Source organism: Pseudomonas sp. SWRI68, assembly GCF_014269165.1.
Taxonomy (GTDB): Bacteria; Pseudomonadota; Gammaproteobacteria; order Pseudomonadales; family Pseudomonadaceae; genus Aquipseudomonas; species Aquipseudomonas capeferrum.
Window position 1 is genome coordinate 57,672 of sequence record NZ_JABWRU010000009.1, and the last position, 192,928, is coordinate 250,599.

The following is a 192,928-nucleotide window of genomic DNA, read 5'->3' on the forward strand; positions in this document are numbered from 1 at the left end:
TGGTGGTGTGCGACGGCTTTGTCGGCAACATCCTGCTCAAGTCCAGCGAAGGCCTGGCGACGATGATCGGTGCGCGCATCGAGGCGTTGTTCAAGGGCGGAGTGCTGGCCCGTGCTGCCGGCGCCTTGGCCATGCCATTGCTCAAGCGCCTGCAGGCCGACCTGGCGCCGGCGCGGCACAATGGTGCAAGCTTTCTGGGGTTGCAGGGTATCGTCATCAAAAGCCATGGCTCGGCGGGTGTGCAGGGGTTTCAGAGCGCCATTCAGCGCGCGTTGATCGAGATCCAGGAGAACCTGCCGCAGCGGCTGCATGGTCGCCTTGAAGACCTGTTGCCTTAGGCATTTCGCCGATGAAGTGCTTAAATGTGACCGCTTGGTCCGCGTATCCATCCAAGTTTTCAGATTCCGCGCCAGGCTAACGCCCGGCGTACCCTATCCGACGACAAGATCATAAGGGCTTGTTCAATGTCTGCATCCCTCGCATTCGTCTTTCCTGGTCAGGGTTCCCAGTCGCTGGGCATGCTCGCCGAACTCGGCGCCCAGAAGCCGGTGATCGTCGAAACCTTCAAGGAAGCTTCCGAAGCTTTGGGCTACGACCTGTGGAAGCTGGTCCAGGAAGGTCCGGAAGAGCAACTCAACCAAACCGACAAGACCCAGCCGGCCATCCTTACCGCCTCTATCGCCTTGTGGCGCCTGTGGCTGGAAGAGGGCGGCGCAAAGCCTGCGTTCGTTGCGGGCCATAGCTTGGGTGAATACAGCGCGCTGGTCGCCGCTGGCAGCCTGTCGCTGAAAGACGCGGTCAAGCTGGTCAAGCGCCGTGGTGAGCTGATGCAGGAGGCTGTGCCGGCCGGTCACGGCGCCATGGCCGCAATTCTTGGCCTGGGCGACGATGAAGTGAAGGCCATTTGCGTCGAGGCGGCCGAAGATGAAGTGGTCAGTGCAGTGAACTTCAACTCTCCGGGCCAGGTAGTCATTGCCGGTAACGTTGCGGCGGTGAACCGTGCCATCGAGTTGTGCAAGGCCAAAGGCGCCAAGCGTGCCTTGCCGCTGCCGGTCAGCGTGCCATCGCACTGCGCCTTGATGAAGCCTGCCGCCGAGCGTTTTGCCGAGTCGGTCAACGCCATCGAGTGGAAGGCCCCGCAGATCCCGGTGGTGCAGAACGTCACCGCCGCCATCGCCGCCGACCTCGATGCGCTCAAGCACGACCTGCTGGCGCAGCTGTACCAGCCCGTGCGCTGGGTCGAATGCGTACAGACCCTGGCCGCCAATGGCGCTGTCAATCTTGTTGAATGCGGCCCAGGCAAAGTCCTTGCCGGCCTCAACAAGCGTTGCGCCGACGGCGTGACCACCTACAACCTCAATACCCCTGATGCCGTCGCCGCCACCCGCGCGGCGCTGGCCTGAATTGGAGAAGCTTGCATGAGCCTGCAAGGTAAAGTTGCACTGGTCACCGGCGCCAGCCGTGGCATTGGCCAGGCCATCGCCCTCGAACTGGGCCGCCAGGGCGCGACCGTGATCGGCACCGCCACATCGGCCTCCGGTGCCGAGCGCATCGGCGCTACCCTGAAAGAGCACGGCATCACCGGTACCGGCATGGAGCTGAACGTGACCAGCGCCGAGTCCGTCGAAGCGGTGCTGGGCGCCATCACCGCGCAGTTCGGTGCACCGGCCATCCTGGTCAACAACGCAGGTATCACGCGCGACAACCTCATGCTGCGCATGAAGGACGACGAGTGGTTCGACGTGATCGACACCAACCTGAACAGCCTCTACCGTCTGTCCAAGGGCGTGCTGCGCGGCATGACCAAGGCGCGTTGGGGTCGTATCATCAGCATCGGCTCGGTCGTCGGTGCCATGGGTAACGCTGGTCAGGCCAACTATGCCGCCGCCAAGGCTGGCCTGGAAGGCTTCAGCCGCGCCCTGGCGCGTGAAGTGGGCTCGCGAGGCATCACCGTCAACTCGGTGACCCCAGGCTTCATCGACACCGACATGACCCGTGAGCTGCCAGAAGCGCAGCGCGAAGCCCTGCAGACCCAGATTCCGCTGGGCCGCCTGGGCCAGGCCGAGGAAATCGCCAAGGTGGTTTCCTTCCTGGCGTCCGACGGCGCAGCCTATGTGACCGGTGCTACCGTGCCGGTCAACGGCGGGATGTACATGTAAAACTGCAACTCAATGTGACGGATTTCGTAAAAAAAGAGTCATACTGCGAGCCTAAAATCCGTTATAAAGCTGCAACCAGATTCCAGGCAGAGGGTCGGGTGACTAATTCGAAGGTGCGTTTAGCTTGAAAAGCGAACGTCTTTCTATAAAATTGGTCACCGGCCAGCTGCCTGACATATGTCCATTAGGAGTGAAAACTAGGTATGAGCACCATCGAAGAACGCGTCAAGAAAATCGTCGCCGAGCAACTGGGCGTCAAGGAAGAGGAAGTGACCAACGAGAAGTCCTTCGTCGATGACCTGGGTGCCGATTCGCTTGACACCGTTGAGCTGGTGATGGCTCTGGAAGAGGAATTCGAGACCGAAATCCCAGACGAAGAAGCCGAGAAGATCACTACCGTTCAAGCCGCTATCGACTACGTCAACAGCCACAAGGCCTAAGACGTTTTAGTCGACGCTACTTGTCGGGAAAAACCGCACTGCCTTTGCTGGCGTGCGGTTTTTTCTTTGCGAGCCCCCCTTGGCTCAAGGGTATCGTTCACCGCGCACCGAGAGCCTGTTGTCATTTCATTCCATCGCATGAATGCAATGCCAAGAGACTCTGTTATTAGAAAAGGAGAGTACTGTGTCGCGTAGACGCGTCGTGGTCACCGGTATGGGTATGCTGTCACCACTGGGTACCGATGTACCGAGTACCTGGCAGGGCATTCTGGCTGGCCGCAGTGGCATCGGTCCGATCGAACATACGGATCTAGCTGCCTACTCCACCCGTTTCGGCGGCTCGGTGAAAGGCTTCGAGGTCGAGCAGTACCTGTCGGCCAAAGAGGCCCGCAAGCTTGACCTGTTCATCCAGTACGGCCTGGCGGCCGGTTTCCAGGCGGTGCGTAATGCCGGCCTGGAAGTGACCGACGCCAACCGCGAGCGTATTGGCGTGGCCATGGGCTCGGGCATCGGCGGCTTGACCAACATCGAAGAAACCAGCCGGACCTTGCATGAGCAAGGCCCGCGGCGCATTTCGCCGTTCTTCGTGCCGGGTTCGATCATCAACATGATCTCCGGCTTCCTGTCGATCCACCTGGGGCTGCAGGGGCCGAACTACGCCATTGCCACCGCCTGCACCACGGGCACCCACTGCATCGGCATGGCCGCGCGCAACATCGCCTACGGTGAAGCCGACGTGATGATCGCCGGTGGCGCCGAGATGGCCGCTTGCGGCCTGGGCATGGGCGGCTTCGGTGCCTCGCGCGCGCTGTCGACCCGTAACGATGAGCCAAGCCGTGCCAGCCGTCCATGGGACAAAGGCCGTGACGGCTTTGTGCTGTCCGACGGTGCTGGTGCCTTGGTGCTCGAAGAGCTTGAACATGCCAAGGCCCGTGGCGCGACCATCTATGCCGAACTGGTTGGTTTCGGCATGAGCGGCGACGCCTACCACATGACCTCGCCACCCGATTCCGGTGAAGGTGCTGCCCGTTGCATGGCCAATGCCCTGCGCGACGCTGGCATCCAGCCTGAAGAGGTCAGCTACATCAACGCCCATGGCACCTCGACCCCGGCGGGCGATGTGGCCGAAGTGGCTGCGATCAAGCGTGTGTTCGGCGAGCATGCCTACAAGCTCGCGGTCAGTTCGACCAAGTCGATGACTGGCCATTTGCTGGGGGCTGCGGGCGCGGTGGAAGCGATCTTCAGCGTACTGGCAATCAACAGCCAGATGGCGCCGCCGACCATCAACCTGGATGAGCCGGACGAGGGCTGTGACCTCGACTTCGTGCCGCACCAGGCGCGCAGCATGCCGATCGACGTGGTGCTGTCCAACTCGTTTGGCTTTGGTGGCACCAACGGCTCGCTGGTGTTCCGCCGGTTCGCTGGTTGATGCACAGCTGGCTCGACGGCCAGCCGGCGGATGCAGTCAATCTGCAGAACCGCGGCCTGGCCTACGGCGATGGTCTGTTCGAGACCATCGCCGTGCGAGGCGGCCGGCCGAGCTTGCTGGCCGGCCACCTTGCACGCCTGGCGCTGGGTTGCCGGCGCCTGGCCATCGACGTCGACCTGGCGTTGGTCGAAGACGAAATCCGGCGTTACGCCAGCCAGCTAGGTGATGGCGTTGCCAAGCTCATCCTCACCCGTGGCGACAGCCAGCGAGGCTATGCCCCGGTTGCCGGTGCGGCGCCGCGGCGCATCCTTCAGGGTGGCCCGCTGCCCAGCTATCCTGTCGAACATGCCGAACTCGGTGTGCAATTGTTCCCTTGCCAGACCCGGCTTGGGGAGCAACCGCTGCTGGCCGGCCTCAAACACCTCAATCGCCTGGAGCAGGTGCTGGCCCGTGCCGAATGGCAGGGCGGCGAGCATGCCGAAGGCCTGATGCGTGATGGGCAGGGCAGGGTAGTCGAAGGGGTGTATAGCAATTTGTTTCTGGTGCGTGACGGTGTGCTGCTGACCGCAGACCTCAGCCGCTGCGGCGTCGCCGGCGTGATGCGTGCCGCGTTGCTGCAGCAGGCCCAGGCATTGGCCATCCCCGTACAGGTCCGCGACCTGGCATTCGATGAACTGGAGCAGGCGGATGAGGTATTCGTGTGCAACAGTGTCTATGGTGTCTGGCCTGTGCGGGGTTTTGCCGCGTTGAACTGGTCGCCGGGCCCACTCACCCGTAAACTGCAGGCCGTTGCCCGTACGTTACTGGATACCTGAATTCGTGAGACGCAAATTCCTGCTGCTGCTGGAAATGGGGTTGATCCTGGCCGGCCTGGCTTTGGGCTGGTCGGCCTGGAAGGTCAACTCGGTCCTGGAGCAGCCCTTGCACGTGACGCAGGAGCGCCTGCTCGACGTGCCCAATGGCACCAACCCCAACCGCATGTTTTACCGCATGCAGAACGATGGGCTGCTCGATGACGCCTTCTGGTTGCGGCTTTACTGGCGCTTCAATATGGCTGGCACGCCCTTGCATACTGGGGAGTACCGCCTGACCCCGGGGATGACGGTCGAGCAGCTGTTCGACGCGTGGCGCCGTGGCGATGTGGTGCAGTACAACCTCACCCTGGTCGAAGGCTGGACCTTCCGCCAAGTGCGCTCGGCCGTTGCCAAGCACGAAAAGATCAAGCACACGCTGGACGGCCTGACGGACGCCGAGGTGATGGACAAGCTTGGCCACACCGGCGTGTTCCCCGAGGGCCGCTTCTTCCCGGATACCTATCGCTTCGTGCGTGGCATGAGCGACATCGAGTTGTTGCAACAGGCCTACATGCGCCTGGACGAAGTGCTGGCCAAAGAATGGTCGGAGCGCACCACCGACCTGCCGTATCGCGACCCTTACCAGGCGCTGATCATGGCCTCGCTGGTGGAGAAGGAAACCGGCATCCCACAAGAGCGTGGGCAGATTGCTGGCGTGTTCGTGCGGCGCCTGCGTCTGGGCATGATGCTGCAGACCGACCCGACCGTGATCTATGGGATGGGCGAGCGCTACAACGGCAGAATTACCCGTGCCGACCTGCGCGAGCCGACGCCCTATAACACCTATACCATGACCGGCTTGCCGCCGACGCCGATCGCCATGGTCGGGCGCGAGGCTATTCACGCTGCGCTCAATCCGGCCACTGGCACCAGCCTGTACTTCGTTGCCCGCGGCGATGGCAGCCATGTGTTCTCCGACGACCTGGACGACCACAATTCGGCGGTGCGCGAGTTCCAGCTCAAGCGGCGTGCGGATTACCGCTCGAGCCCGGCGCCGCAGGCCCAGCCGGGTGCCAGCGAGGCCACCGAGCCCGATGCGCCCGCAGCGGACCAGCCGTCTGCGCAGCCTGAGCCCGACGCGGCCCCCGTTCAGCAATCGGCCCCGGCCGGCGACCCCGCAGCGGCCGATGCACCGACGCCCGAAGAACAACCTTAAGGACTGCCTGTGAGCGGCTTGTTTATTACCCTGGAAGGCCCCGAAGGCGCGGGCAAGAGCACCAACCGCGAATACCTGGCGGCGCGCCTGCGCGAACATGGCCTGGATGTGCTGCTGACCCGCGAGCCGGGCGGTACACCGCTGGCCGAAAAGGTGCGCGAGTTGCTGCTGGCGCCAAGCGATGAAAGCATGGCGGCGGATACCGAGCTGCTGCTGGTATTCGCTGCGCGCGCCCAGCACCTGGCGCAGGTGATCCGGCCTGCCCTGGCCCGGGGGGCGGTGGTGCTGTGTGACCGGTTTACCGATGCTACCTACGCTTATCAGGGCGGTGGGCGGGGATTGTCCGTCGAGCGCATCGCCACACTGGAGCAGTTCGTCCAAGGCGACCTGCGCCCAGACCTGACCCTGGTCTTCGACCTGCCGGTCGAAGTCGGCCTTGCCCGTGCTGCCGCACGTGGCCGCCTGGACCGTTTCGAGCAGGAAGGCCAGGCATTCTTCGAGGCGGTGCGCCAAGCCTACCTGCAGCGTGCCCATCGCGCGCCGCAGCGCTACAGCCTGCTGGATGCCGCGCAGCCCCTGGAGGCCGTGCAGCGCGCCATCGACGCACTGCTGCCGGGTATCCTGGAGCGTTGCCGTGGCTGAGGCCTACCCCTGGCAGCAAGCCATCTGGCAGCAGTTGGCCGGTCGCAGCCAGCACGCACACGCCTACTTGCTGCATGGGCCGCAGGGTATCGGCAAGCGAGCCCTGGCCGAGCGCCTGATGGCGCGTTTGTTGTGTCAGCACCCTCAGGGGCTGGATGCCTGCGGCACCTGCAAGTCCTGCCTGTTGCTCAAGGCCGGTAGCCACCCGGACAACTACGTACTGGAGCCGGAGGAGGCCGACAAGCCGATCAAGGTCGATCAGGTGCGCGAGTTAGTGGCCTTCGTGGTGCAGACTGCGCAGTTGGGCGGGCGCAAGGTCGTGTTGATCGAGCCGGTCGAGGCGATGAACGTCAATGCGTCCAATGCGTTGCTCAAAAGCCTTGAAGAACCTTCGGGCGATACCGTCCTGCTGTTGGTTACCCATCAGCCCAGCCGCCTGCTGCCGACCATCAAGAGCCGCTGCCAGCAGGTCGTCTGCCCGCAGCCCAGCCTGGCCCAGAGCCAAGCCTGGCTTGCCAATGCGCTGGCCGACAGCGATGAAGCCGAGCGCGAAGAGCTGCTGACCCTGGCCGCAGGTTCGCCGTTGAGGGCGGTCAGCTTGCAGGCACAGGGCATACGTGAACAGCGCGCGCTGGTCACCGATGGGGTGAAGAAACTGCTCAAGCAGCAACAGTCCCCTAGCCAGCTGGCCGATGCCTGGAGTGGTGTGCCGCTGCTGCTGCTGTTCGACTGGTTCTGCGACTGGTCGCACCTGATCCTGCGCTATCAGTTGACCCAGGACGAAGAAGGGTTAGGCTTGGCCGATATGCGCAAGGTCGTGCAGTACTTGGCGCAAAAGAGCCGCCAGGCGAAGGTGCTGCAGGTTCAGGCGTGGGTCCTGGAGCAGCGCCAGAAGGTGCTGGGCAAAGCCAACCTCAATCGCGCCCTGCTGCTCGAAGCGCTGCTGGCTCACTGGCAGCAGTTGCCGGGCGCCCGCTGACTTTCCCTTTTATTCATGTGTGCCGTTATCCCATGCTCGTAGATTCCCATTGCCACCTTGACCGTCTTGACCTGAGTGCCCACCAGGGCTCGCTCGATGCTGCCCTGCAGGCTGCGCGCGAACGCGGGGTCGGGCATTTTCTGTGCATTGGCGTCAGTGCCGATAACGCCGGGGCGGTCAAGGCCCTGAGTGAGCAGTACGCCGATGTCGACTGCTCGGTGGGGGTGCATCCACTGGACCTGGCGCCGGGCGAGACCCCAGCGCTGGAGTGGCTGTTGCGTGAGTTGGCACACCCGCATGTTGTGGCGATCGGCGAAACCGGCCTGGACTACCACTACGAGCCGGAAGCGGCCGAGTTGCAGCAGGCATCGTTTCGCCTGCACCTGGAGGCATCGCGCCAGACCGGCAAACCGGTGATCGTGCATACCCGTGCAGCGCGGGCCGATACCCTCGCGCTGCTGCGCGAGGCGAACCTGCCTCAGGCCGGTGTGCTGCACTGCTTCACCGAAGACTGGGACATGGCCAAGGCGGCGCTGGACCTGGGCTATTACATTTCGTTGTCGGGCATCGTCACCTTCCGCAATGCTGACGCCTTGCGTGAGGTGGCACGCCAAGTGCCGGTCGACCGCCTGCTGGTGGAAACGGATTCGCCTTACCTGGCGCCGATTCCGTATCGGGGCAAGCCGAACCTGCCGCAGTATGTGCGCGAAGTGGCCGAGTATGTCGCCTCGTTGCGTGGGGCCAGTTATGAGCAGTTGGCGGAGCAGACCACGGCGAACTTCAAGCGCTTGTTCCCCTTGGCACGTGTGGTCTGAGGGCACCCCTTCAAACAGGCAAAAAAAACCCGGGTTCTGGGGGAGGGAATCCGGGTTAAGACCATTAGGAGTAAAACAAAGGTACGCGGTCCCTGAGCACCTTTATCGGCGCGCCACTTGGGGGGGATGCGCCGCGCCAACAGTTCAAGTATTGGTCAGGTTTGGCACAGTGCCAGTCCCTATTGGTCGTTTTTTAAACAGATTTGGAATACGTCCGGTATCCATCCCCGCTCTCAATGCATGGCCAGCCGGCGAACCTGCTGCACAGCTTCGTCAATTAGCTGCTCGCTGGTATAGAAATGCGGTGAAAATCGCACGCCACCGCCCCGTAGGGCACAAATTGTGCGCTCAGCCATCAATGCCTTTTGAGTCTGCACGCTATCCTGGCCTTTGATACTGAATGTGACGATGCCCGCCCGCCTGTCGGGATCAGCGGGTGTCTGCAGCAAAACGCCAGGCACCGCAGCCAAGCCTTGATATAACTGCGCCACGCGCTGCTGCAAGCGCTGCGCTACCGTGCTGATCCCGACCTCCTCCAGCAACGAAAGGCTCGCCTCCAGGGCGCAGGCACCGAGCATGTTCGGGCTACCACATTCAAAACGCCGCGCGCTACGCGCCGGCTGCCATTGGCGCCGCTCGAAATCGCCCAGGTGCTCCAGCATGTGCCAGCCATACGCATTGAGCTCAAGCTGCGGGCGTATTTCGGCGCGGCAATAGAACAGCCCCAACCCCTCGGGGCCGAGCATCCACTTGTGGCCATCGGCCATGGCGAAATCGCATTGAAAGCGCTGCACGTCGAAGGGCAGGGCGCCGACCTGCTGGATGGCGTCGACGCAAAACAGCACATTGCGTACCCGGCAACCTTCACCAAGGCGGGCCAGGTCAAGGCGCAGGCCGCTGCCGAATTGCACGGCGCTGATCGCCAGCAAGCGGGTGCATGGCCCGCAGGCCGCCAGCAACGTGGCCTCGGGGTCGGGCCCCGCCAGGCTGGCCTGGATCACCTGCACGCCACGGTCGGCCAAGGCTTCCCATACGACGCGGTTGGAGGGGAATTCCTCGTCGCTGATCACCACTTGGTCGCCGTGCGCCCAGTCCAGGCCAAAAGCGACCAGCGACAGCCCCTCGGAAGTGTTCTTCACCAGGGCGATGTCGCCGGGCGAGGGGGCGTGGATCAGCCGCGCCAGCCGCTCGCGCAGGCGCCGCTCGGTCGCCAGCCAGGTCGGGTACTCGCTGGCACCCAGGCAAACGTTGTCGCGGGCAAAGCGTGCCACCGCCTCGGCAGCCCGGCGTGGCCAGGGGGCGATGGCCGCGTGGTTCAGGTAGCGCAGCCCCGGGGTTTGATCGAACTCATCGTGAAACATAGACATGGTTGGATGATCCGTGCAATTTCCCGCAAGTTAGGCATAATAAACCGCTTCGATCGTCAACCAGTCCTTCCTATGCAGAAAGAACCTCGTAAGGTCCGTGAGTTTCGCCGTCGCGAACAGGAAATCCTCGATACGGCGCTCAAGCTGTTTCTCGAACAGGGTGAAGACAGCGTCACCGTCGAGATGATCGCCGACGCCGTGGGTATCGGCAAAGGCACGATCTACAAGCACTTCAAGTCCAAGGCGGAGATCTACCTGCGCCTGATGCTCGACTACGAGCGCGATTTGAACGAGCTGTTGCATTCGGCCGACGTCGACCGTGACAAGGAAGCCCTGTCGCGCGCCTACTTTGAGTTCCGCATGCGCGATCCGCAGCGCTACCGGCTGTTCGACCGCCTGGAAGAAAAGGTGGTCAAGGGCAATCAAGTGCCGGAGATGGTCGAGCAGCTGCACAGCATCCGCGCCTCCAACTTCGATCGCCTGACCCAGCTGATCAAGGGCCGTATCAGCGAAGGCAAGCTCGAAGACGTACCGCCGTACTTCCACTACTGCGCGGCCTGGGCCTTGGTACATGGCGCCGTGGCGCTGTACCACTCGCCGTTCTGGAGCAACGTGCTCGAAGATCAGGAAGGTTTCTTCCAGTTCCTCATGGACATCGGCGTGCGCATGGGCAACAAGCGCAAACGCGACCCAGAACCCGCCAACTGACAGAGCAGGGCCGCTGCGGGGCCCTTGCAGTTGACCCGGCATGAACAAGGGGCTTGCAAAAACCTGATTTATGAGTCAGGTTTTGCCAGCCCCGCTTCATCCATGCCGGAGTCATCCATGATTGTCGATCGTCAAGGCAGGCGCTTTCGTAACCTGCGTGTCAGCCTGACGGCTGCCTGTAACTATGCCTGTACCTACTGCGTGCCCGATGGCAAGCGCCTGGTGGCGGCGCAGCACGAGTTGCCTGCCGAGGCGTTGGCGCGGGGCGTTGCCTACCTGATTGAAGCCGCTGGCATCGAGCGTTTGCGCATTACCGGTGGTGAGCCGTTGGTCAGCCCTAGGCTGGACGATTTTCTGGCTGCCGTGGCCAAGCTCCCCCTCGGCGATATCTCGCTGACCACCAACGGCCAGTTGCTTGCGCGCAAGTTGCCACAGCTACGCGCAGCAGGCATCCGCCGTCTGAATGTATCCCTCGATACCCTGGACCCACTGGCTTTTCGCCGCATCGCCCGCGGTGGCGACCTTGCCAGCGTGCTGGCGGGCATGCAGCAAGCCAGCGCGCAGGGTATGCAGATCAAGGTGAACATGGTGCCGATGCGCGGCCAGAACCTCGACCAGGTTCTGCCGATGCTCGATTACTGCCTGGCGCGGGGTTTTGAGCTGCGTTTCATCGAGCTCATGCGCATGGGCCATCTGGCCAATGACCGCAATGCTTTCCTGCAGCAGTTCGTTGGCCTTGACCACTTGCTCGGGCTGATCGGGGCCGAGCATGCCTACGAGCAGGTGGACGCGGCGGTGGATGCCACTGCCCTGCGCTACCAGGTCCCCGGTAAAGGCCATTTCGGTGTGATCGCCAACGAGAGCGTGCCGTTCTGCCGGAGTTGTTCGCGGCTGCGTTTGTCATCCACCGGTTGGCTGCATGGCTGCTTGTCGTCGAGCAATCGCCACTTTGTCGGCGACCTGTTGGAAAAGCCGCGTCATCAAGCGCTTCCCGCCTTGCAGCGGCTGCTGGTCAAGGCCCTGGCAGACAAACAGGATGTGGCGTTTTCCGGGGGGGTGACAGTGATGAAGGTGATCGGCGGCTGAGTCTGGCGCAAAAGCTGCATCCGCCGGCTATTCGCCGGTTTTTCGTCGCCGGCCACTGGAGGAAAGATGCGTAGCTTGGTCTTGCTGCTGGCGCTGATGGCGTTGGGCGGCTGCATGAATGTCAGCGATATGGGCGAGGGCGTCCGTTACCACATGAGCGATGCCGGTCTGCTCGACCACAGCGATACCCGCCGGACCCTATCAATCCGTCTGCAGCCCGACTCGTTTATCTTCATTGGCCAGGGCGCGTTCATGCCCCCCGGTAAAGGCCCGTTGCCGCGGCAAAATGTGGTGGCCGACGAGGCGTTCAAGGGTTTCGTCGAGTATTTCCCGCTGGTGCGCCGCGCCCAAGGCCCGCTTGGCCTGGAGGAAGCGATGGCCGAGGCGCGCTCGGTGGGCGCGGACTATGTGCTGTACACCCGTTTCGCGCGCACCGACGACCGTATCGGCAACGGTGACGAGTGGTATGACGAGCAGGCGGTCGACCGGCTGGGTTGGGATACCGGAGTGGTGCAGATGATGCTCATCGAAACCAATACCCGCTACCTGATCGACACGGCCCGCATCAAGAGTCGTGGCGGTTTGTTGACGTTCCACGACAACACGCCGGAAGATTTGCTTGCCGCGCCGATGCGCGAGTACGCTCGTAGCCTTCTGGGCATGAGCGAATGAGGCAAGTGTGATGAGCGATTCCGGCAAGGCCAATGATCTTCTGGCACAAATCCCCAAAGCAAAGGGGCTGCCGCCGGTGCATCTGTGGAACCCGGACTTTTGCGGCGACATCGACATGCGCATCGCCCGCGATGGCACCTGGTATTACCTGGGTACGCCAATCGGGCGCAAGCCGATGGTGCGGCTGTTTTCCACGATCATCCGCCGCGATGGTGATGACTACTTCCTGATCACACCGGTGGAGAAGGTCGGTATCCGTGTCGATGATGCGCCCTTTGTCGCGATTGCCCTGGAGGTGCTGGGCAGTGGTGAGCAACAGGTGCTGCGCTTTACCAGCAATGTCGATGACCAGGTCGAGGCGGGCCCGGCTAACCCGCTGCGGGTCGAGATCGATCCTGTTACCCAGGAGCCTTCACCTTATGTGCTGATGCGCAGCAACCTCGATGCGCTGATTCATCGCAATGTGTTCTATCAGCTGGTCGAGCTGGCGGTGCCGCGCATCATCGAGGGTGAGGAGTGGTTAGGGGTCTGGAGCCAGGGTGAGTTCTATCTGATCGGGCGTACCTGAGAGCAGGGGCCGTAATAGGCCTCCTGGTTTTTCGCCGCATTGGCCATTTTCCCCAGGCACCACCGGGCCTAACCTGCTGGCAGTCGCCCATCAGGAGTAGCCCATGAAACCCTCATCTTTTGCCATTGCCTCGCTCATCAGCATTGGCCTGCTCGCCGGCCATATCCCCGCCTGGGCGCATGGCGATGCCCCCGATCAGGTCCAGGTCCTGCAAGAAAAAATACCCAGCAACGCCACCGGTAAAAAGGCGGTGATGCTCACCGTCAGCTATGCCCCCGGCCAGGCGTCGCCCGCCCACCAACACCCTGGGGCAGTCATGGCCTACGTATTGGAAGGTGCGGTGGTTTCAAAGCTCAATGATGAGCAAGAAAAGACCTACAAGGCCGGCGAGTACTGGTACGAAGCGCCTGGGACCGTGCACAGTGTGTCGCGCAATGCCAGTAAAAGCAGGCCTGCCAAGCTGTTGGTGTGGAGCCTGGTGGATGAAGGCAAGCCTGTGACCGAGCCGCTGCAGCAGTAGCAGGGCCGGAAATGAAAAAACCTCCAGTGCTTGCGCAACTGGAGGTTTTCAGTGTTTGGCTCCGCGACCTGGACTCGAACCAGGGACCCAATGATTAACAGTCATTTGCTCTACCGACTGAGCTATCGCGGAATCTGCGTTCATCTTACTGATCACCAAGGGGAAGTCAAGCTTCCCCTCGGTAAACTAGAGCAGAATCAAACAGTTACAGGACTTCGACGATGGCCTTGGTGACCACGTGGATGTTGCTCTGGTTCAGTGCCGCTACCGCGATACGGCCAGTGTCCAGCGCGTAGATGCCGAACTCGTTCTTCAGGCGCGCGACCTGCTCTACAGTCAGGCCCGAGTACGAGAACATGCCAACCTGGCGGCCGACGAAGCTGAAGTCGCGCTTGGCACCGTAAGTCGCCAACAGCTCGACCATCTGCTTGCGCATGCCGTGGATGCGCTGGCGCATTTCACCCAGCTCGTCTTCCCACATCTGACGCAGCTCATCGTTGTTGAGCACGGTGGCGACGATGGTCGCGCCATGGGTCGGCGGGTTGGAGTAGGTGGTGCGGATCACGCGCTTGACCTGCGACAGCACGCGGGTGCTTTCGTCCTTGGAGCCGGTCACGATCGACAGTGCGCCCACGCGCTCGCCATACAGCGAGAACGATTTGGAGAACGAGCTGGAGACGAAGAAGTCCAGGCCCGACTCGGCGAACAGGCGTACGGCGAAGGCGTCTTCGGCGATGCCGTCACCGAAGCCCTGGTAGGCCATGTCGAGGAATGGCACGTGGCCTTTGGCCTTGACCACTTCCAGGACGTTTTTCCAGTCGTCCAGGGTGAGGTCGACGCCGGTCGGGTTATGGCAGCAGGCGTGCAGGACGATGATCGAGCCGGACGGCAGGCTGTTCAGATCTTCGAGCATGCCGGCGCGGTTGACGTCGTGGCTCGGAGCGTCGTAGTAGCGGTAGTTCTGTACCGGGAAACCTGCGGTCTCGAACAGCGCGCGGTGGTTTTCCCAGCTTGGGTCGCTGATGGCCACCACGGCGTTGGGCGACAGGCGCTTGAGGAAATCGGCGCCAATCTTCAGAGCACCGGTGCCGCCAACGGCTTGCACAGTGACGACACGGCCGGCGGCCAGCAGCGGCGACTCGGCGCCGAACAGCAGCTTTTGCACGGCCTGGTCATAGGTGGCGATGCCGTCGATCGGCAAGTAGCCGCGCGAGGCATGCTGGGCAGCACGCTGGGTCTCGGCTTCGATCACGGCGCGCAGCAGCGGAATGCGGCCTTCCTCATTGCAGTAGACGCCCACGCCAAGGTTGACCTTGTCGGTACGTGGATCGGCGTTGAATGCTTCGTTGAGGCCCAGAATAGGGTCGCGGGGTGCCAGCTCGACAGCGGAAAACAGGCTCATTGTTACCTTGGCTCTGAATGGAGAGTGATAGGACGTACACGCTCCAGCCCGAATGCACTGAAGCGGTGCACAAACGGGGAGTCAGTATAGTGATACCGACCGGTCACTGCGACACTCTGGCACAGCTTTTCCAGGCATTTGCGCAAATATTTTTTGACCATTGGTCTATTTGCCGTGTCCACAGCAATAAGCGTTCACACCCGGGGTTTGAAACCGGCCCCGAATGGGCGCATTTGGGTATAGACTACTGGCTAAATTTACAGTTGCTGCAGCACCGCGAGGTCCCTCATGTCCGAGTTCCAGCTCGTCACCCGTTTCCAGCCGGCCGGCGATCAGCCCGAAGCCATTCGCCAGATGGTCGAAGGCATCGAGGCCGGGCTGTCGCACCAGACGCTGCTCGGGGTGACCGGCTCGGGCAAGACCTTCAGCATCGCCAACGTCATCCAGCAGGTGCAGCGCCCGACCCTGGTGCTGGCGCCTAACAAGACCCTGGCCGCGCAGTTGTATGGCGAGTTCAAGGCGTTTTTCCCGAACAACGCGGTCGAGTACTTCGTTTCCTATTACGACTACTACCAGCCCGAAGCCTATGTGCCGTCGTCCGACACCTTCATCGAGAAGGACGCGTCGATCAACGACCACATCGAGCAGATGCGCCTGTCGGCGACCAAGGCATTGCTCGAGCGGCGTGACGCGATCATCGTCACCACCGTGTCGTGCATCTATGGCCTGGGTAGCCCCGAAACCTACCTGAAAATGGTCCTGCACGTGGACCGCGGCGACAAGCTCGACCAGCGCGCCTTGCTGCGCCGCCTGGCCGACCTGCAGTACACCCGCAACGAGATGGATTTCGCCCGTGCCACCTTCCGCGTGCGGGGCGATGTGATCGACGTGTTCCCGGCCGAGTCCGACCTTGAAGCCATCCGTATCGAGTTGTTCGATGACGAGGTGGAGAACATCGCCGCTTTCGACCCGCTCACCGGTGAAGTCTTTCGCAAGCTGCCGCGTTTCACCTTCTACCCCAAGAGCCATTACGTCACCCCGCGCGAAACGCTGCTGGGTGCGGTCGAGGGCATCAAGGAGGAGCTCAAGGACCGCCTCGAATACCTGCACAAGGGCAACAAACTGGTGGAAGCGCAGCGGCTGGAGCAGCGCACCCGTTTCGACCTGGAGATGATCCTCGAGCTGGGCTACTGCAACGGCATCGAAAACTACTCCCGCTATCTGTCCGGGCGCCCCTCGGGCGCACCGCCACCCACCCTCTACGATTACCTGCCAGCGGATGCGCTGTTGGTGATCGACGAATCGCACGTCAGCGTTCCCCAGGTCGGCGCCATGTACAAGGGTGACCGCTCGCGCAAGGAAACCCTGGTCGAGTACGGTTTCCGCCTGCCCTCGGCGCTGGACAACCGGCCCATGCGTTTCGATGAATGGGAGGCGGTCAGCCCGCAGACCATTTTCGTTTCGGCAACCCCCGGCCCTTATGAAGCGGAACATGCCGGGCGGGTGGTCGAGCAGGTGGTGCGACCGACCGGTCTGGTCGACCCTCAGGTAGAAATCCGCCCGGCGCTGACCCAGGTCGATGACCTGTTGTCGGAGATCCGCAAGCGTGTCGATGCCGGTGAACGGGTGCTGGCGACCACGCTGACCAAACGCATGGCCGAAGACCTCGCCGATTACCTGGCCGATCACGACGTGCGGGTGCGCTACCTGCACTCGGACATCGACACTGTCGAACGGGTAGAAATCATCCGCGACCTGCGCCTGGGTACCTTCGATGTGCTGGTGGGCATCAACCTGCTGCGTGAGGGGTTGGACATGCCGGAAGTGTCGCTGGTGGCGATCCTCGATGCCGACAAGGAAGGCTTCCTGCGTTCAGAGCGGTCACTGATCCAGACCATCGGCCGGGCTGCGCGTAACCTCAATGGCCGGGCCATCCTCTACGCCGACCAGATGACTGGCTCGATGCAGCGGGCCATCGACGAGACCGAGCGGCGTCGGGAGAAACAGATTGCCTTCAACCTGGCCAACGGTATCGTGCCCAAGGGGGTGGTGAAGGACATCACCGACATCATGGAAGGTGCCACGGTGCCTGGCTCGCGCAGCAAAAAGCGCAAAGGCATGGCCAAGGCCGCGGAGGAGAGCGCCCGCTACGAGGCAGAGCTGCGCACGCCGGGCGAAATCACCAAGCGTATCAAGCAGCTGGAAGAGAAGATGATGCAGTTCGCCCGCGACCTGGAGTTCGAGGCTGCGGCGCAGTTGCGCGACGAAATTACCCAGTTGCGCGAGCGGCTGATTACCAGCTGATGCTTCGCCACCTGCACTGGCCTCTTCGCGGGGCGGATCGCCGCACCGCGAAGAGGCCAGTGCAGCTAAGCGCCCATTCAGTGCGCTTCGCCAGCCTTCAACCCCTCCGGCAGCTTGCGCGTCAGCAGCACTGCCACCATGCTCACCGCCAAGCCGATCCCGACAAATATGGAAGGCGTCGTTGTACGCCATGATCTGCGCCTGCCGCTCCGCCAGTTGTGCCAGGCGCTCTGCCACCTGCGGATTGCTCGGCACCAGTGACTCGCGCAGGTAGTCGAAGTACACCTTGGTCCGCGCATCCAGCAAGGTGGCAAGCAGCGCGATGCCGATGGCGCCCCCCAGGTTGCGCAGGCGTTGTCGGGTGGTAGCAGGCTGAACTGGGCGCCGGAGGCTGCGAACAGGCTGTTGACCCTACCCTCGACAGTGTCGTTCGCGCGATTGCTGGAGCCCGGTGCCTGCTCCCTGCTAACATCCCGCCTTTGTTTCATCTTTCGTTCGAGACCTTCCATGACCACCGTACGCACGCGCATCGCGCCATCGCCCACGGGCGACCCCCATGTTGGCACCGCCTACATCGCCTTGTTCAACTACTGCTTTGCCAAGCAGCACGGCGGTGAGTTCATCCTGCGCATCGAAGATACCGACCAACTGCGCTCCACCCGCGAGTCGGAACAGCAGATCTTCGACGCCCTGCGCTGGCTCGGCATCGAATGGAACGAAGGCCCGGATGTTGGTGGCCCGCACGGCCCTTACCGGCAGAGCGAACGTGGCGAGATCTATGCCCAGTACGCCAAGCAACTGGTCGATGCCGGCCACGCGTTCTACTGCTTCTGCACCGCCGAAGAGCTGGAGCAGATGCGCGCCGAGCAGATGGCCCGTGGCGAGACCCCGCGCTACGACGGCCGTGCCTTGTTGCTGAGCGCCGAGGAAGTACAGCGCCGCCTGGACGCCGGCGAGCCCCACGTGATCCGCATGAAGGTGCCGAGCGAAGGCATCTGCGTGGTGCCGGACATGCTGCGCGGTGACGTCGAAATCCCGTGGGACCGCATGGACATGCAGGTGCTCATGAAGAACGACGGCCTGCCGACCTACTTCCTGGCCAACGTGGTCGACGACCACCTGATGGGCATCACCCACGTTCTGCGTGGCGAAGAGTGGCTGCCGTCGGCTCCGAAGCTGATCAAGCTGTACGAGTACTTTGGCTGGGAGCAGCCGAAGCTGTGCTACATGCCGCTGCTGCGTAACCCGGACAAGTCCAAGCTGTCCAAGCGCAAGAACCCGACCTCGGTGACCTTCTACGAGCGCATGGGCTTCATGCCCGAGGCGATGCTCAACTACCTCGGCCGCATGGGCTGGTCGATGCCGGATGAGCGCGAGAAGTTCTCCCTGGACGAGATGGTCGAGCACTTCGACCTGTCGCGCATCTCGCTCGGTGGGCCGATCTTCGACATCGAGAAACTGTCCTGGCTCAATGGCCAGTGGCTGCGTGAGCTGCCGGTCGAAGAATTCGCCACACGCCTGCAGAAATGGGCGTTCAACAGCGACTACATGATGAAGATCGCCCCGCACGTGCAGGGCCGGGTCGAAACCTTCAGCCAGGTTGCACCGCTGGGTGGTTTCTTCTTCGAAGGCGCGCTGAAGCTTGATGCCAAGCTGTTCGAGAGCAAAAAGCTGTCGGGCGACCAGGTGCGTCAGGTCATCCAGTTGATCCTGTGGAAGCTCGAAAGCCTGCGCCAGTGGGAGAAGGACCGCATTACCGGCTGCATCCAGGCGGTGGTCGAGGCGTTGGAACTGAAGCTGCGTGACGCCATGCCGCTGATGTTTGCCGCCATTACTGGCCAGGCCAGCTCGGTGTCGGTGCTCGATGCCATGGAAATTCTCGGCCCGGACCTGACGCGCTACCGCTTGCGCCAGGCCCTGGACCTGCTCGGTGGCGTGTCGAAGAAAGAAAACAAAGAGTGGGAAAAGCTGCTGGCGACTATCGCCTGACGTGGCGTTAGCGCGAACCTGTGGGCGCAGGCTTGCCCGTTACCACAGGTTCAAATGCTCAGAAAACCATGGGAGAACAAAGGGCAGGGCGGTAAGTGATTGTTATCTGTGAAAAAACTTTTGGATAATTTCAAAAATTCGTTTGACAGCCGTGCAATCCGATCTTAATATGCGCCCCGTCCACAGCGATGAGCGAAACGAAACGCCAGCCACCCAGTCAGCGATTCTGCTCAAAGCGACATTGTGGGGCTATAGCTCAGCTGGGAGAGCGCCTGCATGGCATGCAGGAGGTCAGCGGTTCGATCCCGCTTAGCTCCACCAAATTCCGCTTAGCAGCCAAGGCTGATAAGCAAGACCGGGTCCAGCAACCGGGTCTTGAAGGTAAGAAGGTTCGTCCCCTTCGTCTAGTGGCCTAGGACACCGCCCTTTCACGGCGGTAACAGGGGTTCGAGTCCCCTAGGGGACGCCAGTTTTGCACAAGCGATGTTTCATTGTGTCGCTGGGCCGAGAGGCTAGAAATCCGGGGCTATAGCTCAGCTGGGAGAGCGCCTGCATGGCATGCAGGAGGTCAGCGGTTCGATCCCGCTTAGCTCCACCAATTTTGCCGCGGTACGTGAAAACGGACCGGCACGAAGGTTACGTCCCCTTCGTCTAGTGGCCTAGGACACCGCCCTTTCACGGCGGTAACAGGGGTTCGAGTCCCCTAGGGGACGCCACTTTTACCCGCGTTTTGCGGGGCTTAAAGAGGCTCATTCGTATATTGGATGAGCCTTTTGTTTTCGGGGCTATAGCTCAGCTGGGAGAGCGCCTGCATGGCATGCAGGAGGTCAGCGGTTCGATCCCGCTTAGCTCCACCAATTTTGCCGCGGTTTGTGAAAATGAACCGGCACGAAGGTTACGTCCCCTTCGTCTAGTGGCCTAGGACACCGCCCTTTCACGGCGGTAACAGGGGTTCGAGTCCCCTAGGGGACGCCATGTTTACCCGCGTTTTGCGGGACTTTAAAGGCTCATTCGCTTATTGAATGGGCCTTTTGTTTTTTCCCCTCCAACTATTCCCGGTACCGACAGGTGGCTGAGAATTCCGCTTGCCAAAAAATATTACGCCTATCATATTACTAGCATAATATTTGAGGTGGCCATGAACGACAAAAAGAGCAAGACCCGCGAACGGATTCTCGAGGCAGCGCGCAGTGCCTTGATTCAACATGGCCCGGCAGAGCCGAGCGTCAGCCAAGTCATGGGCGCCGCCGGGCTTACCGTCGGGGGGTTCTATGCCCATTTCGACAGCAAGGACGAGCTGATGCTCGAAGCGTTCCGCCAGTTGCTGGGCGAGCGGCGGGCCTTGCTGGCCCAGGTCGACCCTAGCCTGGATGGCGAAGCACGCCGCGCCTTGGTGTCGGCCTTCTACCTCTCGCGCAAGCACCGCGACGCTGAAGTTCATGCCTGCCCGCTGCCCAACGCCCTGGGCGAGATGCAGCGGTTGCCAGAGGTGTTCCGCGAGGTGCTGGCCGAGCACATCGAGCTGATGACCGCGAAAATGGTCGATCGCCCCGAAGACAGCGACAAAGCCCTGGCCGACCTTGCACTGATGGTCGGTGGCCTGGCCCTGGCGCGTGCCCTGGGCACTGGCGAGCTGTCCGACCGTGTATTGCGTGCCGCCAAGTCGGCGGTGATCTGAATAACCACAAGGCGGGAGCAAGGCGATGACTACCCTGAGCTGGATTCGTGGCATCAATGGCACCCTGGGCCACCTGGCGCCGGAGCATGTGGCCGGCAAGATGCGCCGCGCCTTCATGACCCCGCGCACGCTGCCGCCAAGAGCGTGGGAACTGCCACTGCTGGCCAAGGCCGAGCGCATCACCCTGCGCTTCGGGCTTTCGGCGTTGCGCTGGGGCAAGGGCCCGACGGTATTGCTGATGCACGGCTGGGAAGGGCGCCCCACGCAGTTTGCCGCGTTGATCGAAACCCTGGTCCAGGCTGGGCACACGGTAGTTTCGTTGGAGGGGCCGGCGCATGGGCGTTCGCCTGGCCATCAGGCTCACGTGGTGCTGTTTGCCCGCGCGCTGCTGGAAGCGGCGGCCGAGCTGCCGCCGCTGCGTGCAGTGATCGGGCATTCCATGGGCGGTGCCAGTGTGCTGCTGGCGCTGCAGATGGGCTTGCGCGCCGAGGCGGCGGTGAGCATCGCGGCACCGGCGCGATTGCTCGGCGTGTTGCGCGGCTTCGCCCATCACCTGGGGCTGCCAGCGCGGGCGCGGGCAGCGTTCATTCGCCAGGTCGAGCGGGATGTCGGGATGCAGATCGCACGCCTGGATGTCAGTGGTTATCAACTGGAGCTGCCAGGCTTGGTGGTGCATGCCGCTGACGATGGCCTGGTGGCCGCCGAAGAGGCCCAGATCATCCACAAGGCCTGGTTCGACAGCCGCCTGATGCTGTTGGAGGAGGGCGGGCACCAACGGGTGCTGGCCGACCCGCGTTTGGGCGAGGCAGTGCTCGAGCTGTTGAGCCGTGCCAGTGCGCCGGCGCGGCAAAGCGCCTGAGCATCCGTTACACTCGCCAGGACCGTGGAGCGCAAAGCGCCGCAATCTCCCCCAAAGAAACCTCTCAGGAGCGCGCATGAGCTGGGACCTGGCAACACCCTTCATCATCGACCTGCGCGTCGGCAGCGAAGACATCGACGGCCTCGGCCACGCCAACAACGCCGCCTACGTCACTTGGCTCGAACGCTGTGCCTGGCGCCATTCCCAGCGCCTGGGTCTGGACCTGGCCGAGTACCGGCGCCTGGACCGCGCCATGGCCGTGGTACGCCACGAAATTGACTACCTGGCCGCCGGCTACGAAGACGACGAGCTGCAACTGGCAACCTGGATCATCGAATGGGATCAGCGCTTGCGCATGACCCGCCGCTTCCAGCTCAAGCGCCCACGCGATGGTGTGACCCTGCTGCGGGCGCAGACCACCTTCGCCTGTATCGAGTTGTCCAGCGGCAAGCCCAAACGCATGCCGGTCGAATTTATCGAGGGTTACGGCCAAGCGCTGATCGGTGCCTGAAGGCGTACGGTTTTTTGCTAGACTGCCGCCTTTTCCCGCCGAGACCCACACATGCAAATTGCCCTGGCCCCCATGGAGGGGCTGGTCGACAACATCCTGCGCGACGTCCTGACCCGAGTGGGTGGCATCGATTGGTGCGTCACCGAGTTCATCCGCGTGTGCGACCGCCTGTTGCCGCCTTCATCGTTCGACAAGCTGGCGCCTGAGTTGCGCCAGGGCGCAAGGACTGCGGCCGGCGTACCGATGCGTGTGCAACTGCTGGGCTCTGACCCGGTGTGCCTGGCCGAGAACGCTGCGCTGGCCTGTGAGCTGGGGGCACCGGTAATCGACCTGAATTTCGGCTGCCCGGCCAAGACCGTGAACAAGTCGCGTGGCGGCGCGGTGCTGCTCAAGGAGCCTGAGTTGCTGCATGCCATCGTCCGCGAGGTACGCCGAGCGGTACCGGCGGACATCCCGGTCACTGCAAAGATGCGCCTGGGCTTCGACAGCCCCGACGGTGCACTGGAGTGCGCCACGGCCCTGGCCGAGGGCGGTTCGGCGCACCTGGTGGTGCATGCGCGGACCAAGGTCGAGGGCTACAAGCCGCCGGCTCATTGGGAATGGGTGGCGCGGGTGCAGGATGTGGTCAAGGTGCCGGTGTTCGCCAACGGCGAGATCTGGACCGTGGACGACTGGCGGCGCTGCCGCGAGGTCAGTGGTGCCGAGCACATCATGTTGGGGCGCGGGCTGGTGTCGCGGCCCGACCTGGGCCTGCAGATCGCCGCTGCCCGCGACGGCCGGGCGTACCAGCCCATGAGCTGGGATGACCTGCTGCCGCTGCTGCGCGAATTCTGGCGTCAGGCCCAGGCCAAGCTGTCCCCGCGCTATGCGCCGGGGCGGATGAAGCAGTGGTTGGCGATGCTGACCCGCAGCTACCCAGAGGCGGTGGTGCTGTTTGCCGAGCTGCGTCGGGAAGATGATTGCGCGCGCATCAGCCGCTTGCTGGGGGTTGAGGCGCCGGCCTTCGAGGCATGCGTGGCCTGATCTGCCGCTGTGCAGTAAAAGCGGGAAAACAGAAAATTTTTTCGTAGCCCCTCTTGAAAGCCGTTTCACCGGCCATATCTTTTGAGTACGCGATGCCGAAGTCGGGTCGCGTAGTGACTTACTTGCTGAATCTCAGGAGTTTATGACCATGACTACCGCTTTCTCTCTCGCTCCACTGTTCCGTCATTCCGTTGGTTTCGACCGTTTCAACGACCTGTTCGAATCCGCGGCACGTAACGAGGCCGGTAGCAGCTACCCGCCCTACAACGTGGAAAAACATGGCGAAGACCACTACCGCATCGTGGTTGCCGCTGCCGGTTTCCAGGAGCAGGACCTCGACCTGCAGGTCGAAAAAGGTGTCCTGACAGTCTCCGGTGGCAAGCGCGACAGCAGCGCCGCTGAAGTGACCTACCTGCACCAGGGCATCGCCCAGCGTGCCTTCAAGCTGTCGTTCCGCCTGGCCGACCACATTGAGGTCAAGGCCGCTGGCCTGGCCAATGGCTTGCTCAGCATCGACCTGCTGCGCATCGTGCCTGAAGAAGCCAAAGCCAAGCGCATCCCGATCAATGGCGATAAGCCAGCGCTGAACTAACAGTCAGCCGGTCGGTAACGAGAAGGGCACCTCAGGGTGCCCTTTTCGCATTCCGGCATCAGAAATCTGCCGGTGCCTCCAGCAACATCTGGCGGAACTCCGACAATGGCAGTGGCCGGCTGTGCAGATACCCTTGGTACAAGTGGCAGCCCAACTGCTCGAGAAACGCCAGTTGCTCGGTCAACTCCACGCCTTCGGCGATCACCGCCAGGTCCAGGCTGTGGGCCATGGCGACGATAGCGCGGACGATTTCGGCGTCATTGGGGTCGATCGGCGCGTCGCGCACGAAGGTCTGGTCGATCTTCAGGGCGTCCACTGGCAAACGCTTGAGGTAGGTCAGTGACGAGTAGCCCGTGCCGAAGTCGTCCATGGCAAAGCTCACCCCGTGCCGCTTCAGTTCGCGCATCTTGCTGATGGTGTCTTCGAGGTTCTGGATGACGATGCCTTCGGTGATCTCGAGCTTGAGCATCTGCCGTGGCAGGCGGTAGTCGTCCAGGCTGCGCAGGACCCGCCCGACGAAATCGTTCTGGCGGAACTGCCGCGGGCTGATGTTCACGCACAGGCTGAAGTCATTAGCGTCGATCAACCCATCCATGAGCATGTGCGCGCACGCGTCGCAGGCTTCGTCGAGGATCCAACTGCCCACTTCCAGAATCAGCCCGCTTTCTTCCAGCACCTGGATGAACTGCGCCGGCGGCTGCTGGCCGAGTTGCGGGTGGTGCCAGCGCAGCAATACCTCGGCACCAACGATACGGTTGTCGCGGGCATCCACCTGGGGCTGGAAGTGCAGGGCCAGCTCACCCCGGGCCAGCGCCAGGCGAAGGTCGTTTTCCATGCGCAAGCGCTCGCTGGCGGCCTTTTGCATGGTGGTGTGGAACAGCTGGGTGGTGTTGCGCCCGGAGTCCTTGGCCCGGTACAGGGCAATATCGGCGCGTTTGAGCAGGTCTGCCGGGGTGGTGCCGTGATCGGGGATTAGCGCCACGCCGATGCTGGGGGTCACCTGCAGGCGTTGGCCATCCAGCGACATCGGTTCGGCCAGCAGCTCACGCAGGGTATCGGCCAGATCGCGCACCTTGCTTTCGACCTGTTCGCGGCTGCCTTCCAGGCCGCTAAGTAGCACCACGAACTCGTCGCCGCCCAGCCGCGCCACGGTGTCTTCCAGACGCACACTGGCCTCCAGGCGCGCGGTGATGATCTTCAGCACGGTGTCGCCCACCGGGTGGCCGAGCGAATCGTTGATGTGCTTGAAGTGATCGAGGTCGAGAAACAGCAGCGCACCTCGCAGGTTGTGGCGTTTGAGCAGGGCGATCTGCTGGCTCAGGCGGTCCATCAGCAGGGCGCGGTTGGGCAGGTTGGTCAGCGGGTCGTGGTACGCCAGGTGGCGGATCTGCGCTTGGGCATTCTTCAGCTGGCTGACGTCGCGGGCGGTCAGCAGCAGGCAGTCGGTCTCGTTCAGGGTGATCGGTTCCACCGACACTTCGACGGTGAGGATATCGCCGCGCTTGTTGCGCCCGAGCATCTCCCGATGGTGCACCCGGCCCCGCTCCTTGAGCTCGGCGAGCAGGGCGCTGCGCTGCTTGTCGTCGGCCCAGATGCCCAGCTCGTAAACGCTGCGCCCGACCACTTCCGCCGCGCTGTAGCCGGTCAGCCGGCAGAACCCGTCGTTGATTTCCAGGTAGCGGCCGCTGTAGCGCTCGGTGATGGTGATGGCGTCAGGGCTGGAGTGGAAGGCCTTGGCGAATTTCTCTTCACTGGACTTGAGCGCCGCTTCGGCGCGTTGCTGCTGGGTAATGTCGCGCAGGGTGGTGACGCTGCAGGGCTGGTCATCGACACTGATCAGGCAGCTGGATATCACGCAGGTCAAGGGTGAGCCGTTGCGGTGGTTGACCACCACGGCCACGTTGCTCAGGGCCTGTTCGCGGATCACTCGCTCGATGCGTTGCGCGCGTTCGATGGACTCTGCCCACAGGCCGATTTGCTCGGCGGTGTGGCCGATCACCTGGTCGGCGTTCCAGCCGAAGGTCTGGGTGAAGGCCGGGTTGATCTCGATGAACTGGCCGGTGTCCTGGCGGGTCACGCAGATCGGGTCTGGGCTGACCTGGAACAGGCTGGCGAACTTTTCTTCCGAGGCGCTCAGGCGCTGTTCGCGCTCTACCTGGTCGGTGATGTCCAGCAGCGTGCCAGCCATGCGCAGGGGGTTGCCCTGGTCGTCCCGGTACAGCCGCGCACGGCTTTCGATATAACGCGAAGTGCCGTTGTCCAACTGTACCCGGTAGGTGATCTGGTAATTGCCTGCAGGCCCTTCGCGCAGGCTGCGGTAGGCCTGGCGCATGACGTTGCGCTCTTGCTCCGGCACACCTTCGAAAAAGGCATCGAAGGACTCATGGAAGGGGATGGGGTCAAGGCCGTGCAGTTGCGCCGCGCGGGCCGAGCCATACAGCATGCCGCTGGGGATGTGCCAGTCCCAGGTGCCCAACTGCGCCGAATCCAGGGCCAGATCGAGTCGCTCCTGGCTGTCCTTGAGGGCCTGCTCGGCGCGCTTGCGCTCGGTGGTGTCGACGAAGGTGCTGAGCAGAAAGGTCACGCCCTCCAGTTCGATGCCCTGGGTGCAGAGGATGCCGTCATGCACCTTGTCGTTGCTGGCCCGGAACTGCACCTCCAGGTTCAGCGGGCCGCTGCTGGCGCGGGTGGCGTCGAGCATCTGCTGGCGTTGCTCGGGGTGCACCCACAGGCCCAGCTCCAGGCTGGTCTTGCCGATTACCTGGCTGCCCGGCCAGCCGAACATGTCCTCGAAATGCTGGTTGACCTCGAAGATCATGCCGTCGTGGCGACGGGTCAGCAGGATGGCATTGGGGCTCAGGTGAAACAGCGTGGCGAAGCGCTTTTCCGAGTTGATCAGCGCCGTTTCCCGCTCGCGCTGGCGAGTGATCTCGCGGATCACCCCGATCATCTGCGGCCGGCCATGGCGGTCGTGGGTCAGGCTGCCGTTTATCTCCAGCCAGTGCAGGCTGCCATCCGGCCAGCGGATGCGGTGGCGCATGGCCTGCTCCACGGGCTCGCCGTTGACCACTGCCTGGAACAACTGGCGGGTGCGCGCGCGGTCTTCCTCGGGCAGCAGGTCGAGGTAATCGATGTCGTTGGGCAGCGGGCGTTGCGGGTCGAAGCCGAACAACGCCTGGGTGCCGCGTGACCAACTGACCCGACCGGTTTCGATGTCCCACAGCCAGGCCCCCAGGTGGGCACCGTTAAGCGCGGCCAGCAGCTGTGGGGCGTTTTGCCAGGCCTGCTCGGATTCCTGAGGGTCAGCCGCAGAGATACGCGGCAGGCGCGGAAAGCGGTTTGCTGATTTGGGCATTGGTACCAGACCTTTGGCGTTTGAGGCGTCCTTGAGTTGGAAATGCCGAACTGACGACCGGTCAGGCGGACCCTGCGTGACTGTCGAGCAGGGCCATGAAGGCCCTCGCCGCATTCGATAGCGTTCGCTCCGTGTGCAGTATGTAGCCTAGCTGGCGCGACAGCTGTATGCCGGGTAAAGCGATGGGTGCAACCTGATCGTCGAGCATGGTGCGGGGCAGCACGCTCCAGGCCAGGCCAATGGAAACCATCATCTTGATGGTTTCCAGGTAGTTGGTGCTCATGGCGATGTTCGGCGTCAGCCCCTGGCTTTCGAACAGGCGCTGGACGATGTGGTGGGTAAAGGTGTTGCCGCCCGGGAACACCGCCGGGTGGCGGGCGACATCGGCCAGGCTGACCGCGTGGTTGCTGGCCAGTGGGTGCTCCGGTGCCGCCACGAAGTCCAGGGCGTCGTTCCAGACCGGGATCGCCTTGATCAGGTGGTGGGGCTCGGGTGCCAGGGTGATGACGGCAATTTCAGCGCGGCCATGGAGTATCTCGTCGTAGGCCGCTTCTGAATCCAGGAACTGAATATCCAGTGCCACCGAGGGGTGCTGCCGGGTAAAGGCCCTTAGAAGCGGAGGCAAGCGGTGCAAGCCGATATGGTGGCTGGTGGCCAGGGTCAGTCTACCGCTCACCTGTCCCGTCAAATTGGTCAGTGCGCGTCGAGTATCATCGAGCACATTGAGTATTTGATAGGCCCGTGGCAGCAACGCCCGGCCGGCTTCGGTCAGGGTCACTTCACGCCCCAGCCGGTCGAACAGGCGCACGTCCAATTGCTGCTCAAGGCCGGCGATGCGTTTGCTGATGGCAGGCTGGGTCAGGTGCAGGCGTTCGCCGGCCCCGGAGAAGCTGCCGGTTTCGGCAATGGCGATAAAAGCACTGAGGTTGGCCAGGTCCATCTCTCTGATTCCTGATGGTTATGCAAAGCATGAAAATTATGAATTTGAGTTATTCAATCTATCGCCATAGCATCGTCCGTACAAGCCAAGGGGTCTTTGGCATAGAAAGACGCTGATGAGGAACAGTCTGATGGCTGGCAAAACGCTCTACGACAAACTCTGGGAAGCCCATGAGGTCAAGCGCCGTGATGACGGCTCGTCCTTGATCTACATCGACCGACACATCATCCACGAAGTGACGTCGCCCCAGGCCTTCGAAGGCCTGCGCCTGGCGAACCGCAAGCCATGGCGCATCGACACCAACATCGCCACGCCCGACCACAACGTGCCGACCACGCCAGAGCGCAAGGGCGGTATCGAGGCCATCGTCGACCAGGTGTCGCGCCTGCAGGTGCAGACCCTCGACGAAAACTGTGACGAGTACGGTATCGTCGAATTCAAGATGAACGACGAGCGCCAGGGCATCGTCCACGTCATCAGCCCGGAGCAGGGCGCTACCTTGCCGGGCATGACTGTGGTCTGCGGCGACTCGCACACCTCCACCCACGGTGCATTTGGCGCCTTGGCCCACGGCATCGGCACCTCGGAGGTCGAGCACGTGCTCGCTACCCAGTGCCTGGTCGCCAAGAAGATGAAGAACATGCTGGTGCGCGTCGAAGGCCAATTGCCTGCCGGTGTCACCGCCAAGGACATCGTCCTCGCCATTATCGGCAAGATCGGCACCGCGGGTGGCAACGGCCACGCCATGGAATTTGCCGGCAGCGCTATCCGTGGTTTGTCCATGGAAGGCCGCATGACCATCTGCAACATGTCGATCGAGGCTGGTGCCCGTGTCGGCTTGGTGGCGACCGATGCCACCACCGTTGCCTATGTTGAAGGTCGCCCCTACGCGCCGAAGGGCGAGCAGTGGGAGCAAGCGGTAGCGTCTTGGCAAGACCTGGTTTCCGATGACGACGCGGTGTTCGACACCGTGGTCGAGCTGGACGCCGCGCAGATCAAGCCGCAGGTCAGCTGGGGCACTTCGCCCGAGATGGTGCTGGCGGTTGACCAGCGCGTGCCGGACCCGGCCGCCGAGGCCGACCTGGTCAAACGTGGCTCGATCGAGCGTGCCTTGAAGTACATGGGCCTGACCGCCAACCAGGCGATCACCGATATCCAGCTCGACCGCGTATTCATCGGCTCCTGCACCAACTCGCGGATCGAAGACCTGCGCGCCGCAGCCGAAATTGCCAAGGGCCGCAAGGTCGCTGCCACCGTCAAGCAGGCCATTGTCGTTCCGGGCTCGGGCTTGGTTAAAGCGCAGGCCGAGCGTGAAGGCCTCGACAAGATCTTCCTCGAAGCCGGTTTCGAGTGGCGTGAACCGGGTTGCTCGATGTGCCTGGCGATGAACCCGGACCGCCTGGAAAGTGGCGAGCACTGCGCCTCGACGTCCAACCGCAACTTCGAAGGCCGTCAGGGTGCCGGTGGCCGTACCCACCTGGTCAGCCCGGCCATGGCTGCCGCCGCCGCGGTGACGGGCCACTTCATCGATGTACGCGAGTTGATCCAAGGGAGCGCAGCATGAAAGCCTTTACCCAGCACACCGGCCTTGTCGCGCCATTGGACCGTGCCAACGTCGACACCGACCAGATCATTCCCAAGCAGTTTCTCAAGTCGATCAAGCGCACTGGCTTCGGCCCCAACCTGTTCGACGAGTGGCGTTACCTGGATGTGGGCCAGCCCTACCAGGACAACAGCAAGCGCCCGCTGAACCAGGAGTTCGTGCTCAACCACGCACGCTACCAGGGTGCCAGCGTGTTGTTGGCGCGGGAGAACTTCGGTTGCGGCTCCAGCCGCGAGCACGCGCCCTGGGCGTTGGATGAATACGGCTTTCGCAGTGTCATCGCACCGAGCTTTGCCGACATCTTCTTCAACAACAGCTTCAAGAACGGTCTGTTGCCGATCATCTTGAGCGATGAGGAAGTCGACGAGCTGTTCAAGCAGGTGGAAGCCAACCCTGGCTATCAGTTGACCGTCGACCTGCAAGCCCAGGCCGTGACCCGTCCTGATGGCAAGGTGCTGCATTTCGAGATCGATGCCTTCCGCAAGCACTGCCTGCTCAACGGCCTCGACGACATCGGCTTGACCTTGCAGGACAGCGATTCGATCAAAGCCTTCGAAGGCAAGCACCGCGCCAGCCAGCCCTGGCTGTTCCGGGATGCCTGATTGACCGGCTCCCACATTGGCAACGCTGCCGATGTGGGAGCGGGTTCGCCGGCGAAGCCTGCATAGGCAACACAACACCAAAAGGATTGCCCCATGACCAGCACCACCCACACCGATGTGGTCCAACGCCAGTTCGGCGAACAGGCCAGCGCCTACCTCAGCAGCGCGGTACATGCCCAGGGCACTGAATTCGCCCTGCTGCAAGCCGAGCTGGCAGGCCATGCCGAGGCGCGTGTACTGGACTTGGGCTGTGGTGCCGGTCATGTCAGCTTCCACGTCGCGCCTCTGGTGGCGGAAGTGGTCGCCTACGACCTGTCGCAGTCGATGCTCGACGTGGTCGCCAGTGCCGCTGCCGAGCGTGGCCTGGGCAATATCACCACCGAATGCGGTGCCGCCGAGCGCCTGCCGTTCGCCGACGCCTCGTTCGACTTCGTCTTCAGCCGCTACTCGGCGCACCACTGGAGCGACCTGGGCCTGGCCCTGCGCGAAGTGCGCCGCGTGCTGAAGCCGGGTGGGGTGGCGGCGTTCATCGATGTGCTGTCACCCGGCAGCCCGTTGCTCGACACCTACCTGCAAACGGTCGAAGTGCTGCGCGACACCAGCCACGTGCGCGATTATTCTGCCGCCGAGTGGCAGCGCCAGGTCAGCGAAGCCGGCCTGCACGCCCGTAGCCACACGCGTCAGCGCCTGCGCCTGGAGTGGAGCTCGTGGGTAGAGCGCATGCGCACGCCCGAGCCGCTGCGTGTGGCCATACGCCAATTGCAGCAAGCCATGGGTGAAGAAGTGCGGCAGTATTATCAGATTGAAGCCGACGGCTCGTTCAGCACCGATGTCATCGTGTTGTGGGCCGAGCGCTGAGTTTATTTCGCTGCGGCCGAGCTGGCCGCAGCGCTTGAATGGATAGAGGAAAGCATGAGCAAGCAGATTCTGATTCTCCCAGGTGATGGCATCGGCCCGGAAATCATGGCCGAGGCGGTCAAGGTGCTGGAGCTGGCCAACGACAAGTTCCAGCTGGGCCTGAGCCTGGCGCACGACGTGATCGGTGGCGCGGCCATCGACAAGCATGGCGTGCCGCTGGCTGACGAGACCCTGGAGCGTGCGCGCCAGGCCGATGCCGTGCTGCTGGGCGCCGTGGGCGGCCCGAAATGGGACAAGATTGAGCGTGACATCCGCCCTGAGCGTGGCTTGCTGAAAATTCGCTCGCAACTGGGCCTGTTCGCCAACCTGCGCCCGGCCATCCTCTACCCGCAACTGGCCGATGCTTCCTCGCTCAAGCCAGAAATCGTCTCGGGCCTGGATATCCTCATCGTCCGCGAGCTGACCGGTGGCATCTATTTCGGCGCGCCACGTGGTCAGCGTGAACTCGAAGGTGGCGAGCGCCAGGCCTACGACACACTGCCCTACAGCGAAAGCGAAGTGCGCCGCATTGCCCGCGTCGGTTTCGACATGGCCCGTGTGCGCGGCAAGAAGCTGTGTTCGGTGGACAAGGCCAACGTCCTGGCTTCGAGCCAGCTGTGGCGCGAAGTGGTCGAAGACGTGGCCAAGGACTACCCGGATGTCGAACTGAGCCACATGTACGTCGACAACGCTGCCATGCAGTTGGTCCGCGCGCCCAAGCAGTTCGACGTGGTAGTGACCGACAACATGTTCGGTGACATTCTGTCGGATGAAGCTTCCATGCTGACGGGTTCCATCGGCATGCTGCCTTCGGCGTCGCTGGATGCCGACAACAAAGGCATGTACGAGCCGTGCCACGGCTCGGCGCCAGACATCGCCGGCCAGGGCATCGCCAATCCGCTGGCGACCATCCTGTCGGTGTCGATGATGCTGCGTTACAGCTTCAACCAGCAGGCTGCAGCAGAGGCCATCGAGCAGGCCGTCAGCCTGGTGTTGGACCAAGGTTTGCGCACCGGTGACATCTGGTCGGCCGGCTGCGACAAAGTAGGCACGCAGGAAATGGGCGACGCAGTAGTCGCAGCGCTGCGGAATCTGTAATCTCTCTGGCCCGCCACCGTTTTTGGTCGGTGGCGGCCCACTTTTAGCAAAGGTGTAGTTGCGATGAAACGTGTAGGTCTGATCGGTTGGCGCGGTATGGTCGGTTCCGTGCTCATGCAGCGGATGCTGGAGGAGCAGGATTTCGACCTTATCGAGCCGGTGTTCTTCACCACCTCCAATGTCGGTGGCCAAGGCCCGAACGTGGGCAAGGATACAGCTCCGCTCAAGGACGCGTATTCGATTGAAGAACTCAAGACCCTCGACGTGATCCTGACTTGCCAGGGCGGCGACTACACCAACGAGGTCTTCCCCAAGCTGCGTGAAGCTGGCTGGCAGGGTTACTGGATCGATGCCGCCTCGTCCCTGCGCATGCAGGATGACGCGGTCATCATCCTCGACCCGGTCAACCGCAAGGTCATCGACCAGCAGCTCGATGCCGGCACCAAGAACTACATTGGCGGCAACTGCACGGTCAGCCTGATGCTGATGGGCCTGGGCGGCCTGTTCGAGGCCGGCCTGGTCGAGTGGATGAGCGCCATGACCTACCAGGCAGCTTCCGGTGCCGGCGCGCAGAACATGCGTGAGCTGATCAAGCAGATGGGCGCCACCCACGCGGCCGTGGCCGATGACCTGGCCAACCCGGCCAGCGCCATTCTGGACATCGACCGCAAGGTTGCCGAGACCATGCGCGGTGAAGCGTTCCCCACCGAGAACTTCGGTGTGCCGCTGGCCGGCAGCCTGATTCCGTGGATCGACAAGGAGCTGCCGAACGGGCAGAGCCGTGAAGAGTGGAAGGCCCAGGCCGAAACCAACAAGATCCTCGGTCGTTTCAAGAACCCGATCCCGGTCGACGGTATCTGCGTGCGCATCGGCGCCATGCGATGCCACAGCCAGGCGCTGACCATCAAGCTGAACAAGGACGTGCCGCTGGCCGACATCGAAGGCATGATCAGCCAGCACAACCCATGGGTGAAGCTGGTGCCGAACCAGCGAGAGATCAGCATGCAAGAGCTGACCCCGACCAAGGTCACCGGTACCTTGAACATTCCGGTGGGTCGCCTGCGCAAGCTGAACATGGGCTCGCAGTACCTGGGTGCGTTCACCGTGGGTGACCAGCTGCTGTGGGGCGCCGCCGAACCGCTGCGCCGCATGCTGCGGATTCTGCTGGAGCGTTGATCGCTCTGGTTTGACCGAAAACCCGCGCTGGCGACAGCGCGGGTTTTTTTATGGTGGGTTACGCCTGGTAGCAAACGAATGGCTGTGTTGGCCTCGTCGGGGCAATGCGAGTAAAGTGCCGCTCCCCGTTTCGCCTGAGGCAGCCCGTAGCATGAACCCTTCTCTCGATATCGCCGTCGTCGGCGCCACCGGCAGCGTCGGTGAAACCCTGGTACAGATTCTCGAAGAACTGGCGTTCCCGGTCGCCACCTTGCACCTGCTGGCCAGCATGGAGTCCGCAGGCAGCAGCGTGATGTTCGCCGGCAAAAAGCTCAAAGTCCGCGAAGTGGACAGCTTCGATTTCGCCCAGGTCAAGCTGGCCTTCTTCGCCGCAGGCGCGGCGGTCAGCCGCAGCTTCGCCAGCAAGGCCCTGCAGGCAGGCTGCACGGTCATCGACCTGTCCGCCGGCCTGGACGATGCCCTTGCCGTGGTGCCTGAAGCCAATGCCGAACGCCTTGCCGGCTTGACGCTGCCTGCACGCATTGCCAGCCCTAGCAGCGCAGCCGTTGCCCTGGCCGTTGCGCTGGCACCGCTCAAAGGCTTGCTGGACATCGAACGGGTTCAGGTGATGGCCGCGCTGGCGGTGTCCGCGCAGGGGCGCGAAGCGGTCAGCGAACTGGCCCGGCAGACCGCCGAGCTGCTCAACGCCCGCCCCCTGGAGCCGCGCTTCTTCGACCGCCAGATGGCGTTCAACCTGCTGGCCCAGGTCGGCGCCGCCGACGAACAGGGCCACACCGCGCTGGAGCGGCGCCTGGTCAGCGAATTGCGCGTGCTGCTCGGGCAGCCTGAACTGAAGATTTCGGTGAACTGCGTTCAAGTCCCGGTGTTTTTCGGCGATAGCTTCAGTGTGGCTGTGCAGAGCCGTCGCCCGGTCGACCTGGCTGCGGTCAACCAGGCCCTGGAGTCTGCCGACAGCGTCGAGTTGGTGGAACGCGACGATTATCCGACCCCGGTTGGTGACGCAGTGGGCCAAGACGTGGTCTATGTTGGTCGTGTACGCCATGGTGTCGATGAAGACCAGCAGCTCAACCTCTGGCTGACCACCGACAACCTGCGCAAGGGCGCGGCGCTCAATGCTGTGCAGGTGGCACAATTGTTGATTAAAGACAGGCTGTAAAAGATACTGCGAGCACTTTTGTCCTGCTCTGCATGCAGGTTTCGGGACGATTCATACAAGGGAAGAGGTCATGCTTCGAATTCGCAAACTGGTTCTGGCCATGGCGGCTGCCTCGGCGCTGTCGTCGGGTATGGCCAATGCCCTGGGCCTGGGGGAGCTGACTCTCAAGTCGGCACAGAATCAGCCGCTGGACGCCGAGATCGAATTGCTCGATGTGCGCGACCTCACTGCCGCCGAGGTGGCGCCAAGCCTGGCGCCGCCGGAAGAGTTCAGCAAGGCGGGGGTGGCCTTTCCGACTTACCTCGAAGACCTGACGTTCACACCGGTGATCAACCCCAACGGCAGGAGCGTGCTGCGCGTCACTTCCAGCCAGCCGCTGCCGGGCTCGGTGGTCAAGTTCCTGGTCCAGGTGATGTGGCCGCAAGGGCGACTGCTGCGCGACTACAGCGTCCTGCTCGACCAGGCCAAGGCGCAGGGCAAGCAACCGGCGGCGGCCAATGTGGCGCCGGCGGTGACGGGTGCGAGCAACTACACCACCCAGCGCCGCGACACCTTGTGGCAGATTGCCGCGCGCAACAGCCAGGGCGGTTCGATACAGCAGACCATGATTGCGATCCAGGCGCTGAACCCGGACGCCTTCATTGGCAACAACATCAACCAGTTGAAGGTTGGCCAGGTACTGCGCCTGCCCGATCAGCAACAGGTGCAGAACATCCCTCAGGGCGAAGCGGTTCGCGACGTGGCCGAGCAGTATGCGGCCTGGCGTGAGGGCCGGCGCCTGGGGCCGCGTGCCCGCCAGCTCGACGCCACCCGCCGTGGTGCTGCCGACGCGGCGCCGGAGCGCATTGCCCAAGGTGACAACCTGCGCCTGGTCAGCCCCGGCAACCAGGCTGGCGCAGGGCAGGCCAAGGCGCTCAATGACAAGCTGGCCGTGGCCCAGGAAAGCCTCGACACCAGCCGCCGTGACAACGACGAGCTCAAGAGCCGCATGGCAGACTTGCAGAGCCAGCTGGACAAGCTGCAGCGTCTGATCGAGTTGAAGAACAACCAACTGGCCCGCCTTGAAGCCCAGGGCGCAGCCGGCACGGCCCCGGTCGCCGCCGCGCTGCCAGGCGAGCCAGCACCCACGAAACCGGCGGCAAATGCCCAGCCAGTGGTCAAGCCTGCGCCGGCCGCTGTCGACACCGCGCCGAAAAACGTGCCTGCCGCCAATGCTGCGCCGGCTGCCCAGCCGCGCGGCGCCTTCGACGATGTGCTCGGCAACCCCTTGATGCTGTGGCTGATTGCAGGGTCTGCGTTCCTCGTGCTGCTGCTTCTGCTGGTGCTCTTGATGCGCAAGCGCAAGGCTCAGGAAGAGGCAGAGAAACACCTGCGCATGGCGCGGGCCTTGGCTGAGGAAGAGCAGGGTGCGGGGCTGGACATGGCCTCCGACAGCTTTGAAGGCCTGGATGTTACGGCACCGAGCGTCACGCTGTCGCCAGCCGTGGTCGCGGCCTCCGCCGCAGCTGCCGCCGCCGCGGAAAAACCTGCGGCCCCGGTCACCGAGCCTGTGCTTGAGCCCGACGCCACTGCCGCGCTGCTGGCCGAGGTCGAGCAGAGCGTTGAAAGCGGCCGTCTGAATCATGCCGCCGAGCTGCTCGAAACCGCCCTCGCCGCAGAGCCCGGCCGTGATGAGCTGCGCCTGAAGCTGATGGAAGTGTATGCCCGCCAGGGTGATCACAGTGCGTTCGTCGAGCAGGAGCGTGTGCTGCCGGCCACCGAACAGAACGTGGCTCAGGTTCAGGAAATCAAAGGCCGCTTCCCAGCCATGCTGGGTGTGGCCGCCGCCGGTCTGGGCGCGGCAGCGCTGGCTGCTGAAATGGATGAGCAGTACGTGCAGGGCCTGCTGCAGGACCCGCCTGAGGCACCGGTGGTTGAAGACGTTGTTTCCGAGGGCATGGCAGAGCAAGCGCTTGAGCCTGAGCCAGAAGACGAACCAGCGGTACTGGAGCAGCCCGATTCGGTCGCTGAGGCAGCGCTGGATGACATCGTCGAGCCTGAAACCGAGGCCTTTAGCGAAATGCCTTCGCTTGAGGAATCGGACCTGGACAGCGCCTTCGATCTGAGCCTTGACGAAGACCTGCCCGAGGAAGATCCACTGGCAGCGCCGCTGTTGGACGAGCCGGTACTGGACGAGACTGTACTGGATGAATCGGTGCCGGATGAGCCCGTACTGGACGAGGTGCAGGTAGAGCAACAGCCGGCCGTCGTGGATGCCGAGCTGCAAGCCGAAGCCGAAGCCGATGCTGATTTCGAAGCGATGCTGGCGCAGGCCGAGCCGCAGCCGGTTGCGGACCTGGACGACTTCGACCTTGATGTCAGCGAGCCGGTTGCCCCGGCTGTCGCCGATGAAACCCCGGTGGATGTCGCCGCCGAACTGGCCGCCTTCGACAGCGTGCCGGAGTTCGAGCCGATCTCCGAGCTCGACCTGCCGTCCGATTTCGACCTGTCGCTGTCGCTGGACGACGATTCGCCGGCCGCGAAAAGCTTTGCTTCGGAGCTGGACGACGTCAACGCAGAGCTGGACAAGCTGTCGCAGAACCTCGAGTCGCCTTCGCTGGAGCCGCACTTCACCACTGAGGATGCAGTGGCGCAGCCGGAGCCCGAGCCGCTGGATGACCTGGACTTCGACTTCTTCTCTGGCAGTGACGAAGTGGCCACCAAGCTCGACCTGGCGCGTGCCTACATCGACATGGGCGACCACCAGGGGGCGCGTGACATCCTTGATGAAGTGGTCAAGGATGGCGACGGGACCCAGCGTCAGGAAGCCGAGGAGCTGTTGTCCCGGTTGGTCTGATTCTACTGCTGAAGCGTTGTCGCCGGCGTGTCGGCGACAGGGCCATGACAGGCGTTACCCCCAACGGCAGCCCAACAGGGCTGCCGTTGTCGTTATAATCCCGCCATTGCGTATTCACCACAGGTTTCATGCTCTTGGACATCATCGACACCGCCGCCGAATCCGCGGCCGAAGGCTACTCCCGTATCGCCCTGGGCGTGGAATACAAGGGCTCGCGCTATCGCGGCTGGCAGCGCCAGGCCAGTGGTGTGCCCAGCGTCCAGCAAGCCCTCGAGCAGGCCTTGTCGAAAGTGGCGAACGAGCCTATCTCGGTGATCTGTGCCGGGCGCACCGACGCCGGGGTACACGGCTGCGGGCAGATCGTGCATTTCGATACGCGCGCCATCCGCGACGAACGCGCCTGGACCCTGGGTACCAATTTCAACCTGCCCCACGACATCAGTGTGGTCTGGTCGCGCCCGATGCCGTCAGACTTCCACGCCCGGTTCAAGGCCACGGCGCGGCGTTACCGCTACGTCATCTACAACGACCCGATCCGCCCGGCACACCTGGCCGAGGAGGTGACCTGGAACCACCGCCCGCTGGATGTCGAACGCATGGCCGAAGCCGCCGCGTTCCTGCTGGGCACCCACGACTTCAGCGCCTTCCGCGCCAGCCAGTGCCAGGCCAAGTCGCCGATCAAGCACATCCATCACCTGCGCGTTACCCGCCATGGCCAGATGATCGTGCTGGACGTGCGTGCCACGGCGTTCCTGCACCACATGGTGCGTAACATCGCCGGTGTCTTGATGACCATTGGCGCGGGCGAGCGGCCAGCCACCTGGGCACGTGAGGTGCTGGAGGGGCGCAATCGCCGTGAAGGCGGGGTGACGGCGCATCCGTACGGCCTGTACCTGGTGCAAGTGGAATACCCCGAAGCCTTCCAATTGCCCAAGCGTTACATCGGCCCACACTTTTTGACCGGCTATGAGGCATTGGCTGACTGACGGACGAAAAGTCATTTGCTAACATCCGGCCTTTCACCGCAATAGCAGGGTTCGCAGTCCATGAGCAACGTTCGCAGCAAGATCTGCGGTATTACCCGCATCGAAGACGCGCTGGCTGCCGCCGAGGCGGGGGCTGATGCCATCGGCTTCGTGTTCTACGCCAAGAGCCCGCGCGCCGTGGACGTGCGCCAGGCGCGTGCGATCATTGCCGAGCTGCCGCCATTCGTGACCACGGTCGGGCTGTTCGTCAACGCCTCGCGCTGCGAGCTGAACGAGATCCTCGAAGTGGTTCCGCTGGACCTGCTACAGTTCCACGGCGACGAAACCCCGCAAGACTGCGAGGGTTACAACCGCCCCTGGATCAAGGCCCTGCGGGTGCGCCCAGGCGATGACCTGGAGGCGGCCTGTCGGCTTTACGCTGGCGCCCGGGGTGTGCTGCTGGACACCTACGTGCCCGGCATACCTGGGGGCACTGGCGAGGCCTTCGACTGGTCGCTGGTGCCGGCCCGCCTGAGCAAGCCGATCATCCTTGCCGGTGGGCTGTCTGCACAGAATGTCGGCCAGGCCATTGCCCAGGTGCGGCCTTATGCGGTGGATGTCAGCGGCGGGGTGGAACAGGCCAAGGGCATCAAGGATGCGGCGAAGATCGAAGCCTTCATGCGCGCGGTGAAACAGGCGTGACAGTGGATGTGACGGTTGGCGGCGCACCATCGTCCATAGCTATCGCAGCCCCAACGGGGCGGCCGTCGGTGCGACGGTCGAACAATACATTAACGGTGGAGCGGCGCGCAGGAAGCCCCGGCGGCCGGTCCATCATCGTTTCATAAAAGATATTGAGCTCAAGGGCAGGGCAGGCCGGTCACGCTGGCCCCCGCCCGCCGATACTGGAGAAAGAAAGCATGAGCAACTGGTTAGTCGACAAACTGATCCCTTCGATCATGCGTTCCGAGGTGAAAAAGAGCTCGGTGCCTGAAGGCCTGTGGCACAAGTGCCCGGCTTGCGAGGCCGTGCTGTATCGTCCGGAGCTGGAAAAGACCCTGGATGTCTGCCCCAAGTGCAACCACCACATGCGCATCGGCGCACGTGCGCGTATCGACATCTTCCTCGACGCCGAAGGCCGTGCCGAACTGGGCGCCGAGCTGGAGCCGGTCGACCGCCTGAAGTTCCGCGATGGCAAGAAGTACAAGGACCGCCTCACCGGTGCGCAGAAGCAGACCGGCGAGAAAGACGCCCTGATCTCCATGAGCGGCACCCTGATGGGCATGCCAATCGTGGTCAGTGCGTTCGAATTCTCCTTCATGGGCGGCTCCATGGGTGCCATCGTCGGTGAGCGTTTCGTGCGCGCCGCCAATTACGCCCTGGAAAACCGCTGCCCGATGGTCTGTTTCTCGGCCTCTGGCGGTGCGCGCATGCAAGAAGCGCTGATCTCGCTGATGCAGATGGCCAAGACCTCGGCCGTGCTGGCGCGCCTGCGTGAAGAAGGCATCCCGTTCATTTCGGTGTTGACCGACCCGGTCTACGGCGGCGTTTCCGCCAGCCTGGCGATGCTCGGCGACGTCATTGTCGGCGAGCCAAAGGCACTGATCGGTTTTGCCGGCCCCCGCGTGATCGAGCAGACCGTGCGCGAGAAGCTGCCAGAAGGCTTCCAGCGCAGCGAGTTCCTGTTGGAGCATGGCGCCATCGACCTGATCATCTCCCGTGGCGAGCTGCGCCCGCGTCTGGCCCGCCTGCTGGCGCAGATGACCGGCCAGCAAACTCCGGAGCAGGCACGTGAGGCGGCTGCGGTCGCGTGATGAAACAAAGATCCCTGGGCGAATGGCTCGCCTACCTCGAACAGTTGCATCCATCGGCCATCGACATGGGCCTGGAACGTTCGCAGAACGTGCTTGCCCGCCTTGCGCTGGGCAAGCTGGCGCCGCGCGTGGTAACCGTCACCGGTACCAATGGCAAAGGCTCCACCTGTGCCTTCGTCGCTGCGATGCTGCGTGCCCAGGGGCTCAAGGTTGGCGTGTACAGCTCGCCGCACCTGTTGCGTTACAACGAGCGGGTGCTCATCGATGGCCAGGAGGCCAGTGATGAGCGCCTGTGCGATGCCTTCGCCGCCGTCGAGGCGGCGCGGGGCGAAATTTCCCTGACCTATTTCGAGATGGGCACCCTGGCGGCGTTCTGGTTGTTCTACCAGTCGAAGCTGGATGCCGTGGTGCTCGAAGTGGGCCTCGGTGGCCGTCTGGACACCGTGAACGTGGTCGATGCCGACCTGGCGCTGGTAACCAGTATCGGCGTCGACCATGTCGACTACCTGGGTGATACCCGTGAGTGCGTCGCCTTCGAGAAGGCCGGTATCTTCCGCGCCGGCAAGCCGGCGCTGTGTGGCGACCTCGACCCGCCGCAGCCCTTGCTGGACAAGGCACAGGAGCTGGCAGCGCCGTTGTACTTGCGTGGCCGTGATTTCGACCTGGCAAGCAGCGACGCTGCCTGGCACTGGCGCGGGACCACGGCCGAAGGTGGCCGGGTAGAGCTGCGCGATCTGCCATTGCTCGACCTGCCCATGGAAAACGCCACCTTGGCCCTGCAGGCCTATTTGTTGATGGGCCTGCCATGGGATGCCGGGCAAATCCGCCAGGCATTGCTCGATACCCGCATCACCGGGCGCCTCGATCGCCGCCAACTGAACTGGCAGGGCACGCCGGTGGAGTTGCTGCTGGATGTGGGGCATAACCCGCATGCCGCCGCCTACCTGGCGCGGCGCCTGGCCGCTCGACCGCCCAAGGGGCGCCGCCTGGCGGTGTTCGGCCTGCTCGCTGACAAGGACCTGCAGGGCGTTGTCGAACCCTTGCAGGGGCTGGTCGACGACTGGGCGGTGGCACCACTGGATACACCTCGCAGCCGTCCGGCCGCAGAACTGGCGAATGCCTTGACGAACCTCGGCGCCTCGGTGAAGTCTTATGCCAGCGTCGACGCCGCCCTCGAAGGGCAATGCGCGCAGGCGACGGCGGATGACCAGATCCTGCTGTTCGGTTCGTTTTTCTGTGTCGCCCAGGCCCTGGAGTGGTTGGCGCGGCAGGCCCCGGAGGGTTGAGTAGATGGCAGTGCTGGATAAAGGGATGAAACAGCGCATGGTCGGTGCGTTGGTGCTGGTGGCGCTGGCGGTGATCTTCCTGCCGATGCTGTTCACCCGCGAGGACGAGATGCGCCAGGTACGGGTTGAAGCCCCGCAGGCACCGGCCATGCCGAGCCTGCCCGAGGTGAAGGTGGAGCCGGTCGCCGTGCCGGAACCTCAGGTCATTCCTGAGGAGCCACAGCAGCCCCCGGTAGTGATCGACGAGGCTACTGCGCCAGCGAGCACGCCAAGCCAGCCGATCACGCCGTCGCCACAGACCCAGGCCCAGGCCCAGGCCGCCAAGCCGTCAGTGCTCGCACAGAAGGTGGAAACCAAGCCCGCCGCTGCGCCGGCGCCTGCCGTCGCAGCAGCCAAGCCCGCAACGCCGTCCAAAATCGACGTCAATGGGTTGCCGGTGAGTTGGTCCATCCAGCTGGCCAGCCTGTCCAACCGCGCGGGGGCAGAAAGCCTTCAGCAGACCTTGCGCAGCCAGGGCTACAACGCCTACATCCGCTCTGCAGGCGGTATGAACCGGGTGTATGTCGGGCCGCTGATCGAACGCGCCGAGGCCGAGCGTGTGCGTGATGCAATCAACCGCAAGCACAGCCTCAAAGGCTTCGTGATGCGTTTCCAGCCTGAACGCGGTTGATGGTGCCAGCGCGGTCCGCTCCCACAGGTATCGCGCAGTTGCTGATCGGCCCGACATTCCGCTTACTCCCAGCCCGCTGCTCTGATAAAATGCGCCGCCTCAAACGTCTGTAGGCGGCACCGTGGCATTTACCTGGGTTGATTGGGCGATCATTGCGATCATCGCCGTCTCCACACTGATCAGTCTCAAGCGCGGCTTCGTCAAGGAAGCCTTGTCCTTGCTCATCTGGATCATTGCCGGTGCGGTTGCCTGGATGTTCGGTGGCTCGCTCTCGGTGTATCTTGAAAGCTATATCCAGACACCGTCGATGCGTACCATCGCCGGTTGCGCCATTCTATTTGTCGCCACCCTGCTGGTGGGGGCCATGATCAACTTCCTCATCGGCGAGCTGATCCGCGTGACCGGGCTGTCCGGCACCGATCGTTTCCTCGGCATGGCCTTCGGCGCCGCGCGGGGGGCTTTGCTGGTGGTGGTGGCCATCGGGCTGCTCAGCCTGGGGCCGGTTCAACAAGACACCTGGTGGCAGGAATCACGCCTGATACCACAATTTCTCTTGGTCGCTGACTGGTCGAAAAACCTGATTCTCGGTTTCACCAGCCAGTGGATGTCCAGTGGGGTGATCAGCACACCGGCTGATCTCCCGTTCAAGGAACAGTTGCTCGGGCCTGCAAAGCCCTGAGCGCTATTCACTCAAGTTTCGTCAAAGTAGGGGTTGCGTCGCATGTGTGGCATCGTCGGTATCGTCGGTAAGTCGAACGTCAATCAGGCGCTGTATGACGCGCTTACGGTCCTCCAGCACCGCGGCCAGGACGCTGCCGGTATCGTGACCAGCCATGACGGCCGGTTATTCCTGCGCAAGGATAATGGCCTGGTGCGCGACGTCTTCCAGCAGCGCCACATGCAGCGCCTGGTGGGCCACATGGGCATCGGCCACGTGCGCTACCCGACCGCGGGCAGCTCGACCTCGGCCGAGGCCCAGCCGTTCTACGTCAACTCGCCGTACGGTATTACCCTGGCGCACAACGGCAACCTGACCAACGTCGAGCAGTTGGCCAAGGAGATCTACGAGTCCGACCTGCGCCACGTCAACACCAACTCCGATTCGGAAGTGCTGCTGAACGTGTTCGCCCACGAGCTGGCCGTGCGCGGCAAGCTGCAGCCAACCGAAGAAGACGTGTTCGCTGCAGTTTCCCACGTGCACAGCCGTTGCGTCGGTGGCTACGCGGTGGTGGCGATGGTCACCGGCTACGGTATCGTCGGTTTCCGTGACCCGAACGGTATTCGCCCAGTGGTGTTCGGCCAGCGCCACACCGACGAAGGCGTGGAGTACATGATCGCTTCCGAAAGCGTCGCCCTGGACGTGCTCGGCTTTACCCTGATTCGCGACCTGGCGCCGGGCGAAGCGGTGTACATCACCGAAGAAGGCCAGCTGTACACCAAACAGTGCGCGAAGAGCCCGAAACTGCAGCCGTGCATCTTCGAACACGTCTACCTGGCCCGCCCGGACTCGATCATGGACGGCGTCTCGGTGTACAAGGCGCGCCTGCGCATGGGTGAGAAGCTGGCCGAGAAGATCCAGCGCGAACGCCCAGAGCACGACATCGACGTGGTCATCCCGATCCCGGACACCAGCCGCACTGCGGCCCTGGAGCTGGCCAACCACCTGGGCGTCAAATTCCGCGAAGGCTTCGTCAAGAACCGCTACATCGGCCGTACCTTCATCATGCCCGGCCAAGCCGCACGCAAGAAGTCGGTGCGCCAGAAGCTCAATGCCATCGAGCTGGAATTCCGCGGCAAGAACGTGATGCTGGTGGACGACTCGATCGTGCGCGGCACCACCTGCAAGCAGATCATCCAGATGGCCCGCGAAGCGGGCGCCAAAAACGTCTACTTCTGCTCTGCAGCCCCTGCGGTGCGCTACCCCAACGTCTACGGCATCGACATGCCGAGTGCTCACGAACTGATCGCCCACAACCGCACCACCGACCAGGTGGCCGAGTTGATCGGCGCCGACTGGCTGATCTATCAGGACCTGCCTGACCTGATCGAATCGGTCGGTGGCGGCAAGATCAAGATCGAGCACTTCGATTGCGCGGTGTTCAACGGTGAGTACGTCACCGGCGACATCGACGCGGCCTACCTCGAGCGTATCGAGCAGGCCCGTAACGACCTGGCCAAGGTGAAGACCCAGGCGGTCAGCGCGATCATCGACCTCTACAACAACTGATTAGGGAGCGACGGCATGACGGATCAATGGGATGCCGGGCGCCTGGACAGTGACCTCGAGGGTGTCGGTTTCGACACCCTGGCGGTGCGCGCCGGGCAACACCGTACACCGGAGGGCGAGCACAGCGAAGCGATGTTCCTGACCTCCAGCTATGTGTTTCGTACGGCCGCCGATGCGGCGGCACGCTTTGCTGGCGAAACGCCGGGTAACGTCTATTCGCGTTACACCAACCCGTCCGTGCGCGCCTTCGAGGAGCGCCTGGCGGCCATGGAAGGCGCCGAACAGGCCGTGGGCACCTCCACCGGCATGGCGGCAATCCTGGCGGTGGTGATGTCGCTGTGCAGCGCGGGCGACCATGTACTGGTATCGCAGAGCGTGTTCGGCTCGACCATCAGCCTGTTCGAGAAGTACTTCAAACGCTTTGGTGTGCAGGTGGACTACGTGCCGCTGGTCGACCTTGGCGGTTGGGAAAAGGCCATCAAGGCCAATACCAAGCTGCTGATCGTCGAGTCGCCGTCCAACCCGTTGGCCGAGTTGGTCGATATCGCCGCCCTCAGTGAAATCGCCCACGCCGGTGGTGCCATGCTGGTGGTGGACAACTGCTTCAGCACCCCGGCGCTGCAGCAGCCGCTCAAGCTTGGCGCTGACATCGTATTCCACTCGGCGACCAAGTTCATCGACGGCCAGGGCCGTTGCATGGGCGGCGTGGTGGCGGGGCGTAGCGAGCAGATGAAAGAAGTGGTGGGCTTCCTGCGTACCGCAGGCCCGACCCTCAGCCCGTTCAACGCCTGGATCTTCACCAAAGGCCTGGAAACCCTTCGTTTGCGCATGCGTGCGCACTGCGAGAGCGCCCAGGTACTGGCCGAATGGCTGGAGCAGCAGGACGGCATCGAGAAAGTGCATTACGCTGGCCTGCCAAGCCACCCGCAGCACGAGCTGGCCAAGCGCCAGATGAGCGGCTTTGGCGCCGTGGTGAGCTTTGAGGTGAAGGGTGGCAAAGAGGGCGCCTGGCGCTTTATCGACGCCACGCGGATGATCTCGATCACCACCAACCTGGGCGACAGCAAGACCACCATCGCCCACCCGGCCACCACCTCCCACGGCCGTCTGTCGCCGCAGGAGCGTGAAGCGGCGGGTATCCGCGACAGCCTGATCCGCGTTGCCGTGGGCCTGGAAGATGTCGCTGACCTGCAGGCTGACCTTGCACGCGGGTTGGCGGCACTGTGATTGAAATCAGAGGCGGTGCACCGGGCCATAACGGTCGGGTAGCCCTGGTGACCGGTGCCGCTCGCGGTATCGGCTTGGGGATTGCCGCCTGGTTGATCTGTGAAGGCTGGCAGGTGGTGCTAAGCGACCTGGACCGCCCGCGTGGGGCCAAGGTAGCCAAGGCGTTGGGTGACAACGCCTGGTTCATCACCATGGACGTTGCCGACGAGGCGCAGGTCAGTGCCGGGGTGTCCGAGGTACTGGGGCAGTTCGGGCGGCTGGACGCGCTGGTGTGCAATGCAGCGATCGCCAACCCGCATAACCAGACGCTGGAAAGCCTGAGCCTGGCGCAATGGAACCGGGTGCTGGCGGTCAACCTCAATGGCCCGATGCTGCTGGCCAAGCATTGTGCGCCGTACCTGCGTGCGCACAATGGGGCGATCGTCAACCTGACCTCGACCCGTGCGCGGCAATCCGAGCCTGACACCGAGGCCTACGCGGCGAGCAAGGGCGGCCTGGTGGCTTTGACCCATGCCTTGGCCATGAGCCTGGGCCCGGAGATTCGCGTGAATGCGGTGAGCCCGGGCTGGATCGATGCGCGTGACCCTTCCCAGCGCCGTGCCGAGCCGTTGACCGAAGCCGACCATGCCCAGCACCCGACGGGCAGGGTAGGGACGGTGGAAGACGTTGCGGCGATGGTGGCCTGGCTGCTGTCGCGGCAAGCGGCGTTCGTCACCGGCCAGGAGTTTGTGGTCGATGGCGGCATGAGCCGCAAGATGATCTACACCTGAGCTGTAACACTATGAGTTGTAAAGGAAAGGGGCCGAGAAGGCCCCTTTTTTGTTTTTTCGGTGGCGCCTATGCCAGTGGTGTAGCGATGGCAGCAGGCTTACCCTTGAACACGCCAACAGGAACAACCCAAATGGCACAGGGTGTGGAAACCGCTTTTTTGCCTTTTTTGAAAAAAAATTCAATGGGGGTATTGACTTAGCATCGGTACCTGCGTAAATTTCGCGGCCTCAGCGAAGCAAACGCAACAAGCAACATCGCGGGGGTGATTAGCTCAGCCGGGAGAGCATCTGCCTTACAAGCAGAGGGTCGGCGGTTCGATCCCGTCATCACCCACCACTTCCTGAGCGTTCCTGACGCAAGACGCTTCGAAAGAAGCCGACCGCCAGAGAGGAACAAGGCCTGATAAGCCACTATGCGCAGCGGTAGTTCAGTCGGTTAGAATACCGGCCTGTCACGCCGGGGGTCGCGGGTTCGAGTCCCGTCCGCTGCGCCACTTTTTAGTAACAGATGGGTGCCTTGCACCGGTCTGAGACCGAAAGGCAAATATGCCTGAGGTCGATCCCAGTTTCAATCGGGCGCAAGCCTGAATGATACGCAGCGGTAGTTCAGTCGGTTAGAATACCGGCCTGTCACGCCGGGGGTCGCGGGTTCGAGTCCCGTCCGCTGCGCCATCTTCGCTTCGAGGCCCCTTGAACGCCTCGAAGCAACAAAAAGAGCGATCAACGTGTCGCTTTTTTTGTGCCTGATAAAACTGTGCCTCTGGCCAGTAAGCAGGCAAAACAGGTTTCACCGGGCGCAAGCCCAAGCGATACGCAGCGGTAGTTCAGTCGGTTAGAATACCGGCCTGTCACGCCGGGGGTCGCGGGTTCGAGTCCCGTCCGCTGCGCCATCTTCGCCTCGAGGCCCTGAACACCTCGAAGCAACGAAAAAAGCGACCTTAGGGTCGCTTTTTTCGTTTTCACGGCCTGCTTGGCCACCTTTACACGAAGCTGACAGACTCTTCACGGATGAACGGTTTCAGTGTCTGTGCGCGCTGATGCACAATAGGCACCTTCTCGACTTACCCGGAATTCGCAATGACCAGATCATCCGTCTTTGGTGCGCTCGGGCTGGCCCTGGTGCTGGCGGGCGTGACCGGTTGTTCCTCGAAAAAAACGGCCATCTACGAGCACGAGAACTTCGACGACTCGGGGACGTTCTCGCGCAGCTTTCCGGTGACCGATGCCGGCTCCTGCGAGGCCGCTCGCCGTGCCTTGCTCAGCCAGGGCTATATCATCACCAGCAGCGGTGCCAACCAGGTTACCGGCAACAAGAGCTTCCAGCAGAACAGCGAAAACCACCTGCAGATCAGTTTCAACGTCACCTGCGCGCCAGACGTGAGCGACGAACAGCGTTCGACCATGTTCGCCAACGCCCTGCAGGATCGCTACAGCCTGAAGAAGTCCAATACCTCCGCCAGCCTGGGTGTGGGCGTGCTGGGTTCGGTGTCGATGCCGATCGGTTCGAGTGACGACTCGATGGTCAAGGTGGCCAGCGAGACGGTGACTGCGGCGCAGTTCTACGACCGGTATTTCGCACTGGTGGAGAGTTATCTGCCCAAGCCCAAGAAGGTCAGCAAGGCCAAGGTCGAGCCTGACGCGCCTGCGCCGAAGGTAGAAAAGCCCGCCGTTGACCTGGGGCTGCCAGAGCAGGCGGCTGCCGCCCCAGCAGCGGTTCCCGCGGCCGCCCCAGCGCCTGCCGCCGTTGCCCCGGCCGCCGAGGTGCCAGCGGCGCCTGTGGTCAATGACAGCCAGGGCTCGCAACCTGTAGCACCGCCGGCAGAACCGGCACCGATCCAGGCGCAACCTGCTGAAGCCCCGCCGGCCACCCTCTGAGCCTCTTTGCGCCTGCGGCTACGCGCGGGCACAGCACACATTCCCTGTTACAGACGGGCGGCGATAGCGCGCTCGATACCTGCTACGTTTACTTCTCATGAGCTTGTCATCATTCCTTCACCCAACCTGCTTAGGTTGAAGGCGACACCTACGAAGACAGATGAGAAAAGAGGACGCAGGGCAATGGACGAATATCAGGAAGAGCTGCTCGAGTTCCAGGCATACGAACTGGATACCCCGGAACCTGCCGAGGACGCCACTGAGCTTTAGCCGGCCTGCCGCTGACTGCGGCGAAACTCCCCCGGCGTGAGGCCGGTCCAGCGCTTGAATGCGCGCTGGAAAGCCTCTGCCGAAGCAAACCCCAGCAGATAAGCGATTTCGCCGAAAGCCAGCGCCGTGTCACGGATGTAGGTTTCGGCCAGGTCGCGCCGTGTCTCGTTCAGCACGTCGCGAAAGCGCGTGCCCTCCTCAGCCAGCTTGCGCCGCAATGTCCAGGTGGGCAGTTGCAGGCTCTGGGCCACTTCGTCCAGGTCCGGTTCGCGGCCGCCATTGAGTAACGGGCCGAGCAGGTGCGTGATGCGTTCACCCAGGCTGCGTACCCGTGTGCGCTGGAGCAACTCGGCTTCGCAGAGTTGCAGCAGGTGCTGCCAGGTGCTCGGGCAATGCTGCGGGTTGGCTATCTGTAGCGTGGCGCGGCTCAGGCGCAGTTGATTGCCAGCGGCTGCGAACTGCACCGGGGTACAGCACAGCGGCTGATACTGAGTGGCATAGTCAGGCGCTGCAAATTCAATATCCAGCCGTTCGGCCTGCAGCACGGTGCCTGTCAGGTCGCCCAGTTGTGCCAGCCAGCCGGCGAGCAACGAATCGACCACGAAACGGTTGTACGTGTTGTACGGGCTGATGGAGTAGAAGCGCAGCCAGGCGCCCTGGGCATCTTCCTGAAAGCTTGAGTGGCCTCGGTAGTTGGCAGCGTACAACGGCTCGAAGCGCAGCAAGGTGCGCGCCGCTTCGCCCAGGGTGGGCGCCTGGGCCGCCGTGATGCCCGCCAGGCCGGCATGGGCCAGGCGGCTGAGGCGCCCCATGTGCAGGCCCAGGGCTGGGTCTGCGCAGAGCGCGATGGCGGCATGCCCAAGGTGCATGTAGCGGGGGATCGACAAGCGTGCGCCCGCTTCGGCCAGGCGCGCAGCATCGAGGCCATAGCGCTGCAGCAGGGGCGCTGGGTCGTGGCCCAGCGCGCGCACAGCCTCGGCCAATGGCTGGACGAAGCCTACCGACAAGTCACCCAGGCGCACGCGGGGGCGGGCCACGGGGTCACAACCACAGGTTCAGCAGGCGGGCGCCCTGGCTAGGGTTGCCCGCCAGCAGTTCGCCCGATTGATGGGCAAAGCCCTGGCCGTCGCCGGCCTGCTCCCAGAACTGCCCGCGCATGAACACGCTCATACTGCTGACACCATCGCCAGCCGCCTGGGTCAGGCGCTGCCAGGCGGTTTGCTCGCTTACCTCGCCACGCTGCAAGGCAAGCTCGGCCGCCGCTTGCTGGTGGCGGTTGCCGCGCCAGGGCGCCTGCCAGCTACCTTTGCCGCTGAGGAACACCGGGTTGGCGATCAGTTGGACCGACTGTTGCTCCAGTTGCTGGTGGTTTTCCGGGTACCAGCTGTCACTGCCGATCAGTACACCGAGGCGACCGGCGGGGGTTTGCAGGACCTGCAGCGGGTGCTGGCGGCCATCATGGATGTAGCGGCGCATTTCGCTGTCTGGGTACTGCTGGCGCTGGGGCTGGCCCAGCAGCGAGCCGTCGCCGGCAAACACCACGCTGCTGTTGTACAGCGGGCCACTCCCGGCGTGCAGCACGCCCTGTTTGACATAAGGGGCAGGGAGCACGATAGAGCCAGCCACCAGGGTTACCCCAAACTCCTTGGCCAGGCCACCGAACAGCTGCTGATAGTCGGCGGCCATCTGCTCGGCCTTCATGCGCAGGTGCGCGTCGGTGCGCCAGTCGTCGGCGTTGGCGCGCAGCATCGCCAGGCCATAGCGCAGCGGGTTGCTCAGCTCCAGCCATTGCAAGGCCTCGCGGCTCTGCGTGACCTGGTACAGCTCGTTCTTTTCGCCGCGCGCCCACAGCCAGGTGCCGATGTGCTCCGGCAACACCACCACCGTGCGTGGGCCAACCAGCCCCTGCATTCGGGCCTGCTGCAGATAGGCCGAGAGCTTGCGGTGCAGGCGCTGCAGGTTCTGGTAGTCACTTGGGTAAAGCAGCGGCTCGACGCCCAGCAGGTTGCCGTGTTCGCCCGGCACGCCATGGTTGAGCGCGAGCTCGATGCGCAGGTCGGACAGGTAATGGCCCTCCGGGCGCTGCTGGGTCCAGAAGCCGTAGCCGCACACGGCGGCGATCATCACCAGCGCCAAGGCGCTTGCCAGGAGTTTTCGCATGAAGCGGTACTGCGCCTTGGAAGTCAGAGTTGTCTAGGGTAGCCGTGCTGTGAGGCAGGATCAATAAGTTGTCAGTTTCGATCATTGAGCCTGTTCAAACGCCTGTTTAATGTCATCGGCAGATAAACGACGGGCCCGCCGGCAGGCGAGGTACCCGCATTCCGTGATCACGCCACATGGGGACCTTCCATGGCTGCCGACCTTTATCCGCACCTGCTCGCACCGCTCGACCTCGGCTTCACCACCTTGCGCAATCGCACCCTGATGGGCTCGATGCACACCGGCCTTGAAGAGCGGCCCGGTGGTTTCGAGCGCATGGCGGCCTATTTTGCCGAGCGCGCCCGGGGTGGTGTCGGCCTGATGGTCACCGGCGGCATCGCGCCCAATGATGAAGGTGGGGTCTATTCTGGCGCCGCCAAGCTCAGCACCGAAGAAGAAGCCGACAAGCACCGCATCGTGACTGACGCGGTACACGCCGCGGGCGGCAAGATCTGCCTGCAGATCCTGCATGCCGGGCGCTACGCCTACAGCCCGCGCCAGGTCGCGCCGAGTGCCATCCAGGCACCGATCAACCCGTTCAAACCCAAGGAGCTGGACGAAGCGGGCATCGAGAAGCAGATCGCCGACTTCGTCAATTGCGCCGTACTGGCCCAGCGTGCGGGCTACGATGGCGTCGAGGTAATGGGTTCGGAAGGCTATTTCATCAACCAGTTCCTCGCTGCCCACACCAACCACCGCACCGACCGCTGGGGTGGTAGCTACGCCAACCGCATGCGCTTGGCCGTGGAAATTGTCAGCCGCGTACGTGAGGCCGTGGGCCCGAACTTCATCATCATCTTCCGCCTGTCGATGCTCGATCTGGTCGAGGGTGGCAGCTCCTGGGATGAAATCGAGCTTTTGGCCAAAGCCATCGAGCAGGCCGGTGCGACCCTGATCAACACCGGCATCGGTTGGCACGAGGCGCGCATCCCGACCATCGCCACCAAGGTGCCGCGTGCGGCGTTCAGCAAGGTCACCGCCAAGCTGCGGGGGGCGGTGAACATTCCGCTGATCACCACCAACCGTATCAACACCCCGGAAGTGGCCGAGGCGGTGCTCGCCGAAGGCGACGCCGATATGGTCTCCATGGCGAGGCCGTTCCTGGCCGACCCGGACTTCGTCAACAAGGCCGCCGCCGGGCACGCTGATCAAATCAACACCTGCATCGGCTGCAACCAGGCCTGCCTGGACCACACCTTTGGCGGCAAGCTGACCAGTTGTCTGGTCAACCCGCGCGCCTGCCACGAGACTGAGCTCAACTACCTGCCTGTGCGCGCGGTGAAGCGTATTGCCGTGGTCGGTGCAGGCCCAGCCGGCCTGGCGGCCGCCACTGTGGCCGCTGAGCGTGGCCACCAGGTGACGCTGTTCGATGCCGCTGGCGAGATCGGTGGGCAGTTCAACGTGGCCAAGCGGGTGCCGGGCAAGGAAGAGTTCTTCGAGACCCTGCGCTACTTTGCCAACAAGCTCAGCAGCACAGGCGTGGACGTGCGCCTGAACACCCGCGTCGATGTACAGGCGCTGGTGGACGGCGGCTTCGACGAGGTCATCCTGGCCACGGGTATCGCGCCACGCACCCCAGCGATCCCGGGGGTGGAGCACGCCAAGGTGCTCAGCTACCTGGATGTGCTGCTCGAACGCAAGCCGGTCGGCGCGGCCGTCGCGGTGATTGGGGCCGGCGGTATCGGTTTCGATGTGTCCGAATACTTGGTGCATCAGGGTGTGGCCAGCAGCCAGGACCGTGACGCGTTCTGGCAAGAGTGGGGCATCGACACCCAGCTTGAGGCCCGCGGTGGCGTGGCCGGAATCAAGGCCGCGCCGCACGCGCCGGCACGCCAGGTGTTCCTGCTGCAGCGCAAGGCGTCCAAGGTAGGTGACGGTCTGGGCAAGACCACCGGCTGGATCCACCGCGCAGGGCTGAAGAACAAACAGGTGCAGATGCTCAATGGCGTTGAATACCTGAATATCGACGACGCCGGTTTGCACATTCGTGTCGGCGGCGGTGAGCCGCAACTGCTGGCGGTGGACAACGTGGTGATCTGCGCCGGGCAAGAGCCGCTGCGTGAGTTGTACGACGGGCTGGTGACCGCAGGGCAGTCGGTGCATTTGATCGGCGGCGCGGACGTGGCAGCGGAGCTGGATGCCAAGCGGGCGATCAACCAAGGCTCGCGCCTGGCTGCCGAGCTTTGATAGGGCCGGGGGCTGCTTTGCGGCCCCCCGCTGTTTCACTGATAGACTGATGAATCAGCCTCAGGCCCCGATCCATGTCCATCGATTTCTTGAACCTCCCCCAGGCCCCTCTGCACCCCCTGACCCTGCCTTGGCTACAAAACGCCAATGTCGAAGCTGCCATCTTGCGCCTGGACCTGATCGACCCCCTGATCAGCGGCAACAAGTGGTTCAAGCTGCGCCACCACCTTGCACAAGCCCATGAAGCAGGCGCCCCCGGCCTGATCAGCCTGGGCGGTAGCCACTCCAACCACTTGCACGCCCTGGCTGCCGCCGGCAAACGGTTTGGCTTCGCCACCGCCGGCTTGCTGCGTGGCCATGCCCAGGACACCCCGACGGTGCGTGATCTGCAGACGCTGGGCATGCACGTGCACTGGCTGGGCTATGGTGGCTACCGTGCCCGCCATGAAGCGGGGTTCTGGCAACCCTGGCAGGCACGTTACCCCGGCTGGCACTGCATCCCCGAAGGCGGTGGCGGCATGGCGGGCGCGCAAGGCTGCGGTTTGATCGTCGAGCAAGCGCGTGCACAGCTCGCCGGCATCGGTTGGGACGATTACAGCGCCTGGTGGCTGGCCGTGGGTACCGGTACCACGCTGGCTGGCCTGGTGCTGGCAGAGGCCGGCGCGCATGACGTGCACGGCGCGCTGGCGGTGCCAGGCGATCATGGCGTGGCGGAGAATGTGAGCCAACTGGTCGGCGACAGTGGTTATAGGCTGCACGATGCCTGCCGGGGCGGCTTTGCCCGGGTCGACGACGAACTGTTGGGGTTCATCGACGCCTGCGAGCGCAGCACCGGCGTGCCGCTCGAAGCGCTCTACACCGGCAAGGCCTTGCTGGCGCTGCGTGAGCAGGTCGAGGCCGGCGTATTCCCGCCCGGCACCCGCCTGCTCGTGCTGCACACCGGTGGCCTGCAAGGCCGACGCGGTTACTTGTAGGGCAGCATGCGCAGCAGCGTGTTGTCGCGTTGCACGTAGTGGTGATACAGCCCGGCCAGCGCATGCAGGCCGATCAGCCAGTAACCCCAACTGCCGACGCGCTCATGCCAGCCTTTGATGAACTTGGCTTGGTCCGGGTCTGCGCCGATCAGGTGGGGCAGCTCGAGGCCATAGAAGGGTACCGGCTTGTCGGCGGCGCTGAGAATCAGCCAGCCGGCCAGGGGCAGGCCGATCATCAACAGGTACAGTGCCAGGTGCATCAGGTGGGCAAGGCCGGTCTGCCATGCAGGGGGCTTGGGCAGAATGGGCGGGGTGGGGCGGCTCAGGCGTACCGCCAGGCGCAGCCAGACCAGCACGAACACCGTCAGGCCCAGCATGAAGTGCAGGTCCTTCATCAGGTTGCGCTCAGCGCTGTCCTTGGGGAACAGGCCGCGAAACTCGATGCAGGCATAGACGGCGGCCAGCAGCACCAGCATCAGCCAGTGCAGGGCGATGGACAGGCGCGCGTAATGAGGCGTCGGGGTGAGTGAAACCATGCTTGATCCTCGTCATCAGGTTTAAGGTGGCGCTCTTGCTGGCGCTCACGGGTAACTGTAACTGCTGATTTGAGGGGGTGCTTTGCGCTGGGTCGGTGAAAGGTGTTTGGCCGGTGGGGAATGGCTTGAGGTTTTCAGCGCCTACGAGATCGAGCGCCGCGCGGGCGGCGCTCGATCTTCTGGGGGGGGGCGCCACAAACCTCAAGCCCTGCGCACAAACCCACCTACTCGCTCAGCGCCGGCCAGCCATCGGCCACCAAAAATACCCGCTCTACTTCATGCCAGGCCCCATCGGCCTGCATGTGCAACCTGACCAGCATCTGCGCCGGCGCCTGCTCATCCAACCCCGCCAGCCAAGCCTCGAACTGCTGCACTGTCCAGCACGCCTCAGCCGTGACCCGCGCTGGCGCCAGCCAGGCATTGCGCGGCAGGGGCTGCCAACGTTCAGCTGTGGCCCTTGGCCAATCCCGCCGGCGTAACCAACGCCCGCGCAGATGCAGCGGGTTGGCCCCCTCAGGCGGTTCTGCATGCCCAGGCCATGGGTAGAACAGATAACCCGCAAGCCACAGATGCGCCTGCACCTGCTGCACGCCAAGCCCGGCCAGCGCCACACGGCTGTGCGCACCACTAGACATGGGCAACTGATGCCCGGCCAGGTGCGCCAGCTTGCTGCCCAATCGGTCGTAACACCCCGGCCCGAGCCACTGTGCGGGGTCGCGACCACCGCTGTGGTCCGGCCCCAGGTAAAGCTTGATCGCCAGCTCCAGGTGGTGGGTGCCTTCAGCGTCGCGCAGCAAGATATCCAGCTCGCCCAGCGTGCGCCCACCTTCGCGGATCGCCAGGTTGGCCGCCAGCAGCTCGATACCCGGCGCCTGGCCCAGGGCGAACTGCCACAGGCTTTCGTAGTAAAGCCCCAGGCGCCGGCTGGTCAGCCTCGCCAGCCCGTCACGCAGCGGCTGGTCATCGGCATCCAAGGCCAACAACCAGGCTTTCAGGCGCTGCGGCTCATCGGCCCAGCCACTGCCTGCCAGCGGGTGGCGCTGGGGGCAGGGCGGGGCGCTGAGCAGCGGTGGGGACAGCAGTGTCCAGGCCAGGTCGCGCACGGCAGGGCGGCGCAACTGGCGGGGCAAGTCGTGGAGTTCGGCGAAGGGCATCATCCAGCGAGCATAGCCGGTTTGCCGCTGCCCGGTCGTTTCGCCCATAATCGGCGCATAGTCACCCGCCGCAGAGCCTCGCAGGAGCCCCATGGAGCAATTTCGCAATATCGGTATCATCGGACGCCTTGGCAGCTCACAGGTGCTCGACACCATTCGCCGACTGAAAAAATTCCTCATCGAGCGCCACCTGCATGTGATCCTCGAGGACACCATCGCCGAAGTGCTGCCCGGCCACGGCCTGCAGACGTCCACGCGCAAGCTGCTGGGCGAGGTCTGCGACCTGGTCATCGTCGTTGGTGGTGATGGCAGCCTGCTCGGCGCCGCCCGCGCCTTGGCCCGGCACAACATTCCGGTGCTGGGCATCAACCGCGGCAACCTGGGCTTTCTTACCGATATCCGCCCCGACGAGCTGGAAGAAAAGGTCGCCGAAGTGCTCGACGGCCACTACCTGGTAGAAAACCGCTTCCTGTTGCAGGCCGAAGTGCGCCGGCACCACGAGGCCATCGGCCAGGGCGATGCGCTCAACGATGTGGTCCTGCACCCCGGCAAATCGACGCGGATGATCGAGTTCGAGATCTACATCGATGGCCAGTTCGTCTGCAGCCAGAAGGCCGACGGCCTGATCGTCGCCACCCCGACCGGCTCGACCGCCTATGCGTTGTCGGCGGGCGGCCCGATCATGCACCCCAAGCTCGACGCCATCGTCATCGTGCCGATGTACCCGCATACCCTGTCGGGCCGGCCTATCGTGGTGGACGGCAACAGCGAACTGAAGATCGTCGTGGCCAAGGACCTGCAGATCTATCCGCAGGTCTCCTGTGACGGCCAGAACCACTTCACCTGCGCCCCCGGCGACACCATCACGGTGAGCAAGAAGCCGCAGAAACTGCGCCTGATCCATCCGCTGGACCACAATTACTACGAAGTCTGCCGTACCAAACTCGGCTGGGGCAGCCGCCTTGGCAGCAGGGACGACTGATGCTCGATCCGGCGCGAAGTTTCGACATCATCGGTGACGTGCATGGTTGTGCGCTGACCCTTGAACGCCTGCTCGACGCCCTGGGTTACAAGCGTGTGGCGGGCGTCTGGCGCCACCCACGGCGCCAGGCACTGTTCCTCGGCGACATCGTTGACCGTGGGCCGCGTATCCGTGAGGCCTTGCACATCGTGCACGACATGGTCGAGGCCGGTCAGGCGTTCTGCATCATGGGCAACCATGAGTACAACGCCCTGGGCTGGGTTACCCCGGCCCTGCCCGGCAGCGGCAAGGCCCATGTGCGCGAGCACACGCCACGTCACGCCCGGCTGATCGACGAGACCCTGACCCAGTTCGCCCACCACCCCGGCGACTGGCATGACTTCGTCAACTGGTTCTATGAATTGCCGCTGTTCGTCGACGCCGGGCGCTTCCGCCTGGTGCACGCCTGCTGGGACCCCCGGTTGATCGAGCCGCTACGCCAGCAATACCCGAATGGGCGCATCGACCAACACTTCATCCAGGCCTCGGCCGTGCCCGGCAGTTTCGCCGCCACGGTGTGCAATCGCCTGCTGCGGGGCACCGACATGCGCCTGCCGGACGGGCTGACCCTGACCGGTGGCGATGGCCTGACCCGCGCCTTCTTCCGCACCAAATTCTGGGAAGAAGACCCGCAAACCTATGGCGATATCGTGTTCCAGCCCGATGCCCTGCCCGAGGCAGTCGCCAGCACGCCGCTCAGCCATACCCAGAAGAACGCCCTGCTGCGCTACGCCGAGGACCAACCCTTGCTGTTCGTCGGCCATTACTGGCGCAGCGGCCGCCCGGCGCCGATACGCGACAACCTGGCCTGCCTGGACTACAGCGCCGTGCTCTATGGCAAGCTGGCAGCCTATCGGCTGGATGATGAAACCCGTATCGACCCGCACAAGTTCGTCTGGGTCGACGTCGATCGCCCACAGGCCAATCAATGAACATAATCGAAGTGATGCGCCTGCCGCTGTCGGTCGACCTCAGCGGCTTCGTCCATCTGCTGCAGCGATTGCAGGTGCCGCACCGGGTCAGCGAAGAAGGCGATGCCCAGGTGCTCTGGGCGCCCGATACCCTGGCCGAAGACGTGCTGCAACTCTACCAGCGCTTCCCGGACGGCAACGCCGACCTTGAGCTTGCCCAGGCGCCAATGGCAGCGGCCTCAACCGCGACTGCCGCCACCCAGCCCTCCCTGAAGGACCAGGCAAAAGCCTGCAAGGTCACCACCGTGATCCTGCTGCTGTGCTTCATCGTCGCGGGCCTCACCAGCCTTGGCGAAAACTTCTCGACCATCGGCTGGTTCACCTTCCTCGATTTCCGCGTACAAGGCGACTACCTGTACTTCACCCCACTGGCCCAAGGCCTCGCCGAGGGCCAATGGTGGCGCCTGGTGTCACCGATGCTGCTGCACTTCGGCGTGCTGCACCTGGCCATGAACAGCCTGTGGTACTGGGAGCTGGGCAAGCGCATCGAACTGCGCCAGGGCCCGTGGCTGTTGCTGGGCCTGACCCTGTTGTTCAGCCTGGTGTCCAACCTGGCCCAGCACTACACCAGCGGCCCGAGCCTGTTCGGCGGCCTGTCTGGCGTGCTCTACGGCTTGCTTGGGCATATCTGGCTGTACCAGTGGCTGGCGCCCAACCCGCACTTCAACCTGCCCAAGGGCGTGCTGGTGATGATGCTTATCTGGCTGGTGGTGTGCCTGACCGGGGTGGTCGGCCAGCTCGGCTTTGGCCAGATCGCCAATGCCGCCCACGTTGGCGGGTTGCTCATCGGATGCCTGACAGGGCTCTTGGGTGGCGGGATGGCCCGGCGTAAACTGTCGGCTTGAATTAGGAGACGCTATGTCCACTTTCGCGCAAATGATCGAAAACATTACCCCCGAAATCTACGAGAGCCTGAAAACGGCCGTGGAGATCGGTAAATGGTCCGATGGCCGCAAGCTCACTGTCGAACAGAAAGAGCTGTCGTTGCAGGCCGTGATCGCCTGGGAGATGCAAAACCTCCCCGAAGATCAGCGCACCGGTTACATGGGCCCGCAGGAATGCGCGTCGAAGTCGGCGCCGATCGCTAACATTCTGTTCAAGTCGGACTCGGTACATTGATCGAACTCGCTCGTGGCTCTTTGAGCAAGATGGCAGTGCGCCTGGAAGCACCGGTCGTGCAATACAGCTTTCGCCTGGGTGAGGAGCAGGTACCGGTCAACCCGTTGATCGGCCAGCGCCTGCGCCTGGAGTACCTCGGCGCCATTCATTGCAGCCATTGCGGCAAGCGCACCAAGACCAGCTTCAGCCAGGGTTACTGCTACCCGTGCATGACCAAGCTGGCCCAGTGCGACATTTGCATCATGGCCCCGGAACGCTGCCACTACGACGCCGGCACCTGCCGCGAGCCGTCCTGGGGCGAGCAGTTCTGCATGACCGACCACGTGGTCTACCTGGCCAACTCGTCGGGGGTCAAGGTCGGCATCACCCGCGCCACCCAACTGCCCACCCGCTGGCTCGACCAGGGTGCCAGCCAGGCCCTGCCGATCATGCGCGTGGCCACCCGCCAGCAATCAGGTCTGGTCGAAGACGTGCTGCGCAGCCAGGTACCCGACCGCACCAACTGGCGTGCACTGCTCAAGGGCGACGCCGAAGTGCTGGACCTGGTCGCCATCCGCGAACAGATCTTCGATGCCTGCGCCGACGGCCTGCGCGAGCTGCAGGCACGCTTTGGCCTGCAGGCGCTGCAGCTGCTGCCGGATGCCGAAGTGGTGCAGATGCGTTACCCGGTCGAGGCCTACCCGACGAAGATCGTCAGCTTCAACCTGGACAAGAACCCGGTGGTGGAAGGCACGCTGCTGGGCATCAAGGGCCAGTACCTGATTTTCGACACCGGCGTGATCAACATTCGCAAGTACACGGCCTACCAGTTGGCCGTGCTCCAGTAAAAAGGACCTGCACATGCGTACCGAACAACCGCAAGTGATCTACCTCAAGGACTACCAGGCGCCCGAGTACCTGATCGACGAGACGCACCTGACCTTCGAGCTGTTCGAGGACCACACCCTGGTCCATGCGCAACTGGTCATGCGCCGCAACCCGGCACGCGGTGCCGGCCTGCCGCCACTGGTGCTCGACGGCCAGCAGCTCGAACTGCTGCGCGCCTCGCTGGACGATCAGGAGCTGCAGCCAAGCGACTACCAGCTTGAAGCCGACAGCCTGACGGTCCACCCCAAGGCCGAGCGCTTCACCCTCGACACCAGCGTGAAGATCCACCCCGAGAGCAACACCGCGCTGGAAGGCCTGTACAAGTCCGGCAAGATGTTCTGCACCCAGTGCGAGGCCGAGGGCTTTCGCAAGATCACCTATTACCTCGACCGCCCGGATGTGATGAGCACCTTCACCACCACGGTGATCGCCGAGCAGCATCGCTACCCGGTGCTGCTGTCCAACGGCAACCCGATCGGCAGCGGGCCGGCTGAAGAGGGCCGGCACTGGGCGACCTGGGAAGACCCGTTCATGAAACCGGCCTACCTGTTCGCCCTGGTGGCCGGCGACCTGTGGTGCGTCGAGGACAGCTTCACGCGCCAGTCGGGCCGCGACGTGACCCTGCGTATCTACGTCGAACCCGAGAACATCGACAAGTGCGACCACGCCATGGTCAGCCTGAAGAAGTCCATGCGCTGGGACGAGGAAGTCTACGGCCGTGAGTATGACCTGGACATCTTCATGATCGTCGCGGTCAATGACTTCAACATGGGCGCCATGGAAAACAAGGGCCTGAACATCTTCAACTCGAGCTGCGTGCTGGCCCGCGCCGAAACCGCCACCGACGCCGCCCACCAGCGGGTCGAAGGCGTGGTCGCCCACGAGTACTTCCACAACTGGTCGGGCAACCGCGTAACTTGCCGCGACTGGTTCCAACTGTCGCTCAAGGAAGGCTTCACGGTGTTCCGCGACGCCGAGTTCAGCGCCGACATGAACTCGCGCACGGTCAAGCGCATCGAGGACGTCGCCTACCTGCGTACCCACCAGTTCGCGGAAGATGCCGGCCCCATGGCCCACCCGGTACGCCCGGACAGCTTCATCGAAATCTCCAACTTCTACACCCTGACCGTGTACGAGAAGGGTGCCGAAGTGGTGCGCATGGTCCGCACCCTGCTGGGCGCCGAGGGCTTCCGCAAGGGCAGCGACCTGTACTTCGAACGCCACGATGGCCAGGCGGTGACCACCGACGACTTCATCAAGGCCATGGAAGATGCCAACGGCGTCGACCTGACGCAGTTCAAGCGCTGGTACAGCCAGGCCGGCACGCCGCGCCTTGAGGTGAGCGAAGCCTATGACGCGGGTGCCCAGACCTACAGCCTGACGTTCCGCCAGAGCTGCCCGCAGACGCCGGACAAGGCCGACAAATTGCCGTTCGTGATCCCGGTCGAACTGGGCCTGCTGGATGCCGAAGGCAACGACCTGTCACTGCGCCTGGCCGGCGAAGCCGCCGCTGCCGGCAGCAGCCGCGTGCTGTCGGTGACCGAGGCCGAGCAGACCTTCACCTTCGAAGGCATCACGGCCAAGCCGCTGCCCTCGCTGCTGCGTGGTTTCAGCGCGCCGGTGAAGCTGAGCTTCCCGTATGACCGCGACCAGCTGATGTTCCTCATGCAGCATGACAGCGACGGCTTCAACCGCTGGGAAGCGGGCCAGCAACTGTCGGTGCAGGTGCTGCAGGAGCTGATTGGCCAGCATCAGCGCGGCGAAGCGCTGAAGCTCGACCAGCGTCTGATCACTGCGCTGGGCACCGTGCTGGGCAACACGTCGCTGGACGCTGCCATGGTCGCCGAGATGCTGTCGCTGCCGGGCGAGGCCTACCTCACCGAGATCAGCCAGGTGGCCGACGTCGATGCCATCCACGCCGCCCGCGAGTTCGCTCGCCAGCAGATCGCCGAGCAGTTGTTCGATGGCCTGTGGGCGCGCTATCAGGCGCACCGCGAGGCCTCGCGCAGCACGGCCTACGTCGCTTCGGCCGAGCACTTCGCCCGCCGCAGCCTGCAGAACATCGCCCTGTCGTACCTGATGCTGAGCGGCAAGCCGCAGGTGCTGGAAGCGACCCTGGAGCAGTTCGACCAGTGCGACAACATGACCGAACGCCTGACGGCCCTGGCGGTACTGGTCAACTCGCCGTTCGAGGCTGAGCGGGCCAAGGCGCTGGCAACCTTTGCCGAGCACTTCAAGGACAACCCGCTGGTCATGGACCAGTGGTTCAGCGTGCAGGCCGCCAGCTCACTGCCGGGCGGGCTGGCGCGGGTCAAGGCGCTGATGCAGCACCCGGCGTTCACCCTGAAAAACCCGAACAAGGTGCGCGCGGTGGTTGGTGCCTTTGCCGGGCAGAACCTGGTCAACTTCCATGCGGCGGATGGTTCGGGCTATCGCTTCCTGGCAGACCTGGTGATCGAGCTGAATGCGCTGAACCCGCAGATTGCTTCGCGTCAACTGGCACCGCTGACCCGCTGGCGCAAGTATGACGCTGCGCGTCAGGCGTTGATGAAGGGCGAACTGGAGCGGATCCTCGCTTCTGGGGCGCTGTCCAGTGATGTGTATGAAGTGGTGAGCAAGAGCCTGGCTTGATTGCCAGTGGGGCCGCAAAGCGGCCCCAGCCTTTCATGTGCTTAACAAAACATAACGTCCCGCTCGTTGTATCCGCGCAACGTTCCCCGCTACGATCCCCTCAAGCTATTGCAGGCCTCTACCACAGGCTTTTCGCAGTACCTGCAAGGCATTGACCCACTAAGAAGAACACAACAGGGGACAGTCATGAGGGAGCAGCTGATGGCGCAGCCCAGGCGTGGTGCCTGGCCGCTGGCCGCCGGTGCGATGCTGGCGCTGGCATTGGGAATGTGGACGGGCAGCGTCGAAGCCGCTGCCGCCGACGAATACTCGACCGAATCGGCCAAGGCCAGCCAGAGCCTGCTGATCGACGCCGTCCACGCCGGCAAGCGCCTGGTAGTGGTGGGCGATCGCGGTCATATCCTGTTCTCCGACGACCAGGGCAAGACCTGGACCCAGGCGCGGGTGCCCACCCGGCAACTGCTCACCGCCGTGTTTTTTCTCGACGACAAGCGTGGCTGGGCAGTCGGCCATGATGCGCAGATCCTCGCCAGCACCGACGGCGGCGCGACCTGGAGCAAGCAGTTCGAAGACCTTACCCGTGAAGCCCCGTTGCTCGATGTCACCTTCCTCGACGCCCAGCACGGTTTTGCCGTAGGTGCCTATGGCGCCTTGCTGGAAACCCGCGACGGCGGCCAGCACTGGCAGGACGTCGCCGAGCGGCTGGACAACCCCGACCAGTTTCACCTCAACGGCATCGCCGTGATCAAGGAAGCCGGCCTGTTCATTGTCGGCGAGCAGGGCAGCATGTTCCGCTCCAGCGACAACGGCCAGGCCTGGGCCAAGGTCGACGGCCCTTACGATGGCTCGTTGTTCGGCGTGATCGGCACCGCCCAGCCGCAGACCCTGCTGGCCTACGGCCTGCGCGGCAACCTGTTCCGTTCAACGGACTTCGGTGACAGCTGGCAGCCGATCGCGCTCAAGGCCGCGCGCGGCGCACTCGAATTCGGCCTGGCAAGCGCTACGCTTGTCGAGGATGGCAGCGTGGTGCTGGTCGGTAACGGCGGCAGTGTGTTGCGCAGCCATGACGACGGGCAAACTTTCAGCGTCTACAACCGCGCCGACCGCATCGCCCTGGCCGGCGTCACTGGCCTGTCCACGGGCGGCTTGCTGCTGGTGGGGCAGGGTGGTGTGCACCTGGCCACCGCCGAAGGTGCCGACCAGGCTGCCGAGGAGCCGCGCCCATGACCAGCAGGGAGAGCATCACCATGCACCCGCATCATCAGGACAAGGCCACGCTGCTCGAACGCCTGATCTTCAACAATCGCCCCGTGGTCATCGCCCTGTGCGTGCTGGTCAGCATTTTCCTGTTCTGGCAGGCCACGCAGATTCGCCCCTCGACCAGCTTCGAAAAAATGATCCCGCTCGAACACCCGTTCATCGAGCAGATGATGGAGCACCGCAACGACCTGGCCAACCTCGGCAATACCGTGCGTATTTCCGTGGAGGCGGTCAACGGCGACATCTTCGACAAGGACTACATGGAGACCCTGCGCCAGATCCATGACGAGGTGTTCTACATCCCCGGTGTCGATCGCGCCGGGCTGAAGTCGCTGTGGAGCCCCAGCGTGCGCTGGACCGAAGTGACCGAAGAAGGCTTCTCCGGTGGCGAGGTGATCCCCAATACCTACAATGGCTCGGCCGAAAGCCTCGACGCGTTGCGCGACAACGTGCTCAAGTCCGGCCAGGTCGGGCGCCTGGTGGGTAACAACTTCAAGTCCACTATCGTTGACGTGCCGCTGCTGGAGAGCTACCCCGACCCGCAGGACCAGGGCAAGCAGGTCAAGCTCGACTACCAGCAGTTCTCGCATCAGCTGGAAGAAAAGATCCGCGACAAGTTCCAGGCACAGAACCCCAACGTGAAGATCCATATCGTCGGCTTCGCCAAGAAGGTCGGCGACCTGATCGACGGCCTGGTGATGGTGGTGATGTTCTTCGGCGTGGCCCTGGCCATCACCTGTGTGCTGCTGTACTGGTTTACCTGGTGCATCCGCAGCACCATCGCCGTGCTCATCACCACCCTGGTGGCGGTGGTCTGGCAACTGGGGTTGATGCATGCGGTGGGCTTCGGCCTGGATCCGTATTCGATGCTGGTGCCCTTCCTGATCTTCGCCATCGGCATTTCCCATGGGGTGCAGAAGATCAACGGCATCGCCCTGCAGTCCAGCGACGCCGACAACGCCCTGACTGCGGCCCGGCGCACCTTCCGCCAGCTGTTCCTGCCCGGGATGATCGCCATCTTCGCCGATGCCGTGGGCTTCATCACCTTGCTGATCATCGACATCGGGGTCATCCGCGAGCTGGCCATCGGCGCTTCGATCGGTGTCGCGGTCATCGTCTTTACCAACCTGATCCTGCTGCCGGTGGCGATCTCCTATGTCGGCATCAGCAACAAGGCCGTCGAGCGCAGCAAGAAGGATGCGACCCGTGAACACCCGTTCTGGCGCCTGCTGGCCAACTTCGCCAGTGCCAAGGTGGCGCCGGTGTCGATTGGCCTGGCCTTGGTGATGTTCGCCGGTGGCCTGTGGTACAGCCAGAACCTGAAGATCGGCGACCTCGACCAGGGCGCTCCGGAACTGCGCCCGGACTCACGCTACAACCAGGACAACAACTTCATCATCAGCAACTATTCGACCAGCTCGGACGTGCTGGTGATCATGGTCAAGACGCCGTCGGAAAGCTGCTCGATCCACTCGACAATGGCGCCGATCGACGAGCTGATGTGGACCATGGAGAACACCCCGGGCGTGCAGTCGGCGATCTCGCTGGTGACCGTGTCCAAGCAGGTGATCAAGGGCATGAACGAGGGCAGCCTGAAATGGGAAACCCTGTCGCGCAACCCGGACGTTCTCAACAACTCCATCGCCCGCGCCGACGGCCTGTACAACGCCGACTGCTCGCTGGCGCCGGTGCTGGTGTTCCTCAACGACCACAAGGCCGAGACCCTGGAACGGGTTACCGCCGCCGCCAAGGCCTTTGCCGACAGCTACAACAAGGAAGGCCTGCAGTTTTTGCTGGCAGCCGGCAACGCCGGGATCGAGGCGGCCACCAACGAGGTCATCAAGTCGGCCGAGCTGACCATTCTGGTGCTGGTGTACATCTGCGTGGCGGTGATGTGCCTGATCACCTTCCGCTCGTTCGCCGCGACCTTGTGCATCGTCCTGCCGCTGGTGCTGACATCGGTGCTGGGTAATGCACTGATGGCCTACATGGGCATTGGCGTGAAGGTCGCCACCTTGCCGGTAGTGGCCTTGGGCGTGGGCATTGGCGTGGACTACGGCATCTACATCTACAGCCGCCTGGAAAGCTTCTTGCGCGCAGGCCTGCCGCTGCAGGAGGCCTACTACGAAACCCTGCGTTCGACTGGCAAGGCCGTGTTGTTCACGGGGTTGTGCCTGGCCATTGGCGTGTGCACCTGGATCTTCTCGGCGATCAAGTTCCAGGCCGACATGGGCCTGATGCTGACCTTCATGCTGCTGTGGAACATGTTCGGTGCGCTGTGGCTGCTGCCGGCGCTGGCGCGGTTCCTGATCAAGCCCGAGAAGATGGTGGGCAAGGAGGGTGGGTCGATTTTCGCCCACTGATTGCTGTATCTGGGGGCCGCATTGCGGCCCCAGGGTTATAATGCCGGCACTTCTCTAACTGGTATCCCCATGTCCCCCCTTGCCACCGCCCTCGCAGCCTGCGACATGCTGCTGATCGACGGCCTGCACGCCTTCGACTTCACCGCCAACGAAACCGGCCTCACCGTCGAATGCATGGACGGCCGCCAGCTGCGCCGCTGGGCCTTCACCGCCGAACAGGTCGCCGCCGCCATCGCCACGGGTGACGAGTGGCAGCTCAGCGATGCCCAGGGCGAGCATCGTCTAGTCTGTATGAGTGCCTTTCGTGCCCCGGATGAAGACGACGATGAAGCGAATCTGGACGAGCCTGCTGACCGCTAGCCTGATGACCCTGACCCTCAATGCCCAGGCTGCCACACTGCTGGTGGGCAGCTACACCGATGGCGCCAGCCAAGGTATCTACCGCTACCGGTTCGACAGCACGACAGGCCATATCGACCCCACCCCGCAACAGGTGGTCAAGAGCGTGAGCCCCTCCTGGCTGGTGCTCTCGGCCGACCAGCGGCAACTGTTCGCCGTCAACGAAACCGTTCAGGGCCACGTCAGCAGTTTCAGCGTGAGCAGCAAAGGCGAGATCAAACCCCTCAACCAGGTGGCCAGCCGGGGCGACGAGCCAACCCACGCCAGCCTCAGCCGCGACCAGCGCTACCTGTTCGTTGCCAATTACGCGGTCAAGCCAGACCCCGGTGGCAGCCTGGTGGTGATCCCGGTGGCCAAGGACGGCAAGCTCAAGGCGGTGGTGCAGCAGGCCCGGCACAAGCCAAGTGGCGCCAACCCCGAACGCCAGGCCGGCGCCCATGTGCATTCGCTGGTGCTGTCGCCGGATGGGCAGCACCTGTATGCCAGCGACCTGGGCGCCGACAAGGTGTTCATCTATCGCTACGATGGCGCCAGCGCGGACCACCCACTGACCCCGGCGATTCCTGCTTCAGTGGCCTTGCCGCCGGGCAGCGGCCCGCGCCACCTGCTGTTCGACGGCAAGGGGCGACACGCTTACCTGACCCTGGAAATGAGCGCCGAGGTGGTGATGTTCGATGTTCAGGAAGGCAACCTTGTCGAACGCCAGCGCCTGCCCCTGACCGAGCGCCAGGATGCCGCGGCGAAAGCAAGTGGTGGCTTGCACCTGTCGGCGGACGGGCGCTTCCTGTATGTCAGCAATCGGGGCACGGCCAACGAGATCGTGGCGTTCAGCGTAGGTAAGGATGATGGCCAACTGGCGTTCTTGCAGCGCCGTTCGGTCGAAGGTGATCACCCTCGGGAATTTGCCCTGGACCCCAGCGACAACTTCCTGCTCGTGGCCAACCAGAAGAGTAACCAGATTGTGGTCATGCGCCGCGATCCGCGTAGCGGCAAACTGGGGGACACGGTGCAGACGCTGCCACAGGATGCGCCGTCGGACCTGAAATTCATCGAGTGACTATCGATCAGCGTGATAATGGTTACTGTCGCAATGAATTTCTAGCGGCGACCTTGGCGGCGTAAGTTTGACCCAAGGCCCAAACGGGCCAACGTCAAACCACCGCCGTCGAGGTAAGCCCAGATGAACTTCAATCTCTTCCCGGTCATCGCCGCATCCGCCATCTCCGCTTCGGTCGTGCTGCCGGCACAGGCCCATGCCGACACCAGCAGCAAGGTGTCCAGTACCCACAGCTATACCGAGCAGTACCTGCGCCAGAGCGCGCATTTCCATGCAGCCTTGAGTGGCAAGCACGGCCACTGAGCACTACCCGGCTTTTGTGTAGGAGCGGCCTTGCGTCGCGAACAGGGCTGCGCAGCGGCCCCAGCAATCTGTGTAGCGACACAGAACTTGGGGCCGCTACGCGCCCCTTTCGCGACGCAAGGCCGCTCCTACACAAGGGCCGTGTCAGGTCACTTGGCCATGACAGCCTTGAACAGGTCCGACGCCAGCCACCCCTCCAGCCAGCTCCGCACCCGCGGATAAGCCGCCTCGGCGAACCACTGCGGCTCGACCCCGGCAAACTGGCGCATCAGGGGCAGCAACGCGGCGTCGGCCAGGCTCGGATGATCGGCCAGCAGGTAAGCCCGGCCTTCAAGCAGTACTTCAAGCGCTGCCAGCCAGGTTTCGGCCTGCTGGCGGTAGTGCTCGCGGGAATGCTCAGGGTATCGCTCGGCGTACTTGTACAGGTTCACCTGCGCCTTGAACGTGGAGTCGTTACGGGCGATCAGCGCCTCGGCCTGTTGCGCCGCCGCCGGGTCCGCCCGTAGCCGCCAGTCCTGCGGGTCGTTGCGTTCCAGCGCCCAGCGCATGATGTCCAGGCTCTCCTCCAGCACGCCGGTACCGGTGTCCAGCACCGGCACCGTACCCTTGGGCGACAACGCCAGCAGCGCGGCCGGTTTGTTCTTCATCGCCACTTCCTCGACCCGTACTTCGCACCCGGCATAGCGCAGGGCCAGGCGCGCGCGCATGGCCCAGGGGCAGCGGCGGAACGAGTAGAGGATCACCCGCACACCTCGACGTCACTCAGGCCGTTGCCCTGGCGGCGCACCTGGATCTGCACCGGGATGCGTTCATGCATCTCCTGCACGTGGGAGATCACCGCGACCTTGCGGCCCTGAGCCTGCAAGCCGTCGAGGGCATCCATGGCCAGTTGCAGTGATTCTGGGTCGAGGCTGCCGAAGCCTTCGTCGATGAACAACGATTCGATGCGCAGGGTGCTCGAGGCCATCGATGCCAGGCCCAGTGCCAGGGCCAGCGATACCAGGAAGGTTTCACCGCCCGACAGCGAATGCACCGAGCGCAGCTCGTCGCCCATCTCGGTGTCCAGCACCAGCAGGCCCAGGGCACTGCCGCCGCGCTTGAGGCGGTAGCGACGCGCCAGTTGGCGCAACTGGCTGTTGGCATGGTGCAGCAGCAGGTCGAGGTTGTAACCCTGGGCGATCTTGCGGAACACATCGCCAGAGGCCGAACCGATCAACGCATTCAGGCGCGCCCAGCGCTGCCATTGCTGATGGGCCTGTTCGATGTCCTCTGCCAGCGCCTGATACGCCAGTTGGCGACGCTGGTCTTCGGCCTGGGCGGCGCGCAGCTCGGCGCACTGCTGTTCATGGTTGGCCAGCAACGTGCGCAGAGCTGCGAGGGACTGCTCAAGGTCTTCGGCCGTGGCCTCGACGCTGGCTTGCGCGGTATGTTGCTGCAGGCGCTGTTCACGCTCCTGCAACAGCACGCGGCCTTGTTCGATGGCCTTTTGTGCAACTTGCAGGTGCTGGCGCAGTTCGCCCACTTGTGCGTCGTCCATGGCCAGCAGGCGGTCGAGGCCGCTATCGTCGAGCTCGGGGTGTGCGGCGCGCCACTGAGCGATTTCACCCTGCAACTGCTGGTGTTCGTGGTCCAAAGCCTGCTGGCGGGCGCTATTGGCCTTGAGTTCGCCGGCCAGCTGCAGGGCATGAGTGCGGGCCTGTTGCAACTGTTCGGCAGTCTCGGCTTCGCCTGTGCGGGCGTGCTCTACCTGTTGCTCCAGATGGCGTTGCCAGTCCTCGGCACGCGGGTGTTCACCCAGCAGCTCGGCCAGGGCGGCGCGGGCCTTGTCCATCTGTTCGGCCAGCCCGCTGACCTGCAGTTGCAGTTCTTGCTGGCGCTGCACGCGGGTTTGCTGCTGGTCGTGCAGGCGCTCCAGCTGTTGCAGGCGCTGCTGATGTTCTTGCAGTTCGTCCTTTTGCTGGTCCAGCTGTTGCTGGCGCTGGGCGATCTGCTGGTCGAGGCTGAGGAAGGCCTGCGCCGGCTCATCGCGCAGGGCCTGCAGCACAGGGGGCGGCAGCAGGTTGGCAAAATCGGCCAAGGCCTGCTCAAGGCGTTCCTGGTCTGCGGCCAGGGCTTGGTGCTGCTGGTCCAGGCGGCGTTGTGCCTGCTGTTGGGCTTCGCTCGCGGCTTGCAACTGCTGATTGAGGCGGGTGGCATCCCTTTGCAGGGTCAGCAGCGTGGCTTGGCGCTGTTCGTCACGGCCGATTTCCTGGTCGAGGCGGCGCAGTTGGCTGTCCAGCCAGGCACTGCGGGCCGTGTCTTCATGGGCACTGAGTGCGGGCCACAGGGCATGGGCCGCCAGTTGCTCGGCCAGGGGCTGCAACTGCTCACTCAGTTGCGCCTGTTGATGCTGATACTCCTTGATCTGGCCATTGACCACACCCACCTGGGTGCGCAACTCGATCAGGCGGCTATTGAAGCGCTCGACCTGTGCCAGGGCCGTGGCTTCTTCGGCCTGGTCATGCCGGCCCAGGCTTTGCAGCAGCGCTTCGGGCTGATGGAAGGGATGCTCGGCGCTGCCACAGACCGGGCAGGGTTCGCCCTCGTGCAATTGCGCACGCAGTTCTTCGACGCTGGTGCTGCGCGCCAGGCGCTGACGTTCCAGCAGTTGCCGGGTGAGCGCCAGCGCCTGCTCGGCAGCTTCAAGCTCGGCCTTGGCGGCGGTGCCTTCGCCAATCAGTTGCTGGCGTTGCTGCAGGGCCAGTTGCTGGCGTTCGCGCAGTGACTGGATACCCTGTTGCAGCTCCTGCTCGCGGGCATGCAGGCGCGACAGTTGCTCCACGGCACGTTGCTGTTTGCGGTTTTCCTGCAGCATGCCGCCCAGCAGGTCGAGCTGTTCGGCCAAGGCCTGGGGCTCTGCTGCGGCTTCGCGGAACAGCACTTCGAGTGCGTCGCGCTGGGTTTGCAACTGCGCATTGGCCTGGCTGGCCTGGGCCTGCAGGCCCGGCAGCTCTTCGCCGCCCTGGTTCAGGCGGTTGCCGATCTGCAGCAACTGTTGCAGCTGTGGGCGATAAGCCTGCCAGGCGCTGGTGAGGGCAGCCAGGGGGGCACTCTCGGCCAGGGCAGTATCGATCTGCGCCAGTTGCTGCTGGCTGCGCTGCTGGTGCTCGGCCAACTGCTGCAGTTGTTGCTCGAGCTCGGCGGCGGCCAGGTCGGCCTGCTGGCCGGCCTGGCGGGCCTTGGTCAGTTCTTGCTCCAGGCGGGTGAGGGTGTCTTGCTCGGCGAAGGCCTGGCGCAGGCGCGGGGCGTTGTCGCCCTGGCTGGCCTGGGCCTGGCTCAGCGCCTGACGGGCTGATTCGAGGGCCCGTTCAAGTTCGCCGATGCGGCCTTGCAGGTCGCTCTGCTGGCGGTGTTGTTCGCTGAGCTCGCTGGCCAACGGCGCGAGCTGCGCCGCCAGGGCCTGCTGACGGTGGAACTGGTGGCGCTGGGGCGCCAGGCGCTCCAGGCGCTCCAGGTCCAGGCGCTGATCGGTGAGGTGCTGCCAAGCCTGCTCGGCGGCCTGCAATGCTGAGCTGGCTTCGCCCTGCTGTACCTGCAGCTGGCGCTGTTCATCGAGCCAGGTACGTTGTTGCTCGAGCTGGCGCTCTTGCGCCTGGTCGGCCTTGAACTGCTGCTGTGCCTGCTCCAGGCGCTGGTCGAGTTCGGCGCGGGCATCGCTCGGCATGGGCAGCAGGTGGCTGGCGCGGTCCTTCAGGGCACTGTGCGCCTCGCCGGCCTCGCGGGCCTTGCTGAAGGCACGCTGGCCAAGGCGGGTATAGATCGCCGTGTTGGTGAGCTTTTCCAGCAGTTCGCTGCGTTCCTTGTCGTCGGCCTTGAGGAAGGCGCCGAACTCGCTCTGGGCCAGCATCACCGCGCGGGTGAACTGCTCGAAGTTCAGGCCCAGGCGCGCTTCGACCAGTTGCTTGTATTCCTGCTTGCCACTGGCCAGTACCTGCTCGCTGTCCAGGTCATAAAAGCTCTGGCGGCTGTGCTGCAGTTTACCGTTGGCCTTGTCGCGGGCGCGGTTGGCTTCCCAGCGGGCACGGTAGCGACGGCCGTCGATGCCGACGAAGTCGACTTCGGCGAAACCGCTGCCGGTGCCTCGGCGCACCAGGTTGCGTGGGTCGGAGGTCGGGATCTCGCCGTCGGCGTCCGGCACCTTGGCTTCGCGGCCAATGTCGTTGAGCCGGGGGACAGTGCCGAACAGGGCCAGGCACAGGGCATCGAGCAGCGTGCTCTTGCCGGCGCCAGTCGGGCCGGTGATGGCGAACAGGCCGGCGCTGGCCAGCGGCTCGGCGGTGAAATCGATGTCGATCGGGCCGGCCAGGGATGCCAGGTTCTTCAGGCGGATGGCGAGAATCTTCATGGCTGTTCCTCTTCCAGCTGTGCGTCCTGCAACAGCAGGGCGAAGTCGGCCAAGGCCTGTTCATCGGCGGGGTTGCCGTAGGCTTGCTCCCAGGCGCGGCTGAACAGGTCTTGCGGGGTCATCTGGGACAGTTCGACGAAGGCCAGGTCGTCGTCCTCGGCGCTGGCGCGCCCGGCATATTCGGCGCCAATGCGGATCAGCCGCACGGCTTTGCCTTGCAGGGCGCCTTCGATTTGCTGGCGCAGGTCGGGCTGCGGTTCGTCCAGCACGACGCGCACTTCGAGCCAGGGCTGGCGGTTAGGGTCTTCGAGCAGGTCGATCACCGGCAGTTCGGCCAGCTGTGCCAGCAGCTCGCCGAGCGGTGCCGGGCCGATGCGTTGCAGGGCCACGGCGCGAGGCACCGGGCGCGCTTCGACGCTGACCAGCTCGGCGCCGTCCAGCTCTACCTCCAGCACCTGGTGCGGGTAGTTGATCTCGGCGAACGACAGTGGGATCGGCGAGCCGCTGTAGCGAATGCGGTCTTCGCGGTTGACCTTCTGCGGCTTGTGCAGGTGGCCCAGGGCGACATAGCTGATGGCCTTGTCGAACAGCTTGGCCGGCAAGGCCTCGGCGTTGCCGATGATCAGGCTGCGCTCGGAGTCTTCCGACACGGCGCCGCCGGCCATGTGGGCATGGCTGATGGCGACCAGCGCCTGGTCCTTCTTGCGTTTTTGCAGGGCGGCGGCAATCAGTTGCTGGTGCACCTGGGTGATGCCTTGCAGGTAATCGTCACCCAGCTGCGGGCCGGTCACTTCCGCGGGGCGCAGGAAGGGCAGCGCCAGGCACCAGGCGCTGATTTTGCCGCGGGCGTTGGTCAGTGGGATCAGCAGGCGCTCGGCATCCAGCTGGCCTTCGTCGAGCCAGTGCACACGGCCCAGGGCGTGGGTGCGCAGGCGGCGCATCAATGCTGCGGGCAGTTCGATGCGCGAGCCGGAGTCGTGGTTGCCGGCGATCATCACGATGTCCAGCTTGGGCTGTTGCTCGTGGGCCTGGACGATGAAGTCGTAGAGGCGCTCCTGGGCTTTGACCGGTGGGTTGACCGTGTCGAAGATGTCGCCGGCGATCAGCAGCGCATCCGGCTGGCGCAGGTGCAGTTGGCCGAGCAGCCAGTGGAGGAAGCAAGCGTGTTCGAAATCGCGTTCCTGGCCGTGCAGGCTTTGGCCCAGGTGCCAGTCGGAGGTATGAAACAGACGCATGGATGACCTGTTGGTGTCGAGTCGAGCAAGCGGGGGGCTTGGCTTGGATGATGGGCGTTGCGCAGAGGGGTATGGTAACTCAATGGTGGGGGAGAGGGGCATGCCTGAGGGGGATTGCCTGTGGGGGAATGGATGTGGGGGTACAGGTGCATGTCATGAGTCTTTCAGCGCCTATCAGATCGAGCGCCGCCCGCGCGGCGCTCGATCTCATAGGCCCTGAGTACGTTGTGGCAAGCACCTGCCAGCCCCGGCGCTCGATCTCATAGGCGCTGAAAATGCCAAGCCCTGCACCCGCTGCAGCCCACATGTCACTTCGGATACAACGGCGGCAACCCCCCCGTATCCCCGGAAGGCAGCAGCACCTGCTCGGCCGGCGGAATGGTACCGATCGCCCGCCACAAATCCTCACCCTGCCAATACTGGCCACTCTCGCTATACAAAGCCCCATTCAGCCCATCCAGCGCATCGGACAACGGCACGAAACGCGCCGCCATCTCCGCCAGCGTCTGCGGTTGCTGGCGTGCCCAGGCGTCGAGCGCCTGGCGCGTGGCCTGCGGGTCGTTGGCCTGGCAGGCGCGCTTGAGGTCGTCCAGCAGGGTGCGTGGGCTGGGGCCTTGTTGCGCGGCGCGCAGCACCGCCGGTTGCGAGCGCGCCCGCCACCACAGGGTGAAGCCCAGCAGCGTAGTCAGGGCCAACACCAGCGTGGCAAGCTGCCAAGGCCACAGCAAGCCGCTGCCAGAACGGCTGTCGCCGACCGGGGTGTCGGCGCTCAGCGCCGGGTTGTCCTGAACGTCCAGGGTTCGCGCCGGCAGGCTGGTGTGCTCGAGGTGATCTTCACGGGTGTTCCACCACGATACTTCCAGCGCTGGCAGGGCCAACTCGCCACTGTGGGTAGGCACCAGAGCCTCACGCTCCTCGCGGTTGGCGGTCATGCCGCGGTCGTTGATTTCGTTGCGCAGCAGCGGCTGGTCGGGGTAGCGGCGCAGGCCGGTGATCTCGGTGGCCGGCAGCGGCGGCAGCTGAGTGCTGGACAAACCGTCAGCGCGCAGGGTGATGTTGCGGGTGAGGGAATCGCCAATCTGCGTCTGCTGGCTGCCTGGGTCGGGGTTCCAGTGCTCTTCAAGGGTCAGGCTGCGTGCGGGCAGCCACGGCGCACCGGCCGGCCAGGCCGCCGGAATCGGGCGCACGGCGAGGCGCAGCGGCAGCGAGCTGACCTGCACCTGGCGGCCGGCACGCGGCGCTGCGGCGGGCGATTGTTCGTCGTCGACGCTGGCGGCGGCGGTGGCGGTAAAGGTCAGGGGGGGGATTTCCAGGCCGCCGCTCTGCTGCGGATAGACGGCATAGCGGGTTTCAATCACCCCGTGGCGCACGCCGTTGATTTCCTTTTCGTAAGTGCGCGACTCGCCCAAAGGCTCGACCTTGGCGTTGTCCAACTGCAGCGGGCTGAGGCTGCTGTCGTCATACAGCGCCACCGAATGGTAGATGCGCAGGGTCAGCACCGCCTGGGCCTGGACATACACATCGGTGCTGTCCAGGGTCGCTTCGATGAACACTTGGGAGGCGCTGTCCTGGCGGCTGGCATCGGCCTGCAGCACTTGCAGGTCGATGGCCTGGCTGCGTGACTGGCCCAGTTGCAGTTCCGGGATGCGCAGGCTGCCGCTGCGCCGTGGCAGCAGGGTGATGATCCAGCGGGTGCTGGCGCGGGTTTCGCCGTCGAGGGTGTGCAGGCTGTTCAACTGACGAGTGCCACGCACCTCGAAGTCGCCCTCCAGGGCACGCAGGTCGGGCTTGCCAAACTGGGTCACGTCCTGGCTTTCGAGGGTCAGTTCCAGGCTTTCGCCGGCGCCCAGGCGGGTACGGTCGACGCTGGCTTGCAGCATCGGTTCGGCCTGGGCCAGCAAGGCCCATAAGAAACCGAGGAGAAAGACGCCGAAGCGACTCATTGTGGGTTGTCCTGATGCAATTGCTGTTCATACCAGAATTTGCGCCGCAGCAGTTCCGCCGGGTTATCGGGGATCTCCCGCAGCCACTGTTCAAGGGCTTGACGCTGTTCGGCGTCGAGGCTGGTGGACACTGGGCGCTGGGGTGGCTGGATGATGTCGTCGGCGGCGCCGCCCTGGTTGCCCGGTGTGGCCTGGCTGTTGTTGCTGCCTTCGCCGGGTTGTTCGGCGTTGGCGTGTTCGTCACTGCCGGGCGTGCCCTGTGCGGGGTTGCTGGCCGAGCTGCTGTTGCCTTCGGTTTCGCTGCCGGGTGTGCCTTGGGCTTCGCTGCTGGCGGCTTGTTGTTCGGCCTTGGCCTCACGCTGTTGCAGCATTTGCTGGACCAGCGCCTGGTTGTCCAGTGCCGGTTGCAGGTCGGGTTGGCGCTCCAGGGCCTGGTCATAGGCGTCCAGCGCGGCTTCCAGCTCACCACTGCGGGCCAGGGCATTGCCTCGATTGTAGTGCGCTGCCGCCGTATTGCCTTCGGAGAAGGCCTGGGCGGCACCGGCGTAATCGCCGGCCTGATACAGCGCCATGCCGCGCCATTGCGCGTCCTGGAAATGGCGCGCGGCGCTGGCCGGGCGGTTCTGTTCGAGCAGGCGCTGGCCTTGCTGGTCGGGGCGCAGCCACAGGTCATTGAACTCGAACGCCTGGCTGGGCTGCGGCAGGGCCAGCAATAGCGGCAGGCAGAACAGCCAGCCGCGACGGCCGGCGCAGGCTGCCAGCAGCAGCAGTGGAATCAGCAACCAGTAGCCCTGGTCTGCCCAGCTATCCAGTTGCAAGGTCTGGCCGTCGTTCCGCAAGGCGCGCGGGTTGTCGAACAGGCCCAGGCCGCGCAGGTCGAGGTCGTCGACCCGGGCATTGCGGTAGCGCCCGCCGGTGCTGCTGACAAATGCCTTGAGGCTGGCGCTGTCCAGGCGTGGCAGCAGGATGCCGCCCTGGTCATCCTTGAGGAATTCGCCGTTGGCCTGCCGCACCGGGGCGCCGTCGCGGCTGCCGATGCCCAGCATCAGCAGGCTTGGGCCCTGGCGGCCGAGGGCCTGGACGATGCCTTGGCGTTCCGCTGCGCTGAGCGAGGAGCCAATCAACAGCAGGCGGCCTTGCCCCAGGCCGCTCTGGGCCAGCAAGGCCAGGCCTTTTTGCACCGCCAGGTCTGCGCGCTGGCCGGGTTTGGGCATGATCGACGGGTCGATCGCCTCCAGCAGGTTGCGGGTGGTACCCAGGTCGTCGGACAGCGGCACCAGGGTGTGGGCGGACCCTGCGTAGACGATCAGTGCGGTCTGGCTGTCGTGGCGGTGTTCGAGCAGGTCGAGGACCTTGCGCCGGGCCTGCTCCAGACGGTTGGGTGGGCTGTCCTCGGCGAGCATCTGTGGGGTGAGTTCAAGCAGGATCACCAGCGGGTCGGCCGGGCGTTGGCGGTTTTCTTCCACGCGTTGCCAGCTCGGCCCGAGCAGCGCCATGACCACCAGTGCCCAGGCCAGGCCCAGCACGACCCAGGGCAGTTTGCTGGTGCTGCCGCTGCCGCCCCCAAGCAGCACGGCATGGAAGGCCGGCGGCAAGATCATCTGCCAGCGCCCGGCGCGTTTGCGCCGGTGCCAAAGCTTGAACAGCAGCCAGCCGAGCAGCGGCACGACCAGCAGCCAGAGGGGGCGCAACCATTGTGGCCAGAGCTCGATCATCGCCGCCTCCTCAGCCGCAGGCGTTTGAGGCGCTGGCGCCATTCCGGATGCGGCTGCAGAAAGCGCGGTTTGCGCAGCAGGCGCTGCAGACGGTTGTCGGGCCATTGCACGGCCACTACCAGCAGCACGCTGAGCAACAGCGCCAGGGCCAGGGGCCAGGCATACAGGGCCTTGGCGGTGCGCGCCTGGGTCGGTTGCTGGGCCACCGGCTCCAATTCGTCGAGGGCGTCGCCGATGGCGTCCAGTTCGGCGCCGTCGTGGGCGCGGAAGTAGGCGCCGTGGGTCATGTCGGCGATTTCCTTGAGCGAGGCTTCGTCCAGGTCAAGGCTCGGGTTGAGGCCCAGCAGGCCAGGAGTGCCGCTGGCCTCGGGGTTGGCACCGATGCCGATGGTATAGATGCGCACGCCTTCCTGGGCGGCCAGGCGGGCGGCGGTCAGCGGGTGGATCTGCCCGCCGTTGTTGGCGCCGTCGGTGATCAGCACCAGCACCCGGCTCTGTGCCGGGCGCTGGCGCAGGCGCTTGACCGCCAGGCCGATGGCGTCACCGATGGCGGTGTTCTTGCCGGCGATGCCGATCTGCGCTTCGTCGAGGAAGGTACGCACGGTACGCCGGTCGAAGGTCAGCGGGGCCTGCAGGTAAGCCTGGCTGCCAAACAGGATCAGGCCGACCCGGTCGCCTTCGCGGTCCTGAAGAAAGTCGCCCAGCAGCGCCTTGACCAGGTCGAGGCGGCTGATCTCGTCGTCCTTCCACTGCATGTCGGGGAAGTCCATCGAGCCCGACACATCCACCGCCACCAGCAGGTCGCGACCGCTGGCCGCCACCGGTACTGGGTCGCCGAGCCATTGCGGGCGGGCTGCGGCCAACAGCAGCAACAGCCAGATGATGACGAAGGGCGCCTGTTGGCGCCAGGTCGGCAGGTTGAGCCGCGCCCGGCGCCCGGCAAGGCCTTCCAGCTCGTTCAGGAAGCCCACCTTGAGCACCGGCTCGCCACTGTCGGCGGCGGGCAGCATCATGCGTGCCAGCCACGGCAGCGGCAGCAGGGCGAACATCCACGGCCAGGCCAGTTCAAACATGCTTGCGGATCCAGGTTTCGACAGCCTGGCTGAGGCCGACGATGGCTTTGTCGTCGAGTTTGCACTCAGGCTTGTAGGCGCCTTCGACCAGCACCATCCAGCGGGTCAGGCCGGCGGCCGGGCAGCGGTTGTCGAGAAATGCCAGCCACTGGCGACCGTTGAGCGTGTGGCTGTTGGCACCGGGGTAGTGGCTGCGGCACAGGCGCTTGAGCAAGCCGTTGATCTGCTGCAGCCAGGCGCCGGCCGGGGCTCCGTCATAGGGGCGCGGCAGGCGAGCAAGTTCGGCCAGGGCGGCCACGCGCACTGGGTCGAGCGGTTGCTCGGCACGCACGATGCGGCGTTTGCCGGGGCGCCAACGGCGCATACGCCACAGGCCCCAGGCAAGCAGCGGCAGCAAGGCCAGCAACACCCACCAACCCGGTGCCGGTGGCCACAGGCCGATTGCCTCTGGGGTGATCAGCGGGTGCAACTGGTCCAGCGGGTTCATTTACTGCTCCCCGCGCGCTGGGCGTTGAGGTACTCGCGCAACTGCTCGATCATCTCGCTTTGGGTGCTCAGCGGCATCAGCACCACGCGCAGCTTCTGTGCCATCAGTTCCCAGCGCTCGATACGCGACTCGGCTTGCTGGCGGTAAGCCTGGCGCAGGCTGGCGTCCAGGGTGTCGAGCTCCAGTTGCGCGCTGCGCTGGGCGAAGCGCAACAGGCCGGCAGCGGGCAAGGCGTGGTCGAGCGGGTCGGAGACGGGCAGCAGCAACAGGTCGCAGTGGCGCGAGAGCATGGCCAGGTGTTGCTCGACCTGGTCGGTCAGCGCGCGTTCGTCGCAGATGATGATCGCCAGGCTGCCAGGGCGCAGCACTTCGCGCGCCCGGCGCAAGGCCAGGCCAAGGCTGTCGGCCTGGGGCGTGGCTTCGGTGTGCAGCGACTGGTTGACCTTGGCCAGGCGGTTGAGCAACTGCAGCAGGCTCTGCTTGCTGCGCCGCGGCTTGATTTCGTGGTGTTCGTTGTCGCCGAACACCAGCCCGCCAATGCGGTCGTTGTGCCCCAGCGCTGCCCAGCCGAACAGTGCTGCGGCCTGGGCTGCCAGTACCGACTTGAACATCAGCCCCGAGCCGAAGAACAGCCGCTGGCTCTGCTCGACCAGAATGAAGATCGGCCGCTCGCGCTCTTCATGGAACAGCTTAGTGTGTGGCTCCTGCGTGCGCGCGGTGACGCGCCAGTCGATGTTGCGCACATCGTCGCCGGCCTGGTAGACGCGCACCTGGTCGAAGTCCACGCCGCGTCCGCGCAGCTTGGAGTGGTGCAGGCCCACCAGCGGGCTGCGCTGGCCGGGCCGGGAAAACAGCTGGATTTCGCGCACGCGGTGGCGCATGTCGATCAGCTCGGCAAGGCCGATACGGATGCCGGGCTCGGCCAGCTGCGCGGTGGGCATGGGCTCAGGCAACGGCGACGACGTCGAGGATACGCTGGACCACCCGGTCCTGGTCGATCCCCGCAGCCTCGGCCTCGAACGACAGGATGATGCGGTGGCGCAGCACGTCGAACAGCACCGCCTGGATATCCTCGGGGCTGACGAAGTCGCGCCCGGCCAGCCAGGCATGGGCACGTGAGCAGCGGTCCAGCGAAATCGAGCCGCGGGGGCTGGCGCCGTAGGCGATCCAGTCGGCCAGTTCGGTGTCGAATTTGGCCGGGGTGCGTGTGGCCATCACCAGTTGCACCAGGTATTCCTCGACGGCGTCGGCCATGTACAGGCCGAGGATTTCCTTGCGCGCGGCGAAGATCGCCTGCTGGCTGACCCGGCGCTCGGGCTTGGTCTCGCCGCCCAGTGCTTCGCCGCGGGCCTGCAGAAGGATGCGCCGCTCCACCGCAGCGTCCGGGAAGCCGATTTTCACGTGCATCAGGAAGCGGTCGAGCTGAGCCTCGGGCAGCGGGTAGGTGCCCTCTTGCTCGATGGGGTTCTGGGTGGCCATGACCAGAAACAGCGGTGACAGGTCGTAGGTACTGCGGCCCACGCTGACCTGACGCTCGGCCATGGCTTCGAGCAGCGCCGACTGGACCTTGGCCGGGGCGCGGTTGATTTCGTCGGCCAGCACCAGGTTGTGGAAGATCGGCCCCTGCTGGAACACGAAACTGCCGGTTTCCGGGCGGTAGATTTCGGTGCCGGTAATGTCGGCAGGGAGCAGGTCGGGGGTGAACTGGATGCGGTGGAACTGCGCTTCGATACCCTCGGCGAGCTCCTTGATGGCCTTGGTCTTGGCCAGGCCCGGGGCGCCCTCGACCAGCATGTGGCCGTCGGCCAGGAGCACGATCAGCAGCCGCTCGACCAGCTTCTCCTGGCCTAGGATCTGGGAGGAAAGAAAGGTGCGCAGCGCGATCAGCGCTTCACGGTGTTCCATCGGCGACGGTTCCTGGTATTGGGCCGCAGGCGCGCTGGGGGGCAGCTGCCTCGGCAAGGGGTGATACTTTAATCTATCCGGGGGGGTGGCGACTAATGGCGGCTGGCAAATTTATCCAGGCCGTCTGAGCATCATGCGTGAGTTGGCGCTGCGCGCGGGCGTGCCGTTTGCCGAGTTGGGCAACGATGAGGCCTATGCAGTGCCGGATGAGTTGGGCGAAATCAGCCGCAAGCTGCATGATTTTGCCTTGGGGCGTAGTGACCACGCGCATTTGACCGAGCAGGAGCAACGGCTGTTGCGCGAGCGCTACATTCATACATCGGCGAACTGGAACCCTGTTAAAGGGCTGCGCAATAGCACGCTTGACCTGCTGTTCGTCAACCGGCCCGGTGAGGCGGGGCGGGTGGTGCACTCGGGTGGCAGTGTCCGTGGCTGAGGGTAGGAGCGGCCTTGCGTCGCGAAAGGGGTGCGAAGCAGCCCCAGGATCTCAGCTTCGCCGCATAGATTGCTGGGGCTGCTTCGCACCCCTTTCGCGACGCAAGGCCGCTCCTACAGGGGCGTGCGTTACTGGGGTGCGAGCGCGTCCAGCAGCCCTTTGAGGTAGGCACTGCCTTGCGGGTCCAGCGGCTGCAGGGGCAGTCGCGGTGCGCCCACATCCTGGCCCCGCATTTTCAGCCCAGCCTTGATGGTGGTGGGCAGGCCACGGCGGGTGATGTACGCCAGCAATTCGTATTGGCGGTAGAACAGCGCACGCGCCTCTGCCAGCTCGCCGTTCTGCACGGCGTCCCACAAGGCCAGGTTCAACGCGGGGATCAGGTTTGGCGCTGCGGTGCACCAGCCCGTGGCACCGGCAACCAGGGCTTCCAGGGTGAGCGGGTTGCAACCGTTGTAGAACGCCACCTTGCCTTCGGTCGCGGTGTACAGGCGGTGCATGCGCTGAATATCACCGGTGCTCTCCTTGACCATGGTGACATTGGCGACTTCGCCCAGAATACGCAGGATCAGCTCTACCGACAGGTCGGTGCCGCTGGTGCCCGGGTTGTTGTAGAGCATGATCGGGATGTCGATCGCCGCGCCGACCGCTCTGTAGTGGTCGACCACCTCGGCCTCGGTCAACTTCCAATAGGAGACGGGCAACACCATCACCGCCGTGGCCCCGCACGCCTGAGCCAGGCGGGCACGCTGCACGGTACGCGCGGTGGTCAGGTCCGAGACGCTGACCACGCTGGGTACGCGGCCGGCGACCTTCTCCAGGCTGAAGCGAACCACAGATTCCCACTCGCTATCGGACAGGTAGGCGCCTTCGCCGGTACTGCCCAGCGGGGCGATAGCGTGCACGCCGGCCTGGATCAGGCTGTCGATGGATCTACCCAATGCGTTCAGATCGACGGAGCCGTCTGCCGAGAAGGGGGTGATGGTGTAGCCGATGACGCCGCGAATTACAGGTGTAGACATGACCAGGTACCTTTGCCGTTGTTCAGGAAGGGGGACAACTTCGATCAGCCCAGGCAGTCGCCATGGGCACGCAAGGCACGACGCGCGTAATAGCTGAACGCGGCGCCATGGCGTTTGGGCGTGGAAATCCAGTCATGGGCTTCTTTGCCAAGTGCTTCGGGGATCGGGCGGATCTCACCGGCGCCCATGGCCAGCAGCTGCATCCTGGCGGCGCGTTCGAACAGTAGAGCAAGCACACAGGCTTCCTCGATCGAGCGGCCGGCGATCAACAGGCCATGGTGGGAAAGCAGGATCGCCCGCTTGTCGCCGATGGCCCCGGCGATGATCTCGCCTTCTTCATTGCCCACCGGCACGCCCGGCCATTCCTTGAGGAAGGCGCAATCGTCGAACAGCGGGCAAAGGTCCATGTGCGAGATGGCCAGCGGCACTTCGAGTATCGACAGGGCGGCGCTGTGCAACGGGTGGGTATGGATGATGCAGTTCACGTCGGGGCGTGCGCGATACAGCCAGCTGTGAAAGCGATTCGCTGGGTTGGCCATGCCGTGGCCGTGCAGCACGTTCAGGTCTTCGTCGACGACCAGCAGGTTGGAGGCCGAAATCTCGTCGAAGCCCAGGCCAAGCTGTTGGGTGTAGTAGGTGCCAGGCTCCGGCGCCCGTGCGGTGATCTGCCCGGCCAGGCCGGAGTCGTGGCCGCCGTCGAACAGGATTCGGCAGGTCAGGGCGAGTTTCTGCCGCGGGGTGTAAGTGTTGTCGGCCAGCGCAGTCAGCATCTGCTGCTGGGCATGTTTGACGAGCTGGTCCTTGGGGGTCTGCATGGTCGTGGTCACGGAGAGTACCTGCATGAGAAGGCGGTAATGACTACCTGGCTGGCACAGCGTGCAAGCTAGGACACACATCGATACTAATGACACTTTGTGTCATAAGCAAGCAATGTGTCATCGCTTCTCGATGATCAGATGCAGGTCGCCATGAAAGGCCCGCGCTTACCGTCCCCCAGCAGCACCGCCATTTTCCAGGATCCTGGCCCCCGATCCCTCCTTGCCCAGCACGTCCTCGGGGTTGCGCAGCGGGCAGTCTTGCAACGACAGGCAACCGCAGCCGATGCAGTTGTCCAGGCTGTCTCTCAGGGCCTCCAGCGTGCGAATGCGGGCGTTCAGGTCTTCTCGCCAGGCCGATGACATCTCGCCCCACTGGGCGGCCGTGAGTTTGCTGTTCGGCGGGTAGCGGCCCAGGGCGCGTTTGATTTCTTCGAGGGGGATGCCGGTGCGCTGGGCCACCTTGATGATGGCGATGGTGCGCAGCACCAATGCGGGGTAACGCCGCTGGTTGCCGGCGGTACGGGTGCCGGCGATCAGCCCTTTGGATTCGTAGAAGTGCAGGGCGGAGACCGCCACGCCACTGCGTTTGGCGACCTCGCCGACGGTGAGCAGCCGCGAGCTGTCGGTGGATGATTTAACTGTCACGCCGGTTGACCTCAAGTTAGCTTGAGCTCTTATAGTCCCGCCCGATCGTTCCTGCAACCACACGCGCCAGGCCAATAGCGAATGGCATGATCTTCAATCGTGACTAGGTCAGCGCCCTGATGTAGTCCATTTCCCAAAAACTTCTGCCGACTGCATCTCGTTGCACACCCTCTGTTGGGTCACTAATCTGCCTTCCGCAGAGGCATACCACCTATCAGGAAGGCATTTGTACGTATTCATTTGCGTATTATTTTGCGCAAAATTGTGTGCTATCAAGTCGGCAAGAGCAGCTGCATCCCATCCTTACTCCCTGTAGTCTTCGGAGGCAATGCAGCAACTGACGGGAGCAAACATGCGATGGGTGGACTAATGACCAGAGCTGAGCAGGCTGTGTCTGCCACGGCGATGGCTAGAACGTTTGGTGCGCGCTTGAAGGAAGTGACCAGCGGGAATGCGACCCATCTTGTCATTTTCAAGGACAACGAGCCGGCCGATGAAGTCTACGAAGCTGCCAACAGGCGTGTGTAAACCTTAAGCCCCACTTTGCCTGTATCGGGCCGCTTCGCCGCTCTTCGGGCTTGTATCAGACCTCGCAGACGAACGTCCCGGTCCCCTGCAGAATGTTCTGCAGCGTTTCCTTCACCTCGTCCATATCGCTCAGTTCGCTGGTCAGGATGATCTCCAGCGTTTCATCCCCCTTCAAGGCATCGCGATCCCCGGCCGCCACTTCGATCAGCAGGCGCTGGGCAGTCAAGGTCACCTTCAAGCCATCCAGCGTCGAGGGCTCGTCATCGAGCGTCAGGTCGACCGTGTCTTCATCCGGGTAGCGGGTGAGCAGGACCATCTGACCCTTGTCGCCGTGGCAGCAGAGGGTCGCCATGTTGTCTTCCTCGTCATCGCAAGGGTTGGCGAAGAGCAGGGCGGTCTTGATTTGCATGAACAGGCTCGGGTCAAAGGAAACGGAAGGGAATTCTGACAGTCTTGTGTACATCCATAAACGTAAAGTTACCGCCCCTTGACCGAAATTGTCGCAGCGCTGCAAGCGTTGGTGACTACTCAGTCGTTAAGCTTCGGCGAGCCCTGAGCGTGCCACGCACGTTCAACGCCTGGTTTAACCGTCCGCCTTGCCACGGGTTGGCTATCGTTGATTCGTACACGGCGCACGCGAGCGACGCTTCAATTATTACAAAGCCCAAGCGGAGTACCACAGATGGCGTTTTTCACCGCAGCCAGCAAGGCCGACTTCCAGCATCAACTGCAAGCGGCTCTGGCGCAGCACATCAGCGAACAGGCACTGCCACAAGTGGCCCTGTTCGCCGAACAGTTCTTCGGCATCATCTCAATGGACGAACTCACCCAGCGCAGGCTTTCCGACCTGGCTGGCTGTACCCTTTCTGCCTGGCGCATCATCGAGCGCTTCGACGCCGAACAACCCCAAGTGCGGGTGTACAACCCTGATTACGAACGCAATGGCTGGCAGTCGACCCACACTGTGGTCGAGGTGTTGCACCACGACCTGCCGTTTCTGGTGGACTCGGTGCGCACCGAGCTCAACCGCCGCGGCTACAGCATCCACACCCTGCAGACCACCGTACTGAGCGTGCGCCGCGGTGCCAAAGGCGAGCTGCTCGAGCTGCTGCCCAAGGGCACCCACGGCGAGGGTGTGCGCCATGAGTCGCTGATGTACCTGGAGATCGACCGTTGCGCCAACGCCGCCGAACTGACGGTGCTGACCCGCGAGATCGAACAGGTGCTGGCTGAAGTGCGTGTGGCGGTCGCCGACTTCGAACCGATGAAGGTCAAGCTGCGCGAAGTGGTGGCGCAGGTCGAGCAGACTGCGTTTGGCCCGGCGCAGCACGAGAAGGGCGAGGTGAAGGCGTTTCTCGAGTGGTTGCTGGACAACCATTTCACCTTCCTGGGCTACGAGGAGTTCACCGTCCAGGGCGGCAGCGATGGCGGCCAGATGGTCTACGACGAGCAGTCCTTCCTCGGCCTGCCGCGGCGCTTGCGCGTGGGGCTGACGTCTGAAGAGCTGCGCATCGAAGACTACGCCGTGGCCTACCTCAACGAGCCACTGTTGTTGTCCTTCGCCAAGGCCGCGCTGCCCAGCCGTGTGCACCGCCCGGCCTACCCGGACTACGTGTCGATTCGCCAACTGGACGCCGAGGGCAAGGTGGTCAAGGAATGCCGCTTCATGGGCCTGTACACCTCTTCGGTGTACGGCGAGAGCGTGCATGCCATCCCTTACATTCGGGTCAAGGTTGCCGAAGTCGAGCGCCGTTCGGGCTTCGACCCCAAGGCTCACCTGGGTAAGGAGCTGGCCCAGGTGCTTGAGGTGCTGCCGCGCGACGACCTGTTCCAGACGCCGATCGACGAGCTGTTCAGCACCGTCATGGCCATCGTGCAGATCCAGGAGCGCAACAAGATCCGCGTGTTCCTGCGCAAGGACCCGTACGGCCGCTTCTGCTACTGCCTGGCCTACGTACCGCGTGAAATCTACTCCACGGAAGTGCGGCAGAAGATCCAGCAGGTGCTGATGGAGCGCCTGAAAGCCAGTGACTGCGAGTTCTGGACCTTCTTCTCCGAGTCGGTACTGGCGCGGGTGCAACTGATTCTGCGGGTCGATCCGAAAAACCGCATCGACATCGACCCGCAACAGCTGGAAAACGAAGTGATCCAGGCGTGCCGCTCGTGGCACGACGACTACTCGACCCTGGTGGTGGAGAACTTCGGCGAAGCCCAGGGCACCAACATCCTGGCCGACTTCCCCAAAGGCTTCCCGGCGGGCTACCGCGAGCGCTTCGCTGCGCATTCGGCAGTGGTCGACCTGCAGCACGTGCTGGGGCTGTCCGAAAGCAAGCCGCTGGCCATGAGCTTCTATCAGCCATTGACCCAGGTCGGCGAGCGTACCCTGCATTGCAAGCTGTACCACGCCGACACCCCGCTGGCGCTGTCCGATGTGCTGCCGATCCTGGAGAACCTCGGCTTGCGCGTGCTGGGCGAGTTCCCGTATCGCCTGCGTCACGCCAATGGCCGTGAATACTGGATCCACGACTTCGCCTTCACCTACAGCGAAGGCCTGAGCCTGGACATCCAGCAGCTCAACGACACCTTGCAGGACGCGTTCATCCACATTGTCGGCGGCGACGCCGAGAACGACGCCTTCAACCGCCTGGTGCTGACCGCCGGCCTGCCCTGGCGCGATGTAGCACTGCTGCGTGCTTATGCCCGCTACCTCAAGCAGATCCGCCTGGGCTTCGACCTGGGTTACATCGCCAGCACCCTGAACAACCACACCGACATCGCCCGCGAGCTGACCCGGTTGTTCAAGACCCGCTTCTATTTGGCGCGCAAGCTTACCCAGGACGACCTGGACGACAAGCAGCAACGCCTGGAACAGGCGATCCTGAGCGCCCTGGACGATGTTCAGGTACTCAACGAAGACCGCATCCTGCGTCGCTACCTGGACCTGATCAAGGCCACCCTGCGGACCAACTTCTACCAGCCGGACGGCAACGGCCAGAACAAGTCGTACTTCAGCTTCAAGTTCAACCCCAAACTGATCCCCGAGCTGCCAAAGCCGGTACCCAAGTTCGAGATCTTCGTCTATTCGCCACGGGTCGAGGGTGTGCACCTGCGCTTTGGCAACGTCGCCCGCGGCGGCCTGCGCTGGTCGGACCGCGAGGAAGACTTCCGCACCGAGGTGCTCGGCCTGGTCAAGGCCCAGCAGGTGAAGAACTCGGTGATCGTGCCGGTCGGTGCCAAGGGCGGCTTCCTGCCGCGCCGCCTGCCACTGGGTGGCAGCCGTGACGAAATCGCCGCTGAAGGCATTGCCTGCTACCGCATCTTCATTTCCGGCCTGCTCGACATCACCGACAACCTCAAGGACGGTGGCGTGGTGCCGCCGGCCAATGTGGTGCGCCACGACGATGACGACCCGTACCTGGTGGTGGCCGCCGACAAAGGCACCGCGACGTTCTCCGACATCGCCAACGGCATTGCCATCGACTACGGCTTCTGGCTGGGCGATGCCTTCGCCTCGGGCGGCTCGGCCGGCTATGACCACAAGAAAATGGGCATCACCGCCCGGGGCGCGTGGGTTGGCGTACAACGCCACTTCCGTGAGCGCGGCATCAATGTGCAGGAAGACCCAATCACCGTGATCGGCGTCGGCGACATGGCCGGCGACGTGTTCGGCAATGGCTTGCTGATGTCCGACAAGCTCAAGCTGGTGGCGGCGTTCAACCACCTGCACATCTTCATCGACCCGAACCCGGAGCCGGCCAACAGCTTCGCCGAGCGCAAGCGCCTGTTCGACTTGCCGCGTTCGGCCTGGAGCGACTACGACACCAGCATCATGTCCGAAGGCGGCGGGATCTTCCCGCGCAGTGCCAAGAGCATCGCCATCAGCCCACAGATGAAAGAACGCTTCGCCATCGAAGCCGACCGCCTGACCCCGACCGAGCTGCTCAATGCACTGCTCAAGGCGCCAGTCGACCTGCTGTGGAACGGCGGCATCGGCACTTACGTCAAGGCCAGTACAGAAAGCCACGCCGATGTCGGCGACAAGGCCAACGACGCCCTGCGCGTCAACGGCAACGAGCTGCGCTGCAAGGTGGTGGGCGAGGGCGGCAACCTCGGCATGACCCAGCTCGGCCGGGTCGAGTTCGGCCTCAATGGCGGCGCGACCAACACCGACTTCATCGACAACGCTGGTGGCGTCGACTGCTCGGACCACGAGGTCAATATCAAGATCCTGCTCAACGAAGTGGTGCAGGGTGGCGACATGACCGAGAAGCAGCGTAACCAGCTGCTCGGCAGCATGACCGAAGAGGTCGGCGCGCTGGTGCTGGGCAACAACTACAAGCAGACCCAGGCGCTGTCCCTGGCAGCCCGTCGCGCCCGCGAGCGGATCGCCGAATACAAGCGCCTGATGGCGGACCTGGAAGGGCGTGGCAAGCTGGACCGTGCCATCGAATTTCTGCCGTCCGAAGAGCAACTGGCCGAGCGCCTGGCCGCAGGCCAAGGCCTGACTCGCGCCGAGCTGTCGGTGCTGATCTCGTACAGCAAGATCGACCTCAAAGAGCAACTGCTCAAGTCGCGAGTGCCGGACGACGACTACCTGACCCGTGACATGGAAACTGCGTTCCCGCCCTCGCTGGTCAGCAAGTTCGCCGATTCCATGCGTCGCCACCGCCTGAAGCGCGAGATCGTCAGCACCCAGATCGCCAACGACCTGGTCAACAACATGGGCATCACCTTCGTCCAGCGTCTGAAGGAGTCGACGGGCATGAGCCCGGCCAACGTGGCGGGTGCGTATGTGATCGTGCGCGACATCTTCCATCTGCCGCACTGGTTCCGTCAGATCGAAGCCCTGGACTACCAGGTGCCGGCCGAGGTCCAGCTGACCTTGATGGACGAACTGATGCGCCTGGGCCGCCGCGCCACCCGCTGGTTCCTGCGCAGCCGTCGCAACGAGCAGGACGCCGGGCGCGACACCGCGCACTTCGGGCCGAAGATCGCGCAACTGGGGCTCAAGCTGGACGAGTTGCTGGAAGGGCCGACCCGCGAGCGCTGGATGGTGCGTTACCAGGGCTTTGTCGAAGCCGGTGTGCCTGAACTGCTCGCGCGCATGGTGGCCGGTACCAGCCACCTGTACACGCTGTTGCCGATCATCGAGGCGGCTGATGTTACCGGCCATGACCCGGCGCAGGTGGCCAAGGCGTTCTTCGCGGTGGGCAGTTCGCTGGACCTGACCTGGTACTTGCAGGAAATCAGCAACCTGCCGGTGGAAAACAACTGGCAGGCCCTGGCCCGCGAGGCATTCCGCGACGACATCGACCTGCAGCAGCGGGCGATCACCATCTCTGTGTTGCAGATGGCCGATGCGCCGCAAGACATGGATGCCCGCGTGGCGCTGTGGGCCGAGCAGCACCGGGTGATGGTCGAGCGCTGGCGCGCGATGCTGGACGACCTGCGCAATGCCACCGGCACGGACTATGCGATGTATGCGGTGGCCAACCGCGAGCTGGTCGACCTGGCAATGAGCGGGCAGGCGGCGGTGGTGCCTTCATAAGTCGCAAGCTGTAAGCTACAAGCTGCAAGCAGACCTTCGCAGGTCTCGCTTGCAGCTTTTGTCTCCGTCACCATTGGCTGTCTTGGCGCAGTCCCGCTTTTTTCTTGTAGCTTGAAGCTTACAACGTGAAGCTTTCTTACTTGAACCGACGCTCCACGCCTTTTTCCACCAGAATCTTCGCCGAAATCTCCTCCACCGAAAAATGCGTGGAATTGATATTGGGAATGTTCTCCCGGCGGAACAGGCTCTCTACCTCGCGGACTTCGAACTCGCACTGGGCAAAGCTTGAATAGCGGCTGTTGGGCTTGCGCTCGTGGCGAATGGCGGTCAGGCGGTCGGGGTCGATGGTCAGGCCGAACAGCTTGTTGTGGTGCTTTTTCAGCACCGCTGGCAATTGCAGGCGCTCCATGTCGTCTTCGGTCAGCGGGTAGTTGGCCGCACGGATACCGAACTGCATGGCCATGTACAGGCAGGTTGGCGTCTTGCCGCAACGCGAGACCCCGACCAGAATCAGGTCGGCCTTGTCGTAGTAGTGCGTGCGCGCGCCATCATCGTTGTCCAGGGCGAAGTTGACCGCTTCGATGCGCTCCATGTAGTTGGAATTACCGCCGATCGAGTGCGATTTGCCGACGGAATACGACGAATGGGCGGTCAATTCCTGCTCAAGCGGGGATAAAAACGACGAAAAGATGTCGATCATGAAGCCGTTCGAGGTGGCCAGGATCTCACGGATGTCCTGATTGACGATGGTGTCGAAGATGATCGGTCGCACGCCATCACGCTCGGCAGCAGCGTTGATTTGCTGCACCATGGTTCGCGCTTTGTCCGGCGAATCGATGTAGGGACGGGTGAATTTGCTGAACGGAATGCTTTCGAATTGAGCGAGCAGGCTTTGCCCCAGGGTCTCGGCAGTGATGCCGGTGCCGTCGGAGATGAAGAACGCGGTTCTTTTCATTTGCACCCTGGGCCTTAAGCTGATGACGTTTCTTGGATATGATAAGTTCGGTTTGCCGAATGCGGCTGTCGGCATTCTCACTTATTTTCCAGGTACAGGCCACAAACGCCCGGCCAAGTCAAAGAAGACAGGCGGGCGCCTTTGAGCTTTTCCAACACAGTTAGTGGAGAGATCACCTTGGTAGAGTACGTAGTTTCCCTCGAAAAGCTCGGCGTCCATGATGTGGAGCATGTGGGGGGCAAGAACGCATCCCTGGGCGAGATGATCAGCAACCTTGCGGGTGCTGGTGTATCGGTGCCGGGCGGCTTTGCCACTACGGCGCAGGCGTACCGCGATTTTCTCGAACAGAGTGGTCTCAACGAGCGTATCCATGCCGCGCTCGATGCGCTGGATGTCGATGACATCAATGCCCTGACCAAAACCGGCGCGCAGATTCGCCAGTGGGTCATGGAAGCCGAATTCCCGGCGCGTCTGGATTCGGAAATCCGTACGGCCTTCGCTGAAATGGCCGCAGGCAACGACAACATGGCCGTAGCCGTGCGCTCGTCTGCCACCGCCGAAGACTTGCCGGACGCCTCGTTCGCCGGCCAGCAGGAAACCTTCCTCAACATCCGTGGCGTCGACAACGTGATCCGCGCGGCCAAGGAAGTGTTCGCCTCGCTGTTCAACGACCGCGCCATCGCCTACCGCGTGCACCAGGGCTTCGACCACAAGCTGGTGGCCCTGTCTGCCGGTGTGCAGCGCATGGTCCGTTCGGAAACCGGCACCGCCGGTGTGATGTTTACCCTCGACACCGAGTCGGGTTTCCGCGACGTGGTGTTCATCACCGGCGCCTATGGCCTGGGTGAAACCGTGGTGCAGGGTGCGGTCAACCCAGACGAATTCTACGTACACAAGAACACCTTGCAGGCTGGCCGCCCGGCGATCCTGCGCCGCAACCTGGGCAGCAAGGCGATCAAGATGGTCTACGGCGACGAAGCCAAGGCCGGTCGTTCGGTCAAGACCGTCGAGGTCGACCGTGCCGAGCGCGCCCGCTTCTGCCTGAGCGATGCCGAAGTCAACGAGCTGGCCAAACAGGCCATGATCATCGAGCAGCACTACCAGCGCCCGATGGACATCGAGTGGGCCAAGGACGGTGACGACGGCAAGCTGTACATCGTTCAGGCCCGCCCTGAAACGGTGAAAAGCCGCTCCAGCGCCAATGTCATGGAACGCTACCTGCTGAAAGAAAAGGGCACCGTACTGGTCGAAGGCCGTGCGATTGGCCAGCGCATCGGCGCCGGCAAGGTCCGCGTGATCAACGATGTGTCCGAGATGGACAAGGTGCAGCCCGGTGACGTACTGGTCTCCGACATGACCGACCCTGACTGGGAACCGGTCATGAAGCGCGCCAGCGCCATTGTCACCAACCGCGGCGGGCGTACCTGCCACGCGGCGATCATTGCCCGTGAGCTGGGTATCCCTGCAGTCGTCGGTTGCGGTAACGCCACCCAGTTGCTCAAGGACGGCCAGGGCGTGACAGTGTCCTGCGCCGAGGGCGACACCGGCTTCATCTTCGAAGGTGAGCTGGGCTTCGACATCAAGCAGAACTCGGTCGACGCCATGCCGGACCTGCCGTTCAAGATCATGATGAACGTCGGCAACCCGGACCGTGCCTTTGACTTCGCCCAGCTGCCCAACGCCGGTGTCGGCCTGGCGCGCCTGGAGTTCATCATCAACCGCATGATCGGCGTGCACCCCAAGGCGCTGCTCAACTACGCCGGCCTGCCGGCAGAGTTGAAGGACAGCGTCGACAAGCGCATCGCCGGCTACGACGACCCGGTCGGCTTCTATGTCGAGAAGCTGGTCGAAGGCATCAGCACCCTGGCGGCAGCCTTCTACCCGAAAAAGGTCATCGTGCGCCTGTCGGACTTCAAGTCCAACGAGTACGCCAACCTGATCGGCGGCAAGCTGTACGAGCCGGAAGAAGAAAACCCGATGCTGGGCTTCCGCGGCGCTTCGCGTTACATCAGCGAATCGTTCCGTGACTGCTTCGAGCTCGAGTGCCGTGCCCTGAAGCGCGTGCGCAACGAGATGGGCCTGACCAACGTCGAGATCATGGTGCCGTTCGTGCGCACCCTGGGCGAAGCCAGCCAGGTCATCGACCTGTTGGCCGAAAACGGCCTGGCCCGTGGCGACAACGGCCTGCGCGTGATCATGATGTGCGAGTTGCCGTCCAACGCGATTCTGGCCGAAGAGTTCCTCGAGTACTTCGACGGCTTCTCGATCGGCTCCAACGACCTGACCCAGCTGACCCTGGGCCTGGACCGTGATTCGGGTATCATCGCGCACCTGTTCGACGAGCGTAACCCGGCCGTGAAGAAGCTGCTGGCCAACGCCATCCAGGCGTGCAACAAGGCCGGCAAGTACATCGGCATCTGCGGCCAGGGCCCATCGGACCACCCGGACCTGGCCAAATGGCTGATGGAGCAGGGCATCGAAAGCGTGTCGCTGAACCCGGACTCGGTGCTCGAGACCTGGTTCTTCCTGGCCGAGGGCCAGGGCGCAGCCTGATACAGTGGATTGCGGGGGCGCGTCTGGCGCGCCCCCGCCTGGTTTGATCCAGGGCGAGTTCCAGTAATGGTTCCCGCCCTTTTTTGTGCACCAAGCAACCTTATGCAAAGCAGCAGCACTTTATTTCCCGTGGCCTTGCTCAGCGCTGAGCGGCGAGGCGACTTGAGCGAAGACGTGTACCGGATCAAGGCCGGCAACAGCCCTGATCCGAGCGTCGAGCTGGCCGTGACCCGCCTTGGCCTGGCCGATCAGGGTCAGGCTCAAGGCGTGCCGGTCATTCTTCTGCACGGCAGTTTTTCCAATCGGCGCTTCTGGTATTCGCCCAAAGGGGTCGGCCTGGGCGCGTTTCTGGCCCGCGCGGGTTTCGATGTGTGGATCCCGGAGATGCGCGGCCATGGCCTGTCGCCGCGCAATCGCCAGTGGCAGCACAACCGTGTCGCCGACTATGCCCGCGATGACTTGCCGTTGATTGGCGCTTTCGTGCTGGAACAAACCGGCCAAGCGCCGCACTGGCTTGGCCATTCCCTGGGCGGGACAACCTTGGCCGCTGCACTGGGTGGCGGCTACCTGCCAACCGAGCAGGTGGCCAGCGCCGCGTTCTTCGGTACCCAGGTCAGCCGCGTGTACTGGCCGTTGAAAGTGCCGCCGGTGGTGTGGGGGGCGAAGTTGCTGCTCAAGCGCTGGCGGCAGATTCCCGGGCAGCGGCTTAAGCGTGGCCCCGAGGACGAACCGATTGGCTTGGCACTTGAAAGCATGCGCTGGCATGGCCTGTTCGGGCGCTTTGGCGACAAGGACAACGACTGGTGGGCGGGCCTGGCGCAGGTGGATGTGCCGGTGCTGGCCGTGGCCGGTGCGGGCGATTACCAGGACCCGGTCTGGGCTTGCCGCAAGTTGTTCGACCAGTTGGGCGGGGAGCGCAAGCAGTTTCTGCGCTTGGGCCGCGAGGAAGGCTTCGATGCGTTCGGGCATGTCGACATGCTGGTCAGCAAGGCCGCGCAGGCACAGGTCTGGCCGTTGGTGGAACGCTGGTTGAGGAACCCGTCTATGCCGGTGCATGCGTCGACTGTTGTGGCGCAGGCTGTGCCAGCCAGCTGATTCCATGCTGCCTGCGCTGGCCCCTTCGCGGGGCAAGCCCGCTCCCACAGGTACCCCACTGTTCTTAAGGCAGTGAAATACCTGTGGGAGCGGGCTTGCCCCGCGAAGAAGCCAGTGCCGAAGGAAGGCAACTGACTGCTCGGTCCCGGATGACGTCAACAGCTTCCTCGGTGTAGCCTTGGCCCATACCCGCTTTCGTTGTGACTGACAGGAGCTTCCCATGCAGCATTACGTAACGCCCGACCTGTGTGACACCTACCCTGACCTGGTCCAGGTGCTCGAACCTATGTTCAGCAACTTCGGCGGCCGCGATTCGTTCGGTGGCCAGATCGTCACCCTCAAGTGCTTCGAAGACAACTCGCTGGTCAAGGAGCAGGTCGAGCTCGACGGCAAGGGCAAGGTTCTGGTGGTCGACGGTGGCGGTTCGCTGCGCTGTGCGCTGCTGGGCGACATGCTGGCCGAGAAAGCGGCCAAGAACGGCTGGGAAGGCCTGGTGATCTACGGCTGCGTGCGTGACGTGGACATCTTGATCCAGACCGACGTCGGCGTGCAGGCCTTGGCCAGCCACCCGAAAAAAAGCAACAAGCGTGGCGTCGGCGAGCTCGACGTGCCGGTGACTTTCGCCGGGGTGACCTTCCGCTCGGGCGAATATGTGTATGCCGACAACAATGGCGTGCTGGTTTCGCCAAGCCCGCTGAAAATGCCGGAGTGATGCGCCGCACGCGCTGATGGAGCTTTGATGTTCGAGGAAGACAACGCGCAGTGGGGGCTGGTGCATGCCCTGGTGCTCGATGGCAAAGGCGGCGCGCGCTCGATTGCCCGTACCGAGCTGGACGACCTGCAACTGCACCCCCAGGAAAGCCTCTGGTTGCACTGGGACCGCAGCCATCCACAAACCCGCACCTGGCTGCTGCGCGACAGCGGCCTGAGCGAGTTCGCCTGCGAACTGCTGCTGGAAGAAAACACCCGGCCGCGCTTGCTGCCGCTGGTGGACGAACAGTTGTTGCTGTTCTTGCGCGGGGTCAACCTCAACCCGGGCGCCGAACCTGAAGACATGGTCTCGGTGCGCATCTTCGCCGAGGCGCAGCGGGTCATCTCGCTGCGCTTGCGGCCGCTTCGGGCCAGTGACGAGATGCTCCAGTTGCTCGGCGAGGGCAGGGGGCCGAAGTCAGCTTCGGAGTTATTGCTGCTGATGGGTGAACTGCTGACCGAGAAGGTCCAGGGCCTGGTCAGCGACCTGTCCGAGCTGGTCGACCTTGAGGAAGAAAAGGTCGAATCCGACGAACGGTACACTCCCGAGCAGGGTAGCCTGCAGCAGATCCGCCGCCGTGCGGCCGGCTTGCGACGTTTTCTGGCGCCGCAGCGGGAAATCTACGCACAGCTGTCACGCAGCAAGTGGAGCTGGTTCGCTGATGCCGATGCCGACTACTGGAACGAGTTGAACAACAGCCTGATCCGCTACCTCGAGGAGCTGGAGCTGACCCGCGAGCGGGCCGCATTGGTGCTTGAAAGCGAGGACCGGCGGCGCAGCGAGCGCATGAACCGCACCCTGTACCGCTTCGGCATCATCACCTGCATCTTCCTGCCCATGAGCTTCATCACCGGCTTGCTGGGCATCAATGTCGGCGGCATTCCGGGGGCGGAAAACCCCTACGGCTTCTTGTTTGCCTGCATCATCGTGCTGGGGCTGGCGGTAGGGCAGTGGTGGCTGTTCCGTCGGCTGCGGTGGGTCTAGATGTTGAATCCCTTGCCCGCGAAGCAGGCGACAGCGGTTCATTTTGCACCACACGCCCCCAGGCGATGTGTGACCCATGCCCCGGCGCCCTCGTCTCTGACAGATACTGCGCGAGGTGCCCATGCACGATCCGTTTGAAGAATCCCTGCGCGACCTGCTCAAGGCGTCGCCGTCCGGCCAGGACCGAGACGACGCCGCCTGCCTGGGTCGTGTGCTGAAAACCGCCAACCGCCAGGTCGGTGCGGGTGATCTGTTCAGCCTGCTTGGCCGTTGGAGCCAGGCGCTGCTGATCGCCGTCAACAATGGCTCGGCGCATGTAGCGCCGGTGCGCAGAAACTCTACCCGCAACGCTGCCACCGGCAGCAAAGCAGATAAGGCCGATTGAATATGGAACTGGATCTCTGGACCCAAAGCCTGGTCACCGCCATGACTGCCCTTTGGACCAAGGTGGCGAACTTCATCCCTAACCTGTTCGGCGCCCTGGTCGTGGTGCTGCTCGGTTTCGTGGTGGCCAAGCTGCTCGATACGCTGCTGTCCAAGCTGCTGGCCAAGCTCGGCCTGGACCGCCTGATGGCAGGTACCGGGCTGACCAAGATGCTGAGCCGCGGTGGCATCCAGGTGCCGATTTCGACCCTCATCGGCAAGATCGTCTACTGGTTCGTACTGCTGATCTTCCTCGTCTCGGCCGCGGAATCGCTGGGCCTTGAGCGGGTTTCGGCGACCCTCGACATGCTCGCCCTGTACCTGCCGAAAGTATTCGGCGCGGCGCTGGTGCTGCTGGCCGGTGTGCTGCTGGCGCAGGTGGCCAATGGCCTGGTGCGCGGCGCTGCCGAAGGCATTGGCCTTGAGTACTCCGCAGGCCTTGGGCGTATCACCCAAGGCCTGGTGATCATCATCAGCATCTCGGTGGCCATCAGCCAGCTCGAGGTCAAGACCGACCTGCTCAACCACGTGATCGTCATCGGGCTGATTACCGTTGGTCTGGCCGTTGCCTTGGCCATGGGCCTCGGTAGCCGCGAAATCGCCGGGCAGATACTGGCCGGTATTTACGTGCGTGAGCTGTATCAGGTCGGCCAGCAGGTGCGGATTGGAGAGGTCGAAGGGCATATCGAGGAAATCGGCACGGTCAAGACGACGCTGTTGACCGATGATGGCGAACTGGTGTCGCTGTCGAACCGTGTGCTGCTTGAGCAGCGCGTCAATAGCCGCTAACCGCACAAAAGCTGTTAATGTATGCCGCCGCGAAATCGACCCCCGGGGTCGCGCGGCGACATTGACCTGACTGTCGGCCAGATTCGTTTTGAATAAAGTTCATTCGCCGCCCATGCGTTATGACCCCCGCGAGCTCACCGACGAAGAGTTGGTGGCGCGTTCGCATGAGGAGCTGTACCACGTTACCCGCGCCTATGAGGAGCTCATGCGGCGCTACCAGCGGACCCTGTTCAACGTCTGTGCGCGTTATTTGGGGAACGACCGGGATGCCGACGATGTCTGTCAGGAGGTGATGCTCAAAGTGCTGTACGGGCTGAAGAACTTCGAGGGCAAATCGAAGTTCAAGACCTGGCTCTACAGCATCACCTACAACGAGTGCATTACCCAGTACCGCAAGGAGCGCCGCAAACGTCGGCTGATGGATGCCTTGAGCCTGGACCCTGTTGAAGAGGCGTCCGAGGACAAGGCTCCGAAACCCGAAGAAAAGGGCGGGCTGGACAAGTGGCTGGTGCATGTGAACCCGATCGACCGGGAAATCCTGGTGCTGCGATTTGTCGCAGAGCTGGAATTTCAGGAGATCGCCGACATCATGCACATGGGCCTGAGCGCGACGAAAATGCGTTACAAGCGCGCGCTAGACAAGCTTCGGGAGAAATTTCACGGGCTCGATGAAACTTAAGCGTGTGCAAATATCTCTAACGAATCGGCGAGTTCTGCTAGACTTGCCGTCGAGTTGTCCCCCTTGTTGTTGGTGGGACTGCTTAACTATCACCAGATGGGGATTTAACGGATGAAATTGAAAAACACCTTGGGCTTGGCCATTGGTTCGCTTGTAGCCGCCACTTCGATTGGCGCTATGGCACAAGGTCAAGGCGCCGTCGAAACTGAAATCTTTTACAAAAAAGAATTCTTCGACAGCCAGCGCGACTTCAAGAACGACGGCAACCTGTTCGGCGGCTCGATCGGTTACTTCCTGACCGACGACGTTGAACTGCGTCTGGGCTACGACGAAGTTCACAACGCTCGTGGCGAAGACGGCAAGAACATCAAGGGCTCGAACACCGCCCTGGACGCCGTTTACCACTTCAACAACCCGTACGACGCCATCCGTCCGTACGTTTCCGCTGGTTTCTCGCACCAGTCGCTGGGCCAGACCGGCCGTGGCGGTCGTGACCACTCCACCTTCGCCAACGTTGGCGCTGGCGCCAAGTGGTACATCACCGACATGTTCTACGCCCGTGCCGGCGTTGAAGCTCAGTACAACATCGACCAGGGCGACACCGAGTGGGCCCCGAGCGTTGGCGTTGGTCTGAACTTCGGCGGTAGCCCGAAGCAAGCTGAAGTTGCTCCGGCCCCAGTTGCCGAAGTCTGCTCCGACAGCGACAACGATGGCGTCTGCGACAACGTCGACAAGTGCCCAGACACCCCGGCCAACGTCACCGTTGACGCCGATGGCTGCCCGGCTGTTGCCGAAGTCGTTCGCGTTGAGCTGGACGTCAAGTTCGACTTCGACAAGTCGGTCGTCAAGCCTAACAGCTACGGCGACATCAAGAACCTGGCTGACTTCATGAAGCAGTACCCATCGACCACCACCACCGTGGAAGGTCACACTGACTCCGTGGGTCCAGACGCTTACAACCAGAAGCTGTCCGAGCGTCGTGCCGACGCTGTCAAGCAAGTACTGACCAATCAGTACGGCGTAGAATCCAACCGTGTTGAATCGGTTGGCTACGGCGAGACCCGTCCGGTTGCCGACAACGCCACCGAACAAGGTCGCGCTGTTAACCGTCGCGTTGAAGCGCAAGTAGAAGCCCAGGCCAAGTAATTGGTTTGATGCTTCATGAAAAACCCGGCCTCGGCCGGGTTTTTCTTTGTCTGTGATTTAGGGGGGCACACTGAGATTCTGGGGCTGCTACGCAACCCTTTCGCAACGCAAGGCTGCGCTTACAGCGCCGGTGACGACCTCGCCGATCACCAGAATTGCCGGGCTGCTTAGCCCGAACGCCCGCGCATCCTCAACCATCCCCTGTACATCACTGCGGCATTCGCGCTGCTGCGCCAATGACGCATTCTCGATCATCGCCACCGGCATATGCGCAGCCATCCCGCCGGCCAGCAGGCCTTGGCGAATCTGCTCCAGCCGCGCAACGCCCATGTACACCACCAGCGTCGTACCGCCCTGGGCCAGCGCCGCCCAGTTCAGCTCGCTGTCATCCTGGGTGTGTGCCGTTACCAGCGTCACGCCGCGGCTCACCCCGCGCGAAGTCAGCGATATACCGCATTGCGTCGCGCCTGCCAGGCCCGCCGTGATGCCGTTGACCAGCTCCACTTCGATGCCATGCCCTTGTAGCCAGGCAGCCTCTTCGCCGCCACGGCCGAAGATGCACGGATCGCCCCCTTTGAGCCTGACCACGCAACGCCCCTGGCGCGCATGGCGCAACATCAGGCGCTGGATAAAGGCTTGAGGCGTGGACCGGCAGCCGCCGCGCTTGCCCACGGCCATCACCCGTGCCTGGGGACAATGCTCCAGCACTGCGGGGTTGACCAGGTCGTCGATCATCACCACCTGGGCTTGCTGCAATGCGCGCACGGCCTTGAGGGTAAGCAGTTCGGGATCACCAGGGCCGGCGCCGACCAACCAGACTTTCGCATTCATCGTTGTTTCCTCTTCGGCAAGGTGTACTCAGCCCTTGAGCAGGACGAGCAGCACTATCAGGTTGCACAGCAGGGACAGCAGGGCCAGGGTGCGCCAGACTTTCAGCGGTTCGCGCTCCAGCAAGGGCCGGGGGCGGTGGGCCAGCTCCTGGCGGTCGCCGCGTTCGAGTAGCAACAACCAGTGCTCGGCGGTTTCAAAGCGTTGCGCCGGGTCGGCCGCTACCGCTTGCAGCAGGTTGTGCTGCAACCATTCCGGCAGGTCGGGGCGATAGCGCGAAGCGTTGACCGGCTGGCTGAAGCGTGGCCGCTGGAACGGCTCCACTTCGCCATAGGGGTAGTGCCCCGTCAGCAGCTGGTAAAGCGTCACGCCGACGGCATAAAGGTCTTGCCGCGGGCTGGGTGGTTGGCCGTCGAAGGCTTCCGGGGCGATATAGGATGGCGTGCCAGGCAGCTCGTGCTGCGGGTCTTCAGACAAGCCGGGGCAATACGCCAGGCCGAAGTCCAGCAACCGCAGCTGTCCATCGGCGCCCAGGTGCAGGTTGTCTGGCTTGATGTCGCGGTGCAGCAAGTTGCGCCGATGCAGCACGCCGACCGCTTGCAGCAGTTGACGGGCGATCTCCAGCCACTGCGCCAAGGGCAGCGGCCCGTGCTCGGCGAGCAGTGCCGAAAGGCTCTGGCCAGGGTGTTCGCGCATCACGTAATACAGGTGCTGGCGCTGGCTGGCGACGTGGAGTTCGGGGAAGTGTCGCCCTGCGACCCGGCGCAGAAACCACTCTTCCATCAGCAACCCTTGGGCTGCCCCTGGCTCCTGTTCGCGCGCGCTGGGCAGGGTCTTGAGCAGCCAGGGCTGGCCGTGGCCGTCGCGTACCCGGTACAGCAGCGATTGACGGCTGTGCGAGAGCAGGGTGTCGACCTGCCAACCATCGAGCGCCTGGCCTTCACGCAGGGGGCCGGGTACAGGCCACTGTTGCAACTGCGCCAGGGTATCGCCCAGGTTGGCCGTACCCAGCTGTTGCACCTGCACCAGCAGGGCGCTGGCGTTGTCCTGGCTGCCATTGAGGTGAGCGCTGGCGACCAGCGTGTCAGCGGCCAACTGCAGGTCGGGTTGCTCGCGCAATACCGCCTGGATGTGCTGGTCCCCCAGGCTGGCCCAGACGCCGTCGCTCACCAACACGTAGCACTCGCCCGCCTGCAGTTCACCTTCCAGGTAATCGACCAGCAGTTGTTGGTCCAGGCCCAGCGCGCGCTTGAGCACATGCTGCATGCCCGGTTGGTCCCAGACGTGGTCTTCGCTCAGGCACCGCAGGTGCCCTTGGTGCCAGCGGTAGACCCGGCAGTCGCCAACATGCGCCAAGGTAAAACGCCGCCCGCGTAGCACCAGGGCGCTGAGCGTGGTCAGCAGCGGTTGGCCGCTACCCTGGGCACGCAGCCAACGGTTCTGCGCCAGCAGCAGGCGGTCCAGCGCCTGCGCCACGCTCCAGGTGGCGGGGGTGGCGTAGTAGTCCAGGGCCAGGGCCTGCAAGCTGGCGCGTGCTGCCAGGCCGCCATCGGCGCATTGGCTGACACCGTCGGCGAGGGCGAACAGGTAGCCTTTGCTGGCGGCCAGTTCCGGCGCCGGCGTGACCAGGCGCAGGGCATCCTGGTTTTCCGCGCGCGGCCCGGTGGCACTGGCGTGGGCAAAGCTCAGTTGCAGGCTCATCGGCGTGCCTCAGACCCGCGCCGCAGTCACGGCGGCCGAGCCCCAGGTGGTGCGCCAGCGCTGTTTGACGCCATGCAGGCCGAACCAGGCCAGCAGGCCGAGGCTGGCGAACAGCCACAGCCCCAACTGGTAGTCACCGGTGTGCTGCTTGATGGTGCCAAGCCCCGCAGCCAGCAGGAAGCCGCCAATACCACCGGCCATGCCGATCAGCCCGGTCATCACGCCGATCTCCTGGCGAAAGCGTTGCGGCACCAGCTGGAATACCGCGCCATTGCCTGCGCCCAGGCCGAGCATGGCGCTGACGAACAGCGCCAGGGCAGCGGTTGCGCTGGGCAGGTTGAAGCCGACTGCGGCGATGCAGATGGCGGCCACGCTGTACATGCCCAGCAAGGTGCGGATGCCACCGAAGCGATCGGCCAGGGCGCCGCCGAGTGGGCGCATCAGGCTGCCGGCAAAGACGCAGGCGGCCGTGTAGTAGCCGGCGGTGACCGGGCTCAGGCCATATTGGTCACTGAAGTAGCCGGGCAGGGCGCTAGCCAGGCCGATGAAGCCGCCGAAGGTGACGCTGTAGAAGAACATGAACCACCAGCTGTCGCGGTCACCGAGGGCCTTGAGGTAGTCGGCCATGGCCTTGCGCTTGGGCCGCTCAGGTGCGTTGCGCGCCAGCAGGGCAAATACCACCAGGGTCAGCGACAGCGGGATCAGGGCGAAGCCGAACACGTTGTTCCAGCCAAAGCCCGCGGCCAGGGCGGGCGCCAGCAACGCCGCGAACACCGTGCCCGAGTTGCCGGCACCGGCGATCCCCATGGCCTTGCCCTGGTGCTGAGGCGGGTACCACTGCGAGGCCAGCGGCAGCGAAACGGCGAACGAGGCCCCGGCAAAACCCAGGAAGACGCCCAGCAGCAGGGCTTGCTCGTAGCTGTGCACGCCCAGGTACCAGGCGCCGGCCAGGGCAATGATGACCACGACCTGGCCGATCAGGCCGGCGGTCTTGGGCGACAGGCGATCGACCAGCAGGCCCATGGCGAAGCGCAATATCGCACCGGCCAGAATGGGTGTGGCCACCATCAGGCCCCGTTGCTGTGCACTCAGCTGCAAGTCGGCGGCAATTTGCACCGCCAGCGGGCCGAGCAGGTACCAGACCATGAAGCTCAGGTCGAAATACAGGAACGCAGCGAACAGCGTGGGCACATGCCCGGATTTCCAGAAGCTGGTACTCATTGAACACCTCACTCGGCAAAGCAACGGAACGAAAAAGACGCCGCTACCCGGTCCACGGCTGTGGAGGGGTGAGCGACGTCTTTGTCGGGATCAAGTGGGGCAACCGCCGTTGGCTACCGGTGTGGTTTCTTCAGCAAGAGCTGGGCCAACTCGCTCCTTCGGGTTTCAGCCCAACATTTCGTGCATGGCGATGATCTGCTCGGCCACCTGGATCAGCTTTTGTTGCCGGCTCATGGCCTGGCGGCGCATCAGGGTGTAGGCCTGCTCTTCGTTGCAGTCCTTCATCTTCATCAGCAAGCCTTTGGCCTGTTCGATGCGCTTGCGCTCGGCCAACTGCTGGTCGCGCGCCACCAACTGCGCCTTGAGCGCCTGGTCGCTCTCGAAGCGGGCCATGGCCACATCCAGGATTGGCTGCAGCCGCGCGGCGTGGATGCCCTCGACGATGTAGGCGCTGACCCCCGCCTGGATAGCCTGGCGCATCACGCCCGGGTCATGCTCGTCGGTGAACAGCACGATGGGCCTTGGGCGGTCGCGGCTGACCAGTACCACTTGTTCCATCACGTCGCGATCCGGTGAGTCGGTATCGATCAACACGACGTCCGGGTGCACCGTTTCGACGCAGGCGGGCAGGTCGATGGTCAGGCCTGGGGCTTCGATGACGTCGAAGCCGGCCTCGCTCAGGGCCGCCTTGAGCCTGCCCAGCTTGTTTTGAGTGTCGTCGATCAACAAAATACGCAGCATGTTCATCCCCCTCACAGGCCAGCGCAGGCTTCGGGTGTGTCGCCCAGGGCATGCAAGCGGAAGCTGCGGGCATAGCCGTAGGGGTCGCTGCCGTCCCAACGTGTACCGTCGATCAGCAGGCTGCTGCGCATCGGCAGGCCGTGGCAAGGGATGCCGAGGGTGTCTGCGGCTTCGCGATAGAGCCCCAGTTGCTGGACCTGGCTGGCCACGCCGAGGTAGTCGGGGTCGTCGCGCAGCAGGCCCCAGCGGCGGAACTGGGTCATGAACCACATGCCGTCGGACAGGTACGGCAGGTTGGCTTGGCCCTGGTCGAACAGGCGCAGGGCGTGGGGGTCTTGCCACTGGTTGCCCAACCCGTCCTGGTAGTCGCCAAGCAGGCGTGGCTCGATGTTGCCCACCGGGGTGTCCAGGTAGGCATTGGCGCTGAGTAGCTGTGCGGTGCTGCGGCGGTTCTCAGGGCTTTGCTCGATGAAGCGGCTGGCCGCGAGGATCGCCTTGATCAAGGCGCGGGCACTGTTGGGGTACTGCTCGGCGAAGGTGCGGGCGCACGCGAGGACTTTCTCTGGGTGGTCCGGCCAGATCGACTGGCTGGTTGCCAAGGTAAAACCCTGGCCCTTGCCGACGGCATCGGCTGACCAGGGCTCGCCGACACAGAAACCGTCGATGCGGCCTGCCTGGATATGCGCGGCCATCTGTGCCGGCGGTACTACCACGCTGTCGACGTCGCGCAGCGGGTGGATGCCTTGGCTCGCCAGCCAGTAGTACAACCACATGGCGTGGGTGCCCGTGGGGAAGGTCTGGGCAAAGGTCAGGCGTGCGCCATGCTGGTGCACCAGGCGCGCCAATGCCTCAGGGCTGGTCACACCCTTGCGTTGCAGGGCAGGGGAAAGGTTGATGGCCTGGGCATTCTGGTTCAGCCCCATGAGCACGGCCATGTCACTGGCCGGCACACCACCAATGCCCAGGTGCACGGCATAGGCCAGGCCGTACAGGCAGTGCGCGGCATCCAGTTCGCCGCTGACCAGTTTGTCGCGCAGCCCCGCCCAGGAACCCTGGCGCTTGAGGTTGAGGGCCAGGCCGTGCTGCTGGGCAAAACCCTGGGTGGCGGCGACCACCACCGAGGCGCAATCGGTCAGGGCCATGAAGCCAATGTTCAGGCTGGGTTTTTCCGGCGCGTCGCTGCCGTTGACCCAGGCCAGGGGCGTTGCTCGGGGTGCTGTGTTCACAAGGTTCCTCGCCCGTACTGAAAAGGCAGTGCGATGTGCGAAGCAACGCATGTGCCAAGCGGCCGAGGATTTACTGTCATGCCAGCCGTGCGCTGGCTATAATCGCCCCCTCATTCACCCCGAGCCTTGCCCGCCCATGTATACCCTGGCCCGCCAGCTGCTGTTCAAGCTTTCCCCGGAAACCTCCCACGACCTGTCCCTGGACCTGATCGGTGCCGGTGGCCGTCTTGGCCTCAATGGCATGCTGTGCAAGCAGCCGGCGGCCTTGCCGGTGTCGGTCATGGGCTTGAACTTCGCCAACCCGGTGGGCCTTGCCGCTGGCCTGGACAAGAACGGCGCGGCCATCGATGGCTTTGCTCAGCTGGGCTTCGGCTTCGTCGAGATCGGTACCGTCACACCGCGTCCGCAGCCGGGCAATCCGAAGCCGCGGATTTTCCGCCTGCCGGAAGCCACGGCGATCATCAACCGCATGGGTTTCAACAACCTGGGCGTCGATCACCTGCTCAAGCGCGTGCGAGCTTCGCGTTACAACGGCGTGCTGGGCATCAACATCGGCAAGAACTTCGACACCCCGGTCGAGCGTGCGGTCGATGACTACCTGATCTGCCTGGACAAGGTCTATGCCGATGCCACCTACATCACCGTCAACGTCAGTTCGCCGAACACGCCGGGGCTGCGCAGCCTGCAGTTTGGCGACTCGCTGAAGCAGTTGCTCGATGCCTTGGCCGAGCGCCGCGAGCAGTTGGCGGTTACGCAGGGCAAGCGCGTGCCGTTGGCGATCAAGATCGCCCCGGACATGAGTGATGAAGAAACCGCACTGGTGGCTGCGGCGTTGATGGAATCGGGCATGGACGCGGTGATCGCCACCAACACCACGCTGAGCCGTGAAGGCGTCGAAAGCTTGCCCTATGGGGGCGAAGCCGGTGGGTTGTCGGGTGCTCCGGTACTGGAGAAGAGTACTCACACGGTGAAGGTACTGGCAGGTGAGCTGGGCGGCAAGCTGCCGATCATTGCTGCGGGTGGCATCACCGAGGGGCGTCACGCCGCCGAGAAAATCGCCGCCGGGGCCAGCCTGGTGCAGATCTACTCGGGCTTCATCTATAAAGGCCCTGCGCTGATCCGCGAGGCAGTGGATGCTATCGCCGCGATGCCAAGACAACCTTCAGGTTTGTAACCGGCCATAAAAAGGGCCCCATCAAGGGGCCCCTGGGCCTTCGCCCGCCGCCCGGATGGGGCGTGCATGGTAAATCGAATTCAGTGTCCTCGATCAGCCAACGGCGTGATTTTCGTTGAGTCTATGGATGCCAGCGGTGCCAGTCATGCCGTCCCAGTTATCACCGCGACCTTCACGCCAGCCGTTGATCCAGGCTTGGCGAACAGAAGGAAGATTGAACGGGCAAAGTTCGCGGGATTTGCCGGTGACCCCGTATTGGTAGCCACGTGAATATGCTCTTTCCAACGGATCACGCTTAAGTCTTCTCATAGGGTGTTGCCCTCACTTGTTGACTGTAATGTCCCGTCGGCCTCTCCGAGGCCGGGCAGAGTCTTTCTGCCGGTTTGCGCTCGCTGCCGGCGTGGCGAGCTGAAGGTGCCGCCTCGTTGCGAAGCGGCCTAAGACCAGTTCTAACGAATGCGAGTCACGGTGTGAATGATCGATTTGTCATAAGCACGTAACCTTTCCAAGGGTGAAGTGATAAGTAAATAAATGCGACTCAACCTTATTTGGCGTTGAGCCCGCAATGATCGGGGTTTGCCGATCATTGACGTCATTTCGCCAGCGTTGCTGGGCCATGACAGAATTATTTTGAAATGCGACGAAGGGTCACATCGGTCCCTGAATCGCTCGAATTTTTCAAACTGCCTGATGATCTAAGCTGTCTTTGCCCCTGGCGAAGTGCTGATCGGTCAGGCGGCCCGGTCGTTCTGCTGCGCAGTTGTGCAGGGGAGGGCCACTCGGATGCCTGCTGGAAGGGTGTTCGGGCAAACATCGCGGGGCGATGCGTCGCCTCGTCAGTCAAATAGCCAAAGGCTCTGGAATCCTCATGTCGGACCGTTTCGAACTCTATCTCACCTGCCCCAAAGGCCTGGAAGGCCTGCTCGCCGAAGAGGCCAAGGGCCTCGGCCTCGATGAGGTGCGCGAGCACACCTCGGCCATTCGCGGCGCCGCCGACATGGAAACCGCCTACCGCCTGTGCGTCTGGTCGCGCCTGGCCAACCGGGTGTTGCTGGTGCTCAAGCGCTTCAACATGAAGAATGCCGACGACCTCTACGATGGCGTCAACGCGGTTGACTGGGCAGACCACCTGGCCGCCGACGGTACGCTTGCGGTGGAATTCAGCGGCCATGGCTCGGGCATCGACAACACCCATTTCGGTGCGCTCAAGGTCAAGGACGCCATCGTCGACAAGCTGCGCAACCGTGAAGGCCTGCGCCCGTCGGTGGAAAAGATCGACCCCGATGTGCGTGTGCACCTGCGCCTGGACCGCGGCGAGGCGATTCTCTCGCTCGACCTGTCCGGCCACAGCCTGCACCAGCGCGGATACCGCTTGCAGCAAGGCGCCGCGCCGCTCAAGGAAAACCTGGCGGCGGCTGTGCTGATCCGCGCCGGTTGGCCGCGCATCGCTGCCGAAGGCGGCGCCCTGGCTGACCCGATGTGCGGTGTGGGTACCTTCCTGGTCGAAGCCGCAATGATTGCCGCCGATATGGCACCTAACCTCAAGCGCGAGCGTTGGGGCTTCAGCGCCTGGCTTGGCCATGTGCCGGCACTGTGGCGCAAGGTCCATGACGAGGCGCAAGCGCGCGCGCAGGCCGGCCTGGCCAAGCCACCGCTGTGGATCCGTGGCTACGAGGCCGACCCGCGGCTGATCCAGCCTGGGCGCAACAACGTCGAACGTGCCGGCCTGAGCGACTGGGTAAAGATCTACCAGGGCGAGGTCAGCACCTTCGAGCCGCGGCCAGACCAGAACCAGAAAGGCCTGGTCATCAGCAACCCGCCTTACGGCGAGCGCCTGGGCGACGAAGCCAGCCTGCTGTATCTCTATCAGAACCTGGGCGAACGTTTGCGCCAGGCCTGCATGGGCTGGGAAGCGGCGGTGTTCACCGGGGCGCCGGAGCTGGGCAAGCGCATGGGCATCCGTAGCCACAAGCAATACGCATTCTGGAACGGTGCGCTGCCGTGCAAGCTGCTGTTGTTCAAGGTGCAGCCTGACCAGTTCGTCACCGGCGAGCGTCGCGACCCTCAGGCTGAAAACGACGAGGCCCGGCGCCAGGAGCCACAGGCAAGCGAGCCTGCGCGCCTGTCGGAAGGTGCGCAGATGTTCGCCAATCGTCTGCAAAAAAACCTCAAGCAATTGGGCAAGTGGGCCCGTCGCGAGCAGGTCGACTGCTACCGCCTGTACGATGCCGACATGCCCGAGTACGCCCTGGCAGTAGACCTCTACCACGACTGGGTGCACGTGCAGGAATACGCGGCACCCCGCACGATCGACCCAGAGAAGGCCCAGGCGCGTCTGCTCGATGCCCTGGCCGCGATTCCGCAGGCACTGGGTATCTCGCCCCAGCGTGTGGTGCTCAAGCGCCGCGAGCGCCAGAGCGGCACCCGCCAGTACGAGCGCCAGGCCACCGAAGGGCGCTTCCAGGAAGTCAACGAAGGCGGCGTCAAGCTGCTGGTCAACCTCACCGACTACTTGGATACCGGCCTGTTCCTCGACCATCGCCCGATGCGCATGCGCATCCAGCGCGAGGCTGCCGGCAAGCGCTTCCTCAACCTGTTCTGCTACACCGCCACGGCAACCGTGCATGCGGCCAAGGGCGGCGCGCGCAGCACCACCAGCGTCGACTTGTCGAAAACCTACCTGGACTGGGCGCGGCGCAACCTGTCGCTCAATGGTTTCTCCGAGCGCAACCGCCTGGAGCAGGGCGATGTGATGGCCTGGCTGGAAGCCAACCGCGACACCTATGACCTGATCTTCATCGACCCGCCGACCTTCTCCAACTCCAAGCGCATGGAAGGTGTGTTCGACGTACAGCGTGACCATGTGCAACTGCTGGACCTGGCGATGGCGCGGCTGGAGCCAGGTGGCGTGCTGTACTTCTCCAACAACTTCCGCAAGTTCCAGCTTGATGAGCACCTGATGGCGCGTTACGCGGTAGAGGAGATCACCGCCCAGACGCTGGACCCGGACTTCGCCCGCAACAACCGTATCCACCGCGCGTGGCGCCTGCAATTGCGCTGAAGCGACGAGGTGCATTGCGCCGCTAATGGCCAATAGCTATAACTGACGGCAGGGCAAGATAATCCGCAGGACGCTGACGTGACGAGATGGGTTTATGTCCAAGTTTGGCGTACGTGCGAGGTTTCTTGGCCTGTGCAGCGAAGGGGTGTCCGCCTGGGCCGTGGCGCTGGTGGCCTTGGTGGCTGGCGGCCTGCTGTCGGCCACCCTGGCGCTTGCCGCGCACACCTTTTACAAGCAGCAACTGCGCCAGCGCTTCGAGTTGCTGGCCAGCGAGCGCTACAGCCGCATCGCCGAGCGTTTTGATGATCAGCAGCAGCGCCTGGACGGGCTGCGGCGGTTTTTCAGCTTCTCCAATGAAATCACCCCCCGCGAATTCGATGGTTACGCACGGCCCTTGCTGCAGCGCACTTTGGCTTACGCCTGGGCGCCGCGCGTAGAGGCGGCGCAGCGTGCCGATTTCGAACAGCGCACCTCGGCCTGGCTGGGCCAGGGTTATGTGATCCGCGATCAGGATGCGCAGGGCAACTGGCAGCCGGCGCCACTGCGTGACCACTACTTTCCGGTGCTCTACACCCAGTCAGCTGATCAGCCGGCACTCCCTTACGGGCTCGACCTTGCTGGCCAGGGGGCGCGCCATGCAACCCTGGCGCGTGCGCTGGAGCCTGGCAGCATGGCGGTGTCCGAGCCCCTGAACATCATGGATGCCGGGGCTGGGCGGCCGGCAGCGCAGGCGCGTGGCCTGCTGATGGTGGCGCCGGTGTTCTCCGACGCAGCGCCGTATGGCGCGGCGGCGGGGTATGTGATGGCGTTGCTCAACCTGCGCGAGCTCATCAGCGATGGGTTACCGGCCCTGGCCGATGACAATCTGGTCGTGCGCATCGAAGACCCTTCCGGGCGGCAAGGGCCTGAAGTGCTGTTCGACTCCCAGAACGAGGCAGCACCCCTGGCGTTGGCGAGCAGCCAGTTGCTGCACCTGGCTGACCACCCATTCCAGCTGCTTGTGCGACCGAGTCTGGCGTTTCTGAAGGCCAACCGTTCATCGGCTGCGCTGACGGTCGGGCTATTGGGCGGGCTGTTGAGCTTACTGCTCAGTGCCTTGCTCTACAGCCTGTTCAGCCAGCGCCAGCGCGCCTTGACCCTGGTCGAGCAGCGCACTGCAGAGCTTCGAGTCAGCGAGCAATCCCTGCGCGGCACTCACAACCAGTTGCGCAGCGTGCTGGATGCCGCGACCCAGGTGGCGATCATCGCTACCAACCTCAAGGGGGTGGTCAGCACCTTCAATGCCGGAGCCGAGCGCATGCTCGGCTATTCGGCCAGCGAGGCGATCGGCCAACTGCGCCTGGAGGACCTGGTGCTGCCTGAAGAGCTCAGCCAGCGCGCCCATGCCTTGAGCCAGCGCTACGGGCGGCGTATTGCCGGTGGCCAGGCGATGTTTGCCGAAACGGTGCAGGAAAGCGGTGCCGAGCCTGGCGAGTGGACCTTGCTGCGCGCCGATAACAGCCATCTGCTGGCCAACATGCTGGTCACGGCCATGCTCGATGAACAAGGCCTATGGGTCGGCTACCTGGCGATTTGCATCGATGTCACGGAACGACGCCGGGTGCATGAGGCGCTGGCGGCGCGTGACCGGCTGCTGGAAAAACTCAGTGCCGAGGTACCCGGCGGCATCTATCAGTACCGCCTGGATGCCGATGGCAGCTCGTGCTTCCCGTATGCCAGCAAAGGCCTGTACGACATCTACGAGGTCGACCTGCAGCAGCTGCACGAGGACGCCACGCTGGTGTTCGAGCGTATCCACCCCGATGACCTGGACCGCGTACGCCGGTCGGTGCGCTACTCGGCCAACCACCTCACGCCGTGGCGCGAGGAGTACCGGGTCTGCCTGCCGCGTGCGGGCTTGCGCTGGGTGCGCGGCGAAGCGACACCAGAGGTCGGCGATGCGGGGTGTACCCTTTGGCATGGCTACCTGACCGACATCTCCGACCTCAAGGGGGTGGAGGAGGAGTTGCGTGCGCTGTCGGTGACCGACGCGCTGACCGGTATTCATAACCGGCGCTATTTCCAGGAGCGGCTCAAGGTCGAGCTGGATCGCGCTCAGCGTGATGGCTTGGCGTTGGCGGTGATCATGCTCGATATCGATCACTTCAAGCGCATCAATGACCAGTTCGGCCACGCGGTGGGTGACCTGGTGCTGCGCAGCCTGTGCCAGCGCATCGCCCTGCGCTTGCGACGAACCGACGTGTTCTGCCGGCTGGGCGGGGAGGAGTTCATGGTGCTGTGCCCGGGTAGCGATGCCGAGCAGGCGCGGCTACTGGCGATGGAGCTGTGGCAGGGTGTGCGCAACGTACCGATCGAAGGGGTAGGCGAGGTGACCGCGAGCTTCGGTGTGGCGGGGTGGCGGCCAGGCGAAGGGGCCGATGCCTTGCTGTGGCGCGCGGATGCCGGGGTGTATGCCGCCAAGCAAGCGGGGCGGGACCGGGTGGAAGGCGAGTTGCCCTGAGCCCTGCATGGGCTCGGTGGCCGGCAGACACGGGGGGCCGTTCCTGCGGCCCCCCACCGGTGTTTAGGCCGAGACTTGGTCAGTTGGCCGCAGTACTGGTGCCCAGTTTCGGCTGGCGATAGAGGTCCAGCAGTACCTGGTCAAGCACCTGCGATGCGCCCCACGGTTTCGGGTCGTTGAGAATGGCCGCGACCGCCCAGGTATGCCCGTTGCTGTCGCGGCTGAAGCCCGCGATGGCCCGCACGGTATTCAGGGTGCCGGTCTTGATGTGCCCCTCACCGGTCATGGCCGTGCGTTTCAGGCGCTTGCGCATGGTGCCGTCCATGCCCACCAGCGGCATGGAGCTGATGAACTCGGCCGAGTAGGGGCTCTTCCAGGCAGCCTGCAGCAGGGCGGCCATCTCGCGGGTGCTGACGCGTTCGGCACGCGACAGGCCGGAGCCGTTCTCCATCACCAGGTGAGGTGCAGTAATGCCTTTTTTCGCCAACCACTGGCGAACGACGCGTTGCGCCGCACGGGCATCATCGCCATCGGCATCGGTACGGAACTGTGCACCCAGGCTGAGGAACAGCTGCTGGGCCATGGTGTTGTTGCTGTACTTGTTGATGTCGCGGATCACTTCCACCAGGTCGGGCGAGAAGGCCCGTGCCAGCAGGCGTGCGCTCTTGGGCACGTTCTCGATGCGATCGCGGCCCTGGATGTTGCCACCAAGCTCGTTCCAGATCGCCCGCACGGCGCCGGCGGCGTAGGTCGGGTGATCGAGCAGCGACAGGTAGGTCTGCGAGTTGCAGCCATCGCCGAGTTGGCCGCTGACCACCACGCTGACGCCATCGGCCTGGGGCACAGGGTTGTAGCGCACGTCACCCTTGCACTGCTTGGACGTCACGGCCTTGACCTGGTTATCGATGCGGATGTTGGCAATCGGCGGTTCAACGGCGATGGTCACCTTGCCACCATCGTTGCGGGCGACAAAGCGCAGTGCCTTGAGGTTGACCAGCAACGAGTCAGGCTTGACCAGGAACGGCTTGTTGACGTCGCCGCCATCATCGTTGAACTGCGGCAGGTTGGGCTGCACGAAGTGGCTGCGGTCCAGTACCAGGTCACCGCTGATGGTGCGCACGCCGTTGGCCCGCAGGTCACGCATCAGCAGCCACAGTTTTTCCATGTTCAGCTTCGGGTCGCCGCCACCTTTGAGGTACAGGTTGCCGTTGAGCACACCGTTGCTCAAGGTGCCGTCGGTGTAGAATTCGGTCTTCCACTGGAATGTAGGGCCGAGCAGTTCAAGGGCTGCGTAGGTGGTGACCAGCTTCATGGTCGAGGCCGGGTTCACCGAAACATCGGCGTTGAACACGGTCGCGGCGCCTGGGCCATCCAGCGGCAGCATCACCAAAGACAGCGCAGTGTCTTGCAGCTTGTTGGCTTTAAGCGCCTGCTGCACCTTGGGTGGCAGGCTGGTATTGACGGCGGCGGCCTGGCTGGGCAGGGCGAAGGGCAGGAGCAGGCCGGCGAGAACGAGGGGACGGAGCGTTTTGATCATATTCAGTAAATACCCTGCGGCGAGGGAGAAGGACATTGGGGCTGTAAGAGATGATGGCCCCAGGACGAAATAGAACGCGCATTATGCCCCAAGCTTAGCCACGATGGGCCACGTTCGACACAAAAGCGACGCCAACAAAAAAGGCCACCCCGAAGGGTGGCCTTTTCAGCGTGCAAGCCGCTGGGTAGCGCAGGTATCACTCGGCCGCGTTGATCGCGTTGCCCGGATACCATGCGTCGAGCAGCGGGCTGACTTCGATCTTGGTCAGTTCGCTGCGGCCCTTGAGCCAGGCTTCGACGGCAGCACGCTGCTCTTCGGTGACCGAACCGCGTTTGGCCGAGCACACCAGACCGAAATCGTCACCGCCTACGTAGTCGAGGCCGTTGGCGTCCATGGCTTCTTCCAGGAAGGCATCGAGGAATGCGTCGATCGCCTGATCATCCAGGTCTTCCTTGAAGTCCAGGTTCAGCTCGAAGCCCAATTCCTGAAACTCGTCGACACACAGCTTTTTGCGCAGGCGGCGGGAGCGGTTAGTGGCCATGAAACAATCCTCTTAGGTAATATCGCCGCGCAGTCTACCAGCTTCGGCGTGTGGCTGCCTTGCTCATTCAAGCCCGCCGGTAGCCTTGATGTCAGCGGCCAACGCCTTCTCCACCCGGCGCATGTGCCGGGCCAGTGCCTGGCGCCGTAGGCGCAGTTGCGGTGTCGGCAACGTGGTGTTCTGCAGTGCTTCGCACGCCGCCATCAGCTCGGGCGCCTCCAGCATGCGGGCGGCGCTGAGGATCTTGTGCGCCTGGTCGGCAACGGCGTCGGCGTCTTGTGCGGGCAGGCTCATCAGAATCACCAGGTCCGTTTGCAGGCTCTCGTGCAGGGCGGCCAGAAAGCGCTGGCGGTCGTTCGGGGCTTGGCCGACGATCGTGCCCAGGCCCTCCAGGTCGAACAGTTTGCGCCGCCATGGCTGTCGGCCCCGTGGGCTGATGCCGGCCAGGCGCTGGCTCAGGGTGGTCAGGCTGATGGGTTTGAGCAGGCAGTCATCCATGCCGGCATCCAGGCACTTGCGCATGACCTCGGGCTGGGCGTTGGCGGTATAGCCGAGGATGGTGCAGCGCGATCGCCCGTATTGCCGTTCTTCGGCACGTACGGTACTGGCCAACTGGTAGCCGTTCATGTGCGGCATGTTGCAGTCGAGCACCAACACATCGAAGGCGCCTGCGCGCCACAGGCCCAAGCCTTCACGGCCATCCCTGGCGCAGGTGTGGCCCAGGCCCAGGTAACCCAGTTGCTGCGCCATCAACTGCAGGTTGGCGGGATGGTCGTCGATCACCAGCACGTTCAGGCGTGGATCGGGTACGTCGACAGGTTCGATCACCGGCCTCTCGACAGCGTCGGCGCTGACAACTTGCAACGGCATTTTCAAGCGAACCTGGGTGCCGACATCTTCGAGGCTCTTGATGGTCAGCGTGCCTCCCATCATTTCGCACAGGCTCCGGCAGATCGCGAGGCCAAGGCCAGTGCCTGCGCGGGCACCCTGGCTGTGCGGGTTGGCCTGGATGAATGGGTTGAACAGGCGTTGCAAGTCATCGGCGTGAATGCCGATGCCGCTGTCACGTACTTCCAGCTCTAGAGTCGGGTAAGAGGAGGCTTCTGCTTCCTGCAGGCAAACGCAGATGCGTACCTGGCCATGCTCGGTGAACTTGATGGCGTTGCTGACCAGGTTGGACAGCACCTGCTTGAAGCGCAGCGGGTCGAGCAATGCATGGCAGCGGGCAGCCGGTGCGATCATCACCTCCAGGGCCAGGCCCTTCTGCCGCGCCTGGCCATCGAAGATACGGCCCACCGACTCGACCAGTGCGGCCAGGTCGACCGGCTCCGGAGTGAGTGACAGATGCCCGGATTCGATGCGCACGATATCGAGGATATCGCCGATCAGCCCCAGCAGGTCCTTGGCCGAATGGTGGGCCAGTTCCAGGGCTGAACGGTCCACCCGACCCTGGTCGGCACGTTTGACGGCAAGTTCGAGCATGCCGATGACGGCGTTCATCGGCGTTCGGATTTCATGGCTGATGGTGGCCAGGAACGTGCTTTTGGCGCGGTTGGCATCTTCGGCTTGCTGCTTGGCCTGGCGCAGTTCCTGAACCAGCTGGCGCCGTTCGCTGATATCGATCCAGCCGCCGATGATGCCTTGTACTTCGCCCAGCGAGTCGCGGTATGGCAGGATCCAGTGGTAGATGGTCATTTCGCGGCCTTTGACCCGCAGCGGCCGATCGATGATCAGTGGGGTCCCGGCGGCCATGACCTTCAGATAATCGGCCTGGATTTGGTGAGTATGTTCGCAGTCAGCGAACAGGCTTTGCTCCAGGCGCTTGCCCATGACCTCTTCGCTGCAGGCCTGAACGGCTTCCAGGTAGCTGTCGTTGCAACTTTGCAGGCAACCTTCGCGATCACGCACGTACATGGTGTGCGGTGTGCCGTTGAGCAGCGCACGCATGAATGCCAGCTGGTCGTTCAACGCCCGCTCGGCGCTTTGACGCTGCTTGATCTGCAGGCGCAGGCGGGCATTCCAGATCAGTGCCAGCAGCAGCAACAGCCCGGTACCCAGCAGCACCTGCCAGGCGAGCCGGCGAAAGCTTTGCCAGGTGCTGTCGTCATGCAGGCCGTAACCGCGCCAGCGGTTGTTTATCACCCCCAGCTCTTCCGGCGGAATGCTCAACAACGCTTTGTCGAGGATCGATACCAGCGTCTGTGAATGGCTGGCGGCTGCCATGGCGTAGCTGGCCGGCTCGCTGCCGACGGTGGCGCGTATGACCAGGTCGGGGTGGGTGGCCACCGCATGGTTGGCGTCTATCAAGGTGGTGATCACGGCATCTACAGCACCGCTTTTGAGCAGCGCCGTGGAATAGAAGGAGCTCTCGGTCTCGATCCAGCCAATGTGCGGATAGCGCGTGGAAAGGTCATCCATCGCGCTGTAGCGGGTAATCGCGATGCGTCGGTCCTTCAGTTGTTCCAGAGAGGTGTATTGCCCGTTGCTCGCTCGGCTGACCAATACATAGACACTTTCAAGGTAAGGGCGGCTGATTTGCAGGGTCTGCTCGGCCTCACCGTCGGTAGTGAGCGCCGCAATCACATCCACCCGGCCGTCCTTGAGGCGGGCGATCATGTCGGCAATGCCGCTGGCGCGCTGCACCTCGAAACGCAGGCCGGTGCGCAGGCGGATGAGCTCCAGCAGGTCGGCGGTGATGCCCCTGAAATATCCCGAACCATCGAAGAAGGACAAGGGCGCCGCAGTATCGTCGATGGCCACGCGCATGACCGGGTGGTGTTGCAACCAGAATTCCTCAGCCTCTGTCAGTTGCAGCTTGCGGTCGGTCAGGAGCAGGTCGCTGCCGGCACTCCAGCGCTTGAAGATACTGGCGCGCACGGCTGCAGGCTGATTGTCGAGAATGGCGTTGACCAGTTCCAGCAGCAACGCATCCGCCTTGCGCATGGCAAAGCTGAAGCCGATCGCTTCGTGCTTGCTGAAATTGGCGATGCGCAGGCCGGGCAGGTGGCCGCGATTGAGCTGGTAATGGGTGGAGATGGTGTCGCCGATGAACACGTCGGCCTGGCCAAATGCAACGGCATTCAAGGCCTGGGAAGACGAGCCGAAGGCCAGCACCTGGGCCTTGGGGTAGGCACTGCCTATCTCCTGCCTCGGCAGGTAGTGGTAGAGCATGCCCAGCCGCATGTTCTCCAGGCCCAGGTCCAAAGGGCGGCGTTCGTCCTCACGGGTGACCAGCACCGGCTGGTCAATGGCATAGGGGTGCGACAGTGCCAGACCGTCCGTTGTCGCTTCATAGCCGTTGGCACTGCCGAGCAGGTCGATATCGCCGCGTTTGAGTGCCTCTACCGCTGCCTGTCGGCTGTTGAAGCGCAGCACGCGCACAGGCAGCTGCAGGGCAAGGCTGATCAGGTTTGCATACTCGGCGGTGAGGCCTTGATAGTCGCGGCCGCCACTGGTGATGTCGAAGGGCGGATAGTCGGGCGCAGAGGTACCCAGCACCAGTTCGTGTCGGCTTTCGAGCCATTGGCGTTGCGGGGCCGTAAGAGAAGGCTGTGCTGGCATTACCGGTGAGCGTGCCAGCAGGGCATACGCGGTAACTCCGTGGTGGTTGGCGTGTATTGCGCCGCTGACCAGTGCCAGGGCGAGTAACAGCCGGGCGATATGGCGCGCCATGAAAACCCTCAGACCAGTGCGTTGCGTTTGGCCATTTCGATCAGGTCTACCAAGGTCTCGACCTGGAGTTTGTGCATCAGGCGCTTCTTGTAGGTACTCACCGTCTTGTTGCTGAGGAACATGCCTTTGGCGATTTCCTTATTGCTTCGCCCTTGGGCAAATAATTGCAGGACCATGAGTTCACGGTCATTGACCTGGCGGAAGAGTTGCAGGTCGGCATCTACCGTTTGATTGTGTTTGATTGCCTGGCTGGGGAAATAGTTGTAACCGGCAAGTACTGCCTTGATCGCGCTGAGCAGTTCGCTGAGGTCTTCCTGCTTGCACACATAGCCCGCAGCGCCCGAGTGCATGCAGCGTACGGCGAACAACGCCGGGGATTGGGCGGTCAGCACCAGAACCTTCAACGGCAGGGACATGGCCTGGAAGCGGGAAAGCACCTCTAGGCCGTCTAGCTTGGGGATGCTGATGTCGAGGATGACCAGGTCAGGGGCGGTTTCTCGAATCATCTGCATGGCGTCAACGCCATTGTCCGATTCGCCGACGATCTTGTAGTTCTGATTTTCCAGCAACATACGAACGGCCAGGCGGATAACGGGATGGTCGTCGACAATAAATACGGAGTGCATGTTCAACTTCCCTGCGGGCGAGTGAGGGTGACGGGTGGCACCTTATCCCAGTTGGAAGTCGTCGGGCATGTGAGGAAGGGCTATTCGCTGTATATGGGAAATGGCTTACAGGATAAAACAAATCGGGCTACGAATTTGGCCTGTGGAGCTTGATGTCAAACCTTGTTTGGTAACTTTTCATTGACTGTTATTCGTGGTGTTTAATCGGCACCTACACAAGTAGGAAGTTTCCTTCAAGAAAGGGTGCAGCCAGAGGCTGTGCTCGGGCTGCACCTGACGGGCTCAGGTCGGGCTGGAGCGCCCCGTCATTTCGCGGGCCATTTCACTGGCATAGCTGTCGGTCATGCCGGCGATGAAGTCGATCATGCGCAGAAAGGCACTGTGCAATGAGCCATGCGGGTCCGGTGCATTGTTGCCGATCAGGTCGAGCACACGCCGGCTCTTGAACGACGGGGTGCGGCCGCCATGCTGTTCGAGGGCAGCGCCGCAGAAGGTGTTCAAGAGGATCTCGAGTGTGGTGTAGGCGCCGATCTCGTGCAGGGTCTTGCGTTTGTCCTGGAAGATCTTGTTGCGCGCCATGTCCTTGGCTTGCAGCACGCAGTGCTTGGCCGGGCCATGCATGTGTTCGACCAGGTCGCCGGGCAGATGCCCGGCGAGCAGTGCCTGTTGCTGTTCGACGAAGGCGTGGGCGGCGGCGTTGGTCAGGTGTTCGATGGCCTTGCCGCGCAGGATCGCCAGCTTGCGCCGTCGCGAGTCGCGCGGGCCGAGTTGGCGATAGGTCTCCGGCAGGTCGTCGCCCACCAGGCCGAGTAGCAGCGCCTCGACTTCGGCATACTCCAGCAACTCCATCTCCACACCGTCTTCCAAGTCGATCAGTGCATAGCAAATGTCATCTGCGGCCTCCATCAGGTAGACCAGCGGGTGGCGCGCCCAGCGTTGATCTTCCAGTTGCGGCAAGCCGAGTTTGCGGGCGATCTGTTCGAGCAACGGCAGTTCACTCTGGTAGCTGCCGAACTTGTGTTTCTTGTAACCCAGGGCATCGGCATGGCGGGCGCTCCAGGGGTACTTGAGGTAAGTGCCGAGGGTGGCGTACGTCAGCCGGGTACCGCCGTCGAACTGGTGATACTCCAGTTGGGTGAGTACGCGAAAGCCTTGTGCATTGCCTTCGAAGTTGAGGAAGTCGGCGCGCTCGTCATCGCTCATGTCGTCCAGCCAGCCACGCCCTGCAGCCTGTTGGAACCAGTGGCGGATGGCGTCTTCGCCGGAGTGGCCGAACGGCGGGTTGCCGATGTCGTGGGCCAGGCAGGCCGATTGCACGATCATCCCGAGGTCACTCGGTTCGCACCAGTCTGGCAGGCTGTCACGCAGGGTTTCGCCCACCCGCATGCCGAGCGAGCGGCCGACGCAACTGACTTCCAGGGAATGGGTCAGGCGCGTATGGATATGGTCGTTGCTGGTAACCGGGTGTACTTGAGTCTTGCGCCCAAGCCGGCGGAAGGCGCCGGAGAAGATGATGCGGTCGTGGTCCTTGTGGAAAGGGCTGCGCCCGAGTTCTTCGGGGCTGTACAGGGCTTTGCCCAGGCGTTCGCGGGTCAGCAAGGTATGCCAGTCCAAGGCTCGATCTCCTGTCGGTCGATGGGCATAGCTTCCTGTGTCGTGAGTCACCATGCAAGCTGAAGGTTTACGCGATCACCGGCGGGTGATCGCGTCTGTTCAGGTGATGCGAAAACGTCAGTGCCGGCGGCTGCCCTGCAGGTACAGCCGGATCAGTGGCAGCAGGCTGCCGCCCAAGCGCACCAGCCGTGTCAGGTTGCCACTGCGCACGCCCTTGCCGGTGAGAAAGCCCAGGGCGACCACCGCGCCAATCCCCCACAGCGGCGCATGCTTGATGCCAAGCCCCTCGTGCAGCGAACTGCCCATGCCGCGCATGCGCTGCAGTGGCTCAAGCAGTTGCCCCGACTCGTGGCGGATTTCCTGGCGGTGCATCTCCAGACGCAGGCGCAACAGGGCCTTGCGCAGTTCGCGAGGGTTACGGGTATTGGGTAGTTCAGGCAGGCTCATGGCAACAGGCGCTCCCGGTCCTTGGCAAGTTCCTCGAGGGTCGCGCCGAACGGCGATGACTCGTCGAACACTGCAGCCTTCAAACGCAAACCGCAATACAACGCGGCCACACCGTAGAACACGCACAGGCCGATGATGCCCGCCAGGCGATAGCTGTCCCACAGCAGCACCAGCAGCAGCCCGGACAGCGCCGTCAGCAGCAGCAGGGCGAACACCAGTGCCAAACCTGCGAACAACAGCAGACTCAAGGTGCGGCCCTTCTGCTCCTGCAGCTCGATACCAAACAGCTCGATGTGGCTGTGCAGCAGCCCGAGCATCGCCGCGCCCAGGCGTTTGCCCGAAGCACCGGCGCCGATGGCGTCATTCTCCATGGGAACCCCTCAGCGCCGATTGGCCAGCAGGCCGATCAACAGCCCCACGCCCGCCGCAATACCGATGGCCTGCCAGGGGTTTTCCTGCACGTACTGCTCGGCGGTGCCAAGGGCTGCCTGGCCGCGGTCGCGCACCGATTCCTGAGTCAGTTGCAGGGTTTCACGGGCCTGAGTCAGGCGGTCATGGATCTGTTCACGCAATTCGTCAGCCTGATCGCCTGCCAGGTTGGCGGTGTCGGCGAGCAGCTTCTCGGTGTCGCGGACCAAGGCCTGAAAGTCAGCCATCAATATCTCTTGAGCAGTCTTTGCCGATTTGCTGGCCATGGGTCTCTCCCTGTTGATGAGTGTTGGTAGTTCGAGTGATAGCACATGCCGAAGGTTCAAGTGGCTGTGCGGGTAACTGGGCTGGTATGGGCCTTGCTAAGGCTTTGCCACGTAGCGGGGCGCCGCTGGCGCGCACTGCGCCGATTCGGGGCGCCCTGCGTGACGAACTACCGTAAACCTTAACCCAATCCTCGACAAACCCAAGAATAAAGCATGCAGGCCTCGCCCCATTCAGCAAACGGGGCAGGGGGCTGGCACCGATTCGGTGCAGGGATGCAGGTTCTTGAACTGTCCTGGTGCCTTTTCCGCAGGTCTGCCTATTCATGGAACACATGCACAGCGCGATGGACTCCCTGGTCCACGGTTCGAATACCCTGTTCATTCTCATGGGCGCCATTCTGGTGCTGGCCATGCATGCTGGCTTCGCCTTTCTCGAAGTGGGCACCGTACGGCACAAGAATCAAGTCAATGCCTTGTCGAAGATCCTCAGCGACTTCGCCATTTCGGCGCTGGTGTACTTCTTTATCGGCTATTGGATCGCCTACGGCGTGAGTTTCTTCCAGCCGGCGGCGCAACTGGCCGTCGACCATGGCTATGCGCTGGTCAAGTGCTTCTTCCTGCTCACGTTCGCAGCTGCCATCCCGGCGATCATCTCCGGGGGTATTGCCGAGCGTGCGCGTTTCGTTCCGCAGCTGTGTGCCACCGCGTTGATCGTGGCGTTTGTCTATCCGTTTTTCGAAGGCGTGGTGTGGAACGGCAACTTCGGTGTGCAGGCCTGGCTGCACGCACGCTTCGGCGCGCCGTTCCATGACTTTGCCGGCTCTGTCGTGGTGCATGCCATGGGCGGCTGGCTGGCGCTGGCGGCTGTGGTGTTGCTGGGGCCACGGCGTGGGCGCTACCGCGACGGCCGCCTGGTGGCTTTTGCACCTTCGAGCATTCCGTTTCTGGCGCTGGGTTCGTGGATCCTGATCATTGGCTGGTTCGGCTTCAACGTGATGAGCGCCCAGACCTTGCAGGGCGTAAGCGGCCTGGTGGCGATCAATTCGCTGATGGCCATGGTCGGTGGCACCCTGGCGGCCTTGCTGGCCGGGCGCAACGACCCGGGCTTCCTGCACAATGGGCCGCTGGCCGGGCTGGTGGCGATCTGTGCCGGTTCCGACCTGATGCACCCGATTGGCGCGCTGGCCACCGGCCTGGTGGCTGGGGTGCTGTTTGTCTGGAGTTTCACAGCGGCGCAGAACCGCTGGAAAATCGACGACGTGCTGGGCGTGTGGCCGTTGCACGGCCTGTGCGGTGTGTGGGGTGGCATTGCCTGTGGCGTGTTCGGCCAGGCCGCCTTGGGTGGCATGGGCGGTGTCAGCCTGGCCAGCCAGTTGCTGGGCAGTCTTATGGGGGTGCTGGTGGCATTGCTCGGTGGCTTTGTCGTCTATGGGGTGATCCGAGCGCTGCATGGCTTGCGCTTGAGCCACGAGCAGGAGTTTCAGGGCGCGGACCTGTCGCTGCACCGCATTGGTGCGACCAGCCAGGATTGAGCGAGGCCAGGTGCGCAGTGGGCGGGACGGACCTAGAATAGGCTTTTCCAAAGCCAAACCGAGAACTGCCCCATGCTGCCTGAATGCCAATTGTTCGGCACCCTCGGCTGCCACCTGTGCGAAGTGGCCGAGGCTGTGCTGATGCCTTTCGTCGATCATGGCCTGTTGGTGGAGCTGGTCGACATTGCCGATAACGAGGCCATGTTCGAACGCTATGGCCTGATCATTCCCGTGCTGCGTCGCTGTGACAATGGCGGCGAGCTGCATTGGCCGTTCGATGCCGAGCAAGTGGTGGCGTTTCTCGCGCAATGATCGCCCAATGGGCACGCGTTCCTCACGCCATGGTTGAGATTACAAGTCGATGATCGGGTGCCGGCCACTGCTGCCGGTGCCCTTGAACTGTCATCGAGAATCTAACCATGTTCATCACGCCTCATTTCACCCTGGATGAAATGACCGCTTCGCAAATCGCCGCAAGGGAAGGGTTTGACAACACCCCTACACCTGAGGTGCTGGCCAATCTAACTGTCCTGTGTGGCGTGCTTGAAAAGGTACGTGCGCTGCTCGGCATGCCGATCATCATCAGTAGCGGCTACCGCTGCAGTGCGCTTAACCAGCGTGTCGGTGGGGCACCTTCAAGCCAGCATGTGCTGGGGTTGGCAGCCGACTTCACGGTGATCGACGTCAGCCTGCGTGAGGTGATACGCAGAATCGGCGACAGCGACGTACCCTTCGATCAACTGATCCTGGAGTTTGACCGGTGGGTGCATTTGTCCGTGACCACTGGCACTCCGCGGGGCCAGGTACTGACCATTCGCAGAGGCACTGGTTACCTGCAGGGGTTGCAATGACGCGCTGGCGAATTGACGTGGATGAGGGGAGGTCCGTATGCTGTATATAAATACAGTGTTCGAGAGGAAGGCCATGCTCAACGTCGAGCAACTCAAGTACAGCGTCAACCACATGCCCGTCGAGCGGGTGTGCGATGCCGTTCTGGAACTGCGCCTCGAAGGCCTGGTGACTGAAGATCGAACGCCGTTCGGCAAGGTTCACTTCAATACCTGTTTTGCCGAGATCGAGGCATTGTTCCAGCGTGCCGGTTACCACCGTGGGCTGGACGTCGTAGGTTACCAGGGTTTGTTATATGCCCTGTACGACCCCAGCCGCTGGGAGGCCGTGCAAGTACTGCGCTGGTTGAAGGCGCGCAGCGAGGCGACGCTACAGGCTGGTTGAGGTGGAAGGCTTGGAGGATAATGCGCGGCCTCCAACCTTTTGAGCGCTGCCATGACCACGCCTTTCGACCCTGCCCGCCAGCAAGCCAGCACGGTGTGCCTGCCCCCCGGCAACTGGGCGACGGTGCTCGATTGCCTGTGTGACCATTTCAAGGCCATCGATCGGGCGCAGTGGCTTGACCGCTTTGCCCGGGGCCGCGTGCTCGATGCGCAGGGGCAGGCAATCTCTGCTGGGCTGGCTTATAAACGCGGCATGCGCTTGCACTACTTCCGGGAAGTGCCAAATGAGCGGCCGATCCCTGTGCAGGAAACCCTGTTGCACGTGGACGAGCATTTGGTGGTTGCCGACAAACCGCACTTTCTGCCGGTGACCCCGACCGGTGAGTATGTCGAGCAGACTTTGCTGCGCCGGCTGATTCGGCGTCTGGACAATCCGCATCTGGTGCCTTTGCACCGCATCGACCGGCATACCGCAGGGCTTGTGCTGTTCTCCGCCAACCCCCAGACGCGCAGTGTCTACCAGCGCTTGTTCCCCGAGCGGCGGATCGACAAACGCTACCAGGCCATCGCCGCAGCCATGCCCCAGCACAACTTCCCGCTGGTGCACAAAAGCCGCCTGGTGCATGGCGAGCCGTTCTTCCGCATGCAGGAGGTGGAGGGCGTTGACAACAGCGAAACCTTGGCCCAGGTGCTGGAGGCGCGTGGCGATTTATGGCGCTACGGTCTGTCGCCGGTGACCGGCAAGACCCACCAATTGCGTGTACACATGGCGGCATTGGGCGCGGCAATCTGCAACGATCCGTTCTACCCCGAACTGCTGCAGACCGATGACGATTATCAGCGGCCTCTGAAACTGTTGGCGCAGAGCCTGCGTTTCGAAGATCCGTTGACGGGTGAGGAGCGGTATTTCGAGAGCCGGTTGCAACTGGACTGGTAGGAGCGGCCCGCCAAGGCCGCCCCAATAGCACTCAAGGCTCGGTGTCTTAGCGGTTGAAACGCTCCACCAGCGAATACTGGCTACCGGCAGTGCTGGTCAGTTCCTCGCTGAGCAGCGCCGAATGCTGGGCCTGTTCAGCGGTCTGGTCGGCAAGGTCGGCAATGGTGCTGATGTTGCGGCTGATCTCGTCGGCGACGGCAGTCTGCTCTTCGGTAGCGGCTGCGATCTGGGTCGCCATGTCGGTGATATTGGCCACCGCTTCGCTGATACCGACCAACGCTTCATCGGCCTGCATGACCCGGTCGACCCCTTCCTGTGCCTGGCGGTGGCCGGTTTCCATGGTCAGTACGGCATTGCTGGCTGTCTGCTGCAGCTTGGCGATCAGGCCGTGGATCTGCCCGGTGGATTCGGCGGTGCGCTGGGCCAACTGGCGTACCTCGTCGGCCACGACCGCAAAACCACGGCCCATCTCTCCGGCGCGGGCCGCTTCGATGGCGGCGTTCAGCGCCAGCAGGTTGGTCTGGTCGGCGATGCCCTTGATCACATCGACCACACCGCCGATTTCGTCGCTGTCCTTGGCCAGTTGCGTCACCGTTGCACCGGTTTCACCCACTGCCGCCGACAGGCGCTCGATGGCCTCACGGGTTTCACCGGCAATCTGCCGGCCCTGGCTGGTCAGGCGATTGGCTTCCTGGGTGGCGTCGGCAGTGCGTTGCACATGGTTGGCCACTTCCTGGGTGGTGGCAGCCATCTGGTTGACGGCGGCCGCCACTTGCTCGGTTTCCACCCGCTGGCGCTCCAGCCCCGAAGAGCTCTTGTGGGCCAGGGCATCGGATTGCCGCGCCTGTTCGCTGAGGTGTTCTGCACTGTCCTGCAGGCGTGTCAGGCAGGTTTTCATGCGTGCATCCTGGCTGAGCATGGCCATTTCCAGGCGGGCTTGAACGCCGCGGCTATCGGTGTACATCTGCGCGATGAGGGGGTCGGACGTGGTTTGTTCCGCCAGGCGCAGCAGGCGCTTGAGGCCACGTTGCTGCCAGCTCAGGCCGAGCAAGCCAAGGGGCACCGACAGGGCCGCCGCCAGGCCGAAGCCCCAGGAGTGGCCAAGCCAGTTGCCAATCAGGAAGCCCACCTGGCTTACCAGAATGAACGGCAGCCAGTCCTGCAGAATCGGCAGCCATTGATCACGTCGCGGCACCGCCGACTTGCCCTGGTTCAGGCGCTGGTAGAGGCCTTCGGCCCGGCGGATCTGTTCGGCGGTGGGTTTGACCCGCACCGATTCGAAACCGACCACCTGGTTATTGTCGAAGATCGGCGTGACATAGGCGTTGACCCAGTAGTGGTCACCGTTCTTGCAGCGGTTCTTGACGATGCCCATCCAAGGCTGGCCCTGTTTGAGGGTTTGCCACATGTGGGCGAACACGGCCGCGGGCACATCCGGGTGACGCACCAGGTTGTGCGGCGCGCCGGTCAACTCTTCGCGGGTGAACCCACTGATTTCGATAAACGCGTCATTGCAGTAGCTGATCACGCCCTTGGCGTTGGTGGTGGAGATCAACCGCTGCTGGGCAGGGAAAGTCCGTTCTCTCTGGGTAATCGGCTGGTTGTTACGCATGGGTGGGTAATCCGCAAAGAATCCGCAAGGCTTTCGTGAGGTATCGGCAAGCCGCTGGTTTTATTGAATGGATATTTAATGGGCTTGATTTGTGGCAATAGGCCATTATTCAGATTGAGCTGGGGAACAGGCACGTTTGATCAAAATGGCGTCATTTTTGCGTTTTTAAGGCTGTTTGGTGACGTGTGAGTCTGATGATGACTCAATGGCTGGCCAAGAGCCAGTAGCCGATAGCGGAATGAGGCCGCCGAGAGAGGGGGTAGGGGGCGTTGGCTGGGGATTTGCGGTGCCTGTGAAATCCCCAGCCAAGCCTTGCATCTCAACCAGCAATCAACTGGCGCAACACATAATGCAGAATCCCCCCCGCCTTGAAGTACTCCACCTCATTCAAGGTATCGATGCGGCACAGCACCTCGATCTGCTCCTGCTGCCCGTCCTCGCGGGTGATACGCAGCGTCAGGCTCATGCCTGGCCGTAGATGAGCACCGCTCAATCCCAGCACATCGATGCGCTCCCTGCCGGTCAGCGCCAGTTGCTTGCGATCATGCCCGGCCTGGAACTGCAGGGGCAGCACGCCCATGCCCACCAGGTTCGACCGGTGGATGCGTTCAAAGCTTTCTGCCAGCACCGCCTTGACCCCCAACAGATTGGTGCCCTTGGCGGCCCAGTCACGGCTGGACCCTGTGCCGTATTCCTGGCCGGCGATCACCACCAGCGGCGTGCCCTGGGCCTGGTACTGCATGGCGGCATCGTAGATCGACAGCTTTTCGCCCGTTGGCACGAATAGGGTATTGCCCCCTTCCTCACCCCCAAGCATCTCGTTGCGAATACGGATGTTGGCGAACGTGCCGCGCATCATCACCTCGTGGTTACCCCGGCGCGATCCGTAGGAGTTGAAGTCCCGCGGTTCCACACCCTTGCTGCGCAGGTAGCGCCCGGCCGGGCTGTCGGCCTTGATGTTGCCGGCCGGGGAGATGTGGTCGGTGGTGACCGAGTCGCCGAGCAGGGCCAGCACGCGGGCACCCTCGATGTCCTCGACCTGCGGCGGCGGCCCGCCGATGTCGTCGAAGAACGGTGGATGCTGAATGTAGGTCGATGCCTCCTGCCAGACATACGTGGCCGCTTGCGGCACCTCGATGGCCTGCCACTGCGCGTCGCCTTCGAAGACTTCGGCGTACTCCTTGTGGAACATCGCGGTGTCGACCTTGGCCACGGCGGCGGCGATCTCCTGCTGGCTGGGCCAGATGTCGCGCAGGTACACCGGCTGGCCGTCCTTGCCAGTGCCCAACGGGTCGCGGGTCAGGTCCAGGCGCACGCTGCCGGCCAGGGCGTAAGCCACTACCAGCGGCGGCGAGGCCAGCCAGTTGGTCTTGACCAGCGGATGCACGCGGCCCTCGAAGTTGCGGTTGCCCGAGAGTACCGAGGCAACGGTCAGGTCGGCGCTGCCGATGGCTTGCTCGATCGCTTCATCCAGTGGGCCGGAGTTGCCGATGCAGGTGGTGCAGCCGTAACCCACCAGGTCAAAACCCAACTCATCCAGATACGGCGTCAGCCCGGCAGCCTTGAAGTAGTCGGTGACCACCTTGGAGCCAGGGGCCAGCGAGCTCTTGACCCAGGGTTTGCGCTGCAGGCCCTTCTCCAGGGCCTTTTTCGCCACCAGCCCGGCGGCCATCATCACGCTGGGGTTCGAGGTGTTGGTGCAGGAGGTGATCGCGGCGATGACCACTGCACCGTCGCGCAGGGTGTGGGTCTGGCCTGCATGGCTGTAGTCGATTTCGCCCGCCTGGTCGGCGTTGCCCACCGCCACACCGCCGCCGCCTTCGCTTTCCAGGCGGCCGACTTCCTTGGCCAGTGGCTTGGGCTGCAGTTCGATGAAGTGGTCGAACGCCTGGCTGACCTGGCCCAGGGCGACCCGGTCCTGGGGGCGTTTGGGCCCGGCCAGGCTGGCCTCGACGTCGGTCATGTCGAGGGCCAGGGCATCGCTGAACACCGGGTCCTGGCCAGGCAGGCGCCACAGGCCTTGGGCCTTGCAGTACTGTTCGACCAGTTGCACTGTCTGCTCGGGGCGCCCGGTCAGGCGCAGGTAGTCAAGGGTCACCTGGTCGACCGGGAAGAAGCCGCACGTGGCGCCATACTCGGGGGCCATGTTGGCGATGGTGGCACGGTCGGCGAGGGGCAGCTCGGCCAGCCCATCGCCGTAGAACTCGACGAACTTGCCCACCACCCCTTTCTTGCGCAGCATCTGCGTCACGGTCAACACCAGGTCGGTGGCGGTAATGCCCTCGCGCAACTTGCCGGTCAATTTGAAGCCGATCACTTCCGGGATCAGCATCGACACTGGCTGGCCGAGCATCGCAGCTTCGGCCTCGATGCCGCCAACACCCCAGCCCAGTACTCCGAGGCCGTTGATCATGGTGGTGTGCGAATCGGTACCGACCAGGGTGTCGGGGAAGGCATAGGTGCGGCCGTCTTCTTCACGGGTCCAGACGGTGCGGCCAAGGTATTCCAGGTTGACCTGGTGGCAGATGCCGGTGCCCGGCGGTACTACCCGGAAGTTGTCGAAGGCGCTCTGGCCCCAACGCAGGAAGGCATAGCGCTCGCCATTGCGCTGCATTTCGATGTCGACGTTCTCGCTGAACGACTGGGGCGTGCCATAGCGGTCGACCATCACCGAGTGGTCGATTACCAGGTCGACCGGCGACAGCGGGTTGATCCGCTGCGGGTCGCCACCGGCCTTGGCCATGGCGGCGCGCATGGCTGCCAGGTCGACCACGGCGGGTACGCCGGTGAAGTCCTGCATCAGCACCCGGGCCGGGCGGTACTGGATTTCCCGGTCGGAGCGGCGCGCCTCCAGCCATTGGGCAATAGCGCGCAGGTCGTCACCGGTGACGGTCTTGCCGTCCTCCCAGCGCAGCAGGTTTTCCAGCAGCACCTTGAGCGACATGGGCAGGCGTTGCAGGTCGCCCAACTGGCGGGCGGCCTCGGTAAGGCTGTAATAGTGGTACGTCTGGTCGGCGACCTTGAGGGTCTTGAGGGTGTTCAGGCTATCGAGCGAGGGCATTGCCAACTCCTTCTGCGCCGGTGCCCGGCAAATCTGGGTGTTTGCCGGTGTCACCGCTCTGTTTCGATCCGCACGGTACGGACCTGGCTGAATGGTCAGGTTAGACCGGTTTGGCCTGCCTGACCCTTTTCTGGACCGGCGGGACGTGTCGCAGGTTCCGAACTTCCTTTATCATCGCCGCCCTGCCGGCGCCTGTGGTGCGCCCGCCGTAGTGGAGTGAGAGATGAGTACCCTGTTCATGCATTGCCGGCCCGGTTTCGAGGGCGAGGTCTGCGCCGAGATCAGCGAACATGCCGCCCGCCTGGGGGTTGCCGGCTATGCCAAAGGCAAAGCGCAGAGCGCCAGTGCCGAGTTTGTCTGCACCGAGGACAATGGCGCCGAGCGCCTGATGGGGGAACTGCGCTTCGCTGAGCTGATCTTCCCGCGGCAGTGGGCCCGTGGCAGTTTCGTCGAGTTGCCGGAGAGCGATCGCATCAGCGTATTGCTCGAGCACCTGGCCAGCCTGCCTGTGTTCGGCAGCCTGTGGCTGGAAGTGCTCGACAGCAACGAAGGCAAGGAGCTGTCGACGTTCTGCCGCAAATTCGAGGTGCCATTGCGCAAGGCCCTGGAAAAGGCCGGTCGCCTGGTTGAAGACGCCAGCCGTCCACGCCTTCTGCTGAGCTTCATCACTGGCCGGCGGGTATTTGTCGGCCAGGCTGCGGCCAACAACAGCGCGCTCTGGCCAATGGGCATCCCGCGCCTGAAGTTTCCCCGTGAAGCGCCCAGCCGCTCGACCCTCAAGCTGGAAGAAGCCTGGCATCAGTTCATCCCCCGCGAGCAGTGGGACCAGCGCCTGGGTGATGACATGACCGGTGTCGACCTGGGCGCCTCGCCTGGCGGCTGGACCTATCAGCTGGTGCGCCGCGGGATGTTGGTCACCGCCATCGACAACGGCCCGATGGCCGAGAGCTTGATGGACACCGGGCTGGTCCAGCACCTGATGGCGGATGGTTTCACCTGGCAGCCGAAGCAGCCGGTGGACTGGATGGTCTGCGACATCGTCGAGAAGCCGGCGCGGACCACCGCATTGATTGAAACCTGGCTGGGGGAAGGGCTGTGCCGCGAGGCGGTGGTCAACCTCAAGCTGCCGATGAAGCAACGCTACACCGAGGTGCGGCGCCTGCTCGACCGCATGCAGGCCACGTTCAAGGCGCGCAAGATCAGGGTTTCGATCGCCTGCAAGCAGCTGTATCACGACCGTGAGGAAGTGACCTGCCATCTGCGCAGGCTGGACCTGAAGCCGCGTTGAGTGCGTGGGCGGCGCGCAGCCCTTGGTGCGCGCCGCACGATGCGCGACAATGATGAACATTTTGGAGCCGCCCATGACTGATTTAACCCCCGACGCCGTCCTCGATGCCACCGGCCTGAACTGCCCCGAGCCTGTGATGATGTTGCACCAGCACGTGCGTGGCCTGGCTGCCGGTGGCTTGCTCAAGGTCATTGCCACCGACCCGTCGACCCGCCGCGACATCCCCAAGTTCTGCAACTTCCTCGGCCATGAACTGCTGCAGCAGCAAGAGGACGCGGGCACCTTCCTGTACTGGATCCGCAAGAAAGCCGACTGAACCGCTCTGGAACACGCCGCGCGTAGCGCCTACACTGCGTTCCCCTGACAGGAGAGCGCCATGCTGATAGTTGCCGACGAGAACATTCCGCTGCTCGATGCCTTCTTCGAAGGTTTCGGCGAGATCCGCCGCTATCCGGGCCGAAGCCTCGATGCCGCCAGCGTCAAGGACGCCGACGTGCTGCTGGTGCGCTCGGTGACCAAGGTCGACCGCCAACTGCTTGAAGGCAGCCGTGTGCGTTTTGTCGGCACGTGCACCATCGGCACCGACCACCTCGACCTGGACTACTTTGCCGAGGCTGGCATCCACTGGAGCAGCGCGCCGGGCTGCAATGCCCGCGGCGTGGTGGACTATGTGCTGGGCAGCCTGCTGACCCTGGCCGAGCTGGACGGTGTCGCGCTACCCAAGCGCACGTACGGCGTGGTGGGCGCGGGGGAGGTCGGTGGCCGCCTGGTGCGTGTGCTGCATGGCCTGGGCTGGAAAGTGCTGGTGTGCGACCCGCTGCGTCAGGCCGCCGAAGGGGGCGATTACGTCAGCCTCGATACGGTACTGGAACAGTGCGATGTGATCAGCCTGCACACCCCCTTGCAGCGGGGCGGCGAGTACCCCACCTGGCACCTGCTGGGCCAGGCGCAACTGGCACGGTTGCGCCCAGGGGCGTGGCTGATCAATGCCAGCCGTGGCCCGGTGGTGGACAACGATGCCTTGCGTGAGCTGCTGTTGGACCGTGAAGACGTGCATGCCGTGCTCGATGTGTGGGAAGGCGAACCGCAGGTCGACCTGCAACTGGCCGACCTGTGCACGCTGGCTTCGCCGCACATCGCCGGCTACAGCCTCGATGGCCGGCAGCGGGGCACTGCGCAGATCTACCAGGCGTTGTGCCGTCACCTGGGCGAAGCGGAGCTGGTGCGCCTGGCCGATTTGCTGCCCAAGCCGCCGCTGGCGCAAGTTGAACTCGATGCCACTACAGACCCGGCCTGGGCCTTGGCCACCTTGTGCCGCGCCGTGTACGACCCGCGCCGTGACGATGCAGACTTCCGCCGTAGCTTGAGCGACGACCCGGCCGAGCAGCGGGTGGCATTCGATCAGTTGCGCAAGCAGTATCCACCTCGGCGTGAAATCGAAGGGCTGGCGGTGCGGATTCGTGGCGAGTCGCCGCAATTGGCGCAGTTGGTCAGTGCGCTGGGTGGGGTGTTGGTCTGAGTGATGTGCCTGCGTCGGCCTTTTCGCCGGCCGAGGCAATAAAAACCCGGCGCAGGCGCCGGGTTGCAATGAATTAGCCGATCAGCCTTTACGGGCTTTAGTACCCCGGCTTTGTTCCAGTTCCTGGCAGGCTTTCTGGATCATCTGCTCGGTGATCGGAACCTCGCGCCCTTGGGCGTCGATGATCGAGCCGCACACCTGGGGTTGCGGGTTGTTCTGGGGTTTCGGGGTATCGCTGCTGTGCTGCAAGCTCATGTCCTGTCTCCTCATCAGGTTCAAGCTCAGGGTAGTCCTGCGCCGTGACTGGCCTGTGACAGATCCTCGACTGTCACGGCCCTGACAGTCCACCAGAAATGGCGGTAAAGCTCCAGAGCCCTTTTAGATCGAAAGGCTATAGTCACCCCCAAGCGTTCCGCGCGCTCCGATGAGTGGTAGTCTGCTGCTTCCTTGCCGCTTTGGTTGCCGCCATGCCCGAATCCGTCTCCCCTGGCCAACGTCGCGCCCTGCGCCTGGGTTGGCAGTTCGTTCGCCCGTATCGCCGGCAAATGCTCCTGGCATTGCTGGCACTGGTGGTCACGGCGGCAATCACCCTGTCCATGGGGCAGGGCATCCGCCTGCTGGTTGACCAGGGTTTCATGACCCGCTCCGCGCACCAGCTCAACCAGACCATTGGCCTGTTCCTGCTGTTGGTGCTGGCACTGGCGGTGGGTACCTTCAGCCGCTTCTACCTGGTGTCGTGGATCGGCGAGCGCTGCGTGGCTGATATCCGCCGTGCGGTGTTCGATCACCTGGTCGGGCTGCACCCTGGTTTTTTCGAAGACAACCGCAGCTCCGAGATCCAGTCGCGGCTGACGGCTGACACAACCTTGCTGCAATCGGTGATCGGCTCTTCGCTGTCGATGTTCCTGCGCAATGCCTTGATGGTGGTAGGGGGCGTGGTGCTGCTGTTCATCACCAACCCCAAGCTCACCAGCATCGTGGTGGTGGCCTTGCCGCTGGTGCTGGCGCCGATCCTGCTGTTCGGCCGGCGCGTGCGCAGCCTGTCGCGGCAGAGCCTGGACCGGGTGGCGGATGTCGGCAGCTACGTCGCCGAAACCCTGGGGCAGATCAAGACCGTGCAGGCCTATAACCATGAGCCGCTCGATCGCGAACTGTTCGCCAGCACCGTCGAGGCGGCCTTCAGCGTGGCCCGCCAGCGTATTGCCCAGCGTGCGTGGCTGATCACCCTGGTCATCGTGCTGGTGCTCGGCGCGGTGGGGGTCATGCTCTGGGTCGGGGGCATGGACGTGATTGCCGGGCGTATCTCGGCAGGCGAGCTGGCTGCCTTCGTGTTCTATAGCCTGATCGTCGGCAGTGCGTTCGGCACGCTCAGCGAGGTGATCGGTGAGCTGCAGCGCGCCGCCGGTGCGGCCGAGCGCATTGCCGAGCTGTTGGCGGCACGCAGTGCAATCCTGCCGCCGCGCGTAGCCGCCTCACTGCCTCAGCGGCGTGCTGTCGGGCGTATTGCGTTGCAAGACGTGCATTTCGCCTACCCGTCGAGGCCTACGGTTGCAGCCATCGACGGCTTGAGCCTGGCGATCGAGCCGGGGCAGACCGTGGCCCTGGTCGGGCCTTCGGGCGCCGGCAAATCGACCCTGTTCGACCTGCTGCTGCGCTTCTACGACCCTCAGCAGGGGCGCATCCTGCTCGATGGCCAGGCCATCACTGAACTCGACCCGGCCGAGCTGCGCCAGCAGTTCGCGTTGGTGGCGCAGAACCCGTCGCTGTTTCGCGGCACGGTCGAGGCCAACATTCGCTATGGCCGCCCAGGTGCGACGCTGGCCGAGGTCGAGGCAGCGGCGCGCGGTGCGCATGCCGACGAATTCATCCAGCAACTGCCGCTGGGCTACCAGACGCCGCTGGGGGAGGGTGGCATCGGCTTGTCGGGCGGGCAACGGCAGCGCTTGGCGATTGCCCGGGCGCTGCTGGTCGATGCGCCGATCCTGTTGCTGGATGAGGCTACCAGCGCCCTTGATGCGCAAAGCGAACACCTGATTCAGCAGGCGCTGCCCAGTGTGATGGCCGGTCGCACCACCTTGGTGATCGCCCATCGTCTGGCCACGGTGCAGCACGCCGATCGCATCGCGGTGATCGACAAGGGGCGCCTGGTGGCAATAGGCACGCACCGCCAGTTGATCGAAGAAAGCCCGCTGTATGCCCGATTAGCCTCGTTGCAGTTCACCACGGGCTAGCCTGTCGTGGTTCTGTAACAATTCTGTAGGAATTGCCTGACACTATTTGTCTCAATTGTTGTGCAAGTGCTCAAGCTGGCTGCTATCGAACGATGGCAGCCTTTTTTTTGCGGTGAGCCTACGGGGACATGGAATGTCTTACCCGGCGCCGCAAGCGTGCGCCGTTCCTTTCCTTTGGTCTTGAGATCGCGATGTTGCGTAAATCCCTCAGAGTGCAAATTCTCGCCCTGCTCGGCGGCAGCCTGGTAGCGATGCTGCTGATCGCGCTGGTGTGTTTCCAGTTTCTGTCTTCCAGCGTGCGCGGCTACGCCGAGCTGGTGGATGGGCCCTTGCGGGCTTCGCAATTGATCGATGAGGCCAACCTGCAGTTCAAGATCCAGGTGCAGGAATGGAAGAACGTGCTGCTGCGCGGACGCCAGCCCGCCGAGCTGGACAAGTACTGGCAGCAGTTCCAGGCCCGCGAGCAGCAGGTGCAGCAGATGCTTGGGCAACTGATCGACAGCAGCGATGCCAGGCTCAAGGCGCCGCTGCAACAGCTGCGTGCCAGCCATCTGCAACTGGGCCAGGCTTATGCGCAGGGCCGCCAGGCGTTTGTCGCCGCAGGTGGTGACCCGGTTGCAGGCGACCTAGCGGTCAAGGGCGTGGACCGTGCTGCCAGCGAACAGATGAGCGAGCTGGTCGAACAACTGCGCGCCGATGCGCGCGAGCGTGCATCGAGCATCAACGCCAGCGCCGAGCGTACGGTGTGGCTGGGCTTGCTGGTGATGCTGGGCTCGGCGGTGCTGGTCGGCCTGTTCAGCCTGTGGCTGGTCAATCGCAGCCTGATCGAGCCGATTCGCCAGTTGATCGAGTATGTCGCGCAGTTGAGCCAGGGGCGCTTCGTGGCGCGTGTGGACAGCCGCCGTGAAGATGAACTGGGGCGCTTGGCACGTGCGGCCAATACCCTGCGTGATTTTCTTGCCGAGACAGTCGGCCGGCTCAAGGACAATGCCCAGGAGCTGGAAGGCGCCAGTGGCCAGCTGCGCAGCATCGCGGCTGACATGGCCCAGGGCACGCATGACCAGTTCCAGCGCACCGATCAGGTGGCGACGGCCATGCATGAGATGTCCGCCACCGCTCAGGAGGTGGCTCGCCACGCCGCCGATGCCGCCCGCGCGGCCGATGATGCCGATCACAGCGCCCAGGCTGGCGAGCAGGTGATGCAGCAGACCATCGACATCATTGGCGTGGTCAACTGCGAAATCGCCGGTACCGCCGCGGTGATCCGTGACCTGGAGCATGACAGCACGCGGATTGGCAAGGTGCTCGAAGTCATCCGCGGCATCGCCGAGCAGACCAACCTGCTGGCGCTCAATGCAGCGATCGAGGCGGCCCGTGCGGGCGAGGCCGGGCGCGGCTTTGCGGTGGTCGCCGACGAGGTGCGCAGTTTGGCCCAGCGCACCGCTGCATCGATCGCCGAAATTCACCAGATCATCGAAGCGGTGCAGTCGGGTGCGGTAGAGGCGGTCAAGGCCATCGAAAGTGGCCAGCAGCGCAGCGAGGAAGGAGCCGAGCAGGTGCAGCAGGCGGGGCAGATGCTGCAGCGCATCACCTCGGCGGTGGAGGCGATCCGAGACATGAACCGGCAGATCGCCACGGCGGCCGAAGAGCAGACCAGCGTGGCCGAGGACATCTCGCGCAACCTGATCGAAATTACCCGCATCGCCACCACCAACCAGGCAGCGGTGCAGCAGACTGAGCAGGCCGGGCAGCGTTTGCATGGGTTGTCCGGGCAGTTGGGGGAGGTGACTTCGCGGCTGACGGCCTGACCCTCCGGCGCGGGGAAATCCGCCACTGTTGCGCTGAACCTGGTGCAACTGTGGCGGATTGTCGCCATGCGACCGGGTGTCCCACCCCTTAGCCATTGGTCTAATGCCAGTTGGCACACTCTCTGCTTTAGGGCGCCAATCCTTCACTTCAATCGGATTGCGCTACTAATGAAAAAAATCCTGCTGACGCTCCTTTGCCTGAGCGTCATCGGCTGCTCCAAACCCGCAGAGCCGGACAAGACCGTCGACGTCCTGCTGATCGGCGGCGGCATCATGAGTGCCAGCTTGGGCACCTACCTTACCGAGCTGGAGCCGAACTGGAAGGTCGACGTCTACGAGCGCATGGACCAGGTGGGCGAAGAAAGCTCCAACGCCTGGAACAACGCCGGTACCGGCCACTCCGCGTTTTGCGAACTGAACTACACCAGTGTCGGCACGGATGGCAGCATCGACATCAGCAAGGCCGTGGGCGTCAACGAGCAATTCGAAGTCTCCAAGCAGTTCTGGGCCTACCAGGTCGAGCAAGGCGTGCTGAGCAACCCGAAAACGTTCATCAACAACGTGCCGCACATGAGCTTTGTGTGGGGTGACGACAACATTGCCTTCCTCCACAAGCGCGTCGCTGCCCTGCAGCACAGCTCGCTGTTCCGTGGCATGCAGATCAGCGAAGACCACGAGCAGATCCGCCAATGGGCGCCGTTGGTGATGGAAGGCCGTGACCCTCAACAGAAGGTCGCAGCCACGCGCATGGCGATCGGCACCGACGTGAACTTTGGCGAAATCACCCGTCAGCTGTTCGCCTCGATGACCCGCAACCCTAACGTCAGCGTGAACCTCAGCCATGAAGTGCGTGACATCGTGCGCAACGATGACGGCACCTGGCGGGTGGTGGTGGCCGACCTGGCCAATGGCGGCAACGAAGTGGCGGTCAACGCCAAGTTCGTCTTCATCGGTGCCGGTGGTGGCGCGCTCAAGCTGTTGCAGAAGTCGGGCATCCCCGAAGCCGAAGGCTATGCCGGGTTCCCGGTGGGTGGCCAGTTTCTGATGACCGACAACCCGGACGTGGTTGCACGCCACCAGGCCAAGCTGTACGGCAAGGCGTCGGTCGGTGCACCGCCTATGTCGGTCCCGCACCTGGACACACGTATGATCGACGGCAAGCAGGTGCTGCTGTTCGGCCCGTTCGCGACCTTCTCCACCAAGTACCTCAAGCACGGCTCGCTGCTGGACATGTTCGCGTCGCTGAACAGCCACAACATCCTGCCGATGGTGAACGCCGGCATCGACAACATCGACCTCAGCACCTACCTGATGGGGCAATTGATGCTGAGCTTCGACGACCGCATGAATGCCCTGCGCGAATACTTCCCCAATGCCAAGAACCAGGACTGGAAGCTGCTGCAGGCCGGCCAGCGTGTGCAGGTGATCAAGAAGGACCCGGTGCTCGGTGGCGTGCTGCAGTTCGGTACTGAAGTGGTCGCTGCCCAGGACGGCACTATCGCCGCGCTGCTGGGGGCCTCGCCAGGCGCTTCGACTGCCGCGCCGATCATGCTGACGGTGCTGGAGAAGACTTTCAAGGACCGCCTCAAGAGCCCTGAGTGGCAGGCCAGGCTCAAGCAGATCGTACCCAGCTACGGGCAGAAGCTGAACAACAACCTTGAGCTGACCAACCACACCCGGGCATGGAGCAGCGAGCGTTTGCAACTGCTGTACGTGCCCGTGCAGGCCGAGCAGTAAGCCGCGCCTGCCGCCCCCTGTGCATGCAGGGGGCATTTTTGGCGCACAACAAAAAGCCCGCGCAAGGCGGGCTTCTTGAATAGGATGTGGTCGGAGAGACAGGATTCGAACCTGCGGCCTTCTCGTCCCGAACGAGACGCGCTACCTGGCTGCGCTACACTCCGATGAACGAAATCCTACTGCATCCCTTTTTTGCACGCAAGCCCTTGTTGTTAAAAGGGCGTTTGCCAAAAAGGGAAGCCAGATCACAGCTCTTTGACGGTACGGATCTGGTCTTTGTTCAGGCGCGTACGCTTGCCATCAAGTTGCTCGAATTCGTAGAAGCCCGAGTCCTCGTCGAACGAAGGGGTGTCCACTGCCTGGATCTCGCGACCATCGTTCAGGGTAATGACGGTTGGCGATGCGCAGCCAGCGAGGGCGCCCAGGCCCAGGGCAAGCAGAAAGGCGGGAAGGGTCCGTTGAATCATCGTGTTTCTCCAGTGCGATGGTGCTAGATGACAGTTATGACGCAGGGCGTCCGCGCAAGTTCCTTTACAGTGCAGCATAGCGGCAAAACCTGAGTATTGACCAAGGGCAAGGGCAGAGGGGCGCGCCGCTGTGTCGGGGGTGTGCTGTGTTATAAATGCGCCATCCCATCTTCTTGTGACGGACACCCATGAAAGCCAAGGCAGATACCCCCTTCGTGCCGCTGAACATCGCCGTGCTGACGGTCAGCGACACGCGTACCTTCGACACCGACACCTCCGGCCAACTGTTCGTCGACCGCCTGACTGCGGCTGGTCATCAACTGGCGGCGCGGGTGTTGCTCAAGGATGACCTGTACAAGATTCGCGCCCAGGTCGCGACCTGGATCGCCGAGGAAGGCGTGCAGGTGGTATTGGTTACTGGCGGCACCGGTTTCACCGGCCGCGACAGCACGCCCGAGGCCGTGGCCTGCCTGCTGGACAAGCAGGTGGACGGTTTCGGTGAGCTGTTCCGGCAGATCTCCGTGGCCGATATCGGCACCTCTACCGTACAGTCGCGCGCGCTGGCAGGCCTGGCCAATGGCACGCTGGTGTGCTGCCTGCCGGGCTCGACCAATGCAGTGCGCACCGGCTGGGACGGCATCCTCGCCGAGCAGCTCGATGCCCGCCATCGCCCGTGCAATTTCGTGCCACACCTGAAGCAGGCAGCGGCCTGTGAAAGCCGTGGCTGAGGTCAATCAGGCCCGGCCGCTGATGCCGGTGGAAGACGCTTTGGCGCGGTTGCTTGCGCTGGCAGAGGCCGCACCGATCCGGGAAACCGAAAACGTGCCGTTGGCCGAAGCCGAGGGGCGCGTGCTGGCCAGCGACCTGGTGGCGTCTCTCGACTTGCCGCCTTGGCCGAACAGCGCCATGGATGGCTACGCCCTGCGCCTGGCGGACTGGCAGGGCGAGCCCTTGCCGGTCAGCCAGCGGATCTTTGCCGGCCATGCCCCGCAGCCCCTGCAGCCAGGTACGTGTGCGCGCATCTTCACCGGCGCACCGGTGCCGGCCGGCGCTGACTGTGTCGAGATGCAGGAAAACGCCGACGTGACTGACGACGGTCGGGTACGCTTCCTCGAACCATTGAAAACCGACCAGAACATCCGCCCACAAGGCCAGGAAACGCGTCAGGGCGAGCAGGTGATGAGCGCCGGTACACGCCTGGGGCCGATCGAGCTGGGCTTGGCTGCAACCCTCGGCCAGGCCCGCCTGGACGTGGTGCGCAAGGTGCGCGTGGCCGTGCTGTCTACCGGTGACGAGCTGATCGAGCCTGGCCTGCCCTTGGGGCCAGGGCAGATCTACAACAGCAACCGTCGCCTGTTGGTCAGCTGGTTGCAGCGTTTGGGGTGCGAGGTGCGGGATGCGGGGATTCTGCCCGATGACCTGGCGCGTACCCGTGAATGCCTGGGGGCACTGGGCGATGTTGACCTGATCCTGTCCACCGGCGGTGTCTCTGTTGGCGAGGCCGATTACCTGGGGGCCGCTTTGCGTGAGGCCGGCGAACTGGCCTTGTGGAAGCTGGCTATCAAGCCGGGCAAGCCACTGACCTTCGGCCATTTTCGCGGTGTGCCGGTGATCGGCCTGCCGGGTAACCCGGCTTCCACGCTGGTCACCTTTGGCCTGCTGACGCGGCCGTACCTGTTGCGGCGCCAGGGTGTGGCCGATGTCACGCCGCTGCGCTTCGACATGCCGGCAGGCTTCGACTGGCCCAAGCCAGGCATGCGGCGCGAGTACCTGCGTGCCCGCATCGAGCATGGCCAGGTGCGCATCTACAAGAACCAGAGCTCTGGGGTGCTGCGCAGTGCGGCCTGGGCCGAAGGCTTGGTGGAGGTGCGCGAAGGCAGCACGCCCAAGCTGGGTGACAGCGTGCCGTTTATCCCGTTCAGCGAGCTACTTGGCTGAACGACCGAGCCAGCCTCCCAGCAGTTGCATAGCGTCGGTGGGCTGTGCCTGGTGCAGGCGCATGTGCACGTTTTCCAGTTGCTGCGCCGCGACACTCCAGTCGTGACGCTGGCGAGCGAATTGCCGGCCGGCTTCGCTCAACTGCGCCATGCGCCACGGCTGGTTGAGCAACTGGGTGATCAGCAGCGCCAGTTGGTCGCCATCGTCGCTGCCCAGGTAATGCTCAGCGTTGTTCACGGCCAGCCCTGAAACACCCTTGCTGGTGGTGATCACCGGCAGCCCGGCAGCCATCGCTTCGAGCACCTTGGCCTTGGAGCCCCCGGCATAAAGCAGGGGGGCGAAGAACAGCGCCGAGCGGCGCTGCAGCTCGCGCAGGTCGGGGCGATAACCGACCCATTCGATGCGTGGGTCGTTCCAGTGCAGCCTCCAGCTGGCGGGCAGCGCATGGCCGGCAATGGCCAGGCGCACTGCTGGGTTGCTCATCCACACCTGCGGCATGATCTCTTCCAGCGCCCATTCGATGGCCTCCAGGTTGGAGCCATATTCGAAGTTGCCGACAAACAGCAGGCGCTGGCTGTGCAGCGAGGGTTGCACCTGCTGATAGAAGTCGCAGTCCACGCCACTGACCACCACGTTCACCGGGCGGCCGCTGATCTGGGCGATCAGCTCGGCGTCATGGCTGCTGACGGCCACCACTTCAGTGGGTTGGCGCAGTACCCGTTGCTCCCAGCGCCGGTAGCGCCAGCGATCAAATGCGTTGAGCGGGCGCAGCCATAGCGGCAGGCGGTCATGGCGAGCGCCGCCCATGACCGATTCCAAGGTGTGTTCGCTGAGCATGTAGGGCAGGCCGCGGGCCTGCAGGGCCTTCTCGAACGGTTGGAAGCTGTAGCTGTGCTCGATCTGGATGACGTCCCAGGGCTCGTCCAGCAATTGCTCGAAGCGGTGCCTGAGGCAGGGCGCCAGGCCATTGATGATCGCCCGCATGGGGTAGTCGATGATCGGTGATGCCAGCAGGTTGAGCGGGCTGTGCAGGGCACGCCTGGGCAGTACGATCAAGCGTTCGAGCAGGGGCTCGAGGGCTTCGCGGGCAGCGTCGCTCAAGGGAATCTTGGACTGCACCAGCAGGGTGATCCGGTGGCCACGCTGGGCGAGTGCGCGCATCAGGTGGTATTGCCGGGTCTTGCTGCCGCTGGTGGTCGGCCAAGGCAGGTAGGGCAGTGTCCAGAGAATGCGCATGTCCCGGAATCCTCGCTACAGATCGCGGATGAAAAGACGCGCCCATCGGCAGTCAGCTGATCACTGCTGCCGGGGCGCGTCCATGGCTTTCGGAAATAGGGGCCCAAGGTTGACCGAGTCAATATGCTGACTCGCCGGGTGATTTTCAGCGCTTGGGTCAAATACTTGTCAACTGTGCATTTTCTGAGCATAGCCGGGCATTGGCGGGTGTGTGGAAAATGGCTGAAATCCATTGTTTATTGTGTTCGGTATGCAACGATCAGTGTGCGTCAGTGGTCGAGATCAGGGTTGGTCATTTTTCTCGGAGAAGCGCGATGCAAGGGCGCAAGGCAATGTTGATCCTGCACGGCAAGCAGGCGATGAACGAAGCGCTGCGCAGTGCCGTTCTGGCGATGCGCGAGACCGGCTGGGTGCTGGATGTGCGGGTAACCTGGGAGGCCGGGGATGCCCAGCGCCTGGTGGCCGAGGCACTGGCAGCCGGCTACAGCCATATCGTCGCCGGGGGCGGTGACGGCACCTTGCGCGATGTGGCAGAGGCCATGGGCCTGGCGGAGACCGACGCCAGCCTGGCGCTGATGCCGCTGGGCACCGCCAATGATTTTGCCAAGGCTGCGGGGGTGCCCTTGGAGCCGGCAGAGGCGCTGGCGCTGCTGAACAACCCGGCGCAACCAATCGACCTGGGGCAGGTCGGTGATCAGTTGTTTCTCAATATGGCCACCGGTGGCTTCGGCAGCCAGATCACGGCCAACACCTCCGAGGACCTGAAAAAGGTCCTGGGCGCTGCTGCCTATCTGTTCACGGGGTTGTCGCGTTTCAGCGAGTTGCAGGCAGCGTCGGTAGAGCTGCAGGGCCCGGATTTTCACTGGCAAGGTGACCTGCTGGCACTGGGTATCGGCAATGGCCGGCAGGCCGGCGGTGGCCAGGTACTGTGCCCGGATGCGCTGGCTGACGATGGCCTGCTCGACATCGCCATCCTGCCGGCGCCGCAGGAGGTGGTGGAGGCATTGCGCGACCTGGTGGCCGGCGATGGGTTGTTTGTGCGAGCCAGGTTGCCGTGGGTTGAAATCAAGAGCTCGCAGGGCCTGGACATCAACCTCGATGGCGAGCCGTTGCAGGCCGACAGCCTGCGCTTCGAAGCAAGGCCAGCGGCGCTGCGCCTGCACTTGCCGGCCGGGTCGCCGTTGCTCAGTCGTCCAGGCTGATGATTTTTTCGCGCACCGCGTACAGCACCAGGCCTGCCACATCGTGAATCTGCAGGCGTTTCATGATCTGCGAGCGGTGGGTTTCCACGGTTTTTATCGAAAGCCCCAGGCCGCTGGCGATCTCCCGGGTCGATTTGCCCCGCACGATCAGGCGCAGGATTTCCAGTTGGCGGGCAGTCAGGGTGTGGCGCTCACCGCTCGGTTGCTTGCGATGCTGGGTATGCAGCAATGCCTGGTTGATGACCGTGTGCGCGATTGCCGGGCTGAGGTAGCGCTCGCCGTTGCGCAGGGCGCACAGGGCCTGCTCCAGTTCGGTGGCGCTGGTGTCCTTGAGCAGGTAGCCATGAGCGCCGCTTTCCAGGGCGCGCATGATCAGGTCCGGGTCGGTGTGCATCGACAGGATCAGCACCTTGCAGGTGCTGCCGCTGGCGCTGAGTTGGGTCAGGGCATCCAGGCCGCTGGTCGAGCGCATGGAGATGTCCAGCAAAACGATATCGGGTGCCAGCGTGCGCACCTGCTCAAGTAACAGATTGCCGTCGTCGGCCTCGCCGACCACGCAGTAGCCAGGGATGTCGGAGACCAGCGCGCGCACCCCGGCGCGTATCAGTGAGTGGTCGTCCACCAGCAGCAATTTACAGGTCATGGGCGGTCAAGGTCCTGGCGCGTTCCCGGGTGCGCGGCGGCCACGGGAACAGGGCTTCGATCTGCGTGCCAAGGCCCGGCTGGCTGGTGATCTGCAGGCGGCCTTGCAAGGCTGTCACGCGTTCCTGCATGCCAGCCAGGCCACGCTGGCCCGACGCGGCCGGGTGCCTGGCGGGGAGAAAACCGCGACCATCGTCCTCGATCTTCAAGGCAAGCCCGGCGGGGCTGCGTTGCAGGCGGATCGACAGGTTGCGCGCCTGGGCATGGCGCAACATGTTGGTCACGGCCTCCTGGGTGATGCGAAACACTGCCATCGCGACGGCTTCGTCAATGCCCCTGAGGCGCTGGTTGCATGCCAGGCTCCAGTGCACGTCGGTATTTTCCAGCGTGCGCAGCAGGTGCGCGCGAAGGCTGGCTTCGAGCCCAAGGCTGGCCAGTTGCCGCGGGTTGAGCAGGGCGGAGACATCGCGCACGTTGCCAAGGGCGTCGTCGAGCGTGGTGCCCAGGGTATCGCAGTGGCTGTGCAGTTCATCGGGCACCCGCCGTTGCAGCCATTGCAATTGAAGCTTGGCGGCGGTGAGCAGTTGGCCGATGTCGTCATGCAGTTCGCGGCTCAGTTGCTGGCGCTCGCCCTCTTGAACCTTGAGCATGCGCTTGGCCAGTTCTGCCGGGTGCAGGCGGATCGACCCTGCCCCTAGGCTTACCTGCAGGCCCACGCCGAGCATCGCCGCAGCGTGCAGCAGCAACAGGCTGGCTGGCATCGGTTTGCCGGCCATGTACAGCAGCAGGTTGGCGACCACCGAGGCCACGCACAATACTATCGTCGTCCAGCGCAGCAGCGCAGTACGGGAGCAGCAGCGCAGAGGAGTCTTCAAGCGTGGGAGCATAAATAGAGAAGCCACTGAAGTGTTGCTGATGGAGGCCTTGCACACGTCTTGCCAGAGGCTTTGGCGCATTACTTTCGAAGTTTTGCCGGGTCACGTCCTCAATCAGCCTTGTTACAGACTGCAGGCATTCGCTGGCGAGCATGGTAACACTTCGCGTGGCGTTGGTCGCTGCTGGGCAACGCTTTGAAACCTCATGGTTTACGGGGTATTCCGGGACGTCCGTCCGATTAGCGCAAGTAGCAAAATGCCATCCGTTATTCGGCTGGCAATCACTTTCAGAGCAACTAGCGGGTTAATGCCAGCGGTATTGCGGCCGACACTTGGGGGAACTTCCAAGTTAGACCATCGTGGGCTTGAACAAGGCCCTTAGTTGCTCTTCGGGTGAGTTAATGCGCAGCGCGAGGGCGCGTGTCGGGGGTAGCGTCTGCGTGTGGGTGAAGGCAGTGGCTGCCCTGTTCTTCGCACGAGGCACACGTTTGCGGTAGCGGCTGTTCCAAAACACTGGCCAATTCAGTAAGCAGCGTGACCTGTTCACCGCTATCAAGGTTCAGCTGCCCGGTGCTGGGGTCTGTCAGCTCCAGTTGCCAGGCCAGCAGAGTCAGGCAGGCATCCGTCGCCGGCAAGGCCCCACGCAGCAGGCGTTGCTGCTGGCAGGCGGGTGCCAGCAGTTGCTGCAGTACGGTGGTGTAGTGGGCAACCTCAACCAATTGCAGGCGGCTGGCACGGCGGGCCAGGGTGTCGAGGGCGGTGTTCAGGCACTTGCAGGCATCTGCATCGTTGTCGATCAGCTCCAGGTGCTGCAGGCACTCCTGGGACTGAGTCAGCAAGACATGCGCATCCCGCAGAAACTCCTGCAGGGCAGCTTCAAACGATAAGGCACTGTCCATCAGGACGCTCCAGCGCTTGGAGCTGCAGCAAGGGGCGGACACGGCGATACGATAGCGAGCAAAAGCCTGACTCCATTCATGCAATGAGAATGGTGTCACATTAATGGCTAATGGATATCGCGAACATCAGGTTGCACCCGATTGCCACTAAGGGTTTCCCTGATGTGCGGCTAGGGTGCAACAAGGTGCAAAGCGGCAGACAGCCACCGTGAAGTGCCCGCAGTAAAGCATGATGGTAAAGTGATATCAATTGCCTCGGCGGCATTTTCCAGCAAGGGTCAAGGTGTGCGTGAATCCGCCGATACAGGGTGAAGAACTCAACTTTTCGACTCAAGCCTGGGGGCTTCCAATGGCTGGCATTCTCGACACGGTAGACCAACGCACGCAATTGGTGGGTGAGAACCGCCTGGAAATTCTGATGTTTCGCCTGGCAGGTCGGCAGCTGTTCGCGATCAACGTGTTCAAGGTGCAGGAGGTGCTGCAACTGCCCAAGCTGACGCTGATGCCGCAGCGCCATGCCTTCGTCTGCGGGGTGGTCAACCTGCGTGGGCAGACCTTGCCGGTGATCGACCTGTCCCAGGCGATTGGCATGCGCCCACTGCAGCCTGGGCCGGACAGCACCATCATCGTGACGGAGTACAACCGCTCGGTGCAGGCCTTCCTGGTGGGTGGCGTGGACCGCATCGTCAACATGAACTGGGAAGCGATCATGCCGCCGCCTACCAGTGCCGGGCGCCAGCATTACCTCACCGCCATCACCAAAGTCGACGAGCAACTGGTCGAAGTGATCGATGTGGAGAAGGTGCTGGCTGAGATCGTGCCCTACAACGCCAAGGTCTCCGGCGAGCGCCTCGCCGACCCGGTGCTGGCCCGCGCGCGAGGGCGTGAAGTGCTGCTGGTGGACGATTCCAGCGTAGCCCTGGCGCAGTTGCGCGACACCCTGTCGCAACTGGGCATGAAGTTGCACGTGGCCAGCGATGGCCTGAAAGCCTTGCGCCTGCTCAAGAGCTGGGCCGATGCCGGTGAGGATGTTTGCGAGAAGCTGCTGATGGTGTTCACCGATGCTGAAATGCCGGAGATGGACGGCTACCGGTTGACCACCGAGATCCGCAGCGATGCCCGCCTGCGTCAGCTCTACGTGGTGCTGCACACCTCGTTGTCGGGCAGTTTCAACGAGTCCATGGTCAAGAAGGTTGGCTGTGACAACTTCTTGTCCAAGTTCCAGCCGGATCGTCTGGTCGAGGTGGTCAAGCAGCGGTTGCTGCTGGATTCCGCTACTGCGTGATACCGGGCCCTGCGGGGTATAAGCTTGGCGTTTTGAATGACGCGAGGCGGCAGGGATGTTTCTGAGTGAGTTGTATCGGTACCCGGTGAAGTCGGGGCGGGCGCAAAGCCTGCAGGCGTCACCGGTTGGCCAATTGGGGTTGTTGGGTGACCGTCGCTGGATGGTGGTGGAGGCAGACAATGGCCGCTTTCTCACCCAGCGTGCCTGGCCACAGCTCGGCCAGCTCAGGGCGAGCTACGATGCTGCCGGGCAGTTGTTGCTGGAGGCCCCAGGGCAGGCGCCACTTCGCGTGCCCGTACCGCTTGCAGACGACGACCTGCGGGGGGTGACCCTCTGGCGTGACACCCTGCGGGTACCGGATGCCGGCGACGCGGCAGCGCTGTGGCTGTCGGCGCTGCTTGGCAAGGACGTGCGGCTCGTCTATTGCCCGGAACAGCGGGCGCGTTATCTGCCCAATGGTTATGGCCTCAACAGTGACCGTGCAGCGTTTCCGGATGGTTTTCCGCTGCTGTTGATCGGCCAGGGTTCGTTGGACGAATTGAACCGGCGCATTGGCCGGCCGATGGAGATGCTGCGGTTCAGGCCGAATCTGGTGGTGCAGGGTGCAGAGCCGTTTGCCGAGGATGGCTGGAAGCGGATTCGCATCGGCGCGCTGGAGTTTCGAGTGCTCAAGCCCAGTGTGCGTTGCATTTTCACCACGATCGACCCGTTGACCGGCGAGCGCAGCGCAGACCGCGAGCCGATGACCACGCTCAAGACGTTCCGCGAGAAGGAGGGGGATGTGTTGTTCGGCCAGAACCTGGCCGTGGATGGCAGTGGCGTACTTGAAGTGGGTATGGAAGTCGAGGTCTTGTAGGCGCGGCCTTCCGTTGCGAAAGGGCCGCGCAGCGGCCCCTACACGACCCCGACGCAGCTACATATCGTCGAAGTACCGCTCGTGCCACTCCACCAGCGGCTGCGGCGAGTTGAGCTTCTGCCCGTAGATCACCGAATACGACAGCACGTTCTGCACATACTGACGTGTCTCATCGAAGGGTATCGATTCGACCCAGACATCGAAGCTCAAATGCTTGGCGCCCTTGAGCCACTGGCGTACTCGTCCGGGGCCTGCGTTATAGGCCGCAGAAGCCAGTACCCGGTTGCCATTGAACTGGCTGTGTACCTGGCTCAGGTACGCGGCCCCCAACTGGATGTTCTTGTCCGGGTTGAACACCTGCGCAGGCGAGGCCAGCGGGATGCTGAACTTGCGCGCGGTTTCCTTGGCGGTGGCCGGCATCAGTTGCATGAGGCCGCTGGCGCCCACGCTGGAGCGTGCATCTTCCATGAAGGCGCTTTCCTGGCGGGTGATGGCGAACACCCAGCTCGAATGCAGCCCACGGACCTTGGCCTCGCGCACCAGGGTGTCGCGGTGGGCCATCGGGAAGCGGATATCCAGGTCATCCCAGTACTTCGCCTGGCTGATGGTGCGGATGGCCGGGAAGTACCAGCGCAGGTCGTAGGCCAGGCGTGCCTGGGCGACCATCTCGTCGCGGTTGAAGTGGCGGCTGACGTGGTACCACTCGCGGCGCCCATCGACGATCTGCCCGCGGGCATGGAATTCCAGCGCGCGCTGGATGCCCGGGGTGTTGCGCACCTTGCTGACCAGTTGCGGGCTCAGTACCAGTGGCTTGTTGTTCAACTGGTAGGGGGTCTGCGCCCGGTCGGCTGCAAGGAACCCATAGAAATCACGCTCGCGCGCCACGGTCTTGTACAGCAGGGTGACCTGCGGGTTGTTCGGCTGGGCCAGCTCAAGGCTGCGGGCTTGCCAGTACTTCCAGCGGCTACTGCTGGCCAGGTCCTGGGGCAGGCGTTTGGTCAGCTCGTAGGCATCCTCCCAGCGGCCCAGGCGCAGCAGCAGGCGCAGGCGCCATTCGCTGACGGTGTTGTCACGCAGCTCGGGGTCGTAGCGGGTCATCAGGTCGAGCGCGCGAGGGTCGTAACGGCGCGCCAGGGTCAGGCCGATTTCGCGGGCGATGGCGACTTTTTCATCGCGCGAGAAGTGCATGCGCTGGGCGTAGTCGTCGAGCAGCGCCATGGCCCGCTCCGGGTTCTGCCGGGCCAGGCGGCGCAGGCCGAGGCTGACCACGTCGGACATGGCTTCGTTGACCGGGCTGAAGCGCGATGGCTGGTTGAGCAGCTCGGGCTTTTGCGCCACGTCGATCAGCAGACGCCCTTGTGGGCCGAGGGTGGTCAAGGTCTTGACCAGGTTGTTGGCCAGGCCGTAGTTGCGTGCCTGTGCCGCCAGTTTGGCCCGGTTCCAGCGCTTGGCCTCGGTCAGTTGGCCTTCGGCGGCCCACATGCCGAACAGGGTGTCACAGGCCGCCGGTTGCGACTTGCCGACGTTCCACAGCTTGTCGGCCGTGGCATAGCCTTCGGCGCGCAGGCCATGGCTCAACTGGTACTGGCCGTTGAGGCAGTCCAGTTCGGTGAAATTGAGTTTGGGGTCGTAGTACTTGACGAAAGTATTCCATTCGCCGCGCTCGGCCAGCCAGCGCAACCAGCGCAGTTTCATCCAGTTGGACTGGGGCAGGTCGCCATGCTTGGCCAGGAACCCTTCGATCTCCTCGTTGCTGGCGCTTTTCAGGCGCGCGGTCAGCTCGTCGTACGTGAGGTAAGGCGTCAGCGGGTAGTCGCGCAACTGTTGGGCATAGCGCAGGTAAGGGCCTTTGTCGCCCTTGGCCAGGGCGCGCTTGGCCTCGTCGTAGTACTGGCGTTGTTGAGTGAGGTCGAGGGCCTGCGCCGCGCTGGCGGTGGCGGCGGTAAGCAGCAGGCAGGATGCAATCTGTAACAGGCGGCTGCGCATGATACGTCCGGGCAGTTGAACCATGGGGAAGTGACGGCGAAGCCAGCACTGTTGGAAGCTATGGCCTTAGCTTAGCCGTTTGCCGGCGGCAGATGAAAGCACAGTGCTTGTATCAAGACATTAAGTTCGACCAGATGTCGTAAAGCCCTCGCAGGGTGGTCAACTTAATGCCCTCGGGCCCCAAGTCAGGTAGAATGCGCGCCCGATTTCTGGAGACCAATATGACCCTGCTCAAATTCAGCGATGTGTCCCTCGCATTCGGCGCCATGCCGCTGCTGGACAAAGTGTCCTGGCAGATCGCTCGTGGTGAGCGGGTGTGCATCATCGGCCGCAACGGCACCGGCAAGTCGAGCATGATGCGCCTGGTCAAGGGCGAACAGAAGGGCGACGACGGTGAGATCTGGCGCGCCCCGGGCCTGAAAATCGGCGAGCTGCCGCAAGAGTTGCCGCTGGCCGACGAGCGCAGCGTGTTCGATGTGGTGGCCGAGGGCCTTGACGGCGTGGGTGCGCTGCTGGCCGAGTTCCACCACCTGAGCCAGAACATCCAGGGCGACGAAGACCTGGAAAAACTCATGCACGTTCAGCACGAACTCGAAGCCCGTGACGGCTGGCGCCTGCAGCAAGTGGTGGATAGCACCCTGAGCCGCCTGCAACTGCCCGCCGACAAGACCCTGGCCGAGCTGTCCGGTGGCTGGCGTCGCCGTGTGCTGCTGGCCCAGGCGCTGGTGTCCGAGCCTGACCTGCTGCTGCTCGATGAACCGACCAACCACCTGGACATCGGTGCGATCGCCTGGCTTGAAGAGGCGCTGCGCGGGTTCAATGGTGCGGTGCTGTTCATTACCCACGACCGCTCCTTCCTGCAAAACCTCGCGACCCGCATCCTCGAACTGGACCGCGGTGGCCTGATCGACTGGAACGGCGACTACGCCAGCTTCCTGGTGCACAAGGAAGCCGCGCTGGCCGCGGAAGAAACCGCCAACGCGCTGTTCGACAAGCGCCTGGCCCAGGAAGAAGTGTGGATCCGCCAGGGCATCAAGGCCCGCCGTACCCGCAACGAAGGGCGTGTGCGTGCCCTCAAGGCCTTGCGCGTCGAACGCGGCGAGCGCCGTGAGCGTCAGGGCAAGGCGAACATCCAGATCGAAGCGGCCGACAAGTCCGGCAAGCAGGTCATGGTGCTGGAGAACGTCAGCTTCGCCCATGCCGAAGGCCCGATGCTGGTCAAGGACTTCTCCATGGTCCTGCAGCGCCAGGATCGCATTGGCCTGCTGGGTGCCAACGGTACCGGCAAGACCACCTTGCTCAAACTGATGCTCGGCGACCTGGAGCCTACCTCGGGCAAGGTCGAGCGTGGCACCAAGTTGGAAGTGGCGTATTTCGACCAGATGCGTCATCAGCTCGATCTGGAAAAAACCGTGATCGACAACCTGGCCGAAGGCCGTGATTTCATCGAGATCGATGGCCAGAACCGCCACGTGCTGAGCTACCTGGGCGACTTCCTGTTCAGCCCCCAGCGTGCCCGGACCCCGGTCAAGGCGCTGTCGGGTGGCGAGCGTGCACGTTTGCTGCTGGCCAAGCTGTTCAGCAAGCCGGCCAACCTGCTGGTGCTCGACGAACCGACCAACGACCTGGACGTGGAAACCCTCGAACTGCTGGAAGAGGTGCTGGCCAACTACAAGGGCACGGTGCTGATGGTCAGCCACGACCGGGCCTTCCTCGACAACGTCGTCACCAGCACCCTGGTGTTCGAAGGTGGGGGCAAGGTACGCGAGTATGTCGGCGGCTATGAGGACTGGATCCGTCAGGGCGGTTCGCCCAAGCTGCTGGGGGTAACCGAGAGCAAAGGCGGCAAGTCCGAACTCAACAGCGCGGTGGTTGAGAAGCAGGAAGTGCAAGCGGCACCGGCGCCGGTGGCGGCGGCTGCCGATGCCTCGAAGAAGAAGCTCAGCTACAAGCTGCAGCGTGAGCTGGAGATGCTGCCTGGGCAAATCGACGAGGTCGAACAGCGCATGGCGGCGGCCCAGGAAGAGGTCAATGCACCAGGTTTCTATCAGCGGTCGATCGAAGAGACCACCGCGGTGCTGGCCAAGATCGAGCAGTTGCAGGCAGAGCTGGATGTGCTGGTAGAGCGCTGGGCCGAGCTGGAAGGGTGATCAGCTTTTGATCTGCACTGGCTTCTTCGCGGGTAAACCCGCGAAGAAGCTGGCACAGGTCAACTCATTCCTTCTTCAGCAAGCGCACTGCCAGCACATCGCAGGGTGCGCCGTGCAGTACATCGTTGGCGGTGGAGCCCAGCAGCAACGCCAGGCCATGCCGGCCATGGCTGCCCACGACGATCAGGTCGCACTTCTGGTCCTTGGCCAGTTGGTGGATTTCCTGGCGTGGCTGGCCGTAGGTCAGGTGCGAATCGCCGCGCTTGATGTCCGGGTACTTGTTGAATAGGCGGTCCATGCGCTCTTTGGCCTGGTCGAACTGCTGTTGTTGCAGTTGCGACAGGTCCATGGGGACGTCACCGCCAAAAGCCATGGCCATGGGTTCGACGATGTGCACCAGCGAGACCTTGGCGTTGTACGGCGCTGCCAGCGCCATGGCACGCTTGATCACCGGGTCGCATTCCTCGGTCAGGTCGACGGCAACCAGAAGATGTTCGTAGGACATGAGCGGTACTCCTGACAATCGCGATAGAAGAAGTATGGTCGCTTTCGGGCGGGTCTTCCGTGAAAAATGGCTAACCAGCTCATTTGCAACGCTTTATGGGGTCTACTGATATGACGGTATTGCTGGTGGTGTCAATCCTTGCGCTGATTCTCAGCCCGCTTTCCTGGTTGCGCACGTCGCGCAAGCAGAGCGAGCAGATGAACCTGCGCCTGGAAGCGCGGCGCATGGGGCTGGCCATGCAGCTGGCGCCCCAGCAGTGGCCGCACTGGCTGGAAAAGGAGCCGCCAAGCCCCTGCCCGCAGTACCATCGCGCACGGCGCCGGGGGCGTGAGGACAGCTTCTGTTACTGGCAGGTCACGCCGGGCGTGTGGTGGAACCAGTGGCGCGAGCCGTGTGAGGACCCGCGCCTTGCCGAGGCCTTTGCGCGCTTGCCCGACAGCGTCTACAAGGTCGAAGCCGACCCGCGCATGATCGCCTTGTACTGGACCGAGCGGGGCGATAAATCTGTATTGCAGGATATTGCCCAGGTCTTCGAAACGCTCGCCTGACACATGGCTTAACGACAAAGCGGCGGCTTGGCAGAGCCCCTGAAGGGGTGGGGTGCCAAGTCGCCGCTTTGCGTTCTGCTGCGCAGAAAAGGCCAGGCAGGCCGGGAATGCTTGAAGCCATTGGCAGTGTAGTCGGCTGCCAGTGAAATGCCGGAAAAATCTTCCCCTCGCAGGGTCACACACTCCTCCTCGTGGTCAATCGCTGACATGAATGCCCCGTGATCACTGACGTCATGCTTTGTACCCAGACGCTACAAAATGACCGGAAAGTCGTGTTTTCACTCTGTGCGTGGGCATTTGACAACGCTGATCTTTTCGGAGAATGTGTGCACACCCAAATCAAACGGGCGTATGAATTGAGCGTTTGTATGTCACACGGCTCGTTCATAGTCCCGACTAGCGCGCTGACGGGTGTGCCTGGGGCAGGGCCACATGGCCTGCCTGGGCAGCAGCGACCGGCGTGTACAGTTAGCTTCCATATCGTGGAGATCAGTTGATGATTTACGAAGGTAAAGCCATCACGGTTAAGGCTCTTGAAAGTGGCATCGTCGAACTCAAGTTCGACCTCAAGGGTGAGTCCGTCAACAAATTCAACCGCCTGACCCTGAACGAGCTTCGCCAAGCCGTCGATGCCATCAAGGCCGACGCTTCGGTCAAAGGCGTAATCGTCAGCAGTGGCAAGGACGTGTTCATCGTCGGCGCCGACATCACCGAGTTCGTCGACAACTTCAAGCTGCCCGAGGCCGAACTGGTCGCTGGCAACCTGGAAGCCAACCGCATCTTCAACGCCTTCGAAGACCTCGAAGTGCCGACCGTAGCCGCCATCAACGGCATCGCCCTGGGCGGCGGCCTGGAAATGTGCCTGGCGGCCGACTACCGGGTCATGTCCAGCAGCGCCAAGATTGGCCTGCCTGAAGTCAAACTGGGCATCTACCCAGGCTTTGGCGGTACTGTGCGCCTGCCACGCCTGATCGGCTCGGACAATGCTGTCGAGTGGATTGCGGCCGGCAAGGAAAACCGCGCCGAAGACGCCCTGAAAGTAGGCGCCGTCGATGCCGTGGTCGCCCCGGAGCTGCTGCAGGCTGGTGCCCTTGACCTGATCAAGCGCGCCATCAGCGGCGAGCTGGACTACAAGGCCAAGCGCCAGCCGAAACTGGAAAAACTCAAGCTCAATGCCATCGAGCAGATGATGGCGTTCGAGACGGCCAAGGGCTTCGTTGCCGGCCAGGCTGGGCCGAACTACCCAGCGCCGGTCGAAGCGATCAAGAGCATTCAGAAAGCCGCCAACTTCGGCCGTGACAAGGCCCTGGAAATCGAGGCCGCTGGCTTTGCCAAGCTGGCCAAGACCTCGGTTGCCGAGAGCCTGATCGGCCTGTTCCTGAATGACCAGGAGCTCAAGCGCAAGGCCAAGGCCCATGACGAAATCGCCCACGATGTGAAGCAGGCTGCCGTTCTCGGCGCCGGCATCATGGGTGGCGGTATCGCCTACCAGTCGGCGGTCAAGGGCACGCCGATTCTGATGAAGGACATCCGCGAGGACGCCATCCAGCTGGGCTTGAATGAAGCCTCCAAGCTGCTGGGCAATCGCGTCGAGAAGGGCCGCCTGACCCCGGCGAAGATGGCTGAAGCACTCAATGCCATCCGTCCGACCCTGTCCTACGGTGATTTCGCCAACGTCGATATCGTCGTCGAGGCCGTGGTCGAGAACCCTAAGGTCAAGCAAGCTGTGCTGGCAGAAGTCGAAGGCCAGGTGAAAGAGGATGCCATCCTCGCGTCCAACACCTCGACCATCTCCATCAACCTGCTGGCCAAGGCGCTCAAGCGCCCCGAGAACTTCGTCGGCATGCACTTCTTCAACCCGGTGCACATGATGCCGCTGGTCGAAGTGATTCGTGGCGAGAAGTCCAGTGATGTGGCGGTTGCCACCACCGTGGCCTACGCCAAGAAGATGGGCAAGAACCCGATCGTGGTCAACGACTGCCCGGGCTTTTTGGTCAACCGCGTGCTGTTCCCGTACTTCGGCGGCTTCGCCAAACTGGTCAGTGCAGGGGTCGACTTCGTGCGCATCGACAAGGTCATGGAGCGCTTCGGCTGGCCCATGGGCCCTGCATACCTGATGGACGTGGTCGGCATCGACACCGGCCACCATGGCCGCGACGTCATGGCCGAGGGCTTCCCGGACCGCATGAAAGACGAGCGCCGCTCGGCGATAGACGCCCTGTACGAGGCCAACCGCCTGGGCCAGAAGAACGGCAAAGGCTTCTACGCCTACGAGACCGACAAGCGCGGCAAGCCGAAGAAGGTGTTCGATGCCGCCGTGCTCGACGTGCTCAAGCCGATCGTGTTCGAGCAACGTGAAGTCAGCGACGACGACATCATCAACTGGATGATGGTCCCGCTGTGCCTGGAGACCGTGCGCTGCCTGGAAGACGGCATTGTCGAGACCGCCGCCGAAGCTGACATGGGGCTGGTCTACGGCATTGGCTTCCCTCCGTTCCGCGGTGGTGCGCTGCGCTACATCGACTCGATTGGTGTCGCCGAATTCGTCGCCCTGGCCGATCAGTACGCCGACCTGGGGCCGCTGTACCACCCGACCGCGAAGCTGCGCGAAATGGCCAAGAGCGGCCAGCGTTTCTTCAACTGAGCGGCCAACGCAAGAGTAGAGCGAGAGATTTGATATGAGCCTCAATCCAAGAGACGTGGTGATTGTCGACTTCGGTCGCACACCAATGGGCCGCTCCAAGGGTGGCATGCACCGCAACACGCGCGCCGAAGACATGTCCGCGCACCTGATCACCAAGCTGCTGGAACGCAACGGCAAGGTCGACCCTAAAGAGGTCGAGGATGTGATCTGGGGCTGCGTCAACCAGACCCTGGAGCAGGGCTGGAACGTCGCCCGCATGGCCTCGCTGATGACCCCGATCCCGCATACGTCGGCGGCGCAGACCGTCAGCCGTCTGTGCGGGTCGTCGATGAGTGCGCTGCACACCGCTGCCCAGGCAATCATGACTGGCAATGGCGATGTGTTCGTGGTCGGCGGTGTCGAGCACATGGGCCACGTCAGCATGATGCATGGCGTCGACCCCAACCCGCACCTGTCCTTGCATGCCGCCAAGGCTTCCGGAATGATGGGCCTGACTGCAGAGATGCTCGGCAAAATGCATGGCATCAGCCGCGAACAGCAAGATCTGTTCGGCCTGCGTTCGCACCAGCTCGCCCACAAGGCGACGGTCGAAGGCAAGTTCAAGGACGAGATCATCCCGATGCAGGGCTATGACGAGAACGGCTTCCTGAAGGTCTTCGATTTCGACGAGACCATTCGCCCGGAAACCACCCTCGAAGGGCTGGCGTCGCTCAAGCCTGCGTTCAACCCCAAAGGTGGCACCGTTACCGCCGGTACTTCGTCGCAGATTACCGACGGCGCTTCGTGCATGATCGTCATGTCTGGCCAGCGTGCCATGGACCTGGGTATCCAGCCATTGGCGGTGCTTCGCTCGATGGCCGTGGCCGGTGTCGACCCGGCGATCATGGGCTACGGCCCAGTGCCGGCGACCCAGAAAGCCCTCAAGCGCGCCGGCCTGACCATGGCCGATATCGACTTCATCGAGCTCAACGAAGCCTTCGCTGCACAGGCCCTGCCAGTGCTCAAAGATTTGAAAGTGCTCGACAAGATGGATGAGAAGGTTAACCTGCACGGCGGCGCCATTGCTTTGGGCCACCCGTTCGGTTGCTCTGGGGCACGGATTTCCGGCACCCTGCTCAACGTCATGAAGCAGAATGGCGGTACTCTGGGGGTCGCTACCATGTGCGTCGGCCTCGGCCAGGGCATCACCACTGTCTTCGAACGCGTCTGATCGCGTTGCGGGACAGCAGCCGGGGCCATGTGCCCCGGTTTTTGTTTTTTACGAGATTTGTTCAAGAGGGTGAGTAGCATGCAGATACAGCCAGGCGTATACCGGCACTACAAGGGGCCTGAGTACCGTGTCTTCAGTGTTGCGCAGCACTCCGAGAGCGAAGAGTGGATGGTGTTCTACCAATGCCTGTATGGTGATTACGGGTTCTGGGTACGCCCCCTTTCGATGTTCCAGGAGTCCGTCGAGGTTGACGGCGAGCAGGTGCCACGCTTTGCTTTGGTCAAGGCCGAAGAGGGGCTGCCAGGGTTGCTTGGCAAGTCGCACGTGTGAACGACCGCGCTTGACCTCACTCTTTTGCCACTATATATAGCGGTGCCGCGTCTGGCACCTGACGCGTTTTTCATCTTTCAGATTCAGGAATACTCCGATCCATGGGCAAATCGCTGGTCATTGTGGAATCCCCGGCCAAGGCCAAGACCATCAACAAGTACCTGGGCAACCAGTACGTGGTGAAGTCGAGTATCGGCCATATCCGAGACCTCCCCACCAGCGGTTCGGCCAGCGCTAGCAAAGAGCCGGCCGCCAAGCGTGGCAAGGCTGCGGGTGAGGCGCCGGCCCTTTCGCCGAAAGAAAAGGCACGCCGCCAACTGGTGGCGCGCATGGGGGTCGACCCCGATCACGGCTGGAAGGCCAAGTACGAGATCCTGCCTGGCAAGGAAAAGGTGATCGAAGAACTGCGCCGCCTGGCCAAGGACGCCGACACCATCTATCTCGCAACCGACTTGGACCGCGAAGGGGAGGCCATCGCATGGCACCTGCGCGAAGCCATCGGTGGTGACGACAGCCGCTACAAGCGCGTGGTGTTCAACGAAATTACCAAGAAGGCCATCCAGGAGGCCTTCTCGCAACCGGGCGAGCTGGACATCGACCGCGTCAATGCCCAGCAGGCGCGACGCTTCCTCGATCGCGTGGTTGGCTACATGGTTTCGCCGCTGTTGTGGGCCAAGATTGCCCGTGGCTTGTCGGCCGGCCGGGTCCAGTCGGTAGCGGTGAAGCTGGTGGTCGAGCGCGAACGCGAGATCCGCGCCTTCATCCCCGAAGAGTACTGGGAGATCCACGCCGACCTCGGCACCGCCAAGAACGCCAAGGTGCGTTTCGAAGTGGCGCGCGAGAAGGGTGAGGCTTTCAAGCCGCTGAATGAAGCACAGACCATGGCTGCGTTGGAGAAGCTCAAGGCTTCCAGCTACAGCGTGGTCAAGCGAGAAGACCGCCCGACCAGCAGCAAGCCGTCGGCGCCGTTCATTACCTCCACCTTGCAGCAGGCGGCGAGCAATCGCCTGGGCTTCGGGGTGAAGAAAACCATGATGATGGCCCAGCGTCTGTACGAAGCCGGCTACATCACTTATATGCGTACCGACTCGACCAACCTGTCGGCTGATGCCCTGGACATGGCGCGTGGCTACATCGAGCGCGAGTTCGGCAAGCAGTACCTGCCGGAAAACCCGCTGGTGTATAGCAGCAAGGAAGGGGCTCAGGAGGCGCACGAAGCGATTCGTCCTTCCGACGTCAACACCCACCCGACCAAGCTCAGTGGCATGGAGCGCGACGCAGAGCGCCTTTACGAGTTGATCTGGCGCCAGTTCCTGGCCTGCCAGATGCCGCCGGCGCAGTACCTGTCCACCAGCGTCACTGTAGCCGCTGGCGACTTCGAGCTGCGTGCCAAGGGCCGTATCCTCAAGTTCGACGGTTACACCCGTGTGCTGCCGCAACAGAGCAAGCCTGGCGAAGACGACGTACTGCCGGAGATGGTCCAGGGTGAAGCGCTCAAGCTGATCCAGATCGACCCGAGCCAGCACTTCACCAAGCCACCGGCGCGGTTCACCGAAGCCAGCCTGGTCAAGGAAATGGAAAAGCGCGGCATCGGCCGCCCGTCGACCTACGCCGCGATCATCTCGACCATCCAGGACCGTGGCTATGTGACCCTGCACAACCGCCGCTTCTACTCCGAGAAGATGGGCGACATTGTCACCGAGCGCCTGTCCGAGAGCTTCGCCAACCTGATGGACTACGGCTTCACCGCCGGCATGGAAGAAAACCTCGACGACGTGGCCCAGGGCGAGCGTGACTGGAAGAACGTGCTCGACGAGTTCTACGGCGACTTCAGCAAAAAACTGCAGACAGCCGAGTCGGCCGAAAACGGCATGCGTGCCAACCAGCCGACCATGACCAACATTGCCTGCAAGGAATGTGGTCGCCCAATGATGATTCGCACCGCCTCGACGGGCGTGTTCCTTGGCTGCTCGGGCTACACCCTGCCGCCCAAGGAGCGTTGCAAGGCAACCGTCAACCTGGTGCCGGGTGACGAAATTGCAGCGGACGATGAAGGCGAGTCGGAATCCCGTGTTCTCTTGGGCAAGCACCGCTGCCCGATCTGCGCCACGGCGATGGACGCTTACCTGCTGGACGAGAAGCACAAGCTGCACATCTGCGGTAACAACCCGGACTGTGTGGGCTACGAGATCGAAGAGGGTAGCTACCGCATCAAGGGCTACGAAGGGCCGAGCCTGGAGTGCGACAAGTGTGGCAGCGAGATGCAGCTCAAGACCGGCCGCTTCGGCAAGTTCTTCGGTTGCACCAACCCTGCGTGCAAGAACACCCGTAAGCTGCTCAAGAGCGGTGAGGCGGCGCCACCGAAGATGGACAAGGTGGACATGCCGGAGCTCAAGTGCGAGAAGGTCGATGACACCTACGTGTTGCGTGACGGTGCTTCGGGGTTGTTCCTGGCGGCCAGCCAGTTCCCGAAAAACCGTGAGACACGTGCACCACTGGTGTTGGAGATCGTCCCGCACAAGCATGAGATCGATCCGAAGTACCACTTCCTCTGCGATGCACCGCAGAAAGACCCGGAAGGGCGTCCAGCGGTAATTCGCTACAGCCGCAAGACCAAGGAGCAGTATGTGCAGTCCGAAGTCGATGGCAAGCCGACCGGCTGGAAGGCGTTCTACGACGGTAATGCGTGGAAGGTTGAAGACAAACGCTGATTGGCGTTGAACTGGGGGCCGCTTTGCGGCCCCCAGTCATTTCAGGGACATTCAGCTTGCGGCCGGGCAGGGCTTGCCGGAAACTGGCTGCAATCGTTCTGCATCTCAGGGGAGGGCATTGAAATGGCCCAGGAACTCTACACCCGCACCAATCAGAAGCTGTTCTTCGCAGGCCTCGCACTCGAGTCCATGGCCAAGGCCGAACAGGGCCAGGCCATGAACGCCCAGGGCCTGGTCCAGGCCGAACGCGAATCGGCACTGTTCCACCTGTACGGTGCTCTGCTGGGGCTGTGCCATGAGATCGGCGGTTTCTACCGCTTGCCGGCAGGGGCTAATGTCGAGCAGCTGCTGGCTGGCGATGCTTTCAATGAGATTGCTATCCCGGAGGTGGCCGAGCTGCTGGAATTGTCCCGCCAGCGGGAAACCTGGCTGGCGCAAATGCTCAGTGCTTATGCCGATCTGTTCCGACCACCGGTCGCGAAAAAAACGCCTAAAACCGATGTCACCCAGCCGTTGATCCAGGCCGTCAATCTCGATGAGCCCGAGCAACCCGCGCTGTCGCGTGAAGAATTGGAAAGCTGGCGCAGCAACCTCAAAAGCTTGGTGAGACGTTTCCGTGACGCGTTGAGTGAGTGCTGATAGCCGCTGCGGCTGGTACAATGCTGGCCTTTCGTGGAGAACAGCCTTTTATGTCTACGTCTTTTCTGGAAATTGTCGAGTTGCCTGATGGCCGGATCGAACTGCGTCGTGCGGAGGATGAGGGCTCTCTGGTAACCCTGGATTTCTCGGAAGACGCCAAGGTGTTCCTGCAGGGTCAGCATGTGGAAGTGGCCAAGGCCATGCTCAGTGTGGGCGTGCAGATGGCAGGTCGCCTGATGGACGGCGAGCTCGAACGCGAAGAAGGCCCTCGCGTTCTGCATTGATCGGCGTGCAGGGTATCAGCGGTTTCTGAGTGACAGGCAAAGCCTGAACATCAGCCGAGGCGGATGTTCAGGCTTTGTGCGTTTCCGGCACTGGCTGAGCGAAGCAGCAGTTGACGCGCGCTGGCATTGACGCTGCCAAGCCAGCTGACCACGGTGTGGCTGCGGCCCAGGCGCAGCGCTTCGCAAGTGAGTTGCAGTGGGCTCTGATTGCCACGAGGGTGCAGCAGCAGGATGCGTTCGCGGTTGAGGCCGGCATCGCGCAACCAGGCCTGGGTCAGGCTTGCGGGTGGGGCGATCAGGGTCAACCAGCGGGCATCGTCCTCTTCGCTCAGTTCGCGCAGCACCGGGGCCAACAGGCTCTGGCAGTGCCCGGCAGCGCCGCGCAGCGACAGCTCGCTGAACAGATCGGGCTGGCTGATCTTGCGCGCCTGCTCACTGGCTTTCAGGCCGGGCAGGATGGGCTGGGCTAGAAATGCTTCGAACAGTGGCAACTGGGCTTGCTCGGGTGCGTGAATGAACTGCTGCATGGCGCCTCCTGGATCAGCGGCGTATGACGCCGACGCTCAAGCCCTCGATCACCAGTTCCTGTTCTTTCAGGTCGACTTCGATGGGGGCGAATTCGGGGTTTTCGGCAAGCAGCCAGACCTTGGTGCCTTCGCGCTTGAAGCGCTTGACGGTCACCTCGTCACCGATGCGGGCGACGACGATCTGGCCATTGCGGGCTTCGCGGCAGGTGTGCACTGCCAGCAGGTCGCCGTCGAAGATGCCGACATCCTTCATGCTCATGCCGTGTACGCGAAGCAGATAGTCGGCGTGAGGGTGGAAGAAGCTCGGGTTGATGTTGCAAGATTGCTCGATGTGCTGCTCGGCGAGGATCGGTGCGCCGGCTGCGACCCGGCCAATGATCGGCAGGCCGTTCTCTTCGGCCTTGGTTTCAAGGCCCGGGATACGGATGCCGCGGGATGCGCCCGGGGTCATCTCGATGGCGCCTTTGCGGGCAAGGGCCTTGAGGTGCTCTTCGGCGGCGTTGGGCGATTTGAAGCCCAGTTCCTGAGCGATTTCAGCGCGCGTCGGAGGGAAACCGTTGTCTTCAAGGCAACGTTTGATGAACGCGAGAATTTCGGCTTGGCGTGGCGTCAGTTTCAACATGGTGAGCGCTCTGTCTTTTTATACAGTGACTGGGATTATATACAGTACTGGATGAGCTGCAAGCGCCAAGCAGCAACAAAAAGTGCCGCGCGGGCCAACTTGTCGCTTGCAGCGTGTAATGGGGCGCTTTTAAATGGCGACCGCCCGGTCACCGAGCCTTGACAGAAGCAGGGCTGAAACGTATGTTTCAAACACCTGTTTGTCTGGCGGAATAATCATGGCCCAATCGGAAACCGTTGAACGCATTCTCGATGCTGCCGAGCAGTTGTTCGCGGAAAGAGGGTTTGCAGAAACGTCGTTGCGGCTGATTACCAGCAAGGCCGGGGTGAACCTGGCAGCGGTCAACTATCACTTCGGTTCCAAGAAGGCCCTGATCCAGGCGGTGTTCTCGCGCTTCCTTGGGCCGTTCTGTGCCAGCCTCGAGCGTGAGCTGGAGCGTCGTCAGGCGCGCCCGGAGCAAAAGCCCAGCCTCGAAGAGCTGTTGGAAATGCTCGTCGAGCAGGCCCTGGCCGTGCAGCCGCGCAGCAATAACGACCTGTCCATCTTCATGCGCCTGTTGGGGCTGGCTTTCAGTCAGAGCCAGGGGCACTTGCGCCGCTACCTGGAAGACATGTACGGCAAGGTGTTCCGCCGCTACATGCTGCTGGTCAACGAGGCTGCGCCACGGGTGCCGCCGCTGGAGCTGTTCTGGCGCGTGCATTTCATGCTCGGCGCCGCCGCGTTCAGCATGTCCGGCATCAAGGCCCTGCGTGCCATCGCCGAGACCGATTTCGGCATCAATACCTCGATCGAACAGGTCATGCGCCTGATGGTGCCATTCCTGGCTGCGGGCATGCGCGCCGACAGCGGGGTTACCGACGAAGCGATGGCAGCGGCCCAGCTGCGCCCACGCAGCAAGACCAGCACCAGCGCCACCACCGCCAAGGCCTGAAGGCTGGGCGGGGCAGGGCGCTTCGGCTAAGCTAGCGCCCATGCCCGATCTCGATTTTTTGCACATATCCCTTGCCGACCAGTGCCTCTATGGGTTCACCCAGGGGCGGCTGTGCGTGCGCATGGTGGTTTCTACGGCGCGCAACGGGGCTGGCGAGCGCAACGGTTCGGGCTGCACCCCGCGCGGGCTGCATCAGGTGCGGGCAAAAATTGGCGCGGGCCTGCCGCTGAACGCAGTGTTGCGCGGGCGGCGCTGGACCGGCGAAGTCTGGTCGCCCGAGCTGCAGGCGCAGTTCCCCGGGCGTGACTGGGTGCTCACCCGCATACTCTGGCTCAGTGGCTGCGAGCCGGGCGTCAACCGCCTGGGTGCGGTCGACACGTTCCGGCGCTATATCTACCTGCATGGCACCCCGCTGAGCGAACCTTTGGGCGTGCCGCTGTCCCATGGCTGCATTCGCCTGCACAACACCGATTTGCTTGCCCTGTTCGACCGGGTGCCGGCCCATTGCCGCGTGCGCATCGAACAGGCGGCTTGCCCCCAGTGGGCTTCTTTAAGTCTTCAATAAAGGATTTCCCATGACCGTCAGCCTGCAAGGCTCCCTGATGGTGGACATCGCCGGTAAATGGCTGACCGCCGAAGACCGTCACCTGCTGCGCCAGCCTGAAGTGGCCGGCTTGATCATTTTTGCCCGCAACATCGACAGCCCGCGCCAGGTGCGCGAACTGTGTGCGTCGATCCGCGCGATTCGCCCTGAGTTGATCCTGGCGGTCGACCAGGAGGGGGGTCGGGTACAGCGGCTGCGCCAAGGTTTCGTGCGCCTGCCGGCCATGCGTGCGCTGGCCGACAACGACAACGCCGAGTACCTGGCGGAACAATGCGGCTGGTTGATGGCCACCGAGGTGTTGGCTGTAGGCCTGGACCTGAGCTTTGCGCCGGTGCTGGACCTGGATCACCAGCGCAGCGCCGTGGTCGGCAGCCGCGCCTTCGAAGGTAACCCGCAGCGTGCCACGCAGTTGGCGGCGGCCTTTATCCGTGGCATGAACGCTGCGGGCATGGCGGCCTGTGGCAAGCATTTCCCGGGGCATGGTTGGGCCGAGGCCGATTCCCATGTGGCCATCCCCACTGACGAGCGCAGCCTTGAGCAGTTGCGCCAGGCGGATCTGGTGCCGTTCACCCGGCTCAGCGGGCAACTGGCGGCGGTAATGCCGGCGCACGTGATCTATCCGCAGGTCGACAACCAGCCGGCGGGCTTCTCGCGGCGTTGGTTGCAGGGCATCCTGCGGGGCGAGTTGGGCTTTGACGGGGTGATCTTCAGTGACGACCTGTCCATGGCCGGTGCGCACGTGGTCGGGGATGCCGCCAACCGGATCGAGGCGGCCTTGAGCGCCGGTTGCGACATGGGCCTGGTGTGCAATGACCGGGCGGCGGCGGAGCTGGCATTGAGTGCGGCGCAGCGGCTCAAGGTCAAGCCTTCGCCGCGCATTGCGCGGATGCAGGGGCAGGGCTTTGCACGTACCGATTACCGCCAGCAGCCGCGTTGGCTGGAGGCGTTGGGGGCCTTGAAAGAGGCGCAGTTGATCGACTGAGTTTGGCCAAGAGGCGTATGTCTTGAGGCTTGAGGTGTGTTGGGGATCGAGCGCCGCCCGCGCGGCGCTCGATTCTGAAGGCGCCGTAAACCCCAAGCGGACGCCGTAAGCTCAGCGCCCGCGCTTGCCAGGCAGCGGCGCGAACAGCGCTTCGATCTCCTCATCCCCCAGCCGCCACTGCCCTGCCTGCCCACCATCGAGCAGGCTCGAGGCCAGTGCCGCCTTCTCCTGTTGCAACAACTGGATTTTCTCTTCCACGGTGCCGCGGGTGATCAGCTTGAACACGAACACCGGCTTGTCCTGGCCAATGCGGTAAGCGCGGTCGGTGGCCTGGTTCTCGCTTGCCGGGTTCCACCAGGGGTCGAAGTGGATCACCGTGTCTGCAGCCGTCAGGTTCAGCCCGGTGCCACCTGCCTTGAGGCTGATCAGAAACACCTCGCTGTCCCCCTGCTGGAATGCCTGCACCGGTGTGCGGCGGTCACGGGTGTCGCCGGTCAGCAGGCTGTAACGGACTTTGCGCTTCTGCAGTTCCTGCTCGATCAGTGCCAACATCGAGGTGAACTGGGAGAACAACAATACCCGGCGGCCTTCACTGAGCAGCTCTTCGAGCATTTCCAGAAGCGCCCCGAGCTTGCCCTTGTCGGCCTGGTTGCCCTTGGTTTCAACGCCCTTCACCAGGCGCAGGTCGCAGCACACCTGGCGCAACTTGAGCAGGGCGTCGAGGATGATGATCTGGCTACGCGAGGCGCCATTGCGGGCGATCTCGTCGCGGACCTTCTTGTCCATGGCCACGCGCACGGCTTCGTAGGTGTCGCGCTGGGCATCGCTGAGCTCGACCCAGTGGACCATTTCGGTCTTGGCAGGCAGCTCGGTGGCTACCTGCTCCTTGGTTCGGCGCAGCAGGAACGGGCGGATGCGGCTGGCCAGGTGGGCCAGGCGCTCGGTATCGCCATGGCGTTCGATCGGGGTCCGGTAGGCCTGGTTGAAGTGCTTGAGGTCGCCCAGCCAGCCAGGCATCAGGAAGTGGAAGATCGACCACAACTCGCCGAGGTTGTTTTCCATGGGCGTGCCGGTCAGGCACAGGCGTTGTTCGGCCTGCAATTCGCAGACGGCGAGGGCCGCCTTGCTGGTGCTGCTTTTGATGTTTTGCGCCTCGTCGAGCACCAGCAGGTGCCAAGGCTGCGCGCGCAGGTGTTCGAGGTCGCGGGGTACCAGGGCGTAGGTGGTCAGGACCAGGTCGTAGTCGTGCAGCGCGGCAAAATGCTTGCTGCGCCCCGGGCCGTGTAACGCCAGCACGCGCAGTTCGGGGGCGAAGCGTTGGGCTTCGTCGAGCCAGTTCGGTACCAGGCTGGTCGGCATCACAGCCAGGGCCGGGGCGGTCAGGCGCCCGGACTGTTTTTCCAGCAGCAGGTGCGCCAGGGCCTGCAGGGTCTTGCCCAGGCCCATGTCATCGCCGAGGATGCCGCCGGTACCCATTTCGCGCAGGGCCTGCAACCAGTTCAGGCCTTGTTGCTGATAGGGGCGCAGGGTGGCGTTCAGCTGCGTGGGCGGCGCGACCTGCAGGTCGCGCGCATCGCGCAGGCGCTTGCCCAAATCGCGCACATGCGCACCACCTTCCCAGTGCAACGGCAGGTGATCGAGTTCGTTCAGGCGCGCGGCATCTGCACGGTCCAGGCGCAGCGAGGGGCCTGCGGCGTGTTCATGCAGGTACAGTTCGCCAAGGGTGCCCATGACGGCCTTGATGCGGCCGTAGGGCAGGGCGACGCGCAACGCAGGGCTGTCGAGGCGGCCGCGGTTGAGGTCGATCAGCAGGTGTTCGTCATCGCTGCGCCGGGCCAGTTCGGTGGCGCGCAGCAGCTCCGGGTTGCTGCGCAGCAACTGCAGCACGATCGGCAGCAGGCTGTGGCGCTGGCCATCGACCACGATGCCCAGCTCCAGGTCGAACCATTCATGGCCGGGGGCTTCGTCGATGTTGGCGTACCAGTCGTCCACCTCTTGCAGGTTGAAGGCAAAATCACGGTGGATATCGATCACCCAGCCGTCTTCACGCAGGCGGGCCAAGTCGTTGCGGGCAAAGTGCAGCCAGGCCTCGTCATCCGGCAACTGGTGCATCTCGCCGGCGCTGTCGGGCAGGGCTTTGCTCTGCCGGGTGGCGGCCTTGAAGCCCAGGTCGCGCAAGGCTTTGCGCAGTGCCTGCTCGGCTTTGGGCTGGCGGCGAATGCGCTGGCTGGTGGCATCGACCAGGCGGGTCAGTGGCTTGTCGTCGTTGCCGCGGGTGCGCAGGCCATCGTAGTCGAACGACAGCGCGGCACGGTGCTGCATCTGGCGCTGCATGCGGCCAGTCTTGGGCATGTAGGCGCTGAATTCGAGGCTGCCCAAGGTCAGGTGAGGGCGCGGCTGGATGTCATCGATCTGTTCGCTGCGCACGGTTGTGGGGGTCGGCACCTGCCGGTTCAGCGCATTCAAGCGATGGCTCAACGGAATGATCAGGTGCTCGGGAACCGTGGGTGCACTCGCCAACTGACTGGCAATGAACGGGTCAAGGTCATGCAGCAGCTTGCCGGTCTGCCCGTTCTGGGTGTCCACGTAATAGAGTGGGTCGAGCGGCAGTGCCAACCGGTGGGCATGTTCATCATGGTGCCAGGCGCCGCGATAGCTACCGTTGTCCAGTCGCACCCAGCGAAATTCGGCAGGCAGGTCCGGGCCTTGGGCCAGTGGAGCCTGTTGTTCGTCATACAGCAAGCGGCCGGTGGCCAGCGCATACTCATAGAGTTCGGCGCCCTTTTTGCCTTCCAGTCGCGCAATCGGCAGGCTGTAATCCTTGCCGAGGGCATCGATCAGCCGCAGTGCGCGCAAGTCCTCATCGGTCACGTATTTGGGCGTGTAGTAGATGAGCTCGGGCATCGAACTGGGGCGGCCCAGCTTCAAGGTGCCATCGGCCTGCCGGGTGCCTTTGAAGACGCTGAGCATGCATTGGCCATGGTTGTTGCTCACCACGTAGTAGAGTGCGGGGCCTTTTCGCTTGGCAGGCTCCGCAGTGGGTGCGGCTGGTAGTTCCAGCGCCTCCACCCAGTGCGCGAGTTCGGGGGGCAGTTCAAGGGATTGCTGCGCTGACTGCGTGGCAGCAAGGGGCTGGTCTGGCGCGCCTTCGATAAAGTCCGGGCCACGTTCCAGCACATAGAGCGCCGCCGCGCAGTGCTTGCAATTGTCACCGACCGGGCACGAGCACGTTCCCTCGCATTCAAGGCCGTCCTCGGTCATGTCCAGTTCGATGCGTTGGTAGTATTCGCGGCCGCCGGAACCCGCACATTGAGCGCGGATGGTCAGGTCGAGGATCGATACGATCTTGCTCCTGCCATCCTCGGCATAATCCAGGCCGCGCTGCAGGGTTTTGCGGTCAAACGTGAACGTCCACCCGTCATGCTCGCGGACGAAGAACTGCGCATCGCTCTCGCTCACATCACTGCTCCATCATCTCCGGGTCCAGTGCCGGCAGTTTGCGCATCCCGGCCGGGGTCACCTTCAGCAGCACCGCCAGGTGCCCGCCGTCGAGGAAGGTCAGCTGGCCAGCCTTGACGTTGCTGTTGCTCTGCTTGAATTGCTCGCTGCGCAGCACGCTACCGTTGCTGTCGAGCTGGTTGACCCAGAAGTTGGCCTGCACGGCAATGAAGCGGCCTTCGGCGATGCTCAGGTTGCCTTCGATGGGGAAGTGGCCGAACTGCTCTTCACCCTCGCTCAGGGCGATGCGGCTGGGCTCGCTGCCGGCCTGCTGCTGCCAAGCCTTGTGCATGAGCACGGTGTAGTCGGCGGTGGCCTGCAGGCGGGTGACCTCGTCCTCCAGGCCCAGCGGGCGCTCGGCCGCCTTGTCCAGGGGGTTGCCGTCGGCGCGCCAGTTTTCGGGCGCGAACGGGCTGGTGAAGGCGGGCACGCTGTTTTGCCGCACCAGGATCATTTCTACCTGATACACCCCTTCGGCGAAGGCTGTTGGCGCGAACAGCGCCAGCAGCAGGGTCAGGCAACGGATGGCACGCATGGATCTTCCTTAGGCAGGCTGTGGGGTCAGGCGCTCGAACAGCGCCTCAAGGGTGTTGAAACGTTCGTCGGGGCGCTCCATCGGGACCAGGAAGCGGAACTGGGTGGCGCCTTCGAATTTGTAGCGTTTGGGCTGGCCCTGGATCAGCTTGATCAAGGTCAGCGGGTCGACCGGTGTTTCGGCCTCGAACTCGAGTTTGCCGCCGTTGGGGCCGGCATCGACTTTCTTGATGCCGAGCTTTTCCGCCTGCAGTTTGAGTGAGGTCAGGCGCATCAGGTTTTTGGTCGGCTCGGGCAGCAGGCCGAAGCGGTCGATCATCTCGACCTGCAGGTCCTTGAGGCCCTCTTCGTCGGCCGCCGAGGCGATGCGCTTGTAGAGGATCAGCCGTGCATGCACATCGGGCAGGTAGTCTTCGGGGATCAGCGCTGGCAGGCGCAGGTTGATCTCTGGGCCGCCACCGAGCGGTTGCTCCAGGTTCGGCTGGTTGCCCTTGCGGATCGCCTTGACGGCGCGTTCGAGCATTTCCATGTAGAGGGTGAAGCCCACGGCCTGGATCTGCCCGCTCTGGCCTTCGCCAAGCAGTTCGCCGGCGCCGCGGATTTCCAGGTCGTTGGTGGCCAGAACAAAACCGGCCCCCAGGTCCTGGGTATTGGCGATGGCTTCCAGGCGTTTCTCGGCGTCGCTGCTGACCTTCTGCCGTGCCGGGGTCAGCAGGTAGGCGTAGGCCTGGTGGTGGCTGCGCCCGACCCGGCCGCGCAACTGGTGCAGCTGGGCCAGGCCGAACTTGTCGGCACGCTCGATGACGATGGTGTTGGCACTGGGCACGTCGATGCCGGTCTCGATGATGGTCGAGGCGATCAGCACGTTGAAGCGCTTGTGGTAGAAGTCGCTCATCACCTGTTCCAGCTCGCGCTCGCGCATCTGCCCGTGGCCGATACCGATGCGTGCTTCCGGCACCAGTTCGGCGAGGTCTGCGGCGCATTTTTCGATGGTTTTCACATCGTTGTGCAGGTAATACACCTGGCCGCCGCGCAGCAGTTCACGCAGCAGTGCTTCTTTGACCGTGCTGTTGTTGTGCTCCATGACGAAGGTGCGCACCGACAGGCGTCGCGCCGGCGGCGTGGCGATAATCGACAGATCGCGCATGCCGGCCACGGCCATGTTCAGGGTGCGTGGAATCGGCGTGGCGGTCAGGGTGAGGATGTCCACTTCGCTGCGCAGCGCCTTGAGCTGTTCCTTCTGGCGTACGCCAAAGCGGTGCTCTTCGTCGATCACCACCAGGCCCAGGTCCTTGAAGCGGACATCGTCCTGCAGCAGCTTGTGGGTGCCGATGAGGATGTCGATCTTGCCCTCGGCAAGGTCTGCCGCAGCGCTGGCCACTTCCTTGGCCGACTTGAAGCGGCTCATCACTTCGACGGTCACCGGCCAGTCGGCGAAGCGGTCGCGGAAGCTGTTGTAGTGCTGTTGGGCGAGCAGGGTAGTAGGCACCAGTACCGCCACCTGGCGGCCGCTGTGCACGGCGATGAAGGCCGCACGCATGGCCACTTCGGTCTTGCCGAAGCCCACGTCGCCACACACCAGGCGGTCCATCGGCTTGGCCGCGAGCATGTCGGCGCGCACGGCTTCAATGGCGTTTTGCTGGTCGGGGGTTTCCTCGAAGGGGAAGCCGGCACTGAAGGTGGCGTAGTCGGCGGCCGGGTCGGCGAAGGCATAGCCTTTGCGGGCGGCGCGGCGGGCGTAGATGTCGAGCAGTTCGGCAGCGACATCGCGCACCTGTTCGGCGGCCTTGCGCTTGGCCTTCTGCCAGGCCTCGGAGCCGAGCCGGTGCAGCGGCGCCAAGGCGTCGTCGCTGCCGGTGTAGCGGGCAATCAGGTGCAGGTTGGCCACCGGCACGTAAAGCTTGGCGTTCTCGGCGTATTCCAGGGTGAGGAACTCAGCGGCCTGGCCGTCGATCTCCAGGGTCGCCAGGCCCAGGTAGCGGCCCACGCCATGGTCGATGTGCACCACCGGCGCGCCTTCGCGCAGCTCGGTGAGGTTCTTGATCACGGCATCGTTGGCGGCTTCGCCACGTTTGTCGCGGCGCCGGCGCTGCATCACGCGCTGGCCGAACAACGGGCTCTCGGCCACCAGGGCGATGGCCGGGTCGTCCAGCACCAGGCCCTCGTCAAGCGGCGCGACGGTGATCGCCAGGCGCTCGGAGCCGGTGATGAAGTCGGTCCAGCCTTCGACGGTGTGGGGGCGCAGCTTGAGGCGCTCGAGCAATTCCAGCAGCACTTCGCGACGGCCCGCCGATTCTGCGGTGAACAGTACCCGCCCGGGGAACTGGTCGAGGAACCCGGCCAGCGCGGCCAGCGGCTGATTGGCCTTGGCCTCGATGGCAAGGTCCGGCAGGGCGCGTGCCGGGAAGCGCTCACGGCCGGCGCCAGGGTCGACGTCTTCGGCGCTGACCACCACCCGCGGCCATTGCTTGAGCTGGGCGAAACAGTCTTCGACCGGCAGGAACAGTTCGGCAGGCGGCAGCAATGGCCGGCTCAGGTCGCCACGGCGGTCTTCGTAGCGCCCGCGCACGTCGTTCCAGAAGTGCTCGGCCGCCTGCTCGACACCGGGCAGGGAAAACACCTGGGTATCGCTGGGCAGGTAGTCGAACAGGGTCGAGGTTTCTTCGAAGAACAGCGGCAAGTAGTACTCGATGCCGGCCGGGATGATGCCGCTGGCCAGGTCCTGGAAGATCGCGCTGCGCCGGAAGTCGACGTCGAAGCGCTCCCGGAAGCGGGCCTTGAAGCGGGTCACTTCCTCTTTCTGCATCGGGAACTCGCGCGCCGGCAGCAGGCGCACCGAGTCGACCTTGTCGATCGAGCGCTGGGTCTCGGGGTCGAAGGTGCGCAGCGTTTCGATCTCGTCATCGAACAGGTCGATGCGGTAGGGCAATTTGCTGCCCATGGGGTACAGGTCGATGAGGGCGCCGCGCACGGCGAACTCGCCATGCTCGTACACCGTGTCGACGCAGCGGTAGCCGCTGGCTTCGAGGCGCGTGCGCATCTGCTCGACGTCGATGGTCTGGCCGATGTCCAGCACCAGGCTGCTGCCCAGCAGGAAGCGGGTCGGCGCCAGGCGATGCAGGGCGGTGGTGATCGGCACCACTAGGATGCCGTGGCTCAGCTCCGGCAGCCGGTACAGGCTGGCAATACGCTGGGAGATGATGTCCTGGTGTGGCGAGAACAGGTCGTAGGGCAGGGTTTCCCAATCGGGGAAGGGCAGCACCGGCAGGTCTGGGGCAAAGAAGCGCAGCTCCTGTTCCAGACGGTCGGCGGCCTGGCTGTCTGCCGTCAGCAGCAGGGTAAAGCGGCCAGCGCTGCTGGCGGCTTCGGCAATGGCAAGGCTGAGGGCGGCACCGGGCAGGTTGCCCCAGGTTTGTTTGCCGGCCGTGGCCGACAGTTGCGGTAGGCGCAGAACTGACACGGGAGATTGCACTCCAAGCGTTGCGGCAAAGAGACCGATTGTACCGGTGCCGGTGCCCGCTGTCAGGCTCCAAAGGCCATGAACACTGGCTCTGGCTGCCACGACAGGCGCTCATTGCCCGTTCTGCGTTGGGGCGTCATAATGTAGCCCCTTTTTTCTGTCCCTACATGTGGAAGGTTCCCGTGACTCAGAAGCCCGACCAGTGTCTTGGTGAGTGGATTGATCGTGAAGCGTTGGCTGAAGCGATGATCCCGCTTATCGGTCAGCTCTACCGCAACAACAACGTGGTGAGCTCGATTTATGGCCGCAGCCTGATCAACCGTTCGGTTATCTCGATCCTCAAAGCACACCGCTTTGCGCGTCATCGTCAGGCCGACGAGACCGAACTGTCTGTCCACGAGACGTTCCCCCTGCTCAAGGCCATGAGCGAGCTGAAACTGGGCGCCGCTTCGGTCGACCTGGGCAAGCTGGCCAACAAGTTCAAGCTAGAAGGCAACGGCCGCAGCGCCGAGCAGTTCGTGCGTGAAGAACTGGCCGACGTGGTTGGCCAGCAGAACGCTTCGGCGCGTAAAGGCACCGACGTCGTGCTGTACGGTTTTGGCCGTATCGGCCGCCTGCTGGCGCGCATCCTGATCGAGAAGACCGGTGGTGGCGACGGCCTGCGTCTGCGTGCCATCGTCGTGCGCAAAGGCGCCGAGAACGACCTGGTCAAGCGTGCCAGCCTGCTGCGCCGTGACTCGGTGCACGGCCCGTTCGATGGCACCATCACCATCGACGAAGCCAACAACACCATCACCGCCAACGGCAACCTGATCCAGGTTATCTACGCCAAGAGCCCGAGCGAAGTCGACTACACCCAGTACGGTATCGACAACGCGCTGATCGTCGACAACACCGGCGTATGGCGTGATGCCGACGGCCTGGGCCAGCACCTGGCCTGCCCGGGCGCTGCCCGCGTGATCCTCACCGCACCTGGCAAGGGCGCGCTGAAGAACATCGTGCACGGCATCAACCACGGCGAAATCGCTGCTGATGACAAGATCATCTCGGCCGCCTCCTGCACCACCAACGCCATCGTGCCGGTGCTGAAGGCTGTCAACGACCAGTACGGCATCATCAATGGTCACGTCGAAACCGTTCACTCGTTCACCAACGACCAGAACCTGATCGACAACTTCCACAAGGGCAGCCGCCGTGGCCGCGCCGCGCCGCTGAACATGGTCATCACCGAGACCGGTGCCGCCACTGCTGCTGCCAAGGCGCTGCCAGTGCTCAAAGGCAAGCTGACCGGCAACGCCATTCGCGTGCCGACGCCGAACGTCTCGATGGCCATCCTGAACCTGAACCTGGAAAAGGCCACCACCCGCGAAGAGATCAACGAGTACCTGCGCCAGACGGCCATGCACTCGGACCTGCACAAGCAGATCGACTACGTCAGCTCGCAGGAAGTGGTTTCCACCGACTTCGTTGGTTCGCGCCACGCCGGTGTGGTTGATGCCGAAGCCACCATCTGCAACGACAACCGCGTTGTGCTGTACGTCTGGTACGACAACGAATTCGGTTACAGCTGCCAGGTGGTTCGCGTGATGGAAGACATGGCCGGTGTGAACCCGCCAGCGTTTCCGCGCTGATTCGCTTGTAAGGCAATGAAAAAACGGGAACCTTCGGGTTCCCGTTTTTTTGTCCTGACTATTGTGTTGTCCGGGCTTGCCCCGCGAAGAGGCCGGCCCGGATAGTCGAGTAAGCGAATGTGCGTACAGTTCTTCTCCTGGCATTGATGCTCCTCACCGCCTGCAACCAAGGCCCGACCCTGGAGCGCCTGGGCGGCCCTGCCATGGGCAGCAGCTACAGCATCCAGTACGTGCGCGAGCCCGCAGGCCCGCCCCCGGCCCAGGTGCAGGTGGCAGTCGAGGCAATCCTGCAGGAGATCGACCTGCACTACTCGACCTATCGCAGCGATTCCACCGTCAGCCAGTTCAACCAGCTCGCGGCCAACCAGTGCCTGGCGCTGCCGCGCGACATGCTCGACCTGGTCCGTTTCGGCCAGCACCTGGCTGTGCAAAGTGCCGGCGCCTTCGACCTCACTGTCGAGCCCTTGCTCGACCTCTGGGGCTTCGGCCCCCAGGCCCGTCACGAACAGGTGCCCGACCCGCAAGCCCTGGCCCAGGTGCGCCTTCGCGTGGGCTACCAGCACCTGCGCATCGAAGGCCAGGCGCTGTGCAAGAACGCCCCCATCGAGCTGGATTTCAACAGCATCGCCGCCGGCCACGCCGTTGACCTGATCGCCGAGCGCCTGCGCGCCATGGGCATTGCCAGCTTCATCGCCGAAGCCACTGGCGAGCTCAAGGCCGTTGGCCGCAAGCCTGATGGCAGCGCCTGGCGCATCGCCCTGGAGCTGCCCCGTGAAGACCGCCAGATCGCCCGCCAGGTCATCCCGGTGGATGGCCTTTCGGTATCGACCTCGGGTGACTATCGCCATTATTTCGAGGAGAATGGCCGGCGCTATTCGCACACCTTCGATGCCCGCCTCGGGCGCCCGGTCGCGCACGACCTGGCCGCCGTCACCGTGCTCGATGCCTCGGCGCTGCAGGCCGATGGCTACTCGACCCTGCTGCTGATCCTCGGGCCGGAGCGCGGCTGGGATTTCGCCATCAGCCATGACCTTGCCGCTGTGCTGGTGACTCGGGCCGAGGGTGGCTTCGTCTCCCGAACCACCCCTGCGTTCGAGCGGGCAATGAAAGGCGAGTGAAAGCGCAAGGATGGATGATCGCCAGGGAATCGGTGAACCACATGTAGTGCAGGCAAAATTGGCCTACGACGCGACCAAGGGTTAATGTGCGCGGCGTTCACGCTTGATTAGACTGCAACCGAATTTTCTCATGGCGCCCCGGCGACATGATCGCGCCCCGCGAGCCACCGTGACTCGCGGGCCAGTTCTGAAGGAGTACGCATGGCTGTCTACAACTACGACGTAGTGGTGCTGGGTTCCGGCCCGGCCGGAGAAGGCGCGGCAATGAACGCCGCCAAAGCAGGGCGCAAGGTGGCGATGGTCGACAGCCGTCGCCAGGTCGGCGGCAACTGCACCCACTTGGGCACCATCCCGTCCAAGGCACTGCGTCACTCGGTGCGGCAGATCATGCAGTTCAACACCAACCCGATGTTCCGTGCCATCGGCGAGCCCCGCTGGTTCTCCTTCCCGGACGTGCTAAAGAGCGCCGAGAAGGTCATTTCCAAGCAGGTCGCCTCGCGCACCGGCTACTACGCGCGCAACCGTGTCGACCTGTTCTTCGGCACCGGCAGCTTCGCCGACGAGCAGACCGTCGAAGTGGTCTGCCCCAACGGTGTGGTGGAAAAACTAAACGCCAAGCACATCATCATCGCCACCGGCTCGCGCCCTTATCGCCCGGCCGACATCGACTTCCATCACCCACGCGTCTACGACAGCGACACCATCCTCAGCCTCAGCCACACCCCGCGCAAACTGATCGTCTACGGCGCCGGCGTGATCGGCTGCGAGTACGCCTCGATCTTCAGCGGCTTGGGCGTGCTGGTCGAGCTGGTCGATAACCGTGGCCAGTTGCTGAGCTTCCTGGATTCGGAAATTTCCCAGGCGTTGAGCTACCACTTCAGCAACAACAACATCACCGTACGCCACAACGAGGAGTACGAGCGGGTCGAAGGCCTGGACAATGGTGTGGTCCTGCACCTGAAGTCGGGCAAGAAGATCAAGGCCGACGCCTTGCTGTGGTGCAACGGCCGTACCGGCAACACCGACAAGCTGGGCCTGGAAAACATCGGCATCAAGGTCAACAGCCGTGGCCAGATCGAGGTCGACGAGGCCTACCGCACGACCGTGCCGAACATCTACGGCGCCGGTGATGTGATCGGCTGGCCGAGCCTGGCCAGTGCCGCCCACGACCAGGGCCGTTCGGCTGCCGGCAGCATCGTCGACAATGGCAGCTGGCGCTTCGTCAATGACGTGCCGACCGGCATCTACACCATTCCGGAGATCAGCTCGATCGGCAAGAACGAGCAAGAGCTGACCCAGGCCAAGGTGCCGTACGAAGTGGGCAAGGCCTTCTTCAAAGGCATGGCGCGTGCGCAGATCGCTGGCGAGCCGCAGGGCATGCTGAAGATTCTGTTCCACCGTGAAACCCTGGAGATCCTCGGCGTGCACTGCTTCGGCTACCAGGCCTCGGAAATCGTCCACATCGGCCAGGCCATCATGAACCAGCCGGGTGAGCTGAATAACCTGAAGTACTTCGTCAACACCACCTTCAACTACCCGACCATGGCCGAAGCTTATCGGGTAGCTGCCTACGACGGCCTGAACCGGCTTTTTTAAGCGGCTCCGGCCGGTGGCCTGAGCCGGTCGGGGAGACCGATTTCAGCCCTACCCGAGGGTGGTCTTGGCCAAACCGGGAAAGTCTGTAATCAGGCTGTCCACGCCAAAATCAGCGAGCCGGCGCATCAGTGCCGGTTCGTTGACTGTCCACACCGACACGTGCAACCCCTGGCCCTGTGCTTTGAGCAGGCGCTCGGGGGTGCACAGTGTCCAGTTCAATGCCAACAGCTCGCAGCCGTAGTTCTGCGCGACCTTCAGTGGGTCGAGCCAGGCGTATTCGGCCACCAGCCCGCGCGCCACGTCCGGCACCAGCTCCAGGGCAGCACCCAGCACTTCGCGTGAGCTCGAGGTGATGGTGACTTTGTCCAGCAGGCCGTATTGCTGGGCCAGTTCACGAATCGCCAGCACCGTGCTGGCGGCGCGGGTGCGCGAGGCGCTCTTGACCTCCAGCTGCCAATGCTCGAAAGCGCATTTTTCGAACAGTTCTTCCAGTTTCGGGATGGGGCAGGGCTGCACCCAGCCCGGGCCGCCCTTGCGCGCGTCGATCTTGGTGAGGTCGGCCGCCGGCTGCTCGACCACCTTGCCGCGACGGCCGGTGGTGCGTTTGAGGGTCGGGTCGTGGATCACCATCAGTTCGTTGTCGGCCGACAGGTGCAGGTCCAGCTCGCAGCGATTGACGCCGTGGGACAGGCATTGGCGGAAGCTGTTCAGGGTGTTTTCGGGGGCTTCGCCCTTGGCGCCGCGATGGCCGTAGATCAGGGTCACGTTCGTTCCTTCAATTCAAAGGGAAAGGCTCAGGAAGCAGGGTCGTTCTGTTCCAGTTGCTGGCGCCGTTGCTGTTGCTGGCGCTGCAGGATGTAACGGGCCAGCAGTTGGCGCTGGGCGTCGGTCATGTCGATGAATTCGGTGCCGACCTCGAAGCTGCCGTCCGGGCGCGGCTCGCAGTGGCTGACCTTGCCGCGCAGCAGCAGGCCGTGGGCGCGGGGCATCAGCACCATCTTCACCTTGACCCGGGTGCCGGGGGCGATGGGCTGGGCCTGGCTGGACTCGATGCCGCCTTCGGAGATGACCACTGCCTGCGGCTGGCCTATTTCGCCGATGAGGGTCTGCGCGACCACGGCGCTGAGCAGGTCGAGGCGTTTGCTCTGCGCCCGCAGAAACGCCGCGAGGGTGCGGTCTTTGTCACTCAACTGGCGCAGCAGGTGCTGGGCTTCGAAGTCGGACAGGTGCAGCTCGCTGAGCAGGTTGAACAGCGGTGAATCATCCTGCAACACTTCTGGCTCAAGGGCTTCGGCCGCACTCAAGGGGCTGATTTGAAGTGCGATCTGATCTTCGATGCGGTAGTATTCGCGGCGATCTTCTTCGTCTAATGTCGTCATGGCGAACCCATGGTAGCGGCGGTGGTCCGAGTGTAAAGCCGCCGTAAGCGCCTCGCCACAAGGACGTTCCCTTTCATCCGAACAAGCCCCGACATGTTCAGACCTCTTTTCGCATTTATCGGCACGCGTTATACCCGTGCCAAACGTCGCAATCACTTCGTCTCGTTCATTTCCCTGACCTCGATGATCGGCCTCGCCCTGGGCGTGGTGGTGATGATCGTGGTGCTCTCGGTCATGAACGGCTTCGACCACGAGATGCGTACCCGCGTGCTGGGCATGATTCCCCATGCCACGCTCGAGAGCGGCCAGCCGCTTGACGACTGGCCTGCGCTTGCCCAACAAGTAAAGCAGAATCCGCAGGTGGTGGCGGTTGCGCCCTTCACCCAGATGCAGGGCCTGCTGACCCATGACGGCAAGGTGCAGAAGGTGCTGCTCAATGGCATCGACCCGGCGCGCGAACGCGAGGTGTCGATCATCGACAACTTCGTCCAGCAAGGCCGTCTCGACCAGCTGGCGCCGGGCGAGTGGGGCATCATGATCGGCGACAAGGCCGCGGCCAAGCTGGGTGTCGCCATCGGCGACAAGCTGACCTTCGTCGCCCCCGAGGTCAGTGTGACCCCGGCCGGCATGTTCCCACGCATGAAGCGCTTCACCGTGGTCGGTACCTTCCACGTGGGCGCCGGCGAGATCGACGGTTACCTGGGCCTGACCAACATCAACGACCTGTCCCGCCTGCACCGCTGGAAGCCGAACCAGGTGCAGGGCCTGCGCCTGAAGTTCGACGACTTGTTCCAGGCACCGCGCGTGGCCTGGGACATCGCCCAGCACTTGGGTGACCAGGAGTTCTACAGCCGTGACTGGACCCGCACCCATGGCAACCTGTACCAGGCGATCCGCATGGAGAAGGCCATGATCGGCCTGCTGTTGCTGCTGATCGTGGCGGTGGCGGCGTTCAACATCATTTCCACCCTGGTAATGGTGGTCAACGACAAGCGCGGCGACATCGCGATCTTGCGCACCCTTGGCGCCACGCCTGGGCAGATCATGGCCATCTTCATGGTGCAGGGTACGGTGATCGGTGTGATCGGCACCTTGATCGGCGCGGTGGTCGGCATCCTGGCAGCGCTCAACGTGAGCGCGGCGATTGCCGGCATTGAGACGCTGATCGGGCACAAGTTCCTCAACGCCGACGTCTATTTCATCGATTACCTGCCGTCGCAGATCATGGCCAATGACGTGTACATGGTCTGCGCTGCGGCGCTGGTCCTGAGTTTCTTCGCCACCCTGTACCCGGCCTGGCGTGCGGCCCGCACCCAGCCTGCAGAGGCGCTACGTTATGAGTGAGTCGCGCATGAGTGATAAAGCCGTTCTGAGTTGCCGCAACCTGGGCAAGTCCTACGACGAAGGCCCGGAGTCGGTACAGGTGCTGTCGGGCCTGCAGCTGGAGCTGCACCCGGGTGAGCGCGTGGCCATCGTCGGCAGCTCGGGCTCTGGCAAGAGCACCTTGCTCAACCTGCTTGGCGGCCTCGACACGCCCACCCAGGGCAGCGTCTGGCTGGCGGGTGAGGAACTGTCGGCCCTGGGTGAGCGTGCGCGTGGCCTGTTGCGCAACCGGGCACTGGGTTTCGTTTATCAATTCCACCACCTGCTGCCGGAATTCACCGCGCTGGAAAACGTCTGCATGCCGCTGCTGATCGGCCGCACGCCAATCCCGGAAGCCCGTGAGCGCGCTGAGGCGCTGCTCAAGCGGGTCGGCCTGAGCCACCGGCTCACGCACAAGCCGGCCGAGCTGTCCGGCGGCGAGCGCCAGCGTGTGGCGATCGCCCGTGCACTGGTCAACCGCCCGGGCCTGGTGATGCTCGACGAGCCTACCGGCAACCTCGACCACCACACCGCCCAGGGTATTCAGGAATTGATGCAAGAGCTGTCCAGCGCCTCGCGCACGGCGTTCCTGGTGGTAACCCACGACCTCAACCTGGCGCGCCAGATGGACCGCGTGCTTAAACTCGACGACGGTCACCTGGTGGCGATCTGAGCCGCCTGCACGGGGTGGCCTGAGCCGCCCCGCAACTCTTTCATTGGGTGTTTTACATGTTCAGACCCTTGCCCTTGTTCATCGGTGCTCGCTACACCCGTGCCAAGCGCCGCAACCATTTCATCTCGTTCATCTCGATGACTTCGATGATCGGCCTGTCCTTGGGCGTGCTGGCGATGATCGTGGTGCTGTCGGTAATGAACGGCTTCCAGCGTGAAATGAGCTCGCGCATCCTTGGCCTGGTGCCGCATGCCAGCATCCTGGGCGTGCAGCCGCTGGACGACTGGCGCACGGTCGCCGATGCCGCGCTGAAAGACCCGGCAGTGATGGCCGCCGCGCCGATCACCGAGATGGAAGGCATGCTCTCGTACAAGGGCGCGATGCAGCCGATCCAGGTCAGCGGCATCGACCCGGCAGAGGAAGGCAAGGTCTCCATTGTCGGCCAGCATATTGTCCAGGGCCGTTTGCAAGACCTGCAGCCGGGTGAGTTCGGCGTGGTGATCGGTGAGCTGAGTGCGCGCCGTTTCCGCCTGAACACCGGCGACAAGCTGACCCTGATCGTGCCGGAAATCAGCAAGGCACCGGGTGGCATCACCCCGCGCATGCAGCGCCTGACGGTGGTCGGCATCTTCAAGGTTGGCGCCGAGTTGGATGGTTCGCAAGCCTACATTCACGTCGCCGATGCGGGCGAAATGCAGCGCTGGGCACCGGGCCAGGTGCAGGGCGTGCGGCTGAAGCTGCATGACCTGTATGCGGCGCCGCAGGTGTCCAAGGCCATCGTCGCGGGCCTGGGCGATGCCTACCGCGCCGATGACTGGTCGCATACCCAGGGCAGCCTGTTCAGCGCCATGAAGATGGAAAAAACCATGATCGGCCTGTTGCTGATGATGATCATCGCGGTCGCGGCGTTCAACATCATTGCCACGCTGGTGATGGTGGTGAACGACAAGGGGCCGGATATCGCCATCCTGCGTACCTTGGGCGCCACGCCTGCGCAGATCATGGGCACGTTCATGGTGCAGGGTAGCTTGATCGGTGTGGTGGGGACGTTGATCGGGGGTGTGCTGGGGGTGATTGCCGCGTTCAATGTCAGCCAGATCGTGGGCTGGCTGGAGCGGGTCAGCGGCCAGCACATCTTCACTTCGGATGTGTACTTCATCAGCAGCCTGCCTTCGCAGTTGCAGTGGGGGGATGTGGCGATGATCTGTGCGGCGGGGTTGGTGATGAGCTTTTTGGCGACTATTTACCCGGCTTATCGGGCATCGCAGGTGCAGCCGGCGATTGGCTTGGCGGTTTGAGGGCTGTTTGAGCGTTTGGGGGCGCATTGCGCCCTCGGTCACCGACCTTCAGGCAGCTCAATCACAAAGCGCGTCCAGCCGTTTTCACTCGTCGCAGAAATGCTGCCGCCATGGGCTTGCACGATCGAGCGGGTAATCGCCAAGCCTAAACCTGCATGCTCGCTACTGCCTTCCCGTCGCGCCGGGTCCACCCGGTAGAACCGATCGAACAAGCGTGGCAATGCACCCGGTTCGATTGCAGCCCCGGTATTGGCCACGCATATCCGTGAACCAGGCCCCAACGTCACCTGTACCTGCCCACCCGGCGGGGTAAAGCGCAAGGCGTTGTCGAGCAGATTGGACAGTGCCCGGCGCAGCATATGGCGGTCCCCCTGCAGCAGCAATTGGCCTTCGCGCAACAGCCTTACATCAGAGTCTTCGGCCAGCGGGGCATAGAACTCCAGCAACGCATCCACATCCTCGTGCAAGGCCAGCGCAGCCTGACCGGGCACCAGCAGGCCGTGGTCGGCTTTGGCCAGGTACAGCATGTCGTTGATCATCTGTGCCATCCATTGCAGCTCCTCCAGGTTGCCATGCAGCGCCTCGCGGTACTCTTCGAGGCTGCGCGGGCGGGTGAGGGTGACCTGGGTGTGGGTCAGCAGGTTGGACAGCGGCGTGCGCAGTTCGTGGGCGATATCGGCCGAGAACGCCGACAGGCGCTGGAAGGCATCGTCCAGGCGTTGCAGCATGGCATTCACGGTGGTGGCCAGTTCGGCCAGTTCTTCCGGCATCTGCGCCACTGGCAAACGGGTGGTCAGCGAGCGTGCCGACACACTGGCGGCGACCTGGCCCATCTGCCGCAGGGGCCGTAGCCCGCGGCGTACGGCCCAGGCACCGAGCAGCGCCGTAGCCAGGGCCGAGAGGCCGACGGTAAGCCAGATCAAGCGCTGCATACCCTGCAGAAAATGTTGATGGTGGGTGATGTCGAGGTACAGCGTCAGCTGCGCGGATTGCGGGTCGGCCGGCTTCAGGGGCATGGCCAGGCTGCGGTAGTCGGTGCCGTCCGTGTGCAAGGTCGCAAGCCCGGAGGGCGGCGTGGTGTTGGGCAACTGCGTGCGGCTGTCGAACCACGGTGTGCCGTCTTTACCGCTGATGCGCAGGGCCAGGTCAGCCTGGTGGCTGAGCTCATCGCGCAGGGCCGGGAGCCGGGCCGCAAGCTCGGCGGGTGTGGCGACACCGGCGAGTTGCGTGCGAAACAGCGACAAGCGTGATTCGAGCAGTTGTTGGTCCAGCTCGATGAAGTGCTGTTCGCTGGCACGGTTGAACAGGATGCCGGCACCCAGCGAAACAGCAGCCGTGCAGGCCGCGAACAACAGCGCCAGGCGGCTGCCGAGGGAAAGCCTGCGCATCAATCTTGACGTTCCTCCAGTACATAACCCATGCCGCGCACCGTGTGGATCAGCTTGTTGGCGTGCGGGTCGTCGATCTTCAGGCGCAGGCGGCGAATCGCCACTTCGATGACATTGGTGTCGCTGTCGAAATTCATGTCCCAGACTTGCGAGGCAATCAGTGACTTGGGCAACACCTCACCCTGGCGCCGCAGCAGCAGTTCGAGCAGGGCGAACTCTTTGGCGGTGAGGTCGATGCGCTGGCCGGCACGCTCGGCACGGCGGCGGATCAGGTCCAGGCGCAGGTCGGCCAGGCTCAAGGTGGTGTCCAGGCTGGGGCTGGCGCCGCGGCGCAGCAGGCTGCGTACCCGTGCCAGCAGTTCGGAGAAGGCGAACGGCTTGACCAGGTAATCATCCGCGCCCAGCTCCAGGCCGTGCACGCGGTCCTCGACGGCATCGCGGGCGGTGAGGAACAGCACAGGTGTGTCCAGGCCGGCCTGGCGCACGGCTTGCAGAATCTGCCAGCCGTTGCGGCCAGGCAGCATGACATCGAGGATCAACAAGTCGTGATCGCCGCTTAGCGCCAGGTGCTGGCCGGTTTCGCCATCGGCCGCCAGTTCGGTGGCAAAGCCTGCTTCGCTCAGGCCTTGGCTGAGGTACTGGCCGGTGCGGGCCTGGTCTTCGACGATCAACAGTTTCATGCGGTGTCCACACTATCGGAGGCAGCCCTGTGCGGGCGGTGTGATGACTGAAATGATACGTGACTATATCAAGGGCCGCCCACGCGCCGCCCAAGCTGACAAAGTTGTAATCTTCCTGTCAGGTAGTTGCCAGCCGGCCTTTTCTAAAGTGGCCTTATCCCCGCTGTAAGCTTTGGAGTCATCATGAAACACCTGTTCATCGCCGCCGCCCTTGCTCTGGTGAGCCTGCCCGCCCTGGCTGACGGTGGCAAAAGCTTCGCCTTCGGCGAGCCGGCCCCGGCGGCCAAGGCTACCCGCACGGTCGAGGTCGTGCTCAAGGACATCGCGTTCGAGCCCAAGCGCCTGCACGCCAAAGCCGGCGAAACCGTGCGTTTTGTCTTGATCAACGAAGGCAAGTTGCCCCACGAGTTCAACCTGGGCGACAAGGCCATGCACGCGGAGCACCAGAAGCAGATGGTCGCCATGCAGGGCAAGCTGTTTACCGCAGGCATGCACCACGAGGGCATGGGCCACGGCCAGATGGACCACGCAGACCATGGCCATGACGCGGGCAACACCGTGCTGGTGCAACCGGGCCAACGTGCCGAGTTGACCTGGACCTTCCGCCAGTCGGCGCCCATCGAGTTCGCCTGCAACGTGCCGGGGCACTACCAGGCCGGCATGGTCGGGCCGCTGACCATCGAGTGACTTGCCCTGCAAGGCGGGCGGTAAAAACGGTAGACTAGGGGTATTTCGAACCTTCAGGTCAGTTTCCATGCATCCCGCCGCCGAACACTCCCCGCTGGGCAAGTCCAGCGAATACATCGCTACCTACTCCCCTGAGCTGCTGTTCCCGATCCCGCGTACTGCCAAGTGGGCCGAGCTGGGCGTCACTGCCCAGACCCTGCCATGGCAGGGCGTGGACTACTGGAACTGCTTCGAGTTGTCGTGGCTGTTGCCCTCGGGCAAGCCGGTGGTAGCGATCGGTGAGTTCGCCATCCCTGCCGATTCGCCGAACATCATCGAGTCCAAGTCGTTCAAGTTGTACCTGAACTCGCTGAACCAGACGGTGTTCGCCGCGATTGGCGAGCTGCAGGCTTGCATGGAGAAGGACTTGTCGGCAGCCGCTGGCAAGCCGGTCAGCGTCAAGGTTCGCACCTTGGCTGAAGTCGAGGCCCAGGGGGTGGTGGCGTTGCCGGGGCAGTGCATCGATGCACTGGATGTGGCCATCAGCAACTATGAACAGCCGCAACCGGAGCTGCTGCGCTGCAACCCGGAGCGTGTGGTGGAAGAGACCGTACACAGCCATTTGCTCAAATCCAACTGCCCGGTCACCGGTCAACCGGACTGGGGGAGCGTCGTGGTCGAGTACAAGGGCAGGGCGCTGGACCATGCCAGCCTGCTGACTTACCTGATCAGCTTCCGTCAGCATGCCGACTTCCATGAACAGTGCGTGGAGCGGATCTACCTGGACTTGAAGAACCTGCTGCAGCCTGAGCATTTGACGGTGTATGCGCGGTATGTGCGACGAGGGGGGCTGGATATCAACCCGTATCGTAGCACCGGGGCGATCAGCCCGAATAACGTGCGCCTGGTGCGTCAGTAATTCTGACATGACGGGGCCGTTTCTCGGCCCATTCGCGGGGCAAGCCCGCTCCCACAGGTACCGCGCTGCCCTCAAGTACAGCCAATAGCCTGTGGGAGCGGGCTTGCCCCGCGAATGGGCCGAGAAACGGCCCTTGCTATTTCAGATCCCCATGCTGTGCAGCGAATTGGCAATGCTGCGCAGGGTAGCGGTCAAGTCGGGGTGATCAGCCTCGAAGCGTTCAATCGCCAGGTTCACCCCATCCACCAGGTTGTTGTCCGGCGTGGCTTCTTCAAGCTTCAGTTGCGCTTCTATCTGTCTGGCTTCCTCATGCAGGGCGGCCAGCTCTTCTTCCGAAAGCGGTACGTTCCGGTCCAGTTGCTCGCGCAAGCTGTTCAGACGCTCTTGCAATTCGCGGGCAGGCATTGGCTTTTCTCCATCAATGGCTTGGCAAGGCATGGACCTCAGCGAAGCGGCAAAGGTTCTGGCCTGCTTTCAATGTAATCCACTTGCAGCCGCTTTGCATGATCCGCATCAAAGGTGCTGTATCAGGGTTTTTCACCCTTGCGGCGCCGTTGGGCAATGTCCTGCAGGCAGGTGTCCAGCGCTTCGAGGTGATCTATCACCGAGTGCACGCCCAGGCTGAACAGTTCGAGTGTGGCCTTGCCGCGGGCCAGGTCCCGCTCCTGTTGGCTCATGGCTTGCCAATGGCGGGAACTGAGGTCGCAATAAGGGCTGCAGGCGGCCAGGCCCACGGTCCACAACCCGGCGTTCAGGCCCGATTGCAATAGCGCCGGTTCGCCACTGACCAGTACGCAGCCATCCAGGCGCGCGCTGTCCAGCGCCATCAGTGCCTGCCAGCAGGCGTTCGGTGCCGGCCAGCGCACACCATTAACCGAATGCCCCGGCAACCAGTCGGGCAGCACGTTGGCCAGGCGTTTGCCTTGCGTGGCACTCAGGTCGTCCAGCCAGATGCAGGGCACCTGGCGCTGGCGCAGGCTGGCGAGTGTTGCCAGGGCGCCGGGCGCGGGCAGCGGGTTGCCGTTCGCCCCCTGGACCAGGCAGCCACGCAGGCCGAACAGCACAGCAGTGAAGGCGGATGCATCGTGCATGGCAACTTCCCTGAAATAGTCCGCAGGCTATGCCGCTATTGTTACTGGGCGATGACGGTGCAACATGCGCTCACAAAATCTTGAGCAAAAATGTGTAATGCTGGTGATCAGCCCGTAAGCCCTTATACTTGCGCCTTACCAGCAGCGCGCCCGGTGCGGCTGCGGCCAAGAAATTCGATGGAGAGACATCTATGCGTAGGATCGGTGCCGGTGTGATCGAGCGAGTCACCCAGGCCTGTGTCTGCGCCAGCTTGCTGCTGGCGCCCGTGGCGGCTACCCAGGCGGCCACCGAGGACGACCCGTGGGAGGCGGTCAACCGACCGATCTTCAGGTTCAACGATACCGTCGACACCTATGCCCTCAAGCCATTGGCCAAGGGCTACGAGGCGGTGACGCCGCAATTCCTCGAAGACGGCATCCACAATGTCTTCCGCAACCTGGGCGACGTGACCAACCTGGTCAACAACGTGCTGCAGCTCAAGCCGCATGCGGCAGGGGTGGACACCGCACGCTTGATCGTCAACACCACGTTCGGCATCGGTGGCTTCTTCGACGTCGGCACCAAGATGGGCCTGCAGCGCAGCGACGAGGACTTTGGCCAGACCCTGGGCTACTGGGGTGTGGGCAGCGGCCCTTACGTAGTCATCCCGTTGCTGGGCCCAAGCACCGTGCGTGATGGCCTGGCCAAGTACCCTGACAGCTACACCAAGCCCTACCGCTATATCGACCATGTGCCGACGCGCAACTCGATCTTTGCACTGGACGTGATCGATACCCGCGCCAGCCTGCTGCCGGCGGAAAAACTGATTCAGGGCGACAAGTACATCTTCATTCGCAACGCCTACCTGCAGAACCGCGAGTTCAAGGTCAAGGACGGCGAAGTCGAAGACGACTTCTGATTCTTGAACAAGGGGCTGCCCTGCAGCCCCCGCGTCAATGCATGGCCAGGATGCGCAGGCCTAACTTCTGCTGCCCATCGGGCTGATCGGCGATCCACACCACCTCGGTGCTGGCGTGCAAGCCCTTGAGCGCCGGGTGATCGGAATCGATCCGCACCTCAAGCGTATCCCCCACCTGAAAGCGCTGCGGCGCCTGCACCTGCATGCCCCCGCTGGACAGGTCCAGGCACACCGCCGCAATCACCTGGCCTTCGTGCAGCAGGCTCACCTCGGTATCGATGCGCATGCGGATGAAATCGCGTTTTTCGCTGTGGTTGGAGGGCGTCTGAGGCATGCTGCATCCTTCCCTTTGGGTTGCACGGGTCGGCTTTCTTATAACTCCCGGTGATTTGGCCTGTAAAGAGCAGCGAGGTCGACCCTCGTACGCTTGAAACGCCTGGCGGATGGGAGTACCGTCTGCGCCTTACAGGGTAGCGCTGATAGTTGCCGGGCGGGTCTTCTTGTCCTACAACTCAAGTAGAGTGTTACCACAGAGTATTCCCGTAGCTGGCCGTCAGCTTTGCCGACACCGCTGCACCAACCCAAATCGGCGCCGTTCGCCCACATGCAGAAAACCAGTGCAACGCTGTTGATCATCGATGACGACGACGTGGTCCGTGCGAGCCTCGCCGCCTATCTTGAAGACAGTGGTTTCAGCGTCCTCCAGGCCGGTAATGGCCAGCAGGGGCTTCAGGTCTTCGAAGAACACCAGCCCGACCTCGTGATCTGCGATCTGCGCATGCCGCAGATGGGCGGGCTCGAACTGATCCGCCAGATCAGCGAGCGCGCGCCGCAATTGCCGGTGATCGTGGTGTCCGGTGCCGGCGTCATGAGCGATGCGGTCGAGGCCTTGCGCCTGGGCGCTGCCGACTACCTGATCAAGCCGCTGGAAGACCTTGCCGTGCTCGAGCATTCGGTGCGCCGGGCGCTCGACCGTTCGCGCCTGGTGCTGGAAAACCAGCGCTACCGCGACAAGCTCGAAGCGGCCAACCGTGAGCTTGAAGCCAGCCTGCACCTGCTGCAGGAGGACCAGACCGCCGGTCGGCAGGTGCAGATGAACATGCTGCCGGAAAGCCCCTGGGTAGCCGGCGAGTTTGCGTTCGAGCACCAGATCATCCCGTCGCTGTACCTGTCGGGTGACTTCGCCGACTACTTCCGTGTGGATGACCGCCGCATCGCCTTCTACCTCGCCGATGTCTCCGGGCATGGCGCGTCGTCGGCCTTCGTCACGGTGCTGCTCAAGTTCATGACCACGCGCCTGTTGTTCGAATTCAAGCGCGGCAGCAAGATGCGCGAGTTCAAGCCTTCGCAAGTGCTCAGCCACATCAACCGCGGGCTGATCAACTGCAAGCTGGGCAAGCATGTGACCATGGTCGGCGGTGTGATCGACGAAGACACCGGCCTGTTGACCTATGCCGTGGGCGGCCACTTGCCGCTGCCGGTGCTGTACACCCCGGGCAGTACCCGCTACCTGGAAGGCCGCGGCCTGCCGGTGGGGTTGTTCGACGAGGCCAGTTACCAGGACCTGGTGGTGGAGCTGCCGCCTGTGTTCAGCCTCAGCTTGATGTCCGATGGCATTCTGGACCTTTTGCCGGGTGACACGCTCAAAGATAAAGAAGCCGCCTTGCCAGAAATCGTCAAGGCAGCGGGTGGCAGCCTGGATGGGCTGCGCCAACGATTTGGATTGGCTACGCTTGGGGAGATGCCGGATGATATCGCCCTATTGGTGTTGAGCAGGAACCTTCAATGAGTACCGGTAGAATTCAGTTCGCCGAGCAAAGCGGTACCTTTGTACTGAAATTCGTCGGTGAAGTGCGCCTGACCTTGTGTTCGGCGCTGGATGCGACGATCGAGAAAATCTTCACTGCGCTGAATTTTTCGGCCATCGTCATCGACTTGACTGAAACCGAGAGCATCGACAGCACCACCTTGGGCTTGCTGGCCAAGTTGTCGATCCTGTCGCGCCAGAAGGTTGGGCTGCTGCCGACCGTGGTCACCACCAACCCGGATATTTCCCGGTTGCTGCAGTCGATGGGCTTCGATCAGGTGTTCAACATCGTCGATCGTCCGATACCGTGCCCGGAGTGCCTGACCGACCTGCCGTCGCAGGACCAGAACGAAGAGGTGGTGCGGTCAAAGGTGCTGGAGGCGCACAAGATCCTGATGGGCTTGAATGACTCCAACCGTGAAGCCTTCCATGACCTGGTGAATGCGCTAGAGCGCACCTGATTCATTGCCTTTACCGGCCCGTGGCAGCGGGCTTACCCCGCCAAGAGGTCGGTAAAGGTTAAAACCATCGCTCATTCCGGCGCAACGAACTCTGTCACTTCCCGCCCACCGGCATCCAGCTGAAACACCCGCGCCGGCCGCCCTTGCTCATCAAAGAACACCTGCCCCAACCCCGCACCATTCCACAGCCGTTCCCCCGCCTTGCTATGGCTGGGCGTACGCGGCACCACCTCCATCTCCCGCCGCTTGGTAAACCAGTTGAGCGGCGAGCGTGGTGAATACAGCCAACGGTTCAGCCGGTCGAGCACATCGAGCAGGCGCCTGGGGAACTCGTTCTTGATGCCGCTGCTGGTGATCTGCCACAAGTGCGGGCTGCGCTGGCGATGGCGAATCAGTACTTCATACACGAATGAATAATGCACGTCGCCGGAGAGCACCACGTAATGCCCCGGCGTGCGCGAGTGGCGGAAGATATTCAAAATTACCTGCGCCGCGCCGCGGTGTGCCATCCAGTTCTCGGCATCCACCAGCAACGGGTAGCCCAGCCAACTGAACACCTTCTGCACGGTTTCGATCAGTTTTACCCCGAAGATCGGCGCGGGTGACACGATAATCGCCGAGGGATGATCGAGCAGCGCCTGCTGTAGCTCGCTCAACGCTTCCCAGTCGAGCAGGCCGGATGGCTTGGCCAGGCTGCTTTCGCTGCGCCAGCGGCGGGTGCGGGTGTCGAGCACCAGCAACGGCGGGTTGCTGGGCAAGCTGTACTGCCAGCCCTGGAACTGCAACGCTTCGCCGATCAGTTCGTCCTGTGCCTGGCTGTCTAGCGTTGTACCTGTCAGCACCTGGCAGCGCTCGACCAGCCCCGCGCAGCCATCCGGGTCGTTGCCCCAGCCCTGGCACAGCAAGTAGCCAAGCAACGCGTTGCCGATGATGCGCCGTGAGAAGGGGTGGCCATAGGCGGTTTCTTCCCACTGTGCCGAGAGGTTCCAGTCGTCGGTGATGTCGTGGTCATCGAAGATCATCAGGCACGGCAGGTGGGCCATTACCCGTGCCACCTGGCCCAGGTTGCTGGCGAAGGCCTCGATCAGTGGCAGCTCTTGCCGATACCGCGCCTGGCGCTCATCAGTGAGCCCGGCGGGCATGTCCAGGTTCACCAGGCGCCAAGGCTCGGGTGACCATACCAGCAGGTACATGGCCATGACTTCAGCGAAGGTGACCAGGTGGTTGTCGGCATTGCTTGACGAGAAGATCGGCTTGCGTTTGCCGCCGAAAAAGCGCTCGCGCAGGCTTTCGTTCTGTTCTTGGGCCGGCAGCAGGTCTGCACGGTGGTAATAGCTGGCCGGGTGCTGGTACAGCGCTGTGCTGTCGGCCACCACCGCACCATCGAGCTGTTCGTCGAACAGCCCCAGGCGCTCGATCAAGCTATGGATGGCCCGCAGCATGGGGCCGGCAACATCGTCGGCATACACCTGGTCACCGCTCATCAGCAGCACGGCAGGGCGCTGTTCGGGCTGTTCGCACTGTGCCAGCAAACGGTCGGCGCAGAGCAGGCCATCCGCGGCAGGGTGGTGCGGCTTGCGACAAGAACCATGCAATAAATGGTCGAGGCGGTCCCGCAGCACAAAGCTTGGGCGCTGGCAGCCTGGGTAGAGCAGGTGGGGTGCCCACTCGGCGATGCCCTGGCCATCGATGCGCAAGTCATAGCCCAGCGCCTGGTTGCAAGGGAGGGGCTGGTCGAAGTGGATATCCAGCAAGTGGATAAACGCGTGCTGGCCTATCGGGATAACCTGGCAAGTGGCGTTGGCTGTACGCGCTGCGCCGTCCAGGGTGAATTCGGGTTGCAAGGGTTGCGTGGCGACCAGCCAGATGGCCAGGCGCTGGGGCTCTAGCCGGCGCAGTACCGGGCCGGCAAGAACGAGGGGTAGGGATGAGGTCATCAACAGCTCTGTTGGCTAGACAGCCCATCCACCCGTGCAGCGACAGCACTGCACCAGTGGCAGCGGGCTTGCCCGCGAATAGGCCATCGAATTCAAAATACCTCTGAAGCCTGGCGCTATTCAGCGCCAAACCAAAAACGGGCGGAAAATGCTGAGCATTTCCCGCCCGTCAGGCAAACCTAATATGTATCAGGCTTTTTCAGCCATCAGTTTCTCCAGCTTCTCCTGATCGCGGGCAAACTGGCGAATACCCTCGGCCAGCTTCTCGGTGCCCATGGCATCTTCGTTCATCGCCCAGCGGAACTGGCTCTCGCTCAACACCTGCTTGGCCTCGCCAGCGTTGCCCGGTTTGAGCACGCGCGGCAGCTCGCCCTGATCATCGCTCAGTTGCTGCAGCAGCTCGGGGCTGATGGTCAGGCGATCGCAGCCTGCCAACTGCTCGATCTGGCTGATGTTGCGGAAGCTGGCGCCCATGACCACGGTGTCGTAGCCATTGGTCTTGTAGTAGTCGTAGATGCGCGTTACCGATTGCACGCCCGGGTCCTCGGCGCCCACGTACTCCTTGCCAGTGTTTTTCTTGTACCAGTCGTAGATACGGCCCACGAACGGCGAAATCAGGAACACCCCGGCATCGGCGCAGGCCTGAGCCTGGGCGAAGGAGAACAGCAGGGTGAGGTTGGTCTGGATGCCTTCCTTCTCCAGCTTCTCGGCGGCGCGGATGCCTTCCCAGGTGGAGGCCAGCTTGATCAGCACGCGGTCTTTGCCGACCCCGGCTTTGTCGTACAGCGCGATCAACTGACGGGCCTTGGCCAGCAGGGCCGGTTCATCGAACGACAGGCGGGCATCCACTTCGGTGGAGATTCGCCCAGGGATGGCCTTCAGAATGCCCGAACCCACCGCCACCGCGAACTTGTCGCAGGCCAGGTCCACATCGCCGTTGGCATCGCCCTTCACCTGCTTGAGCAGTTCCGCATAGCCGGGCATGGCAGCCGCCTTGAGCAGCAGCGACGGGTTGGTGGTGGCATCGACCGGTTTCAGGCGGGTGATGGCGTCCAGGTCCCCGGTGTCGGCGACCACGGTGGTGAACTGTTTGAGTTGTTCCAGCTTGGAGGTCATGGGCGTGCTCTGTCCTGTGCAATGACTCGACATTACCCGAGCCCCGGCGGCCGCTCAAGGCCCGTCGAAGCCGGGCGTGCAAAGCGGCCTTGCCGGGGCGTCGGGCCGGTCGGAAAGGGCTGCGAAAGGTGATGATTCGAGTCCCCTCCCGCCGCGAGGTTCCCAAGTCTGCTGGACTATCTGCTTTTCAGCGCTTCGCCCAAGGTGCCGGATTCCCCTTCCTGGAGCCGTTTGCCGTCGGGCATGATGATTTCCAGCGTGGTCCCCGCAGGCCGAGGTGCTGGTTGTGCCGCCCGCGCCTGCGCCTTCCTCGCTTCAACCCTGCGCTCGATCATGGTCGGGTACTGCGAGGCCACCAACAGGATGATGGCGACCGGAGCAAAAATCGCCAGTGCCACACCCCAAGTGCCCTGGGAGCGCGTGCGCCTTTTCAACGCCCCTCCATCAGTTCCGCCGCTTGATCAAACACCGCCAACGGCTCGGCCGCCTTGTGAATATCCGCCGACAGCAACTGCCGGAACCGCCGAGCGCCCTTGAACCCCTGGGCCAGCCCCAGAATATGCCGGGTGATGTGGTGCATTGCCCCACCACTGTCCATATGCGCCACGATATAAGGCCGCAGCAGCGCCAACGCCTCGCTGCGGCTGACCACCGGCGCCTCGCTGCCAAACAGTTGCTGGTCGACATCGGCCAGCAGGTAAGGGTTGTGGTACGCCTCACGCCCCAGCATCACCCCGTCGAACGTTTCAAGGTGCGCCTGGCATTGCGCCAAGGTCTTGATCCCCCCGTTGAGCACAAACTCCAAGTCCGGGAAGTCCGCCTTCAACTGTGCCGCCACGTCATAGCGCAACGGCGGCACCTCACGGTTCTCCTTGGGCGACAGCCCCTCAAGAATCGCGATCCGCGCATGCACGGTAAAACTCCGGCACCCGGCCTCACGCACCTGGCCGACGAAGTCGCACAGCTCGGCATAGCTGTCACGGCCATTGATGCCGATGCGGTGCTTCACCGTCACCGGCGTCGAAACCGCATCCCGCATGGCCTTCACGCAATCGGCCACCAGCGCCGGGTGGGCCATCAGGCAGGCGCCGATCATGTTGTTCTGCACCCGGTCGCTCGGGCAGCCGACGTTGAGGTTGACCTCGTCGTAACCGGCCTCTTCGGCCAAGCGCGCGCAGGCCGCCAGGTCAGCCGGCACGCTACCACCCAGTTGCAGGGCCAACGGGTGCTCGGACACGTCGTGACGGAGGAAACGGTTGGCGTCGTTGTGCAGCAGGGCGCCGGTGGTGACCATTTCGGTGTAGAGCAGGGTGTGCTTGGAGAGCAGGCGCAGGAAGAAGCGGCAGTGGCGGTCTGTCCAGTCCATCATCGGTGCAACGCTGAAGCGGCGTGACGGCTCAGGGCGCGTGGTTTGTGGCTTTGAAGCTGATTCTAGGGGCATTCTGGTCTACGCATTTTGTACCATTTTTCGGGGTTTTTGGGCGTTTTTGGTGTGACGGTGGTGCGATGTACCACCACCAGCCACGCTTGTACCACCGGAAATCATGGCAACGATTAGAGCAAGGAAAAAGGCCGATGGAACGGTTAGCTATACCGTCCAGATCCGCCTCAAGAAAAAGGGTGTCATAGTCTACCAAGAAGCCCAGACGTTCGCCCGAAAGCAGGCAGCTCAGGCCTGGGCGAAGCGACGAGAGACAGAGTTGGCAGAGCCGGGCGCGATCGAGCGGGCCAACCGTGGTGGGCATGCAGTCAAGGACATGATTGATCGCTATCTGGTGGAAGCCGAGAAAGCCCGACCGCTGGGTAAGACGAAGAGGCAGACCCTCTTGGCTATCAAGAACAGTTACCTCGGGGAAGTGGTCGACTCAGACATATCTCAGCAGGTGCTGGTGGACTATGCCCTCTGGCGTATGAGCCCTGAAGGCGGTGGTATCAAGCCGCAGACAGCCGGCAATGATCTGGCTCACCTTGGGTCAGTGTTGTCGCTGGCCAGGGCGGCGTGGGGGTACGAGATAAACGTGTCCGCTCCATGAAGCCCACATTCCAAGCGACTACCTGAAGCCCGATGCTGCGCTCCCGATTTCTTTCTGGAGCCAGTCCGCCATGATGCGTCCCGACAGCAAAGTCGA

164 protein-coding genes, 12 tRNA genes and 3 pseudogenes (1 of these 179 running past the window's edge) are annotated in these 192,928 nt (G+C 63.3%); 114 read left to right on the forward strand and 65 right to left on the reverse strand.

All coding sequences use genetic code 11. The features are described 5' to 3' along the window. The 10 genes from plsX to HU770_RS15150 all read left to right on the forward strand — a co-directional run. Positions 1 to 338 carry the 3' portion of a phosphate acyltransferase PlsX gene (gene plsX / locus HU770_RS15105; RefSeq protein ID WP_077068575.1) on the forward strand. The gene continues 673 nt to the left of window position 1, outside the view, so only the last 338 of its 1,011 coding nucleotides appear in the window; the start codon falls outside the window, past its left edge; it ends in the stop codon at positions 336 to 338. Between the two features lie 126 nt (positions 339 to 464). Further along, on the forward strand, positions 465 to 1,403 hold the full coding sequence (gene fabD / locus HU770_RS15110) for an ACP S-malonyltransferase (RefSeq protein WP_033700573.1): 939 nt from the start codon (positions 465 to 467) through the stop codon (positions 1,401 to 1,403). 15 nt (positions 1,404 to 1,418) lie between these two features. Beyond that, complete coding sequence (fabG, locus tag HU770_RS15115; RefSeq protein ID WP_033700572.1) at positions 1,419 to 2,159, forward strand: 3-oxoacyl-ACP reductase FabG; 741 nt, start codon at positions 1,419 to 1,421, stop codon at positions 2,157 to 2,159. A 203-nt stretch (positions 2,160 to 2,362) separates the two neighbouring features. Further along, on the forward strand, positions 2,363 to 2,599 hold the full coding sequence (gene acpP, locus HU770_RS15120; protein WP_008096410.1) for an acyl carrier protein: 237 nt from the start codon (positions 2,363 to 2,365) through the stop codon (positions 2,597 to 2,599). Between the two features lie 184 nt (positions 2,600 to 2,783). After that, positions 2,784 to 4,028, forward strand: a complete 1,245-nt coding sequence (gene fabF, locus HU770_RS15125) for a beta-ketoacyl-ACP synthase II (RefSeq protein ID WP_033700571.1) — start codon at positions 2,784 to 2,786, stop codon at positions 4,026 to 4,028. Then, positions 4,028 to 4,843 carry an aminodeoxychorismate lyase gene (gene pabC / locus HU770_RS15130; RefSeq protein WP_186653807.1) on the forward strand — a complete coding sequence of 272 codons (816 nt, stop codon included), beginning with the start codon at positions 4,028 to 4,030 and terminating at the stop codon, positions 4,841 to 4,843. The genes fabF and pabC overlap by 1 nt, the downstream gene beginning before the upstream one ends. Before the next feature lie 4 nt (positions 4,844 to 4,847). After that, a complete protein-coding gene (gene mltG / locus HU770_RS15135) occupies positions 4,848 to 6,038 on the forward strand; it encodes an endolytic transglycosylase MltG (RefSeq protein ID WP_186664081.1) in 1,191 nt (396 codons plus the stop codon). Positions 6,039 to 6,047: 9 nt separating this feature from the next. Next, a complete protein-coding gene (gene tmk, locus HU770_RS15140; protein ID WP_033700568.1) occupies positions 6,048 to 6,680 on the forward strand; it encodes a dTMP kinase in 633 nt (210 codons plus the stop codon). Next, the gene (locus tag HU770_RS15145) at positions 6,673 to 7,659 is read left to right on the forward strand and encodes a DNA polymerase III subunit delta' (RefSeq protein ID WP_186664083.1); all 987 of its coding nucleotides are present in this window, start codon (positions 6,673 to 6,675) and stop codon (positions 7,657 to 7,659) included. The genes tmk and HU770_RS15145 overlap by 8 nt, the downstream gene beginning before the upstream one ends. Positions 7,660 to 7,691: 32 nt before the next feature. Continuing rightward, the gene (locus tag HU770_RS15150) at positions 7,692 to 8,474 is read left to right on the forward strand and encodes a TatD family hydrolase (RefSeq protein ID WP_033700566.1); all 783 of its coding nucleotides are present in this window, start codon (positions 7,692 to 7,694) and stop codon (positions 8,472 to 8,474) included. Positions 8,475 to 8,707: 233 nt separating this feature from the next. On the opposite strand, the gene HU770_RS15155 is transcribed toward HU770_RS15150, so the two are convergent. Beyond that, positions 8,708 to 9,841 (reverse strand): aminotransferase class V-fold PLP-dependent enzyme, encoded by a 1,134-nt coding sequence (locus HU770_RS15155; protein ID WP_186664085.1) that lies wholly within the window; start codon positions 9,839 to 9,841, stop codon positions 8,708 to 8,710. 72 nt (positions 9,842 to 9,913) lie between these two features. Between HU770_RS15155 and HU770_RS15160 the strand changes: the two genes are divergently transcribed. The 5 genes from HU770_RS15160 (at position 9,914) to HU770_RS15180 (ending at position 13,395) form a co-directional block, all read left to right on the forward strand. Beyond that, positions 9,914 to 10,549 carry a TetR/AcrR family transcriptional regulator gene (locus HU770_RS15160; protein ID WP_019473685.1) on the forward strand — a complete coding sequence of 212 codons (636 nt, stop codon included), beginning with the start codon at positions 9,914 to 9,916 and terminating at the stop codon, positions 10,547 to 10,549. Positions 10,550 to 10,666: 117 nt separating this feature from the next. Next, positions 10,667 to 11,635, forward strand: coding sequence for a radical SAM protein (locus HU770_RS15165; RefSeq protein ID WP_186653830.1), 969 nt, complete (start codon positions 10,667 to 10,669; stop codon positions 11,633 to 11,635). Between the two features lie 66 nt (positions 11,636 to 11,701). After that, positions 11,702 to 12,307: a DUF4823 domain-containing protein gene (locus tag HU770_RS15170; protein WP_186664087.1), complete on the forward strand. Its 606-nt coding sequence runs from the start codon at positions 11,702 to 11,704 to the stop codon at positions 12,305 to 12,307. A 10-nt stretch (positions 12,308 to 12,317) separates the two neighbouring features. Continuing rightward, on the forward strand, positions 12,318 to 12,875 hold the full coding sequence (locus HU770_RS15175; RefSeq protein ID WP_186653843.1) for a DUF1285 domain-containing protein: 558 nt from the start codon (positions 12,318 to 12,320) through the stop codon (positions 12,873 to 12,875). Between the two features lie 103 nt (positions 12,876 to 12,978). Then, positions 12,979 to 13,395: a cupin domain-containing protein gene (locus tag HU770_RS15180; protein ID WP_186664089.1), complete on the forward strand. Its 417-nt coding sequence runs from the start codon at positions 12,979 to 12,981 to the stop codon at positions 13,393 to 13,395. A gap of 56 nt (positions 13,396 to 13,451) precedes the next feature. Here the strand turns inward: HU770_RS15180 and HU770_RS15185 are convergent. Continuing rightward, positions 13,452 to 13,527 (reverse strand) — tRNA-Asn (locus HU770_RS15185). A 73-nt stretch (positions 13,528 to 13,600) separates the two neighbouring features. Beyond that, positions 13,601 to 14,797 (reverse strand): amino acid aminotransferase, encoded by a 1,197-nt coding sequence (locus HU770_RS15190; protein ID WP_047583564.1) that lies wholly within the window; start codon positions 14,795 to 14,797, stop codon positions 13,601 to 13,603. Positions 14,798 to 15,085: 288 nt separating this feature from the next. On the opposite strand from HU770_RS15190, the gene uvrB reads away from it, so the two are divergent. Further along, entirely contained in the window at positions 15,086 to 17,101 is a 2,016-nt protein-coding gene (gene uvrB, locus HU770_RS15195) for an excinuclease ABC subunit UvrB (RefSeq protein ID WP_033700558.1), read from the forward strand. Positions 17,102 to 17,178: 77 nt separating this feature from the next. Here uvrB and HU770_RS15200 read toward each other — a convergent pair. Further along, positions 17,179 to 17,452 (reverse strand): annotated as a pseudogene (locus tag HU770_RS15200) (EmrB/QacA family drug resistance transporter); the annotation flags it as partial. 156 nt (positions 17,453 to 17,608) lie between these two features. Here HU770_RS15200 and gltX point away from each other — a divergent pair. The 12 genes from gltX (at position 17,609) to HU770_RS15260 (ending at position 23,753) form a co-directional block, all read left to right on the forward strand. Beyond that, positions 17,609 to 19,090, forward strand: coding sequence for a glutamate--tRNA ligase (gene gltX / locus HU770_RS15205; protein ID WP_033700555.1), 1,482 nt, complete (start codon positions 17,609 to 17,611; stop codon positions 19,088 to 19,090). A 245-nt stretch (positions 19,091 to 19,335) separates the two neighbouring features. Then, positions 19,336 to 19,411, forward strand: a tRNA-Ala gene (locus HU770_RS15210). A gap of 72 nt (positions 19,412 to 19,483) precedes the next feature. Continuing rightward, positions 19,484 to 19,559, forward strand: a tRNA-Glu gene (locus HU770_RS15215). 53 nt (positions 19,560 to 19,612) lie between these two features. Further along, positions 19,613 to 19,688: transfer RNA gene (locus HU770_RS15220), tRNA-Ala, on the forward strand. A 42-nt stretch (positions 19,689 to 19,730) separates the two neighbouring features. Further along, positions 19,731 to 19,806, forward strand: a tRNA-Glu gene (locus HU770_RS15225). A gap of 65 nt (positions 19,807 to 19,871) precedes the next feature. Continuing rightward, positions 19,872 to 19,947, forward strand: a tRNA-Ala gene (locus HU770_RS15230). A 42-nt stretch (positions 19,948 to 19,989) separates the two neighbouring features. Then, a tRNA-Glu gene (locus tag HU770_RS15235) sits at positions 19,990 to 20,065 on the forward strand. A 163-nt stretch (positions 20,066 to 20,228) separates the two neighbouring features. After that, a complete protein-coding gene (locus tag HU770_RS15240; protein WP_047583563.1) occupies positions 20,229 to 20,768 on the forward strand; it encodes a TetR/AcrR family transcriptional regulator in 540 nt (179 codons plus the stop codon). Positions 20,769 to 20,793: 25 nt separating this feature from the next. After that, on the forward strand, positions 20,794 to 21,627 hold the full coding sequence (locus HU770_RS15245; RefSeq protein WP_095064827.1) for an alpha/beta fold hydrolase: 834 nt from the start codon (positions 20,794 to 20,796) through the stop codon (positions 21,625 to 21,627). A gap of 76 nt (positions 21,628 to 21,703) precedes the next feature. After that, complete coding sequence (locus HU770_RS15250) at positions 21,704 to 22,138, forward strand: thioesterase family protein (protein WP_033700551.1); 435 nt, start codon at positions 21,704 to 21,706, stop codon at positions 22,136 to 22,138. A 51-nt stretch (positions 22,139 to 22,189) separates the two neighbouring features. Then, positions 22,190 to 23,161: a tRNA-dihydrouridine synthase gene (locus HU770_RS15255; RefSeq protein WP_186653850.1), complete on the forward strand. Its 972-nt coding sequence runs from the start codon at positions 22,190 to 22,192 to the stop codon at positions 23,159 to 23,161. 148 nt (positions 23,162 to 23,309) lie between these two features. Next, positions 23,310 to 23,753, forward strand: coding sequence for an Hsp20 family protein (locus tag HU770_RS15260; protein WP_033700549.1), 444 nt, complete (start codon positions 23,310 to 23,312; stop codon positions 23,751 to 23,753). A gap of 58 nt (positions 23,754 to 23,811) precedes the next feature. Here HU770_RS15260 and HU770_RS15265 read toward each other — a convergent pair whose 3' ends face one another. Together HU770_RS15265 and HU770_RS15270 are read right to left on the reverse strand one after the other, a co-directional pair. Further along, on the reverse strand, positions 23,812 to 27,108 hold the full coding sequence (locus tag HU770_RS15265) for a bifunctional diguanylate cyclase/phosphodiesterase (RefSeq protein WP_186653854.1): 3,297 nt from the start codon (positions 27,106 to 27,108) through the stop codon (positions 23,812 to 23,814). A gap of 61 nt (positions 27,109 to 27,169) precedes the next feature. Continuing rightward, entirely contained in the window at positions 27,170 to 28,048 is an 879-nt protein-coding gene (locus HU770_RS15270; protein ID WP_186653856.1) for a LysR family transcriptional regulator, read from the reverse strand. A 130-nt stretch (positions 28,049 to 28,178) separates the two neighbouring features. On the opposite strand from HU770_RS15270, the gene leuC reads away from it, so the two are divergent. The 21 genes from leuC to HU770_RS15375 all read left to right on the forward strand — a co-directional run bounded on the left by leuC (position 28,179) and on the right by HU770_RS15375 (position 48,250). After that, entirely contained in the window at positions 28,179 to 29,612 is a 1,434-nt protein-coding gene (leuC, locus tag HU770_RS15275) for a 3-isopropylmalate dehydratase large subunit (RefSeq protein WP_033700545.1), read from the forward strand. Beyond that, positions 29,609 to 30,253, forward strand: a complete 645-nt coding sequence (gene leuD / locus HU770_RS15280; RefSeq protein WP_186653858.1) for a 3-isopropylmalate dehydratase small subunit — start codon at positions 29,609 to 29,611, stop codon at positions 30,251 to 30,253. Before leuC ends, leuD begins: the two co-directional genes overlap by 4 nt. Positions 30,254 to 30,346: 93 nt before the next feature. Beyond that, the gene (locus HU770_RS15285; RefSeq protein WP_047583559.1) at positions 30,347 to 31,111 is read left to right on the forward strand and encodes a class I SAM-dependent methyltransferase; all 765 of its coding nucleotides are present in this window, start codon (positions 30,347 to 30,349) and stop codon (positions 31,109 to 31,111) included. 54 nt (positions 31,112 to 31,165) lie between these two features. Further along, a complete protein-coding gene (leuB, locus tag HU770_RS15290; RefSeq protein WP_033700541.1) occupies positions 31,166 to 32,248 on the forward strand; it encodes a 3-isopropylmalate dehydrogenase in 1,083 nt (360 codons plus the stop codon). A 63-nt stretch (positions 32,249 to 32,311) separates the two neighbouring features. Further along, positions 32,312 to 33,424 carry an aspartate-semialdehyde dehydrogenase gene (gene asd / locus HU770_RS15295; protein ID WP_186653863.1) on the forward strand — a complete coding sequence of 371 codons (1,113 nt, stop codon included), beginning with the start codon at positions 32,312 to 32,314 and terminating at the stop codon, positions 33,422 to 33,424. Between the two features lie 151 nt (positions 33,425 to 33,575). Then, on the forward strand, positions 33,576 to 34,580 hold the full coding sequence (locus HU770_RS15300; RefSeq protein ID WP_186653865.1) for an aspartate-semialdehyde dehydrogenase: 1,005 nt from the start codon (positions 33,576 to 33,578) through the stop codon (positions 34,578 to 34,580). A gap of 70 nt (positions 34,581 to 34,650) precedes the next feature. Continuing rightward, positions 34,651 to 37,416, forward strand: coding sequence for a FimV/HubP family polar landmark protein (locus HU770_RS15305; protein WP_186653868.1), 2,766 nt, complete (start codon positions 34,651 to 34,653; stop codon positions 37,414 to 37,416). Positions 37,417 to 37,544: 128 nt separating this feature from the next. Beyond that, positions 37,545 to 38,402, forward strand: a complete 858-nt coding sequence (gene truA / locus HU770_RS15310; RefSeq protein ID WP_033700536.1) for a tRNA pseudouridine(38-40) synthase TruA — start codon at positions 37,545 to 37,547, stop codon at positions 38,400 to 38,402. Between the two features lie 60 nt (positions 38,403 to 38,462). Beyond that, entirely contained in the window at positions 38,463 to 39,083 is a 621-nt protein-coding gene (locus HU770_RS15315; RefSeq protein WP_186653871.1) for a phosphoribosylanthranilate isomerase, read from the forward strand. 218 nt (positions 39,084 to 39,301) lie between these two features. Further along, on the forward strand, positions 39,302 to 40,195 hold the full coding sequence (gene accD, locus HU770_RS15320; protein WP_033700534.1) for an acetyl-CoA carboxylase, carboxyltransferase subunit beta: 894 nt from the start codon (positions 39,302 to 39,304) through the stop codon (positions 40,193 to 40,195). Beyond that, positions 40,195 to 41,481 carry a bifunctional tetrahydrofolate synthase/dihydrofolate synthase gene (gene folC / locus HU770_RS15325; RefSeq protein WP_186653873.1) on the forward strand — a complete coding sequence of 429 codons (1,287 nt, stop codon included), beginning with the start codon at positions 40,195 to 40,197 and terminating at the stop codon, positions 41,479 to 41,481. Before accD ends, folC begins: the two co-directional genes overlap by 1 nt. 4 nt (positions 41,482 to 41,485) lie before the next feature. Next, complete coding sequence (locus tag HU770_RS15330) at positions 41,486 to 42,151, forward strand: SPOR domain-containing protein (protein WP_186664091.1); 666 nt, start codon at positions 41,486 to 41,488, stop codon at positions 42,149 to 42,151. A 121-nt stretch (positions 42,152 to 42,272) separates the two neighbouring features. Next, entirely contained in the window at positions 42,273 to 42,830 is a 558-nt protein-coding gene (locus tag HU770_RS15335; RefSeq protein ID WP_033700530.1) for a CvpA family protein, read from the forward strand. A gap of 42 nt (positions 42,831 to 42,872) precedes the next feature. Beyond that, a complete protein-coding gene (gene purF, locus HU770_RS15340) occupies positions 42,873 to 44,378 on the forward strand; it encodes an amidophosphoribosyltransferase (RefSeq protein WP_033700529.1) in 1,506 nt (501 codons plus the stop codon). A gap of 15 nt (positions 44,379 to 44,393) precedes the next feature. Continuing rightward, positions 44,394 to 45,605 (forward strand): O-succinylhomoserine sulfhydrylase, encoded by a 1,212-nt coding sequence (locus HU770_RS15345; protein WP_186664093.1) that lies wholly within the window; start codon positions 44,394 to 44,396, stop codon positions 45,603 to 45,605. Next, positions 45,602 to 46,375, forward strand: coding sequence for an SDR family oxidoreductase (locus tag HU770_RS15350; RefSeq protein ID WP_186653879.1), 774 nt, complete (start codon positions 45,602 to 45,604; stop codon positions 46,373 to 46,375). The genes HU770_RS15345 and HU770_RS15350 overlap by 4 nt, the downstream gene beginning before the upstream one ends. A 261-nt stretch (positions 46,376 to 46,636) precedes the next feature. Further along, positions 46,637 to 46,712, forward strand: a tRNA-Val gene (locus HU770_RS15355). 80 nt (positions 46,713 to 46,792) lie between these two features. After that, positions 46,793 to 46,869, forward strand: a tRNA-Asp gene (locus tag HU770_RS15360). A gap of 101 nt (positions 46,870 to 46,970) precedes the next feature. Further along, positions 46,971 to 47,047, forward strand: a tRNA-Asp gene (locus HU770_RS15365). 141 nt (positions 47,048 to 47,188) lie between these two features. Beyond that, positions 47,189 to 47,265: transfer RNA gene (locus HU770_RS15370), tRNA-Asp, on the forward strand. 187 nt (positions 47,266 to 47,452) lie between these two features. Further along, positions 47,453 to 48,250 (forward strand): DUF2242 domain-containing protein, encoded by a 798-nt coding sequence (locus tag HU770_RS15375; protein ID WP_186664095.1) that lies wholly within the window; start codon positions 47,453 to 47,455, stop codon positions 48,248 to 48,250. 266 nt (positions 48,251 to 48,516) lie between these two features. On the opposite strand, the gene HU770_RS15380 is transcribed toward HU770_RS15375, so the two are convergent. Then, a complete protein-coding gene (locus tag HU770_RS15380; protein ID WP_186664097.1) occupies positions 48,517 to 49,557 on the reverse strand; it encodes an AraC family transcriptional regulator in 1,041 nt (346 codons plus the stop codon). Between the two features lie 4 nt (positions 49,558 to 49,561). After that, the gene (locus tag HU770_RS15385) at positions 49,562 to 50,680 is read right to left on the reverse strand and encodes a nitrilase-related carbon-nitrogen hydrolase (RefSeq protein WP_186664099.1); all 1,119 of its coding nucleotides are present in this window, start codon (positions 50,678 to 50,680) and stop codon (positions 49,562 to 49,564) included. A 189-nt stretch (positions 50,681 to 50,869) separates the two neighbouring features. On the opposite strand from HU770_RS15385, the gene HU770_RS15390 reads away from it, so the two are divergent. Beyond that, positions 50,870 to 52,906 carry an NADPH-dependent 2,4-dienoyl-CoA reductase gene (locus HU770_RS15390; protein WP_186664101.1) on the forward strand — a complete coding sequence of 679 codons (2,037 nt, stop codon included), beginning with the start codon at positions 50,870 to 50,872 and terminating at the stop codon, positions 52,904 to 52,906. An 80-nt stretch (positions 52,907 to 52,986) separates the two neighbouring features. Further along, entirely contained in the window at positions 52,987 to 53,880 is an 894-nt protein-coding gene (locus HU770_RS15395) for a pyridoxal-phosphate dependent enzyme (protein ID WP_186664174.1), read from the forward strand. On the opposite strand, the gene HU770_RS15400 is transcribed toward HU770_RS15395, so the two are convergent. Continuing rightward, positions 53,871 to 54,416 carry a cytochrome b gene (locus HU770_RS15400; RefSeq protein ID WP_033700521.1) on the reverse strand — a complete coding sequence of 182 codons (546 nt, stop codon included), beginning with the start codon at positions 54,414 to 54,416 and terminating at the stop codon, positions 53,871 to 53,873. The two genes, HU770_RS15395 and HU770_RS15400, sit on opposite strands and share 10 nt — an antisense overlap. 224 nt (positions 54,417 to 54,640) lie before the next feature. Next, a complete protein-coding gene (locus tag HU770_RS15405) occupies positions 54,641 to 55,663 on the reverse strand; it encodes a DUF1853 family protein (protein ID WP_186653889.1) in 1,023 nt (340 codons plus the stop codon). Between HU770_RS15405 and HU770_RS15410 the strand changes: the two genes are divergently transcribed. The 11 genes from HU770_RS15410 to HU770_RS15460 all read left to right on the forward strand — a co-directional run bounded on the left by HU770_RS15410 (position 55,662) and on the right by HU770_RS15460 (position 67,561). Then, positions 55,662 to 56,552 carry an NAD(+) kinase gene (locus tag HU770_RS15410; RefSeq protein ID WP_033700519.1) on the forward strand — a complete coding sequence of 297 codons (891 nt, stop codon included), beginning with the start codon at positions 55,662 to 55,664 and terminating at the stop codon, positions 56,550 to 56,552. The genes HU770_RS15405 and HU770_RS15410 overlap by 2 nt on opposite strands. Continuing rightward, on the forward strand, positions 56,552 to 57,523 hold the full coding sequence (locus HU770_RS15415) for a metallophosphoesterase (protein ID WP_186653891.1): 972 nt from the start codon (positions 56,552 to 56,554) through the stop codon (positions 57,521 to 57,523). The genes HU770_RS15410 and HU770_RS15415 overlap by 1 nt, the downstream gene beginning before the upstream one ends. Then, positions 57,520 to 58,407 (forward strand): rhomboid family intramembrane serine protease, encoded by an 888-nt coding sequence (locus HU770_RS15420; protein WP_186653901.1) that lies wholly within the window; start codon positions 57,520 to 57,522, stop codon positions 58,405 to 58,407. The genes HU770_RS15415 and HU770_RS15420 overlap by 4 nt, the downstream gene beginning before the upstream one ends. A gap of 13 nt (positions 58,408 to 58,420) precedes the next feature. Further along, the gene (locus tag HU770_RS15425; RefSeq protein ID WP_033700516.1) at positions 58,421 to 58,681 is read left to right on the forward strand and encodes a DUF1315 family protein; all 261 of its coding nucleotides are present in this window, start codon (positions 58,421 to 58,423) and stop codon (positions 58,679 to 58,681) included. Then, positions 58,678 to 59,508: a DUF2797 domain-containing protein gene (locus tag HU770_RS15430; protein WP_033700515.1), complete on the forward strand. Its 831-nt coding sequence runs from the start codon at positions 58,678 to 58,680 to the stop codon at positions 59,506 to 59,508. Before HU770_RS15425 ends, HU770_RS15430 begins: the two co-directional genes overlap by 4 nt. A 13-nt stretch (positions 59,509 to 59,521) precedes the next feature. Beyond that, positions 59,522 to 62,179, forward strand: coding sequence for an aminopeptidase N (pepN, locus tag HU770_RS15435; RefSeq protein WP_186664103.1), 2,658 nt, complete (start codon positions 59,522 to 59,524; stop codon positions 62,177 to 62,179). A 186-nt stretch (positions 62,180 to 62,365) separates the two neighbouring features. Then, positions 62,366 to 63,406 carry a YCF48-related protein gene (locus HU770_RS15440; RefSeq protein ID WP_186664105.1) on the forward strand — a complete coding sequence of 347 codons (1,041 nt, stop codon included), beginning with the start codon at positions 62,366 to 62,368 and terminating at the stop codon, positions 63,404 to 63,406. 20 nt (positions 63,407 to 63,426) lie between these two features. Then, the gene (locus HU770_RS15445) at positions 63,427 to 65,802 is read left to right on the forward strand and encodes an RND family transporter (RefSeq protein ID WP_186664176.1); all 2,376 of its coding nucleotides are present in this window, start codon (positions 63,427 to 63,429) and stop codon (positions 65,800 to 65,802) included. Positions 65,803 to 65,871: 69 nt separating this feature from the next. Beyond that, a complete protein-coding gene (locus tag HU770_RS15450) occupies positions 65,872 to 66,162 on the forward strand; it encodes a DUF5629 family protein (RefSeq protein ID WP_033700512.1) in 291 nt (96 codons plus the stop codon). Beyond that, positions 66,128 to 67,258: a lactonase family protein gene (locus HU770_RS15455; protein WP_202883654.1), complete on the forward strand. Its 1,131-nt coding sequence runs from the start codon at positions 66,128 to 66,130 to the stop codon at positions 67,256 to 67,258. The genes HU770_RS15450 and HU770_RS15455 overlap by 35 nt, the downstream gene beginning before the upstream one ends. A 123-nt stretch (positions 67,259 to 67,381) precedes the next feature. Next, positions 67,382 to 67,561: a hypothetical protein gene (locus HU770_RS15460; RefSeq protein ID WP_186664107.1), complete on the forward strand. Its 180-nt coding sequence runs from the start codon at positions 67,382 to 67,384 to the stop codon at positions 67,559 to 67,561. A 149-nt stretch (positions 67,562 to 67,710) separates the two neighbouring features. Here HU770_RS15460 and HU770_RS15465 read toward each other — a convergent pair whose 3' ends face one another. From HU770_RS15465 to HU770_RS15505, 9 genes are all read right to left on the reverse strand, one after another. Beyond that, the gene (locus HU770_RS15465) at positions 67,711 to 68,304 is read right to left on the reverse strand and encodes a glutathione S-transferase (protein WP_186664109.1); all 594 of its coding nucleotides are present in this window, start codon (positions 68,302 to 68,304) and stop codon (positions 67,711 to 67,713) included. Then, complete coding sequence (locus HU770_RS15470) at positions 68,301 to 71,945, reverse strand: AAA family ATPase (RefSeq protein WP_186664111.1); 3,645 nt, start codon at positions 71,943 to 71,945, stop codon at positions 68,301 to 68,303. Before HU770_RS15470 ends, HU770_RS15465 begins: the two co-directional genes overlap by 4 nt. Continuing rightward, positions 71,942 to 73,180, reverse strand: coding sequence for an exonuclease SbcCD subunit D C-terminal domain-containing protein (locus HU770_RS15475; protein WP_033700507.1), 1,239 nt, complete (start codon positions 73,178 to 73,180; stop codon positions 71,942 to 71,944). Before HU770_RS15475 ends, HU770_RS15470 begins: the two co-directional genes overlap by 4 nt. 308 nt (positions 73,181 to 73,488) lie before the next feature. Continuing rightward, positions 73,489 to 75,123, reverse strand: coding sequence for a BatD family protein (locus tag HU770_RS15480; RefSeq protein WP_186653916.1), 1,635 nt, complete (start codon positions 75,121 to 75,123; stop codon positions 73,489 to 73,491). Next, complete coding sequence (locus tag HU770_RS15485; RefSeq protein WP_186653918.1) at positions 75,120 to 76,838, reverse strand: tetratricopeptide repeat protein; 1,719 nt, start codon at positions 76,836 to 76,838, stop codon at positions 75,120 to 75,122. Before HU770_RS15485 ends, HU770_RS15480 begins: the two co-directional genes overlap by 4 nt. Then, positions 76,835 to 77,911: a VWA domain-containing protein gene (locus HU770_RS15490; RefSeq protein ID WP_186664113.1), complete on the reverse strand. Its 1,077-nt coding sequence runs from the start codon at positions 77,909 to 77,911 to the stop codon at positions 76,835 to 76,837. The genes HU770_RS15485 and HU770_RS15490 overlap by 4 nt, the downstream gene beginning before the upstream one ends. After that, complete coding sequence (locus HU770_RS15495; protein ID WP_033700502.1) at positions 77,904 to 78,398, reverse strand: DUF4381 domain-containing protein; 495 nt, start codon at positions 78,396 to 78,398, stop codon at positions 77,904 to 77,906. Before HU770_RS15495 ends, HU770_RS15490 begins: the two co-directional genes overlap by 8 nt. After that, positions 78,395 to 79,339, reverse strand: coding sequence for a DUF58 domain-containing protein (locus HU770_RS15500; protein ID WP_033700501.1), 945 nt, complete (start codon positions 79,337 to 79,339; stop codon positions 78,395 to 78,397). Before HU770_RS15500 ends, HU770_RS15495 begins: the two co-directional genes overlap by 4 nt. A 4-nt stretch (positions 79,340 to 79,343) precedes the next feature. Beyond that, complete coding sequence (locus HU770_RS15505; RefSeq protein WP_033700499.1) at positions 79,344 to 80,303, reverse strand: MoxR family ATPase; 960 nt, start codon at positions 80,301 to 80,303, stop codon at positions 79,344 to 79,346. Positions 80,304 to 80,409: 106 nt separating this feature from the next. On the opposite strand from HU770_RS15505, the pseudogene HU770_RS15510 reads away from it, so the two are divergent. Beyond that, positions 80,410 to 80,739 (forward strand): annotated as a pseudogene (locus HU770_RS15510) (hypothetical protein); the annotation flags it as partial. Positions 80,740 to 80,867: 128 nt separating this feature from the next. Here HU770_RS15510 and HU770_RS15515 read toward each other — a convergent pair. The 4 genes from HU770_RS15515 to HU770_RS15530 all read right to left on the reverse strand — a co-directional run bounded on the left by HU770_RS15515 (position 80,868) and on the right by HU770_RS15530 (position 84,158). Then, entirely contained in the window at positions 80,868 to 81,758 is an 891-nt protein-coding gene (locus HU770_RS15515; protein ID WP_186664117.1) for a dihydrodipicolinate synthase family protein, read from the reverse strand. Between the two features lie 44 nt (positions 81,759 to 81,802). Beyond that, complete coding sequence (locus HU770_RS15520; RefSeq protein ID WP_186664119.1) at positions 81,803 to 82,585, reverse strand: aldolase; 783 nt, start codon at positions 82,583 to 82,585, stop codon at positions 81,803 to 81,805. A 156-nt stretch (positions 82,586 to 82,741) separates the two neighbouring features. After that, a complete protein-coding gene (soxR, locus tag HU770_RS15525) occupies positions 82,742 to 83,188 on the reverse strand; it encodes a redox-sensitive transcriptional activator SoxR (protein WP_081874759.1) in 447 nt (148 codons plus the stop codon). A 616-nt stretch (positions 83,189 to 83,804) separates the two neighbouring features. Next, positions 83,805 to 84,158 (reverse strand): hypothetical protein, encoded by a 354-nt coding sequence (locus HU770_RS15530; protein ID WP_033700495.1) that lies wholly within the window; start codon positions 84,156 to 84,158, stop codon positions 83,805 to 83,807. Positions 84,159 to 84,431: 273 nt separating this feature from the next. Here HU770_RS15530 and HU770_RS15535 point away from each other — a divergent pair, with 273 nt between their 5' ends. After that, positions 84,432 to 89,297 carry an NAD-glutamate dehydrogenase gene (locus HU770_RS15535; protein ID WP_033700493.1) on the forward strand — a complete coding sequence of 1,622 codons (4,866 nt, stop codon included), beginning with the start codon at positions 84,432 to 84,434 and terminating at the stop codon, positions 89,295 to 89,297. A 136-nt stretch (positions 89,298 to 89,433) separates the two neighbouring features. Here HU770_RS15535 and HU770_RS15540 read toward each other — a convergent pair whose 3' ends face one another. Further along, positions 89,434 to 90,252, reverse strand: coding sequence for a pyruvate, water dikinase regulatory protein (locus HU770_RS15540; RefSeq protein WP_033700492.1), 819 nt, complete (start codon positions 90,250 to 90,252; stop codon positions 89,434 to 89,436). A gap of 177 nt (positions 90,253 to 90,429) precedes the next feature. Here HU770_RS15540 and ppsA point away from each other — a divergent pair, with 177 nt between their 5' ends. The 8 genes from ppsA to HU770_RS15580 all read left to right on the forward strand — a co-directional run bounded on the left by ppsA (position 90,430) and on the right by HU770_RS15580 (position 98,672). Continuing rightward, on the forward strand, positions 90,430 to 92,805 hold the full coding sequence (gene ppsA / locus HU770_RS15545) for a phosphoenolpyruvate synthase (protein WP_033700491.1): 2,376 nt from the start codon (positions 90,430 to 90,432) through the stop codon (positions 92,803 to 92,805). Between the two features lie 66 nt (positions 92,806 to 92,871). Beyond that, a complete protein-coding gene (locus tag HU770_RS15550) occupies positions 92,872 to 93,900 on the forward strand; it encodes an alpha/beta fold hydrolase (RefSeq protein WP_047583272.1) in 1,029 nt (342 codons plus the stop codon). Positions 93,901 to 94,120: 220 nt separating this feature from the next. Continuing rightward, positions 94,121 to 94,612 carry a ribonuclease E activity regulator RraA gene (rraA, locus tag HU770_RS15555; protein ID WP_033700488.1) on the forward strand — a complete coding sequence of 164 codons (492 nt, stop codon included), beginning with the start codon at positions 94,121 to 94,123 and terminating at the stop codon, positions 94,610 to 94,612. A gap of 27 nt (positions 94,613 to 94,639) precedes the next feature. Then, positions 94,640 to 95,635 carry a zinc transporter ZntB gene (locus HU770_RS15560; protein WP_186664121.1) on the forward strand — a complete coding sequence of 332 codons (996 nt, stop codon included), beginning with the start codon at positions 94,640 to 94,642 and terminating at the stop codon, positions 95,633 to 95,635. Between the two features lie 121 nt (positions 95,636 to 95,756). Then, positions 95,757 to 96,020, forward strand: coding sequence for a hypothetical protein (locus tag HU770_RS15565; RefSeq protein WP_033700486.1), 264 nt, complete (start codon positions 95,757 to 95,759; stop codon positions 96,018 to 96,020). A gap of 2 nt (positions 96,021 to 96,022) precedes the next feature. Continuing rightward, positions 96,023 to 96,847, forward strand: a complete 825-nt coding sequence (locus HU770_RS15570) for a mechanosensitive ion channel domain-containing protein (RefSeq protein WP_033700485.1) — start codon at positions 96,023 to 96,025, stop codon at positions 96,845 to 96,847. A gap of 112 nt (positions 96,848 to 96,959) precedes the next feature. Next, positions 96,960 to 97,526, forward strand: coding sequence for an RNA polymerase sigma factor SigX (gene sigX, locus HU770_RS15575; RefSeq protein WP_033700483.1), 567 nt, complete (start codon positions 96,960 to 96,962; stop codon positions 97,524 to 97,526). 111 nt (positions 97,527 to 97,637) lie between these two features. After that, on the forward strand, positions 97,638 to 98,672 hold the full coding sequence (locus HU770_RS15580; protein WP_047583273.1) for an OmpA family protein: 1,035 nt from the start codon (positions 97,638 to 97,640) through the stop codon (positions 98,670 to 98,672). 87 nt (positions 98,673 to 98,759) lie between these two features. Here the strand turns inward: HU770_RS15580 and cobA are convergent, their stop codons facing one another. The 5 genes from cobA to HU770_RS15605 form a co-directional block, all read right to left on the reverse strand. Continuing rightward, complete coding sequence (gene cobA, locus HU770_RS15585) at positions 98,760 to 99,503, reverse strand: uroporphyrinogen-III C-methyltransferase (protein ID WP_033700480.1); 744 nt, start codon at positions 99,501 to 99,503, stop codon at positions 98,760 to 98,762. Between the two features lie 27 nt (positions 99,504 to 99,530). Continuing rightward, positions 99,531 to 101,201 (reverse strand): bifunctional protein-serine/threonine kinase/phosphatase, encoded by a 1,671-nt coding sequence (locus HU770_RS15590; RefSeq protein WP_186664123.1) that lies wholly within the window; start codon positions 101,199 to 101,201, stop codon positions 99,531 to 99,533. 9 nt (positions 101,202 to 101,210) lie between these two features. Next, complete coding sequence (locus HU770_RS15595; RefSeq protein WP_047583276.1) at positions 101,211 to 102,422, reverse strand: nitrate/nitrite transporter; 1,212 nt, start codon at positions 102,420 to 102,422, stop codon at positions 101,211 to 101,213. Between the two features lie 165 nt (positions 102,423 to 102,587). Then, the gene (locus HU770_RS15600; protein ID WP_186653930.1) at positions 102,588 to 103,163 is read right to left on the reverse strand and encodes an ANTAR domain-containing protein; all 576 of its coding nucleotides are present in this window, start codon (positions 103,161 to 103,163) and stop codon (positions 102,588 to 102,590) included. Positions 103,164 to 103,174: 11 nt separating this feature from the next. Continuing rightward, on the reverse strand, positions 103,175 to 104,389 hold the full coding sequence (locus tag HU770_RS15605; protein ID WP_186653933.1) for a CmpA/NrtA family ABC transporter substrate-binding protein: 1,215 nt from the start codon (positions 104,387 to 104,389) through the stop codon (positions 103,175 to 103,177). Positions 104,390 to 104,525: 136 nt separating this feature from the next. Between HU770_RS15605 and HU770_RS15610 the strand changes: the two genes are divergently transcribed. Then, entirely contained in the window at positions 104,526 to 105,563 is a 1,038-nt protein-coding gene (locus HU770_RS15610; RefSeq protein ID WP_186653935.1) for a quinone-dependent dihydroorotate dehydrogenase, read from the forward strand. 93 nt (positions 105,564 to 105,656) lie between these two features. On the opposite strand, the gene HU770_RS15615 is transcribed toward HU770_RS15610, so the two are convergent. Continuing rightward, the gene (locus tag HU770_RS15615) at positions 105,657 to 105,872 is read right to left on the reverse strand and encodes a ribosome modulation factor (RefSeq protein ID WP_003248687.1); all 216 of its coding nucleotides are present in this window, start codon (positions 105,870 to 105,872) and stop codon (positions 105,657 to 105,659) included. 559 nt (positions 105,873 to 106,431) lie between these two features. On the opposite strand from HU770_RS15615, the gene rlmKL reads away from it, so the two are divergent. Next, positions 106,432 to 108,624, forward strand: a complete 2,193-nt coding sequence (rlmKL, locus tag HU770_RS15620) for a bifunctional 23S rRNA (guanine(2069)-N(7))-methyltransferase RlmK/23S rRNA (guanine(2445)-N(2))-methyltransferase RlmL (RefSeq protein ID WP_186653943.1) — start codon at positions 106,432 to 106,434, stop codon at positions 108,622 to 108,624. A 94-nt stretch (positions 108,625 to 108,718) separates the two neighbouring features. Beyond that, complete coding sequence (locus tag HU770_RS15625; protein WP_186664131.1) at positions 108,719 to 111,124, forward strand: diguanylate cyclase; 2,406 nt, start codon at positions 108,719 to 108,721, stop codon at positions 111,122 to 111,124. A gap of 79 nt (positions 111,125 to 111,203) precedes the next feature. On the opposite strand, the gene dacB is transcribed toward HU770_RS15625, so the two are convergent. The 8 genes from dacB to HU770_RS15665 form a co-directional block, all read right to left on the reverse strand. Next, positions 111,204 to 112,661: a D-alanyl-D-alanine carboxypeptidase/D-alanyl-D-alanine-endopeptidase gene (gene dacB / locus HU770_RS15630; protein WP_186664134.1), complete on the reverse strand. Its 1,458-nt coding sequence runs from the start codon at positions 112,659 to 112,661 to the stop codon at positions 111,204 to 111,206. Positions 112,662 to 112,857: 196 nt separating this feature from the next. After that, positions 112,858 to 113,202 (reverse strand): YggL family protein, encoded by a 345-nt coding sequence (locus HU770_RS15635; protein WP_047583280.1) that lies wholly within the window; start codon positions 113,200 to 113,202, stop codon positions 112,858 to 112,860. Between the two features lie 63 nt (positions 113,203 to 113,265). Further along, positions 113,266 to 116,874 carry a transporter substrate-binding domain-containing protein gene (locus HU770_RS15640; RefSeq protein WP_186664136.1) on the reverse strand — a complete coding sequence of 1,203 codons (3,609 nt, stop codon included), beginning with the start codon at positions 116,872 to 116,874 and terminating at the stop codon, positions 113,266 to 113,268. Between the two features lie 8 nt (positions 116,875 to 116,882). Next, positions 116,883 to 117,500, reverse strand: a complete 618-nt coding sequence (locus tag HU770_RS15645) for a response regulator transcription factor (protein WP_033700468.1) — start codon at positions 117,498 to 117,500, stop codon at positions 116,883 to 116,885. A gap of 282 nt (positions 117,501 to 117,782) precedes the next feature. After that, positions 117,783 to 119,114, reverse strand: coding sequence for a deoxyguanosinetriphosphate triphosphohydrolase (locus tag HU770_RS15650; RefSeq protein WP_033700467.1), 1,332 nt, complete (start codon positions 119,112 to 119,114; stop codon positions 117,783 to 117,785). A gap of 117 nt (positions 119,115 to 119,231) precedes the next feature. Next, positions 119,232 to 119,561, reverse strand: coding sequence for a hypothetical protein (locus HU770_RS15655; RefSeq protein WP_186653961.1), 330 nt, complete (start codon positions 119,559 to 119,561; stop codon positions 119,232 to 119,234). Then, the gene (locus HU770_RS15660) at positions 119,558 to 119,932 is read right to left on the reverse strand and encodes a phage holin family protein (protein WP_033700463.1); all 375 of its coding nucleotides are present in this window, start codon (positions 119,930 to 119,932) and stop codon (positions 119,558 to 119,560) included. The genes HU770_RS15655 and HU770_RS15660 overlap by 4 nt, the downstream gene beginning before the upstream one ends. Positions 119,933 to 119,941: 9 nt before the next feature. Beyond that, positions 119,942 to 120,256: a YqjD family protein gene (locus tag HU770_RS15665; RefSeq protein ID WP_047583282.1), complete on the reverse strand. Its 315-nt coding sequence runs from the start codon at positions 120,254 to 120,256 to the stop codon at positions 119,942 to 119,944. A gap of 323 nt (positions 120,257 to 120,579) precedes the next feature. On the opposite strand from HU770_RS15665, the gene HU770_RS15670 reads away from it, so the two are divergent. The 5 genes from HU770_RS15670 to HU770_RS15690 all read left to right on the forward strand — a co-directional run bounded on the left by HU770_RS15670 (position 120,580) and on the right by HU770_RS15690 (position 123,957). Beyond that, the gene (locus tag HU770_RS15670; protein WP_186664138.1) at positions 120,580 to 121,788 is read left to right on the forward strand and encodes an ammonium transporter; all 1,209 of its coding nucleotides are present in this window, start codon (positions 120,580 to 120,582) and stop codon (positions 121,786 to 121,788) included. A gap of 72 nt (positions 121,789 to 121,860) precedes the next feature. Next, entirely contained in the window at positions 121,861 to 122,100 is a 240-nt protein-coding gene (locus HU770_RS15675) for a glutaredoxin family protein (RefSeq protein WP_033700458.1), read from the forward strand. A 107-nt stretch (positions 122,101 to 122,207) separates the two neighbouring features. Next, a complete protein-coding gene (locus HU770_RS15680; protein ID WP_186664140.1) occupies positions 122,208 to 122,639 on the forward strand; it encodes a D-Ala-D-Ala carboxypeptidase family metallohydrolase in 432 nt (143 codons plus the stop codon). Between the two features lie 73 nt (positions 122,640 to 122,712). Continuing rightward, complete coding sequence (locus tag HU770_RS15685) at positions 122,713 to 123,021, forward strand: transcriptional regulator (protein ID WP_186664178.1); 309 nt, start codon at positions 122,713 to 122,715, stop codon at positions 123,019 to 123,021. A gap of 51 nt (positions 123,022 to 123,072) precedes the next feature. After that, positions 123,073 to 123,957, forward strand: a complete 885-nt coding sequence (locus HU770_RS15690; protein WP_186664142.1) for a pseudouridine synthase — start codon at positions 123,073 to 123,075, stop codon at positions 123,955 to 123,957. Positions 123,958 to 124,003: 46 nt separating this feature from the next. Here HU770_RS15690 and HU770_RS15695 read toward each other — a convergent pair whose 3' ends face one another. After that, positions 124,004 to 125,569 carry a PAS domain-containing methyl-accepting chemotaxis protein gene (locus HU770_RS15695; protein WP_033700452.1) on the reverse strand — a complete coding sequence of 522 codons (1,566 nt, stop codon included), beginning with the start codon at positions 125,567 to 125,569 and terminating at the stop codon, positions 124,004 to 124,006. Positions 125,570 to 125,888: 319 nt separating this feature from the next. Next, complete coding sequence (gene acnA / locus HU770_RS15700; protein WP_186653969.1) at positions 125,889 to 128,630, reverse strand: aconitate hydratase AcnA; 2,742 nt, start codon at positions 128,628 to 128,630, stop codon at positions 125,889 to 125,891. A gap of 223 nt (positions 128,631 to 128,853) precedes the next feature. Here acnA and rlmM point away from each other — a divergent pair, with 223 nt between their 5' ends. The 3 genes from rlmM (at position 128,854) to pdxB (ending at position 131,437) form a co-directional block, all read left to right on the forward strand. Beyond that, entirely contained in the window at positions 128,854 to 129,918 is a 1,065-nt protein-coding gene (rlmM, locus tag HU770_RS15705) for a 23S rRNA (cytidine(2498)-2'-O)-methyltransferase RlmM (protein WP_047583284.1), read from the forward strand. 73 nt (positions 129,919 to 129,991) lie between these two features. Then, a complete protein-coding gene (gene tusA, locus HU770_RS15710) occupies positions 129,992 to 130,234 on the forward strand; it encodes a sulfurtransferase TusA (protein ID WP_186653972.1) in 243 nt (80 codons plus the stop codon). 60 nt (positions 130,235 to 130,294) lie between these two features. Further along, complete coding sequence (gene pdxB / locus HU770_RS15715; RefSeq protein WP_186664144.1) at positions 130,295 to 131,437, forward strand: 4-phosphoerythronate dehydrogenase PdxB; 1,143 nt, start codon at positions 130,295 to 130,297, stop codon at positions 131,435 to 131,437. Between the two features lie 81 nt (positions 131,438 to 131,518). On the opposite strand, the gene HU770_RS15720 is transcribed toward pdxB, so the two are convergent. Then, a complete protein-coding gene (locus tag HU770_RS15720) occupies positions 131,519 to 131,692 on the reverse strand; it encodes a PA1571 family protein (RefSeq protein ID WP_167334463.1) in 174 nt (57 codons plus the stop codon). Positions 131,693 to 131,904: 212 nt separating this feature from the next. On the opposite strand from HU770_RS15720, the gene HU770_RS15725 reads away from it, so the two are divergent. From HU770_RS15725 to mqo, 3 genes are all read left to right on the forward strand, one after another. Continuing rightward, positions 131,905 to 133,668: an ABC transporter transmembrane domain-containing protein gene (locus HU770_RS15725; protein ID WP_186664146.1), complete on the forward strand. Its 1,764-nt coding sequence runs from the start codon at positions 131,905 to 131,907 to the stop codon at positions 133,666 to 133,668. Between the two features lie 191 nt (positions 133,669 to 133,859). After that, positions 133,860 to 135,476 carry a methyl-accepting chemotaxis protein gene (locus HU770_RS15730; protein WP_186664148.1) on the forward strand — a complete coding sequence of 539 codons (1,617 nt, stop codon included), beginning with the start codon at positions 133,860 to 133,862 and terminating at the stop codon, positions 135,474 to 135,476. Positions 135,477 to 135,644: 168 nt separating this feature from the next. Beyond that, a complete protein-coding gene (mqo, locus tag HU770_RS15735; protein ID WP_186664150.1) occupies positions 135,645 to 137,213 on the forward strand; it encodes a malate dehydrogenase (quinone) in 1,569 nt (522 codons plus the stop codon). An 87-nt stretch (positions 137,214 to 137,300) separates the two neighbouring features. Here the strand turns inward: mqo and HU770_RS15740 are convergent. Together HU770_RS15740 and HU770_RS15745 are read right to left on the reverse strand one after the other, a co-directional pair. Then, positions 137,301 to 137,377: transfer RNA gene (locus tag HU770_RS15740), tRNA-Pro, on the reverse strand. A gap of 81 nt (positions 137,378 to 137,458) precedes the next feature. Then, positions 137,459 to 137,680 (reverse strand): YgdI/YgdR family lipoprotein, encoded by a 222-nt coding sequence (locus HU770_RS15745; protein ID WP_027596642.1) that lies wholly within the window; start codon positions 137,678 to 137,680, stop codon positions 137,459 to 137,461. A gap of 188 nt (positions 137,681 to 137,868) precedes the next feature. On the opposite strand from HU770_RS15745, the gene moaB reads away from it, so the two are divergent. Together moaB and glp are read left to right on the forward strand one after the other, a co-directional pair. Continuing rightward, the gene (gene moaB / locus HU770_RS15750) at positions 137,869 to 138,408 is read left to right on the forward strand and encodes a molybdenum cofactor biosynthesis protein B (protein ID WP_033700442.1); all 540 of its coding nucleotides are present in this window, start codon (positions 137,869 to 137,871) and stop codon (positions 138,406 to 138,408) included. Then, positions 138,392 to 139,618: a gephyrin-like molybdotransferase Glp gene (gene glp / locus HU770_RS15755; RefSeq protein WP_186653996.1), complete on the forward strand. Its 1,227-nt coding sequence runs from the start codon at positions 138,392 to 138,394 to the stop codon at positions 139,616 to 139,618. The genes moaB and glp overlap by 17 nt, the downstream gene beginning before the upstream one ends. Here glp and HU770_RS15760 read toward each other — a convergent pair. After that, positions 139,607 to 140,854, reverse strand: a complete 1,248-nt coding sequence (locus HU770_RS15760) for a glycosyltransferase family 4 protein (protein ID WP_186654000.1) — start codon at positions 140,852 to 140,854, stop codon at positions 139,607 to 139,609. The two genes, glp and HU770_RS15760, sit on opposite strands and share 12 nt — an antisense overlap. Positions 140,855 to 141,168: 314 nt before the next feature. Between HU770_RS15760 and yegS the strand changes: the two genes are divergently transcribed. Continuing rightward, positions 141,169 to 142,056: a lipid kinase YegS gene (yegS, locus tag HU770_RS15765; RefSeq protein ID WP_186664152.1), complete on the forward strand. Its 888-nt coding sequence runs from the start codon at positions 141,169 to 141,171 to the stop codon at positions 142,054 to 142,056. On the opposite strand, the gene HU770_RS15770 is transcribed toward yegS, so the two are convergent. From HU770_RS15770 to HU770_RS15780, 3 genes are all read right to left on the reverse strand, one after another. Next, positions 142,040 to 142,699, reverse strand: a complete 660-nt coding sequence (locus HU770_RS15770; RefSeq protein WP_033700438.1) for a response regulator transcription factor — start codon at positions 142,697 to 142,699, stop codon at positions 142,040 to 142,042. The two genes, yegS and HU770_RS15770, sit on opposite strands and share 17 nt — an antisense overlap. Next, positions 142,689 to 143,585 (reverse strand): histidine kinase, encoded by an 897-nt coding sequence (locus HU770_RS15775; protein ID WP_186664154.1) that lies wholly within the window; start codon positions 143,583 to 143,585, stop codon positions 142,689 to 142,691. The genes HU770_RS15770 and HU770_RS15775 overlap by 11 nt, the downstream gene beginning before the upstream one ends. Positions 143,586 to 143,971: 386 nt before the next feature. Continuing rightward, positions 143,972 to 144,472, reverse strand: coding sequence for a histidine kinase (locus HU770_RS15780; RefSeq protein ID WP_186654008.1), 501 nt, complete (start codon positions 144,470 to 144,472; stop codon positions 143,972 to 143,974). Positions 144,473 to 144,821: 349 nt separating this feature from the next. Between HU770_RS15780 and HU770_RS15785 the strand changes: the two genes are divergently transcribed. Then, a complete protein-coding gene (locus HU770_RS15785; RefSeq protein WP_033700434.1) occupies positions 144,822 to 145,757 on the forward strand; it encodes a chemotaxis protein CheV in 936 nt (311 codons plus the stop codon). Positions 145,758 to 145,812: 55 nt separating this feature from the next. Further along, the gene (locus HU770_RS15790) at positions 145,813 to 146,613 is read left to right on the forward strand and encodes an MOSC domain-containing protein (RefSeq protein WP_033700433.1); all 801 of its coding nucleotides are present in this window, start codon (positions 145,813 to 145,815) and stop codon (positions 146,611 to 146,613) included. A 57-nt stretch (positions 146,614 to 146,670) separates the two neighbouring features. On the opposite strand, the gene HU770_RS15795 is transcribed toward HU770_RS15790, so the two are convergent. After that, positions 146,671 to 148,599, reverse strand: coding sequence for a transglycosylase SLT domain-containing protein (locus HU770_RS15795; RefSeq protein ID WP_186654024.1), 1,929 nt, complete (start codon positions 148,597 to 148,599; stop codon positions 146,671 to 146,673). A 221-nt stretch (positions 148,600 to 148,820) separates the two neighbouring features. Between HU770_RS15795 and HU770_RS15800 the strand changes: the two genes are divergently transcribed. Further along, positions 148,821 to 150,749 carry an ATP-binding cassette domain-containing protein gene (locus tag HU770_RS15800; protein WP_033700430.1) on the forward strand — a complete coding sequence of 643 codons (1,929 nt, stop codon included), beginning with the start codon at positions 148,821 to 148,823 and terminating at the stop codon, positions 150,747 to 150,749. Between the two features lie 64 nt (positions 150,750 to 150,813). On the opposite strand, the gene HU770_RS15805 is transcribed toward HU770_RS15800, so the two are convergent. Continuing rightward, entirely contained in the window at positions 150,814 to 151,254 is a 441-nt protein-coding gene (locus tag HU770_RS15805) for a universal stress protein (protein ID WP_186654027.1), read from the reverse strand. A gap of 110 nt (positions 151,255 to 151,364) precedes the next feature. On the opposite strand from HU770_RS15805, the gene HU770_RS15810 reads away from it, so the two are divergent. From HU770_RS15810 to HU770_RS15840, 7 genes are all read left to right on the forward strand, one after another. Beyond that, positions 151,365 to 151,802, forward strand: a complete 438-nt coding sequence (locus HU770_RS15810) for a hypothetical protein (protein WP_186664156.1) — start codon at positions 151,365 to 151,367, stop codon at positions 151,800 to 151,802. Between the two features lie 496 nt (positions 151,803 to 152,298). After that, positions 152,299 to 154,446 carry a fatty acid oxidation complex subunit alpha FadB gene (fadB, locus tag HU770_RS15815; protein WP_186664158.1) on the forward strand — a complete coding sequence of 716 codons (2,148 nt, stop codon included), beginning with the start codon at positions 152,299 to 152,301 and terminating at the stop codon, positions 154,444 to 154,446. 34 nt (positions 154,447 to 154,480) lie between these two features. Further along, complete coding sequence (fadA, locus tag HU770_RS15820; protein ID WP_033700424.1) at positions 154,481 to 155,656, forward strand: acetyl-CoA C-acyltransferase FadA; 1,176 nt, start codon at positions 154,481 to 154,483, stop codon at positions 155,654 to 155,656. A 78-nt stretch (positions 155,657 to 155,734) separates the two neighbouring features. After that, on the forward strand, positions 155,735 to 155,986 hold the full coding sequence (locus tag HU770_RS15825; RefSeq protein WP_033700421.1) for a DUF1653 domain-containing protein: 252 nt from the start codon (positions 155,735 to 155,737) through the stop codon (positions 155,984 to 155,986). A 101-nt stretch (positions 155,987 to 156,087) separates the two neighbouring features. After that, the gene (gene topA, locus HU770_RS15830) at positions 156,088 to 158,697 is read left to right on the forward strand and encodes a type I DNA topoisomerase (protein ID WP_033700418.1); all 2,610 of its coding nucleotides are present in this window, start codon (positions 156,088 to 156,090) and stop codon (positions 158,695 to 158,697) included. Between the two features lie 123 nt (positions 158,698 to 158,820). After that, a complete protein-coding gene (locus HU770_RS15835; protein ID WP_033700416.1) occupies positions 158,821 to 159,336 on the forward strand; it encodes a DUF6586 family protein in 516 nt (171 codons plus the stop codon). A gap of 50 nt (positions 159,337 to 159,386) precedes the next feature. Next, on the forward strand, positions 159,387 to 159,620 hold the full coding sequence (locus tag HU770_RS15840; protein ID WP_028632474.1) for a hypothetical protein: 234 nt from the start codon (positions 159,387 to 159,389) through the stop codon (positions 159,618 to 159,620). A 50-nt stretch (positions 159,621 to 159,670) separates the two neighbouring features. On the opposite strand, the gene sulA is transcribed toward HU770_RS15840, so the two are convergent. Next, on the reverse strand, positions 159,671 to 160,147 hold the full coding sequence (sulA, locus tag HU770_RS15845) for an SOS-induced cell division inhibitor SulA (protein ID WP_033700413.1): 477 nt from the start codon (positions 160,145 to 160,147) through the stop codon (positions 159,671 to 159,673). Positions 160,148 to 160,160: 13 nt separating this feature from the next. After that, on the reverse strand, positions 160,161 to 160,769 hold the full coding sequence (gene lexA / locus HU770_RS15850) for a transcriptional repressor LexA (protein ID WP_033700412.1): 609 nt from the start codon (positions 160,767 to 160,769) through the stop codon (positions 160,161 to 160,163). A gap of 217 nt (positions 160,770 to 160,986) precedes the next feature. Here lexA and HU770_RS15855 point away from each other — a divergent pair, with 217 nt between their 5' ends. The 3 genes from HU770_RS15855 to nagZ are packed head-to-tail and all read left to right on the forward strand — an operon-like array spanning position 160,987 to position 163,286. Next, positions 160,987 to 161,700 carry a TetR/AcrR family transcriptional regulator gene (locus HU770_RS15855; protein ID WP_033700410.1) on the forward strand — a complete coding sequence of 238 codons (714 nt, stop codon included), beginning with the start codon at positions 160,987 to 160,989 and terminating at the stop codon, positions 161,698 to 161,700. A gap of 40 nt (positions 161,701 to 161,740) precedes the next feature. Then, the gene (locus HU770_RS15860; RefSeq protein WP_033700407.1) at positions 161,741 to 162,265 is read left to right on the forward strand and encodes a L,D-transpeptidase; all 525 of its coding nucleotides are present in this window, start codon (positions 161,741 to 161,743) and stop codon (positions 162,263 to 162,265) included. A gap of 22 nt (positions 162,266 to 162,287) precedes the next feature. After that, on the forward strand, positions 162,288 to 163,286 hold the full coding sequence (gene nagZ / locus HU770_RS15865; RefSeq protein ID WP_186654231.1) for a beta-N-acetylhexosaminidase: 999 nt from the start codon (positions 162,288 to 162,290) through the stop codon (positions 163,284 to 163,286). Between the two features lie 111 nt (positions 163,287 to 163,397). On the opposite strand, the gene HU770_RS15870 is transcribed toward nagZ, so the two are convergent. The 3 genes from HU770_RS15870 to mfd are packed head-to-tail and all read right to left on the reverse strand — an operon-like array spanning position 163,398 to position 170,778. Further along, positions 163,398 to 166,745: an SNF2-related protein gene (locus HU770_RS15870; protein ID WP_186664160.1), complete on the reverse strand. Its 3,348-nt coding sequence runs from the start codon at positions 166,743 to 166,745 to the stop codon at positions 163,398 to 163,400. A gap of 1 nt (position 166,746) precedes the next feature. Further along, positions 166,747 to 167,319, reverse strand: coding sequence for a CsiV family protein (locus HU770_RS15875; RefSeq protein WP_033700403.1), 573 nt, complete (start codon positions 167,317 to 167,319; stop codon positions 166,747 to 166,749). A 9-nt stretch (positions 167,320 to 167,328) separates the two neighbouring features. Continuing rightward, positions 167,329 to 170,778, reverse strand: a complete 3,450-nt coding sequence (gene mfd, locus HU770_RS15880) for a transcription-repair coupling factor (protein ID WP_186654043.1) — start codon at positions 170,776 to 170,778, stop codon at positions 167,329 to 167,331. 167 nt (positions 170,779 to 170,945) lie between these two features. On the opposite strand from mfd, the gene HU770_RS15885 reads away from it, so the two are divergent. The 3 genes from HU770_RS15885 (at position 170,946) to sthA (ending at position 175,123) form a co-directional block, all read left to right on the forward strand. Then, complete coding sequence (locus HU770_RS15885) at positions 170,946 to 172,409, forward strand: glyceraldehyde-3-phosphate dehydrogenase (protein WP_033700399.1); 1,464 nt, start codon at positions 170,946 to 170,948, stop codon at positions 172,407 to 172,409. Positions 172,410 to 172,528: 119 nt separating this feature from the next. Beyond that, positions 172,529 to 173,527: an FAD:protein FMN transferase gene (locus HU770_RS15890; protein ID WP_186664162.1), complete on the forward strand. Its 999-nt coding sequence runs from the start codon at positions 172,529 to 172,531 to the stop codon at positions 173,525 to 173,527. Between the two features lie 201 nt (positions 173,528 to 173,728). Continuing rightward, positions 173,729 to 175,123: a Si-specific NAD(P)(+) transhydrogenase gene (gene sthA / locus HU770_RS15895; RefSeq protein WP_033700396.1), complete on the forward strand. Its 1,395-nt coding sequence runs from the start codon at positions 173,729 to 173,731 to the stop codon at positions 175,121 to 175,123. Positions 175,124 to 175,171: 48 nt separating this feature from the next. On the opposite strand, the gene HU770_RS15900 is transcribed toward sthA, so the two are convergent. Together HU770_RS15900 and HU770_RS15905 are read right to left on the reverse strand one after the other, a co-directional pair. Continuing rightward, positions 175,172 to 175,888: a glycerophosphodiester phosphodiesterase gene (locus tag HU770_RS15900; RefSeq protein ID WP_033700395.1), complete on the reverse strand. Its 717-nt coding sequence runs from the start codon at positions 175,886 to 175,888 to the stop codon at positions 175,172 to 175,174. 29 nt (positions 175,889 to 175,917) lie between these two features. Next, complete coding sequence (locus HU770_RS15905; protein ID WP_186654052.1) at positions 175,918 to 176,502, reverse strand: PilZ domain-containing protein; 585 nt, start codon at positions 176,500 to 176,502, stop codon at positions 175,918 to 175,920. Positions 176,503 to 176,595: 93 nt separating this feature from the next. Here HU770_RS15905 and HU770_RS15910 point away from each other — a divergent pair, with 93 nt between their 5' ends. Genes HU770_RS15910 through HU770_RS15920 form a run of 3 tightly spaced genes read left to right on the forward strand, consistent with a single transcriptional unit; the run spans position 176,596 to position 179,835 of the window. Next, complete coding sequence (locus HU770_RS15910; RefSeq protein WP_033700392.1) at positions 176,596 to 177,846, forward strand: lipoprotein-releasing ABC transporter permease subunit; 1,251 nt, start codon at positions 176,596 to 176,598, stop codon at positions 177,844 to 177,846. A gap of 7 nt (positions 177,847 to 177,853) precedes the next feature. Beyond that, positions 177,854 to 178,537: a lipoprotein-releasing ABC transporter ATP-binding protein LolD gene (gene lolD, locus HU770_RS15915; RefSeq protein ID WP_177326495.1), complete on the forward strand. Its 684-nt coding sequence runs from the start codon at positions 177,854 to 177,856 to the stop codon at positions 178,535 to 178,537. 56 nt (positions 178,538 to 178,593) lie between these two features. Next, the gene (locus tag HU770_RS15920) at positions 178,594 to 179,835 is read left to right on the forward strand and encodes a lipoprotein-releasing ABC transporter permease subunit (protein ID WP_033700388.1); all 1,242 of its coding nucleotides are present in this window, start codon (positions 178,594 to 178,596) and stop codon (positions 179,833 to 179,835) included. A 38-nt stretch (positions 179,836 to 179,873) separates the two neighbouring features. On the opposite strand, the gene HU770_RS15925 is transcribed toward HU770_RS15920, so the two are convergent. Continuing rightward, the gene (locus tag HU770_RS15925; RefSeq protein WP_202883655.1) at positions 179,874 to 181,226 is read right to left on the reverse strand and encodes a heavy metal sensor histidine kinase; all 1,353 of its coding nucleotides are present in this window, start codon (positions 181,224 to 181,226) and stop codon (positions 179,874 to 179,876) included. Further along, positions 181,223 to 181,903 carry a two-component system response regulator CinR gene (cinR, locus tag HU770_RS15930; protein ID WP_033700385.1) on the reverse strand — a complete coding sequence of 227 codons (681 nt, stop codon included), beginning with the start codon at positions 181,901 to 181,903 and terminating at the stop codon, positions 181,223 to 181,225. The genes HU770_RS15925 and cinR overlap by 4 nt, the downstream gene beginning before the upstream one ends. 183 nt (positions 181,904 to 182,086) lie before the next feature. Here cinR and HU770_RS15935 point away from each other — a divergent pair, with 183 nt between their 5' ends. Then, positions 182,087 to 182,590, forward strand: coding sequence for a cupredoxin family protein (locus tag HU770_RS15935; protein ID WP_186664164.1), 504 nt, complete (start codon positions 182,087 to 182,089; stop codon positions 182,588 to 182,590). 67 nt (positions 182,591 to 182,657) lie between these two features. After that, entirely contained in the window at positions 182,658 to 183,488 is an 831-nt protein-coding gene (gene queF / locus HU770_RS15940) for an NADPH-dependent 7-cyano-7-deazaguanine reductase QueF (RefSeq protein ID WP_186664166.1), read from the forward strand. A 141-nt stretch (positions 183,489 to 183,629) separates the two neighbouring features. On the opposite strand, the gene HU770_RS15945 is transcribed toward queF, so the two are convergent. Together HU770_RS15945 and HU770_RS15950 are read right to left on the reverse strand one after the other, a co-directional pair. After that, complete coding sequence (locus HU770_RS15945) at positions 183,630 to 183,893, reverse strand: DUF4404 family protein (RefSeq protein WP_003248815.1); 264 nt, start codon at positions 183,891 to 183,893, stop codon at positions 183,630 to 183,632. Positions 183,894 to 184,015: 122 nt separating this feature from the next. Continuing rightward, complete coding sequence (locus tag HU770_RS15950) at positions 184,016 to 184,579, reverse strand: hypothetical protein (protein WP_033700381.1); 564 nt, start codon at positions 184,577 to 184,579, stop codon at positions 184,016 to 184,018. A 191-nt stretch (positions 184,580 to 184,770) separates the two neighbouring features. Here HU770_RS15950 and HU770_RS15955 point away from each other — a divergent pair, with 191 nt between their 5' ends. Beyond that, a complete protein-coding gene (locus HU770_RS15955; protein ID WP_033700380.1) occupies positions 184,771 to 185,478 on the forward strand; it encodes a VacJ family lipoprotein in 708 nt (235 codons plus the stop codon). 34 nt (positions 185,479 to 185,512) lie between these two features. On the opposite strand, the gene HU770_RS15960 is transcribed toward HU770_RS15955, so the two are convergent. After that, positions 185,513 to 185,812: a PilZ domain-containing protein gene (locus tag HU770_RS15960; protein WP_186664168.1), complete on the reverse strand. Its 300-nt coding sequence runs from the start codon at positions 185,810 to 185,812 to the stop codon at positions 185,513 to 185,515. 270 nt (positions 185,813 to 186,082) lie between these two features. Here HU770_RS15960 and rssB point away from each other — a divergent pair, with 270 nt between their 5' ends. Both rssB and rssC read left to right on the forward strand, forming a co-directional pair. Continuing rightward, positions 186,083 to 187,267 (forward strand): two-component system response regulator RssB, encoded by a 1,185-nt coding sequence (gene rssB, locus HU770_RS15965; protein ID WP_186654064.1) that lies wholly within the window; start codon positions 186,083 to 186,085, stop codon positions 187,265 to 187,267. Then, positions 187,264 to 187,746: an anti-sigma factor antagonist RssC gene (gene rssC, locus HU770_RS15970; protein WP_016500715.1), complete on the forward strand. Its 483-nt coding sequence runs from the start codon at positions 187,264 to 187,266 to the stop codon at positions 187,744 to 187,746. Before rssB ends, rssC begins: the two co-directional genes overlap by 4 nt. Positions 187,747 to 187,817: 71 nt before the next feature. On the opposite strand, the gene HU770_RS15975 is transcribed toward rssC, so the two are convergent. The 4 genes from HU770_RS15975 to dusA all read right to left on the reverse strand — a co-directional run bounded on the left by HU770_RS15975 (position 187,818) and on the right by dusA (position 192,240). Next, the gene (locus HU770_RS15975; RefSeq protein ID WP_186664170.1) at positions 187,818 to 189,683 is read right to left on the reverse strand and encodes an alkaline phosphatase D family protein; all 1,866 of its coding nucleotides are present in this window, start codon (positions 189,681 to 189,683) and stop codon (positions 187,818 to 187,820) included. A gap of 189 nt (positions 189,684 to 189,872) precedes the next feature. Next, positions 189,873 to 190,799, reverse strand: coding sequence for a transaldolase (gene tal, locus HU770_RS15980; protein WP_033700376.1), 927 nt, complete (start codon positions 190,797 to 190,799; stop codon positions 189,873 to 189,875). Positions 190,800 to 190,975: 176 nt separating this feature from the next. Next, the gene (locus HU770_RS15985; RefSeq protein WP_227696913.1) at positions 190,976 to 191,197 is read right to left on the reverse strand and encodes a hypothetical protein; all 222 of its coding nucleotides are present in this window, start codon (positions 191,195 to 191,197) and stop codon (positions 190,976 to 190,978) included. Between the two features lie 32 nt (positions 191,198 to 191,229). Beyond that, a complete protein-coding gene (gene dusA, locus HU770_RS15990) occupies positions 191,230 to 192,240 on the reverse strand; it encodes a tRNA dihydrouridine(20/20a) synthase DusA (RefSeq protein WP_186664172.1) in 1,011 nt (336 codons plus the stop codon). 103 nt (positions 192,241 to 192,343) lie between these two features. Between dusA and HU770_RS15995 the strand changes: the two are divergent. Then, a pseudogene (locus HU770_RS15995) lies at positions 192,344 to 192,817 on the forward strand (site-specific integrase); the annotation flags it as partial. Positions 192,818 to 192,928: the final 111 nt, after the last annotated feature.

Coding starts and splice junctions, on each gene's coding strand:
- HU770_RS15720 (WP_167334463.1), bottom strand. CDS start 131,692: ATGAGCTTGCAGCACAGCAGCGATACCCCGAAACCCCAGAACAACCCG.
- sthA (WP_033700396.1), top strand. CDS start 173,729: ATGGCTGTCTACAACTACGACGTAGTGGTGCTGGGTTCCGGCCCGGCC.
- HU770_RS15285 (WP_047583559.1), top strand. CDS start 30,347: ATGACCAGCACCACCCACACCGATGTGGTCCAACGCCAGTTCGGCGAA.
- HU770_RS15625 (WP_186664131.1), top strand. CDS start 108,719: ATGTCCAAGTTTGGCGTACGTGCGAGGTTTCTTGGCCTGTGCAGCGAA.
- HU770_RS15670 (WP_186664138.1), top strand. CDS start 120,580: ATGGAACACATGCACAGCGCGATGGACTCCCTGGTCCACGGTTCGAAT.
- accD (WP_033700534.1), top strand. CDS start 39,302: ATGAGCAACTGGTTAGTCGACAAACTGATCCCTTCGATCATGCGTTCC.
- uvrB (WP_033700558.1), top strand. CDS start 15,086: ATGTCCGAGTTCCAGCTCGTCACCCGTTTCCAGCCGGCCGGCGATCAG.
- HU770_RS15770 (WP_033700438.1), bottom strand. CDS start 142,699: ATGACCTGTAAATTGCTGCTGGTGGACGACCACTCACTGATACGCGCC.
- acnA (WP_186653969.1), bottom strand. CDS start 128,630: ATGCCCTCGCTCGATAGCCTGAACACCCTCAAGACCCTCAAGGTCGCC.
- HU770_RS15450 (WP_033700512.1), top strand. CDS start 65,872: ATGTCCCCCCTTGCCACCGCCCTCGCAGCCTGCGACATGCTGCTGATC.
- dacB (WP_186664134.1), bottom strand. CDS start 112,661: ATGATCAAAACGCTCCGTCCCCTCGTTCTCGCCGGCCTGCTCCTGCCC.
- HU770_RS15460 (WP_186664107.1), top strand. CDS start 67,382: ATGAACTTCAATCTCTTCCCGGTCATCGCCGCATCCGCCATCTCCGCT.
- rlmM (WP_047583284.1), top strand. CDS start 128,854: ATGAGTACCCTGTTCATGCATTGCCGGCCCGGTTTCGAGGGCGAGGTC.
- HU770_RS15500 (WP_033700501.1), bottom strand. CDS start 79,339: ATGCCCACCGCGCAGCTGGCCGAGCCCGGCATCCGTATCGGCCTTGCC.
- HU770_RS15515 (WP_186664117.1), bottom strand. CDS start 81,758: ATGTCTACACCTGTAATTCGCGGCGTCATCGGCTACACCATCACCCCC.
- pabC (WP_186653807.1), top strand. CDS start 4,028: ATGCACAGCTGGCTCGACGGCCAGCCGGCGGATGCAGTCAATCTGCAG.
- HU770_RS15480 (WP_186653916.1), bottom strand. CDS start 75,123: ATGAGTCGCTTCGGCGTCTTTCTCCTCGGTTTCTTATGGGCCTTGCTG.
- fabG (WP_033700572.1), top strand. CDS start 1,419: ATGAGCCTGCAAGGTAAAGTTGCACTGGTCACCGGCGCCAGCCGTGGC.
- rlmKL (WP_186653943.1), top strand. CDS start 106,432: ATGTCGGACCGTTTCGAACTCTATCTCACCTGCCCCAAAGGCCTGGAA.
- HU770_RS15375 (WP_186664095.1), top strand. CDS start 47,453: ATGACCAGATCATCCGTCTTTGGTGCGCTCGGGCTGGCCCTGGTGCTG.
- HU770_RS15690 (WP_186664142.1), top strand. CDS start 123,073: ATGACCACGCCTTTCGACCCTGCCCGCCAGCAAGCCAGCACGGTGTGC.
- HU770_RS15805 (WP_186654027.1), bottom strand. CDS start 151,254: ATGTCCTACGAACATCTTCTGGTTGCCGTCGACCTGACCGAGGAATGC.
- HU770_RS15680 (WP_186664140.1), top strand. CDS start 122,208: ATGTTCATCACGCCTCATTTCACCCTGGATGAAATGACCGCTTCGCAA.
- HU770_RS15600 (WP_186653930.1), bottom strand. CDS start 103,163: ATGCTGCGTATTTTGTTGATCGACGACACTCAAAACAAGCTGGGCAGG.
- HU770_RS15470 (WP_186664111.1), bottom strand. CDS start 71,945: ATGAAGATTCTCGCCATCCGCCTGAAGAACCTGGCATCCCTGGCCGGC.
- rraA (WP_033700488.1), top strand. CDS start 94,121: ATGCAGCATTACGTAACGCCCGACCTGTGTGACACCTACCCTGACCTG.
- tal (WP_033700376.1), bottom strand. CDS start 190,799: ATGACCTCCAAGCTGGAACAACTCAAACAGTTCACCACCGTGGTCGCC.
- HU770_RS15505 (WP_033700499.1), bottom strand. CDS start 80,303: ATGGAACACCGTGAAGCGCTGATCGCGCTGCGCACCTTTCTTTCCTCC.
- HU770_RS15170 (WP_186664087.1), top strand. CDS start 11,702: ATGCGTAGCTTGGTCTTGCTGCTGGCGCTGATGGCGTTGGGCGGCTGC.
- HU770_RS15475 (WP_033700507.1), bottom strand. CDS start 73,180: ATGCGTCTGTTTCATACCTCCGACTGGCACCTGGGCCAAAGCCTGCAC.
- HU770_RS15610 (WP_186653935.1), top strand. CDS start 104,526: ATGTATACCCTGGCCCGCCAGCTGCTGTTCAAGCTTTCCCCGGAAACC.
- HU770_RS15855 (WP_033700410.1), top strand. CDS start 160,987: ATGGCCCAATCGGAAACCGTTGAACGCATTCTCGATGCTGCCGAGCAG.
- HU770_RS15535 (WP_033700493.1), top strand. CDS start 84,432: ATGGCGTTTTTCACCGCAGCCAGCAAGGCCGACTTCCAGCATCAACTG.
- HU770_RS15590 (WP_186664123.1), bottom strand. CDS start 101,201: ATGAGCCTGCAACTGAGCTTTGCCCACGCCAGTGCCACCGGGCCGCGC.
- cinR (WP_033700385.1), bottom strand. CDS start 181,903: ATGAAACTGTTGATCGTCGAAGACCAGGCCCGCACCGGCCAGTACCTC.
- HU770_RS15410 (WP_033700519.1), top strand. CDS start 55,662: ATGGAGCAATTTCGCAATATCGGTATCATCGGACGCCTTGGCAGCTCA.
- queF (WP_186664166.1), top strand. CDS start 182,658: ATGCATCCCGCCGCCGAACACTCCCCGCTGGGCAAGTCCAGCGAATAC.
- HU770_RS15950 (WP_033700381.1), bottom strand. CDS start 184,579: ATGCACGATGCATCCGCCTTCACTGCTGTGCTGTTCGGCCTGCGTGGC.
- leuB (WP_033700541.1), top strand. CDS start 31,166: ATGAGCAAGCAGATTCTGATTCTCCCAGGTGATGGCATCGGCCCGGAA.
- HU770_RS15885 (WP_033700399.1), top strand. CDS start 170,946: ATGTGGAAGGTTCCCGTGACTCAGAAGCCCGACCAGTGTCTTGGTGAG.
- HU770_RS15315 (WP_186653871.1), top strand. CDS start 38,463: ATGAGCAACGTTCGCAGCAAGATCTGCGGTATTACCCGCATCGAAGAC.
- HU770_RS15390 (WP_186664101.1), top strand. CDS start 50,870: ATGGCTGCCGACCTTTATCCGCACCTGCTCGCACCGCTCGACCTCGGC.
- cobA (WP_033700480.1), bottom strand. CDS start 99,503: ATGAATGCGAAAGTCTGGTTGGTCGGCGCCGGCCCTGGTGATCCCGAA.
- leuD (WP_186653858.1), top strand. CDS start 29,609: ATGAAAGCCTTTACCCAGCACACCGGCCTTGTCGCGCCATTGGACCGT.
- HU770_RS15730 (WP_186664148.1), top strand. CDS start 133,860: ATGTTGCGTAAATCCCTCAGAGTGCAAATTCTCGCCCTGCTCGGCGGC.
- HU770_RS15645 (WP_033700468.1), bottom strand. CDS start 117,500: ATGCACTCCGTATTTATTGTCGACGACCATCCCGTTATCCGCCTGGCC.
- HU770_RS15745 (WP_027596642.1), bottom strand. CDS start 137,680: ATGATTCAACGGACCCTTCCCGCCTTTCTGCTTGCCCTGGGCCTGGGC.
- dusA (WP_186664172.1), bottom strand. CDS start 192,240: ATGCCCCTAGAATCAGCTTCAAAGCCACAAACCACGCGCCCTGAGCCG.
- HU770_RS15330 (WP_186664091.1), top strand. CDS start 41,486: ATGGCAGTGCTGGATAAAGGGATGAAACAGCGCATGGTCGGTGCGTTG.
- leuC (WP_033700545.1), top strand. CDS start 28,179: ATGGCTGGCAAAACGCTCTACGACAAACTCTGGGAAGCCCATGAGGTC.
- HU770_RS15835 (WP_033700416.1), top strand. CDS start 158,821: ATGGCCCAGGAACTCTACACCCGCACCAATCAGAAGCTGTTCTTCGCA.
- HU770_RS15795 (WP_186654024.1), bottom strand. CDS start 148,599: ATGCGCAGCCGCCTGTTACAGATTGCATCCTGCCTGCTGCTTACCGCC.
- fabD (WP_033700573.1), top strand. CDS start 465: ATGTCTGCATCCCTCGCATTCGTCTTTCCTGGTCAGGGTTCCCAGTCG.
- HU770_RS15960 (WP_186664168.1), bottom strand. CDS start 185,812: ATGCCTCAGACGCCCTCCAACCACAGCGAAAAACGCGATTTCATCCGC.
- HU770_RS15775 (WP_186664154.1), bottom strand. CDS start 143,585: ATGCTCCCACGCTTGAAGACTCCTCTGCGCTGCTGCTCCCGTACTGCG.
- HU770_RS15875 (WP_033700403.1), bottom strand. CDS start 167,319: ATGCGTGCCATCCGTTGCCTGACCCTGCTGCTGGCGCTGTTCGCGCCA.
- HU770_RS15565 (WP_033700486.1), top strand. CDS start 95,757: ATGCACGATCCGTTTGAAGAATCCCTGCGCGACCTGCTCAAGGCGTCG.
- HU770_RS15635 (WP_047583280.1), bottom strand. CDS start 113,202: ATGGCCACTAACCGCTCCCGCCGCCTGCGCAAAAAGCTGTGTGTCGAC.
- fadB (WP_186664158.1), top strand. CDS start 152,299: ATGATTTACGAAGGTAAAGCCATCACGGTTAAGGCTCTTGAAAGTGGC.
- purF (WP_033700529.1), top strand. CDS start 42,873: ATGTGTGGCATCGTCGGTATCGTCGGTAAGTCGAACGTCAATCAGGCG.
- HU770_RS15825 (WP_033700421.1), top strand. CDS start 155,735: ATGCAGATACAGCCAGGCGTATACCGGCACTACAAGGGGCCTGAGTAC.
- HU770_RS15440 (WP_186664105.1), top strand. CDS start 62,366: ATGAGGGAGCAGCTGATGGCGCAGCCCAGGCGTGGTGCCTGGCCGCTG.
- HU770_RS15455 (WP_202883654.1), top strand. CDS start 66,128: ATGAAGCGAATCTGGACGAGCCTGCTGACCGCTAGCCTGATGACCCTG.
- HU770_RS15780 (WP_186654008.1), bottom strand. CDS start 144,472: ATGGACAGTGCCTTATCGTTTGAAGCTGCCCTGCAGGAGTTTCTGCGG.
- mqo (WP_186664150.1), top strand. CDS start 135,645: ATGAAAAAAATCCTGCTGACGCTCCTTTGCCTGAGCGTCATCGGCTGC.
- HU770_RS15150 (WP_033700566.1), top strand. CDS start 7,692: ATGCTCGTAGATTCCCATTGCCACCTTGACCGTCTTGACCTGAGTGCC.
- moaB (WP_033700442.1), top strand. CDS start 137,869: ATGAAAGCCAAGGCAGATACCCCCTTCGTGCCGCTGAACATCGCCGTG.
- HU770_RS15685 (WP_186664178.1), top strand. CDS start 122,713: ATGCTCAACGTCGAGCAACTCAAGTACAGCGTCAACCACATGCCCGTC.
- yegS (WP_186664152.1), top strand. CDS start 141,169: ATGCAAGGGCGCAAGGCAATGTTGATCCTGCACGGCAAGCAGGCGATG.
- HU770_RS15660 (WP_033700463.1), bottom strand. CDS start 119,932: ATGGAGAATGACGCCATCGGCGCCGGTGCTTCGGGCAAACGCCTGGGC.
- HU770_RS15490 (WP_186664113.1), bottom strand. CDS start 77,911: ATGTTTGAACTGGCCTGGCCGTGGATGTTCGCCCTGCTGCCGCTGCCG.
- HU770_RS15530 (WP_033700495.1), bottom strand. CDS start 84,158: ATGCAAATCAAGACCGCCCTGCTCTTCGCCAACCCTTGCGATGACGAG.
- HU770_RS15945 (WP_003248815.1), bottom strand. CDS start 183,893: ATGCCTGCCCGCGAATTGCAAGAGCGTCTGAACAGCTTGCGCGAGCAA.
- HU770_RS15265 (WP_186653854.1), bottom strand. CDS start 27,108: ATGCCCAAATCAGCAAACCGCTTTCCGCGCCTGCCGCGTATCTCTGCG.
- HU770_RS15560 (WP_186664121.1), top strand. CDS start 94,640: ATGTTCGAGGAAGACAACGCGCAGTGGGGGCTGGTGCATGCCCTGGTG.
- HU770_RS15785 (WP_033700434.1), top strand. CDS start 144,822: ATGGCTGGCATTCTCGACACGGTAGACCAACGCACGCAATTGGTGGGT.
- HU770_RS15615 (WP_003248687.1), bottom strand. CDS start 105,872: ATGAGAAGACTTAAGCGTGATCCGTTGGAAAGAGCATATTCACGTGGC.
- HU770_RS15175 (WP_186653843.1), top strand. CDS start 12,318: ATGAGCGATTCCGGCAAGGCCAATGATCTTCTGGCACAAATCCCCAAA.
- HU770_RS15165 (WP_186653830.1), top strand. CDS start 10,667: ATGATTGTCGATCGTCAAGGCAGGCGCTTTCGTAACCTGCGTGTCAGC.
- HU770_RS15495 (WP_033700502.1), bottom strand. CDS start 78,398: ATGAACCCGCTGGACCAGTTGCACCCGCTGATCACCCCAGAGGCAATC.
- HU770_RS15905 (WP_186654052.1), bottom strand. CDS start 176,502: ATGACGACATTAGACGAAGAAGATCGCCGCGAATACTACCGCATCGAA.
- HU770_RS15550 (WP_047583272.1), top strand. CDS start 92,872: ATGGTTCCCGCCCTTTTTTGTGCACCAAGCAACCTTATGCAAAGCAGC.
- HU770_RS15420 (WP_186653901.1), top strand. CDS start 57,520: ATGAACATAATCGAAGTGATGCGCCTGCCGCTGTCGGTCGACCTCAGC.
- HU770_RS15160 (WP_019473685.1), top strand. CDS start 9,914: ATGCAGAAAGAACCTCGTAAGGTCCGTGAGTTTCGCCGTCGCGAACAG.
- truA (WP_033700536.1), top strand. CDS start 37,545: ATGCTCTTGGACATCATCGACACCGCCGCCGAATCCGCGGCCGAAGGC.
- HU770_RS15540 (WP_033700492.1), bottom strand. CDS start 90,252: ATGAAAAGAACCGCGTTCTTCATCTCCGACGGCACCGGCATCACTGCC.
- folC (WP_186653873.1), top strand. CDS start 40,195: ATGAAACAAAGATCCCTGGGCGAATGGCTCGCCTACCTCGAACAGTTG.
- HU770_RS15305 (WP_186653868.1), top strand. CDS start 34,651: ATGCTTCGAATTCGCAAACTGGTTCTGGCCATGGCGGCTGCCTCGGCG.
- HU770_RS15300 (WP_186653865.1), top strand. CDS start 33,576: ATGAACCCTTCTCTCGATATCGCCGTCGTCGGCGCCACCGGCAGCGTC.
- HU770_RS15570 (WP_033700485.1), top strand. CDS start 96,023: ATGGAACTGGATCTCTGGACCCAAAGCCTGGTCACCGCCATGACTGCC.
- HU770_RS15260 (WP_033700549.1), top strand. CDS start 23,310: ATGACTACCGCTTTCTCTCTCGCTCCACTGTTCCGTCATTCCGTTGGT.
- lolD (WP_177326495.1), top strand. CDS start 177,854: ATGAGTGATAAAGCCGTTCTGAGTTGCCGCAACCTGGGCAAGTCCTAC.
- HU770_RS15935 (WP_186664164.1), top strand. CDS start 182,087: ATGAAACACCTGTTCATCGCCGCCGCCCTTGCTCTGGTGAGCCTGCCC.
- asd (WP_186653863.1), top strand. CDS start 32,312: ATGAAACGTGTAGGTCTGATCGGTTGGCGCGGTATGGTCGGTTCCGTG.
- HU770_RS15245 (WP_095064827.1), top strand. CDS start 20,794: ATGACTACCCTGAGCTGGATTCGTGGCATCAATGGCACCCTGGGCCAC.
- HU770_RS15920 (WP_033700388.1), top strand. CDS start 178,594: ATGTTCAGACCCTTGCCCTTGTTCATCGGTGCTCGCTACACCCGTGCC.
- HU770_RS15800 (WP_033700430.1), top strand. CDS start 148,821: ATGACCCTGCTCAAATTCAGCGATGTGTCCCTCGCATTCGGCGCCATG.
- HU770_RS15405 (WP_186653889.1), bottom strand. CDS start 55,663: ATGGGGCTCCTGCGAGGCTCTGCGGCGGGTGACTATGCGCCGATTATG.
- HU770_RS15640 (WP_186664136.1), bottom strand. CDS start 116,874: ATGGCGCGCCATATCGCCCGGCTGTTACTCGCCCTGGCACTGGTCAGC.
- HU770_RS15580 (WP_047583273.1), top strand. CDS start 97,638: ATGAAATTGAAAAACACCTTGGGCTTGGCCATTGGTTCGCTTGTAGCC.
- acpP (WP_008096410.1), top strand. CDS start 2,363: ATGAGCACCATCGAAGAACGCGTCAAGAAAATCGTCGCCGAGCAACTG.
- HU770_RS15385 (WP_186664099.1), bottom strand. CDS start 50,680: ATGCGAAAACTCCTGGCAAGCGCCTTGGCGCTGGTGATGATCGCCGCC.
- HU770_RS15400 (WP_033700521.1), bottom strand. CDS start 54,416: ATGGTTTCACTCACCCCGACGCCTCATTACGCGCGCCTGTCCATCGCC.
- HU770_RS15180 (WP_186664089.1), top strand. CDS start 12,979: ATGAAACCCTCATCTTTTGCCATTGCCTCGCTCATCAGCATTGGCCTG.
- HU770_RS15725 (WP_186664146.1), top strand. CDS start 131,905: ATGCCCGAATCCGTCTCCCCTGGCCAACGTCGCGCCCTGCGCCTGGGT.
- gltX (WP_033700555.1), top strand. CDS start 17,609: ATGACCACCGTACGCACGCGCATCGCGCCATCGCCCACGGGCGACCCC.
- HU770_RS15270 (WP_186653856.1), bottom strand. CDS start 28,048: ATGGACCTGGCCAACCTCAGTGCTTTTATCGCCATTGCCGAAACCGGC.
- rssB (WP_186654064.1), top strand. CDS start 186,083: ATGCAGAAAACCAGTGCAACGCTGTTGATCATCGATGACGACGACGTG.
- HU770_RS15445 (WP_186664176.1), top strand. CDS start 63,427: ATGCACCCGCATCATCAGGACAAGGCCACGCTGCTCGAACGCCTGATC.
- HU770_RS15655 (WP_186653961.1), bottom strand. CDS start 119,561: ATGAGCCTGCCTGAACTACCCAATACCCGTAACCCTCGCGAACTGCGC.
- topA (WP_033700418.1), top strand. CDS start 156,088: ATGGGCAAATCGCTGGTCATTGTGGAATCCCCGGCCAAGGCCAAGACC.
- HU770_RS15250 (WP_033700551.1), top strand. CDS start 21,704: ATGAGCTGGGACCTGGCAACACCCTTCATCATCGACCTGCGCGTCGGC.
- HU770_RS15975 (WP_186664170.1), bottom strand. CDS start 189,683: ATGACCTCATCCCTACCCCTCGTTCTTGCCGGCCCGGTACTGCGCCGG.
- HU770_RS15345 (WP_186664093.1), top strand. CDS start 44,394: ATGACGGATCAATGGGATGCCGGGCGCCTGGACAGTGACCTCGAGGGT.
- sigX (WP_033700483.1), top strand. CDS start 96,960: ATGCGTTATGACCCCCGCGAGCTCACCGACGAAGAGTTGGTGGCGCGT.
- HU770_RS15810 (WP_186664156.1), top strand. CDS start 151,365: ATGACGGTATTGCTGGTGGTGTCAATCCTTGCGCTGATTCTCAGCCCG.
- HU770_RS15860 (WP_033700407.1), top strand. CDS start 161,741: ATGCCCGATCTCGATTTTTTGCACATATCCCTTGCCGACCAGTGCCTC.
- pdxB (WP_186664144.1), top strand. CDS start 130,295: ATGCTGATAGTTGCCGACGAGAACATTCCGCTGCTCGATGCCTTCTTC.
- fadA (WP_033700424.1), top strand. CDS start 154,481: ATGAGCCTCAATCCAAGAGACGTGGTGATTGTCGACTTCGGTCGCACA.
- HU770_RS15840 (WP_028632474.1), top strand. CDS start 159,387: ATGTCTACGTCTTTTCTGGAAATTGTCGAGTTGCCTGATGGCCGGATC.
- HU770_RS15955 (WP_033700380.1), top strand. CDS start 184,771: ATGCGTAGGATCGGTGCCGGTGTGATCGAGCGAGTCACCCAGGCCTGT.
- HU770_RS15485 (WP_186653918.1), bottom strand. CDS start 76,838: ATGATCGAGCTCTGGCCACAATGGTTGCGCCCCCTCTGGCTGCTGGTC.
- lexA (WP_033700412.1), bottom strand. CDS start 160,769: ATGTTGAAACTGACGCCACGCCAAGCCGAAATTCTCGCGTTCATCAAA.
- HU770_RS15190 (WP_047583564.1), bottom strand. CDS start 14,797: ATGAGCCTGTTTTCCGCTGTCGAGCTGGCACCCCGCGACCCTATTCTG.
- HU770_RS15675 (WP_033700458.1), top strand. CDS start 121,861: ATGCTGCCTGAATGCCAATTGTTCGGCACCCTCGGCTGCCACCTGTGC.
- pepN (WP_186664103.1), top strand. CDS start 59,522: ATGCGTACCGAACAACCGCAAGTGATCTACCTCAAGGACTACCAGGCG.
- HU770_RS15760 (WP_186654000.1), bottom strand. CDS start 140,854: ATGCGCATTCTCTGGACACTGCCCTACCTGCCTTGGCCGACCACCAGC.
- HU770_RS15595 (WP_047583276.1), bottom strand. CDS start 102,422: ATGAGTACCAGCTTCTGGAAATCCGGGCATGTGCCCACGCTGTTCGCT.
- tusA (WP_186653972.1), top strand. CDS start 129,992: ATGACTGATTTAACCCCCGACGCCGTCCTCGATGCCACCGGCCTGAAC.
- HU770_RS15665 (WP_047583282.1), bottom strand. CDS start 120,256: ATGGCCAGCAAATCGGCAAAGACTGCTCAAGAGATATTGATGGCTGAC.
- HU770_RS15425 (WP_033700516.1), top strand. CDS start 58,421: ATGTCCACTTTCGCGCAAATGATCGAAAACATTACCCCCGAAATCTAC.
- HU770_RS15910 (WP_033700392.1), top strand. CDS start 176,596: ATGTTCAGACCTCTTTTCGCATTTATCGGCACGCGTTATACCCGTGCC.
- HU770_RS15790 (WP_033700433.1), top strand. CDS start 145,813: ATGTTTCTGAGTGAGTTGTATCGGTACCCGGTGAAGTCGGGGCGGGCG.
- HU770_RS15415 (WP_186653891.1), top strand. CDS start 56,552: ATGCTCGATCCGGCGCGAAGTTTCGACATCATCGGTGACGTGCATGGT.
- HU770_RS15155 (WP_186664085.1), bottom strand. CDS start 9,841: ATGTCTATGTTTCACGATGAGTTCGATCAAACCCCGGGGCTGCGCTAC.
- HU770_RS15240 (WP_047583563.1), top strand. CDS start 20,229: ATGAACGACAAAAAGAGCAAGACCCGCGAACGGATTCTCGAGGCAGCG.
- sulA (WP_033700413.1), bottom strand. CDS start 160,147: ATGCAGCAGTTCATTCACGCACCCGAGCAAGCCCAGTTGCCACTGTTC.
- HU770_RS15695 (WP_033700452.1), bottom strand. CDS start 125,569: ATGCGTAACAACCAGCCGATTACCCAGAGAGAACGGACTTTCCCTGCC.
- rssC (WP_016500715.1), top strand. CDS start 187,264: ATGAGTACCGGTAGAATTCAGTTCGCCGAGCAAAGCGGTACCTTTGTA.
- HU770_RS15255 (WP_186653850.1), top strand. CDS start 22,190: ATGCAAATTGCCCTGGCCCCCATGGAGGGGCTGGTCGACAACATCCTG.